202 protein-coding genes, 2 tRNA genes, 1 other RNA gene, 8 pseudogenes and 1 riboswitch (2 of these 214 cut by a window edge) are annotated in these 223626 nt (G+C 69.3%); of the genes and pseudogenes, 117 read left to right on the top strand and 96 right to left on the bottom strand.

Features of this window, described 5'->3' with window-relative positions; translation table 11 throughout:
• Positions 1-59, bottom strand: the 5' end (the start) of a protein-coding gene (locus tag EVJ50_RS10625) for a 3-deoxy-7-phosphoheptulonate synthase (protein ID WP_150884985.1). 1015 nt of this gene lie to the left of the window's left edge; the window shows 59 of its 1074 coding nt (coding positions 1-59); it begins with the start codon at positions 57-59; its stop codon lies off the left edge, out of view.
• 134 nt (positions 60-193) lie between these two features.
• Here EVJ50_RS10625 and acnB point away from each other — a divergent pair, with 134 nt between their 5' ends.
• Entirely contained in the window at positions 194-2794 is a 2601-nt protein-coding gene (gene acnB, locus EVJ50_RS10620; RefSeq protein ID WP_150883919.1) for a bifunctional aconitate hydratase 2/2-methylisocitrate dehydratase, read from the top strand.
• Between the two features lie 18 nt (positions 2795-2812).
• The gene (locus EVJ50_RS15400; protein WP_370455489.1) at positions 2813-5941 is read left to right on the top strand and encodes a chloride channel protein; all 3129 of its coding nucleotides are present in this window, start codon (positions 2813-2815) and stop codon (positions 5939-5941) included.
• Here EVJ50_RS15400 and EVJ50_RS10610 read toward each other — a convergent pair.
• Positions 5908-7176 carry an O-antigen ligase gene (locus tag EVJ50_RS10610; RefSeq protein WP_150883918.1) on the bottom strand — a complete coding sequence of 423 codons (1269 nt, stop codon included), beginning with the start codon at positions 7174-7176 and terminating at the stop codon, positions 5908-5910. The genes EVJ50_RS15400 and EVJ50_RS10610 overlap by 34 nt on opposite strands.
• Positions 7176-8030, bottom strand: coding sequence for a formyltetrahydrofolate deformylase (gene purU, locus EVJ50_RS10605; RefSeq protein ID WP_150883917.1), 855 nt, complete (start codon positions 8028-8030; stop codon positions 7176-7178). Before purU ends, EVJ50_RS10610 begins: the two co-directional genes overlap by 1 nt.
• 111 nt (positions 8031-8141) lie before the next feature.
• Here purU and psbQ point away from each other — a divergent pair, with 111 nt between their 5' ends.
• From psbQ to pstS, 3 genes are all read left to right on the top strand, one after another.
• Positions 8142-8708, top strand: a complete 567-nt coding sequence (gene psbQ / locus EVJ50_RS10600; RefSeq protein WP_150883916.1) for a photosystem II protein PsbQ — start codon at positions 8142-8144, stop codon at positions 8706-8708.
• Positions 8709-8763: 55 nt separating this feature from the next.
• Positions 8764-9870, top strand: coding sequence for an FAD-dependent oxidoreductase (locus EVJ50_RS10595; RefSeq protein ID WP_191964745.1), 1107 nt, complete (start codon positions 8764-8766; stop codon positions 9868-9870).
• 100 nt (positions 9871-9970) lie between these two features.
• A complete protein-coding gene (gene pstS / locus EVJ50_RS10590; protein WP_150883914.1) occupies positions 9971-10996 on the top strand; it encodes a phosphate ABC transporter substrate-binding protein PstS in 1026 nt (341 codons plus the stop codon).
• A gap of 134 nt (positions 10997-11130) precedes the next feature.
• Here pstS and dnaK read toward each other — a convergent pair whose 3' ends face one another.
• On the bottom strand, positions 11131-13047 hold the full coding sequence (gene dnaK, locus EVJ50_RS10585; protein WP_150883913.1) for a molecular chaperone DnaK: 1917 nt from the start codon (positions 13045-13047) through the stop codon (positions 11131-11133).
• Positions 13048-13166: 119 nt separating this feature from the next.
• Here dnaK and EVJ50_RS10580 point away from each other — a divergent pair, with 119 nt between their 5' ends.
• From EVJ50_RS10580 to EVJ50_RS10565, 4 genes are all read left to right on the top strand, one after another.
• Positions 13167-14036, top strand: coding sequence for a shikimate dehydrogenase (locus tag EVJ50_RS10580; RefSeq protein ID WP_150883912.1), 870 nt, complete (start codon positions 13167-13169; stop codon positions 14034-14036).
• Positions 14037-14092: 56 nt separating this feature from the next.
• Positions 14093-14560: a Tic20 family protein gene (locus tag EVJ50_RS10575; RefSeq protein WP_150883911.1), complete on the top strand. Its 468-nt coding sequence runs from the start codon at positions 14093-14095 to the stop codon at positions 14558-14560.
• 138 nt (positions 14561-14698) lie between these two features.
• Positions 14699-15043: a 30S ribosomal protein S6 gene (gene rpsF / locus EVJ50_RS10570; protein ID WP_150883910.1), complete on the top strand. Its 345-nt coding sequence runs from the start codon at positions 14699-14701 to the stop codon at positions 15041-15043.
• A 60-nt stretch (positions 15044-15103) separates the two neighbouring features.
• Positions 15104-15565 (top strand): hypothetical protein, encoded by a 462-nt coding sequence (locus EVJ50_RS10565; protein ID WP_150883909.1) that lies wholly within the window; start codon positions 15104-15106, stop codon positions 15563-15565.
• A gap of 9 nt (positions 15566-15574) precedes the next feature.
• On the opposite strand, the gene EVJ50_RS10560 is transcribed toward EVJ50_RS10565, so the two are convergent.
• Both EVJ50_RS10560 and EVJ50_RS10555 read right to left on the bottom strand, forming a co-directional pair.
• Positions 15575-16786 carry an argininosuccinate synthase gene (locus tag EVJ50_RS10560; RefSeq protein ID WP_150883908.1) on the bottom strand — a complete coding sequence of 404 codons (1212 nt, stop codon included), beginning with the start codon at positions 16784-16786 and terminating at the stop codon, positions 15575-15577.
• A 17-nt stretch (positions 16787-16803) separates the two neighbouring features.
• Positions 16804-17016: a hypothetical protein gene (locus EVJ50_RS10555; protein ID WP_225322899.1), complete on the bottom strand. Its 213-nt coding sequence runs from the start codon at positions 17014-17016 to the stop codon at positions 16804-16806.
• Between the two features lie 66 nt (positions 17017-17082).
• Here EVJ50_RS10555 and EVJ50_RS10550 point away from each other — a divergent pair, with 66 nt between their 5' ends.
• From EVJ50_RS10550 to EVJ50_RS10540, 3 genes are all read left to right on the top strand, one after another.
• The gene (locus EVJ50_RS10550; protein ID WP_150883907.1) at positions 17083-17334 is read left to right on the top strand and encodes a DUF3134 domain-containing protein; all 252 of its coding nucleotides are present in this window, start codon (positions 17083-17085) and stop codon (positions 17332-17334) included.
• Positions 17335-17344: 10 nt separating this feature from the next.
• Positions 17345-18433 (top strand): phospho-N-acetylmuramoyl-pentapeptide-transferase, encoded by a 1089-nt coding sequence (gene mraY, locus EVJ50_RS10545; protein ID WP_150883906.1) that lies wholly within the window; start codon positions 17345-17347, stop codon positions 18431-18433.
• Positions 18434-18527: 94 nt separating this feature from the next.
• A complete protein-coding gene (locus EVJ50_RS10540) occupies positions 18528-18791 on the top strand; it encodes a hypothetical protein (protein ID WP_150883905.1) in 264 nt (87 codons plus the stop codon).
• A 1-nt stretch (position 18792) separates the two neighbouring features.
• On the opposite strand, the gene EVJ50_RS10535 is transcribed toward EVJ50_RS10540, so the two are convergent.
• The gene (locus EVJ50_RS10535; RefSeq protein WP_150883904.1) at positions 18793-18954 is read right to left on the bottom strand and encodes a cytochrome B6; all 162 of its coding nucleotides are present in this window, start codon (positions 18952-18954) and stop codon (positions 18793-18795) included.
• Positions 18955-19048: 94 nt separating this feature from the next.
• Here EVJ50_RS10535 and purT point away from each other — a divergent pair, with 94 nt between their 5' ends.
• Positions 19049-20224, top strand: coding sequence for a formate-dependent phosphoribosylglycinamide formyltransferase (gene purT / locus EVJ50_RS10530; RefSeq protein WP_150883903.1), 1176 nt, complete (start codon positions 19049-19051; stop codon positions 20222-20224).
• Here the strand turns inward: purT and EVJ50_RS10525 are convergent.
• Genes EVJ50_RS10525 through recN form a run of 4 tightly spaced genes read right to left on the bottom strand, consistent with a single transcriptional unit; the run spans position 20211 to position 28760 of the window.
• Entirely contained in the window at positions 20211-22403 is a 2193-nt protein-coding gene (locus EVJ50_RS10525) for an HAD family hydrolase (protein ID WP_150883902.1), read from the bottom strand. The two genes, purT and EVJ50_RS10525, sit on opposite strands and share 14 nt — an antisense overlap.
• Before the next feature lie 42 nt (positions 22404-22445).
• Positions 22446-24005, bottom strand: a complete 1560-nt coding sequence (locus EVJ50_RS10520) for a dienelactone hydrolase (protein ID WP_150883901.1) — start codon at positions 24003-24005, stop codon at positions 22446-22448.
• A complete protein-coding gene (uvrA, locus tag EVJ50_RS10515; protein WP_150883900.1) occupies positions 24005-26998 on the bottom strand; it encodes an excinuclease ABC subunit UvrA in 2994 nt (997 codons plus the stop codon). Before uvrA ends, EVJ50_RS10520 begins: the two co-directional genes overlap by 1 nt.
• Positions 26999-27044: 46 nt before the next feature.
• Positions 27045-28760 (bottom strand): DNA repair protein RecN, encoded by a 1716-nt coding sequence (recN, locus tag EVJ50_RS10510; RefSeq protein WP_150883899.1) that lies wholly within the window; start codon positions 28758-28760, stop codon positions 27045-27047.
• Between the two features lie 83 nt (positions 28761-28843).
• Here recN and EVJ50_RS10505 point away from each other — a divergent pair, with 83 nt between their 5' ends.
• The 7 genes from EVJ50_RS10505 to purF all read left to right on the top strand — a co-directional run bounded on the left by EVJ50_RS10505 (position 28844) and on the right by purF (position 38942).
• Positions 28844-30790, top strand: coding sequence for an AarF/ABC1/UbiB kinase family protein (locus EVJ50_RS10505; protein WP_150883898.1), 1947 nt, complete (start codon positions 28844-28846; stop codon positions 30788-30790).
• A gap of 26 nt (positions 30791-30816) precedes the next feature.
• On the top strand, positions 30817-31485 hold the full coding sequence (locus EVJ50_RS10500; protein WP_370455488.1) for an alpha/beta hydrolase: 669 nt from the start codon (positions 30817-30819) through the stop codon (positions 31483-31485).
• Positions 31486-31522: 37 nt separating this feature from the next.
• The gene (gene thrC, locus EVJ50_RS10495; protein WP_225322898.1) at positions 31523-32626 is read left to right on the top strand and encodes a threonine synthase; all 1104 of its coding nucleotides are present in this window, start codon (positions 31523-31525) and stop codon (positions 32624-32626) included.
• A 436-nt stretch (positions 32627-33062) separates the two neighbouring features.
• Positions 33063-34208: a DNA polymerase III subunit beta gene (gene dnaN, locus EVJ50_RS10490; RefSeq protein WP_150883895.1), complete on the top strand. Its 1146-nt coding sequence runs from the start codon at positions 33063-33065 to the stop codon at positions 34206-34208.
• A complete protein-coding gene (locus tag EVJ50_RS10485; protein ID WP_150883894.1) occupies positions 34205-34969 on the top strand; it encodes an RNA methyltransferase in 765 nt (254 codons plus the stop codon). Before dnaN ends, EVJ50_RS10485 begins: the two co-directional genes overlap by 4 nt.
• A 72-nt stretch (positions 34970-35041) precedes the next feature.
• Positions 35042-37402: a phosphoribosylformylglycinamidine synthase subunit PurL gene (purL, locus tag EVJ50_RS10480; protein WP_150883893.1), complete on the top strand. Its 2361-nt coding sequence runs from the start codon at positions 35042-35044 to the stop codon at positions 37400-37402.
• Between the two features lie 109 nt (positions 37403-37511).
• Complete coding sequence (purF, locus tag EVJ50_RS10475; protein WP_150884982.1) at positions 37512-38942, top strand: amidophosphoribosyltransferase; 1431 nt, start codon at positions 37512-37514, stop codon at positions 38940-38942.
• Between the two features lie 11 nt (positions 38943-38953).
• Here purF and EVJ50_RS10470 read toward each other — a convergent pair whose 3' ends face one another.
• From EVJ50_RS10470 to queG, 3 genes are all read right to left on the bottom strand, one after another.
• Complete coding sequence (locus EVJ50_RS10470) at positions 38954-41434, bottom strand: DNA topoisomerase (ATP-hydrolyzing) subunit A (RefSeq protein ID WP_150883892.1); 2481 nt, start codon at positions 41432-41434, stop codon at positions 38954-38956.
• A gap of 77 nt (positions 41435-41511) precedes the next feature.
• Entirely contained in the window at positions 41512-42396 is an 885-nt protein-coding gene (locus EVJ50_RS10465) for a tetratricopeptide repeat protein (RefSeq protein WP_150883891.1), read from the bottom strand.
• A 7-nt stretch (positions 42397-42403) separates the two neighbouring features.
• Complete coding sequence (gene queG / locus EVJ50_RS10460) at positions 42404-43348, bottom strand: tRNA epoxyqueuosine(34) reductase QueG (protein WP_150883890.1); 945 nt, start codon at positions 43346-43348, stop codon at positions 42404-42406.
• Between the two features lie 31 nt (positions 43349-43379).
• Here queG and EVJ50_RS10455 point away from each other — a divergent pair, with 31 nt between their 5' ends.
• The 6 genes from EVJ50_RS10455 (at position 43380) to argH (ending at position 50128) form a co-directional block, all read left to right on the top strand.
• Entirely contained in the window at positions 43380-44045 is a 666-nt protein-coding gene (locus tag EVJ50_RS10455) for an HpsJ family protein (RefSeq protein WP_370455487.1), read from the top strand.
• A gap of 80 nt (positions 44046-44125) precedes the next feature.
• Positions 44126-44884: a DUF502 domain-containing protein gene (locus tag EVJ50_RS10450; protein ID WP_150883889.1), complete on the top strand. Its 759-nt coding sequence runs from the start codon at positions 44126-44128 to the stop codon at positions 44882-44884.
• 12 nt (positions 44885-44896) lie between these two features.
• On the top strand, positions 44897-45511 hold the full coding sequence (gene nusB, locus EVJ50_RS10445; RefSeq protein ID WP_150883888.1) for a transcription antitermination factor NusB: 615 nt from the start codon (positions 44897-44899) through the stop codon (positions 45509-45511).
• A 6-nt stretch (positions 45512-45517) separates the two neighbouring features.
• On the top strand, positions 45518-47173 hold the full coding sequence (gene ftsY / locus EVJ50_RS10440) for a signal recognition particle-docking protein FtsY (RefSeq protein WP_150883887.1): 1656 nt from the start codon (positions 45518-45520) through the stop codon (positions 47171-47173).
• A gap of 75 nt (positions 47174-47248) precedes the next feature.
• The gene (locus tag EVJ50_RS10435) at positions 47249-48646 is read left to right on the top strand and encodes a PP2C family protein-serine/threonine phosphatase (protein WP_150883886.1); all 1398 of its coding nucleotides are present in this window, start codon (positions 47249-47251) and stop codon (positions 48644-48646) included.
• A 48-nt stretch (positions 48647-48694) separates the two neighbouring features.
• A complete protein-coding gene (gene argH, locus EVJ50_RS10430; RefSeq protein ID WP_150883885.1) occupies positions 48695-50128 on the top strand; it encodes an argininosuccinate lyase in 1434 nt (477 codons plus the stop codon).
• A gap of 17 nt (positions 50129-50145) precedes the next feature.
• Here argH and dusA read toward each other — a convergent pair whose 3' ends face one another.
• Positions 50146-51186, bottom strand: coding sequence for a tRNA dihydrouridine(20/20a) synthase DusA (gene dusA, locus EVJ50_RS10425; RefSeq protein ID WP_150883884.1), 1041 nt, complete (start codon positions 51184-51186; stop codon positions 50146-50148).
• A 44-nt stretch (positions 51187-51230) separates the two neighbouring features.
• Between dusA and EVJ50_RS10420 the strand changes: the two genes are divergently transcribed.
• On the top strand, positions 51231-52487 hold the full coding sequence (locus EVJ50_RS10420; protein ID WP_150883883.1) for an NAD(P)/FAD-dependent oxidoreductase: 1257 nt from the start codon (positions 51231-51233) through the stop codon (positions 52485-52487).
• Between the two features lies 1 nt (position 52488).
• On the opposite strand, the gene EVJ50_RS10415 is transcribed toward EVJ50_RS10420, so the two are convergent.
• The 3 genes from EVJ50_RS10415 to EVJ50_RS10405 all read right to left on the bottom strand — a co-directional run bounded on the left by EVJ50_RS10415 (position 52489) and on the right by EVJ50_RS10405 (position 56773).
• The gene (locus EVJ50_RS10415) at positions 52489-53754 is read right to left on the bottom strand and encodes a type II secretion system F family protein (protein ID WP_150883882.1); all 1266 of its coding nucleotides are present in this window, start codon (positions 53752-53754) and stop codon (positions 52489-52491) included.
• Between the two features lie 23 nt (positions 53755-53777).
• Positions 53778-54851 (bottom strand): type IV pilus twitching motility protein PilT, encoded by a 1074-nt coding sequence (locus tag EVJ50_RS10410; RefSeq protein WP_150883881.1) that lies wholly within the window; start codon positions 54849-54851, stop codon positions 53778-53780.
• A 92-nt stretch (positions 54852-54943) separates the two neighbouring features.
• Positions 54944-56773, bottom strand: a complete 1830-nt coding sequence (locus EVJ50_RS10405) for a GspE/PulE family protein (protein ID WP_191964744.1) — start codon at positions 56771-56773, stop codon at positions 54944-54946.
• A 97-nt stretch (positions 56774-56870) separates the two neighbouring features.
• Here EVJ50_RS10405 and grpE point away from each other — a divergent pair, with 97 nt between their 5' ends.
• The 4 genes from grpE to rsgA all read left to right on the top strand — a co-directional run bounded on the left by grpE (position 56871) and on the right by rsgA (position 59983).
• Positions 56871-57605 (top strand): nucleotide exchange factor GrpE, encoded by a 735-nt coding sequence (gene grpE, locus EVJ50_RS10400; protein ID WP_150883880.1) that lies wholly within the window; start codon positions 56871-56873, stop codon positions 57603-57605.
• Between the two features lie 75 nt (positions 57606-57680).
• Positions 57681-58796 carry a molecular chaperone DnaJ gene (gene dnaJ / locus EVJ50_RS10395; protein WP_150883879.1) on the top strand — a complete coding sequence of 372 codons (1116 nt, stop codon included), beginning with the start codon at positions 57681-57683 and terminating at the stop codon, positions 58794-58796.
• A gap of 4 nt (positions 58797-58800) precedes the next feature.
• Positions 58801-59049 (top strand): sulfurtransferase TusA family protein, encoded by a 249-nt coding sequence (locus EVJ50_RS10390; protein ID WP_225322897.1) that lies wholly within the window; start codon positions 58801-58803, stop codon positions 59047-59049.
• A complete protein-coding gene (gene rsgA, locus EVJ50_RS10385) occupies positions 59006-59983 on the top strand; it encodes a ribosome small subunit-dependent GTPase A (RefSeq protein WP_150883878.1) in 978 nt (325 codons plus the stop codon). Before EVJ50_RS10390 ends, rsgA begins: the two co-directional genes overlap by 44 nt.
• Here rsgA and EVJ50_RS10380 read toward each other — a convergent pair.
• The 3 genes from EVJ50_RS10380 to murC form a co-directional block, all read right to left on the bottom strand.
• Positions 59964-60299: a YbaB/EbfC family nucleoid-associated protein gene (locus EVJ50_RS10380; RefSeq protein WP_150883877.1), complete on the bottom strand. Its 336-nt coding sequence runs from the start codon at positions 60297-60299 to the stop codon at positions 59964-59966. The genes rsgA and EVJ50_RS10380 overlap by 20 nt on opposite strands.
• Positions 60300-60369: 70 nt before the next feature.
• Complete coding sequence (murB, locus tag EVJ50_RS10375; protein WP_150883876.1) at positions 60370-61290, bottom strand: UDP-N-acetylmuramate dehydrogenase; 921 nt, start codon at positions 61288-61290, stop codon at positions 60370-60372.
• Complete coding sequence (gene murC, locus EVJ50_RS10370; protein WP_225322896.1) at positions 61287-62738, bottom strand: UDP-N-acetylmuramate--L-alanine ligase; 1452 nt, start codon at positions 62736-62738, stop codon at positions 61287-61289. The genes murB and murC overlap by 4 nt, the downstream gene beginning before the upstream one ends.
• 164 nt (positions 62739-62902) lie before the next feature.
• Here murC and EVJ50_RS10365 point away from each other — a divergent pair, with 164 nt between their 5' ends.
• Positions 62903-63925, top strand: a complete 1023-nt coding sequence (locus tag EVJ50_RS10365; protein WP_150883875.1) for a type I glyceraldehyde-3-phosphate dehydrogenase — start codon at positions 62903-62905, stop codon at positions 63923-63925.
• A 45-nt stretch (positions 63926-63970) separates the two neighbouring features.
• On the opposite strand, the gene thiL is transcribed toward EVJ50_RS10365, so the two are convergent.
• Positions 63971-65002 (bottom strand): thiamine-phosphate kinase, encoded by a 1032-nt coding sequence (thiL, locus tag EVJ50_RS10360; protein ID WP_150883874.1) that lies wholly within the window; start codon positions 65000-65002, stop codon positions 63971-63973.
• Positions 64995-66092, bottom strand: a complete 1098-nt coding sequence (locus EVJ50_RS10355) for a peptidylprolyl isomerase (protein ID WP_150883873.1) — start codon at positions 66090-66092, stop codon at positions 64995-64997. The genes thiL and EVJ50_RS10355 overlap by 8 nt, the downstream gene beginning before the upstream one ends.
• A gap of 64 nt (positions 66093-66156) precedes the next feature.
• Here EVJ50_RS10355 and efp point away from each other — a divergent pair, with 64 nt between their 5' ends.
• Both efp and accB read left to right on the top strand, forming a co-directional pair.
• Positions 66157-66717, top strand: coding sequence for an elongation factor P (gene efp / locus EVJ50_RS10350; RefSeq protein WP_150884978.1), 561 nt, complete (start codon positions 66157-66159; stop codon positions 66715-66717).
• Positions 66718-66766: 49 nt separating this feature from the next.
• Complete coding sequence (accB, locus tag EVJ50_RS10345) at positions 66767-67237, top strand: acetyl-CoA carboxylase biotin carboxyl carrier protein (protein ID WP_150883872.1); 471 nt, start codon at positions 66767-66769, stop codon at positions 67235-67237.
• On the opposite strand, the gene pdxA is transcribed toward accB, so the two are convergent.
• Positions 67215-68198 carry a 4-hydroxythreonine-4-phosphate dehydrogenase PdxA gene (gene pdxA / locus EVJ50_RS10340; RefSeq protein WP_255452556.1) on the bottom strand — a complete coding sequence of 328 codons (984 nt, stop codon included), beginning with the start codon at positions 68196-68198 and terminating at the stop codon, positions 67215-67217. The genes accB and pdxA overlap by 23 nt on opposite strands.
• Between pdxA and EVJ50_RS10335 the strand changes: the two genes are divergently transcribed.
• The gene (locus tag EVJ50_RS10335) at positions 68197-68433 is read left to right on the top strand and encodes a hypothetical protein (protein ID WP_191964932.1); all 237 of its coding nucleotides are present in this window, start codon (positions 68197-68199) and stop codon (positions 68431-68433) included. The genes pdxA and EVJ50_RS10335 overlap by 2 nt on opposite strands.
• On the opposite strand, the gene EVJ50_RS10330 is transcribed toward EVJ50_RS10335, so the two are convergent.
• Entirely contained in the window at positions 68430-69386 is a 957-nt protein-coding gene (locus EVJ50_RS10330) for an SDR family oxidoreductase (RefSeq protein WP_225322895.1), read from the bottom strand. The genes EVJ50_RS10335 and EVJ50_RS10330 overlap by 4 nt on opposite strands.
• 74 nt (positions 69387-69460) lie before the next feature.
• Complete coding sequence (locus EVJ50_RS10325) at positions 69461-69841, bottom strand: HNH endonuclease (protein ID WP_150883869.1); 381 nt, start codon at positions 69839-69841, stop codon at positions 69461-69463.
• 119 nt (positions 69842-69960) lie between these two features.
• On the opposite strand from EVJ50_RS10325, the gene EVJ50_RS10320 reads away from it, so the two are divergent.
• Positions 69961-71580: a DEAD/DEAH box helicase gene (locus EVJ50_RS10320; RefSeq protein WP_225322894.1), complete on the top strand. Its 1620-nt coding sequence runs from the start codon at positions 69961-69963 to the stop codon at positions 71578-71580.
• Here the strand turns inward: EVJ50_RS10320 and EVJ50_RS15110 are convergent.
• Positions 71574-71990 (bottom strand): DUF6554 family protein, encoded by a 417-nt coding sequence (locus EVJ50_RS15110; RefSeq protein WP_225322893.1) that lies wholly within the window; start codon positions 71988-71990, stop codon positions 71574-71576. The genes EVJ50_RS10320 and EVJ50_RS15110 overlap by 7 nt on opposite strands.
• 64 nt (positions 71991-72054) lie before the next feature.
• The gene (locus tag EVJ50_RS10310) at positions 72055-72576 is read right to left on the bottom strand and encodes an AbrB family transcriptional regulator (protein ID WP_150883868.1); all 522 of its coding nucleotides are present in this window, start codon (positions 72574-72576) and stop codon (positions 72055-72057) included.
• Positions 72577-73115: 539 nt separating this feature from the next.
• Between EVJ50_RS10310 and EVJ50_RS14660 the strand changes: the two genes are divergently transcribed.
• On the top strand, positions 73116-73274 hold the full coding sequence (locus tag EVJ50_RS14660) for a hypothetical protein (RefSeq protein ID WP_191964743.1): 159 nt from the start codon (positions 73116-73118) through the stop codon (positions 73272-73274).
• Positions 73275-73471: 197 nt separating this feature from the next.
• Here the strand turns inward: EVJ50_RS14660 and EVJ50_RS10300 are convergent.
• Positions 73472-73543: transfer RNA gene (locus EVJ50_RS10300), tRNA-Gly, on the bottom strand.
• Positions 73544-73554: 11 nt separating this feature from the next.
• The gene (locus EVJ50_RS10295) at positions 73555-74706 is read right to left on the bottom strand and encodes an alanine--glyoxylate aminotransferase family protein (RefSeq protein WP_150883866.1); all 1152 of its coding nucleotides are present in this window, start codon (positions 74704-74706) and stop codon (positions 73555-73557) included.
• Between the two features lie 51 nt (positions 74707-74757).
• Between EVJ50_RS10295 and cbiD the strand changes: the two genes are divergently transcribed.
• Complete coding sequence (gene cbiD, locus EVJ50_RS10290; protein WP_150883865.1) at positions 74758-75858, top strand: cobalt-precorrin-5B (C(1))-methyltransferase CbiD; 1101 nt, start codon at positions 74758-74760, stop codon at positions 75856-75858.
• Positions 75859-76016: 158 nt separating this feature from the next.
• Here cbiD and EVJ50_RS10285 read toward each other — a convergent pair whose 3' ends face one another.
• A complete protein-coding gene (locus EVJ50_RS10285) occupies positions 76017-77159 on the bottom strand; it encodes an IS5 family transposase (protein WP_150883864.1) in 1143 nt (380 codons plus the stop codon).
• 142 nt (positions 77160-77301) lie between these two features.
• Between EVJ50_RS10285 and guaA the strand changes: the two genes are divergently transcribed.
• The 4 genes from guaA (at position 77302) to mrdA (ending at position 81807) form a co-directional block, all read left to right on the top strand.
• Complete coding sequence (gene guaA, locus EVJ50_RS10280; RefSeq protein ID WP_370455641.1) at positions 77302-78876, top strand: glutamine-hydrolyzing GMP synthase; 1575 nt, start codon at positions 77302-77304, stop codon at positions 78874-78876.
• Positions 78877-78955: 79 nt separating this feature from the next.
• Positions 78956-79582, top strand: a complete 627-nt coding sequence (locus tag EVJ50_RS10275; RefSeq protein WP_150883862.1) for a hypothetical protein — start codon at positions 78956-78958, stop codon at positions 79580-79582.
• A gap of 51 nt (positions 79583-79633) precedes the next feature.
• Positions 79634-80002 carry a hypothetical protein gene (locus tag EVJ50_RS10270; RefSeq protein ID WP_150883861.1) on the top strand — a complete coding sequence of 123 codons (369 nt, stop codon included), beginning with the start codon at positions 79634-79636 and terminating at the stop codon, positions 80000-80002.
• Positions 80002-81807, top strand: a complete 1806-nt coding sequence (gene mrdA, locus EVJ50_RS10265) for a penicillin-binding protein 2 (protein WP_150883860.1) — start codon at positions 80002-80004, stop codon at positions 81805-81807. The genes EVJ50_RS10270 and mrdA overlap by 1 nt, the downstream gene beginning before the upstream one ends.
• Here mrdA and EVJ50_RS10260 read toward each other — a convergent pair.
• From EVJ50_RS10260 to EVJ50_RS10245, 4 genes are all read right to left on the bottom strand, one after another.
• Positions 81787-82920: a glycosyltransferase family 1 protein gene (locus EVJ50_RS10260; protein ID WP_150883859.1), complete on the bottom strand. Its 1134-nt coding sequence runs from the start codon at positions 82918-82920 to the stop codon at positions 81787-81789. The genes mrdA and EVJ50_RS10260 overlap by 21 nt on opposite strands.
• A gap of 13 nt (positions 82921-82933) precedes the next feature.
• On the bottom strand, positions 82934-84133 hold the full coding sequence (locus tag EVJ50_RS10255) for an NAD-dependent epimerase/dehydratase family protein (RefSeq protein ID WP_150883858.1): 1200 nt from the start codon (positions 84131-84133) through the stop codon (positions 82934-82936).
• 79 nt (positions 84134-84212) lie between these two features.
• Positions 84213-84380 carry a photosystem II assembly protein Psb34 gene (gene psb34, locus EVJ50_RS10250; protein WP_150883857.1) on the bottom strand — a complete coding sequence of 56 codons (168 nt, stop codon included), beginning with the start codon at positions 84378-84380 and terminating at the stop codon, positions 84213-84215.
• Between the two features lie 115 nt (positions 84381-84495).
• Positions 84496-85380 (bottom strand): thiazole synthase, encoded by an 885-nt coding sequence (locus EVJ50_RS10245; protein WP_150883856.1) that lies wholly within the window; start codon positions 85378-85380, stop codon positions 84496-84498.
• An 82-nt stretch (positions 85381-85462) separates the two neighbouring features.
• On the opposite strand from EVJ50_RS10245, the gene EVJ50_RS10240 reads away from it, so the two are divergent.
• Positions 85463-86044 (top strand): hypothetical protein, encoded by a 582-nt coding sequence (locus EVJ50_RS10240; protein ID WP_225322892.1) that lies wholly within the window; start codon positions 85463-85465, stop codon positions 86042-86044.
• Here EVJ50_RS10240 and EVJ50_RS10235 read toward each other — a convergent pair.
• From EVJ50_RS10235 to rpmI, 3 genes are read right to left on the bottom strand one after another with little or no spacing between them, the layout of a single operon-like run.
• On the bottom strand, positions 86009-86575 hold the full coding sequence (locus EVJ50_RS10235) for a hypothetical protein (RefSeq protein ID WP_150883855.1): 567 nt from the start codon (positions 86573-86575) through the stop codon (positions 86009-86011). The genes EVJ50_RS10240 and EVJ50_RS10235 overlap by 36 nt on opposite strands.
• Positions 86576-86593: 18 nt before the next feature.
• Positions 86594-86941, bottom strand: a complete 348-nt coding sequence (gene rplT, locus EVJ50_RS10230; protein ID WP_150883854.1) for a 50S ribosomal protein L20 — start codon at positions 86939-86941, stop codon at positions 86594-86596.
• Positions 86942-86997: 56 nt separating this feature from the next.
• The gene (gene rpmI / locus EVJ50_RS10225) at positions 86998-87195 is read right to left on the bottom strand and encodes a 50S ribosomal protein L35 (protein ID WP_150883853.1); all 198 of its coding nucleotides are present in this window, start codon (positions 87193-87195) and stop codon (positions 86998-87000) included.
• Between the two features lie 117 nt (positions 87196-87312).
• Here rpmI and EVJ50_RS10220 point away from each other — a divergent pair, with 117 nt between their 5' ends.
• Both EVJ50_RS10220 and EVJ50_RS10215 read left to right on the top strand, forming a co-directional pair.
• The gene (locus EVJ50_RS10220; RefSeq protein ID WP_150883852.1) at positions 87313-88812 is read left to right on the top strand and encodes a SpoIID/LytB domain-containing protein; all 1500 of its coding nucleotides are present in this window, start codon (positions 87313-87315) and stop codon (positions 88810-88812) included.
• A 24-nt stretch (positions 88813-88836) separates the two neighbouring features.
• Positions 88837-90231, top strand: a complete 1395-nt coding sequence (locus tag EVJ50_RS10215; protein WP_150883851.1) for a glycosyltransferase family 2 protein — start codon at positions 88837-88839, stop codon at positions 90229-90231.
• A 32-nt stretch (positions 90232-90263) separates the two neighbouring features.
• Here EVJ50_RS10215 and EVJ50_RS10210 read toward each other — a convergent pair whose 3' ends face one another.
• The 5 genes and pseudogenes from EVJ50_RS10210 to tig all read right to left on the bottom strand — a co-directional run bounded on the left by EVJ50_RS10210 (position 90264) and on the right by tig (position 96421).
• The gene (locus EVJ50_RS10210; protein ID WP_150883850.1) at positions 90264-92096 is read right to left on the bottom strand and encodes a DNA polymerase III subunit gamma/tau; all 1833 of its coding nucleotides are present in this window, start codon (positions 92094-92096) and stop codon (positions 90264-90266) included.
• Positions 92093-92767 carry a lecithin retinol acyltransferase family protein gene (locus EVJ50_RS10205; protein ID WP_150883849.1) on the bottom strand — a complete coding sequence of 225 codons (675 nt, stop codon included), beginning with the start codon at positions 92765-92767 and terminating at the stop codon, positions 92093-92095. Before EVJ50_RS10205 ends, EVJ50_RS10210 begins: the two co-directional genes overlap by 4 nt.
• Before the next feature lie 13 nt (positions 92768-92780).
• Positions 92781-94159 (bottom strand): annotated as a pseudogene (gene clpX / locus EVJ50_RS10200) (ATP-dependent protease ATP-binding subunit ClpX).
• A gap of 89 nt (positions 94160-94248) precedes the next feature.
• Positions 94249-94920, bottom strand: coding sequence for an ATP-dependent Clp endopeptidase proteolytic subunit ClpP (gene clpP / locus EVJ50_RS10195; RefSeq protein ID WP_150883848.1), 672 nt, complete (start codon positions 94918-94920; stop codon positions 94249-94251).
• A 67-nt stretch (positions 94921-94987) separates the two neighbouring features.
• Positions 94988-96421, bottom strand: coding sequence for a trigger factor (gene tig / locus EVJ50_RS10190; RefSeq protein WP_150883847.1), 1434 nt, complete (start codon positions 96419-96421; stop codon positions 94988-94990).
• Between the two features lie 245 nt (positions 96422-96666).
• Between tig and EVJ50_RS10185 the strand changes: the two genes are divergently transcribed.
• The 3 genes from EVJ50_RS10185 to EVJ50_RS10175 all read left to right on the top strand — a co-directional run bounded on the left by EVJ50_RS10185 (position 96667) and on the right by EVJ50_RS10175 (position 100661).
• Entirely contained in the window at positions 96667-97659 is a 993-nt protein-coding gene (locus EVJ50_RS10185; RefSeq protein ID WP_370455485.1) for an aspartate-semialdehyde dehydrogenase, read from the top strand.
• Positions 97656-98561: a 4-hydroxy-tetrahydrodipicolinate synthase gene (gene dapA / locus EVJ50_RS10180; protein ID WP_150883845.1), complete on the top strand. Its 906-nt coding sequence runs from the start codon at positions 97656-97658 to the stop codon at positions 98559-98561. Before EVJ50_RS10185 ends, dapA begins: the two co-directional genes overlap by 4 nt.
• Before the next feature lie 99 nt (positions 98562-98660).
• Positions 98661-100661 (top strand): ribonuclease J, encoded by a 2001-nt coding sequence (locus EVJ50_RS10175; RefSeq protein WP_150883844.1) that lies wholly within the window; start codon positions 98661-98663, stop codon positions 100659-100661.
• Between the two features lie 22 nt (positions 100662-100683).
• On the opposite strand, the gene EVJ50_RS10170 is transcribed toward EVJ50_RS10175, so the two are convergent.
• On the bottom strand, positions 100684-101736 hold the full coding sequence (locus EVJ50_RS10170; protein ID WP_150883843.1) for a hypothetical protein: 1053 nt from the start codon (positions 101734-101736) through the stop codon (positions 100684-100686).
• A gap of 6 nt (positions 101737-101742) precedes the next feature.
• Positions 101743-102858, bottom strand: coding sequence for a tRNA lysidine(34) synthetase TilS (tilS, locus tag EVJ50_RS10165; protein WP_150883842.1), 1116 nt, complete (start codon positions 102856-102858; stop codon positions 101743-101745).
• 57 nt (positions 102859-102915) lie between these two features.
• Here tilS and EVJ50_RS10160 point away from each other — a divergent pair, with 57 nt between their 5' ends.
• The 3 genes from EVJ50_RS10160 to uvrB all read left to right on the top strand — a co-directional run bounded on the left by EVJ50_RS10160 (position 102916) and on the right by uvrB (position 106211).
• Positions 102916-103704, top strand: a complete 789-nt coding sequence (locus tag EVJ50_RS10160; protein WP_150883841.1) for a DUF561 domain-containing protein — start codon at positions 102916-102918, stop codon at positions 103702-103704.
• Between the two features lie 63 nt (positions 103705-103767).
• Positions 103768-104175, top strand: coding sequence for a phage holin family protein (locus tag EVJ50_RS10155; RefSeq protein WP_150883840.1), 408 nt, complete (start codon positions 103768-103770; stop codon positions 104173-104175).
• 2 nt (positions 104176-104177) lie between these two features.
• Positions 104178-106211 (top strand): excinuclease ABC subunit UvrB, encoded by a 2034-nt coding sequence (gene uvrB / locus EVJ50_RS10150; protein WP_150883839.1) that lies wholly within the window; start codon positions 104178-104180, stop codon positions 106209-106211.
• Positions 106212-106256: 45 nt separating this feature from the next.
• On the opposite strand, the gene EVJ50_RS10145 is transcribed toward uvrB, so the two are convergent.
• From EVJ50_RS10145 to holA, 3 genes are read right to left on the bottom strand one after another with little or no spacing between them, the layout of a single operon-like run.
• Complete coding sequence (locus EVJ50_RS10145; protein WP_150883838.1) at positions 106257-107579, bottom strand: sugar transferase; 1323 nt, start codon at positions 107577-107579, stop codon at positions 106257-106259.
• Positions 107576-109378, bottom strand: a complete 1803-nt coding sequence (locus EVJ50_RS10140; protein WP_150883837.1) for an aspartate kinase — start codon at positions 109376-109378, stop codon at positions 107576-107578. The genes EVJ50_RS10145 and EVJ50_RS10140 overlap by 4 nt, the downstream gene beginning before the upstream one ends.
• 29 nt (positions 109379-109407) lie before the next feature.
• The gene (gene holA, locus EVJ50_RS10135) at positions 109408-110376 is read right to left on the bottom strand and encodes a DNA polymerase III subunit delta (protein WP_150883836.1); all 969 of its coding nucleotides are present in this window, start codon (positions 110374-110376) and stop codon (positions 109408-109410) included.
• On the opposite strand from holA, the pseudogene EVJ50_RS10130 reads away from it, so the two are divergent.
• Both EVJ50_RS10130 and EVJ50_RS10125 read left to right on the top strand, forming a co-directional pair.
• Positions 110375-110971, top strand: a pseudogene (locus EVJ50_RS10130) (precorrin-8X methylmutase); the annotation flags it as partial. The gene holA and the pseudogene EVJ50_RS10130 overlap by 2 nt on opposite strands.
• A gap of 43 nt (positions 110972-111014) precedes the next feature.
• Positions 111015-111833 (top strand): dienelactone hydrolase family protein, encoded by an 819-nt coding sequence (locus EVJ50_RS10125; protein ID WP_225322891.1) that lies wholly within the window; start codon positions 111015-111017, stop codon positions 111831-111833.
• Here the strand turns inward: EVJ50_RS10125 and infC are convergent.
• On the bottom strand, positions 111817-112452 hold the full coding sequence (gene infC / locus EVJ50_RS10120; RefSeq protein WP_150883834.1) for a translation initiation factor IF-3: 636 nt from the start codon (positions 112450-112452) through the stop codon (positions 111817-111819). The genes EVJ50_RS10125 and infC overlap by 17 nt on opposite strands.
• 74 nt (positions 112453-112526) lie before the next feature.
• Positions 112527-113426, bottom strand: a complete 900-nt coding sequence (gene miaA / locus EVJ50_RS10115; protein ID WP_150883833.1) for a tRNA (adenosine(37)-N6)-dimethylallyltransferase MiaA — start codon at positions 113424-113426, stop codon at positions 112527-112529.
• Positions 113427-113596: 170 nt separating this feature from the next.
• Between miaA and gyrB the strand changes: the two genes are divergently transcribed.
• The 4 genes from gyrB to EVJ50_RS10095 all read left to right on the top strand — a co-directional run bounded on the left by gyrB (position 113597) and on the right by EVJ50_RS10095 (position 116694).
• Positions 113597-115591, top strand: coding sequence for a DNA topoisomerase (ATP-hydrolyzing) subunit B (gene gyrB, locus EVJ50_RS10110; protein WP_150883832.1), 1995 nt, complete (start codon positions 113597-113599; stop codon positions 115589-115591).
• 71 nt (positions 115592-115662) lie between these two features.
• Complete coding sequence (locus EVJ50_RS10105) at positions 115663-115929, top strand: SH3 domain-containing protein (protein ID WP_225322890.1); 267 nt, start codon at positions 115663-115665, stop codon at positions 115927-115929.
• Positions 115926-116309 carry a CrcB family protein gene (locus EVJ50_RS10100; RefSeq protein WP_150883830.1) on the top strand — a complete coding sequence of 128 codons (384 nt, stop codon included), beginning with the start codon at positions 115926-115928 and terminating at the stop codon, positions 116307-116309. Before EVJ50_RS10105 ends, EVJ50_RS10100 begins: the two co-directional genes overlap by 4 nt.
• Before the next feature lie 7 nt (positions 116310-116316).
• Positions 116317-116694: a CrcB family protein gene (locus EVJ50_RS10095; protein ID WP_150883829.1), complete on the top strand. Its 378-nt coding sequence runs from the start codon at positions 116317-116319 to the stop codon at positions 116692-116694.
• Here the strand turns inward: EVJ50_RS10095 and EVJ50_RS10090 are convergent.
• Positions 116691-117176: a glutathione peroxidase gene (locus EVJ50_RS10090; RefSeq protein ID WP_150883828.1), complete on the bottom strand. Its 486-nt coding sequence runs from the start codon at positions 117174-117176 to the stop codon at positions 116691-116693. The two genes, EVJ50_RS10095 and EVJ50_RS10090, sit on opposite strands and share 4 nt — an antisense overlap.
• Positions 117177-117287: 111 nt before the next feature.
• On the opposite strand from EVJ50_RS10090, the gene mgtE reads away from it, so the two are divergent.
• Complete coding sequence (gene mgtE, locus EVJ50_RS10085) at positions 117288-118721, top strand: magnesium transporter (RefSeq protein WP_150883827.1); 1434 nt, start codon at positions 117288-117290, stop codon at positions 118719-118721.
• A 145-nt stretch (positions 118722-118866) separates the two neighbouring features.
• On the top strand, positions 118867-119889 hold the full coding sequence (locus tag EVJ50_RS10080; protein WP_150883826.1) for an RpoD/SigA family RNA polymerase sigma factor: 1023 nt from the start codon (positions 118867-118869) through the stop codon (positions 119887-119889).
• Here the strand turns inward: EVJ50_RS10080 and EVJ50_RS10075 are convergent.
• Positions 119874-121340 (bottom strand): HAMP domain-containing protein, encoded by a 1467-nt coding sequence (locus EVJ50_RS10075; RefSeq protein ID WP_150883825.1) that lies wholly within the window; start codon positions 121338-121340, stop codon positions 119874-119876. The genes EVJ50_RS10080 and EVJ50_RS10075 overlap by 16 nt on opposite strands.
• Positions 121341-121384: 44 nt before the next feature.
• Here EVJ50_RS10075 and EVJ50_RS10070 point away from each other — a divergent pair, with 44 nt between their 5' ends.
• From EVJ50_RS10070 to EVJ50_RS10050, 6 genes and pseudogenes are all read left to right on the top strand, one after another.
• Complete coding sequence (locus EVJ50_RS10070) at positions 121385-122137, top strand: MinD/ParA family protein (protein ID WP_150883823.1); 753 nt, start codon at positions 121385-121387, stop codon at positions 122135-122137.
• A 36-nt stretch (positions 122138-122173) separates the two neighbouring features.
• Complete coding sequence (locus tag EVJ50_RS10065; RefSeq protein ID WP_150883821.1) at positions 122174-122689, top strand: cyclic nucleotide-binding domain-containing protein; 516 nt, start codon at positions 122174-122176, stop codon at positions 122687-122689.
• A 5-nt stretch (positions 122690-122694) separates the two neighbouring features.
• Positions 122695-122943: pseudogene (locus tag EVJ50_RS15395) on the top strand (Rieske 2Fe-2S domain-containing protein); the annotation flags it as partial.
• A gap of 90 nt (positions 122944-123033) precedes the next feature.
• Positions 123034-123759 (top strand): hypothetical protein, encoded by a 726-nt coding sequence (locus EVJ50_RS10060; RefSeq protein ID WP_225323194.1) that lies wholly within the window; start codon positions 123034-123036, stop codon positions 123757-123759.
• Positions 123756-124757 carry an aromatic ring-hydroxylating dioxygenase subunit alpha gene (locus EVJ50_RS10055; RefSeq protein WP_150883817.1) on the top strand — a complete coding sequence of 334 codons (1002 nt, stop codon included), beginning with the start codon at positions 123756-123758 and terminating at the stop codon, positions 124755-124757. The genes EVJ50_RS10060 and EVJ50_RS10055 overlap by 4 nt, the downstream gene beginning before the upstream one ends.
• Positions 124754-125797, top strand: coding sequence for an aromatic ring-hydroxylating dioxygenase subunit alpha (locus EVJ50_RS10050; RefSeq protein ID WP_150883814.1), 1044 nt, complete (start codon positions 124754-124756; stop codon positions 125795-125797). The genes EVJ50_RS10055 and EVJ50_RS10050 overlap by 4 nt, the downstream gene beginning before the upstream one ends.
• On the opposite strand, the gene EVJ50_RS10045 is transcribed toward EVJ50_RS10050, so the two are convergent.
• Complete coding sequence (locus EVJ50_RS10045) at positions 125736-126929, bottom strand: MFS transporter (protein ID WP_191964742.1); 1194 nt, start codon at positions 126927-126929, stop codon at positions 125736-125738. The two genes, EVJ50_RS10050 and EVJ50_RS10045, sit on opposite strands and share 62 nt — an antisense overlap.
• A gap of 63 nt (positions 126930-126992) precedes the next feature.
• Positions 126993-127940, bottom strand: coding sequence for an alpha/beta fold hydrolase (locus tag EVJ50_RS10040; protein WP_150883809.1), 948 nt, complete (start codon positions 127938-127940; stop codon positions 126993-126995).
• A gap of 15 nt (positions 127941-127955) precedes the next feature.
• On the opposite strand from EVJ50_RS10040, the gene EVJ50_RS14655 reads away from it, so the two are divergent.
• Entirely contained in the window at positions 127956-128129 is a 174-nt protein-coding gene (locus tag EVJ50_RS14655) for a hypothetical protein (RefSeq protein ID WP_191964741.1), read from the top strand.
• On the opposite strand, the gene EVJ50_RS10035 is transcribed toward EVJ50_RS14655, so the two are convergent.
• The 5 genes from EVJ50_RS10035 to EVJ50_RS10015 all read right to left on the bottom strand — a co-directional run bounded on the left by EVJ50_RS10035 (position 128077) and on the right by EVJ50_RS10015 (position 134261).
• On the bottom strand, positions 128077-131361 hold the full coding sequence (locus EVJ50_RS10035) for an efflux RND transporter permease subunit (RefSeq protein WP_150883807.1): 3285 nt from the start codon (positions 131359-131361) through the stop codon (positions 128077-128079). The genes EVJ50_RS14655 and EVJ50_RS10035 overlap by 53 nt on opposite strands.
• A 14-nt stretch (positions 131362-131375) precedes the next feature.
• A complete protein-coding gene (locus tag EVJ50_RS10030) occupies positions 131376-132506 on the bottom strand; it encodes an efflux RND transporter periplasmic adaptor subunit (protein WP_150883805.1) in 1131 nt (376 codons plus the stop codon).
• A gap of 35 nt (positions 132507-132541) precedes the next feature.
• Positions 132542-132904 carry a circadian clock KaiB family protein gene (locus EVJ50_RS10025; protein WP_150883803.1) on the bottom strand — a complete coding sequence of 121 codons (363 nt, stop codon included), beginning with the start codon at positions 132902-132904 and terminating at the stop codon, positions 132542-132544.
• A gap of 105 nt (positions 132905-133009) precedes the next feature.
• On the bottom strand, positions 133010-133243 hold the full coding sequence (locus EVJ50_RS10020; protein WP_150883801.1) for a hypothetical protein: 234 nt from the start codon (positions 133241-133243) through the stop codon (positions 133010-133012).
• 28 nt (positions 133244-133271) lie between these two features.
• Complete coding sequence (locus EVJ50_RS10015; RefSeq protein ID WP_150883799.1) at positions 133272-134261, bottom strand: cation transporter; 990 nt, start codon at positions 134259-134261, stop codon at positions 133272-133274.
• A 35-nt stretch (positions 134262-134296) separates the two neighbouring features.
• On the opposite strand from EVJ50_RS10015, the gene EVJ50_RS10010 reads away from it, so the two are divergent.
• Positions 134297-134641, top strand: a complete 345-nt coding sequence (locus EVJ50_RS10010) for a hypothetical protein (protein WP_150883797.1) — start codon at positions 134297-134299, stop codon at positions 134639-134641.
• A gap of 18 nt (positions 134642-134659) precedes the next feature.
• Here the strand turns inward: EVJ50_RS10010 and EVJ50_RS10005 are convergent, their stop codons facing one another.
• The gene (locus EVJ50_RS10005; RefSeq protein ID WP_150883795.1) at positions 134660-135604 is read right to left on the bottom strand and encodes an AraC family transcriptional regulator; all 945 of its coding nucleotides are present in this window, start codon (positions 135602-135604) and stop codon (positions 134660-134662) included.
• A gap of 112 nt (positions 135605-135716) precedes the next feature.
• Here EVJ50_RS10005 and EVJ50_RS10000 point away from each other — a divergent pair, with 112 nt between their 5' ends.
• From EVJ50_RS10000 to gltS, 3 genes and pseudogenes are all read left to right on the top strand, one after another.
• Positions 135717-136565 (top strand): NAD(P)H-binding protein, encoded by an 849-nt coding sequence (locus EVJ50_RS10000; protein ID WP_150883793.1) that lies wholly within the window; start codon positions 135717-135719, stop codon positions 136563-136565.
• Positions 136562-137038 (top strand): DUF1772 domain-containing protein, encoded by a 477-nt coding sequence (locus EVJ50_RS09995; protein ID WP_225322889.1) that lies wholly within the window; start codon positions 136562-136564, stop codon positions 137036-137038. The genes EVJ50_RS10000 and EVJ50_RS09995 overlap by 4 nt, the downstream gene beginning before the upstream one ends.
• 61 nt (positions 137039-137099) lie before the next feature.
• A pseudogene (gltS, locus tag EVJ50_RS09990) lies at positions 137100-138301 on the top strand (sodium/glutamate symporter).
• Between the two features lie 13 nt (positions 138302-138314).
• Here the strand turns inward: gltS and EVJ50_RS09985 are convergent.
• Together EVJ50_RS09985 and EVJ50_RS09980 are read right to left on the bottom strand one after the other, a co-directional pair.
• Positions 138315-139181: a hypothetical protein gene (locus EVJ50_RS09985; protein WP_150883791.1), complete on the bottom strand. Its 867-nt coding sequence runs from the start codon at positions 139179-139181 to the stop codon at positions 138315-138317.
• Complete coding sequence (locus EVJ50_RS09980; RefSeq protein ID WP_150883789.1) at positions 139182-139388, bottom strand: hypothetical protein; 207 nt, start codon at positions 139386-139388, stop codon at positions 139182-139184.
• 84 nt (positions 139389-139472) lie between these two features.
• Between EVJ50_RS09980 and EVJ50_RS09975 the strand changes: the two genes are divergently transcribed.
• The 4 genes from EVJ50_RS09975 (at position 139473) to EVJ50_RS09960 (ending at position 143983) form a co-directional block, all read left to right on the top strand.
• Positions 139473-140624, top strand: coding sequence for an Ldh family oxidoreductase (locus tag EVJ50_RS09975; protein ID WP_150883787.1), 1152 nt, complete (start codon positions 139473-139475; stop codon positions 140622-140624).
• Positions 140625-140812: 188 nt separating this feature from the next.
• The gene (dmeF, locus tag EVJ50_RS09970) at positions 140813-141706 is read left to right on the top strand and encodes a CDF family Co(II)/Ni(II) efflux transporter DmeF (protein WP_370455484.1); all 894 of its coding nucleotides are present in this window, start codon (positions 140813-140815) and stop codon (positions 141704-141706) included.
• A 247-nt stretch (positions 141707-141953) separates the two neighbouring features.
• A complete protein-coding gene (gene mutT, locus EVJ50_RS09965; protein ID WP_370455483.1) occupies positions 141954-142985 on the top strand; it encodes an 8-oxo-dGTP diphosphatase MutT in 1032 nt (343 codons plus the stop codon).
• Positions 142982-143983: a carbohydrate kinase gene (locus tag EVJ50_RS09960; protein WP_150883781.1), complete on the top strand. Its 1002-nt coding sequence runs from the start codon at positions 142982-142984 to the stop codon at positions 143981-143983. Before mutT ends, EVJ50_RS09960 begins: the two co-directional genes overlap by 4 nt.
• Here EVJ50_RS09960 and tsaE read toward each other — a convergent pair.
• Positions 143961-144440, bottom strand: a complete 480-nt coding sequence (tsaE, locus tag EVJ50_RS09955; protein ID WP_150883779.1) for a tRNA (adenosine(37)-N6)-threonylcarbamoyltransferase complex ATPase subunit type 1 TsaE — start codon at positions 144438-144440, stop codon at positions 143961-143963. The genes EVJ50_RS09960 and tsaE overlap by 23 nt on opposite strands.
• Positions 144441-144530: 90 nt before the next feature.
• Between tsaE and ahcY the strand changes: the two genes are divergently transcribed.
• A complete protein-coding gene (gene ahcY, locus EVJ50_RS09950) occupies positions 144531-145964 on the top strand; it encodes an adenosylhomocysteinase (RefSeq protein WP_150883777.1) in 1434 nt (477 codons plus the stop codon).
• A 64-nt stretch (positions 145965-146028) separates the two neighbouring features.
• Complete coding sequence (locus EVJ50_RS09945; RefSeq protein ID WP_150883775.1) at positions 146029-146688, top strand: DedA family protein; 660 nt, start codon at positions 146029-146031, stop codon at positions 146686-146688.
• A 15-nt stretch (positions 146689-146703) separates the two neighbouring features.
• On the opposite strand, the gene EVJ50_RS09940 is transcribed toward EVJ50_RS09945, so the two are convergent.
• Positions 146704-147102, bottom strand: coding sequence for a single-stranded DNA-binding protein (locus EVJ50_RS09940; protein WP_150883773.1), 399 nt, complete (start codon positions 147100-147102; stop codon positions 146704-146706).
• A 157-nt stretch (positions 147103-147259) separates the two neighbouring features.
• On the opposite strand from EVJ50_RS09940, the gene EVJ50_RS09935 reads away from it, so the two are divergent.
• The 7 genes from EVJ50_RS09935 (at position 147260) to EVJ50_RS09905 (ending at position 153643) form a co-directional block, all read left to right on the top strand.
• Positions 147260-148306: a rod shape-determining protein gene (locus tag EVJ50_RS09935; RefSeq protein WP_150883771.1), complete on the top strand. Its 1047-nt coding sequence runs from the start codon at positions 147260-147262 to the stop codon at positions 148304-148306.
• 5 nt (positions 148307-148311) lie between these two features.
• The gene (gene mreC, locus EVJ50_RS09930; protein ID WP_150883769.1) at positions 148312-149055 is read left to right on the top strand and encodes a rod shape-determining protein MreC; all 744 of its coding nucleotides are present in this window, start codon (positions 148312-148314) and stop codon (positions 149053-149055) included.
• The gene (locus EVJ50_RS09925; RefSeq protein WP_150883767.1) at positions 149052-149564 is read left to right on the top strand and encodes a rod shape-determining protein MreD; all 513 of its coding nucleotides are present in this window, start codon (positions 149052-149054) and stop codon (positions 149562-149564) included. Before mreC ends, EVJ50_RS09925 begins: the two co-directional genes overlap by 4 nt.
• Positions 149564-150907 (top strand): sugar ABC transporter substrate-binding protein, encoded by a 1344-nt coding sequence (locus tag EVJ50_RS09920; RefSeq protein WP_225322888.1) that lies wholly within the window; start codon positions 149564-149566, stop codon positions 150905-150907. The genes EVJ50_RS09925 and EVJ50_RS09920 overlap by 1 nt, the downstream gene beginning before the upstream one ends.
• Before the next feature lie 124 nt (positions 150908-151031).
• Complete coding sequence (rpaB, locus tag EVJ50_RS09915) at positions 151032-151799, top strand: response regulator transcription factor RpaB (RefSeq protein WP_150883765.1); 768 nt, start codon at positions 151032-151034, stop codon at positions 151797-151799.
• A gap of 36 nt (positions 151800-151835) precedes the next feature.
• Positions 151836-153350, top strand: coding sequence for a lysine--tRNA ligase (gene lysS / locus EVJ50_RS09910; RefSeq protein WP_150883763.1), 1515 nt, complete (start codon positions 151836-151838; stop codon positions 153348-153350).
• A 29-nt stretch (positions 153351-153379) separates the two neighbouring features.
• Entirely contained in the window at positions 153380-153643 is a 264-nt protein-coding gene (locus EVJ50_RS09905) for a hypothetical protein (RefSeq protein WP_006851112.1), read from the top strand.
• A gap of 9 nt (positions 153644-153652) precedes the next feature.
• On the opposite strand, the gene EVJ50_RS09900 is transcribed toward EVJ50_RS09905, so the two are convergent.
• The 4 genes and pseudogenes from EVJ50_RS09900 to egtB all read right to left on the bottom strand — a co-directional run bounded on the left by EVJ50_RS09900 (position 153653) and on the right by egtB (position 156719).
• Positions 153653-154192, bottom strand: a complete 540-nt coding sequence (locus tag EVJ50_RS09900) for a hercynine metabolism protein (RefSeq protein ID WP_150883761.1) — start codon at positions 154190-154192, stop codon at positions 153653-153655.
• Positions 154192-154431, bottom strand: coding sequence for a hercynine metabolism small protein (locus EVJ50_RS09895; RefSeq protein ID WP_150883759.1), 240 nt, complete (start codon positions 154429-154431; stop codon positions 154192-154194). Before EVJ50_RS09895 ends, EVJ50_RS09900 begins: the two co-directional genes overlap by 1 nt.
• Complete coding sequence (gene egtD, locus EVJ50_RS09890) at positions 154428-155426, bottom strand: L-histidine N(alpha)-methyltransferase (RefSeq protein WP_225322887.1); 999 nt, start codon at positions 155424-155426, stop codon at positions 154428-154430. Before egtD ends, EVJ50_RS09895 begins: the two co-directional genes overlap by 4 nt.
• Positions 155427-155433: 7 nt before the next feature.
• Positions 155434-156719, bottom strand: a pseudogene (gene egtB / locus EVJ50_RS09885) (ergothioneine biosynthesis protein EgtB).
• A 96-nt stretch (positions 156720-156815) separates the two neighbouring features.
• Between egtB and EVJ50_RS09880 the strand changes: the two are divergent.
• Entirely contained in the window at positions 156816-158936 is a 2121-nt protein-coding gene (locus EVJ50_RS09880; RefSeq protein WP_150883757.1) for a protein kinase, read from the top strand.
• Here the strand turns inward: EVJ50_RS09880 and smpB are convergent.
• The gene (gene smpB, locus EVJ50_RS09875; RefSeq protein ID WP_150883755.1) at positions 158916-159413 is read right to left on the bottom strand and encodes an SsrA-binding protein SmpB; all 498 of its coding nucleotides are present in this window, start codon (positions 159411-159413) and stop codon (positions 158916-158918) included. The two genes, EVJ50_RS09880 and smpB, sit on opposite strands and share 21 nt — an antisense overlap.
• Positions 159414-159462: 49 nt before the next feature.
• Here smpB and ruvB point away from each other — a divergent pair, with 49 nt between their 5' ends.
• The 6 genes from ruvB (at position 159463) to thiC (ending at position 164907) form a co-directional block, all read left to right on the top strand.
• A complete protein-coding gene (gene ruvB / locus EVJ50_RS09870; RefSeq protein WP_150883753.1) occupies positions 159463-160554 on the top strand; it encodes a Holliday junction branch migration DNA helicase RuvB in 1092 nt (363 codons plus the stop codon).
• On the top strand, positions 160551-161294 hold the full coding sequence (locus EVJ50_RS09865; protein ID WP_150883751.1) for a tetratricopeptide repeat protein: 744 nt from the start codon (positions 160551-160553) through the stop codon (positions 161292-161294). The genes ruvB and EVJ50_RS09865 overlap by 4 nt, the downstream gene beginning before the upstream one ends.
• Positions 161291-162493 carry an amidohydrolase gene (locus EVJ50_RS09860; protein ID WP_150883749.1) on the top strand — a complete coding sequence of 401 codons (1203 nt, stop codon included), beginning with the start codon at positions 161291-161293 and terminating at the stop codon, positions 162491-162493. Before EVJ50_RS09865 ends, EVJ50_RS09860 begins: the two co-directional genes overlap by 4 nt.
• Positions 162490-162696 carry a DUF3188 domain-containing protein gene (locus EVJ50_RS09855; RefSeq protein WP_225322886.1) on the top strand — a complete coding sequence of 69 codons (207 nt, stop codon included), beginning with the start codon at positions 162490-162492 and terminating at the stop codon, positions 162694-162696. The genes EVJ50_RS09860 and EVJ50_RS09855 overlap by 4 nt, the downstream gene beginning before the upstream one ends.
• A gap of 23 nt (positions 162697-162719) precedes the next feature.
• Complete coding sequence (locus tag EVJ50_RS09850; protein WP_150883747.1) at positions 162720-163307, top strand: HEAT repeat domain-containing protein; 588 nt, start codon at positions 162720-162722, stop codon at positions 163305-163307.
• A 44-nt stretch (positions 163308-163351) separates the two neighbouring features.
• A riboswitch (TPP riboswitch) is annotated at positions 163352-163443 on the top strand.
• Positions 163444-163506: 63 nt separating this feature from the next.
• Positions 163507-164907 (top strand): phosphomethylpyrimidine synthase ThiC, encoded by a 1401-nt coding sequence (gene thiC / locus EVJ50_RS09845; RefSeq protein WP_150883745.1) that lies wholly within the window; start codon positions 163507-163509, stop codon positions 164905-164907.
• A 95-nt stretch (positions 164908-165002) separates the two neighbouring features.
• On the opposite strand, the gene tkt is transcribed toward thiC, so the two are convergent.
• From tkt to acpP, 3 genes are all read right to left on the bottom strand, one after another.
• Positions 165003-167012: a transketolase gene (gene tkt, locus EVJ50_RS09840; protein ID WP_150883743.1), complete on the bottom strand. Its 2010-nt coding sequence runs from the start codon at positions 167010-167012 to the stop codon at positions 165003-165005.
• A gap of 88 nt (positions 167013-167100) precedes the next feature.
• Entirely contained in the window at positions 167101-168348 is a 1248-nt protein-coding gene (gene fabF, locus EVJ50_RS09835) for a beta-ketoacyl-ACP synthase II (RefSeq protein ID WP_150883741.1), read from the bottom strand.
• An 8-nt stretch (positions 168349-168356) separates the two neighbouring features.
• On the bottom strand, positions 168357-168599 hold the full coding sequence (gene acpP, locus EVJ50_RS09830; protein ID WP_150883739.1) for an acyl carrier protein: 243 nt from the start codon (positions 168597-168599) through the stop codon (positions 168357-168359).
• Between the two features lie 133 nt (positions 168600-168732).
• Between acpP and psaC the strand changes: the two genes are divergently transcribed.
• Together psaC and glmS are read left to right on the top strand one after the other, a co-directional pair.
• Positions 168733-168978 (top strand): photosystem I iron-sulfur center protein PsaC, encoded by a 246-nt coding sequence (gene psaC, locus EVJ50_RS09825; protein WP_011934551.1) that lies wholly within the window; start codon positions 168733-168735, stop codon positions 168976-168978.
• A 92-nt stretch (positions 168979-169070) separates the two neighbouring features.
• A complete protein-coding gene (glmS, locus tag EVJ50_RS09820; protein WP_150883737.1) occupies positions 169071-170996 on the top strand; it encodes a glutamine--fructose-6-phosphate transaminase (isomerizing) in 1926 nt (641 codons plus the stop codon).
• Here the strand turns inward: glmS and EVJ50_RS09815 are convergent.
• Entirely contained in the window at positions 170983-172473 is a 1491-nt protein-coding gene (locus EVJ50_RS09815) for a mannose-1-phosphate guanylyltransferase/mannose-6-phosphate isomerase (protein WP_150883735.1), read from the bottom strand. The genes glmS and EVJ50_RS09815 overlap by 14 nt on opposite strands.
• 59 nt (positions 172474-172532) lie before the next feature.
• On the bottom strand, positions 172533-173099 hold the full coding sequence (gene rimM / locus EVJ50_RS09810; protein ID WP_150883733.1) for a ribosome maturation factor RimM: 567 nt from the start codon (positions 173097-173099) through the stop codon (positions 172533-172535).
• Positions 173100-173113: 14 nt separating this feature from the next.
• Between rimM and EVJ50_RS09805 the strand changes: the two genes are divergently transcribed.
• Together EVJ50_RS09805 and EVJ50_RS09800 are read left to right on the top strand one after the other, a co-directional pair.
• Positions 173114-173299 (top strand): NAD(P)H dehydrogenase subunit NdhS, encoded by a 186-nt coding sequence (locus EVJ50_RS09805; protein ID WP_150883731.1) that lies wholly within the window; start codon positions 173114-173116, stop codon positions 173297-173299.
• 7 nt (positions 173300-173306) lie between these two features.
• On the top strand, positions 173307-174152 hold the full coding sequence (locus EVJ50_RS09800) for an ion transporter (RefSeq protein ID WP_150883729.1): 846 nt from the start codon (positions 173307-173309) through the stop codon (positions 174150-174152).
• On the opposite strand, the gene rnc is transcribed toward EVJ50_RS09800, so the two are convergent.
• On the bottom strand, positions 174104-174865 hold the full coding sequence (gene rnc, locus EVJ50_RS09795) for a ribonuclease III (RefSeq protein ID WP_150883727.1): 762 nt from the start codon (positions 174863-174865) through the stop codon (positions 174104-174106). The genes EVJ50_RS09800 and rnc overlap by 49 nt on opposite strands.
• 53 nt (positions 174866-174918) lie before the next feature.
• Between rnc and EVJ50_RS09790 the strand changes: the two genes are divergently transcribed.
• On the top strand, positions 174919-175728 hold the full coding sequence (locus EVJ50_RS09790; RefSeq protein WP_225323192.1) for a phosphatase PAP2 family protein: 810 nt from the start codon (positions 174919-174921) through the stop codon (positions 175726-175728).
• Positions 175729-175762: 34 nt separating this feature from the next.
• Here the strand turns inward: EVJ50_RS09790 and EVJ50_RS09785 are convergent, their stop codons facing one another.
• The 4 genes from EVJ50_RS09785 to rnpB all read right to left on the bottom strand — a co-directional run bounded on the left by EVJ50_RS09785 (position 175763) and on the right by rnpB (position 180998).
• Complete coding sequence (locus tag EVJ50_RS09785) at positions 175763-177949, bottom strand: glycosyltransferase (protein ID WP_150883723.1); 2187 nt, start codon at positions 177947-177949, stop codon at positions 175763-175765.
• Positions 177946-179352, bottom strand: a complete 1407-nt coding sequence (locus tag EVJ50_RS09780) for an HlyD family secretion protein (RefSeq protein WP_150883721.1) — start codon at positions 179350-179352, stop codon at positions 177946-177948. The genes EVJ50_RS09785 and EVJ50_RS09780 overlap by 4 nt, the downstream gene beginning before the upstream one ends.
• A gap of 106 nt (positions 179353-179458) precedes the next feature.
• Positions 179459-180541 carry an endo-1,4-beta-xylanase gene (locus EVJ50_RS09775; RefSeq protein WP_150883719.1) on the bottom strand — a complete coding sequence of 361 codons (1083 nt, stop codon included), beginning with the start codon at positions 180539-180541 and terminating at the stop codon, positions 179459-179461.
• 56 nt (positions 180542-180597) lie between these two features.
• Positions 180598-180998: RNase P RNA component class A (rnpB, locus tag EVJ50_RS09770), an RNA gene on the bottom strand.
• A gap of 54 nt (positions 180999-181052) precedes the next feature.
• On the opposite strand from rnpB, the gene EVJ50_RS09765 reads away from it, so the two are divergent.
• A tRNA-Arg gene (locus tag EVJ50_RS09765) sits at positions 181053-181126 on the top strand.
• Between the two features lie 235 nt (positions 181127-181361).
• A complete protein-coding gene (locus EVJ50_RS15100) occupies positions 181362-181505 on the top strand; it encodes a hypothetical protein (protein ID WP_225322885.1) in 144 nt (47 codons plus the stop codon).
• A 77-nt stretch (positions 181506-181582) separates the two neighbouring features.
• Here EVJ50_RS15100 and EVJ50_RS09760 read toward each other — a convergent pair.
• Positions 181583-182536, bottom strand: a pseudogene (locus tag EVJ50_RS09760) (inorganic phosphate transporter); the annotation flags it as partial.
• Positions 182537-182643: 107 nt separating this feature from the next.
• Positions 182644-183369, bottom strand: coding sequence for a DUF47 domain-containing protein (locus EVJ50_RS09755; RefSeq protein ID WP_150883717.1), 726 nt, complete (start codon positions 183367-183369; stop codon positions 182644-182646).
• 198 nt (positions 183370-183567) lie between these two features.
• Here EVJ50_RS09755 and EVJ50_RS09750 point away from each other — a divergent pair, with 198 nt between their 5' ends.
• Positions 183568-183900, top strand: coding sequence for a hypothetical protein (locus EVJ50_RS09750; RefSeq protein ID WP_150883715.1), 333 nt, complete (start codon positions 183568-183570; stop codon positions 183898-183900).
• 63 nt (positions 183901-183963) lie between these two features.
• Positions 183964-184509, top strand: a complete 546-nt coding sequence (locus EVJ50_RS09745; RefSeq protein ID WP_150883713.1) for a hypothetical protein — start codon at positions 183964-183966, stop codon at positions 184507-184509.
• On the opposite strand, the gene EVJ50_RS09740 is transcribed toward EVJ50_RS09745, so the two are convergent.
• The 4 genes from EVJ50_RS09740 to EVJ50_RS09725 form a co-directional block, all read right to left on the bottom strand.
• Complete coding sequence (locus EVJ50_RS09740) at positions 184506-185591, bottom strand: acetate/propionate family kinase (RefSeq protein ID WP_150883711.1); 1086 nt, start codon at positions 185589-185591, stop codon at positions 184506-184508. The two genes, EVJ50_RS09745 and EVJ50_RS09740, sit on opposite strands and share 4 nt — an antisense overlap.
• Positions 185592-185600: 9 nt before the next feature.
• Positions 185601-188123 (bottom strand): glycogen/starch/alpha-glucan phosphorylase, encoded by a 2523-nt coding sequence (locus EVJ50_RS09735; RefSeq protein ID WP_150883709.1) that lies wholly within the window; start codon positions 188121-188123, stop codon positions 185601-185603.
• 97 nt (positions 188124-188220) lie between these two features.
• Entirely contained in the window at positions 188221-189261 is a 1041-nt protein-coding gene (locus tag EVJ50_RS09730) for an L-lactate dehydrogenase (protein WP_150883707.1), read from the bottom strand.
• A 17-nt stretch (positions 189262-189278) separates the two neighbouring features.
• Positions 189279-191717 (bottom strand): phosphoketolase, encoded by a 2439-nt coding sequence (locus tag EVJ50_RS09725; RefSeq protein ID WP_150883705.1) that lies wholly within the window; start codon positions 191715-191717, stop codon positions 189279-189281.
• Positions 191718-191885: 168 nt separating this feature from the next.
• Here EVJ50_RS09725 and EVJ50_RS09720 point away from each other — a divergent pair, with 168 nt between their 5' ends.
• Entirely contained in the window at positions 191886-193262 is a 1377-nt protein-coding gene (locus EVJ50_RS09720; RefSeq protein WP_150883703.1) for a cation:proton antiporter, read from the top strand.
• Positions 193219-193821 carry an isoprenylcysteine carboxylmethyltransferase family protein gene (locus EVJ50_RS09715; protein ID WP_150883701.1) on the top strand — a complete coding sequence of 201 codons (603 nt, stop codon included), beginning with the start codon at positions 193219-193221 and terminating at the stop codon, positions 193819-193821. Before EVJ50_RS09720 ends, EVJ50_RS09715 begins: the two co-directional genes overlap by 44 nt.
• Before the next feature lie 42 nt (positions 193822-193863).
• Here EVJ50_RS09715 and EVJ50_RS09710 read toward each other — a convergent pair whose 3' ends face one another.
• Complete coding sequence (locus EVJ50_RS09710; RefSeq protein WP_150883698.1) at positions 193864-194160, bottom strand: hypothetical protein; 297 nt, start codon at positions 194158-194160, stop codon at positions 193864-193866.
• A gap of 96 nt (positions 194161-194256) precedes the next feature.
• Between EVJ50_RS09710 and EVJ50_RS09705 the strand changes: the two genes are divergently transcribed.
• Both EVJ50_RS09705 and EVJ50_RS09700 read left to right on the top strand, forming a co-directional pair.
• Positions 194257-195165 (top strand): alpha/beta fold hydrolase, encoded by a 909-nt coding sequence (locus EVJ50_RS09705; protein ID WP_150884969.1) that lies wholly within the window; start codon positions 194257-194259, stop codon positions 195163-195165.
• A gap of 2 nt (positions 195166-195167) precedes the next feature.
• Positions 195168-196058 carry a galactose mutarotase gene (locus EVJ50_RS09700; RefSeq protein ID WP_150883695.1) on the top strand — a complete coding sequence of 297 codons (891 nt, stop codon included), beginning with the start codon at positions 195168-195170 and terminating at the stop codon, positions 196056-196058.
• On the opposite strand, the gene EVJ50_RS09695 is transcribed toward EVJ50_RS09700, so the two are convergent.
• Positions 196050-197240 (bottom strand): FAD-binding oxidoreductase, encoded by a 1191-nt coding sequence (locus EVJ50_RS09695; protein ID WP_225322884.1) that lies wholly within the window; start codon positions 197238-197240, stop codon positions 196050-196052. The genes EVJ50_RS09700 and EVJ50_RS09695 overlap by 9 nt on opposite strands.
• A gap of 14 nt (positions 197241-197254) precedes the next feature.
• On the opposite strand from EVJ50_RS09695, the gene EVJ50_RS09690 reads away from it, so the two are divergent.
• A complete protein-coding gene (locus tag EVJ50_RS09690) occupies positions 197255-198664 on the top strand; it encodes a four-carbon acid sugar kinase family protein (protein WP_150883690.1) in 1410 nt (469 codons plus the stop codon).
• Here EVJ50_RS09690 and EVJ50_RS09685 read toward each other — a convergent pair.
• The 3 genes and pseudogenes from EVJ50_RS09685 to EVJ50_RS09675 form a co-directional block, all read right to left on the bottom strand.
• Positions 198639-199982: a (Fe-S)-binding protein gene (locus EVJ50_RS09685; protein WP_150883687.1), complete on the bottom strand. Its 1344-nt coding sequence runs from the start codon at positions 199980-199982 to the stop codon at positions 198639-198641. The genes EVJ50_RS09690 and EVJ50_RS09685 overlap by 26 nt on opposite strands.
• A gap of 17 nt (positions 199983-199999) precedes the next feature.
• Positions 200000-201423 (bottom strand): annotated as a pseudogene (locus tag EVJ50_RS09680) (NADP-dependent isocitrate dehydrogenase).
• Positions 201424-201472: 49 nt separating this feature from the next.
• A complete protein-coding gene (locus EVJ50_RS09675) occupies positions 201473-202273 on the bottom strand; it encodes a 5'-methylthioadenosine/adenosylhomocysteine nucleosidase (RefSeq protein ID WP_225322883.1) in 801 nt (266 codons plus the stop codon).
• Between the two features lie 85 nt (positions 202274-202358).
• Here EVJ50_RS09675 and EVJ50_RS09670 point away from each other — a divergent pair, with 85 nt between their 5' ends.
• The 9 genes from EVJ50_RS09670 to EVJ50_RS09630 all read left to right on the top strand — a co-directional run bounded on the left by EVJ50_RS09670 (position 202359) and on the right by EVJ50_RS09630 (position 213288).
• On the top strand, positions 202359-202832 hold the full coding sequence (locus EVJ50_RS09670; protein WP_150883682.1) for a hypothetical protein: 474 nt from the start codon (positions 202359-202361) through the stop codon (positions 202830-202832).
• 117 nt (positions 202833-202949) lie between these two features.
• Positions 202950-203666 (top strand): heme oxygenase (biliverdin-producing), encoded by a 717-nt coding sequence (locus EVJ50_RS09665; protein ID WP_150883679.1) that lies wholly within the window; start codon positions 202950-202952, stop codon positions 203664-203666.
• Positions 203667-203713: 47 nt separating this feature from the next.
• Positions 203714-204772 (top strand): glycosyltransferase, encoded by a 1059-nt coding sequence (locus tag EVJ50_RS09660; protein ID WP_150883676.1) that lies wholly within the window; start codon positions 203714-203716, stop codon positions 204770-204772.
• Positions 204772-206040, top strand: a complete 1269-nt coding sequence (locus EVJ50_RS09655; protein WP_150883673.1) for a hypothetical protein — start codon at positions 204772-204774, stop codon at positions 206038-206040. Before EVJ50_RS09660 ends, EVJ50_RS09655 begins: the two co-directional genes overlap by 1 nt.
• A gap of 111 nt (positions 206041-206151) precedes the next feature.
• A complete protein-coding gene (locus EVJ50_RS09650) occupies positions 206152-208041 on the top strand; it encodes an ABC transporter ATP-binding protein (RefSeq protein WP_150883670.1) in 1890 nt (629 codons plus the stop codon).
• Entirely contained in the window at positions 208034-209209 is a 1176-nt protein-coding gene (locus EVJ50_RS09645) for a glycosyltransferase (protein WP_150883668.1), read from the top strand. Before EVJ50_RS09650 ends, EVJ50_RS09645 begins: the two co-directional genes overlap by 8 nt.
• A gap of 5 nt (positions 209210-209214) precedes the next feature.
• Positions 209215-211014, top strand: a complete 1800-nt coding sequence (locus EVJ50_RS09640; protein ID WP_150883666.1) for a glycosyltransferase family A protein — start codon at positions 209215-209217, stop codon at positions 211012-211014.
• A 4-nt stretch (positions 211015-211018) separates the two neighbouring features.
• On the top strand, positions 211019-212146 hold the full coding sequence (locus EVJ50_RS09635; protein ID WP_150883664.1) for a glycosyltransferase: 1128 nt from the start codon (positions 211019-211021) through the stop codon (positions 212144-212146).
• The gene (locus EVJ50_RS09630) at positions 212143-213288 is read left to right on the top strand and encodes a glycosyltransferase (protein WP_150883662.1); all 1146 of its coding nucleotides are present in this window, start codon (positions 212143-212145) and stop codon (positions 213286-213288) included. Before EVJ50_RS09635 ends, EVJ50_RS09630 begins: the two co-directional genes overlap by 4 nt.
• On the opposite strand, the gene EVJ50_RS09625 is transcribed toward EVJ50_RS09630, so the two are convergent.
• The 5 genes from EVJ50_RS09625 to EVJ50_RS09605 are packed head-to-tail and all read right to left on the bottom strand — an operon-like array spanning position 213218 to position 218529.
• Positions 213218-214297, bottom strand: coding sequence for a glycosyltransferase family 2 protein (locus EVJ50_RS09625; RefSeq protein ID WP_225322882.1), 1080 nt, complete (start codon positions 214295-214297; stop codon positions 213218-213220). The two genes, EVJ50_RS09630 and EVJ50_RS09625, sit on opposite strands and share 71 nt — an antisense overlap.
• A complete protein-coding gene (locus EVJ50_RS09620; protein ID WP_150883660.1) occupies positions 214297-215532 on the bottom strand; it encodes a hypothetical protein in 1236 nt (411 codons plus the stop codon). Before EVJ50_RS09620 ends, EVJ50_RS09625 begins: the two co-directional genes overlap by 1 nt.
• Entirely contained in the window at positions 215532-216617 is a 1086-nt protein-coding gene (locus EVJ50_RS09615) for a hypothetical protein (protein ID WP_150883658.1), read from the bottom strand. Before EVJ50_RS09615 ends, EVJ50_RS09620 begins: the two co-directional genes overlap by 1 nt.
• Positions 216614-217471 (bottom strand): 3-deoxy-8-phosphooctulonate synthase, encoded by an 858-nt coding sequence (gene kdsA / locus EVJ50_RS09610; protein ID WP_150883656.1) that lies wholly within the window; start codon positions 217469-217471, stop codon positions 216614-216616. Before kdsA ends, EVJ50_RS09615 begins: the two co-directional genes overlap by 4 nt.
• Positions 217468-218529: an acyltransferase gene (locus EVJ50_RS09605; RefSeq protein WP_150883654.1), complete on the bottom strand. Its 1062-nt coding sequence runs from the start codon at positions 218527-218529 to the stop codon at positions 217468-217470. Before EVJ50_RS09605 ends, kdsA begins: the two co-directional genes overlap by 4 nt.
• Positions 218530-218616: 87 nt before the next feature.
• Between EVJ50_RS09605 and EVJ50_RS09600 the strand changes: the two genes are divergently transcribed.
• Together EVJ50_RS09600 and EVJ50_RS09595 are read left to right on the top strand one after the other, a co-directional pair.
• Positions 218617-219777 carry a DUF1800 family protein gene (locus EVJ50_RS09600; protein WP_150883652.1) on the top strand — a complete coding sequence of 387 codons (1161 nt, stop codon included), beginning with the start codon at positions 218617-218619 and terminating at the stop codon, positions 219775-219777.
• Entirely contained in the window at positions 219774-220883 is a 1110-nt protein-coding gene (locus EVJ50_RS09595) for a DUF1501 domain-containing protein (protein ID WP_150883650.1), read from the top strand. Before EVJ50_RS09600 ends, EVJ50_RS09595 begins: the two co-directional genes overlap by 4 nt.
• Here the strand turns inward: EVJ50_RS09595 and EVJ50_RS09590 are convergent.
• Positions 220880-221821 carry a UDP-glucuronic acid decarboxylase family protein gene (locus tag EVJ50_RS09590; RefSeq protein ID WP_150883648.1) on the bottom strand — a complete coding sequence of 314 codons (942 nt, stop codon included), beginning with the start codon at positions 221819-221821 and terminating at the stop codon, positions 220880-220882. The genes EVJ50_RS09595 and EVJ50_RS09590 overlap by 4 nt on opposite strands.
• A gap of 393 nt (positions 221822-222214) precedes the next feature.
• On the opposite strand from EVJ50_RS09590, the pseudogene gmd reads away from it, so the two are divergent.
• Both gmd and EVJ50_RS09580 read left to right on the top strand, forming a co-directional pair.
• A pseudogene (gene gmd, locus EVJ50_RS09585) lies at positions 222215-223353 on the top strand (GDP-mannose 4,6-dehydratase).
• A protein-coding gene (locus tag EVJ50_RS09580; protein WP_150883647.1) for a GDP-L-fucose synthase crosses the window boundary here: on the top strand, positions 223350-223626 show its beginning. It continues 707 nt past the right edge of the window; 277 of the gene's 984 nt are visible here — the first part of the coding sequence; it begins with the start codon at positions 223350-223352; its stop codon lies off the right edge, out of view. Before gmd ends, EVJ50_RS09580 begins: the two are co-directional and overlap by 4 nt.

Below are 223626 nucleotides of genomic sequence, written 5' to 3'. Positions count from 1 at the left end.
AGGCTGGGCGGCACCAATGGACGGGTCTCCACCACGTGGAGATCGGAGGTGGAGCACAGGGGCACGACGCTGACCACAACAGGAGTCTCGTGCGCTCAGCCTAGGAAAGGGGGTGGATTCGGCAGCAGCCACCACAGCCGTTGCCGCCTGGGCGATCGAGAATGGGCAGCCTTGTGTCGTCCGCGTTTCTCCCATGCTCAGCTCGTACCACGAGGCCGCCGCCGAGCGTCTGAGCCTCGGCATCCCGCCGCTGCCCCTGAACGCGGAGCAGACCGGGGCGCTCACCGAAGCGCTGCACAACCCCCCGGCGGGCCAGGAGCAGGAGCTGCTGGAGCTGCTGCGGGAACGGGTGCCGCCCGGAGTCGATGAGGCGGCCTACGTCAAGGCCACCTGGCTGAGCGCCGTGGCCGGCGGCCGCGCCAGCTCCCCGCTGGTGAGCGCCGTGGAGGCCACCGAACTGCTCGGCACGATGGTGGGGGGATACAACGTGGCCGCCCTGATCGAGCTGCTGTCGGATCCGCGCGAGGCGATCGCCGGGGCCGCGGCCGAAGGGCTGAGCCGCACCCTGCTGGTCTACGACGCCTTCAACGACGTGCTCGAGTTGGCGGAGACGAACCGGTTCGCCCGGCAGGTGGTGGACTCCTGGGCGGCGGCGGACTGGTTCACCCGGCGACCGGAGCTGGCCGAGGCGATCACCGTGACGGTGTTCAAGGTGGAGGGCGAGACCAACACCGACGACCTCTCTCCAGCGGTCCATGCCACCACCCGGCCGGACATCCCCCTGCACGCCCTGGCCATGCTGGAGACCCGCGATCCCGACGGGCTGGCCACCATCGAAGCCCTGCGGCAGAAGGGCCATCCGATCGCCTACGTCGGCGATGTGGTGGGCACCGGCAGTTCGCGCAAGTCGGCGATCAACTCGGTGCTGTGGCACATCGGCCACGACATCCCCCACGTGCCCAACAAGCGGGCCGGCGGTGTGATCCTCGGCGGCAAGATCGCCCCGATTTTCTTCAACACCGCTCAGGATTCCGGCGCCCTGCCGATCGAATGCGATGTCTCGGCCCTGCGCAGCGGTGATGTGATCACCATCCGACCCGCGGCCGGCACGATCGAGCGGGCGGCCACCGAGGAGGGGGCCGGCACGGTCATCGCCCGCTTCAGCCTCAAGCCGAGCACCCTCACCGATGAGGTGCGCGCCGGCGGACGCATCCCCCTGATGATCGGCCGGGCCCTCACGGATCGGGTGCGCCAGCGCCTGGGGCTGGCCGCCAGCACCCTGTTCGTGCGGCCGGGTCTGCCGGAGGACACCGGCCGCGGCTTCACCCTGGCCCAGAAGATGGTGGGACGCGCCTGCGGCGTGGCGGGCGTGCGCCCGGGCACCAGCTGCGAACCGGTGATGACCACGGTCGGCAGCCAGGACACCACCGGCCCGATGACGCGGGACGAGATGAAGGAGCTGGCCTGCCTGGGCTTCTCGGCCGATCTGGTGATGCAGAGCTTCTGCCACACGGCGGCCTACCCGAAACCGGTCGACATCCAGACGCAGAAGGAGCTGCCGGATTTCTTCGAGCAGCGCGGCGGCGTGGCCCTGCGGCCGGGCGACGGCATCATCCACAGCTGGCTCAACCGCATGCTGCTGCCCGACACGGTCGGCACGGGCGGTGACAGCCACACCCGCTTCCCCCTGGGCATCTCCTTCCCCGGGGGCTCGGGCGTGGTGGCCTTCGCCGCAGCCATCGGCGCCATGCCGCTGGACATGCCGGAATCGGTGCTGGTGCGCTTCAGCGGCTCGCTGCAGCCGGGCGTGACCCTGCGTGACGTGGTCAACGCCATCCCCTGGACCGCGATCCAGCGGGGCCTGCTGACGGTGGAGAAGGCCAACAAGATCAACGTCTTCAACGGCCGGATCATGGAGATCGAGGGGCTGCCCGACCTCAAGCTCGAGCAGGCCTTCGAACTCACCGACGCCACGGCCGAACGCTCCTGCGCCGGCTGCACGATCCGTCTGTCCGAGGAGACGGTGTCCGAATACCTGCGCAGCAACGTCAGCCTGATGCGCAACATGATCGCCAGGGGTTATCAGGACGCCCGCACCCTGGCCCGACGGATCCGGGCCATGGAGGACTGGCTGGCCAAGCCCAGCCTGCTCTCGGCCGATCCCGATGCCGAGTACGCCGACATCCTGGAGATCGACCTCGACAGCCTGCACGAGCCGGTTCTGGCCTGTCCGAACGATCCGGACAATGTCAAGCTGCTCAGCGAGGTGGCCGGCGATCCGGTGCAGGAGGTGTTCATCGGCTCCTGCATGACCAACATCGGCCACTACCGCGCTGCGGCCAAGGTGCTCGAGGGTGCCGGCACCCTCCAGACCCGCCTCTGGGTCTGCCCGCCCACCCGCATGGATGAGGAACGCCTCAAGCAGGAGGGCTATTACGCCATCTTTGAAGCGGCCGGCTGCCGCATGGAGATGCCCGGCTGCTCGCTCTGCATGGGCAACCAGGCCCGGGTGGAGGACAACACCACCGTGTTCTCCACCAGCACGCGCAACTTCAACAACCGCCTCGGCAAGGGTGCGCAGGTCTACCTGGGCAGCGCCGAACTGGCGGCGGTCTGCGCCCTGCTCGGTCGCATCCCCACCGTGGAGGAGTACCGCAGCATCGCCGCCTCGAAGATCGATCCCCTCTCCGATGAGCTCTACCGCTACCTCAACTTCGATCAGATCAGCGGTTTCGAGGAGGAGGGCCGCGTGGTCAGCCCCGCCGAGCAGGCGGAGGTGCTGGCGGAGGTCTGAGACAGGAACGGGAGGCGGATGGTCGGCCTGAGCCAGAGCGGAACGCCCCAGTGGCAGCGGGCCTCGGCCCGCAGCATCCGCAGCCTGCTCGAGCAGCGCTGGTTCAGCGTCGTTCTGGCCCTGATGCTCACCGGGCTCGGGGCCGCCTTCACGGCCCTGTTGTTCCGCTTCGGGGTGGGATGGCTGGGCACCTGGCGCCTGCGCCTGCTGCAGGACGCCCCGCCCTGGCTGGTGCTGCCGGCTGTCGGCGCCCTCGGGGGACTGATCTCAGGCCAGCTGGTGCAGCGGCTGGCCCCCGCCGCCTCGGGCTCGGGCGTCACGCAGGTGATGAACTTCCTCCGGCACCGGGCGGTGCCCATGGGGCTGCGGGTGGGGGTGGTGAAGCTGATGGCCGGCATCGTGGCCATCGGCAGCGGCTTTCCCCTGGGGCCGGAAGGCCCGGCGGTGCAGATGGGAGCCTCGGTGGCCTGGAGCATGGCCCGGGTCCTGAAAGCTCCGGTGGCCTTCCGGCGCGTGATCGTGGCCGCGGGCGGCGGCGCCGGGATCGCCGCGGCCTTCAGCGCCCCGATCGGCGGCTTCGTCTATGCCATCGAGGAGCTGCTGCACTCCGCTCGCCCGGTGGTGCTGCTGCTGGTGCTGGTCACCACCTTCGCGGCCGACACCTGGGCCGATGTGCTCGGACTGTCCGGTCTCGGACCCCATGCCGGCGGCCTGCAGGCCGGTGTGGGCTTTCAGCTGGAGCGCGAATACTCCCCCCTGGTGCAGTTCCTGCCGGTAGACCTGCTGTACCTGATCGCCCTCGGTCCGGTGGTCGGCGTGCTGGCCGAGCTCTACTGCCGCTACGTGCTGCGGATGCAGCGCTGGGGTCACCAGTGGTTCGGGAACCGGCTCGTGCTGCGGATGGTGCTGAGCGGCGCGGTGCTGGGGGCCGTCTACGGCCTGCTTCCCTCCGACTTCCACAACCAGGCGGCCCTGCAGCACGACGTGGCCACGGGGCACGTGGGCATCGGCATGGCCCTGGCGATCTTCGTGCTGCTGTTCTTCAGCACCGGCATGGCCGCGGGGTCGGGCGCACCGGGTGGTCTGTTCGCGCCGATGCTCACCCTGGGCGGATCGATCGGTCTGGCCTGCGGCGGCTGGGTGGAGGCGGCCACCGGCCACGTGCCCACCACCTATGTGTTCGCGGGGATGGGCGCCTTCGTGGCGGGCTGCTCGCGCACGCCGATCACAGCGATGTTCCTGGCCTTCGGCCTCACCAAGGACCTGCTGATCCTCAAGCCGATCCTGGTGAGCTGCCTCGGCAGCTTCCTGGTGGCACGGCTGTTCGACGGCCGCTCCATCTACGAACGCCAGATGGAGCTGGAGCTGGAATTCGCACCGGCCCGCAGCCAGGCCCCACCCGTGATCCAGACCGGTGGCCGCTCCCCCGCCGGCCGGGCAGGCGGGGGAGAGAATCCACGCGAGTGGGAGCATCTCCTGCGCCGGCCCCAGACCCTCCCCCGCCAGCGGACCCTGAATCAAGAAACCCTCCTGTTTGACCCGGTCCCACCGGACCCCGGCGCCCTCACGGCCCTGCTCGCCTTTCCCAGCACCTACTCGGTCGGGATCACGAGCCTCGGCTTTCAGGTGGTGTGGGCGGCCCTGGCCGGGCGGCGGGATGTGGATGTGCGGCGGGTGTTCACCGACCGGAGCGAGCCGCTGCCGCGCCGCTGCGATCTCTTCGGTCTCTCCCTGAGCTGGGAGCTGGACGGCCCGGTGCTGCTGGATCTGCTCGAGCGCCAACGGATCCCCATCTGGGCCTGCGAACGCGGTGACGACGATCCACTGGTGTTCGGCGGCGGGCCCGTGCTCACGGCCAACCCGGAACCGCTGGCCCCCTTCTTCGATGCCGTGCTACTGGGCGACGGCGAGGAGCTGCTGCCCGAGTTCATCGACGCCGTTCAGGCCGGCCGGGGCCGGCCGCGGGCGGAGCGGCTGCGGACCCTGGCCCGCGTCCCGGGCGTCTACGTGCCGGGCCTCTACACACCCCGCTACGGCCGTGACTGCAGCCTCGAAAACGTGATGCCGGTGGAACCGGAGCTGCCCGCCAGCCTCTCCAAGCGCACCTGGCGCGGCGAACGGCTGAGCCGCTCGATGGTGATCACGCCGGAGGCCGCCTGGCCGGCCATCCACATGGTCGAGGTGGTCCGCAGCTGCCCCGAACTCTGCCGCTTCTGCCTGGCCAGCTACCTCACCCTGCCGTTCCGCACTCCAGCGGTGGAGGGGAGCCTGATTCCGGCGGTGGAAGCAGGCCTGGGAGCCACCCGTCGCCTGGGACTGCTGGGGGCATCGGTGACCCAGCATCCGGGCTTCGCCGAGCTGATGGACTGGCTCGACCAGGAGCGCTTCGAGGATGTGCGCGTCAGCCTGAGCTCGGTGCGGGCGGCCACGGTGACGACCGAGCTGAGCCGGATCCTGGCCCGCCGCGGCAGCCGCTCCCTCACGATCGCGGTCGAGAGCGGCAGCGAGCGGATGCGTGAGCTGATCAACAAGAAGCTCTCGCACGAGCAGATCCAGGCGGCGGCACGCCATGCCCTGGAGGGGGGTCTCAGCGCCCTCAAGCTCTACGGGATGGTCGGCCTGCCGACGGAGGAGGAGGACGACGTGGAGGCCACCGCGGATCTGATGCTGCAGCTGCGGGCCGCCAACCCCGGCCTGAGACTGACCCTGGGGGTGAGCAGTTTCGTGCCCAAGGCCCAGACCCCATTCCAGTGGCACGGCCTCCGGCCCGAGGCCGAGAAACGGCTGAAACGACTGGGCAAGCGGCTCCGGCCCAAAGGCATCACCCTGCGTCCGGAAAGCTACGGCTGGAGCGCGGTGCAGGCCCTGCTCAGCCGCGGCGACCGGCGGCTCGCCCCGGTGATCGCCGCCGTGCGGGGCAACAGCACCAGCCAGGGGGGCTGGAAACGGGCCCACGCCGCCGTGCGCGCCGGCGAGGCTCCCCCGGCACCGGGTTCACCGCCCCTGCCGCCGCCGCCGGCCTGGTCGGAGGTGGTGCACGGCTGCTGGGACCAGGAGCAGGTGCTCCCCTGGCAGCACCTGCGGGGCGGTGTGGCTCCGGCGGTGCTGGTCCGTCAGGGGGCTCCGGCCCTCGTCTCCGCCGGCTGACGCCCGCGCAGGCCCGCCAGCAGGATCCAGCCGGCGATGTTGAGGCGGCTGTCGTAGAGGGGGATGTCGGTGGCGTGCAGGCTGAGCAGCACCAGCGCCGCGGCCCACCAGGCGCGTTCGAACAGGGCCCCGCCCGCCATGCCCCGACGGGCGGAACGCCCCAGCAGGCCAACCACCATCCCCACCAGCAGCAGCGCGGCGGGAACACCGAAGCTCACCGCCATCTCGATCGGCAGGTTGTGGGGGTGGCCGTGCCACTGGCCGGTCCGCGCCGGGTAGAGCACCGTGAAGGCCGCCGCACCCCAGCCCAGCCAGGGCCGCTCCCCGATCAGGCCCAGTGCCACACCCCACTGACCGAGGCGGGTGGAGGCGGGAACCCGCTCCGCTGCGTGCTTGGCATCGCTGAGGCGCCCCCAGATGCCCTCCGGCACCAGCGCCCGGGCCGCCTCCTGCCAGCCGCTCGGCACCCCCGGCAGCACGGCCACCAGCACCGGCAGCAGCGCGAGCAGCAGCACCGGCAGCAGCCAGAGCCAGCTGGCGGGGCCGGCCACCAGGGGAAGGGCCAGCAGCAGAGCCCCCCAGGCGTTGCGCGAGTCGGTGAGCAGCAGGGCCGCCACGAGCCCGGCCGCGATCAGCAGCACAGTGAGTCGCCGCCCGCGGGACAGACCGCGCTGCAGCAGCGCCGCCAGGGCCAGGGGCCAGACCAGGGCCAGCCACGAGCCGGCGATGTTGGCGTAGTCGAACAGGCCGGACAGGCGGCCCTCGGGTTCGCCGCCCGGACTCATGTGCCAGATGATCAGCCCGCCCAGCAGTTGCCAGGGGCCTCTCCAGCCGGCCCACATCTGGCCCAGCCCCGTGAGGATCACCGGAACGGTGCCGGCCACCAGCCAGAGGGCCGCCCGTCGCCGAGCCGGCGGCGCGGCCACATAGGGCTGAAATCCCCAGAAGCCCCAGAAGAAGGGGAGCCAGTTCGCCAGGCCGGCCCAGGCCAGATCGGCTCGATCGGCCCGGAGGGTGCCCAGCAGCATCAGGGTCGCCACCACCAACAGCACCCGGTTGCAGGAATCGCGCCACCAGGGGCTGCGGCCGCGGCAGCCCAGCACCAGCGCCACCACGAACAGGGCACTGGCCAGCAGGGCGCTGGAGGGCAGCAGCAGCAGCCCGATCTGAAAGCAGCGCCAGCCCAGGGGGGAGGCTCCCGTCGGCAGGCCACTGGCGAGAGCCGGGAGCCGCATCAGTCGAACACGGCCGTGCGCCCGCGGTACTCCATCACCTGGCGACGCAGATGCAGCCGCACTGCCCGCGCCAGGGCCAGTCGCTCGGTGTCACGGCCCTTGCGGATCAGATCCTCCACTTCGTCGCGGTGGCTCACGTGCACGGTGGTCTGCTCGATGATCGGGCCGTCATCCAGGTCCTCGGTGACATAGTGGGCGGTGGCCCCGATCAGCTTCACCCCCCGCTCCCAGGCCCGGTGATAGGGCTGGGCGCCCTTGAAGGCCGGCAGGAAGGAGTGGTGGATGTTGATCACCTCCCCGAAGCGGCCGAGAAAATCGGCCGAGAGGATCTGCATGTACTTGGCCAGCACCACCAGGTCGATGCGCTCCGCGGCCAGCAGCTCCAGCTGCTGCTGTTCCACCTCAGCCCGGCTGCCCTGGCTCACGGGCAGGTGCACGAAGCGGCTCCCGAAGGCCTCGGCCTCCTGCCGCAGATCGGGGTGATTCGAGACCACCAGCGGCACCTCCATCGGCAGCTCACCGCTGCGGGTGCGCCAGAGCAGATCGAGCAGGCAGTGGCTCTGCTTGCTCACAAAGATGGCCGTCCGGCTGAGGGCATCGGAGAAGTGCAGGGAGGAGCGGCCCTGCAGGCGCTGGGCCAGGGCCTCCGTCGCCGGTGCGATCGCCTCCCGCGGCAGGCCGAAGCCGTCGAGATCCCACTCCAGGCGGCTCAGGAACAGACCCGCATCGGCATCGGTGTGGTGGTCGGCGTGGCGGATGTTGCCTCCATTGGCCGCCACCCAGCCCGAGAGCTCGCTCACCAGCCCGGGGCGATCGGGACAGATCAGCTGCAGGATGGCCGTGGGCACGCTCATCGCGGCGACGTCCGGGCGGGTGGCCTGGGCATTGTGCCGAGACGGCCGCTCGAGGCCCGCCGGCCCGGGCGCGGCAGGTACAGTCCAGCCTCGTCTTTGCGCTGTCCCCCGATGGCCCCCACCCTGCGTCGCCTGCTCAAGGCCTGCCTCAGCCTGGCCCTGGCGGTGTCCCTGGTGGCCTGCTCCGGCGCCCAGTCCGCCCAGCCCGGCATCCCACCCGAGGACATGGCGGTGATCACCCGTCAGGCAGAGGGCTATCTGGCCTCGATGGAGCGTCTGCCTGAGCTGGCGGCGCTGGTCTCCCAGCGCAACTGGATCTTCGCGCGCAACCTGATCCACGGCCCGATGCAGGAGGTGGGCCGGGAGATGCTTTACATCAACCAGCGCCTGCTGCCGGGCGATCGGGCCGAGGCCAACTCCCGCGCCGCCGCCCTGAAGCGCTCCATGGCCGAGCTGGATGAAGCGGCACGCCTGCAGGAGCCGATGCGCATGGATCGGGCCTACTCCGGCGTGGCCGCCGGGTTCGCCAGCTACGCCGAGGTGATTCCGGCCCAGGCCATCGCCAGCATCCAGGCCGCTGCCGATGAGGCCGCCGCCCGGGCCGCCGCGGACAGCACCACTGAGGCGAGCGACGAGGGCGACGACGCCATGGAAGCCATGGGCCTGCCGGCCGCCTGATCCGGCCTGCCCGCCGCTCCTCATCCGGAGCGGCCGAACCCTTCATCGGCCGGAGATGGCCCCTGAGGTGATCGTGGTCGGCGCCGGTGTCGTCGGCAGCGCCGTGGCCTGGCAGCTCAGCCGCCAGGGGTGCGCCGTGACCCTGATGGACCCCGAGCTGGCGGAGACGACCGGACCCACTCAGGCGCCCCCCGCACCCAGTGCCTGGGGCTCTCCCGCCGCCCTCGGTGTGCTGATGGGTCAGGTGTACCGGCGCCGCAGTGGCCGCGGCCTGCGGCTGCGCCAGGAGGCCATGGCGCTGTGGCCTCGATGGATCGCGGAGCTGCGGCAGGCCGGCCATCGGCTGCCCGCCCGCTCCGGCCTGCTGCTGCTGGCGGCCGATGCCGACGAGGAGGGGCGCCTCAGGGCCTTCGCGGACGCCCATGGCGCTGAACGCGACCTGCGCTGGCTCGAGCCCGGTGATCTCCGGCTACTGGAGCCGCACCCGCCGCGTCAGGCCCTGGGCGGTCTGCACTCCGCCACCGACGGCCAGATCGACCCGCTGCCGCTGCTGCAGGCCCTGCGCAGCGAGGTGGCTCGCCTGGGCGGACGTCTGCTGCCGGATCGGGTCAGGGCCCTGGAGCGCTGCCAGCGGGGCTGGCGGGTGCAGCGGCAACAGGGGGAGCCGCTGGAGGGCCGCTGGCTGGTGCTGTGTGTCGCCACAGGGCTGAACGCCCTGCTGGCGCCGCTCAATCACCCGATCCCGGTGGCGCCGGTCCTGGGCCAGGCCCTGGAGCTGGAGCTGACCGATCCCCTGCCGGACGGCGATCTGTGGAGGCGCTGGCCCGGGGCGATGGTCTGGCGCGGCCTCAACCTGGTGCCCCGGCCGGGCAGACGACTCTGGGTCGGTGCCACGGTGGAGCCGGGCCGGCGAGCCGGCAGCACTCCGCTCAACCGGCTGCGGGAGCTGGAGGGAGACCCGCCGGACTGGCTGCGGCGCTCACGGCTGTGCCATCGCTGGGAGGGGATCCGGCCGCGGCCGGCCGGCCGGCCGGCGCCGGTGCTCGAGCAGCCGGAGCCGGGACTGATCGTGGCCACCGCCCATCACCGCAACGGGGTGCTGCTGGCACCGGCCAGCGCGGCCTGGGTGAGCCGTCAGATCGGGCTGTTAACGCACCCTTAAACCTGTGCTCACCTGGCATCTCTACCGTTCAGGCGCCGGAATGCGGTCGCCGCCAGCTGCGGCGTGCGCGTCGCCCGGCCCACCATCCAACCTCTCACGCATGTCTGTCTTCCGTCGCCGAACGCTTCGGTCGCTCGCCGCCACCCTCGGTCTGGCCGGAACCCTCACGTTGGCTGCCTGCGGCGGTGCGGGTGACGATGCCGCCGGCGGCGGCAGCGAGGGCCCCACCGGCTCCCTCAACGCCGCCGGAGCCTCCTTCCCTGCCGCGATCTATCAGCGCTGGTTCCAGCAGCTCGCCGAGAAGGGCGTCAATGTGAACTACCAATCGGTCGGCTCCGGCGCCGGCGTGCGGCAGTTCCAGGCTGAAACGGTTGACTTCGCTGCCTCCGACGCCCCGATGAAGGAGGACGCCATCGCCGAGGTGAGCCGCGGCGTGCTGCAGATCCCGATGACCGCCGGCGCCATCGCCGTGGCCTACAACTTCGAGGGATGCGAGCTGGCCCTGAACCAGGAGCAGCTGGCCGGCATCTTCCTCGGCTCGATCACCAACTTCAGCGAGGTGGGCTGCGACGACAAGCCGATCCGCGTGGTGCACCGCTCCGACGGCTCCGGCACCACCTTCAACTTCACCAAGCACCTGGCGGCCATCAGCCCCGAGTGGGACGGTGGCCCCGGAGCGGACAAATCCATCAGCTGGCCGGTCGGTGTCGGCGCCAAGGGCAATGAAGGCGTCTCGGCCCAGCTGAAGCAGATCGATGGCGGCATCGGCTACGTGGAGGTGGCCTACGTCAAGGACGGCCTGCAGGCGGCCGCGCTGGAGAACGCCTCCGGCGAATCCGTCATGCCGACCAACGAAACCGAGAGCCTGGCGCTGGCCTCCATCGACCTCGGACCCGACCTGATCGGCGGCAACCCCAATCCCGACCAGGGCTATCCGATCGTGACCTTCACCTGGATCCTGGCCTACGAGACCGGCAACGGCGACAAGACTCCCCTGCTGAAGGAGACCTTCGATTTCATGCTCTCCGAGGAGGCCCAGGCCCAGGCCCCCGAGCTCGGCTACGTGACTCTGCCGCCGGAAGTGGTGGCGAAGTCGAAGGAGCAGGTGGCACGCATCAGCGAGTGACCTGCTGAAACGGCCCGGGGCCCCTGAGGCCCCAAAGCGAAGGCCCGCCTCACGGCGGGCCTTGTTGATGGATCGATTCCAGTACCGGCAGCGGATGGGTGATCCGTCGATCACCCGTCAGGACATGCCAGGCATCACTTGCTCTCGGTGAACTCAGCGTCGATCACGTCGTCGCTCGAGGCCGAGGAGGCGCTGCCGGCGGCCGAGGAGCCGTTGCCGGCACTGGCAGCGGCCGCCGCCTCCGCGTCACCGGCCTGCTGGTACACCGAGGCACCCAGGGCGTAGAGCTCCTGCTGCAGTTCCTCCAGCAGGGGCTTCATGGCATCGAAGTCCTCCTTCTCGGTGGCCTCCTTGAGTTTGGTGCGCTTCTCCTCCACCTTGGCCTTGGCGTCATCGCTGACCTTGTCACCAAGATCGGCGACCTGCTTCTCGGCCTGGTACACGAGCGTTTCGGCCTGATTCTTGAGGTCGATGCGCTCCCGCTTCTCCTTGTCGGCGGCGGCGTTGGTCTCGGCATCCTTGACCATCTTCTCCACCTCGTTCTCGGAGAGGGTGGAGGCACCGGTGATCGAGATGCTCTGCTCCTTGCCGCTTCCCTTGTCCTTGGCGGTGACGCTGAGGATGCCGTTAGCGTCGATGTCGAAGGTCACCTCGATCTGGGGCACACCGCGGGGTGCCGGGGGAATGCCATCGAGGCGGAAGGTGCCGAGGCTCTTGTTGTCGGAGGCCATCTCGCGCTCGCCCTGGAGCACATGGATCTCCACGTTGGTCTGACCGTCCACGGCGGTGGAGTAGGTCTCGGCCTTCTTGGTGGGGATCGTGGTGTTGCGGGGGATCATCTTGGTCATCACACCGCCCAGGGTCTCCACGCCGAGAGACAGGGGGGTGACGTCGAGCAGGAGGATGTCCTTGACCTCACCGGCCAGCACACCGCCCTGGATGGCGGCGCCCACGGCCACCACCTCGTCGGGATTCACCGTCTGGTTGGGATCCTTGCCGGTGATGCGCTTGACCAGCTCCTGAACAGCGGGGATGCGGGTGGAACCGCCCACCATCACCACTTCATCGATCTCGGACTTCGAGAGCTTGGCGTCCTTGAGGGCCTGCTCCACCGGCACGGCGCAGCGGTCGATCAGCTTCGAGCAGAGCTCCTCGAACTTGGCCCGGGTCAGGGTGAGATCGAGGTGCTTGGGACCCTCGGGTGTGGCGGTGATGAAGGGGAGATTGATCTCGCTCTGGGTGGCACTGGAGAGTTCGATCTTGGCCTTTTCCGCCGCTTCGGTGAGACGCTGCAGGGCCTGCTTGTCCTGACGAAGATCGATCCCCTCGTTCGACTTGAAGGTGGCGGCGAGGTGATCGACGATCACCTTGTCGAAGTCATCACCACCCAGGTGGGTGTCACCCGAGGTGGAGAGCACCTCGAACACACCATCACCGACTTCCAGCACCGAGACATCGAACGTGCCGCCGCCGAGGTCGAACACGAGAATGCGCTCGTTGCTCTTCTTGTCGAGGCCGTAGGCCAGCGCAGCCGCCGTGGGCTCGTTGATGATGCGCAGCACCTCGAGACCGGCGATGCGGCCGGCGTCCTTGGTGGCCTGACGCTGGGAATCGTTGAAATAAGCCGGGACCGTGATCACCGCCTGGCTGACGGTTTCACCGAGATACTTGCCGGCGTCCTCCGCCAGCTTGCGCAGCACCTGGGCCGAGATCTCCTCGGGGGAGAACTGCTTGCTGAGCACCGGGCAACGCAGCTTGAGGCTGGAGCCGGACTGCTCCACGCCGTAGCTGACTTCGGTGGATTCCTCATTCACCTCGTCCACCCGCCGGCCGATGAAGCGCTTGACGGAATAGAACGTGTTCTCGGGGTTCATCACCGCCTGGCGCTTGGCGATCTGCCCCACCAGCTGGTCCTGGTTCTTGGTGTAGGCCACAACGGACGGGGTCGTGCGGAAACCCTCGGCGTTGGCGATGACGGTGGGCTTGCCACCCTCCATCACCGAGACGCAGCTGTTGGTCGTGCCCAGGTCGATTCCGACAACCTTGCCCATGGGCGTTCACCTCCTCTGATGTTGAATCAATCTGGGTTTCATCTTCATCACCGAGGTCCGTTGCGGGCGAGGTGAGGTTCCCGAACCCTGCTCCCGTGCGGCCAGACGCCACCCGACCCATGCCCGTCATCTCCTCGGCCACAGCCCTGGTGGGGGTGCTGGGGGATCCGATCCGGCACTCCCTCTCCCCCCTGATGCACAACGCGGCCCTCGCCGCCATGGGCCTGGACTGGGTCTACCTGGCCCTGCCGGTCAGACACTCCGATCTGGCCCGGGCCCTCCAGGGCCTGGAAGCGATCGACTGCCGCGGCCTCAACGTGACCCTGCCGCACAAGCCCGAGGCCCATCGCCTCGCCCGCCGGCACTCGACGCTCAGCAGCCGTCTCGGTGCCGCCAACACCCTGCTGAGGCTGCCGGAGGGGGGCTGGCGCAGTGAGAACACCGACGTGGAGGGCTTCATGGCACCGCTCAGCGAGGCGGGTGGCGACTGGCGGGGGCAGGCCGCCGTCGTGCTGGGCTGCGGTGGCAGCGCCCGGGCAGTGGTGGCGGGCCTGCACACCCTGGGCTGCGATCCGATCGTGGTGGTGGGGCGTCGGGCGGAGGCCCTGGCGGCCTTCGTGAGCGACTGCAGCGGCTGGTGTCCCGCTCTGCGCTCCCATCCGCGGGATCAACCCCTGCAGCCGCTGCTGGAGCAGAGCCGCCTGGTGGTGAACACCACGCCCGCCGGCATGGGTGGTCAGGCCGGGCCGGACTGCCCGCTGGACGACGGCGAACTGGACGCGTTGGCCGTCGACGTGACGGTCTACGACCTCATCTACACCCCCCGGCCGACCCGTCTGCTGCACCAGGCCCGGGCCAGGGGCTGCCGCACCCTGGATGGACTGGAGATGCTCGTGCAGCAGGGCGCCGCATCCCTGCGGCTCTGGACGGGCGCCGACTCCGTGCCCGTGGAGACGATGCGCCGGGCGGCGCTGGCGGCCCTCGCCTGAGCCATCGCCACCGGCCGCTGCCCCTAGGGTCGCTGAAGACGGCAGGGCTGTGAGCCATGGGCAATCCACCGATCTGGCAGCGGCTGGTGGCGCTGCTGGCCTATCTGCTGCCCTGGAGCGACGGGGTGGGCTTCGGCCGCTACCTGTTCAACCTCGTGCCGGCGCTGCAGTGGAGCACCCTGCCGGCCCTGCCGATCCTGATGGTGGAGCGAGCGATTCCCTTCGGCGGGTTTCTGCTCTTCCTGGTGCTGTTCCTGGTGGTGGTGCGCAACCCGCGCATTCCCTATTTCATCCGCTTCAACGTGCTGCAGGCGATCCTGATCGACATCGTGCTCGTGCTGCTGGGGCTCGTGTTCCAGGTGGTGCTGGTGCCCCTGCAGGCGGACTTCGCCACCCGGACCCTGAGCAACACCATCTTTCTTGGAACGGTGGTGGTGGTGCTCTTCGCCGCGATCGAGTGCGCGCGCGGCCGCGAGGCCGACATCCCCACCCTCTCCTCCGCTGTGCGGATGCAGCTGTTCTGAAGCCCATGGGCCGGTGTCCGGCTGGCGGGGGGCCTGGCGATAGGGTGGTTGATCCGCCGCTTGCCGGCGCAGGGCACCGGCCAAGCACCGGAGCCTGCAGCCCGTGAGCCATCAGTCCCTGACGGAGTCACCCCAGTCATGAGCCAGCCGTACTACGAGACCCTCTACATCCTCCGGCCCGACATCCCCGAAGATGAGGTGGAGGGACATCTGACCAAGTACCGCGATGTGCTGGTTGAGGCCGGTGCCGAGGTGCTCGACAACCAGATGCGGGGCAAGCGCCGTCTGGCCTATTCCATCGCCAAGCACCGCGAAGGCATCTACGTGCAGCTGAGCCACAACGGCGACGGCCAGCAGGTGGCCGCCCTGGAGAAGGTGATGCGCCTCAGCGAGGACGTGATCCGCTATCTGACCGTCAAGCAGGACGGCCCGCTGCCCGTGACCCGTCCGCCCGTGGGTGTGCCCAGCAGCGCTGCCAGCTGAGCAGATCGGTCGCCTCGTTGCGACTTGTGAGACCGGTTCGAGGGCGATACCCTGCCGCCCATGGACGAGTCCACAGCGTCACTGCATCGGCAGCGGCTTCACCGCCTTGAACTGGGTGAGCCGCCGTCGCCACCGGAACCGCCGCCGCGGTCCCTGCAACGGATTGCCGAGCTGGAGGGCGAATGCCTGCGCCTGCGCCGGGAGCTGGAAGCCTCCCAGTCGCGGCTGCTGGAGATGGAATCCCTGCTCTCGGATCTGCCGGGCATCTTCGAGCGCAAGTTCCAGCAGCGGCTTCAGCCGTTGCTCCAGCAGCAACGCCTGATCGCCGCTCAGCAACAGCAGGAGCGCCCGCTGCTCACCCCCGCTGCAGCGGTGAGCCTCGAGCAGCCTGTCTTGAGGCCCCGCACACGCGAGCGCAGCGCAGAGCGGACCCCCCAGCTGCAGCGGCTGCGGGAGCGGCTCTGGGGATGGAACCGCCGCCACGAGTTCGACGACGAGGACGACTCCTTCGAGGTGGCCTGAGGGACGGGTTCAGCGGCCGCCGGCCCGGCGCACCGCGGACCAGAGCCGCAGAGGCAGTCCCCAGACATAGATGAATCCTTCAGCTGCGCGATGATCGAAGCGATCGTCACTGCCGTAGGTCGCCATGTCGGGCGTGTAGAGGCTGTCGGCTGAGCCCCGGCCCACCACGACGGCATTGCCCTTGTGCAGCTTCAGCCGCACCGTGCCGTTGACATCCTCCTGGGTGCGGTCCAGGAAGCCGTCGAGGGCGTGCTTCAGCGGTCCGAACCAGAGGCCCTGGTACACAAGATCCGCCCAGGTGGCCTCCACCTGGCGTTTGTAGCGCAGCACGTCAGCGGCCAGGGTCAGGCTCTCCAGCTCCTGGTGGGCCTGGATCAGCAGCAGCAGGCCGGGGGTTTCGTAGATCTCCCGCGATTTGATGCCCACGACCCGGTTCTCAATCATGTCGAGCCGGCCGATGCCGTGCCGGCCGGCCAGGGCGTTGGCGCGCCGCAGCATCGACACCGGATCGAGCGGCTTACCGTCGATCGCCACGGGATTGCCCTGCTCGAAGGCGATCTCGATCGTTTCGGCCGCGTCGGGGGCCTGATCGATCGAGGCGGTGATGGCGAACACCTCCTCCGGCGGGGGCACCATCGGGTCCTCGAGCGGACCCGCCTCGACACTGCGGCCCAGCAGGTTCAGATCGATCGAGTACGGCGACGCCTTGCTGACAGGCGCGGGCAACCCGTAGCGCTCCCCGTAGGCGATCGTCTCCTCGCGGCTCATGCCCCACTCCCGCGCGGGCGTCAGCACCTTGAGATCGGGGGCGAGGCTGGCGATCGCCACATCGAACCGCACCTGGTCGTTGCCCTTGCCGGTGCAGCCATGGGCCACGGCATCGGCTCCCACCTCCCGCGCCACCTCCACCAGGCGCTTGGCGATCAGGGGCCGCGCCAGCGCCGTCGACAGGGGATAGCGGCCCTCGTAGAGCGCGTTGGCCCGGATGGCGGGAAAGGCGTAGTCGGCGATGAAAGGTTCAATCAGATCGCCCACGATCGACTGGCTGGCGCCGGCGTCGAGCGCCTTGCGCCGGATCGGCTCCAGCTCGTCGCCCTGACCCAGATCGGCAGCGAAGGTGATCACCTCCTCCACACCCCACTCCTGCCGGAGATAGGGAATGCAGACACTGGTGTCCACCCCTCCGGAATAGGCCAGCACCACCCGCTTTGCCCGTGCCATCGCGGTCCGCGCGCTCATCACTGGAGCGATTCTCCCCCGCCGGGTCGCCCGGGCCAGCGCGACAGCAGCCAGAGGCTGAGCAGCGCCGGCGGCCCCAGCACCAGCAGCAGCACCAGCGGCGTCGATGGCGGCAGCGGCTCGGGCCAGCGGTTGCCGCACCAGCGCAGTGCCGCGCTCGCCAGCAGGGCGGCGGACCAGAGGACCAGGGTGAGCGTCAGACGGAGGCGCACGGAAACAGCCGGCAGCAGCGCTAGGGTTGCAGATCGGCCTGTCCCCGCATCCGCCCGCCGCTGCGCATGAGCCTTCTCGACACCATCAATCCCTCCCTCACCCGCTACGGACGGCATGAGCCGGCCCCGGTGCTGCCCCTGCGGGATGAGCCGGATCTACTGAGCTGGCTGGAGACAAGCGGCCGGCTGGTGGCCGATGAGGAGACCGCCACGCCCGAGGTGAGCACGGTGGAGGAGGAGGAGCTCTCCGCACTCATGGGTGAGAAGGAGGACTACAACAGCGCCGACGAGCAACAGGAAGAGAACTGGGAGGACTGAGCCGGCCGCGATGTCGTCGTCCCCGTCCGCCGCGTCGCAGCGTGTCCCTCCGGGGCTCGCAGCGGCGCTGCTCACCGCCGCGCTGATCGGTGCTGCCCTGGCGAGTGACGCCTGGCTGCCGAATTCGGCCCTGTGCCTCCCCCTGCTGCTGGGTGCGGCCGTGAGCCTTCTGGCCTGCCGGCTCGGGGTCCCCCGGTTGCGGGCCCTGAAACTCGGCCAGTTCATCCGGGAGGATGGCCCCGCCGGGCACAGGAGCAAGGCGGGAACGCCAACGATGGGCGGTGTGCTGGTCGTGCCGGCCGGGGTGGTGGTGGGCGCTCTGGTGAGTCCGTCCGATCCGCGGCTGCCGGCGGTGGCCCTGGTGGTGCTGGCCTACATGCTGATCGGCGGATTCGATGACTGGCGCAGCCTCACCCGCCGCACCAACACGGGCCTCACACCCCGCGGCAAGCTGCTGCTGCAGGCGGCCGCGGCCCTGGCCTTCGTGGGCTGGTGCTGGAGCCGCGGCTGGCTGGCCGGCGGCATCGCCCTGCCCTGGGCCCTGGTGCTGCCGCTGGGGCTGCTGATCTGGCCGCTGGCCCTGTTCGTCTTCCTGGCGGAGAGCAACGCCACCAACCTCACCGACGGTCTCGACGGTCTGGCCGCCGGCTGCGGGGCCGTGGTGTTCACGGGTCTGGCCCTTCAGCTGGTGCTGCGCGGCAACGGCGGCGATCCGGCCATGGCCGGCTTCTCCGCCGCCATGGCCGGGAGCTGGCTCGGCTTTCTGGCGGTGAACCGCCATCCGGCCCGGGTGTTCATGGGCGACACCGGATCCCTGGCCATGGGAGCGGCCCTGAGCGCCATCGCCCTGCTCAGCGACAGCCTCTGGCCCCTGCTGCTCATGGGCGGTGTCTTCCTGGCCGAATCCCTGTCGGTGATCGTGCAGGTGTGGGTGTTCAAGGCCACCAAGGGGCCCGATGGCCAGGGGAAACGGGTGCTGCGCATGGCCCCTCTGCACCATCACTTCGAGCTGGGTGGTGCCGATGAACAGCAGGTGGTCCTGGGGTTCTGGCTGGTCAGCGCCGCGCTGGTGGGCCTGGGACTGCTCCTGATTCCCTGAGTTCACTGGTCCTGGGGCCCTGCGGGGCTCCGCGCGGGCGGCGGCAGCGTCAGCAGCTGCGGGAGGATGGGCTGCGGTGGTGAGACTGACCCGGATGGCACATTTCACCTGGCGGGAACGGGGGCTGAGCGCGGACTGCGCCAGCCTGGAGTCCATGGCCTCACGCTTCGAGGAGGCGGCCTCCCTGATGCGACGGCTCGCCTCGGAGGGGTTCCGGGTCGAACGGCATGCCGATGGACAGCGCATCGTCCATGACGACCCCGGCGTCTTCGAGGCCTACGGCTTCATCGATGAGGAGCCGCCGCAGCGGCAGCTCAGCCTGAGCACCGACCCGGAGCCGCCGGCCTCAGGCGCCTGAATCAGCCCCGGCGCACCATCCCCAGCAGCCAGACCAGGGCGAAGCCCAGGCCCGAGAGTCCCAGATAGACCAGGGCGCCGTTCTGAAGGGCGGCGATGTCCCAGCCGAAGAGCAGGCCATCGGCTGCATCGGCGGCCGTGCTGAAGGCGAGAAGGCTCGGCATCGGGAGGGGGCGGGCAACGGAAGGGCCGGCACATCATCTCCAGCCTGCGCCGGACGTGCGTCCGGCAGGATCGGACAGGTCCGCCAGCAGCACCATGACCGGCCGCCTCCGTCTCCCCCGCACGCTGATGCTGCTGGGCAGCGGCGAACTGGGCAAGGAGGTGGCCATCGCCGCCCAGAGGCTGGGCTGCCGGGTCGTGGCCGTGGATCGTTACGACGGCGCTCCGGCGATGCAGGTGGCCGACGCGCGGGAGGTCATCGCGATGACCGACGCGGCTGCGCTGCAGCAGGTGGTGCAACGCCACCAACCCGATCTGGTGATCCCCGAGATCGAGGCCCTGGCGGTGGAGGCGCTGGCCGAGGTGGAGCGCATGGGCACCACGGTGATTCCCACCGCCCGCGCCACGGCCGTGACCATGAACCGCGACCGCATCCGCGATCTGGCGAGCACTGATCTGGGCCTGCGCACCGCCCGCTTCGCCTACGCCTCCAGCCCCGCCGAGTTGAGGGCCGCGGCCGAGCCCCTGGGCTGGCCGGTGGTGGTGAAGCCGGTGATGAGTTCCTCCGGCAAGGGCCAGAGCGTGGTGCAGGGGCCCGGGGAGCTGGAGGCGGCCTGGCAGGCGGCGATGGACGGGGCGCGGGGCGCCTCGACGCGCGTGATCGTGGAGGAGTTCCTCCGCTTCGAGCTGGAGATCACCCTGCTCACGGTGCGGCAGTGGCAGGGACCCACCCTGTTCTGCCCGCCGATCGGCCATCTGCAGGAGCGGGGCGACTACCAGTGCAGCTGGCAGCCCGCCGGCCTCACTCCGGCCCAGCTGAGCGAGGCCTGCCGGATGGCCCGGACCGTGACCGATGCCCTCGGGGGAGCCGGTCTGTTCGGGGTGGAGTTCTTCCTCTGCGGCGAGGAGGTGGTGTTCTCCGAGCTCTCGCCGAGGCCGCATGACACCGGCCTGGTGACCCTGGTGAGTCAGGAGCTGAGTGAATTCGAGCTGCATCTGCGGGCGGTGCTCGGCCTGCCCATCCCCGAGATCACCAACCGGGCCCCGTCCGCCAGCCGGGTGATCCTGGCGGAGGGAGCCTTCAGCCCCGTCATCGCCGATGGGGTGGAGGACGCGCTGGCCGTGCCGGAGGCCCGGGTGCTGCTGTTCGGCAAGGAGGAGGCCCGTCCCTTCCGGCGCATGGGGGTGGCCCTGGCCCGCGGGGCGGACACCCATCAGGCCCGCGAGCGGGCGGATGCGGCGGCCGCCTGCATCCGCCTCAGTCCGGGCTGAGGCGACGGCCCCGGATCACCTTCAGCTGCCGCAGACCCTCCAGCACCCCCGCCGCGCCGCCGGCCGGAGCGAACACCACCCCGCGGCGACCGCGCAGACCCTCCAGGGATGGGTCGTGGCCGGCCACCACAACGCCGGGGGCGGCACCCGTGAGCAGATCGGCATCGCCCTGCTGGGCCACCACCACCACCAGCCGCTGCAGGGGAACGCCGTGCGTCAGGGCTAGGTGCCGGCTCGCCTCCAGCTTGGAGGCCCGCATGGGCACCACATCGAGAAAGGCGTGGCTGTAGAGCTGGGGTCGGGCCTCGACCCGGCAGTGGCGGAGCTTCTGGCGCACCATCGCCAGGGCGCCGGGACCGGGATGGCGAAGCGTCACGCTCACCTTCAGGGGGCCCTGATGGGCTTCCTCCTGCCAGTCCAGACGCTCGCTGAGCTGGGAGAGGGCGGCCACCACCTCCTGCCGGTCCCAGCCGCGGGCGATGCGGCTTGCCCAGCGCTCATCCGGCCGCCATGCTCCGCCCGCATCGCGCTCATGGATCACGGTGCCGGCCTCGCTGATCCACACCCGGGGCTCGGGCAGACCGAGCTGGGCAGCCCGCCGGGTCCCATCCTCTCGGGAGAGCCCGCTGATCAGGCCGATGGCCCAGGAGTCCTCGCCGCGGCGGCTCAGGTCGTCCAGCCAGGCAGCGAGGGCCTGCAGATCCTCCGGCGCCGAGTCCCGCAGCACCACATCCAGATCGATCAGCAGCAGGCCGGCCCATGCCCGGCCGGGATCGGCCTCCGCCGCGGGCGGCAGCGACGGCGGCCGGCTCCCCATTCCCCGCTGACGGCCGGCGGCCGCAGCCGCCCGCTCCAGGTAGCAGCGCACGTGGGCCTGCCAGCTGAAGGTGGCCTGCACCGCCGCCAGCCCCTGCCGCCGCCAGCTCTGCCAGCGGTCGCGATCGGCCACGGCCAGCTCCAGGGTCTCCTGCAGCGCATCGAGGTCGGTGGGATCCACCAGCAGGCCATTGCGGCAGCGCTCGAGGATGTCGCGCGGTCCTCCGTCGTCGGTGGCCACCACCGGCAGACCCGAAGCCGCCGCCTCCAGCAGGGTGAGACCGAACGGCTCGGTGAGAGCAGGGTTCACGAACAGGCCCCCCAGCCCGGCGGCCCAGCGGTAGAGGGCGGGCACATGGCTGCCTTCATGCCGCCGGGGGTAGGCGACGCGGCCATAGAGATCGAACCGGTCCACCAGCTCGAACAGCTGCTGGAACACCTCCCGCTGCTGCCGCTCCAGCTGGCGCAGGTCATCGCGAGAACCGAGCACCAGCACCAGGTTGTGGCTGCGGCGCAGCAGGGCCGAACGGCCGTAGGCCTCCACCAGGGCGGGGATGTTCTTGCGGCGCACGGCCCGGGAGAGGGCCAGCAGGGGCGGGCGGTCGGGCCGGCGCAGGAAGGGCCGCAGCAGAGCCTCCACCGCGGCGGTCTCGGCTCCGGCTGTCTCAGCGGCCTCCGGTTCCGGATGAAAGCGGCGCCCATCCACACCCGGCGGGATCACCGCGGAGCGGTCGTGACGGAAGCGGCCGTAACGGCCGTACTGCTCGCTGGCCTCCTGCCGGGTGCTGGTGACCACGAGAGCCGCATGGGCCAGCGCGAGCTCCTCGGCGTCGATGCGGCGGTTGATCGCGTAGGTCTGATCGATCTGCTCGTGGTCGATGCCCGTGGCCAGCAGGCGGCGGAGTTTCTCGCGGCCAAGGGAATGGGCGGTGAAGACGAGCGGCAGCCCCAGGCGCCGGCAGACCAGAGCACCGACGTAGCCCGCGTCCGCATAGTGCGCGTGGACCCAGTCCGGCAGACGGGGGCGGGCGACCAGCTCATCCACCAGCTGATCGGCCAGTTCATCGAGATGGGGCCAGAGCAGCTCCTTGCGCAGATAGCGGCGGGGCCCGAAGGCGAAGCGACGGATCCTGGCCCCGGGAGCCAGGTCCTCCTCGCTGCGCCCGTAGTCCGGCGACACGCGCCGGTCGTGGATGGCGCGGGTGACCACCTCCACGCTCTCGACCTGGGGGCAGGCCGCCAGGTTGCGGGCCAGCTCCAGCACGTAGAGGCTCTGGCCACCGGTATCGGCGTCCCGCCCCAGTTCCAGGTCACGGCTGCGGAAGAGGCCGTGGAGGTGGAGATGGAGCAGCGCGAGGCCCATGGAGGCGCGGGAGGGGGCCGTCCGGGCCGCCGGCGGAGACCCTCAGGGTCGCGTTTCGGAGGTGACGTCCACCAGTGGATAGCGCACATCACCCCAGCCCTGGGGCGGCAGGGTCGCCGGAACGCTTCCGTCAACCGCGGCTGGAGCCAGCTGGGCCTCCATCCAGGCCAGGATCAGGCCGCCGAGGGCACCGCCTCCCGATCCATCCGGCGCCCGCAGGTTGAAGTGGTCACCGCCGTCGGCGAGCACCAGCCGGTGCCCGTTGGCGGCCGCATCAGCTCGGCGGAAGGGCGTCAGGGCTTCCGGCCCGGATGGCACGACCCAGTCGGCGGTGCCGCTGGTCAACAGCATGGGGGCCAGCTGCGCACCCCGATCGGGGGTGGGATCGAACAGCAGCCCCACCACCGGGCTGACGGCGATCACGGTCTTCACCCGCGGGTCGGCCAGGGAGGTGCCGTCGGCCGAGGAGAGCAGGCTGCACTGGAGAAACCAGCTCAGGTTGCGGGAGGGATGGTTGTAGTCATCGCAGAGCTCCACCAGCCTCGGGTCCCTGGCTTCGGCGCCCGCCAGCTGAATCACGGTGGTGCCCCCCCAGGAATGGCCGATCACCCCGACCGCATCGGTGGTCAGAGCGCCCGAATCACCGATCAGTGCTCCGGAGGAGAGCGCATCCAGCACGCGGCTGACATCGATCGGCCGCAGGCGCAGCTCCTCCGGCGTCGGGGGCGGAAGGGTTCCCGAGCGCATCGCGCTCTGCTGCTTCTTGTCACTGCCCTGATGCTCCGGCAGCAGCACGGTGAAGCCATGGCTGGCCAGATGCTCGGCCCAGCCACCGAAGCTGGCGGGGGAATCCCAGAGGCCATGGGAGATCACCACCACACGCCGGTTCGACCCCTGCAACGGGCGCACCACCTCAACACTGATCGGCTCCGGGCGGTGTGCCGCCGTGACCTCGGCGCGGCTGCGTTCCCAGGTGTTCGGGCCGGGCTCCTTCAGGGACGGCGCCACCGTGGCCGCCGGCAGGGATGCGACCAGCCGGCGGCCCTCCCGCTGGTTGCGGCGCAGACGCCGGGCCACGACGGCGGTGCGCCCGAGATTGATGGTCGCGGTGGAACCCGGCAGCGCGCGGAGCATGCCGAGCAGGGTGGGCTGCCCGGCGGCCTTGGCGGTCTGGATCGCCTCGGCAAGGACCCGGCCACTGGTGTCCACCTCCACCCCCTCCACATCCACCAGCTGGCTGAGGCCCATCAGGGCCTGCTCGAACAGAGGCTGACCCGAGGACCCTTCCACCACGGATGTGAGATCCGCGGGCAGCGGAGCGTTGAACAACGTGAGCAGCTGGCGGCCCACACGACCATCGGTGGCCCGGTCGAGCTCGGCGAGATCGCTGGTTCCGGCAATCAGCTGTTCCGGAGACTCGAGTTCACCGAGTTCGATCCGGAATCCCGTTCCGAAAACAGGAAGTTCGATCTCAAGGGCTTCCAGCGCCCGGGCGGGCGCCACCAGGCCCACCAAACCGGACGCGAGCAGCAGACGGCAGGCCCAGCGCGCGGGGGAGCGTCGGCTCCCGGCGCGGCGGACAGAAAAGCTGGGAGCTGTCATCACGCGGCCTCGGCGTCCATCGGCTGAGGCGGATGCTGGGCCAGCACCTGCCTGAGATAGCGGCCAGTGTGGCTGACGGGATGGGCGGCCACCTGTTCCGGTGTGCCGCACACGATCACCTCGCCGCCGCGGTCACCGCCTTCCGGGCCGAGATCGATCAGCCAGTCGGCGCAGCGGATCACGTCGAGGTTGTGCTCGATCACCAGAATCGAGTTGCCCTTCTCCACCAGCCGCTGCATCACCTCCATCAGCTTGTGCACGTCGTAGAAGCTCAGGCCGGTGGTGGGTTCATCGATCAGATAGAGGGTCTTGCCGGTGGCGCGGCGTGAGAGCTCCGTCGCCAGCTTCACCCGCTGGGCCTCACCGCCACTGAGGGTGGGTGCGGGCTGACCCAGCTTCACGTAGCCGAGGCCCACGTCCACCAGGGTGCGCAGGCGGTCAGCGGCCTGGGGGATGGCGCTGAAGACCTCACAGGCCTGCTCCACGGTCATCTCCAGGACGTCGGCGATGGTGAAGCCGCGGTATTTGATCTGCAGGGTCTCGCGGTTGAAACGGGCTCCCTTGCAGACGTCGCACTGCACGTAGACATCGGGCAGGAAGTTCATCTCGATCACGTTCACGCCCTGGCCGCGGCAGGCCTCGCAGCGACCGCCCTTCACGTTGAAACTGAACTGACCGGCCTGATAGCCGCGGGCCTTGGCCTCCACCGTGGCGGCGAACACCTGGCGGATCGGATCGAAGGCGCCGGTGTAGGTGGCCGGGTTCGAGCGGGGTGTGCGGCCGATCGGGGACTGATCGATCACAATCACCTTGTCGATCGCCTTGCTGCCGCGCAGATCCTCCAGGCCGTGGGGGAAAGGCACCTTGTGCCCGAGCCGGTGCTCGAGCGCCGGATGGAGCAGCTCGTTGATCAGGGTGCTCTTGCCGCTGCCGCTGACCCCGGTCACGGCCACGAGCCGGCCGAGGGGCACCTCCACGGTGAGCTGCTTGAGGTTGTTGCGGCTGCAGCCCACCAGGGTGAGGCGCCGGCTGCCGTCCAGGCGGCGCTCGGCCGGGGTGGGGATGGCGCGGCGGCCGCTGAGGTAGGCGCCGGTGAGGGACTCCTCGGCCGCCATCAGCTCCTCCACACCCCCTTCGGCGACGACCCGGCCGCCGTTGACCCCGGCTCCGGGGCCGATGTCGACCACGTGGTCGGCGGCACGGATCGTGTCCTCGTCGTGCTCCACCACCACCAGGGTGTTGCCGAGATCACGCAGACGCTTGAGGGTGGCGAGCAGGCGATCGTTGTCACGCTGATGCAGCCCGATGCTGGGCTCATCGAGCACATAGAGCACACCGGTGAGGCCGGCGCCGATCTGGGTGGCCAGGCGGATGCGCTGGGCCTCGCCGCCGCTGAGGGTCATGGCGGGGCGGTCGAGGCTGAGGTAATCCAGCCCCACATCCAGCAGGAAGCGAAGCCGCAGCCGGATCTCGCGCAGCACCAGATCGCCGATCTGCATCTGGCGGGGGGTGAGCAGCGGCGCCGAGCCATCGGAGGCACCCACCCCCATCAGAGCCTCGATCCGGGCCAGGGACTCGCCCACGCTGACGGAGGTCAGATCGGTGATCGAGAACGGTCCCACCCGCACCGCCAGCGCCTCCGGCCGCAGGCGGCGGCCCTCACAGGTGCTGCAGGGAACCAGATCCAGGTACTTCTCCAGCCGTTGCCGCACCGCCTCGCCGCTGGCATCGCGCAGCTGGCGCTCCAGGATCGGCAGGATTCCCTCGAACGGTCGGTGGTAGCCGGAGCCCTTGCGGTAGCGGCTGTCAGCCTGGATCAGGATCGGCTCGCGGCTGCCATTCAGCAGCACGTCGATCTGCTCGGGAGCCAGTTCGTTCCAGGGGGTCTTGATCTCGAAGCCGAAGGCCTCGGCCACGCTGTACAGCAGCGAGAAGTAATAGCTGTTGTCCCGGTCGCTCCAGGGGGCGATCGCCGCGTACACCGGCAGGCTGGGATCGGGGATGACCCGCTCCACGGTGAAGCGGCGCAGGTGACCGATGCCGTGGCAGTCGGGACAGGCGCCATAGGGGCTGTTGAAGGAGAACAGGCGCGGCGAGAGCTCCTCCATCACGGCGCCGTGAACCGGACAGGCGAAGTTCTCCGAGAACAGCCGCTCGCGCTCCACACCCTCGGGCAGGTCCTCACCCGTCTTGGGCACCACCTCCACCAGGGCCAGGCCGTCGCCGCGCTTGAGGGCCGTGCGCAGGGAGTCGGTGAGGCGTTCCTCCAGTCCCGGGCGGGCCACCAGCCGGTCGACCACCACCTCGATGCTGTGGAGGTGGTTCTTGTCGAGCTCGATCGAATCGGACAGTTCCCGCACCTCGCCGTTGATCCGCACCCGGGCGAAGCCCTCGGCCACCAGGCCCCGCAGCAGCTTCACGTGGGTTCCCTTGCGGCCCCGCACCACCGGCGCCAGCAGCTGGAAGCGGGTTCCCTCGGGCAGCTGCAGGATCTGATCCACCATCTCGTCGATGGTCTGGGGGCGGATCGAGCGGCCGCATTCCGGGCAGTGGGGTTCGCCGGCCCGGCCGAACAGCAGACGCAGGTAGTCCTGGATCTCGGTGACGGTGCCCACCGTCGAGCGGGGGTTGTGGCTGGTGGACTTCTGATCGATCGAGATCGCGGGCGAGAGGCCCTCGATGGCGTCCACGTCGGGCTTGTCCACCTGCCCGAGGAACTGGCGGGCATAGGCCGAGAGGCTCTCGACGTAGCGACGCTGGCCCTCGGCGAAGATCGTGTCGAAGGCGAGGGAGCTCTTGCCGCTGCCGCTGACGCCGGTGAACACCACCAGGCGGTTGCGGGGCAGGTTGAGGCTGAGGTTGTGAAGGTTGTGCTGGCGCGCCCCGCGGATCCGGATCTGATCCTCCAGGCTGCCGCCGTTCAGCGGGGTGAGACCCTGCTCCGCCGGGGATGGGGCTGCCGATGCCCCAGCGGGGGCCTTGGCGCGGGGCATGCACCTGGCTCGAGGATCGACGAGTGTAGGAGCCGCGATCGGGGGGTCATGGCCGACCGGTCCCGTCGGGCGGTTGCGGCGGGGACGCGCCTTCAAGCAGCCGGGCGGCGAATTCCTGCGCGCCGCTGCGACCGCCGCCGGCCAGCTCGGCCAGCTCCTGCTGCCGGGATCCCGAGTCCCTGAGGGCATTGACCCGGGTGTGGGTCCGGCCCTGCCGCACCTGCTTGCTGACCTGGAAGTGGTGATCGGCCGCGGCGGCGATCAGCGGCTGGTGGGTCACGCAGAACACCTGGCGATGGGCCGCCAGCCGGCGCAGCAGCCGGGCGATGGCTTCGCTGATGCGTCCGCTCACCCCGGTGTCGATCTCGTCGAACACGAGGCTCACGTCGGCGTCGGCCGCGGCCAGCGACGCCTTGAGCGCCAGCAGGCAGCGGCTCATCTCCCCGCCCGAGGCCACCTCGGCCAGAGGTGCCAGAGGCTGACCGGGATTGGCCGAGAAGAGGAACGCCACCCGGTCCGCCCCATGGGGACCCGGGTCCCCCGGCTGGATCGCCACGTGGAAGCGGGCGGCCTCCAGGCCCAGTCCGGCCAGAGTCTCCAGAAGCTCCGTCTCCAGCCGCGCTGCGGCACGGGCCCTTCCGCCGCTGAGCTCGGCATTGGCGGCGTCGCGCCGGGCGCGGGCCCGCTCCTCAGAGGCGGCGAGCGCATCGAGATCATCGGCGGCATCCGCACCGTCCAGCTCCCGCCGGAGGGCGTCGCGGCGCCGGATCAGCTCCGGCAGCTCCAGCCCATATCGCCGCTCCAGGGCCCGCAGCTGAGCCAGACGATCCTGAAGGTCGGCCAGGGCGGCCGGATCGCTCTCCAGCAGTCCCGCGTAGCGATCGAGATCGCGCACCAGCTGATCGAGGCCGGCCGCCAGATCGGCGCAGCCGTCGGCGAGGGTCGACAGCGTCGAATCCAGCTCCTGGAGCTGCAGCAGCGTCCGGGTGGCGCCAGCCAGCTGGTCCACGGCCGCCGCACCGGCGCTGTCGCCGTCGCGCAGGCCGCCCATCACCGCAGCGAGACCGTCCTGCAGGTGCACGCCGTGAGCCAGGCGGTCCTGGTCCCGCTGCAGCTGGATCACCTCGCCGGGGTCCTCCAGGGCCGCGGCCTCCAGGTCCTCCAGCTCCTGTTGCCGCTGCAGCCGCTGCAGCTGTGCCTCCTGCTGCTCGCGGCGCAGCCGTTCCAGAGCCTGACTGGCATCGGTCCAGGCGCTCCACGCCTCGGCGGCGTCCCGCAGGGAACCGTCGAGCTCCGGCCCCGCGAACCGATCGAGCCAGAGGCGCTGACCGGCGCTCTGGGCCAGGCGCTGGCTCTGGCCCTGGGCCGTGAGGTCCACCAGCAGCGGCCTCAGCTCCTGCAGCTGGGGCCGGCCCACCAGCACACCATTGAGCCGGGAGCGGCTGCTGAGGCGATTCTCCCCCAGACGCCAGTCCCGGCTGATGCTCAGCTCCCCCTCGGGCTCCAGCTCCTGCTGCTCGAGCCAGCTGGCCACGGCAGGGCTGACGGCGAAATGGGCCTCGATCCGGGCCTGCTGCGCCCCGTCGCGGATCAGCCGGGCGGCGGCTCCGGAACCGCCGCCTCCCAGCAGCACATCGAGAGCGTCCAGCAGAAGGGATTTACCGGCGCCCGTCTCGCCGGTGAACACGGTGAAGCCACCGGAGAAGCTGAGCTCCAGCTGGTCGATCAGGGCGATGTTCTCGAGCCGGAGGGCGGTGAGCACCCGCGTGGTTCAGGGTGGGCCGAACGTAGCCAGCCCTCATCTGACCTAGAAGAGCGGAGAGCACTGCCGGTTCGATCGCAATCATGGGGCCCACCGCCGTCGACATCACCGAGGGACGGAGCAGCGGCGGTAAGCCGGAGATCAGTGACTTCATCGAAGCCTCCGGACTGCTCCAGTACGACCCGGCCGCCATCACACGGCTGTACGCCGGACACCCCCGGCGCCTGCTGCGCCGTCTCTGGCAGACGCTCGTCCCCATCGGTCTCTTCCTGCTGGGAGTTCTGGGCGACCGTCTGAGCGGTCGGCTGCGCCAGCCGGAACGCGCCCGTGCACGCGCCCGGGAATGCGCCGCGCTGCTGGTGCAGATGGGCCCCGCCTTCATCAAGGCCGGCCAGGCGCTCTCCACCCGTCCCGACATCGTGCCGCCGGTGCTGCTCGAGGAGCTGGCCCAGCTGCAGGATCAGCTTCCCGGCTTCGACAGTGCCCTGGCCATGGCCTGCATCGAGGAGGACCTCGGGGCACCGGTGGACGAGCTGTTCGAGCAGCTCGACCGGGAGCCCATCTCGGCCGCCTCCCTCGGGCAGGTGCACCGGGGCGTGCTGCGGGATGGTCAGTCGGTTGCGGTGAAGGTGCAGCGGCCGGGGCTGAGGGAGCAGATCACCCTGGATCTCTACATCGTGCGCCTGATCGCGGGCTGGCTTAAGCGCAACATCGGCGCGATCCGCAGTGATCTGGTGGCGCTGATCGATGAACTGGGCACACGCGTCTTCGAAGAGATGGATTATCTCAACGAAGCGGCCAATGCCGAGCGCTTCCGCGACCTGCACAGCCACAATGCTTCGATCGCTGTCCCGCGCATCTATCACCACGCCACGAGCCGCAGGGTACTCACGATGGAATGGATCGACGGGGTGAAGCTCACCAATCTTGAGCAGGTCCGCAACCTGGGCATCGATCCCGATCGCATGGTGGAGATCGGCGTCAGCTGCAGCCTGCAGCAGCTGCTGGAGCATGGCTTCTTCCACGCCGACCCCCACCCCGGCAATCTTCTGGCTCTGGCAGATGGTCGACTGGCCTATCTGGACTTCGGCATGATGAGCCAGGTGACGCGTGAATCGCGTACCGGCCTGATCCAGGCAGTGGTCCATCTGGTCAACCGGAATTTCCCAGCTCTGTCAACAGATTTCGTCAAGCTCGGATTTCTGGCGGAAGATGTGAATCTCGAACCGATTGTGCCGGCCTTCGAGACCGTGTTCGCCCAGGCTCTGGAGATGGGCGTGAGCCGGATGGATTTCAAGGCGGTGACCGACGATCTCTCCGGCGTGATGTACAAATTCCCCTTCCGGGTCCCGCCCTACTACGCCCTGATCATCCGGTCCCTGGTGACGCTGGAAGGCATTGCCCTGAGTGTGGATCCCGACTTCAAGATCCTCGGCGCCGCCTATCCCTATTTCGCCCGCCGACTGATGGAGGATCCCGATCCGGAGCTGCGCCGCAGCCTCAAGGACATGCTCTTCGATGGAGACACCTTCCTCTGGCAGCGCCTCGAGAACCTGATCGCCAGTGCCGCCCGGCAGGAGGACCTGGATCTCGACACCCTCGTGGACCAGGTTCTCGATTTCCTCTTCTCCCCCCGCGGCGGCCTGTTGCGACGCCAGCTGGTGGATGCCGTGGTGGATCGCATGGATGCCCTGGGCTGGCGCACGCTCCAGACCGTCAGCCGGCGGCTGCCCGATGCCTGGCAACCTCCGGCTCTGCGACGGGCTCTGCAGGGCAGCCTCAGCGACCCCCTGCTCGATCTGGAACCGATTCAGCAGCTCCTGCGGATCCTGACCCAGCTGCCCGGCTTCGAGCCCCGGCTGCTGCTCAGCCGTCTGCCCCGGCTGCTGCGGGAGCCGGATGTGCGGCGGATGGGATTCGATGTGGCCCGGGGGCTGGCCGAGCGTGGTCTGGTGCGGCTGGTGCGCGACGTGCTCGTGGATCCCCAGCTGCAGCACCCGGCCATGGCTCCCGCCCGTCTGGCCTCGTAATGTCGGGCCCATCGCTGGTCAGCGCCGTGAGCGAGAGCACCGTGCCCACATCACGCGCCCGCCGCGCTGTCGCCGCTCCTCTTCTGGCGATGCTTCTGGGTCTGAGCCTGAGCCAGGCACTGCCCAGCCGTGCCGCGGAACGGGTGGCCTTCGTCAGTGGCGCCTTCCGCCGCTCCATCCCCGTGGCGGATCTCGAGCACCTGGCCGAGACCGGCCAGGCACGGGGCCTGCTCGCGGACGTGCTGCGCTTCAGCAATCAGGACCCCGAGACCGTCTCCGGCCTGCTCAATCAGGGCATCAGCCTCCCCCTGGTGCTCACCAGTCGGCTGATGAACACACGCATCGGCACCGCCATCATCGAGCGGGTCGCCCAGATCGTGTATCCACTCAACAGTCCGCGGTCCGGTGTTCCGGCCTTCCGGGCCGCAGTGATCCTCGGCCTGGACAACGGGGAGGGCCGGCTGACGCCGGTGGGATGGCTCAAGGCCTACCCCACCGACGACATGGAGGTGAACATCCCGGCACTGATGGGCGTGATCCGCAAGGCCAGCTCGATCGCTGAACTGGTGCGGTTCTTCAGTGAATCGCCCCTCGACGGTCTGCGGGGTGGGATCGAGTCGCCGGACTCCAGCTCCGGGACCGATGCCGGCCCCGGCCCTGATGCCGCCTCGGATCCGGAGGGCAGCGCACCCTAGATTCGGCCGCACCGACGTGCGCGCCGTGGTGTCCTGGTTGTCCCCGCTTCTTCGGCAATGGGGGAGGGCCGCTGCTCCGTCCCCAGCCGACTGGCCCGGTCTGATCGAGGCCTACCGCTCCTGGCTTCCGGTGAGCGAAGCCACTCCCGTGATCACGCTGCGGGAGGGAGCCACCCCCCTGATCCCCGCTCCGGCCGTGGCCGCGCGCATCGGCCGTGGCGTGACGGTGCACCTGAAATACGACGGCCTCAATCCCACGGGCTCCTTCAAGGACCGTGGCATGACCATGGCCATCAGCAAGGCCAAGGAGGCCGGCTGCGAGGCGGTGATCTGCGCCAGCACCGGCAACACCTCGGCCGCGGCCGCGGCCTACGCCCGCCGTGGCGGTCTGAGGGCGTTCGTGCTGATTCCCGATGGCTATGTGGCCCAGGGCAAGCTGGCCCAGGCGCTGGTCTACGGAGCCGAGGTGCTGGCCATCCGCGGCAACTTCGATCGCGCCCTCAGCATCGTCCAGGAGATGGCGGCCAGCTATCCGGTCACCCTGGTCAACTCGGTCAATCCCTACCGGCTTCAGGGCCAGAAGACCGCCGCTTTCGAGGTGGTGGATGCCCTGGGACGGGCGCCGGACTGGCTCTGCATCCCGATGGGCAACGCAGGCAACATCAGCGCCTACTGGATGGGTTTCCAGGAATACGCGCGGGCCGGCCGCTGTTCCAGCCTGCCCAGGATGATGGGCTTCCAGGCCAGTGGTTCCGCCCCCCTGGTGCAGGGCAGCACGGTGGAGCATCCGGAGACGATCGCCACAGCAATCCGGATCGGCAACCCGGTGAACCGGGAGAAGGCGCTGGCGGCGCGGGCCGAGAGCGGTGGCGCCTTTCTCGACGTGACCGATGAGGAGATCATCGCGGCCTACAAGCTGCTGGGCGGCGAAGAGGGTGTGTTCTGCGAACCGGCCAGTGCCGCCTCCGTTGCGGGTCTGCTGAAGCGGGCCGAGGAGGTGCCATCCGGCGCCACGGTCGTGTGTGTGCTCACGGGCAACGGGCTCAAGGACCCCGACTGCGCCATCGCCAACAACGACGCGGCCTTCCACACCGACCTGGAACCGACCCTGCCGGTGGTGGCCGGCGTGATGGGCTTCTGAGCCGGCTGGGGAGAACCTGCGGAAGACGCCCTCCCCAGGCCGTGGAGAACGACCGGGCCTGAGGCGCCTGGTTCGGTCTGCGCCGTTCAACAGGCTGGGGGTTCTGTGAACTCAGGGGAAAGCGGGGTGGCCGTCCCCAGCCGACATCTCCGTCTCCACAGCGCCGGCTGGAGCAGATCGCGGTCGGAACGGGGATGAGCTGCTTTTTTCAGCGTTTCCCCAGGCCCTGCTACGGCGGTTTTTGTTCTTGTTCAAGACCTTCTTCAAACCATTCAGTCGTAGGGATTTCCACGGTCTGGGGAAGTGGATACCGTCGCGTCGTTCCCGGTGGCCTCGCGATCGCAGGCCGGTCCGGGGCACCCTTGCTCTGGCATCACCTCCTGTGAAACCGTGGTGCCCGATTCGGCGGCCCGCCGCCAGCCCCTGCATCCCCACCATGAAGCTGGTCTGTTCCCAGATCGAACTGAACGGCAGCCTGCAACTGGTGGGACGGGCTGTCGCCTCGCGCCCCACCCACCCGGTGCTGGCCAACGTGCTGCTCACCGCCGATGCCGGCACCGGCCGCCTCAGCCTGACCGGCTTCGATCTGAGCCTCGGGATTCAGACCTCTCTGCCCGCCAGTGTCGAGAGCAGCGGAGCGGTGACGGTCCCCGCACGACTCTTCTCCGACATCGTCGCCCGGCTGCCCGGGGACAGCCCGATCACCCTCACCGCCTCCGAGGACGGCGAATCGGTGGAGCTCACCTCCCTCACCGGCTCTTACCAGATGCGGGGCATGCCCGCCGACGACTTCCCGGACCTGCCTCTGGTGCAATCGGGGGTGCCGATCCGACTCTCCGCCGAGGCCCTGATCGGCGGCCTGCGCAGCACCCTCTTCGCCAGCAGCGGCGATGAGGCCAAGCAGTTGCTCACCGGCGTGCACCTGAGCCTCACGGAGCGATCGATGGAGGCGGCCGCCACCGACGGTCACCGCCTGGCGGTCCAGACCATTCCGGATGCCGTGGCGGAACCCGCCACGGCCGACGAGCCCTTCGAGCTGACGGTGCCGAGCCGGTCCCTGCGTGAGGTGGAGCGCCTGCTCTCCGGCCAGCCGCCCGAGGACGGCGTGAGCCTCTTCTCCGAGCGGGGTCAGGTGGTCTTTCTCTGGGCCGACCGCGTCGTCACCAGCCGCAGCCTGGATGGGAGCTACCCCCAGTACCGGCAGCTGATTCCGGCCTCGTTCAACCGGCGCATCTTCGTGGACCGCAAGGCCCTGCAGGCGGCTCTGGAACGGGTGGCCGTTCTGGCTGATCAGCACAACAATGTGGTGCGCCTCTCCAGCGATCCGGCCGCCGGGGTGCTCCGCGTCGGTGCCGATGCGCAGGACGTGGGCAGTGGCGCCGAATCCCTGGCGGCCCGCATCGAAGGCGAGCCGCTCGAGATCGCCTTCAACGTCCGCTATCTGCTCGAGGGACTCAAGGCCCTGACCGATGAGCGGGTGGTGCTGCAGTGCAACACCGCCACCACCCCCGCCGTGCTCAGCGCTGAAGCTGACAAACCCCGGTTCACCTACCTGGTGATGCCGGTCCAGATCCGCACGTGAAGGCGCCCGAGAGCCTGCTGCTCAGCGATCTCCTGCTGCGGCGTGTGCGCTGCGAGGAGGGGCTGGACCGGGGTCAGGGCTGCATCGCCTGGATGCATCCGCCCGTGCACCGGTTGCTCGGCTGGGCCACCCGCCCGTCCCAGTTCGGCCAGCAGCGCTGGGTCTGGCGGCTGAACCAGCTGCGTGGGCTCACCACCCAGGAGGCCTTCGTGCGGGGCGAGGGCGCCGGCACGGACAACGAGACGCTCGAGCGCCTGCCCACGCTGCTGCTGGCCCCGGTGATGGATGCCGGTGGCGAGGTGATCGGCACCATCGCCGACTGCAGCGTGCGGCTGTCCGATGGAGCGATCATCGATTACCTCGTCAGCCGCAGCGATCCCCGCGTCCCCGGCAGCAGCCGCTGGCGCCTCGACCCCCGACGCATCACCGACCAGCAGCCCGGCCGGGTGACCACGGCGCTGCAGGGTCTTGATGACCTGCCCCTGGTGCGGGCCAGCGTGCGGGAGGAGCTGATGCGACGCTCGCGGCGCTGGCGCGATCAGTTCGACGACCGCACCGGCAACCTGCGGGATCAGGTTCAGGAGTTCGGCCAGCGGGCCGGCAGCCGGCTGGAGGGCTGGCTGGAGGACGACGACGGCTGGGACGGACCGGATGCTCCCGCCCGGGAGCCGCCCCCGGCCCGGGATGTCTGGGATGAGTGGGAGGAGGATGACCCCAGGGACCGTCCCGATCCGCGGGATCGCCCCGATCCCTGGCTCTGAAGACGGTCAACCGCGTCGGTTCCGACCCGCTGACCGCCCTCAGCGAAAGTGGAGGCTGACCGGTGGACCGCCGTGAGCCAGGAGCCCGCTTTCGTGCTTGCCGATGCCCTGCGCCAGGAGGGGCTCAGCGAGGCCGATCACGCGGAGATCGTCAGGCGGCTTGGCCGTCCTCCGAACCGGGCCGAGCTGGGCATGTTCGGCGTGATGTGGTCGGAGCACTGCTGCTACCGCAACTCGCGCCCCCTGCTGCGGGGCTTTCCGACGGAGGGACCCCGCATCCTGGTGGGCCCCGGCGAGAACGCCGGTGTGGTGGACCTCGGGGAAGGCCAGCGCCTGGCGTTCAAGATCGAGAGCCACAACCATCCCTCCGCCGTCGAGCCGTTTCAGGGCGCCGCCACCGGCGTCGGGGGCATCCTGCGGGACATCTTCACCATGGGGGCCCGTCCGATCGCCCTGCTGAACTCCCTCCGCTTCGGGGCCCTGGAGGATCCGCGCACCGTGGGCCTGGTGGAGGGGGTGGTGGCGGGCATCGCCCATTACGGCAACTGCGTCGGCGTGCCGACCGTCGGCGGTGAGGTGGGCTTCGACCCGGCCTATGCCGGCAACCCCCTGGTCAACGCCATGGCCCTGGGGCTGATGGAGACCGAGTCGATCGTCCGCTCCGGTGCCGTGGGCATCGGCAACCCGGTGGTGTACGTGGGCAGCACCACCGGTCGGGATGGGATGGGCGGAGCCAGCTTCGCCAGTGCCGAGCTCAGCGAGGCCTCCCTCGACGATCGTCCCGCCGTGCAGGTGGGGGATCCCTTCCTGGAGAAGGGCCTGATCGAGGCCTGCCTGGAGGCCTTCGCCAGCGGCGATGTGCTCGCCGCCCAGGACATGGGCGCCGCAGGGCTCACCTGCAGCTGCTCGGAGATGGCCGCCAACGGCGGTGTCGGCATCGAACTCGATCTGGACCGGGTGCCGGCCCGGGAGCGGGGCATGTCGGCCTACGAGTTTCTGCTCTCCGAATCGCAGGAGCGCATGCTCTTCGTGGTGGCCGCCGGCCGCGAGGAGGCGCTGATGGCCCGGTTCCGTCGCTGGGGCCTGCAGGCCGCCGTGGTGGGCCGGGTGCTGGAGGAGCCCATCGTGCGGGTGCTCCAGGGCGGGAGCGTGGCCGCCGAGGTGCCGGCCTCGGCCCTGGCCGATGACACGCCCATCAACAGCCACACCCTGCTGGCGGAACCGCCGGAGGAGATCCGTCGGCACTGGCTCTGGAGCGAGGATCAGCTGCCGCCCTGCTCGACCCACGGCCTGGAGGTCGCGGCCTCCGGCGACGCCAGCACCCGCAGCTGGGACGATCTGCTGCTGACCCTTCTGGATGACCCCACCGTGGCCAGCAAGCGCTGGGTCTGGCGTCAGTACGACCATCAGGTGCAGGCCAACACGGTCATCCCGCCGGGAGGAGCCGATGCCGCCGTGGTGCGGCTGCGGCCCCAGTGCGGCCCCGGGTCCTCCGAGCCCTCCCGCCGGGGTGTGGCCGCCACCGTGGACTGCCCCAACCGCTGGGTGGCCCTCGATCCCGAGCGGGGCGCCATGGCGGCGGTGGCGGAGGCGGCCCGCAATCTCAGCTGCTGCGGCGCCGAGCCTCTGGCCGTGACCGACAACCTCAACTTCCCCTCACCGGAGACCCCGACCGGCTACTGGCAGCTCGCCATGGCCTGCCGAGGGCTGGCGGAGGGCTGCCGCTGCCTGGAGACGCCCGTCACCGGTGGCAACGTCTCACTCTACAACGAGACCCGCCAGCCTGATGGCAGCCTGCTGCCGATCCATCCAACGCCGGTGGTGGGGATGGTGGGACTGGTCCACGATCTGGAGCGTCTCGTTGGCCTGGCCTGGCGCACGCCCGGCGATCGGATCTGGCTGCTGGGGGTGCCGCTGGAGGCCCAGGAGGACGACCGGGTCTCCCTTGGCGGCAGCAGTTACCTCAGTGCGGTGCACGGCCGGGTGACCGGCCGGCCGCCCCGGCCCGACCTGGATCTGGAGCGCAGCGTGCAGACTCTCGTGCGACGTGCCGCGGCCGGCGGCCTGCTCGCGTCCGCCCATGACTGCAGTGACGGCGGGCTGGCCGTGGCCCTGGCGGAAAGCTGCCTCGGCGGTGGCCTCGGAGCCGGGATCGACCTTGCCAGCGCCTCCGGCCGCATCGATCGGCTGCTGTTCGCCGAGGGGGGTGCCCGCGTTCTGGTCAGCATTCCGGCTGCTGCGGAGGCGGCCTGGCAGGCCCTTCTGGCCGCCGGTGATCCGGATCATGCCGCGCCACCGGCCTGCTGCATCGGCTCGGTCAGCGGCGAGCGCCGCCTGCGGCTGAGCCTGACCGGTACGGCGCTGCTGGATCTCGATCTCGATGCCATGGCCGAGCGTTATGAGCAGGCTCTGCCCCGCCGCATGAAGGCGTGAAGTCCGTTCCGAGGCAGCGAGCCATACAGTCAGGGTCGCCTCACTTCACTCTGTGACGGTTGACGCCAGTGCCAAGGGGCATCAGGACCGGCCTGAGCGCCCGGATCGCATGGAGGAGGCCTGCGGCGTCTTCGCCGTGCTGGCTCCGGGTGAGGCCGTCGCCAATCTGACCTATTTCGGCCTCTACTCCCTGCAGCACCGCGGTCAGGAATCGGCTGGCATCGCGGTCTTCCAGGAGGACCGGGTCCGGCTGCACAAGGACATGGGTCTGGTCAGCCAGGTCTTCGACCAGGACGTGCTCGCCCGCATGCCCGGTGAGCTGGCCATCGGCCACAACCGATACTCCACCACCGGCAGCAGCCGGCTGTGCAATGCACAGCCGGTGGTGCTGATGACGCGCCTGGGGCCCTTCGCACTCGCCCACAACGGCAACCTGGTCAATGCCGCTCAGCTGCGCCGTTCCGTGGATGGGGCGGATGTGGCGTTCACCTCCACCACCGACTCCGAGCTGATCGCCCTGGCCCTCCAGCAGGCGGTGGATGGCGGGCTCGGCTGGCCGGAGGCCATCGCCGCTGCCGCCCGTCTCTGTCAGGGTGCCTTCAGCCTGGCGATCGGCACGCCCGACGGCCTGTTCGCCCTGCGGGACGGTCACGGCATCCGCCCGCTCGTGTTCGGCCATCTGGGCGAACGGCACCTGGGCCAGTGGATCGTGAGCAGCGAAACCTGCGGGCTCGACATCCTCGGCGCCAGCTGCGTCGATGACGTGGCCCCCGGCGAACTGATTCACTTCCGCGCCGGAGACCCCCATCCCGAGCGCCACCGCTGGATCGAGGAACCGACGAAGCTGTGCGTGTTCGAGATGATCTACTTCGCGCGTCCCGACAGCCGTTTCTTCGGCGAGTCGCTGTACAGCTACCGCAATCGCATCGGTCAGATCCTCGCCCGGGAGGCCTCTGTGGAGGCGGACATCGTGATCGGTGTGCCCGATTCAGGCATCCCGGCTGCCATCGGCTATTCCCAGGAGAGCGGCATTCCCTTCGCCGACGGCCTGATCAAGAACCGCTATGTGGGCCGGACCTTCATCCAGCCCACCCAGGCCATGCGGGAGGCCGGCATCCGGGTGAAGCTCAATCCCCTGCCCGATGTGCTGCACGACCAGCGGGTCGTGGTCATCGACGACTCGATCGTGCGCGGCACCACCAGTCGCAAACTGGTGCGGGCCCTGCGCGATGCGGGGGCCAGGGAGGTGCACATGCGGATCAGCTCCCCTCCGGTCACCCATCCCTGCTTCTACGGCATCGACACCGACACCCAGGACCACCTGATCGCGGCCTGCCAGACCCTGGCCGAGATTCAGGCCCATCTGGCGGTCGACTCGCTGGCCTACCTGAGCAAGGAGGGCATGGTGGAGGCGGCCCAGACCAGCTCCGGCCATTTCTGCACGGCCTGCTTCGACGGTGCCTATCCCATCCCGATGGATGAGAGCGTTCGCGCCAGCAAACTCATGCTCGAGCCCAGGGGGCTGGCGGCGACGGTCTGAGGGCTGCGGCGTCAGCCTCCAGCCAGCAGGTCCACCACCTGCTCGACCCGTCCATCAGCAGGGATCGCCAGGGCCATGCCGGTCTCGCCGTCGGCGTCCCCCGGCAGATCCGCCGTGGCCAGGCGGAGGCTTCCGCCGCCGCCGGCAAGCACCACTGCGAGCAGGGCGGAGCGAGCGCTGTTCAGGGAGATCAGGTGATCGTCGCGATGGCGGAAGCGCAGACCGATTTCGCCCAGATCCCCCCGCTGGCAGCTCCGCAGGCTGCCGATGCGGCGACGGTTGAGCTGGCCGCGGCCACTGGTCAGCAGCACCGCGTCATCGGCTGCACCGCTCACGGCTCCCACCATGGTTTCACCCGGGAGCAGCCTGGTCAGCATCGGGCCCTGGGCCGTCCGGGTCATCAGCGGCAGGGTGCTCTCGTCCACCGCCAGGCGGATCAGGCGTCCGGTGCTGCTGGCCACCACCAGGGCGTCGCCCTCGCGGCAAAGCAGCACCCGTGCCAGGTTCACACCCTCCTTGAGTCGGAGCACCGAGGCGGCACGCCCCGACAGATCCTCGAACAGGCTTGGGCTGAGGCGCTTGAAGTGGCCGTCGCTGCTGAGCAGACCGATGCTGAGCCCCGACTCGGCCGAGGGCTCCGCAGCCGGAAGCGGCAGCAGCTGCACCACCGTCTCCCCATGCAGACCCTCCGGCAGGAACGCCTCGAGTCGATCGGGCTGCTGGGCCGCCAGCTCCCAGCGCAGCACCGCCACCCGACCCGACGCGGTGAAGGCCAGCAGCTGAGGCCGATCCCGCACCGGCAGCAGCACCCTGGCGGGGGCCGGCAGATCACCGAGCTCCGCCGCCTGGGCGAGCCGGAGCTTGCCGAGAGGGGCGGGGGCCAGGACCCGCACCATGCCATCGGACTGGATCAGGAGATGGTGATCCGCTCCCATCGCCTCCAGGGCACGGCGGCGCAGGCCTTCCGTGGATGGCCGCAGGGTCTGGGCCCGCTGGGCCATCAATGCGTCGCCCCCCTCCACCAGACGCGTCCGGCGGGGTGTGGCGTAGCGCTTCCGGAGTGCCTTCAGCTCGCTGACCATCGCCTTCAGCAGGCTCGGCCGGTCCTCGAGCAGATGGCTGAGGCGGCGGCACTCCTCGGCCAGTTCCTCCGCTTCCTGCCGCAGTCCCTCCTGTTCCAGGCTCGTGAGCCGTCGAAGGGGCATGGCCAGCACCGCCTCCGCCTGCCGGTCCGTCAGGTCGAGGTGCACCTGCAGGCTGGCCCGGGCGGTGGCGGCGTCACGGGAGGCCTGGATCATCTCGATCACTCTGGGCAGGGCATCCAGAGCCTTGATCAGGCCCTCCACCACCTCCCGGCGTTCCTCGGCGCGGCGCAGGGCGTGGCTGGTGCGCCGCAGCAGGGTCAGCTCCCGGTAGTCGAGGAAGCGCCGGAGCAGCTCCCGCAGCCCCAGCTGCACCGGGCGGCCGTCCACCAGGGCCAGCAGGATCGCTCCGAAATTGCTCTGCAGGGCCGTGCGGCGCCGCAGTTCCTCCAGCACGTTGTCGGGCCTGGCATCCCGGCGCAGCTCCACCACCACCCGCAGGCCCTCGCGGTCGCTTTCATCGCGGATGTCGGCGATGCCGCTGATGCGGCCGTCGTTCACCTGTTCCGCCAGCTTCTCGATCCAGCCCGCCTTGCTGAGCTGATAGGGGAGCTCGGTGATCACGATGGCGGCCCGCCGGTGGCGCCCCTTGCCCGGCTGAACCTCCTCCACATGGGCGACGCCGCGCATCGGGATGCTGCCGCGGCCCGCCAGATAGGTCTCCCGCAGGCCGCTGCCGATCAGCACCTCTCCGCCCGTTGGAAAGTCCGGCCCAGGCACCAGCTGCAGCAGGCGCTCATCGCTCAGATCCGGCTGGCGCACCAGGGCGACCAGAGCGTCCACCACCTCCCCCAGGTTGTGGGGCGGAATGTTCGTGGCCATGCCCACGGCGATGCCCGAGCAGCCGTTCAGCAGCAGGAACGGGAGCTGGGCCGGCAGGACGGTCGGCTCCTGCTGGGAGGCATCGAAATTCGCCTGGAAGTCGACGGTGTCCTCGCCGATCTCCTCCAGCAGGGCGCCGTGCGCGATGGGAGCCAGGCGTGTTTCGGTGTATCGCATCGCCGCCGGCGGGTCGTCATCGACCGAGCCGAAATTGCCGTGCCCGTCCAGCAGCGGATGCCGGCTGGAGAAGGTCTGGACCAGCCGCACCAGGGCGTCGTAGACGGCCTGATCGCCGTGGGGGTGGTACTTGCCGAGCACATCGCCCACCACGCGGGCGCATTTCCGATAGGGGCGGTCCGGCGTCAGCCCCAGCTCGTGCATCGCGTAGAGGATGCGCCGCTGCACCGGCTTGAGCCCATCGCGCACATCCGGAAGGGCCCGGCCCACGATCACGCTCATGGCGTACTCGAGGTAGGAGCGCTGCATCTCCTGATGCAGGGAGATCGGTTGAACGCGCTCCTCAGCCATGGCCAACGACCGGTCTCACGCGGCGGCGGGGCTCACCATACCGATGGTGCGCCAGGGCTCCGGTGCGCGGCGGCGGTTCAGGGAGCCGGGCGCGGCTGGCCATCCGCATTGGCCATGGCCCGTTCGACAGCGGCCTTGAGGTCCGGATCGTTCAGCAGCGTCCTGGCGGCCTCCCGCAGCTTCGGCCCCCAGAGCTGCTCCTCCTGATGGCTGGCCAGCACGTAGTTGGGGTCCTCGCCGAGCGCCTCACTGGCCAGCTCACGGGCTTCAGGGCGATTGGACCCGTTCAGCTGGAGCAGAGCCGCGGCCAGCGCCAGACGGGGCTCCGCATTGGCCGTGATCGTCAGGGCCCGGCGCCAGCGATCGATCGCCTGTCGCGTCTGCCCCATCTCGAACAGGATCAGACCCTGGTTGTTGATCGCCTCCCAGAAGTCGGCGCGCAGGGAGGCGGCCTTCTCGAAGGCTGCCAGTGCATCCTGCGGCCGCTCCTGCATGATGCGCGCGTTGCCGAGATCGAAGTAGGCGCCGGCATTGTTGGCATCGCGGCTCAGTCCCTCATCCAGCAGGGTCACCGCTTCATCGGGCTGACCGGATCGCAGGGCCAGGGCCGCCTCGGCGAACCAGATCGCCGCCTTGTCGGGATCGAGCTCCTTGGCCCGGGCCAGGGAGACCCGTGCGTCCTGCAGCTGATCGCTGCGCAGCTGTGCCTCTGCCAGCAGCGCCCACACCCTCGGATCGCTTGGAATCAGCCTGCTGGAGAGCGCTGCCAGCCTGGCGGCCTCGCGCGCCTGCCCCAGCCGCAGCAGCTGGCGGGCCGTCTGGGCGATTCCCAGACCCGCACCCTGCAGCTCCTGCGGCGGGGGGACGTACACGTAGGGCGTGAGCGCCCGAGCCGCGGGCGTCAGGAGTGCGCTGAGCGCCATCGCGCCGCTGGCCAGCCACGGATGCCAGGACCGGTTCATCCAGCCTTCACGATCTGCCAGGAGGGTAGGAGTGTCGTGCATTGCGACGCCACATCCAGGGTTTGATCCGCCGCAGCGCGGAGGCCCGCAGCCGCTGATCCCAGAGGCTGTCGCTCCACTCCATCACCTGTTGCCGCGTGAGGGCCAGCATCCAGGAGCGCGGCTGCAGCTCTGGATCCGTGCTGAGCGGCACCCGTGCGCCGTTCCACGGGCACACCTCCTGGCAAATGTCGCAGCCCGCCACCCAGGGCCCCATGGCCGCTTCGATCTCGCCGGGAAGCTCCGGATCCCGGTTCTCAATCGTGTGGTACGCGATGCAGCGCCGGCTGTCGACCACGAACGGCTCCGGAATCGCCCCGGTCGGACAGGCCGTGATGCAGAGCGTGCAGGCCCCGCAGCGGGCCAGCGCCGGTGGGTCGGCGGGGAGCGGCAGGCTGAGCAGCAGGTGGCCGATCAGCAGCCACGACCCACGCTCGGGGTGGATGAGATTTCCGTTCTTGCCGATCCACCCCAGGCCCGCCTCCTCAGCCCAGGCCTTGTCCATCAGCGGGGCCGAGTCCACGCAGGCCCGCCAGCGTGCGTCGGGTCGCTGGCTGCTCAGCCAGTGGCCGATGCGGCGCAGGCGCTGATCGATCACGCGGTGGTAGTCGCGCCCCCAGCCATAGCGGGCCACGGCCAGGCTGCCGGCCCGGCGCTCGCCGGAGACGCGATAGGGAAGCGCCACGGCGAGAACGGATTGCACCTCCGGCATCAGGTGCTCGATCCGCTGCCGTCTGGGGGAGGCCATCCAGTGCATGTCGGCCTGATGGCCCGCCTCCAGCCATCGCTGCAGCGCTGCGCTGCGGGCCTGCAGCCGCGGGCTGCCACTGGCGCTGGCCAGCCCCACCGGGTCGAACCCTTCAGCTCGGGCGCGCCGCTTCAGGGCCTCTGCCAGTTCCGCCTCAGTGCTCACCTCTAGAGTTGCGCCCCTTTTTCATGCTGACGTGACGCCATCGCCTGCACCCACCACCAGCCCGGGCCGGATGGCGGTGCTGCTGCGCTGGCTGGGTCTGACCCTGGTGCTGCTGCTCCTGCTGCAGCTGGCCGTTCTGCTTCCAGCGGCGGACTGGGGTGATGAGGCGTTTCAGCAGCTGTTGCTGGAGCGCATGGTCAGCCAGGCGCCCATGGCTCTGGTGGGCCTGATCCTGATGCTGACGGCCTCACGCCTTGATGCCCCGCAGTCGGGGCGGACCCCGTTTCGCTGGCTGATCTGTGCGCTCAGCGCTCTGCTGGCCCTGTCGATGCTGGCGGTGGTGCCGCTGGTGGTGAGCGGCAATCAGAGCCTGGCGGAGCAGGCCGATCAGACCATCAGCGAGCAGCGAAACCGCCTGGAGGCGGCGCGGCAGCAGTCCGGAAATCCGGAGGCGATCCAGATGCTCGGCCAGCAACTGGCCCAGGCCGGCCAGTTGCCCGCCGGTGCTGGCGAGGAGGAACAGGTGGCCGCCGCCCGCGCCTTCGTCGATCGACAGCTCGAGCAGATGGAAACCCAGCTGGAGCAGGCCGAACGGGCCCGCAGCCTGGCGGTCAACCAGCGCCGGTTCGGCGGAACCGGCACGGCCATTGTTCTGGCGATCGCCTTCGTGCTGCTGGCCCTCACCGCTGTGGTCTGAACCCCTCCCGATCCAAGCGGTCGTGTTGGCTAGGTTGATCGGATCGGCCCCGTTCAGACGCCGCGCTCTGCGGCTTTTCCTTGGTTCAATCCAATCCCCGACCTGATCAGCCCTTCGGGCTTCGCCTGAGGCAGGACCTCAAGAACGATCTGATCGCCGGTCTGCTGGTGGTGATTCCCCTGGCCACCACAATCTGGTTGTCAACAACCGTCAGCCGATTCGTGCTGACGTTCGTGACATCCATTCCGAAGCAGTTCAACCCCTTCATCAACCTCAATCCTCTCCTCCAGGATCTGATCAATGTCAGCCTCGGAGTGATGGTGCCCCTCCTGGCCATCCTTCTGATCGGCCTGATGGCCCGGAACATCGTCGGGCGCTGGTTGCTCGAGTTCGGCGAAGGCACGCTGCTGCGCATCCCCCTGGCCGGTTCCGTCTACAAGACGCTGAAACAGCTGCTGGAGACCTTTCTGCGCGACAACACCAGCCGCTTCCGCCGGGTGGTGCTGGTGGAATACCCCCGCGAAGGACTGTTCGCCATCGGCTTCGTGACCGGGCAGCTGGCAGCCACGCTTCAGGCGGATTTCGACGAGCGGATGCTGAGTGTCTTCATCCCCACCTCTCCCAATCCCACAACCGGCTGGTACACCGTTGTGGCCGAGCGGGCCGTCCGCGACCTGGACCTGTCGGTGGAGGACGCCTTCCGCACCATCATCTCGGCTGGGATCGTCAGCCCCGACGAGCGGGTCACCCCGACGACCCGCAGTTTCTCGACCCTGCTGGCACAGCTTCGCTCCCCCGTGCCACCCGGTTCCAGGGGCGGCATCTCCGGCCTGTCCTGAACCATGTCTGCGATGCACGAGCGTTCACTGGCCCGGGAGCTGGCGCTCCTGACCCTGGCTCAGATCCCCGACCGTGGTCCGGCCCCGGACGCCGCCGCGGAGATTCCCTCCCTGCTGGAGCGTGCCCTCACCGGTCTGCGGGAGCATCTTCGGGAAACCCTCGACCGTGCTGCCGACGACCTGGAGCGCTGCCAGCAGCAGCTCGGCCGGGAGACGCCCGATGCCGAGCAGGCCCGCATCCTTCTGGGGGATGGCCTGGGAAGGGCCGAGCAGGTGCTCAACCATCTCTCCGGCTGTCTCGACCTGCCCCGGCTTCTGCTGCTCGCCGATCAGGGCAGCATCCGCCGTCAGGTGGAGGAGCGGGTACGGCTGGTGCTCAATCAGCGCGAGAGCATCGATGAGCGTCTTGACGCGGTGATGGAGGGATGGCGCCTCAAGCGCCTGCCCCGCATCGACCGCGACATCCTCCGCCTGGCCAGTGTGGATCTGGAGCTGCTGCGCACCCCTCCGGCGGTGGCCTGCAATGAGGCGGTGGAACTGGCCCATCGCTATAGCGACGACCAGGGCCGTCGCATGATCAACGGTGTTCTGCGGCGGTTGATGGAGGCCCCCGCATCCAGAGGCTGAGGCTGGATGGTGTTCGACTGGTTCAAACGGCAGCGGAGCGGACCCTCCCCCGAGCCGCCTTCCGACACTCCCGAGGCCCAGCAGGACCCACCTGCCGAGGGACCCGGACCGGAATCCGAGTCAGCGTCGGAACCCGCGCCTGAGCTGACCGGCAGCTCGGGCGAATCGAGCCCGGCTCCAGTGCAGGAACCGGCCTCCGAAACGGAGCGCTCTCCCACGCCGCCGGCCCCGGTGGCATCCGGCCCGGATGAGGCCTCTCTGGCCTGGGCTCGTGAGGTCTATGCCCGCCTCAAGGCCCAGCAGCAGGCCCGTTCCGCCCCTGCCGCGCCGGAACCCCCACCCGCCGAACCGGTCGCCCAGTCGGAGCCGCAGGAGTCCGTCCTTGACCCGGCTCCGGCTGCGGCTGACCCGGCCCCCGCCGCTGCTGAGCCGGCTCCCGCTGACCCTGCTCCGCCGCCGCCCTCTCCCGGCCTCTCCCTGCTGGAGCGGGCCGCCGCCGAACGCCAGGTGCGGCAGCAGGAACAGCGCGAGCGGGCGGTGGTGGACATCCCGGCTGCGACCACCACCGCTCCGCAGACTCCCCCCCTCGTCGCCCCAGCTCCCGAGAGCGACGCCGAGCCCGCCGGTCGGCCGGCGGAGCAGGAGCGGCTTGGAGGGTTCGACAGCACCTTCACCTGGTCCGCCGAGGTCCTGGCGGCCCAGGGGCGCCGGGCGGAGGAGGTGTCCCTTGAGGAGATCGACTGGCTCGGTCGCCTGCGCCGCGGCCTGGAGAAGACCCGCCAGGGGTTTGTCACCCAGCTGCTCAGCAGCCTCGGGGACGATCCCCTCACCCCGGAGCTGCTGGAGGAGCTGGAGACCCTGCTGCTCCGTGCTGACGCGGGCGTGGCCGCCACGGATCAGGTCATCGAGGCCCTGCGGCAGCGCATGAACGAGGAGGTGGTCGATTCCAGCGAAGGGCTGGCCTTTCTCAAGCAGCAGCTGCGCGATCTGCTCGAGGGGCCGATCCGGCGGAGCGGCGCCGAGCTGCTGGTGCCGCAGCGGGAACGCCTCAACATCTGGCTGATGGTGGGTGTGAACGGCGTGGGCAAGACCACCACCATCGGCAAGCTGGCCAATCTGGCTCGGCGCAGCGGCTACTCAGCCCTGATCGCCGCCGCCGACACCTTCCGCGCCGCCGCCGTGGAGCAGGTGCGCATCTGGGGCGAACGCAGCGATGTGGCAGTGGTGGCCAATGCCAGTGCCAATGCCGACCCGGCAGCCGTGGTGTTCGACGCTCTCGGTGCAGCCCGTTCCAAGGGCACCGAACTGCTGTTCGTCGACACGGCCGGTCGCCTGCAGACCAAGCACAACCTGATGGAGGAACTCGCCAAGATCCGCCGCGTGATCGACCGGCAGGCGCCGGAGGCGGTTGTGGAGTCGCTGCTGGTGCTGGATGCCAGCCAGGGTCAGAACGGATTGCGGCAGGCCCTGGCCTTCGCCCGGGCCGCGGCTCTGACCGGAGTCGTGATCACCAAGCTCGACGGCACCGCCCGCGGAGGCGTTGCCCTGGCCGTGGCCTCGGATGCGGATCTGCCGATCCGCTTCATCGGCGCCGGAGAGGGGGCGCTGGATCTGCGGCCGTTCAACAGCTACGAATTCGTCGAGGCGCTTCTGGCGGGTTGACAAGCCGCCGCCCGCATGGTCCATTCAGACGCCTCTGCTGATCGCTGCTAGCTTTCGCACTCCCGCGGCCATGCCTTGGGCAGCCTGCCGCCCCACAGGTCCACCCCACCCGCGCAACAGCCCGCCGATCCGTTCACGGCCACGGTGTCCCTGCGCCAGCTGCTGGCCAGCCTCACCCGTGAACAGCGCCGCAACCAGGAGCTCCTCACCTCCCTCGCCTTCGGGCTGCGCAGTTTCACCAACCTGGGGCGGTTCCTCGAGCTGGTTCCCCTGCTCACCGCCCGGCTGGTGGAGGCGGAGGCCGCCCTGCTGGTGCCCCTGCATGCCGACGGCCGCCTCTGGCGTCAGCACATCCACGGCCACCCGCAAGGCCCGGTCGCCGATGTGGTGCACCAGCTCGCGCAGCTGCCGGATGAGAGCCTCCTGGACCAGGGAGACGAGGAGGCCCGGTCCGCCTTTCTCGATGCCCTGGTGCAGCGGCAGCTGAGCAGCGCCTCCCTCTTCGCCACCACCGTGTCGGCCCGCGCCCACATCCGCGGACGCCTGTACGTGGTTTCCTCACGATCGCCGATCCGCTGGAGCGAGGTGCATCGCCGCCACGTTCAGCTGGTGGCCGATCTCACGGGCGTGGCCATCGAGACCGACACCCTGCTGGAGGATCAGCGGCAGCACGAGCGCGTGGATCGCCAGCTCACCATCGGCGCCGAGATCCAGGCACAGCTGCTGCCGGATCACTGCCCCGTGATCGCCGGCATCGAGCTGGCCGCCCGCTGCCGGCCCGCCTTTCAGGTGGGTGGGGACTACTACGACTTCATCCCCACCCGTCCCCAGGCCCTCGGCAAGCGGCGCGAGCAGGGCCGCTGGGCCATCGTCATGGGCGATGTGATGGGCAAGGGGGTGCCGGCCGGGCTCCTGATGACCCTGATGCGCGGCATGCTGCGGGCCGAGGTGCTGAGTGGTCATCCGCCCGATCGCATCCTCCACGATCTGAACCAGCTGGCTCAGGAGGATCTGGCCCACTCCCACCGCTTCGTCACGCTCTTCTACTCCGACTACGACCCCCTGACCCGGCGACTGCGCTACGCCAACGCCGCCCACAACCCCCCGCTGCTGTGGCGGGAGAGCCGACGTCGGCTGGATCGGCTCGATTCACCGGGACTGCTGATCGGCCTGCAGCCGGAGGTGGATTTCGGCAGCGACTCGCTTCAGCTTCAGCCCGGTGACGTGATCCTGTACTACACCGATGGCGTGACGGAGGCCCCCGGGCTCACCGGCGATCGCTTCGATGAACCGAGGCTTCAGGCCGCCTTCCGCAGCGCCTGCCAGTCCGGCGCCGATGCCCAGGGCATCCTCGACGATCTGTTCGCGCGACTCGACCGCTATGTGGGTGCCAACCGCCGACTGGAGGACGATGCCTCGATGGTGGTGCTGCGGGTGCCCGGCGGTGTGACGCTGCCCAGCCTTGCCGGCTGAGACCGGCTGCGGTGCCATGCTCAACCGTCCCGGCATGCCCCGATCGCCATGGCCCAGGTTCCGCACCCGCCCGCGCCGGACGCCGGCGGGGCCGCCAGTGTCACCGGCAGTGGCGGCAGCGGCTGGAGCGACCGGTTCGAGGAGGGGCTGCACCCGTTCATCGAGGGCTTCAACGCCTCCATCGGCTTCGATCGGGAGCTGCTGCGTCATGACCTGATCGGCTCGAGGGCCCATGCCCGCATGCTCTCCGAGGTCGGGGTGCTCACAGCCGTGGAGGCCGATCAGCTCGATCAAGCCCTGGTGACCATCCAGCGCGATGCGGAGGAGGGCCGCTTCGTGCCCTCCCTTCAGGACGAGGACGTTCACTTCGCGGTCGAGCGGCGCCTGATCGAGATGGTGGGCTCCCTGGGCAAGAAGCTGCACACGGGCCGCAGTCGCAACGATCAGGTCAGCACCGACCTGCGCCTCTGGCTGCGGGAGCAGATCGACGCTCTCCAGGGCGATCTGGCCGACTACCGGAGCGCCCTGCTCGATCTGGCCGAGACCCACCTGGAGACGCTCATCCCCGGCTACACCCATCTGCAGAGGGCTCAGCCACTCTCCCTCGCCCACCACCTGCTCGCCTACGTGGAGATGGCCGGTCGCGACAGCGAGCGACTGGCCGAGGTGCGCCGGCGGGTCAACCAGTGCCCGCTCGGTGCTGCGGCCCTGGCAGGCACACCTGTTCCGATCGACAGGCACAGCACGGCGCGTCAGCTGGGTTTCGAGGGTCTCTGCGCCAACAGCCTCGATGCGGTGAGCGATCGGGATTTCGTCGTGGACTTCCTCTCCGGCGCCAGTCTGATCCTGGTGCATCTGAGCCGGCTGAGTGAGGAGGTGATCCTCTGGGCCAGTGAGGAGTTCGCCTTCGTGACCCTCAGTGATCGCTGCGCCACCGGCAGCAGCCTGATGCCTCAGAAGAAGAATCCCGATGTGCCCGAGCTGGTGCGTGGCAAGAGCGGGCGGGTGTTCGGATCCCTGATGGCCATGCTGACCGTGCTCAAGGGTCTCCCCCTTGCGTACAACAAGGACCTCCAGGAGGACAAGGAGGGTCTGTTCGATGCCGTGCGCACGACCCGCGACTGCCTCCGGGCGATGACGATCCTGCTGCGGGAGGGCCTGAGCTTCCGGCCGGCCCGCCTGGCCGATGCCGTGGCGTCCGATTTCTCCAATGCCACCGATGTCGCCGACTATCTGGTGGGCAAGGACGTGCCCTTCCGGGAGGCCTACCAGCTGGTCGGCCGCGTGGTGAAGACCTGTCTGGCGGAGGGTTGTCTGCTGAGAGATCTGCCGTTGTCGCGCTGGCAGGAGATGCACCCCCTGATCGAGGCCGATCTGCTCGAGCGACTGGAGCCGCGCGCTGTGGTTCAGGCCCGCACCAGCTGGGGCGGCACCTCCATCGATCTGGTGCGCGAGGCCCTCGCCCGGCACCGTCAGACCTGAGGCGATCGGCCCCGCCTCTAGTGCCCCGCCGCTGCCAGCTCCGCGGCGGCGGCCACCAGGCTCTGTGCGCCGGCGCCGGCCCGGCAGGCCGCCGTGGTGAACCGTTGCCGCCAGCGCCGTGCTCCCGGCAGGCCTTCCACCAGGTGCACCAGGTGACGCCCCAGCGCCCAGAGCCGTCCGCCGCCCTCGCACCAGCGCTCGGCATAGGGAACCAGATCCAGCAGCACCCGGGAGGGCTCCAGAGCGGCTGACGGCTCGGGCCTGCCCTCTCCGAACAGCACCTGATCCACGCGGCTCCAGCGCAGGGGATGGCCATAGGCCGCCCGCCCCACCATGACGCCATCGGCCCAGCCGAGGGCCTGACGGCACTGCTCCAGATCCTCCAGGCCGCCGTTCAGCTCGATCACCAGCTCCGGATGCCGTGCCTTCATCGTCTGGACCAGGTCATGCCGCAACGGCGGGACCGTGCGGTTCTGCTTCGGGTCCAGACCCTCCAGCCAGGCCGAACGGGCATGGACCGAGAAGCGGCACGCGCCGGCAGCCGCCACCGGCAGCATGAACCGCTCCAGCGTCTCCAGCGAGGCCGCACCGTTGAGCCCCACCCGGTGCTTGACGCTCACCGGCAGACCTGAGGCCTGCGCCATGGCCCGCACACAGCGGGCCACCCGCTCGGGCTCGTCCATGAGGCAGGCCCCGAAGCGACCGCTGCGCACGCGCGGGCTGGGACAGCCCACATTCAGGTTGAGCTCGTCATAGCCCCACTCGGCCGCCAGCTCGGCCGCTTCCGCCAGCAGCTGCGGATCCTCCCCGCCCAGCTGGAGCACGAGTGGGCGCTCACAGCCATCGAAGCCGATCAGGCGCTCCAGGCACCGCTCGCGCTCCGCCGGCGGCCGCCGGCGGGCGTGGTGCAGAGCATTGGCCACGACCATCTCCGTGTAGAGCAGGCAGCGCCGGGAGATCTGCCGCATCAGCACGCGGAAGTGCCGATCGGTGCAGTCCATCATCGGCGCCACGCTGAAGCGATGGGGCGGGGCTTGCCGGCTCAGGATGGTGGCCATGGCAGGCATCGTGCCAGCCTGCTGCGTCTGGAGGTGGCGGCCGCATGGGCTCCCCGCGCTGGGATGTGGTGGTGGCCGGTGGTGGTCCCGCCGGGCTGATGGCCGCCATCACGTCCGCTGAGGCCGGTGTGGCTCGTGTCCTGGTGCTGGAGGCGGCGCCGGAACCGTTGGGCAAGGTCCTCATCAGCGGCGGCGGGCGTTGCAATGTCACCCATGCCTGCTGGGATCCGGTGGATCTGGTGAGCCACTACCCGAGAGGATCCAGGCCGCTGCGGGGACCTTTCAGCCGCTTCGCCGCCGCCGACACCGTGGCCTGGTTCGCCAAACGGGGGCTGCAGCTGGTGGAGGAGGCCGATGGACGCCTCTTCCCGCGCACGCATCGCTCCAGCGATGTGGTGGCCTGTCTGCTCAGGGCGGCGCGATCCAGCGGCGTGCAGCTGTGGACCGGGGCAGGACTGCAGACGCTCCGCCCGGGCCAAAGCGGCGGGGGCTGGCAGCTGGGGTTGCGGGGGAGGTCCGTCGCCACGCCGCAGCTGGAGGCCGGGCGCGTGCTCCTGGCCACCGGCAGTCATCCGAGCGGCCGCAGGCTGGCCGGGCAGCTGGGGCTGAAGGTGGTGGATCCGGTTCCCTCCCTGTTCACCCTCGCGCTGGCCGAAAGGCCCCTGCAGTCACTGGCGGGAGTGGTGGTCAAGCCGGTCTCCATGGAGCTGCGGGTCGGACGCCGCCGCCACCGCGAACGCGGTGTGCTGCTGATCACCCACTGGGGGCTCAGTGGCCCCGCCGTCCTGCGGCTCACCGCCTTCGCCGCCAGAGATCTGCATGCCGCCGGCTACCGGGCGGAGCTGCAGGTGGACTGGAGCGGGGGAATGGCTGCCGGGGAGCTGGAGCAGCTGCTTGGAAGCATGCGCGCCGACCAGGGGCGCCAGCGACTCCGGAGCCGCCGGCCCTGGCCCGAGCTCAGTCGCCGCCTCTGGCAGCAGTTGGTGCAGGACGCCGGTCTGGACGGGGATCAGCCCTGGGGGGAGCTGTCGGCCAGGGGCCTGGACCGTCTGCTTGCCGCTCTGCGCCGCAGCAGCTATTCGGTCAGCGGCCGCGGCCCGTTCGGGGAGGAGTTCGTCACGGCCGGTGGCATCAGCCTTTCGGAGATCGACCTGGCGACCATGGCCTGCCGGCGGCACGCCGGGCTTCATGTGGCCGGCGAGCTGCTCGATGTGGATGGCGTGACGGGTGGCTTCAACTTCCAGCATTGCTGGACCAGCGGCTGGATCGCCGGCCGGGCCATGGCGGATGCTGCGGTCTGAATCAGCCGATTTCGTTGAACACTGCAAACATCGGTAGGTACATCGACAGCAACAACGCTCCCACAATGCCGCCGACCAAAACGATCATGGCCGGTTCCAGCATGGAGGTGAGCAGTTTCACGGCTGCTGAGACCTCGTCCTCGTAGAAGTCTGCAACCTTTGAGAGCATGGCATCCATCTCTCCCGTCTCCTCGCCGATGCCGAGCATCCCCAGAGCCATTTCGGGAAAGACTTGACCCTGCTCCACAAGAGCGCGGCTGAGTAGCACACCCTCTTGGATCATTTCTCGGGACGAAAGGATGGCGTCGGAGATGATGGCGTTCCCAGCGGTATCTGCAGCAATCTCGAGTGAGTAGAGGATCGGAACCCCGGCCCGAGTCAAGGCACTGAAGATACGACAGAATTGAGCTGTTGCGGCTTTCTGAATGAGGTCTCCGAACAGGGGGAGTTTGAGAACAATGCGATCAACGACTCGTTTCCCATGGGGAGTGTTGTAGTAACCTCGAAAAAGTGCTGCAGCAAGAATAAGGAGGCCAATAATCACCACAAGAAAGGCTGATCTAAGTAATGCGCTAAGATCAAGCATGAATTGGGTGAATGCCGGTAGTTCCGCATCCAGCGAATCGAAGATCTCACCGAAAGTAGGAATCACAAACATCGTCATTCCAAGGAAAACGAGCACTGCCAGACCAAAGACTGTTGTTGGATAACCCAATGCGCCTTTGATTTGATTCTGGATGCGTGCATTCTCCTCGAGAAGCTTGGACAGGCGGGCCAGGGTTTCATCCAGAACACCGCCGGCCTCTCCCGCCTCCACCATGGCCAGAGTGAGCCTGTCGAACACCTTGGGCCACTGGCGAAAGGCCTCCCCGAGGCTACCCCCTTCGTTGACGACCAGGCTCACCTGCTCCAGAGCACGACGGAACAGGGGCTTCTTCTGTTGCTTGGCCATCAGATCGATCCCCCGCACGATGGGAACGCCGGCGTCCACCAGAGCGGAGAGCTTGCTGGCGAACAGTGCCCGATCCTTCACATCTGGAGCTGCTTCGAAATAGCGTCCGATGTTGAGTTTGCTCAAACTCTGCAGGTTGGCCAGGCCCCCGCTAGCGGCCCCCGTGCGGACGGCCTCCTTGCTCTGTTTCACCAGAGTTGTTGGCCGAATGCCGCGCCGCCGTAGCCTGCGGCGGGCTGCAGTTACATCGTTTGCCCTGAGGGTGAGAGTCTGTTCCTTGCCCCTGGCGGTGTACGTGGCGATGAAAGAGGCCATGGCAGTGGCTGATGATGAGGGACTCAGGCGCTCACGAGTCGCTTGAGCTCCTCGGGTTTGCTGGACCGCGACTTGGCTTCCTCCAGTGTGATCTCCCCATTCATCGCCAGGTTGGCGAGGGCGCGTTCAAGGGTTTGCATGCCGTGTTGACCACCGGTCTGAATCTGGGAATACAGCTGAGCCGTTTTTCCTTCGCGGATCAGGTTGGCGATGGCCGGAGTGTTCACCATGATTTCCTGAGCCATGACCCGGCCATACTGACCTGGCTTGGGGTTGGAGCGCTTGCAGAGCGTTTGGGAGAAGACCCCCACAAGACTGCCACTGAGTTGCACACGGATCTGGGTCTGCTGTTCAGGTGGGAAGACATCCACGATGCGATCCACCGTCTGGGCTGCCGAGCTGGTGTGCAATGTGCCAAAGACGAGGTGGCCGGTCTCTGCGGCACGGATGGCCAACTGAATGGTCTCCAGATCTCGCATCTCCCCGATTAGAATCACATCTGGATCTTCACGCAGCGCAGCCCTCAATGCATTGGCGAAGGAGCGTGTATCCTCATTCAGCTCTCGCTGATGAATCAGACTCTTATCGCTGGCGTAGACGAATTCGATCGGATCCTCAATGGTGAGAATGTGCTCTGCTCTGGACTCGTTGATGTGTTGGAGCAGAGCGGCCAACGTGGTTGTCTTCCCGGATCCGGTTGGTCCGGTGACCAATACCAGTCCCTTGGGTGAATGGCTCACGGCCTCCACCACGTCCGGCAGACCAAGCACCTTCAGGCTGGGCACCTTGCTGCCGAGCGCCCGCAGGCAGGAGGCGTAGCTGCCCCTCTGGCGGTAGACGTTGACCCGGAAGCGGGAGATGCCCTTGAGACCGTATGAGCAGTCCAGCTCCCATGTCTGCTCCAGCTGTTTGCGCTGGGCGTTGTTGAGGATCGAAAAGATGAGTCGGTTGCAGTTCTCCTCGGTCAGAGGTTCCTCAAGCATCGGCCTCAGCTCCCCGCTGAAGCGTCCATAGGGAGGCTGGCCGGCCGCCAGGTGCAGGTCACTGCCCCCGCCCTCCACGAGCTGCTCCATGAGGTCCTCAATCATCAAGTCCATGGAGGGTCAGCGCTGGATCAGGGTCGTGAGCACGATTCTGAAAGTCGCGGCGGTACTGGGCAATAGGCCTGAAGCCGCCCGGGCGGTCGTCATCACTCCGGCATGGTGCGGGGCGTGAGGCAGTACGGGCAGTCCAGCCACTCGTCGGCCAGCCCTGCTCCGCAGCCCTCACAGGTCTGGGTGTTGAGGGCGCGGGCTCGACGCTCCGATTCCAGACCGGTGTCGGTGAGCAGCATCCGTTCCACCTCCTCCAGCGTGGTGTGCCCTTCCCGGACCAGATCAAGGCCATAGCCGAGCAGGCTCTTCATGCCGGCTTCGAGAGCCAGTCGCCGGATGGTCTCCGTCGGAGCTCCCTTCGACACGGCCGAGGCGAGGGTCTCGTTCATCACCAGGACCTCGTAGACCCCAACGCGGCCCTTATAGCCGCTGCCGCCGCAGCGGGGGCAGACGGTTCCGTCAAGGCCTTCGCCCTTGCGCGCCCGGTAGAACGTCACATGAGCTTCGGATGACGCCATCAGCCCGAAACGTCCGAGATCCTCCTGGCCCGGCTCGTAGGGCTCTCTGCAGGCGGGACACACACGACGGAGAAGACGCTGGGAAATGATGCCCAGCAGGGAAGCGCTCACCATGAAGGGCTCAACGCCCATCTCATCGAGACGAGCGATCGCGCTGGGCGCGTCATTGCAGTGGAGTGTGGTCAGCACCAGGTGACCGGTGAGGGCGGCTTCGATGGCCGTCTTCGCTGTCTCCAGATCGCGTGTTTCTCCAACCAGGAGCACATCGGGATCTTGACGCATGAAAGCCCGCAGGGCTGTAGAGAAGTCAAGACCCTTTTCACGGTTCACCTGGGTCTGAGTGATTCCCGGGAGGGTGTATTCAATCGGATCCTCCACGGTGGAGATGTTGATGCCCGGATCGTTGCGCTCGGCCAGCAGGGAATACAGAGTTGTTGACTTACCAGAGCCGGTTGGGCCCGTCACGAGAATGATGCCGAACGGTTTGGATCCCATGTCCCGCACCAGACCGAGTGCCCTCTGGTCTGTTACAAGCCGGTCGAGACCGAGCTGGGTGGCACTGCTGTCCAGGAGACGCAGCACCACCTTCTCCCCGAAGCGGCTGGGAAGGGTGTTGACACGGAAGTCAATCGGTCGTCCCTTGAACACCCGCCGTATCCGCCCGTCCTGGGGGACCCGGCGCTCCGCGATGTCCAGGTCGGCCATGATCTTGAACCGGGACGTGACCGCTGGAATCAGCCGCGGGGGCAGCGGATTCTTCTGGAGCTGGAGTACCCCGTCCTGCCTGAAGCGGATCTGGAGCCCCTTGCGCTGCGGTTCCACATGGATGTCGCTGGCCCCCATGCTCAGGGCCTGCATCAGGATCCGATCCACCAGGGTGATCACGGGTGAACTGTTCGTGTCCCGCAGGCTCACCTCGAGGTCCGGCGCGTCGCCGGTCTCGCTGTCCTCCTCGAGTGCGCCCTGGATCTCAAATCCTTTCAGGACCTCTTCGGACAGCAGATCCACCGGTGCCTCGGCCTCGGTCTCGTGCTTCTCCGTCGGTGTCGCTGCGTCGCCCTGCGCCTCAGCCAAGGCCCAGGCCTCCTCGATGTCATCGGACAGAGCGAGATGGAGCCTGGCCTCCAGACCCAGCTCCTGCACGGCACCCATCAGCGCGGACTGCTCGTCCTCTCCCCATCCGGTGGGGATTGCCAGATGGAGCAGGGTGCCCTCCCTGAAGACCGGAAGACCCCCCAGCTCCCGCCAGCGTTGCAGCGGCAGAGTCGGCTCGGTGCTCGCCGCCTCCGGCCAGCCCATGAGCTCATCCGGTTGCAGCACCCGCCGCTGCAGCAGCAGTTCCACCTCAAGCCGCTGCTGCTCGGGAGCGATGGCGTCGGGGACGGGCCTGGCTGGGGCGAGAGTCATGGCGAGCGCGATGCATGAAGCGAGGTGCGGCCTTCCCCGCTTGTGAGAGGGAACCGCAGCCGTTCAACATGTCTAGTTGTGTTGGACCAGTTCAGCCATGAGCGGAGAGACTCCCGTCACACCAGAGCGACCGGAGACCGACCCCGCCCGTGACGGGATGGAGCACCCGGCGGGAGACCCACAGGCCGCTGGCGCCCAGCCCTCGGACGTCGCCGATGCCGGCGGCGATCAGGGGGAGGATGGATCTGCTACCGAACCCCCCGTTTCACCGGGGATCGGGGACACCACCGGTCCGGATGCCGCCGCGGATCGGGTCCGTGAGCTTGAGGCCCGACTGGAGAGCCTCAGCCGGGAACACGAGGCCCTGAACAGCCAGTACGTGCGGATCGCGGCGGACTTCGACAACTTCCGCAAGCGCCAGCAGCGCGATCAGGAGGATCAGCGTCTGCAGCTCACCTGCACCACGCTGGCGGAGATCCTGCCGGTGGTCGACAACTTCGAGAGAGCCCGCCAGCAGCTGGATCCCCAGAACGAAGAAGCCCAGGGCCTGCACCGCAGCTACCAGGGTCTCTACAAGCAGCTGGTCGATGTGCTGCGGAAGTTCGGTGTCTCGGTGATGCGTGTCGAGGGTGAGACCTTTGATCCGACCCTCCACGAAGCCGTGATGCGGGAGGAGAGCGACGAACATCCCGAGGACGTGATCACCGCCGAACTGCAGCGGGGCTACCAGCTCAATGAACGCGTTCTGCGCCACGCCCTGGTGAAGGTGTCCATGGGTCCGGGTCCCGCCCCGGACGCGCCGTCCACGGATGCCGAGGAGCCTGCGGGCTGAGCGAGCCGGATTCGGTTCTCCCTCCTCCCCTGATCTGGAGACCCTTCCCTACCGTTCATCCATTCAAGCCTCACGATGGCGGATTACTACGACCTGCTCGGGGTCAGCCGTGACGCTGACGGTGAGACCCTGAAGCGGGCCTATCGCCGGCTTGCGCGTCAGTACCACCCTGACGTCAACAAGGACCCTGGGGCCGAGGATCGGTTCAAGGAGATCGGACGGGCTTACGAGGTCCTCAGCGATCCCCAGACGCGTGCTCGCTACGACCAGTTCGGCGAGGCCGGTGTGTCGGGAGCGGCCGGGATGCCCGACATGGGCGACATGGGCGGCTTCGCCGACTTGTTCGAGACCTTCTTCAGCGGGTTCGGCGGAGCGGCGCAGGGACCACGCCGACGCGGACCTCAGCAGGGCGAGGACCTTCGGCTCGACCTCACTCTGGACTTCGAGGATGCCGTCTTCGGCGGCGAACGGGATGTGCAGATCCGGCACCTCGAGACCTGCAGCACCTGCAAGGGCACTGGAGCGAAGTCGGGCAGTGGACCTACCACCTGCAGCACCTGTGGCGGCAGCGGCCAGGTGCGCCGCTCCACCCGCACACCCTTCGGCAATTTCACCCAGGTGGCTCCCTGCCCCACCTGCGGCGGCAGCGGCCAGGTGATCGCCGATCCCTGTGACGCCTGCGGCGGTCAGGGGCTTCAGCAGGTGCGCAAGAAGCTCCGCATCACCATCCCTGCCGGAGTCGATTCCGGCACCCGTCTCAGGATCGGGCAGGAGGGCAACGCTGGCCCCCGCGGCGGCCCGAGTGGTGATCTCTATGTCTTCCTGACCGTGAAACCCCATCCGCGGCTGCAGAGGGATGGCACCACGGTGCTCTCGGAGGTGAAGGTCAGCTACCTGCAGGCGATCCTGGGCGACAGGATCGAGGTCGAGACCGTGGATGGTCCCGAGACGATCGAGATCCCCGCCGGCACCCAGCCCCAGGCCCAACTCACCCTTCAGGGCAAGGGCATTCCCCGCCTGGGCAATCCCGTGGCCCGTGGCGATCACCTGCTGCGGGTCGTGGTCCAGCTGCCCACCAGGCTGAACGACCAGGAGCGCGATCTCCTGGGCCAGCTGGCCGGGCACCATTCCGGCAAGGACCACCCCCACAAGAGCGGTCTGTTCGGAGGGCTGTTCGGGCACCACAACTGACTCCGTGACCGATCCCGCGCTGGAGCCCTCCGAGACCCTCGACCTCAGGGGCCTTCCCTGCCCGGTGAATTACATCCGCACCCGGCTTGCCCTCGAGGGCCTGGAGCCGGGGTCCTGGCTTCAGGTGGATCTCGATGCCGGGGAACCCGAGGCCATGGTCAGCGAGGGGCTGAGAGACGCCGGGCACAGGGTGGATGTGGCCCACCGCCATGGGGGTGTCACCCGGCTGCGAATCCAGCGTGCCGCCGGTTGAGGCCGGAGGGGGCCGCCACCAGGGGCGGGTCATCGCCCTGCAGGGGGGGTTCTGCCGGGTCCGGTTGCGCCGACCGGGTCCCGGAAACCGGGATCACCTGCTCTGTGTGCGGCGCTCCCGGCTCGATCGCGACGGCCGCTGGGTCGTCGTCGGTGATCAGGTGTGGGTGGAGGCGATCGACTGGTCTTCCGGCCGGGCGGTGATCGCGGCGCGTGAATCCCGCCGCAGCCTGCTGACCCGCCCCTCGGTGGCCAACTGCAGTCACATCCACGTGGTGGTCTCACTGCAGCAGCCGGCCTTCGATCCCGATCAGCTGAGTCGCTTCCTGATCACCGCCGAGGGCACCGGCCTGCCCGTGGCGGTGGTGCTGACCAAGACGGATCTGTCCGGACCCGATGCCGTGGCCGGCCTGCGCAGCCGGATCGGCGGGTGGGGCTACGCCTCCCATCCGCTCTGCTGTGTCGATGGTCCTGGTCTGGAGGCCTATCGCCGGGTGCTGGCCGCACAACCCCTGACCGTGCTCTGCGGCCCCTCCGGCGCGGGCAAGAGCAGCCTGCTCAACGCGCTGACTCCCGGTCTTGGGTTGCGGGTCAGTGCCGTCTCCGGGCGCCTGGAGCGGGGACGGCACACCACCCGCCATGTGGAGCTGCTGGCGGTGGGCGACGGAGCGCTGGTCGCGGACACACCCGGATTCAACAGGCCCTCGCTTCCAGAGGCGCCCGGCGAGCTGGCAGCGCTGTTTCCGGAGATCCGGGCGCGACTCTCGGCCGGCCGCTGCCGCTTCCGGGACTGCCTGCATCTGGACGAGCCGGGCTGCTGCGTGGGCCGGGATTGGGATCGTGCCCCCCTCTACCGACGTGCAGTGGAAGAGGTGTGTTTGGCCGGGCGGGGAGAGGGGGGCAGGCGCCCGGGCCTCAGGCGCCGGGCAGGTTGAGGTTGAGGCCTCCGGTCAGCTCCTCCATCCGCGCTTTCATCGTGCTGGTGGAGGTGTCGTATGCGGCTTTCAGGGCCTCGAGCACGGCCGCTTCGGTGACGGTTGCGCCTTCCGACACCAGTTCCGGCGCCAGGCGCACCTTCAGGGGCTGCTGGTTGCCCGAAAGCCAGATGCTGGCCCGGCCATCGCTGCTGGTCCCCTCCAGCTCCATCGCGTCGAGCTCCTCCTGCAGCTTCTGCGCGTCCTGCTGGATCTGCTGCGCTTTCTTGAAGGCTTCGGTCAGCTGACCGAAATTGGGGAGACCGAAACCGGCCATAACGCTGATCCGTGCAGGGGCCAGAGCCTAGATCGCGGATCGGCCCGGCCCGCCGGACCGGGCGGGAGGGTCACCAGCCCAGCCGCTTCACTTCCGTGACCAGCCCGATGCCATGGGCCCTGAGCACCTCCGCCTGCACCTGGCTGATCAGGGATTCGATCTCCTCGGCGGTCGCCTCACCCGTGTTGACGATGAAATTGGCGTGAACGTCCGAGACCATCGCCCCGCCGACCTTTCGTCCCTTGAGGCCGAGGCCCTCGATCAGGCGTCCCGCTTTCTGAGGTTCGGGATTGCGGAAGACGGAACCGCAGCTGGGCTGGTGGTACGGCTGGGTGGTGGTGCGGTGCTGCAGGTTGCCCGTGGTCCGTGCGGTCACCTGCCGCGGGTCATGGCCGGGCTCGAGCTGGAAGGAGGCTGAGAGCACCACCAGGTCCTCCTCCTGAAGGCGGCTGTGGCGATAGCCGAAGCGAAGCTCCGCGGCGCTGAGGCGATGGGGTGTCTCCGGCCGGGACGGCTCGATCACCTCCACCTCGACCAGCCGCTCGGCGATGCAGCCCCCCTGGGCGCCGGCATTCATCACCGCCGCGCCCCCCACCGTGCCGGGAATGCCCACCGACCACTCCAGTCCGGCCAGTCCGGCCCGGGCGGCCCGCCGGGCCAGGGTGGGGATCGGTTCACCGGCCAGGGCGCTGATGAGACCGGTGGCCGGATCGATCCGGGCTCCCTGGAGGCGGCGCAGGCAGAGGGTGAGCCCTTCCAGGCCGGCATCGTGGATGAGCAGGTTCGAGCCGGCCCCCATCAGGTGCACCGCCTGGCCCCGATCCACGGCCCACGCCAGCAGGGAGATGAGCTCGGGGAGTGTGGCGGGCTCGGCGAACCATTCCGCCGGACCGCCCACCCGCCAGGTCGTGTAGCCGGCCAGGGGGATGCCCGCCTGCGGGGCTGCATCGGGTGCCGGGATCGACTCCCTCTCGAGCGGGGAGCGGGTCATGCGGCGACGGGAGGGTGATCGGAGCCGGGGTGCTCGTCCGTCGTCCGGGTCTGCAGCAGCCCCCAGAGGCTGTTGACATTGCCGGCGCCCATGGCCAACAGCAGATCCCCGGGGCGGCTGACCGCGACCACCTGATCCGCCAGCTGATCCAGGCTGCCCGCCACATGGACGTCCGGGTGGTGGGGGGCGGCTTCGATGGCGCTGGCCAGGGCCGCACTCGAGATTCCGGGTCTCGGCTCCTCGCCGGCGGCGTACAGGGGAGCCAGGAGCACCAGATCCGCTGCCCGCAGCGCTTCCGCGAAGGCCTCCATGAAGTCCTGGGTGCGGCTGTAGCGGTGCGGCTGGAAGAGCGCCACCAGTCTCTCGGGCCGGCCTGGCAGCGGGCTGTTGCCGCTCTCCACCATCAGCCGTGCCATGGCGAGCGTGGCCGCGACTTCGCTGGGATGGTGGGCGTAGTCGTCCACCACGAAGCGCCCCTGCCAGGTTCCCCGCAGATCGAAACGTCGGCCGGGCGATCGGAGCGTCGCCATCGCCTCGCGCAGGCGCTCGAACGGAACACCCTGCATCCGGCAGGCCGCCAGGGCGGCCGTGGAATTGCTGAGGTTGTGGCGTCCCGGAAGGGGCAACCGCAGCCGGCCGACAGGCTCGCCTGATTCGTAGAACTCCGCGATGGTGTGGTCGCCGTCGAGGTGAACCGGCAGAGCGGCGAACGCGACGCCATCGGCGTGCTCCACCGACCACCAGCTCTGGGCCCTGAGGTGCCGGCGCAGCACGGCGCAGTCGTGATTGGCCAGCACGGACCGGCAGTTGCCGGCGAAGCGGGACACCGTCGCCACCAGCGCGTCCAGATCGTGATAGTGATCCGTGTGGTCCAGCTCGAGATTGGTGATCACGCCCAGCTCCGGCGCGAATTTCACCAGGGTGCCGTCCGATTCATCGGCCTCGGCCACCAGCAGGCGGCCCTGGCCGCAGCGACCGTTTCGCCCGAGGGAGGGAACCACCCCCCCGATCACAGCGGTGGGATCCTCGCCCGCCGCCAGCAGCAATTCCGTGATCAGGGTGCTCGTGGTGGTCTTGCCGTGACTGCCGGCGACCGCGATGGCCGGCTGCTGATCGATCAGAGCGGCCAGCAGATCGGAACGGTGCAGGACGGGCCAGCCACGAGTCCTCGCGGCCTTCAGTTCCGGATTGCTCTCGGGAATGGCGGTGCTGCAGACCACCAGTGGATTCAGGCCGCTGCTGTCCAGCTGGGCCACCGTGCTCTCGTCCTGACGGGAGAAGACCCGCACCCCCACCGTTTCAAGGTGCGACCGCATCGGCGACTCCCTGGGATCGGAGCCACTGACCGGGTACCCCCGGTCAGCCAGGATCAGAGCCAGAGCCGACATGCCGATTCCGGCCACACCGATGAAGTGAACGGGCTGGCCAGGTTGGAGCTCCAGCGGCAAGGCTCTGTCCAATCGAGGCGAAATTAGATCAGCCTCGATCCTTCCGCACCCCCTGTGAACAAGCCAGCGGCCGGAGGTGCCGCCGGCCTTCCGGCCAGGCTGCCGTCAGCCGGTCTGTATGATTTGCAGCCAAAACAGAACTCTGCGGCCACGCCGCCCGTGCCATGACTCTGCGCGTTGCGATCAACGGTTTCGGACGCATCGGACGCAACTTCATGCGCTGCTGGCTGAGCCGCGGTGAGAACACGGGTCTGGAAGTGGTGGGTCTCAACGACACCTCCGATCCGAAAACCAACGCCCACCTGCTGACCTACGACTCGATGCTGGGTCGCATCCGTGACACCGAAGTCGGTTACACGGACGACACGCTCATCGTCAACGGCAAGACGATCAAGTGCTTCTCCGATCGCAATCCGCTCAATCTCCCCTGGAAGGAGTGGGGCGTGGATCTGGTGATCGAATCCACCGGCGTGTTCGTGACCAAGGAGGGCGCCAGCAAGCACCTCCAGGCCGGTGCCAGAAAAGTTCTCATCACGGCCCCCGGCAAGGGCGAAGGTGTCGGTACATTCGTCGTTGGTGTCAACGAGTCCGAATACCGCCACGCTGACTACGACATCGTCAGCAACGCCAGTTGCACCACCAACTGCATGGCTCCGATCGTGAAGGTTCTCGATCAGGAGTTCGGTGTGGTCAAGGGTCTGATGACCACCATCCATAGCTACACCGGAGACCAGCGCATCCTTGATGCCAGCCATCGCGATCTCCGCCGTGCCCGCGCTGCGGCGATGAACATCGTTCCCACCTCCACCGGAGCGGCCAAGGCTGTGGCTCTCGTCTACCCGAGCGTCAAAGGCAAGCTCACCGGGATCGCGATGCGTGTCCCCACACCCAATGTCTCGGTGGTCGACCTGGTCTTTGAATCGGCCAAGCCCACCACTGCTGAGGCTGTCAACAGCGCCCTGAAGGCCGCCTCACAGAACGGGATGAAGGGCATCATCAAGTACGGCGATCTGCCGCTGGTGTCGAGTGACTACGCCGGCACCGACGAATCCACCATCGTGGATGAAGCCCTTACCCTCAGCATCGGTGACAACCTGGTCAAGGTCGTCGCCTGGTACGACAACGAGTGGGGCTACAGCCAGCGCGTCGTCGATCTGGCCGAGGTGGTGGCCTCCAAGTGGGCCTGATCCGGCACGCCGCCTGACTCATTCCAGCTCGCCGGGGGTCCGGGCTCAGCGAAAGTGCTCGAATCCCTGGCTCCGGCCTTTAGGTGGCTCCAGTAGGGGGAGACCCTGAACATCAGTCACAACCGCAGGTCCCGCTTCCACCCAGCCGATGTGGCGGTAGCAGTCCGGATCCTCATCTCCCGTTTCGGATGCGTCGTCGCGGCTGAGGCTCAGCAGGGCACGGGCCCAGCTGGGCTCCAGGCTGAGCACCAGCTCGAAGTCCTCCCCTCCCGCAAGGCACCACTCCCGGGCCTGAGGCAGGTATGACATCGCCGGGTCAAGTGGGATCCCGGCTTCGTTGATCCGGATGCGGCAGCTGCTGCTGGTGGCCAGAGCCTCCAGCGCGGCCAGCAGGCCGTCGCTGCTGTCCACCCCGCCAACCCTCCAATGGCAGGCCGAGGGGCGTGACCGCCGCAACCGTTCAGCCGCGTCCCAGCGAGGTCGCGGCCGCCTGTGACGGGAGATGGCGCGCTGGCGGAGCGCGTCCGGAATGTCGCCGACCGGCATCTCGCTCCGGAGCAGGGCCAGGCCCAGGCGGCTCAGCCCGTGGCTGCCCGTGCTGATCAGCCAATCACCCGGACGGGCGTCCGAGCGCCGGATCGTCTGCCGTCCGCTCAGGTGCCCGAGAGCGGTCACGGCCAGCACGCGCTGATCTCCGCCGCTGCAGTCGCCCCCCAGGATGACGCCGCCGAAGTCGGCGAGGGCTTGCGAGAGGCCCTCATACACACCCTGCACCCAGGGCCAGGGCGTCCATCCCGGCGCCACCAGCCCGACCGTCAGGCCCAGGCAGCTGCGGCACCCCATCGCCGCCAGGTCGGACCCGTTGGCGGCGGCCACCCTCCAGCCCACCGCCTGCGGTCCCATGGTGGCGTCACTGAAGTGGATGTCTTCGACGAACACATCGGTGTTCACCACCAGGTCCGGCCCGGCGGGCCAGTGGAGCACCGCGGCGTCGTCGGACAGCTGACCCGGCGGGGCATAGCGGGCCAGGCGATGCAGCAGCTCCGCTTCACCCAGGTCCGCCAGGGTCTCAGGCATGGTCCATGAACATCTCCTCGCCGTTCACCAGACGAATCCGTTCCACCCGGTCGTCCGCGGTGAGCTCCTCCAGCACATCGAAGCCATCGACCACGTAGCCGAAGGCCGCATAGCGACCATCGATCAGATTGAGGCCAGCCGGTGTGAGTTCGGGTTCAAACAGGAACAGGAAGAACTGTGATGAACCGTCATCGAGGGCCTGGTCGGAATGGGCCCAGCCCATGGTGCCCTTGGTGGCGAAGGGCAGGGTGGGTGTCGCCTTGTACAGCCCGAGGTCCTCGAAGGTCTGGTTGTAGAAGGGAGCCTCCTCCCCGGGGATGCGGATCTCAAGGGGCACCGTGCGCTGACGACCGCTGGCGGGGTCGACGAAGCCATCGGCGTCGCCCTTCGGATCCCCGGTCTGAAGCACATAGAAATCCTCGGCGCGGATGAAGGGCAGACCGTCGTAGAAGCCCCGCCGCACCAGATCCACGAAGGCTCCGGCCGTGAGGGGGGCGTTGTAGCCATCGACGACCGCCAGCAGCTCGCCCTTGTTGGTGCTGATCGACACAGTCGCGCGCCCGACCAGCCGGGGCAGCGCATCGAACTCCGGCGGAATCACCACCTCCGCCCCCTGCACCAGAAGGGCTTCCACTCCTCCGATGGCGGTGAGCGCCCGGCGCCGATCCGCCAGGAAGGCATCCCGGTCCCGGGTTTCCGCCGCCTCCGCCAGTCCCTCCAGGTCCGTGCGCAGCTGCTCCATCAGCCCGTCGGCCCGCTGTCTCCGGTCGTCAGGGACGGCGTCCAGGATCACGGCACGGCGGGTGGTGTAGGCCGCCTGGGTGCGTCGGATGGTGCGGAGCAGAGCGCTCCAGCGCTTGGCTCTCAGGTCGTCGCTGGTGCCCTCGAGCCGGTGCTGCAGACCCACCAGATCCTCCTGCTGCACGGGAAGGGCGTCCCGCAGCAGGGCGTCCGGGTCGGTCACCGCATTGCCCGGCGGCAGCCCGGCGAAGGCGGGCGATCCTCCCAGCATCAGGCCGGCCATCAGCAGCAGGGCGATGGCGGGGCGAAGCAGATCGGCTGGAGTGATGGACCTGAGGAGTGGCTTCATAGCGGAGCTGTCCACTGAGCGGACTTTGGCACAGCTCTACAATCGCCTGAACCGTTTGGCGGGAATGATCTCCAGCAACGACTTTCGCACGGGGACAACGATCGAGATCGATGGCTCCGTCTGGCGTGTGGTTGAGTTTCTTCATGTCAAGCCCGGCAAAGGTTCGGCTTTCGTTCGCACCAAGCTCAAGGCTGTGCAGACAGGGAATGTTGTGGAGAAGACGTTCCGCGCCGGTGAGATGATTCCCCAGGCTCTGCTGGAGAAAACCACGCTTCAGCACACCTACATGGATGGCGAAGACTTTGTGTTCATGGATATGTCAAGTTACGAGGAGACCCGCCTCACCGCCAAGCAGATCGGTGATCAGCGCAAGTATCTGAAGGAGGGGATGGAAGTCAATGTGGTGTCCTGGAATGAGGCCCCATTGGAAGTCGAGCTTCCCAATTCCGTGGTTCTCGAGGTCACACAGACCGATCCGGGTGTGAAGGGGGATACGGCCACCGGTGGGACCAAGCCGGCGATTGTGGAGACCGGTGCCCAGGTGATGGTGCCGCTGTTCATCTCCATCGGCGAGAAGATCAAGATCGACACGCGCAACGACAGTTACCTCGGTCGCGAGAACTGACCGCCACAACCCCAAGCCCGCGACCCCGTTTCTCTCGTCTCCCACGCCCGTGCAGTTTGATCACGACCGTCTCCAGCAGCTGCTCGCCTTCCTCTGTGAGACCGATATCCAGGAGTTCCGTCTCGAGGAGGGGGATTTCCGCCTGGAGGTCCGCCGTCCTCCCGCCCACGGCAGCGTGCTGGCCGCCCCGGTGCCCACGCCGTCGGAACCACCGATGCCGGTCGCACCGTCACCGGTTCCTGCCGCCGCCCCTCCTCAGACCACGGCAAGCCGCAGCGAGCTGCATGAGATCACCGCGCCGATGGTGGGGACGTTCTACAGGGCTCCCGCGCCCGGTGATGCGCCGTTCGTGGAGGTGGGCAGCCGCATCGGCATCGGCCAGACCGTCTGCATCCTGGAGGCGATGAAGCTGATGAACGAACTGGAGGCCGAGGTGGCCGGTGAAGTGGTCGAGATCCTTCTGGAGAACGGCACCCCGGTGGAGTTCGGCCAGGTGCTCATGCGGGTCCGGCCGGCCTGACGCACAGCTCCACGGCCGTCTCGATCGCCGCTCTCATGCTGGCGTCCCGGGCGATCCCCCGTCCGGCGATGTCGAAGCCTGTGCCGTGGTCCGGCGATGTGCGCACGAAGGGAAGGCCGAGAGTGGTGTTCACGGCCGCGTCGAAGGCCAGCAGCTTCACGGGGATCAGCCCCTGATCGTGGTAGAGCGCCAGGTATCCGTCCGGACCGTCCTCGGCCCCGTGCCAGGCCCCGGCGGCATCCAGCCAGCAGGTGTCCGGCGGCCTCGGTCCCTCAAGCCGTGTGTGGGGGTGGCTGGATTGCCATGCGGTCAGCGCCGCGGTCAGCCAGTCCCGTTCTTCATGGCCGAGGAGGCCAGCCTCCCCCGCGTGGGGATTGAGTCCGGCCACCACCAGCCTGGGGTGGCTCCGGAAGCGACGGCAGAAGCCGTCCAAGGCGTCCAGCTTGCGATGGAGCAGCTCCGGTGTGAGCGTTTCCGGGACCGCGGCCAGGGGAATGTGGGTCGTGGCCAGAAGGGTGTTGAGTCGCCAGCGACCCGAGGGGGAGCGTGCGGTGAAGAGCATCGACACGGCGGCTCCGCCGCAGAGCTCGGCGAGGCGCTCCGTCTGCCCCGGATAGGCATGGCCTGCCGCATGCCAGTACTCCTTGGCGATCGGTGCCGTGGCGAGGGCCTGGCAGCGGCCGTCGAGCACGAGCCCCGCGGCGGCGCTGAGCCAGCGGAAGCCCGCGTTGCCGCTGATGGCCGACGGGGCGCCGGCGGCCACGGAGCCGCTCAGGGGCATGTCGGCCATCTCCAGTCCGGCGGGGTCAGCCAGGTCCCGCACTCCCTGATTGGCCAGGTGCTCCCGGCAGCGGATCAGGGTCCTCCTGCAGCCGACCACGACCGGTTCCCAGCCATCGGGCAGGCCTGTCGCGAGAGCCCGCAGCACCACCTCAGGACCAATGCCGGCTGGATCGCCCATGGAAATGGCCAGCCGCATGCTCTTCAATGGTGCGTCTGGGAGGGTCGCCTCTCGTCGCACAGATGCATCGATGCTGCGCTGGTTGCTGATCGGAGGACTGGTTTTCGGGCTGGGGTACGGGCTGCGCACGGGCTGGATCGAATGGAACGGTGAGCGGGTGCGGGAAGACCTCAACCTGCCCGGCACGGACTGGAACAAGTCGATCATCGAATCCCCGGAGTCAGAGGAGCGCTAGGGGACAGGCTCTCCGCCCCGCTGCTCCATCAGCACAGCGCGAAGGCCCTCCCGGTAAGTGGGGTGCTTGAGGCGGTAGCCGAGGCCGTCGCGCAGCAGGCGGTTGCTGACCCGGCGGTTGTCCTGCCAGAAGCTGAGCGCCATCGGACTCATGGAGTCCCGCACCTCCTCGAAGCTCCGTGCGGGCGGCGGATTGCACCCCAGAAGCCGGGCGGCCTCCTCGACCACCTCCGATGCGGCGCAGGGAAGATCGTCGGCGACGTTGACCACCTCCGGATGGTCACCCGGCGGCAGTCCCATCAGGTGCAGCAGCGCGCCGACAATGTCATCGACATGCACGCGGGAGAACACCTGGCCCGCCTTGATGACCCGCCGGGCCCGGCCCGCGCTGACCTGCTCAAGGCTGGAGCGGCCGGGGCCGTAGATGCCGGGAAGCCGGATCAGCCGCGCCGCCAGACCGGAGCAGCGCCAGGCCTGTTCCGCCCGCAGCCGGGCCTGGCTGCGGGCCTGGCTGGGTCTGGGCGTGTCCGCCTCCGTGACCCATTCACCACCGGTGTCGCCGTAGACACCGGTGGTGGAGAGATAGCCCAGCCACTGCAGCGGTCTCCCCGCCAGCAGACCCTGAAGCGGGGCCAGGCTCGGATCACGCCCTTCGGCATCCGGCGGGATGCTGACCAGCACATGGCTGATTCCATCCAGATCGGAATCCGCGAGCAGAACGCCCTGCCCCGGATCGAAGCGCCGCTGGAGCTGCAATGAAGCGGCGCTCGCGGCTCCCGCAGGAGGCTCCGATCGCGAGGTGGTGACCACCCGGATGCCGCGGTGCTGCAGTGCTCTCGCCAGTCGCGCACCGCAGTACCCGGCACCCAGGATCAACACCCCCTCGCAACCCTGGCGCTTCAGGCGCCAGAGCGTGTCGTCGCCCGGCTCAGGCTTGCCTTCGGCTCTGCTCAAGCGGCCCCGTTTTGTGCAGCGAAGACCACTCTCGCGCCGGACCCGTGGCTCCGCCGGCTGCCATGGGAGCGGATTCAGGCGGCCTGAAGCGTCGTCACGCCCTCATCGTCGTCCGGCTGGGCCCACTGCAACAGTCGCAGGGCGAGGCGGAGATCACCCTCCATCCAGGCCCGCAGGGCCATGGCGCGCCTGGGGTCGTAGAAGCGTTGCTGGCGATACCAGGCGAACGCTTCGCTGTCGCTTTTCAGGCCATTGCAGGAGAGGCAGGCGGGCACGCAGTTCTCAGTGACGCTGAGGCCTCCCCGGCTGCGCGGCAGCACATGATCAATCGATTCTGAGGTTGAGCCGCAGTAGATGCAGCGGTTTCGGGTGTGGGAATGCAGTGTTTGTCGCCATCGTCGGACACGCAGTTTCGGGCAGAGATCCTCAAGAAAGACCGCATCCCTGGCGTGCATTCGCGTGCCTCGGTTCGCAAAAGTCTGGCCTGCTTTTCACCAGAGTCAATGTGTCGACGATTGCATTTTGCCCATCTCGTCTCAGCCGTCAGACTGTTCCCTGCCTCGGCCCGCTGTCTGTGCCCCGTGCCCTCTCCCCGCCGGCTCCGGCCTGTGTGAGGCGTCTGGGACCGTCCGGTCTGATCGAGTTGGTCTTCCCCTTCGATCCGGTCACCCATGCCCAGCTGGGCCGGGTGCGTCCCAGGGGAGTGTGGCGATCGGCGCGGCGCTGCTGGGAATTTCCCCTGGAGGCGGCCCTCAGCCTCGATGCCCTGCTCGAGGGACGGTTCAGCACCGATCCCGAGCTGGATCGCTGGCTGAGCTGGCTGCGGCAGCCGCTGCCCCCCCTGCCCCCCCACCGTCAGCTGGTCAGGGCCGCCGCCACGGCGGCGCCGCTGCCGGACGGCCGCCATCTCCTCCGGCATCAGCAGCTTGCCGTGCGCTGGCTGCTGGCCCGCCGCGGCGCCCTCCTGGCCGATGCCATGGGGCTGGGCAAGACCCTCACGGCCCTGGCGGCGGCCCGCGCCCTGGCCCGTGAGTCCGGCTGCAGGGTGCTGGTGGTGGCCCCGGCGGGTCTCCATGGGCACTGGCAGCGGGAGGCCGCATCAATGGAAATGGGCATCAGCCTGGCCAGCTGGGCCCGCCTGCCGAGCGACCTGCCACCGGCCGGCACGGTTCTGATCGCCGATGAGGCGCATTACGCCCAGAACCTGAGCGCGGCCCGTACCCGCGCCTTCCTGCGCCTCGCCCGTCACCCCCGCCTGAGAGCCATCTGGCTGCTGAGCGGCACCCCGATGAAGAACGGCCGGCCGGTTCAGCTCCTGCCGCTCCTGGCAGCCATCGGTCATCCGCTGGCCAGGGATCCCAGGGCCTTTGAGGAGCGCTTCTGCCAGGGCCACTGGCGTGAGCGGGGTGGCCGCCTGCGCTGGGAGGCCGGTGGCGCGGCCCGGCTGCCGGAGCTGAGGCGGCTGATCCGCCCCCTGGTCCTGCATCGGCGCAAGCAGGACTGCCTGGAGCTGCCCGGCAAGGAGCGCAGCCTGCATCCCATCTCCCTCAGTCCCGCGGAGGCCATGGGGCACGAGCACCAGATCGACCGGGCCGTGGCTTCCTACAGACGGCGCGTCGCGACCGGTGCGGTGCGGCCGGATGCCGAGGTCCTGGCCCTGCTCACCGCCCTGCGCACGATCGGCGCACGGTTCAAGCTCGCCTATGCCGAGCGGCTGCTGGCCGATCTCACCGGTGGCAGCGGCCCGGTGCTCCTGTTCTCCGCCTTCGTCGAGCCACTGCTGAGGCTTCAGGACCGCTGCGGTGGCGCCCTGCTCACGGGGCGCCAGAAGCCGGAGGAGCGCCAGCGTCAGGTGGAAGCCTTCCAGGAGGGTCGCTGTCCCCTGCTGCTGGCCACCTACGGGGCGGCAGGCCTCGGTTACACGCTGCACCGGGCCCGCCATGTGGTGCTGCTGGAGCGCCCCTGGACCCCCGGGGATGCCGAACAGGCGGAGGATCGCTGCCATCGCATCGGCATGTCCGGCCCACTTCGCTGCCACTGGCTTCAGCTGGGCGAGGTCGATCGGTTCGTCGATGAGCTGATCGCCGTCAAGGCGGATCGCATCGGTGAGGTCTTCAGCGATGAGGGTCGGCGTCGGCGTCAGCGGGAGCTGCGCCGTCGTCTGGAGACCTGGCTGGAGCGCAGTGCTCAGTAGGTGTAGCGATCGTCGAGTCCCTGCATCGGAGCTGCGTCCGGTGCCACGCCCTGGAGGGCCCCATCGAGATCGCCCTGGTCTCCGCCGAAGAGGGCACCGAGGTGGCGGCCGCATTCCGGGAACCCATCCGGATCGTTGACAACGGCCTCGGTGATCATCACGGCGGCGTGTTCCGGCGAGGGTTTGAACATGCCGCTGCCCTGCCGCTTGATCAGGGCATAGGCCGCGTTCCAGCTCACCTCGTGGCCGTTGCCGGCCGTCCGCATGTAGCAGTACACCTGAGCTCCCTTCGATCCGGTGTCCGCGCCGCCTGCGGCACGGACGGGATGCACGGTGGATGCGGTGGCCGTCGCGATGCCCAGCAGCAGGATCAGGGACCGCAGGGCCCGGGCTGTTCTGGTGCGCATCATGGTCGGAAGGGGAGCGACCCTCAGGTGGGCTCAAGGTATCGATCGGGCCTGAGCTGTCGAGGGGTCAGCCGGGTGGACGGCCCTGGGTGAGGCTCACCACCAGGCGGACCGCCAGGGGAAGAACCAGCAGAACGGTGATCAGGCGCACGGCATGCAGGGCGGCCACAGCGGCTCCGACACCGAACTCCGCCCCCACGAGGCTCATGCCGCTGATGCCCCCCGGCGCGGCGCCGAGCAGCGACACCACGGGATCGATCCCGAGCAGCCGGCTGCACCAGAGACCCACCACCAGTCCGGTCAGCACCAGGGCGAGAGTGATCAGAAGCGCCGGGCGCCAGAGCTGGCGCAGCTCACTCACCGCGGCGGTGGTGAGTCCGGTGCCGATCACAGTCCCGATTCCGATCTCCAGCAGGGTCCGCGTGCCTGAGGGCCACTGGGCCAGCTCGATCCGTCCGCTCATGCTGAGCAGCCCTGCGGCCAGCAGGGCTCCCGCGAGGGGTGCAGCCGGGATGCCTGTGGTCATCGCCAGCAATCCGCCAAGGCATCCGACCAGCAGGTAGAGCAGCAGGGTGAGCACGGCCTGCATGGTGGGCAGATGGCAAGAGTCGCCAGTCTGGAAGAGCTGGGGATCACTCCGGGCGCGGGAGCGCGCTGGCGTGTCTGAGATGTCAAAATAAAAAGAAAGTCGCCATGCGCACCCCACACGGCTCACAGCGCGTTGCCTCCTGCGTCGTCGGCGCTCCGACGACCACTCCACGCACCAGCTCGCCCAATCCCTGTCGCGGTTACGTGGAGGGCGGTCATCATCTTGAGAAACTGCAGTTCGCCCTGGCGGTGGCTCAATCCCGCGGCGACCTCAACCGCTCCCAGGAACTCATTCAGGCGATCGCCAGTCTCGGTGGCAACGCTGAAGAGCCCGGCACCTGAGCCCAACCACCGCAGCAGTGAGCGGATCGATACAACAACCCCCGCGACAGGAGGTGACGCGACGCTCACCTCTTGTGGCCCCACCTACAATCTGTTTTCACAAAGAGTGAGTGTTCAGTGGCATCCGCGGGGCTCTTGAAACCGCTCCCTTCATCTGCTCATCCGTCCCGTGCAGGCGGTCCACGTCGCGACCAGTTGATGGGCGACGCAGCGCGCCTCTTCACACAGGCAGAGCAGGCAGCCGGCCGGGGTGACATCACAGCTGCCGGGCAGTTGATTCTCCGCGCGCTGGACTGCGAGCGTCGCGCCGGGGCGGCAGGACCTCAGGTGCTGCAGCTGATCAAGCCGCGCCAGTGATTGGGGTGTGCATCGCCCGCAAACCCTCGGGCGGTGCACACCATTGATAGTGGTCGTGACGGAGACCGCCCACACATGTAGGGTGGTGAAGAGGCCGGGATGGATCCCCACCCGCAATCCCGGCCTCACGCCTCTGACAGGCCTCGAGGCAGGAGGCGAGTCCTCAGATAGCCGGCCTGACTCCAGACTCGTTCGCAAGCGGGTGACCGGACTCGAACCGGCGACGTTCAGCTTGGGAAGCTGACATTCTACCGCTGAATTACACCCGCACAGACCGAGATTAGCCTCCCAGCACCGCTGCGGCTGCGGCGACGCCGGCCCCCGGTGCGGCGTCGATCCGGCCCATCCGCCTCAGCGTCGCTTCGATCGCGGCCACGGCGGTGAGCACATCCCGGTCACAGACGAAGCCGAGGTGGCCGATGCGGAACACCTTGCCCTTGAGCTGATCCTGACCGCCCGCCAGAAGGATGTCGTAGTGCTGCTTCACCGCCTTGCGAACCGCCTCTGCATCGATGCCGTCCGGTGCCACGGCGGTGATGGCGGGGCTCCCATGGCCCTCGGCGGCGAACAGAGGCAGCCCGATGGCCTTCATGCCGGCTTCCGCAGCGGCCCGGTGCCGGGCGTGGCGATCGAAGATGGCTTCCAGTCCCTCCTGCTGCATCAGCGTCAGCGCTTCGTCGAGGGCGAAATAGAGATTGACCGCGGGTGTGAAGGGATTGCTGTCCTTGGCCGCCGTCTTCCGATAGGGACCGAGATCCAGATAGAAGCGGGGCAGGTCGGAACGGTCATAGGCCTGCCAGGCCCGCTCACTCATGGCGACGAAACTGAGGCCGGGAGGCATCATGTATCCCTTCTGGGAGCCCGAGCCCACCACATCCAGCCCCCAGTCATCCATCGGCACGTTGCAGGCACCGAGTGAGGTGACGCAGTCGACGATCAGCAGAGCGGTTCCATGGGCGCGCACATGCGCGGCGATGGCCTCCAGGTCGTTGATCACCCCAGTGGAGGTCTCCGAGTGGGTCAGGATCACGGCCCGGATCGACCGATCGGCATCGGCTTCGAGGGCCCGGCGGAAGGCGTCCGGATCCAGGGGCTGGCCCCATTCGGCGGTGACCTCCTCCACCTCCAGTCCGTAGGCCCGGGCGAGCTTCACCCACCGCTCACCGAACTTGCCGTTGTTGCCGCAGAGAACCCGGTCGCCGCGACAGAGCGTGTTGATGATGCCCGCCTCCATGGCGGCGGTTCCGCTGCCCGTGATCACCAGGACGTCGCTGCTGGTCTGATGCAGCCACTTGAGCTTCTCCGTCGTGCGTCGCACGATCTGCTGGAACTCGCCGCTGCGATGGCCGATGGGATGGCGCCCGAACGCCTTCAGCACTGTTTCCGGCACCGGCGTGGGGCCGGGGATCATCAGTGTGAGCTTGTCCTGCATCGCGTCGGCCGTCCGGCGACTGGCCTGATTGGGATCGATGCACTGTAAAAAATGCCCCTGAACGCCTCCCGCGGCTACACCCTGCCGGTCTGGGTGGCGCTGGCCGCCCGGGCTGCGACCCTCCATCTCTGCGGCGGGGAGACCGGCGGCGAGCTGGACCTCGATCTGCCGGAGCCGGAGGGTCGCGTGACCCTGCCGCTGCTCGGAGCGGCCTCCCTCGGCGGCGATCGCAGCCTGGGCATGTGCCGCTGTGATCCCGGCCCCGGGCTGGATCTGACCCGGGATCTGCTGGTGTGGGTGGAGGCGACGCTGCAGCGTCGGCCCGGGGTGGAGCTCGTGGCGGGGCCCGGCGTGGGCCGTCGGAGCGACACCGGGCGGCTCTCCAGCTCCCGCTTCGCCCGTCAGCTGATCGAGGTGAACGTGGCTTCCCTGCTCCCGCCGGGTCAGGGGGTCCGCCTGCAGGTCGTGCTGCCCGAGGGAGCGCGCCTGGCGGAACGCACCAGCAATGCGGCCTTCGGGGTGGTGGAGGGCCTGGCTCTCATCGGCACCCAGGCCCGCACCCAGGACAGCGCCTCTCCCGATCAGCTGCAGCAGGCCCTGAAGCGCCTGCGGGAGATCGGAGCCGGCGGCCCCCTCGTGCTCGTGATCGGTGAAAACGGCCTCGAGCTCGCCGACCGCCTCGGCCTGCCGGCCGATCGCACTCTGAAGGCCGGAAACTGGCTCGGGCCCGTTCTGGTGGAGGCGGCGCGCTGCGGCTTCAGCGACCTGCTGCTGTTCGGCTATCACGGCAAGCTGATCAAGCTGGCCGGCGGCGTGTTTCACACCCATCACCATCTGGCGGATGGCCGGCGCGAGATTCTCACCAGCCATGCGGCCCTGGAAGGTCTGGCCGGCGCCCAGCTCCAGGCGCTGTTCCATGCCCCGAGCCTGGATGCGGCCTTCGTTCAGCTCGATGCCGACGACCCCTCCCTGGCGGAGCGGCTGCGCGCCCGCCTTGCCGGGTGCGTCGAGGAACGGGCCGAGGCGTACCTGCGCCGCTACGGCGACTTCCGGATGCGCATCGGCTGCGCCTGGTTCGAGAAGGGGCGGCGCCTCCGGGGCTTCGGGCCGCACGGACGGGAGCTGATCGGGGCCCTCCTAGGAGGCTGCTGAAATTGCAGCCGAGACAGGAGCTGGTCCTGCTGTTTCCCACCTCGGTGCTTCTGGCAGCGATTCCCGAGTCGCCGGAGTGACGGCTTTGATGCAGCCGCCAGCCGGCACTATGTCGGAGAAGGCTCTTATTTGCATCGGACCACCCGGTTGCCTGCGTTTCATGCCATGGCCTCCCGTGAGCTGAGCAGGTTGGCCAGTCGGATCAGGTTGTAGGCCGCCACATGCAGCCGGAATACTGCCCCGACCCTGGATCGCCCTCTGGCCTTGAGCTGCCGCAGCCCCGCAGCCTGTTTGATCCAGCCAAACACCTGCTCGATCCGCTTCCTGGCCTTGATCGATTGGCCGTAGCCGGCATGGCGGACGGTTCGCCCGTCGATTGCGGAGCGGCGACGCGGGCCGCTGTTCTGGGCGACATGCGGCGTGACGCCGGCAAAGCGAACACCTGCCACGAAATCCCTGGTGTCATAACCCTTGTCCGCGGCGAGAGTCTTCTGGTGAGTACCCGGCAGAGCCTGTGCCATCCGCAGCGCAGCGGTTCGTTCCCCATGGCCATCCGCCCGGGTCACTTCACTGGCGACCACCAGGCCATGGCGGTTCTCCATCAGGCAATGACCCAGATAGCTGAGAAACGCTCCAGTGCCGCTGGATTTGCGGAACAGCCGCGCATCGGCGTCACTGCCGGATCGATGGGTCCGGTTGGAGAGCAGCAGCCCCCTGAAATCACCTCTGGTCCGTTTGCGGCCTTTCGCGGGAGCCCCACCAAATCCATGGCCACCACTGGGCGGTGGTGGACCGTCACCGTCATCCACTCCGTCCAGACGCTCGAGAGAGCTGTGGGATGCCCAGGCCCGCAGCAGGGTGCCATCGACCGAGAAGTGCTCGGAACTCAGCAGCGGCTTGACCTCGGGCGAGGCCAGCAGCAGCTCAAGGAACCGGGCCATGAGGTCCTCATTGAGCAACCGATCCCGGTTCTTGGTGAAGGTGGTCGGATGCCAGACGGGATCGTCGGGGTTGAGGCCGACGAACCAGCGGAACAGCAGGTTGTAGTCCAGCTGCTCGATCAGCATCCGCTCCGAGCGGATGCCATAGATCGCCTGCAACAACAGGGCCAGCAGCAGCTGTTCCGGTGGGATGGAGGGACGACCACCCTCGGGATAGAGCCTGCAGAAGGTGGGATTCAGTCGGTCAAGGGCGTGATCCGCAAGACGCCGCACCTGCCTCAGGGGATGGGCCTTGGGAATCCGATCCTCGGTGGAGACATAGGAGAACAGGGGACCGGTCCGCTCCTGCTGTCCGCGCATTCGCCTGGTGCCGTTGGCTCATTCTCCCGCAGCTGACAGGGTTTTTCAGCGGCCTCCTAGGGTGAATTTCCATCGGCGTCTCCACACCCTGTCGGATCGCCCCACTGCCCCGACCATGGTCGACTCCACGTCCGATGGCTCCATGCCTGACGAGCAGCGCGCACCCGCGATCGTCATCCTGGATTTCGGCTCCCAGTATTCCGAGCTGATCGCCCGCCGCGTCAGGGAGACGGAGGTCTACTCCCTGGTGATGAGCTACAGCACCACGCCGGAGGAGCTCAGGCAGATCGCGCCGAGCGGCATCATCCTCAGCGGAGGACCCAGCTCGGTGTACAGCGAGAGGGCTCCCCAGTGCGATCCCGGGCTCTGGGAGCTGGGAATCCCCGTGCTCGGGGTCTGCTACGGCATGCAGCTGATGGTGCAGCAGCTGGGGGGTCGGGTGGAACCGGCCACCGGTCGCGCCGAGTACGGCAAGGCCCCCCTGCATGTCGACGATCCGACCGACCTGCTCACCAACGTGGAGGACGGCTCCACGATGTGGATGAGTCACGGCGATGCGGTGGAGAGCCTGCCGGATGGCTTCACGCGGCTGGCCCACACGGAGAACACTCCCGAGGCTGCTGTGGCCCATCACGGCCGCCGCCTCTACGGCGTTCAGTTTCACCCCGAGGTGGTGCATTCCCAGGGCGGCATGGCCCTGATCCGGAATTTCGTTTACCACATCTGCGAGTGTCAGCCCGACTGGACGACGGACGCCTTCATCGAGGAGGCCCTGGCTCAGGTGCGCCGTCAGGTGGGTGACAAGCGCGTGCTGCTGGCTCTCTCCGGCGGCGTGGATTCGTCGACGCTGGCCTTTCTGCTGCACCGCGCCATCGGTGACCGGCTCACCTGCATGTTCATCGACCAGGGCTTCATGCGGAAGGGCGAGCCGGAGTTCCTGATGGAACTGTTCGACCAACGCTTCCACATCCATGTGGAGTACATCAATGCCCGCGAGCGCTTCATCTCCCGCCTGGCCGGCATCACCGACCCGGAGCAGAAGCGCAAGATCATCGGCACCGAGTTCATCCGGGTCTTCGAGCAGGAGAGCAAGCGGCTCGGACCGTTCGATTACCTCGCGCAGGGCACCCTCTACCCCGATGTGATCGAGAGTGCCGGCACCAACGTCGATCCACGCACCGGTGAACGCGTCGCGGTGAAGATCAAGAGCCACCACAACGTCGGCGGTCTGCCCAAGGACCTGCAGTTCAAACTCGTGGAGCCGCTCCGGCGCCTGTTCAAGGATGAGGTGCGCAAGGTGGGGCGCTCCCTTGGTCTGCCCGAGGAGATCGTCCGCCGCCATCCCTTCCCCGGTCCGGGTCTGGCGATCCGCATCCTCGGGGAGGTCACCGACGAGAAGCTCGACACCCTGCGGGATGCGGACCTCATCGTGCGCGAGGAGATTGCACGGGCCGGTCTGTACCACGAGATCTGGCAGGCCTTCGCCGTGCTGCTTCCCGTGCGCTCTGTGGGCGTGATGGGTGACCAGCGCACCTATGCCTGGCCGATCGTGCTCCGCTGCGTCTCCAGCGAGGACGGCATGACCGCCGACTGGTCCCGCCTTCCGGATGACCTGCTCGAGCGCCTCGCCACCCGCATCGTCAACGAGGTCGCCGGGGTCAATCGGGTGGTGCTCGACATCACCAGCAAACCGCCCGGCACCATCGAGTGGGAGTGAACCCCGGCCCCGCTTGGGTCGGGCCGGGACTGGTGCGCACCTGTGGCCGTCGATACCCTTGGCCACCAGCCGGAAGGTCTTGAGCGCTGTCTCCGAGTCCCAACCCCGTCAGGATCGTCGCCTGCAGCAGGACACCATCCGCCTCGGCGAGCGGACCGTGTACCTCAATCCCTTTCTGTACTGGCGCCGCTTCGACGCCAACACCGATCGCTGGCTGAGGGAGCCCGGCCAGCTGCCCGAGGAGCAGATCGCCCTGAACCGGCGCCGCTTCTATCCCGAACTGGACTGGGATCACCTCAGCCCGGCCGACCAGCGCCTGCGGGACGGTGCCGTGGAGATGTTCCTCAAGAGCCTGGAACTGGTCACCACCTTCAACCCCGAGCTCTCCTCCGGCCACCTGCTCGAGGTGGAACGGAAGATGGTGATCACCAAGAAGCGCGCCTTCGAGCGCTGGGTGGAGCGGGCCCTGCAGCGACGCGAGCGGGAGGGCTTGCGTCAGCGGCGGCGCTTCCGTCTGGAGCAGGAGGGTCGCGCCTGGTCCGAGTGGCTGGCGCTCGGCACCACCCGACGGGCCCTGGTTCCGATCGTGGTGGCGATGGTGCTGGCAGGTTTCGCCGGATGGTGGATGGGGGTGTCCGCCCAGCGCTGCAGCACCACCCCGACCACCGCAGCACCACTTCGCTCCGGCCCCTCTGCCGCGCTCTGACGCCCGCGCGCCTGCATCGGGTCAGAATCGGGATCTTCCTTCCTCCGGCCGATGGCAGCCAATCCGATCGACGAGCTGCGCGTCTCCCTGATGCGCGACGTGCTTCCGGTCGGCATGGCGGTTGTTGAGCGGGCCCGCCAGGGCGGTGCCCGCAGGGTCATGGATGCCTTCACCGGCGAGGAGGACCCCCTCTCCACCCTTCAGTCGGAGGGTGAGCCCGCCGCCCGTGAGGTGCGCGACTCGCTCGATCGCCTCCAGCCCGGACTCGGCAATCCGGTGCTGGCCGTGGAGGTGCATGACGAAGGCGCCCCGCCGCCTGCCGCCGAGGATCCGAGCGAGCTGATCCCCGTGCTCGAGCGGATCGAGGCGGGCCTGCGGGAGCTGGAGGGCCGCCTGCCCGATGCGGCGCCCCGATCCTGATGGCCGGCAGCTTCAGCGCTCCCCATCGCCACAGCGGCATGGGGCGCCAGCCCCTGGTGCTGTTCGCCCTCGTGCTGCTCACCTGCGGCGCCATGACGGGACGTCTGCTCTGGCTCCAGGTGCTGCACGGCCAGGAGAACCGGCTGCAGGCGGATCAGAACCGCATCCGGCTGGTGCCCCGACCACCCATTCGCGGTCGCCTGCTGGACCGCCGGGGCCGCGTTCTGGCCACCAGCAAGCTCAGCTACAACCTGTATCTCGAACCCCGCCTTGTCAGCGACGCCACCTGGCCCGGCCTGCGCGCCCGCCTGGCCTCGCTGCTCAATCTGCCGGAGGAGGATCTCGATCGGCGCCGCGACCGCGGCGTGGGCCGCGACGGGTTCCGCATCTCCCTGGCCACCGACCTCAGACCCGAGCAGGTGCTGCGCTTCCGTGAACGGTCCCGCGATCTGGAGGGCGCTCAGGTGGATGTGGATGTGCTGCGCCACTACCCCAACGGCACCCTCGCCGCTCACGTGCTCGGGTACACGCAGCCGATCACGGAGGAGGAGTTCGCCTACCTGGCCGAGGAGGGCTACGAGATCCGCGACCGCATCGGCCGCATCGGCGTCGAAGCCGCTTATGAGTCCCATCTGCGCGGCGAGTGGGGCGGCCAGATGCTGGAGGTGAATGCCATGGGCGAGGTCCAGCGCAGCGTGGGGGACAAGCCCTCGGTCGCCGGCCGGGATCTCACGCTCACGCTGGATCTGGATCTGCAGCGCGCCGCCGAACGGGTGCTGGCCGACAAGCCCGGCGGAGCGATCGTGGCGCTGGATCCTCGCGACGGGGCCATCCTCGCCATGGCCAGCCGCCCCACCTTCGATCCCAACTTCTTCTCCAAACCGGTCACCACCCAGCAGGAGTACGACGCCCTCTTCGCCTCGGCGAGCAAACCATTGCTCAGCCGGGCCATGAATGCCTACGACCCCGGCAGCACCTGGAAGCCCGTCACCGGCATGGCCGGCATGGAGAGCGGCAAGTTCCCGGCGGATGTGCGCCTGCCCACGACCGCCTGCATCACCTATGGCGGCCACTGCTTCCCCGACCACAACGGCGCCGGCTTCGGGATCATCGGCTACGAGGAGGCCCTGAGCGTGTCCAGCAACACCTTCTTCTATCAGGTGGGTGTGGGCGTGGGCTCAAGGGCCCTCTACGACGCGGCCACCAAGCTGGGCTTCGATGCCCGCTCCGGCATCGAGATCGGCTACGAGGAAAGCACGGGCCTTGTGGGCCACGAGGACTGGGCGGCCGAAGGCCGCGGCTGGGCCGAGCCGGGCACCACCCCCTGGATCCCCGAGGACATGGCCAGCGCCTCGATCGGGCAGTCGGTGGTGCAGGTCACGCCGCTTCAGCTGGCCCGCGCCTACGCCGTGTTCGCCAATGGCGGCTATCTGGTCACCCCCCACCTGGCCACGGCCGGTCGCGACTGGACCGCTCCCGATGTCCGCCGCAAGGTGCCCATGGAGCCCTCCACTCTCGACACCATCCGACGCGGACTGCGCAAGGTGGTGGAGGGCGGCACCGGTGCGGGCGTCAATGTGCCCGGTCTGCCACCGGTGGCGGGCAAGACGGGAACGGCCGAGGACAGCACCGGTGGCCCGGACCACGCCTGGTTCGCCTCATTCGCCCCCTTCGATGCCGGGGAAATCGTGGTGGTGGCTTTCGCGCAGAACACTCCCGGCGGCGGTTCGGTGCATGCCCTGCCGATGGCGCGTGAGGTGTTGCAGGTCTGGAACCGGGTCCGCTCAGGCGGCCAGGCTCAGTGAGCGGCTGAGCACGCTGCGGTAATACCCCCGCAGCTGATCGGTGGCGGCAGCCCAGCCCCAGCGCTCGGCTTCCTGCCGGGCCGCGCTGCGCAGCCCCTGTCGCTCGGCCTCGTCCCCGAGCAGGCGCCGCGTGGCCCGCACCAGGCTGTCGGGCTCGTCGGGTTCGTAGAGACAGCCGTTCGATCCATCGCTGACGATGTCCGGGATGCCCCCACGGTTGGCGCCCACCACCGGGCAGCCGGCGGCCATGGCTTCCAGCAGCACCAGGCCAAGGGTCTCGGTGCTGGAAGGGAACAGGAATGCGTCGGCGCTGGCATAGGCCGAGGCGAGCTCCTCACCGGCCAGGTAGCCCACGAAGGTGGTGGGGGTTCCCGCGAAGACCCGCTCCAGCTGCTGTCGATGGGGGCCATCGCCCACCAGGGCGAGGCGCGCCTCGGGTATCGCCTCGAGGACGGGCCGGATCCGCTCGATCTGCTTCTCGGCGGAGAGGCGACCGATGTAGAGGAGCAGGGCATTGCTGTCGCTGTGGTCGCCCAGGAGCCGGAGGCGGGTCGCCTGCGACCGCAGCTGGGGCCGGAACAGATCCGTGTCCACACCCCGCTGCCAGAGGGCGGTGTGCTGGATGCCCTTCTCGCTGAGTTCCTCCACCATCGCGGTGGAGGTGCAGAGGTTGAGAACCGCCTGGTTGTGGGCCGCCTTGAGGAGCTCCCACAGCAGGGGTTCGAGCATGCCCATCCCGTAGTGCTCGAGATACTTGGGAAGATGGGTGTGGTAGCTGGCCACCAGGGGCAGGTCGTTGGTGCGCGCCAGCCAGATCCCCCCCAGGCCGAGAACGGCCGGATTCACCACGTGCACCAGGTCCGGCGCGAAGCCCTCGAGCGCCTCGGCCACCGCAGGCCGGGGCAGGGCCAGCTTCAGCTCCGGGTACAGCGGCAGCGGCATGGCCGGCACCCCGACCACACGGGCTCCCATGAAGCTGTCCGGGGCACCCTCCGGGCAGAAGACGATCACCTCATCCCCGGCTGCGACCAGATGCTGCACCGTCTTGGTGAGCCGGGTCACGATGCCATCCACCTTCGGCAGGAAGGTTTCGGTGAAGAAGGCGATTCTCATGACTGGATGCGGTTCAGCGCGCGCCGGCCTCGATCGCCTGGGCCTGGCTGGCGGTCCAGGCGGACACGCACGGGATGCGGCTGCGATCGCAGCGGTCGGCCCAGCGCCGGGCCACGTCGACCACCTCGCTCATCAGGCCGTCATCCAGGGTGGTGGGCTTGAGTCCGAGCTCGATGAAGCAGCGGTTGTCGACGATGAGATCGTTCTCGATCGCCTCCTTGCGGGGGTTGGGCAGGTGGTTGATCTCGGCTCCGGTGAGGGCGGCCACCTTCTGAGCCAGTTCACCCACCTGGTGGCTTTCGGTCATCTGGTTGAAGATCTTGACCTTCTCACCGGTGGCGGGTGGATTCTCCAGGGCGAGCTGCACACAGCGCACGGAATCCCGGATGTGGATGAAGGCGCGCGTCTGGCCGCCGGTGCCGTGCACCGTGAGCGGGTAGCCGATCGCGGCCTGCATCAGGAAGCGGTTCAGCACCGTGCCGTAGTCACCGTCGTAATCGAAGCGGTTGGTCAGGCGGGGGTCACGGCTGGTCTGCTCTGTGTTGGTGCCCCAGACGATGCCCTGGTGCAGGTCGGTGATGCGGATGGCGTCGTTCTTGTTGTAGTAGTGAAAGAGCAGCTGATCCAGCGTCTTGGTCATGTGATAGACGCTGCCCGGATCGGAGGGGTGGAGAATCTTCTCCACGAAGCGGCTGCCATCCGGCTGGGGGACCTCGACCGTGAGATATCCCTCCGGGATCGTGGCACCGCGATGGGATCCGTAGCCGTAGACCCCCATCGTGCCCAGGTGGACGATGTGGATGTCGAGGCCGCTCTCGACGATCGCGCAGAGGAGGTTGTGGGTGCCGTTGACGTTGTTGTCGACCGTGTAGCGCTTGGTGGTGCTCGACTTCATCGAGTAGGGAGCCGCACGTTGCTCGGCGAAGTGCACCACCGCATCGGGACGCTCCTCCCGGAACAGGGTCACCAGGCGGTCGTACTGGTGCGCGATGTCGAGGAGCTGGAAGCGGATCGGCCGCCCTCCCACCTGTTGCCAGGCGCGGAGGCGCTCGGAGATTGAGGCGATCGGCGTGAGCGATTCCACCTCCAGATCAATGTCGATCTTGCGCCTGGAGAGGTTGTCGACGATGAGCACGTCATGCCCATGGTCCGCGAGATTCACGGCGCAGGGCCAGCCGCAGAACCCGTCGCCGCCGAGAACGAGAACCTTCACCCCAACCTCCCTCTGAAATCGAGCTGGCGCTCAGTCCGGGCAAGCTACTACAGGCATTCGGACCGATCGGGAGCCCGCTTCAGCTGACCCCGAAGGCCAGCGCGACCATCAGGGCCACCACCAGGGCGCCGGCCACCAGCACGACGCGGCCGCTGGCCCTGCTCTGGGCGTCCGGCTGCTCCACCTCCATCCGCGGCTCCTTGGCGAAGGCGTTGAGACGACCGCCGTCCTCTTCCGTCACCTGCATGCGATGTCCCTGCGAGTGCCAAGACGGTATGGACAGCGCGCCGGACTGACCAGAGTTGTTGAGGGAACGTCACGTGCGGGCCCGGCTGGCGCCGGCCGGGCCCGCAGGCGCTCCCTCAGTCGTCCCCGACGCGCCCGTTGAGGGGTGAGCTGGCCACCGCCTCCGGGCGCCGCTCCAGCCGTCCGCTGAGAAAGGCCCGGCGGCCGGCCCGGGTGGCTTCGGCCATCGAGCGGGCCATGGCGGGCGCCTGGCCGGCGAGGGCGATGGCGCTGTTGATCAGCACGGCATCGGCGCCCATCTCCATCGCCTGTGCCGCTTCGCTGGGAACACCGATGCCGGCGTCCACCACCACCGGGATCGAGGCCGCCTCGATGATCATCGCGATGCCGGCGGCGTTGCGCAGGCCCTGGCCGGACCCGATGGGAGAGCCCAGCGGCATCACCGTTGCGCAGCCCACCTCCTCGAGGTGTCGCGCCAGGACCGGGTCGGCATTGATGTAGGGCAGCACGGTGAAGCCCTCGCCCACCAGTCGCTCCGCCGCCTGCAGGGTCCCGATCGGGTCGGGCAGCAGATGGCGGCTGTCGGGAATCACCTCCAGCTTCACGAAGGTGTTGTCCTCCTGGCCGGCCAGCTTGGCCAGCTCCCGGCCCAGGCGGGCCACCCGCACGGCCTCATCGGCCGTGGCGCAGCCGGCCGTGTTGGGCAGCATCCAGATGCGGCTCCAGTCGATCGCCTGCATCAGGCCCTCGTGGCCCGGGGCCACGCTCTGCACGCGCCGGACAGCCACGGTGACGATCTCGCAGGCGCTGGCGGCGATCGCCGCCTGCATCGTCGGCTGATCCGGATACTTGCCGGTGCCCGTGAGCAGGCGGCTGCGGAAGACACGGCCGCCGATGGTCAGGGCATCCCCGACGAGGGGATCCTCGGGAGCGGCGCCAGCGGGCCCGGTGGCGGTCCGATCGACCTCTCCTGCGGAGGGCGGGGTCTGACTGCTCAGCATGAGAGGGCGGGGCGGATCCGGTCGGGGATGGGGGTGGGCCAACCGGTCTGGGCTCAGTAATCTTGCTCTGCTGCGGCACCCGATGGTGCCGATCGTCTGCCATCCATCGATGCCCCTCCCCCTGCTGCTGGCTGCTGATCTCCCCATCGGTGCGGAGGTTCCCTTCGTGGACATGGCCCCTGCCGATGTGGGCGGCGGCATGCTCATGCCCAGCTACAACCCCACACCCGAGCTGGTCGACCGCTTCGATCCGGCGGCACGGGCCGTTGTGCTGGCCGCGGAACTGCCCCGGGTCTGGTGCGGCACCTACCGCGGCTTCCGTGATGGTGCCGTCACCCCGGCCACGCTCAGGCTGGCCAGCCTGACGCCCATGGGTCAGATTGTCGATCTGCGCGGGCGCCTGAACCTGGGGGCGACCTCCACGCCGGTGCAGGGCAACCTCAACGCCAAGTCCGATCAGCTCGACATGGTGCCCATGACCCCCGAGGTGCCGGCCATGCTCGAGTTCGGCGGGGGTTTCTCCGGCCTTCAGGGTCTGCAGCTCTCCGGCTGGAATGCGCCCCGCCTGACCAATCCCGGAGGACGCCTCGAGCTTTCGCCGGAGGCCTGCCTGGCTGAAGCTCCGGTCCTAGAACCCGCTGCCCCGATCCGCGGACTCTGGTGATCCGGCCGGGCTGACGCCTCGGCGTTCCAGCCGCTTCTGGCGTCGGCGGGCCGTGGTGTTGCCGGGCTCAAGCGCCAGCACCTTCGCGTAACAGGCCAGGGCCTCATCCTCCCGCGCGAGCTTCTCGAGTGCGAAGGCCAGATTGTTGATGGCCACCGGATAGTCGGCCTTCTGCCGCAGAGCCGACTGGTAGCAGCGACTGGCAGCCTCGTATTGCTTCTGGGCGGCCAGAGCGAAGCCGAGGGCATTCTCGATCACGGCCTTGGCGTCGCTCGGCTGGGAGGCCATCACACGGGTGGCGCGCCGCAAGGTGGCGGTTGCCTGCACGTAGAGACGCTTGCGCAGCTGAACGGAGGCCAGGGCATAGAGGGCCTCTGCATCACCGGATTGGAGCGTCACCTCACGCTCGAGCCGGATCAGATCCAGCTCATCGGAGCGGACCCTCAGGATCTGGCGTGTGATCGCCCAGGCCGCTCCTGCCAGGAGCACGATCAGGGCGATCAGATACGCCTGGGGCAGGAGCGATTCCATCGGACGGGCGGGACCGGATCAGCTTCGGCCGGCGTCGACCACGGCCGTGAAGCTGCCGGGGTCAGCCACCGCCAGCTGGGCGAGCATCTTGCGGTTGAGCCGCACATCGGCCTTCTTGAGGGAACCCATCAGGCGGCTGTAGCTGACGCCGTTCATGCGAGCGGCGGCGTTGACCCGGGCGATCCAGAGACGCCGGAAGTCACGCTTGCGGCGACGGCGATCGCGGTAGGCGTTGCAGAGGGCCTTCATGACCCTCTGGTTGGCGGTGCGGAACAGCCGGCCGTTGCCGCCGCGGAAGCCGCGGGCGAGCTTCAGGATCTTGCGGCGACGCAGGCGGGCGACGTTGCCCCTTTTGACGCGGGCCATGAGTGAAGAAGGAAGGGAAGGGTCAGGAGACGGGCGGCTCGCTGGCCGCCGCGGTGTCAGGCGTAGGGGAGCATGCGGCTCACGTTCTCGGCGTCGCGCTCATCCACCAGGGCCATGCCAGCCAGGTAGCGTTTGCGCTTGGGGCTCTTGGGATCGAGCAGGTGGTTGCGGAAGGCACGCCGGCGCATGAACTTGCCGCTGCCCGTGACCTTGAAGCGCTTGGCGGCAGCCTTGCGGGTCTTCAGCTTCGCCATCGCTCCTCGACTTGGCACAAACGACAATTCTAGGACGTGACCATCACCCCTTCCGCTCATCGTTTCTCCGGCCTTGGCCTCGGGGGTCGGTCCCGCCGCTGGATCGGCCTCGGCCTGATGGTCGCTCTGGGCCTCACCGCCGCCTGTGATCGCACCAGCGCCCAGGTGCTGACCCGTCGTCCGGTGCCGCCCCCGCCTCCGGTGGATGCGGTCTCGCCGGTGCTCTGGGTGGCCCTCGAGGACCAGCTCGGCCGCTCCGGCCCGCTGGTGCTCAGCGCGGCGGAGGGACCCGTGACCCTGACCGATGCGGAGGGTCAGCGCTGGAGTGCGCCCAGCGTCCGCCTCAGTTGGAGGGCTGTTCCGTTGGATGAACCGCTCACCGTCCGGCGGGCCGTGCTCGGCCCCTACCCGAGTTTCGAATCGGCCGAGCAGGTCGCCAGGCGCTGGCGGGAGCTGTCGGTGGACGCGGAAGTGGCCCATCCCTCCGACTGGGAGGTCTGGGCCCCTGCCGACTCTCCGGCCCCTGCCGGATTGACGCCGTCCCTGCACGGATCGGTCATCACCTCCCGCCTGCAGCCCGTGCTTGAGGGCATGAACGCAGCCGATGGGGGCGAGGTGCTGCCGACCGGTCCCCTCAGGATCGAGGCCCCCGGCGGCCTGCGCTGGGACGGTGGTGTGTTCCGGGGCCCGTTCCGGCTTCAGCCCGATGCCCACGGCACCTGGACCCTGGTGGAGCAGGTGCCGCTGGAGCGCTACCTGCTGGGGGTGGTGCCCCATGAGATCGGGGCCTCGGCCCCTGCCGCCTCGCAGTCAGCCCAGGCGATCCTCGCCCGCACCTGGGCCCTGAGCAACAGCCACCGCTTCCACCTCGACGGCTACCACCTCTGCAGCGACACCCAGTGCCAGGTCTACGAGGATCCGCGGCAGGCCAGTCCCCGGGTCACCCGCGCCGTGCAGGCCACCGCCGGCCAGGTGCTCACCTGGCGGGGCACCCCGATTCACGCCGTATATCACGCCAGCAACGGCGGTGTGCGGGCCGGGTACGACGAGGCCTGGTCCGGCCAGGCCCCTCCCTACCTGCAACCCGCTGCTGACGGTGATGCCTCCTTCCGCGAAAGGGTCCGCCTGCCCCTCTCGAGCGAGGACGAGGTGAGATCCGTTCTCGAGCAGCCGGCCGGGATCCATGGCCAGCGTCACCCCAGATTCCGCTGGACCCGCAGCCTCCAGGCCGATGCGGTGGGGTCCGCTCTGGCCGCGGCGGGGCGACCCGTGGGCCGGCCGGAGCGCATCCAGGTGGTGGAACGTGGACCCAGCGGGCGGGCCACCGCTCTGGTCATCGACGGCAGCGACGGCAGGACCCAACTGCGCCTGGATGCCATCCGCCGCACCCTGCGCAGCTTGCCCAGCACCCTGTTCGTGGTGGACCGGGTCGGAGACGGGCGCTGGCAGCTCAGCGGCGGCGGCTTCGGCCACGGGGTGGGACTCTCCCAGGCCGGAGCCATGGACCTGGCCCGTCGCGGCTGGACGCCGGAAGCGATCCTCATGCACTACTACCCGGGGACCCAGCTCCGATCACTGGCCCAGATGGAGGCTCCCGAGCCCGTGCAGGGCCCTTAAAGTTCGCGCACCACGGGACTTTCCATGGCCGCCATGGCGCCCAGCAGCGAACGCCGGCGCCTCAAGGCGGCCGCCTTCGCCCTGGCCTGCGGCTGCGTGGGCGTCGCGCCCCATTGGTTCAGTTCACCGCGGAACCTCATCCCCGGGGCCGCTCTGGCGCTTCTGCTGGGCGGCTTCAGCCTCAGGACCGTGCTTCCGCCGCGCCGTGTCCCTGGTGCCGCAGGATCCTCCAGCGAGACGGCGAAGGACAGCGCTGCTCCGGAGTCGGCCACCCTGGAGCCCCTCCCCTCACTCGATCTGGTGGTGGCGGCCCGTGATGAGCAGGAGGTGATCGGGCGGTTGGTGCAGCGCCTGCTCACCCTGCCCGCACGAGGGCTGATCCGCCGCGTCTGGGTGGTGGACGATGGCAGCGAGGACCGCACCGGGGCCATTCTCAGGGCCCTGGAAGCCCGTTGCCCCGAGCTGAATGTCCTCCAGCGCGGCCGTGGTGACGGCGGCGGCAAGTCGGGCGCGCTCAATGCGGTGCTGCCCCTGCTCTCCGGAGACTGGCTGTTGGTCCTCGACGCGGATGCGCAGCTGCAGGATGATGCCCTGGAGCGGCTCATGAGCCATGCCCTGACCGGAGGCTGGTCGGCGGTTCAGACCCGCAAGGCGGTGGTCAACGCCGATGAGAACCTGCTCACCCGGGCCCAGGCCATGGAGATGGTCTTCGATGCCGAGATCCAGGAGGCCCGCCTCGCCTCCGGCGGCATCGCGGAGCTGCGGGGGAACGGTGAGCTGCTCCGCCGCGAGGCACTCCTGCGCAGTGGCGGCTTCAACGAGGCCACGGTCACGGATGATCTGGATCTCAGCTTCCGGCTGCTGCTCGCCGGCGAACCCGTCGGTCTGATCTGGGACCCTCCCGTTCAGGAGGAAGCCGTCCGCACCCTGCCGGCCCTGTGGCGCCAGCGCCAGCGGTGGGCGGAAGGTGGGCTGCAGCGGTTCTTCGACTACTGGCCCGGTCTGGTGTCCGGCCGGCTCACCTGGCGCAGGCGGGCTGATCTGACGGGCTTCTTCCTGATGCAGTACGCCCTTCCCGTGGTGTCGGCCACCGATCTGGGTGCCTCGGTCGCCACGGGCAGCTGGCCGGTCAGCTGGCCGGTCTCCCTTGTCGCGCTCACCCTCTCCGGCTGCGTGATCGCGAAGGGATGCTCCCGCCCGGCGGAAGGTCCGGCTCCACCGCGCCCGACGGCGGCGAACGTGCTGCTGGCTGTTCTCTACTTCGCCCACTGGTTTGTCGTGATCCCCTGGGTCACCGTGCGCATGGCGCTCCTGCCCAAGCGGCTGGTCTGGGCCAAGACCAGCCACCAGGGGCCCGTCGACCCGGCTCCACCCGGCGAGTTCCTCGATCCCGCTGATCTGCAGACCCCGGCTCCCTGATTCGTCTGCCCTGATTCGGTTGGGGCGGCTGCTCAGGAGGCTCCGGTGGTCCGCCCGCCGTCGCTCCGGCCGGCCTCCGGCGGGTCTGCCCCGTCAGGGCCGCTCTGATCGGCGAGTTGCACCACTTCCCCGTTGAAGAAGTCCGCCAGTCGCCGGGCCCCTTCGCCGTCCGGAGAGCCCATCGGCGGCTGGGGTGGAGTGGGCCGACGGGGCTGGGCTGCGCCGGCGCCGCCGGCAGCAGGTCGGCTCGAGGGCGTGGGCTGGCCGGCAGGAGCGGTCGGGGGCGCTGCGGCAACCGGTTGCGGCGCCGGCGCCGACACCGGAGCTGGGGGGGGTGGCATCGGCTCCGGGCTGCTCCGGGGAAGGGGCCCCGCCGTGAGTTCCCCGGAGGCTTCCAGTTGAACCTCGAGGCTGCTTCCCACGGCCCGGTTCACCGCCTGGCGCAGCAGGGTCAGGCGCTGCTGCACCGTTTCCAGCCACTTGCCGCTCACCTGGATCACAGCCCGGTTGCGCTCAAGCCGGATCAGCCGGGCCTGCTGGGAGAGCAGCATCCGGGTCGAGGGCAGCTCCAGGCTGGCGAGGATCCGCTGCCACAGCTCCTGGAGATCCGTGCCCGCCTGAGGGTCTGACGCCGGTCTGGCTGATGGCCTGGGCGGGGTCCGGGCTGGAGCGTCAGCCTCCGGCTCGCTCACGGCGGGACCCTCCGGCGTCTGCGACGGCGAGCGGCGAGCGGCCGGCGCCACCGCCGCGGCCGGCGGGGCGGCCACCGTGGACGGAGCCATCAGGCCGAGCAGCATCACCTCCAGCCAGAGGCGTGGCTGCGTGCTGTGGCGCAGCTGCTGCTCGCTGCCCTGAAGGCGGTGGTGCCATTGCAGAAGCCGGCTCCGTTCGACCCGGCCGGCGAGCCGCTGCAGAGGCTCCTGGCTGCCCGGGCTCAGATCCAGCAGGTCGGCCCGTTGCGGCGCCACGGCGGCGAGCATCAGATCCCGCAGGATGCCGGCGATCCCCTGCACCAGGGCTCCGGGGTCCCGGCCCCGTTCCAGCAGGCGTCGACAGGACTCCAGCAGAGCGAGTGCATCCTCGTCCGCCAGGGCCTCAACCAGCTCCATCAGTTCCAGCTCCGGCACCGCCCCGAGCAGCTCCCACACCGCTTCCGCGGCCACGGGTGCCGGCAGCAGGCTCAGCTGATCGAGGAGGCTCTCCGCATCCCGCAGTCCTCCCTGGGCGCGGCGGGCCACCACGTCGAGGGCTTCAGGGGTGATCTCGATCTGCTCCCGGCCGGCGATCATGCTCAGGTGGGCCCGCAGCGCCTCCAGGGGAATCCGCCGGAAGTCGAAGCGCTGGCAGCGGGACAGGATCGTGGGCAGGACCCGCTGGGGATCGGTGGTGGCCAGCACGAACACCACCCGTGGCGGGGGCTCCTCCAGGGTCTTCAGCAGCGCATTGAAGGCCGCGGTGGAGAGCATGTGGCATTCATCCACCACATAGACCTTCCAGCGGGCCTGCACCGGAGCGAAGCGCGAGCGTTCGATCAGCTCGCGGATGTTGTCCACACCGGTGTTGCTGGCGGCATCGATCTCGATCACATCGAGCGCTGTGCCTGCGGCGATCGAGCGGCAGAGGTCGCAGGTGCCGCAGGGGTCGGGGTCCGGGCCGCTGCGGCTCAGGCAGTTGAGTGAGCGGGCCAGGATGCGGGCGCTGGAGGTCTTGCCGGTGCCTCTCGGGCCGCTGAACAGATAGGCCGGCGCGATGCGGTTCCGCTCCAGGGCGTGGCTGAGGGCCGCGGCGATGGCCTCCTGCCCCACCAGGTCGGCGAAGCGCTGCGGCCGGTAGCGGTGATGCAGCGGCTGGTAGGTCTGGGTCATGGCCCTTCGCCCGGCTCCTGCCCGGCACCGAGCAGCCGGTCCAGGCGTTCCTCGAGATCCTCCACCGCCGCCAGCTCGTCGGCCAGGCGCTGGCCGGCCAGCCTCAGGGCGTCAGCACGGCCGGAGTGTCCGCCCCCGGCCGATCCGACCCATGCCTCGGCCTGCTCCAGGGTGGTTTCCAGGCGATCGAGAAGACGCTGCCGCAGGGTCTCCAGCTGGTTGAGCGCCTGCCGGGCCCGCTGCCGGGCCTCATCCGAGCGCAGCCCCTGGCGCAGCAGAAGCCGTACGGCGGCAAGGAGCGCTGCAGGCATCAGCTGACCCACCGCCAGCGCACCCATGACCCCTGTGTTCAGCCAGTCCTCCACCTGGCGGCTGCGGTGGCGGCCGGTCTTGCACCAGGTCGCGAAGTGCTCGCAGTTGTTGAACAGGAGGTTGTAGCGCTGTTCCCCGATGCGCCCCATGGCCCGCCGCAGGGTCACCCCCGCAGGGTCGCAGCGGTCGTGATCCACCACCTGGGTGGGGCCGCCGTCGCTGGCGAAGTCACTCAGGGGGCTGCGGAGAATCTCCCGGCCCTCGAGGTAATGGGCGACGGTGCCATCGCCGAGATCGATGCCGTGGTGCAGGAACAGTCCGTGGCGACGGGGGACGGTGATGTGGTCGGCTGCCGCCATGCAGTGCCTGGGATCAGGCGGTTTCCTTGCGGGTGTGGTCGAGACCGGCTGCGCCGGGGTACTCAAGAACCTGGGCGCGGTGGGTGCGCTGCTCGACCAGCTCCCGGGTGACCACGAAACTGCTGGCCTCATTCGAGGAGGGCAGGTCGTACATCAGATCGAGCATCAGTTCCTCCACGATCCCCCGCAGGGCCCGGGCGCCCGTCTTGCGTCGGTGTGCCTCGAGGGCGATGGCTTCGATGGCGGCCGGTTCGAAGCTCAGCTGCACGTTGTCCATGCTGAGAAGGGTCCGGAACTGCTTGACCAGGGCATCGCGGGGCTCGGTGAGAATCGATTCCAGAGCCCGGCAGTCCAGGGGATCGAGCACCGCCGTGACCGGCATGCGGCCGATGAATTCGGGAATCAGGCCGTAGCGGACCAGGTCGTCCGGTTCGAGTTGCCTCAGAACCGTGGCCGCGTGCTGCTCGCGCATCGACCGCGCCGCCCGGCCGCCGCGGCCGTCCGTCGGCAGGAAGCCGATGGCATTGCGACCCATGCGGCGCTGCACCACATCATCGAGGCCCATGAAGGCGCCACCACAGATGAAGAGGATCTGGCTGGTGTCGATCTGGATGCAGTCCTGGTAGGGATGCTTGCGACCACCCTGGGGGGCACGTTGGCCACGGTCCCCTCCAGCATCTTCAGCAGGGCCTGTTGCACGCCCTCGCCGGACACATCGCGGGTGATGGACGGGTTCTCGCTCTTGCGGGCGATCTTGTCGATCTCATCGATGTAGATGATTCCCCTCTGGGCCTGATCCACATCCAGGTCCGCCTTCTGCAGCAGCCGCAGCAGGATGTTCTCCACGTCCTCGCCCACATAGCCGGCTTCGGTGAGGGTCGTGGCGTCGGCCACGGCGAACGGCACCTCTAGCATCTCGGCCAGGGTCTGAGCCAGGAGCGTCTTGCCGCTTCCCGTCGGGCCGATCAGAAGGATGTTCGACTTGTGCAGGCGCGGGGCATGGCGCCCCGAATCGGCCGAATCCGGATCGCTGTGCTCGGCCTGCCAGGCCAGCCGTTTGTAGTGGTTGTAGACCGCGACCGAAAGGACCTTCTTGGCTTCGTCCTGGCCCACCACCTGCTGATCCAGGAAGCTCTTGATCGCCTGGGGCTTGGGAATGGAGGCGAGTGTGGGGGCGGGTTTGCCGGATTTGCGGGGTGCGGGCTTGCGACTGGCCTCGGCGCTGGCGCGGGTTGCGGTGGCGCTGTCGACGAGCTCCTCATCGAGGATCTCGTTGCAGAGATCGATGCACTCATCGCAGATGTAGACCCCGGGGCCCGCGATCAGCTTGCGCACCTGCTCCTGCGACTTGCCGCAGAAGGAGCATTTCAGGTGGGCGTCGAACTTGGCCATGAGGCTGAGCGTCCTCTCGGGGGTCGGAGGGAGGGACCCGGATCATCAGGATCGGTGAGGATCGTCCGGTCGTCAGCCTCCCTTAACGATCAAACCGGAGTTGTGTCCGTCAGGACCCGGTCAATCAGTCCGTATTCAACCGCGTCTGCGGGAGAAAGGAAGTAGTCGCGGTCGGTGTCGGCCGCGATTCGCTCCATGGGCTGACCGGTGTGTTCGCAGAGCAGTCCGTTCAGGGTCTCCTTGAGGAAGAGGATCTCCTTGGCCTGGATCTCGATGTCCACGGCCTGTCCCTGGGCGCCGCCGAGGGGCTGGTGGATCATGATCCGCGCGCTGGGCAGAGCCAGGCGCTTGCCCTTGCAGCCTCCCGAAAGCAGGAAGGCGCCCATGCTCGCCGCCAGGCCGTAGCAGATGGTCACCACGTCCGGGGCGATCTGCTGCATCGTGTCGTAGATGGCCAGGCCGGCCGTCACGGAACCCCCCGGGGAGTTCACGTAGAGCTGGATGTCCTTCTCCGGGTCCTCCGCCTCGAGGAACAGCAGCTGGGCCACGAGGGCATCGGCCACCTGGTCGTCGATGCCGGTGCCCAGAAAGATGATCCGCTCGCGCAGCAGGCGCGAGTAGATGTCGAAGGCGCGCTCGCCGCGGCCGGACTGCTCGACAACGGTCGGCAGCACCCCTGGCGCCGCGGAGGGCATCCCGCTGACGGGGGCCTCACCCATCCAGCAACTGGCGATGGGGTGAACTCGGCTGGCGTCGATCACGCGTGGGAAAGGGGTCTGACGTTGCATCGCATGCTATGGGCCGCTCCGGGGCGGTCGGGTGTGGCCTTCACCCCTCGGCGTCCGCCGGTTTCGTTGCCTTCCGTTTGGCAGGTGATGGTGTTGTGGCGGCGGCCGGGGCCTCGGTGTCGCTCGCGCCGGCTTCAGGCGCGGTGTCCGGTTCCGGCTCCCGGACCGTGCTGTTGCTTTCCAACCAGTCCATCACGGCTGTGCGGAGCAGGTCCTCCTGCACCGCGTCGCGCAGGCGCTGCTCATCGATCTCGCCGCTGCTCTGGCGGCTCTGCTGCAGCTCCAGCCGAACCTCCTTGATGCGCGATTCCAGCTCCGCCTCCGCAATCGCGAGATCCTCGGATTCGGCGAGAGCCTTGATGGCCAGGGCCCGTCGCAGCCGCTTCTCCGCCTCGGGGCGGGAGCTCTCCATCAGGCTGCGCACCAGATCCCTGGAGAAGAGCTTGTTCACATCCATGCCCTGCTGGGCCATCTGGGTGGCTGTCTGCTCGATCAGGGCCCGGATCTCCTGCTGAACCAGGGTTTCCGGCAGCTCCACCTCCAGCTCGGACACCAGGGCCTCCAGCAGGGCCTCGTGGCGGTTGGAGCGACTCTGTCGCTCCGCTTCCTCCCGCAGACGGGTCTCGAGCTCCTCACGCAGCTCCGCCATCGACTCCTTGTCGGCGGCGGAGCGGGCGAAGCTGTCATCCAGTTCCGGCAGCTCGCGACTCTTCAGCTCCTTGAGGGTCAGCTCGAAGCGGGCCTCCCGGCCACGTGAGTCCTCCTGGGGATAGTCGTCCGGGAAGCGGCACTGAATGGTCGCGGCGTCACCGGGGCTGAGGCCGATGATCCCCTCCACGAAACCGGGGATCATGCGTCCCTCTTCCAGCTCCACCTCCATGGCGTCCGATCGGCCGCCCTGGATGGGCTCCTCGGTGTCGGTGTAGGTGCCCTCGAAGGCGACCAGCGCCACATCCCCGGCGGCGGCGGCCCGGTCCTCGACGGGCACAAGCGTCGCCAGCTCACGCCGGGACCGCTCGATCAGTTCATCCACCTTGGCGGGGTCGTAGGCCACGCTCTCCGCCACCGCCGTGAGATTGCGGCTGCTGCGCAGCTTCGGCTGCGGACTGACGTCCAGCTCCAGCACCAGTGTCAGATCCGTGCCGGGCTCGAACCGCTCCAGCAGGGCCTCGAAGCCCTCACGCAGCTCGGGCTGTCCGAGAGCCTCGATCGATTCCTGGGCCATGGCATCCCGCCAGATGCTGTCGACCAGGCCTTCCAGGGCACTGGCCCGGATCCGCTGAATCCCGATCTGCTGCACCAGCACGGCCCGGGGAACCCGCCCACGCCGGAACCCCGGCAGGGTGACGCTTTTGCTGAGGCTCTGCAGCGCCTGCTCATAACTCGCGCTGGAGCGTGCGCCGGGAACCTCCACCGCCACCTCGAGCCGGCTGCCCGGACGGGGCTGGGTGGACACCTTCAGGGCAGCGCTCATCGGCGGGGCGAGATGGACAATCCACAACCTTAGGCGTCGTCTCCCTGAGCACCTCCGGCTCTCCCCATCCCTTCCCGGCGGGCCGGGCCGGGAGTCAAGGGTTAACCTCAGCCGGAAGGACCGCCGTCGCAGAGCTTTTCAGACAGGCGCGTTGGAGCGATCGCCGCCCTCCCGATTTGGTTTCTCTCGCCGGCCACAGTTCAGACACCGCCGACTCCCTCCCGAGTCGCCCACTGACCGTCGCGGTGCTCGGGGCCACCGGAGCGGTGGGTCGGGAGCTGCTCGAACTTCTGGAGGAGCGCCGGTTCCCGATCGCCGAGCTCCGGGCCCTGGCCAGTGCGCGATCAGCCGGCACCACCCTGCCCTGGCAGGGTTCCAGCCTCACCGTGCAGGAGTGCTGCAGCGAGGCCTTTGACGGCGTCGATCTCGTGCTCGCCTCAGCCGGCGGCTCCACCTCCAGAACCTGGGCGCCCGCCGCCGTGGCCGCCGGCGCGGTGGTCATCGACAACTCCAGCGCCTTCCGCATGGACCCAGAGGTGCCGCTGGTGGTGCCCGAGGTCAACCCCGATGCCGTCTGGTCCCACAGCGGGGTGATCGCCAACCCCAACTGCACCACGATCCTGCTCACCCTGGCTCTGGCGCCGCTGCAGGCCCGCTGCCCGATCGAGCGTGTGGTGGTGAGCACCTATCAGTCCGCCAGCGGGGCCGGAGCCCAGGCGATGGAGGAACTGCGCCAGCTCAGCCGCACCGTTCTTGATGGTGGAACGCCGCGCAGTTCGGTTCTGCCCCATTCGCTGGCTTTCAACCTCTTCCTCCACAACTCCCCCATCGATGCGAGCGGCTACTGCGAGGAGGAGCGGAAGATGATCCGCGAAACCCGCAAGATCATGGGTCTTCCCGATCTGCGTCTGACGGCGACGTGTGTGCGTGTTCCCGTGCTGCGCGCCCATTCCGAGATGGTGAACATCAGTTTCCGTGAGCCCTTCCCCGTGCAGGAGGCCAGGGATCTCCTCGCGGCGGCTCCCGGTGTGGACCTCATCGAGGACTTCGAGGCCAATCGTTTTCCCATGCCCACGGACGTCACCGGGCGGGACCCGATCGCTGTGGGCCGCATCCGCCAGGACTGCAGCGATCCGACATCCCTGGAGCTCTGGCTCTGCGGTGATCAGATCCGCAAGGGCGCTGCCCTCAACGCGGTGCAGATCGCGGAACTGCTCCTCGGCGCCCCCTCTCCATGACGGCCGTCCCGACCCGTCAACCACCCTTCGGCCGCCTGGTCACGGCCATGGTCACCCCGTTCACCGGCGACGGCAGCGTCGACTGCGATCTGGCCGGCCGGCTGGCGGTTCACCTCGTCGACCACGGCTCCGACGCCATCGTGGTCTGTGGCACCACCGGTGAGTCCCCGACCCTCAGCTGGGACGAGCAGCATCGCCTCCTGTCCGCCGTGAAGCAGGCAGTCGGGCCGCGGGCCGCCGTTCTGGCCGGCACCGGCAGCAACTGCACGGCCGAGGCCGTGGAGGCGACACGCGAGGCGGCGGAGCTCGGTGCCGACGGGGCGCTCGTTGTGGTTCCGTATTACAACAAGCCGCCGCAGGAGGGTCTGCTGGCGCACTTCCGGGCGATCGCCGAGGCCGCCCCATCGCTGCCACTGATGATCTACAACATCCCTGGCCGCACCGGCTGCCAGCTGGATGTCGATACGATGGCGGAACTGAGGTCCTGCCCGTCCATCATCAGCTACAAGGCCGCCACTGGACGCGTCGCTGAAGTCAGCGAACTCCGGGCCCGCTGCGGGACCGATCTGGCCATCTACTCCGGTGACGACAGTCTCACCCTGCCCGCCATGGCGGCCGGGGCCGCCGGCGTCGTGAGCGTGGCCAGCCACGTCGCCGGCTCCGAGATCCGCTCCATGATCGAGGCCCATCTCGCCGGGGAGCCAGATCGCGCCGAATCGATCCACCGCCAGCTCTGGCCCCTCTTCCGTACCCTCTTCGCCACCACCAACCCGATTCCGGTCAAGGCCGCGCTGGAACTGGATGGATGGCCTGTCGGTGCGCCCCGTCTTCCCCTCCTCCCTGCCGATGCAGCCATGAGAACCACCCTGTCCACCGTTCTTGCTGCCCTGCGTCAGACCTGACGCCATGGCTCCGGAGCACGGCTGAGGCGATGTCCGCTTCGCTGCCGCTGCACTCCGCCCCCCTGATTTCGCTTCACGACACCCCAACGCCTGCGTGGCATGACCCAATCCAGATCAACCCCTTCCCGCAACGGTTCATCGAGCCAGACGCCGCTTCGCGTGATTCCTCTCGGCGGCCTGCACGAGATCGGCAAGAACACCTGCGTCTTCGAATACGGCGACGAGCTGATGCTGGTTGATGCCGGCTTGGCCTTCCCGAGCGACGGCATGCATGGCGTCAATGTTGTGTTGCCGGACACCAGCTTCCTGCGTGAGAACCAGAAGCGGATCAAAGGCATGATCGTGACCCATGGTCACGAAGACCATATCGGTGGCATTTCCCACCACCTGAAGCACTTCAACATCCCCGTCATCCACGGGCCACGCCTGGCCATGTCGATGCTCCAGGGCAAGATGGAGGAGGCGGGTGTGACCGACCGCACCACGATCAAGACGGTTCGGCCGAGAGATGTGGTGCAGGTGGGTCGCCACTTCAAGGTGGAGTTCATCCGCAACACCCACTCCATCGCCGACAGCTTCTCTCTGGCGATCACCACACCAGTGGGTGTGGTGGTCTTCACCGGTGATTTCAAATTCGATCACACCCCCGTCGATGGCGAGTACTTCGACGTCCAGCGCATGGCGCACTACGGCGAGCAGGGAGTGCTCTGTCTGTTCAGCGATTCCACCAATGCTGAGCTGCCGGGCTTCACGCCACCCGAACGGGCGGTCTTCCCCAATCTCGATCGCCACATCGGTTCGGCCGATGGCCGCGTCATCATCACCACCTTCGCCAGTTCGACGCACCGCGTCGCGATGGTGCTCGAGCTGGCGATGAAGCATGGCCGCAAGGTGGGTCTGCTCGGGCGCTCCATGCTCAACGTGATCGCCAAGGCAAGGGAACTCGGCTACATGCGCTGCCCGGACGATCTGTTTGTGCCGATCAAGCAGATCCGCGATCTGCCCGACCGTGAAACGCTGCTGCTCATGACCGGCAGCCAGGGCGAGCCCCTCGCCGCCCTGAGTCGCATTTCCCGCGGTGAGCACCCCCAGGTGCAGGTGAAGACGTCGGACACGATCATCTTCTCGGCCAGTCCGATTCCGGGCAACACCATCTCCGTGGTGAACACCATCGATCGGCTGATGATGCTCGGAGCCCGGGTGGTCTACGGCAAGGGCGAGGGGATTCACGTGTCAGGCCATGGTTCCCAGGAGGACGAAAAGCTCATGCTCGCCCTCACCCGTCCCAAGTTCTTCGTGCCGGTTCACGGGGAACACCGCATGCTCGTGGCCCACTCCCGCACGGCCCAGTCCATGGGCGTGCCGGCGGACCACACCCTGATCATCGACAACGGCGATGTGGTCGAGCTGACGCCCGACAGCCTGCGCAAGGGAGATCCGGTCAAGGCCGGCATCGAGCTGCTCGATGCCTCCCGCAACGGCATCGTCGATGCCCGGGTGCTCAAGGAGCGCCAGCAGCTGGCCGACGACGGTGTCGTCACCCTTCTGGCGGCCATCAGCACTGATGGGGTGATGGTGGCCCCCCCCAGGGTCAACCTCCGTGGTGTGGTCACCACGGCGGATCCCCGCAAGCTGTCCCTCTGGTCCGAACGCGAGGTGGGCTGGGTGCTGGAGAACCGCTGGAAACAGCTGGCCCGCAACACGGGCGACGCGGCACCTGAAGTCGACTGGATCGGCCTCCAGCGCGAGGTGGAAGTGGGCCTGCAGCGCCGGTTGCGCCGCGAACTGCAGGTGGAGCCGCTGATCCTCTGCCTCGTGCAGCCGGCACCGGCCGGAACGCCGGCCTACAAGGGCAGGGCCGATGCCGAACCCGATGATCGGCCGGCTCCCCGGTCCCGCGGTGGGCGTCGTGACGGCGGCTCCCGATCCGTTCCCCACAAGCGTCCCCGCAGTGCGGCTCCGGCTCCAGCTCCGGCGGCTGTCGCCGCTGCTGTGCCGGCAACAACGGCTCCCGCGGCGGCGGCGGCCGCCGCCGAACAGGCTGCCAGCGAGATGCCCGCGGGCCGCACCCGCCGGCGCCGCTCCGCGGCGGTTCGCTGAGGCTCCCTGCCGGGTGCTGCGCTCAGCGCAGCACCACCCGCAGCAGGCCGGCGGCGAAGTCCGGATCCGTCTCGGGATCCAGCAGAGCCTCGTCGACCGGTTCGCCCTCCCCGCTGACAGCCTCCACCTCAAGGTGCTCGGGCCACGAGGAGTCCGGCTTGGGCTCCTCCGAATCGCTGACGGGCTCGCCCTCCAGCTCCACGGTCACCGTGGGGTCATCGGTGCCGGGAGCCAGGGGCTCTGCCTGGATCGCCTCGGCGTCTGCGTCGGGTTCCGGGGCCGCCTCCGCCCCGCCGAGGTCTGGTTCAGCGGCCGCCGGGGCCCTCTCCGGCGCGTCATCCCGCCCCCGGATCTCCGCTGCCGTCGCCTCTTCAGCAGCGGTGTCCTCGAGAATCTGAACAGCGACCGGTGCGATCGGGTGCTCTTCCTCGCGTGCCGCGGGCTCGACCTCGTTCACCGGCCCCTGAGAGGGTGCCAGCGCGAGGTTGCTGGTCGCGGCTGGATCGACGGTCGTCAGCCAGTCCGGCGCGTCGCTGAGGCCGGCGCTCGCCCCAGCCGGACGCTCCGCCATCTGCTCCAGCCAGGGCATGGCCGGCTCACTGCCGGCGGTGCGGGTCTGCTGCTCCGGAATGGCACTGGGTGAGACGGCGGCGGTCGTCGTGGGTGTTGCTGAGGTCTGGGAGGCGGCCGTCGCGGCAGGCTCAGCCTCAGCGACCGGTTCGGAGTCGGGCAGGTCCGCCGCCGCTGCCGCGGGGGGTTCCGCGGCCATCGCCTCACAGGCCTGCAGACCCTGATTGGCCAGCTCCTGCAGCGTGGTGTCCTGCGAAACGGCCAGCACCTGCCCGTAGGCCTGCCGTGCCGCGTTGATCTCCTGGAATCCGTAGAGCTGGATGTGGCCCAGCAGCAGTGAGAGGTGGGCCTGCCAGAGCAGCGCCGCCATGCGGGACTCCTCAGCCTCCGGCAGTGGGTCCAGCTCACCCAGCAGCTCCAGGGTGATGTCCCGGGCCACCTGGAAGTGGCCCTCGGCATAGGCCCGCTCCACCTCCGCGTAGCGCTGCTCGAAGGGCCGTTCCATTCCTGTTCAGTCGCCGGGGCTGAGGGTGGGGGCCTGGTGATCCCTGCTGTCCGCCGTCAGGTCCCGGGAGGATCCGCCGCCGTCCTGCCGGTGCAGATGCACGTGGCAGCGGGTCCAGCTGAGTTCCCAGGGACCAGGCAGGCACAGCTTGCCTGCCGCGCCATCCCGGAGCAAGCGGTGCACCAGGTCCTCCATCACCTCGCGCCCGGGCGCCGAACCCGTCTCGGATCGGAGCCAGTGATGCAGCAGCAGGGCAGCGGTGTCCGCCGACAGCCTGCTCAGGCCCTCCCGCTCCAGGGCCACGGCTTCGCCTCCGACCCCGGCCGCCCCAGCCAGCTGGCGCAGGGCGAGCGGGATCAGTTCCTCCTGCGGCTGCTGCAGTCGGGCCATCGCCTCCGAGAGTCCACTGATGCGCCGGCCGGCCCCGGGGTGGAGCGCTTCGAGCACCGGCATCACCAGATGGCGCACCCGGTTGCGGCTCGGGTTCAGATCGGCGTTGCCGGGGTCCGGCCACACCGGCAGGGCCCGCTCCCGGCACAGCTGTGCGGTCTGCCGCCGGTCCAGGCCGAGCAGGGGCCGGGCCAGCCAGCAGCCGCCACCCCTACCGAGGGGCCGCCATCGGCGCGGGGCGCAGAGCCCCCTGAGGTGACACCCCCGTGCCATCGCCAGCAGCAGGCTTTCGGCCCGGTCGCTGGCGGTGTGCGCGGTGATGACCCGCCGGCATCCGCGGGCGTGGGCATGCTGCTCCAGAACGGCATAGCGCCAGTCCCGGGCACCGGCTTCCCCACGGGCCGCACCCTCGGGGGCCCGGTCGACCAGGAGCTCCAGCCCGCGGCGCTCCGCCCAGCGCGACAGCTGCGCGGCGATCACGGCTGAGTCGCGGTGCCAGCCGTGATCGCCGTGCCAGAGGATCAGCCGCCAGCCGCGGGCGGCCTGGAGGTCCTGCAGCAGCTGAGTCAGGGCCATGGAGTCCTGCCCACCGGACACAGCCAGCAGCAGGGACTCCTGCTCCGGCAGCAGCAGGGGGTCCCGCTGCAGCTGCTGCCGCAGATGCCTGAGCGCGCCAGCGGTGGCTGACGCCGCTCTGCTCGGCCGGAGTCGCTCCCTGCTGGGGCCGTCCATCAGGCCGCCGCGGCGATCGGAGGGTGGGAGAATCCTGCCAGCACCGCGACCGTGTCCATGGCCGTTTCCGACTCCCGCCTCGATCGCCTTCCCGCTGCCCTCCGCGCCAGCCTGCGCCGGGGCCGCCTGCTGAAGGTGATCTCCGGACTGGCCAACTTCGATGCCGATCGGGTGGCGCGGGTGTCAGTGGCGGCAGGGCGGGGCGGCGCCGACTGTCTTGATGTGGCCTGTGATCCCTCCCTGGTGCGTCTGGCCCGGGAGGCCTCCGGCGGTCTGCCCGTCTGCGTGAGCGCTGTGGAGCCTGAGCGCTTTCCCGACGCCGTCGCAGCCGGTGCGGCCATGGTCGAGATCGGCAACTACGACGCCTTCTATCCCGAGGGCCGGGTCTTCGATGCCGAGGAGGTGATGGCCCTCACCCTGGCGACCCGCCGTCTGCTGCCCGATGTCGTCCTGAGCGTCACCGTTCCCCACACCCTGCCCATGGACGGGCAGGAGCAGCTGGCGGTGGCCCTGGCGGAGGCCGGTGCCGACATGATCCAGACCGAGGGTGGCACCAGTGCACGCCCTGTCAGTCCGGGCGTTCTCGGGCTGATCGAGAAAGCGGCCCCGACCCTGGCGGCCACCCATGCCATCCGCACCGCCCTGGTTCAGGCCGGCCTGGACACGCCCGTTCTCTGCGCCTCCGGCCTCACCGCCGTGACCGCGCCGATGGCCCTGGCGGCCGGCGCCAGCGGTGTGGGTGTGGGATCGGTGATCAACCGCCTCGAGGACGAGCTGGCCATGGTCGCTGCCGTGCGCTCCCTGCGCGATGCGATCGCGTCCCCGCGGCCGGTGCCTGTGGTCTGATCCCCGGCCCACGCTCTCTACAGTGCGCGCTGATCACGGATCGGCCGCTTCGGCCGCGCTGGCATGGGTGGACTGATCTGGCTGCTGCAGTGGCCCGTCCGGGCGGTTGTGCTGTTGCTGGTGGCCTACCTGCCGCTGGGCGTGGAGGTGTCGGGCTTCGGCACCGCCCTGCTCGCGGCCATCGCGATCGGTCTGCTCGGCAGCCTGCTGGTCGTCCCCCTGAAGCTGCTCCTGGCCCTGCCCTGGGCGATCAGCTCTCTCGGTGGCCTGATCGCACCGATCACGTTCCTCTTCAACTGGCTGATCACGATCATTCTGTTCAGCGTCGCCGCCTGGCTGATTGAAGGCTTCCGCCTTAGGAACGGGCTGTTCAGCGCGGCGCTCGGGGCGGTGGTCTACAGCCTGGTCAGCACTCTGATTCTCCGGGCGCTCGGTCTGCATGTGGACTTCACCCGTGCGGCACTGAACTGACCATGCCCGCCTATCAGCTGCAGGCGCCCTACAGCCCCAGCGGCGATCAGCCGAAGGCGATCGAAGCGCTGGTGCAGGGGCTCGATGGCGGCGAGCGATACCAGACCCTGCTCGGTGCCACCGGGACGGGAAAGACCTTCACGATCGCCAATGTGATCGAGAAGACCGGCCGACCGGCACTGGTGCTGGCCCACAACAAGACGTTGGCGGCGCAGCTGTGCAACGAGTTGCGTGAGTTCTTCCCCGCCAACGCGGTGGAGTACTTCATCTCCTATTACGACTACTATCAGCCTGAGGCCTACGTGCCTGTCAGTGATACCTACATCGCCAAGACAGCATCGATCAACGAAGAGATCGATATGCTGCGTCACTCTGCCACTCGATCCCTGTTCGAGCGCCGTGATGTGATCGTGGTCGCTTCGATCAGCTGCATTTACGGCCTGGGAATACCATCGGAATATCTCAAGGCTGCCGTGCCTTTTGCTGTTGGAGAAACGCTCAATCTCCGCGGTGCCCTGAGGGAGCTCGTCAACAACCAATACAGCCGCAACGACGTGGAGATCGCTCGCGGCCGCTTTCGTGTTCGCGGCGATGTGCTCGAGATCGGCCCGGCCTATGAGGATCGTCTCGTGCGCATCGAGCTGTTCGGCGATGAGGTTGAGGCCATCCGCTACGTCGATCCCACCACCGGCGAGATTCTCCAGAGCCTGGATGCGGTGAGCATCTATCCCGCCAAGCACTTCGTCACTCCCAAGCAGAGGCTGGATGCCGCGGTGACGGCGATCCGCGAAGAGCTGCGCGACCGCCTCGACTGGCTCAACGGTCAGGGCAAGCTGCTGGAGGCCCAGCGGCTCGAGCAGCGCACCGCTTACGACCTGGAGATGCTGCAGCAGGTGGGCTACTGCAACGGTGTGGAGAACTATGCGCGCCACCTCGCCGGCCGGGCCGCCGGTTCGCCGCCGGAGTGCCTGATCGATTACTTCCCCGAGGACTGGTTGCTGGTGGTGGATGAGAGTCACGTCACCTGCCCCCAGCTGCAGGCCATGTACAACGGCGACCGGGCCCGCAAACAGGTGCTCATCGATCACGGCTTCCGCCTGCCCAGCGCCGCCGACAACCGGCCCCTCAAGGGCGAGGAGTTCTGGCAGAAGGCCCGCCAGACCCTCTTCGTCAGCGCCACCCCCGGTGACTGGGAGCTGGGGGTGAGCGACGGCCGTGTGGTGGAGCAGGTGATCCGGCCGACTGGGGTGCTCGATCCGGTGGTCGAGGTGCGTCCCACCGATGGCCAGGTCGATGATCTTCTCTCCGAGGTGCGCCTCAGGGCGGAACGACAGCAGCGCGTGCTGGTGACCACCCTCACCAAGCGCATGGCTGAGGACCTGACGGACTACCTGGCGGAGCACGGTGTGCGGGTCCGCTACCTGCACTCGGAGATTCACTCGATCGAGCGCATCGAGATCATTCAGGACCTGCGCAACGGTGCCTATGACGTGCTGGTCGGCGTGAACCTGCTGCGTGAGGGACTGGACCTGCCGGAGGTTTCGCTCGTGGCCATTCTCGACGCCGACAAGGAGGGCTTCCTCCGGGCGGAACGGTCCCTGATCCAGACCATCGGCCGGGCGGCCCGTCATGTGGAAGGTGTGGCGCTGCTCTACGCCGACACTCTCACCGACAGCATGGCGAAGGCGATCGACGAGACCGAACGGCGGCGGGCGATCCAGCAGGCCTACAACGAAGCCCATGGGGTGGTGCCCCAGGCGGCCGGCAAGCGCTCCAGCAACGCGATCCTGTCCTTTCTCGAGCTCTCCCGTCGCCTGCAGCAGGATGCCGGCTCGGGGGATCTGGCCCGTGCGGCGGGTCGCACCGCCGAGGCACTCGCCCATGATCCCGACGCGGGCCTGACCCTGGAGGCCCTGCCCCAGCTGATCGAACAGCTGGAGGAGAAGATGAAGAAAGCGGCCGGCAATCTCGAGTTCGAGGAGGCCGCCAACCTGCGCGACCGCATCAAGCAGCTGCGCCAGCGGCTGGTTCACTGACCCGGTTCGGGAGCGCCGAGCGACGCGCTTCTGCCGAAGCGGATCTCAGCGACCGGCTCCCTTGAGCACCGTCTTGATCGTCTTCAGCAGGATCAGCCCGTCGAGCCAGAGGCTGGCGTTGCGCAGGTAATAGAGATCGAAGCCCAGCTTGCGCTCCGCATCCCCCACGCTCGAGCCGTAGGGCAGGTGCACCTGGGCCCAGCCGCTGAGGCCGGGTCGGATCCAGTGCCGCAGGCGGTAGTTGGGAATCCGCTGCTCCAGTTCCACTTCGAGTTCGGGGCGTTCCGGTCTCGGGCCGATCAGGCTCATGTCGCCCCGGATCACATTGATCAGCTGCGGCAGTTCATCAAGCCGGGTCCGGCGCAGCCAGGCCCCGATCGGGGTGATGCGGTCGTCGCTGGGCTGGGACCAGCGGGCCTCCCCCGATTCCGCGTCGGATCGCATGCTGCGCAGCTTGAACAGGGTGAACGGATGGCCCAGCAGGCCGGACCGCTCCTGCTGGTACAGCACCGACCCCCCGTCCTGCAGGCGGATCAGCAGCGCTGCCAGCAGCAGCAGCGGCGAGGCGACCACCAGCAGGAGAGCGGCCAGGCTCAGATCGGCGGCACGCTTGAGCTGACGGTCGAAGCCGCCGGGACCGCCGTCGATCCTCTGGGAGAACAGCAGCCACTGGCCCGTGACCCAGCGGGGTGGCAGACAGCTGAGTTCCTGCTCGGCCAGCAGGGCCAGGGAGGTGAAGGGGCTGCCCCGGGAGGCCAGCTGCTCACCCAGCCGCTGACCCCGGTCCGACTGGAGCACGGCCGGGCTCATGGCCACGCCGACCCCGGGCTCGATTCGCTCGAGAATCTGTTCCTCCGCCTGCGCCACAAGGATGGGAGGAGGGGACTCTCCGCCCACGGCCAGCCACTCCCGCCGGATGGCCTCCACCTCATCGGCACGGGCCACGATCCGCCAGTGGCGGCCACTCACGGGCGGGTCGCAGCGGCGCAGCCCCAGCCGCACCAGCCCGCTCCAGAGCGCCATCAGGCCGAACAGGGGAATCAGGCTGCCGCGATGCAGCAGGGTGAGGTCCGGGTCGGCGCGGATCGACCATCCGATCAGCGCTCCTGCCGCGATGCCGGCCAGGCTGGCGGCCGCCAGGCGGAGCAGCACCGGCCCCGGCCGCGGCCGGGTGAGCCGCAGCAGGGTGTAGGAGCCGAAGAGCCAGCTGAACAGCCAGTAGGTCAGCAGTAACACCAGCAGCAGCCCGAGCTGCCGCTCGAGGAAGCCCCGGCGCAGCTGGTCCACCACCACCGCCAGCAGCACCAGTCCGAGCCCGTCCAGGCCGGCTGCCAGCAGGAGCCGCCGGCGGTGGTGCGGACTTCTCAACCGCCCTCCACCCGGTGCTGAACCGTGCCCCCCAGCCCGAAGGCCGCGTGAGCCGCCCGCAGGGCTTCCACTCCATCGGCTTCGGCCACCACGCAGCTGGTGCGGATCTCGCTGGTGGCGATCATCTCGATGTTGATCGAGCGGTCGGCGAGGGCCCGGAACAGCCGGCCCGCCGTTCCTGCGGTGGCCGGCATGCCGGCCCCCACCGCGCTGACGCGGGCGATGGCCGGTCCCGCCTCCAGGCGGGCACCGGGCCACTGGGCCAGCACCGGCTCCAGCGCCCTGGCGGCCCGGCGATGGTCGTCCCGGCGCAGGGTGAAGCTCATGTCCCGGCAGCGCTCGGCGCCCTCGCCGTGGCTGCGCTCCGACTGGACGATGGCATCGAGACTGATGCCCTCCTCGGCCAGGGCCCGGCAGACGGCCGCCGCCGTGCCGGGCCGGTCGGGCACCTGGCGCACGGCCATCTGGGCCTGGTCCCGGTCCAGGGCGACGCCACGCACCTCCGGCTCCCCGGCGCCTCCCGGCATCGGGTCGATGAGCAGCTGCTGCACCGACAGTTCGAAGGCCTCGGCCGCCGCCTGCAGAGCCCGGCGGCCCTGATCTCCGGCCACCAGGCAGCTCACCTTGACCTCGCTGGTGGCGATCATCCGCAGGTTGATCCCCTCCCGCGCGAGCGTGTCGAACAGGCGAGCCGCCACACCGGGGCGGCCCATGATCCCCGCACCGGAGATGCTGATCTTGGCCATGCCGGCCTCGGCCGTCACGCTGCAGGACTGGGCGCAGAGCTGATCGAGCAGATCCCGGCAGACCCGGCGGGCCTCGTCCAGCTCCTCGGCCGCCAGGGTGAAGGCGATGTCGTTGGTGGCCTGCTCGTGGGTGGCCTGCACGATCAGGTCCACGTTGAGGCCCGCAGCGGAGAGGGCCTCGAACAGCTGGGCCGCCACTCCCGGCCGGTCCGGCATCTGGGCCAGGGCCAGCACACCCTGCTGCTGCACCAGCTCCGCGCCATCCACCGGTTTCCCAAGTTCAAGGCCGTCCCGTCCCACTGCGCGGGGATGGTCGCTCGTGAGCAGGGTTCCGGGCTCGTCGCTCCAGCTGGAGCGCACCAGCAGTGGGATGCCGTAGTTGCGGGCGATCTCGACGGCGCGCGGATGCAGCACGGAGGCGCCCAGGCTGGCCAGTTCCAGCATCTCGTTGCAGGACACCCGGTCCATCAGCTGAGCCTCGGGCACCTTGCGCGGATCAGTGGTGAGCACCCCGGGCACGTCGGTGTGGATCTCGCAGGCATCCGCCTGCAGAGCCGCCGCCAGGGCCACCGCCGAGGTGTCGGACCCGCCACGGCCCAGCGTGGTGATCTCGGCGGTGCCGCCGGCTCCGCTGCTGGTGCCCTGGAACCCGGCCACCACGACCACGTTCCCTTCATCGAGACGCTGGCGCAGCCGATCCGTGCGCACTTCGAGGATGCGCGCGCGGCCATGGGCCGATTCGGTCACGATCCCCACCTGAGCTCCCGTCATGGAGAGGGCCGGAACCCCCTTCGCCTGCAGGGCCATGGCCAGCAGAGCGATCGAGACCTGCTCGCCGGTGGCCAGCAGCATGTCCATCTCCCGGGTGGGCGGGTCGGTGCAGACCGCCCGCGCCAGGGCCGTCAGCTCGTCGGTGGTGTGCCCCATCGCCGAGACCACCACCACCAGATCGTGACCCTCCTCCCGGCGCCGGCTGATGCGGTCGGCGACGCACTGGAGCCGCTCGACGCTGCCCACCGAGGTGCCACCGAATTTCAGGACATACAGCGCCATGGTGCGGGGCGGGTTCCGGCAAGCGCCGATTATCCGCTCTCAGCCATGAGCAGGCCGCTCCGGAAGGCGTCTGGGCCGCTCTGGCCGCGTTTGAGCAGCACCTCGATCTCCAGCACCTGCGTGAGCAGCCGCTGCAGCCGTTCCGGACTCTGGCCCTGCAGCTGCCGGCGCAGCACGTAGATCCGTTTGGGATTGCGGATTCCAGCGGCCTGAGCGATCACCGCCACGTCCCGCTCTCCTTCTCCCTCCAGCAGCGCCACCCAGAGCCAGCCGCGGATCTGCCCGGTGAGGGTCGCCACGATCCGCAGGGGCGGTTCCCCGAGGGCCAGCAGGGCATCCAGCTGCCGCAATGCCGTTCCGGTCTCGCCCCGCAGCAGCGATTCCCCCACCTCCAGGCTGGTGCTGCGCCGGTCCGGGCAGAGGGCGGTGACCGCCTCGACCTCGACCCGTCCGCCGTCGGCCAGCAGCGCCAGCTTCTCCAGCTCCATCGCCAGGCGGCCGGAGTCGTTGCCGACGGCGGCCACCAGGGCCGCTGCGGCTGCGTCGCTGAGCTCGAGGTGGCGGGCCGAGGCTCCCTCGCGCACCATCCGCAACTGGCCGCTGTCATCCCAGGGGGCCGGCCGGTTGAAGCTGCGTTCCGCGGCGACAGCCCGCAGGGCCTTGGTGCTGCGCAGCCGGGCATCGGGTTTCGCGGGGGAGCAGAGCACCAGGTGGCTGTTCTCCGGGATCAGGGGCAGGCTGGCCTCCAGCCTCTGGCCGAGCTCCTGCGGCGCACTCTGGGTGAAGGGACTGCGTTGCAGCAGCACCAGCCTGCAGCCACCGCCGAGGGGTGGGGTTCGGGCGGCCTCGAGGGCCGCCTCCGCCTGGCCGGCCTGTCCACCGTCGAGGCGGGTGAGGTTCATGCTGCTCCAGGCTGGATCCACCAGCTCGGCGATCAGCTCCTCGGCGGCTCGATGCAGAGCGGCGTCGTCGTCACCCCAGAGGAGATGAACGGGCATGGCGTCCGACCTGGACCATCCGATCCTGACCGAGAGCCTGCGGCGGATTCGCCTGAGGCTGGGGCCCACCGGTCTGGAGGGCCTGCCCCAGCAGGTGCTGGAGCGGGTGGTGCACAGCGGTGGCGATCCGGGCCTGGCCGCCGCCCTGCGCTTCAGCGAGGGGGCCTGCGAGTCCGGCGTGGCGCACCTGCGCCGCGGCGGCGTGATCCTCACCGACACCGCCATGGCCCGGGAGGCCGTGGCGCCGATGGCACGCCGCACCTTCTCCAATCCCGTGCACTCGATCCTGCGCTGGGCCCCTGACGTGGCCCCCGCCGGAGGCACGCGAGCGGCGGCGGGTCTGGAGCGGGCCATGGCGGAGCACCCCGCCGCCCTCGTGCTGATCGGCAGCGCCCCCACCGCGCTCGAACGGCTGCTGCTGCTGGCGGCTGAGGGGCGCTGCCGCCCGGCGCTGGTGATCGGCATGCCGGTGGGATTCGTCGGGGTGGTGGCGAGCAAGCGGCATCTGGCCGCCAGCGGGCTGAGGCAGATCCGGCTGGAGGGCACCCGGGGCGGGGCCGGCCTGGCGGCGGCCGCGGTCAATGCTCTGCTGCGGGGGCCCTGTTGTCCGAGCATGGACGTCCTCAGGCTCCATCGCCGTGACCCGTCCCGACCTCAGCCCATCCGGGTCCGTGCCCCTGCCGATCGAGGCCGGCTGGCAGAGCCTGGCGGTGGATGCCGGGCCCGGTGTGCGCCCGACCGACCTCCGCTGCTGGTGGGCCCGCCCGGCCGCCGATGCCGGCACCTGGCGCGGCGGTGTGCTCGTGCTGCCCGAGGTGTTCGGCCTCAACCCCTGGATCCGCTCGGTGGCGGGCCGTCTCGCCGGCTGGGGGTACGGGGCGCTGGCGGTGCCCCTGTTCGCCCGCACCGCACCGATGCTCGATCTGAGCTATGGCGAGGCCGACCTGGCGGAGGGTCGTTCCCACAAGGACCTGACCCGCAGCGAGGAGCTGCTGGCGGACGTGGCGGCGGCCGGCCGATGGCTGCAGGCCCAGCTGGCGGCTCCGTCCCCGTCAGGTCTGGGCTGCGTGGGCTTCTGCTTCGGCGGTCATGTGGCCGTGCTGGCCTCGAGCCTGCCCCTGATCGCGGCCACCGCATCCTTCTACGGAGCCGGAATGGCCTCCGGGCGGCCCGGCGGAGGCCCCCCCACCCTGGGCGTGCTGCCCGATGTGCCGGGCCGGTTGCTCTGCTTCTGCGGCGAGCGGGACCCCCTGATTCCGCGCGATGACATTGACCGACTTGATGCCGCTCTCCGCGCTGCCGACGGCAGCGGGACAAGGCTGCGCCTGATCCGCGTGCCGGAGGCCGGCCACGGCTACATGTGCGAGGGCCGGGCGGACCATCGCCCGGCGGCCGCGGCCGCGGGCTGGCAGGAGCTGAGCGCGCTCCTGCGCGACGGACTCATTCCGCCGCGCTGAGACGTGCCGGCGTCGGCAGGGTCCGCACGGCACGGGCGGACTCCTGAGCCTTGTCCTTCTCCTTGGCCAGAGGGGTCTTGCGGGGCGTGAGGAACATGATCATGTTGCGACCCTCCCGCTTGGGCGCCTGCTGGATCTCAGCCTTCTCCTCCAGGTCGCCGGCGAGGCGGCGCAGCAGTTTTTCGGCCAGGGCGGTGTGCTGGATCTCACGACCGCGGAAGATCACGGTGCACTTCACCTTGTCGCCCGCATTGAGGAAGCGACTCGCCTGGCCGATGCGGACCTGATAATCGTGCGAATCGATCTTGTATCGCATCTTCACTTCCTTGACCTCGGTCTGGTGTGACTTCTTCTTCGCTTCCTTGGCCTTCTTCTCCTGCTCGAACTTGAACTTGCCGTAATCCATGATCCGGCAGACCGGTGGATCCGCCTTCTCACTCACCAGCACGAGGTCCAGCTCCCGGTCCCTGGCGACGCTCAGTGCCTCCTCCCTGTCGATCACCCCGAGTTGGCTGCCGTCCGAATCGACCACCCGAAGCTGCGGGTAGCTGATGCGCTCATTGATGTTGGGGAGCTCCCGGACAGGAGCACGGCGATCAAAACGGGGACGTGGGGGCATTCAGGAGGTGGGGCAAAGGCACGGCGGGGCCTCGGGTCCGTGGGTGCGGGCCATGGTGGATCGCCGTCTGCTGGTCACCCTAGAACGCTCCTGATCGCCGTCAACGCGGCTGTCAGGGGGGGCTCCCCCGCCGGCAGCCAGGTGGGGCTGTGCTGGCGGCGGAACCAGGTGCGCTGGCGCTTGGCCAGCTGCTGCGTGCGCCGGATCGTCGTCCTGAGGGCCTCCTCCGGCCGGAGGCCACCGCGGATCCGCTCGACGGCCTCGCCGTAACCGATCGTGCGCAGCAGCGGCAGATCAGCGCCGTAGCGATCGATCAGCGTCTGCGTCTCCTCCAGCAGGCCGCCGCTGTACAGGGAGGCGCTGCGCTCCCGGATGCGCCGGTTCAGATCCGCCGGCAGCAGCCCCAGCTCCAGCACCCGCCAGGGCGGAGGGCGCCGGTTGCGCTGCTCCGAGACCGGCCTGCCACTGCCGTAGAGGACCTCAAGAGCCCGCTGGGTGCGCACGCTGTCGGCGGCGGCGATGCGCTCCGCCGCCCGGGGATCGCACTGGCGCAGCAGCGCATGGCACACCTCCTGCCCCAGACCGGTGAACTGATGGCGCAGCCACGGCTGGGCCGGGATGGCCGGGGGCTGCCAGCCGTCGGTGAGCGCCTTCAGATAGAGGCCGCTCCCCCCCGCCAGCAGAGCGATGCCGCGGCGCTGATGCTCCAGGCGGATGGCCGCATGGGCCTCCGCCTGGAACTCGTGCAGGCTCATGGGGTCGTCGGGATCGCGCAGATCCAGGAGCTCGTGGCGCACCCGGGCCCGCTGGGCCGGCGTGGGTTTGGCTGTGCCCACATCCATGCCGCGGTAGACCTGCCGGGAATCCACCGAGAGCACAGCCAGATCGAGGGCTTCGGCCAGCGCGATGGCGAGGTCGCTCTTGCCGGCGGCGGTGGGCCCGAGCAGAACGATGACCAGCGGATCGGTGCTCACGGCGTTGGGTGGCAGCAGGTGGGGATGCACCCCCTTCAGGATTCTCCCCTCAGAGGCCCCTGTGAGCGCGTCTGGCGCTGCGGTGGTAGCTTGGGGGCACGAGTTGGGACGGGAGAGTCGTTGCTCCGCTTCAGGGCTGATCCCCGACCAGGCATCCGTTTCCGTCGGCCATGAGTGACGCCACCAGGGTCCAGGCGGCCTATGGCGCCGAGCAGATCCAGGTGCTCGAGGGGCTGGAGCCCGTCCGCAAGCGCCCCGGGATGTACATCGGCTCGACCGGGCCGAAGGGACTGCACCACCTTGTCTATGAGGTGGTCGACAACTCGGTCGATGAGGCGCTGGCGGGTCACTGCGACCGGATCGTGGTGACCCTGTGTGCAGATGGATCCGTCTCTGTGACGGACAACGGCCGGGGCATCCCCACCGATATTCACCCCCGCACCGGCAAGTCGGCCCTGGAGACCGTGCTGACCGTGCTGCATGCCGGCGGCAAGTTCGGCAGCGGCGGTTACAAGGTGTCCGGTGGCCTCCACGGTGTCGGGGTCTCGGTAGTCAATGCTCTGAGCGAGTGGGTGGAGGTCACGGTCCATCGCGGCGGCCAGCGCCATGTGCAGCGCTTCGAGCGCGGAGTCCCCGTGGGGAGCCTGGAGTCCTCCCCGGCGGAGCAGAGCGGTACCGGTACGGAGGTGCGCTTCAAGCCGGACGCTCAGATCTTCACCGTTGGCACCCGCTTCGATTTCGCCACGCTCGCGTCCCGCCTGCGGGAACTGGCCTATCTGAACGGCGGCGTGCGGATTGAGTTCCGCGATGAACGCGTCGCGGCGGACGCCGACGCGGGGGAGGCGGAACCGGAGGGTGCTGAGGCCGCTGCGGCTGAGCCCCTGGTGGAGACGTACTACTACGAGGGCGGCATCCGCGAGTACGTCGCCTACATGAATGCCGAGAAGGACGCCCTCCACTCGGACATCATCTACTGCAACACCCAGAAGGATGGTGTGCAGGTCGAGGTGGCCCTGCAGTGGTGTTCCGATGCCTATTCCGATTCCATCCTCGGCTTCGCCAACAACATCCGCACCGTCGACGGCGGCACCCACATCGAGGGGCTGAAGACCGTGCTCACGCGCACGTTGAATGCCTTTGCCCGCAAGCGGGGCAAGCGCAAGGATGCCGAGGCCAACCTCGCCGGTGAGAACATCCGCGAAGGCCTCACCGCTGTCCTGTCGGTGAAGGTCCCCGAGCCCGAGTTCGAGGGTCAGACCAAGACCAAGCTGGGCAACACCGAGGTGCGCGGCATCGTCGACAGCCTGGTGGGTGAGGCCCTTGCCCAGTACCTGGAGTTTCATCCCTCCGTCATTGATCTGATCCTGGAGAAGGCGATCCAGGCCTTCAATGCCGCTGAGGCCGCCCGAAGGGCTCGTGAGCTGGTGCGCCGCAAATCGGTGCTGGAGAGCTCCACCCTGCCCGGCAAGCTGGCCGACTGCAGTTCACGCGACCCCTCTGATTCCGAGATCTATCTGGTGGAGGGCGATTCCGCCGGTGGTTCCGCCAAGCAGGGGCGTGACCGGCGCTTCCAAGCAATCTTGCCGCTGCGGGGCAAGATCCTCAACATCGAGAAGACGGACGACGCCAAGATCTATCGCAACACCGAGATTCAGGCCCTCATCACAGCCCTCGGACTGGGGATCAAGGGTGAGGATTTCAATGAGAAGAACCTGCGCTATCACCGCATCGTGATCATGACCGATGCTGACGTGGATGGAGCACACATCCGCACGCTGCTGCTCACCTTCTTCTACCGCTATCAGAAAGCGCTGGTGGAGGGTGGCTACATCTATATCGCCTGCCCGCCGCTCTACAAAGTCGAGCGCGGCAAGAACCACACCTACTGCTACAACGAGGCTGATCTACGAACGGTGCTGGATGGCTTTGGCGAGAAAGCCAACTACACCATTCAGCGCTTCAAGGGCCTCGGCGAGATGATGCCGCAGCAACTCTGGGAGACCACCATGGATCCCACGACCCGCATGATGAAGCGGGTCGATATCGAGGATGCCCTCGAAGCCGACCGCATCTTCACCATCCTCATGGGAGACAAGGTGGCGCCCCGGCGGCAGTTCATCGAGAAGCACAGTGCCGAGCTGGACATGGCCCAGCTGGACATCTGACTGTCGCCGCTCCCCCCTCGCTCGGCAGCCTGCGCTGGGCCCTGCTGCTCGGAGCCGCCCTCTGCCTGCCGGTGGCGCTGCCGGCGGGCGGGGCACCCGCCCGGGAGGGAGAGGTGCGGCAGCGCCGGCGCCGCGAGCCCTGGCTGGCGGTCTCCGGTGGCGACCTGCGTTGCGCGCCCGCCCAGTCGGCCCCGGCCCTGGTGGCGCTGCCATCGGGGACGCCACTGATCCCCGTGCGGCGCTGGCGCTGCGCCTCCGGCTTCCGATGGCTTCAGGTGGAGGTGGCTGCCGCTGCTGGCCGTCCGAGGCGGGGCTGGATCGCCCTCGGTGCCCCATGAATGACACCATTCTGGTGGCGGTTGGTGCCATCCCCGGCGCCTGGCTGCGATTGAGGCTGGTGAACCATTTCCAGCCCATGGTGCCGCGCAAGCACTGGGGCACCTTCCTGGTGAATGTGGCGGCCGCCTTCGCCCTCGGACTGGTGCTCGCTGTGCAGGGGACCTGCGATCCGGACGGGGTCGCCGGGGCGCCGCGCCGCCTGCAGCTGCTGGTGGCCACAGGGTTCTTCGGCAGCCTGAGCACCTTCTCCACGTTCATGGTGGAGCTGCTGGCGACCCTGCGGGAGCGCCATTGGTGGCCGGCCCTTGTGCTGGCGCTGGGCTCGGTGCTGGCCGGCCTGCTGGCTGCGGCGCTCGGTTACACGCTGGGACGCGGTTGAACGGACGATGAGCGCCTCTCCACCTCCCTCTCTGCGCACCGAGGCCGCGGAACTGCTGCTGGTGGCTCTCGGGGCGGTTCCTGGTGCCCTGCTGCGCTGGCAGGTGGGCAACGACCTGATCGTGAACACGCTCGGATCGCTGCTGCTCGGGCTCCTCGCGGGACTTCCGCTGCGACCGCGGCGCCAGTTGCTGCTGGGGGTCGGGTTCTGCGGATCGGTCACCACCTTCAGCGGCTGGATGGTGGAGTGCCTCGATCTCCTGCTGGCGGGCCGGGCGGGGGACGCCCTGTCGTTGATCGGCTGGTCGTTCCTGCTCGGGCTGGGTGCTGCCGCGGGGGGGTTCAGCCTGGGCCGGCGGCTGTGCCGGCCCGGGCGCAGCGGTTAGGCGGCGGCGGCCAGAGCGGCCTCGATCGCCGCGGTCAGCTCGGCGCTGTCCGGCTCCACACCGCTCTTGAAGCGGCCCTGCACCGTGCCGTCGCGCCCCACCAGGAACTTCTCGAAGTTCCAGGCCACATCGCCGGCCGGCTCCACCTTGGTGAGGGTGGTGTAAGGCTCGGTCGTGCTGCCGCTGGCGTGCACCTTGTCGAACAGCTCGAAGCTGGCGCCGTAGGTGGTGGAGCAGAACTGCTGGATCTCGGGCAGCGTTCCAGGCTCCTGGGCGCCGAAGTCGTTGCAGGGGAATCCCAGCACCACCAGGCCCTGGGAGCCGTATTTGTCCTGCAGGGCCTGCAGGCCGGCGTACTGGCGGGTGAAGCCGCAGCGGCTGGCCACATTCACGATCAGGAGCACCTTGCCGGCGTAATCGCCGAGGGATCGATCGGCGCCGGAGGGGGTCCGCACCACCACCTGGCTCACATTCACTGTCATGGTCTCAAGCGGAGCAGGGCTGCGCCCTGAATCACAGATTCAGACCGTAAGAGAGGCGTCCCTGGCGCCGCGGAGGTCGACCTAGAGTGATTCAGCCGGGGAGGGACGCCGATGGATGAGGCCACCCGGAGTGTCTCCGGCTCGACGGCGACCGGCACAGCCGCCGCCACGGTCACCGGCACGCAGCTCACCGAACTGGTGACCCAGCAGCTGCGGGCCATGCTGCGGGCCGGCAACTATGACGCGGTCAAGCTGCTGCTGCAGCCGGTCCAGCCTGTGGACATCGCCGAGGCGATCGGAGGCCTGCCCGAGACCCTCCAGGCCCTCGCCTTCCGGCTGCTGGCCAAGGACGAGGCGATCGAGGTCTACGAGTATCTCGACGCGACCGTGCAGCAGGGCCTGCTGGAACGGTTGCGCTCCGGCGAGGTGCTGGAACTGGTGGAGGAGATGTCACCCGATGACCGGGTGCGGCTGTTCGATGAACTCCCGGCCAAGGTGGTGCGCCGTCTGCTGATGGAGCTCAGCCCGGCCGAGCGCCGTGTGACCGCCCAGTTGCTGGGATACGAGTCGGGAACCGCCGGTCGTCTGATGACGACCGAGTTCATCGATCTGAAGGAATTCCACAGTGCCGATCAGGCGCTGACGATCGTGCGTCGCCGGGCGGCCGACACCGAGACGGTGTACAGCCTGTACGTGACCGATGGCGAGCGCCATCTGACCGGGATCATCTCCCTGCGCGATCTGGTGATGGCCGACCCGGAGGCCCGGATCGGGGACGTGATGACCCGGGAGGTGGTGAGCGTCAGCACCGACACCGATCAGGAGGAGGTGGCCCGAAGCATCCAGCGCTACGACTTCCTCGCTCTGCCGGTGGTGGACCGGGAGCAGCGACTGGTGGGAATCGTCACCGTCGATGACGTGATCGACGTGATCGAGCAGGAGGCCACACGCGACCTCTACGCGGCCGGCGCCGTTCAGGCCGGCGACGAGGACGACTACTTCCAGAGCAACCTGTTTACGGTGGCCCGCCGCCGGGTGGTCTGGCTCTCCGTGCTGGTGGTGGCCAACGGCTTCACCTCCGAGGTGATCGCGCTGAGGGAGGACGTGCTCCAGAAGGTGGTGGTTCTGGCAGCGTTCATTCCCCTGCTGATCGGCACCGGAGGCAACGTTGGTGCCCAGAGCTCCACGGTGGTGATCCGGGGCCTGAGCACCCAGCGCATCCAGGCCCTCGGCAAGTTCCGCGCCATCTGGCGGGAGGCGGCGGCTGGAGCGCTGCTGGGCCTGCTGATGCTCGTGCTGGTCGTTCCCTTCGCCTGGTGGCGCGGCGATGGTCCATTGGTGGGCATGGCCGTCGGCATCAGCCTGATGGCGATCACGATCCTGGCGGCCACGGCCGGGGCGGCCCTGCCCCTGCTCTTCGATCGGATGGGGCTCGATCCGGCCCTGATGTCCGCTCCCTTCATCACCACCGCCACCGACGTGGCGGGCGTGTTCATCTACCTGCAGACCGCGGGCTGGCTGCTCCAGTGGTGGACGGTGTCCTGAGGACGGCCCTGAGGAGGGCGATGCCAACGGAGCCTCTTAAGCAGGACCGTCGGGACACGGCTGAGTGTTTTTACTCAATCCGGCTTTGCTGAGAGGAGCTTCACACTTCTTCAGGTTAGGCTTCACACATCGACAGGTTTCGGCAATGGTCGTCACAGCAGCCCCTGCAGCGAACGAACGGAAGAGCGTGCGGAGCGTGGGTTCCGCGGCCCGCAGCGTGCAGCCTCTGGATGGTGATCTGGTGCGGAGCTACCTGCGGGACATCGGCCGCGTGCCGCTGCTGTCGCACGAGCAGGAGATCACGCTGGGCCGTCAGGTGCAGGAGCTGATGGCGCTGGAGGAGATGGAGCAGGAGCTGGAGATGCGCAGCGGCGAGAAGCCGACACGGGAGCGTCTGGCCCGTGAGGCGGGGCTGTCGGTGCCGATGCTGCGGCGGCGGCTGCATGCGGGCCGCCGCGCCAAGGAGCGGATGGTGTCGGCGAATCTGCGCCTGGTGGTGAGCGTGGCGAAGAAGTACACCAAGCGGAACATGGAGCTTCTGGACCTGATCCAGGAGGGAACGATCGGCCTGGTGCGTGGCGTGGAGAAGTTCGACCCGACGCGTGGCTACAAGTTCAGCACCTATGCGTACTGGTGGATCCGCCAGGGGATCACGCGGGCGATTGCGGAGAAGAGCCGCACGATCCGGCTGCCGATCCACATCACCGAGACGCTGAACAAGCTGAAGCGCGGCCAGCGTGAGCTGAGCCAGGAGCTGGGCCGGACGCCGACGGTGACGGAACTGGCGGCGTCGGTGGAGCTGCCGGAGGAGGAGGTGAAGGAGCTGATGTGCCGTGCGCGTCAGCCGGTGAGCCTGGAGATGAAGGTGGGCGACGGGGATGACACGGAGCTGCTGGAGCTGCTGAGCGGCGATGGGGAACTGCTGAGCGAGCAGGTGGATGGTGAGTGCCTGAAGGGGGACCTGCGTGCGCTGCTGGAGCAGCTGCCGGACCTGCAGGGCCGTGTGCTGAAGATGCGGTACGGGATCGACGTGGAGGAGCCGATGAGCCTCACCGGCATCGGCCGGGTTCTCGACATGAGCCGCGACCGGGTCCGCAATCTCGAGCGCGATGGCCTGCGGGGTCTGCGTCGTCTCAGCGATGCCGTGGAGGACTACGTCGCCTGCTGATCGGGGCGGCGGGCCGAGCGGGCCCGCCGCAGCTGCCGGGCCCGGGATTCCAGATGGGCGAGCCGCCCGGAGGCATCCAGCTCATCCATGCGGGCGTCGACGCCGGCACGGTCCACGTGCACATCAAGCGACTCCTGCAATTCCTCGATCCTGCGCCGGAGCAGATCCTCCCTGCGCCCGACGGCGGCAGCCATCTGATTGAAGCCCCGCACCAGCTGGTCGATCTCGTCCTCGCTGCCGGGCACCTCCAGTTCGGGCACCACCTCGCCCCTGGCCAGAGCGGCCGTTGAGTCCGCCAGCGTTGTTAGCGGCCGGCGGATCCTCCGGGCCAGCCACCAGCCGGTTCCTGCCGTGGCCGCCATCAGCAGCAGGGTGAACACCGGCAGGTGGCCGATCAGCACCCGTCGCGTTGCCTGCCGCAGCGGCTGGGCGATCCTGGCCAGCTCCCGGTCGGGCACCACCACGGCCACCAGCCAGTCCCAGTCGGCGTCGGGGACCACATAACTGGTGTAGGTCTCCTCGCTGCCCCCCGGCCCGGTCGGGAAGTGCAGCGAAAGCCCCTGAATGTCGTCGGGGTGGAGCGGCCGGCCGCCACTCCCGTCCTGCCGGGGGGCGATGAGCAGGCCCGCCTCATCGAGCTGCGTCATCAGGTCATCGCAGAAGACCCGATCGCGCTCGCTGGCGCTCATGCAGACGAACCCCTCCTGGGCGGTCTCCTGGAGGATGAAGGTGTGCAGCTCGTTGTTCGGGAACACGCGGGTTCCCAGCTCGAGAAACCGGGCCAGCTCCTCTTCGGGGGTGCTGATCACCAGGGCACCGCTGGCCCGGTCGGGCTCCCCTCTGCCGGCACCGGTCTCCGGCAGCGTGGTGGCCAGGTCCACGTACCAGGTGCCGTCGATGCGGCGGGCGTCGAGATCGTCGGGCTGATCCTCCCGGTGCACCGCCAGCAGCTGGGCCCGCTGCGCTGCATCCGCGGCTGCTTCCCGCACCGCCCGGCCGGTACCGTCGATGGCGGCCACCTGCCGGAACCCTTCCGGCTCCCGATCGAGGAGCCAGAACGAGGCCCGCACGCCGGGGAAGGAATGCACCTGCTGCAGGAGCGGTTCCAGTGCCGCGCTCAGGCCCTCCCCCTCCAGCGGCAGGCCCTGCAGCAGCAGCTGGGTGCGCCCGGAGTCATCGCGCTCGAGCCGGAAGCCCCGGGCGTCGAACGTCTCCTCGAAGCGGCGGGTCTGGTGGCGCGCCATGCCTGACGTGAAGTCCGCCAGCGCCTGCATCAGCTCGTAGGAGCGCACCAGGCTGAGCCGGTTCTGGGCGTCGAACTCCTCGCTCAGCACCGCCTCCCCTTCACGGGTGATGCGGCTGGTGCTCTGGATGGTGAGCACGGTGCCCACACCGATGGCGGCCAGCGGGGTCATCAGGCCCAGCAGAAGCAGCCGCTGCGCCAGTTTCATGACGGCTCTCGTGGCACACTCCTGGCGCGCGAGGCGGCAGGTCTGTGACCCGCATCATCGCCGCCCATTCCTTCCGGGGCGGAACGGGGAAATCGAACATCAGCGCCAACCTGGCCCTGGCGCTCGCCAGCAGCGGTCGCCGGGTGGCCGTGCTGGATGCGGATCTCCAATCCCCCGGTGTGCACGCGCTCTTCAACCTATCGGCGGACCACCCCGGCCCCTTCCTCAACGACGCCCTGATGGGCCGCTGTTCGATGGAGGCGGCCGCGGTGGACACCGGCCGCGGCGGCCCGGGACGGCTCTGGGTCGTGCCCTCCTCCCTCGACCCCGATGCGATCGCCTCAATCCTGCGCGAGGGCTACGAGGTGGAACGCCTCAACGATGGCTTCTCCTCCCTCTCCGAGGCTTTGCACCTCGATGAGCTGGTGATGGACACCCACCCGGGCGTCAGCGAGGACACCCTGCTCACCGCGGCCATCGCCGATGTGCTGCTGATGGTGATGCGCCCCGATCGACAGGACTACCAGGGCACGGCCGTGGCGGTGGAGGTGTGCCGTCGCCTCTTTGTGCCGGATATGCGCATGGTGGTCAACAAGGTGCCGGATGCCTTCGATGCCGGGGAGGTCAGGGATCGGGTGGCGCGCAGCTACGGCATCCCCGTGGCCGCCGTGCTGCCCCTCAGCCAGGACCTCTTCACCCTGGCCAGCAATGATCTGGCCCTCTCCTGCCATCCAGATCTGCCCTGGAGCCGTCAGCTGCGGGAGCTGGCCGCAGAACTCATGGCCGCCGGCCGCTGACAGCTCCCTTACGCTTGCCCCACCGTGCGTTCCGCCATGCGCGCCCAGGAGGTCGAAGCCGGAGCCACCGTGTACCGGGCCGGGGATCCCAGCCATGCCCTCTTCCTGGTGAAGCGCGGCGGGGTGGATCTGATCACCGATTACCCGGAGACCGGTGAGGGCGTGGATGCCAGCGTTCACAGCGGCGGCGTGTTCGGCGAGGTGGAGCTGATCGACGGAAGGCCCCGTCAGCATTCCGCCCGGGCGTCCGAGCCCACCCTGATGATCGTGCTGGAGCGCGATGAGTTGATGGATGTGCTCTTCGATCACCCCGGCCGCTCCCTGGTGATCGGTCGCTCGGTGTTCGACCACCTGCGCGAGCTCTACAGCGGCAACACCCTGGAATCGGATCTCACGCGGCTGCGGGAGGAGATGCTCGATCACATCCGTCAGGCCGTGGTTGATCACGAGGCCCGTGTGTTCGCCAACCCCACCGCCAAGGTGGTGATGGTGGCCTCGGCCGTTGTGCTGGGATTCCTCGCCGCCGGGGTGTACTGGTGGTTCCACCGCTGAGTCCGATGCTGCCTGATCACCCGACAGGACCGCAGGAGGGCGCGGCGATTGCCCATCTCGCAACTGAAGTCTGGTATGCGGTCGAACGCTCCAGCGCCCTGACCGAGGAGCCGTTGCCCCTTGTCTTTGCGGGTAGGTCCTATGTGCTGTTCCGCGATGAGGACGGTCGACCAAGGCTGTTCGCGGACCGCTGCCCCCATCGCGGCGCTCGCCTGAGCGAGGGCCGATTGGAGAACGGACGCCTGCGTTGCCCCTTTCACGGCTGGCTGTTCGATGGAGATGGTCACTGCCGCGAGATCCCGGCCCATCCACCGGGGACGGTTCATCCCAACCACTGTGATCTGGTGTCAGCCAACCCGGTGTGTGATCACCTTGGCTTCATCTGGCTCTGGTGGGGGCGCCTCCCATCCGAGCCGGAGCGGCTGCCGGATCTGCCCACGTATCCAGCGGAGACCTGGCGATCGGTCTCAGCGGAGTTCCCCTGGAACACCCACTTCACCAGGGTTGTGGAATCAACCCTTGATAACTCCCATGCCTATTGGGTGCATAACAGCACGTTCGCCACCCAGGCGTCACCTCTGTCGGAGCCTTACGGCCTGGTGAAGCAGGACCGCCATGTGCGTGCATCGGTTCGCTACGAGCTTCCTGTTCCGCGCTGGTTGTCTGTGCTGCAGCGCCTGCGCGGCAGGCCAGCCGAGTTGGTTGCCGAAACCACGTTCAGCCTGTATTTCCCGAATCTCAACATTGTGGATACCCGGGTCGGTGACCTGATGCATGTCGTGTTCGTGCATGCCAGTGTGCCGCTCACGGCCACATCATCGGTGGGACGCTGGATCAAGTATTCGCCCCGTCGTCCCGGCTTCAGGCTGCCGGGTGCCGAAGAGAAGTCGATCGCGATTTCTCGCAGCATCTATGAGGAGGATCATGGTGTCGTTCAGAGCCAGCGTCCCTACGCCGTGCCGCTTGACTTCCGCTGCGAGAGTCATGTTGCTTCCGATCTGTTGTCGCTGGAATATCGCAAGATGCTCCGTCGCGAACTGGAGCGTTCGTCAGCCGCCCTTCGTCCATGACTCCATCGGCCCCCTCACTGCCCAACCACTGGTATGCCGTCGCCCATGAGGGGGAGGTGGATCCCGGCCCGCTTGTCGTTCGGCTTCTGGGTGAGCGCTACGTCCTGTTCCGGGATGAGCAAGGCCGATGCCGCGCGTTTCATGATGTCTGCGCCCATCGAGCGGCCAGCTTCGCTTCGGGTTGGGTGGAGAACGGTTGCCTCCGCTGCCCGTATCACGGTTGGACCTATGGCGCCGATGGCGCCTGTCGCCTGATTCCCGCTGACGATCCGGGCACAGCCATCCCGGCCAGGGCGCGTCTCCATCCGTTGCCGGTTCAGCAGGCCAGCGGATTTCTGTGGCTGTTTCCCGGCGAGCCCTCGTTGGCGGATGCGGATCTCATCCCGCCCTTGCCGGAGTATGACCAGCCAGGGTGGAGGGTCGTGCGTGGGGAATACACCTGGAATGCTCATTTCAGTCGTGTTGTCGAGGCCGGTCTGGATACATCCCATGCCCCGTTCGTGCACAAGCCGTTCTTTCCGAACCGCAATGATGCTGCGGTCGGGCCTCTGACCATCCATGAGGAGTCTGACCGGGTCTGGACTCATCAGCAGGTCAAGCCACCGCAGCGTATGGGTCTGCTCAAATACATTCTGCGCAAGGACCGACCCTTCTCCAGTTCAACCTTGACCAGTTATCTGCCGGCAGTCAACCGCATTCATCTGGATTTTAACTGGCGAGGATTCCAATACATCTATTTCGCAAGTAATATTCCTGAGAGTGAGGGATTCACCCGCACGAAATGGATCGGTCTTCGCAACTTCCTTCCCCAGTCCTGGGCCGATGGCAACTCCATTCGCAACACGGTGACGACCTACGAGGAAGACCGAGCTGTTGTTGAAGCTCAGCCACCCGGACCGTCCTGGGGACAGCATGCACCGGAACTGCTTCTCGCTTCCGACCATCTGATCCTGGCCTATCGCAAACGTGTGGCGGCTATGGCAACCCTGGCGTCATGACAACACCGACCGCCCCTCCTCCTTGCCCGAGGCAGACCTGGTATGCCGTGCTCTGCTCCAGTGATGTCACCAGTCGGCCGCTGGGCTTTCAGTTCCTCGAGCAGGAGTTGCTGGCTTTCCGGGATGAGGCTGGCACCCCCCATGTGCTCGCTGCTCGCTGCGCCCACCGCGCCTGCTCGCTGGCCCTTGGCTGGAGGTCAGGCGAGCACTTGGTCTGCCCGTACCACGGCTGGCAGTACGACACATCCGGCCGCTGCCGTCACATCCCCGCCGAGCCGGATCACCCGCCTCCAGCGGCCGCGCGGGTGGCTAGCTACCCGGTTCGCGAGCACTACGGCCTGCTCTGGATGTGGCACGGCGATCCGGATCATCCCGGCTTGCGGGTCCCCCCGCCGACATTGCCTCAGCTCGATGCTCTCCAGATCCGGCCGGATGCGGATGAGGACTGGCTGTATGACACCCACTTCACCCGCACTCTGGAGAACGCCATTGATCCAACGCATGCGCCCTTCGTGCATGGCGCCTCGATCGGGCGGCGGGATCCGGATGTGGACCTGACTCTGCCTTCCTACAGCTGCGTTCTCTCAGACGACACGATCTACGGCCGGATGCCGATCAAGCTCCAGAAGATCAGCGGACTGGCCAGGCTTGTGCTCAAGGCCAGCCCGGACACCATCTACAAGGAGTACTGGTACGTCTATCCCAATCTGGTGGTTTCACTAGTGACCTTCGGTCGTGTGACCCTGGCTGCCCTTCAGGCTTTTGTTCCCGAGGGGCCACTGAGAACACGTTCGCGGCTGGTGAATGCCCGAAACATGCTTCTCTCCACGCCTCTGTTAAGCAGCTGGTTCGATCGTGTCACGAGCCGAACGGGTCAGACCATTTCCAGAGAGGATCAGGCCGTGCTCGAAACCCAGCGTCCTCGTTATGTAACGCTGCGAGGCTCGGGAGAGATGCTGGTGGGTTCCGACCGCATCCTCACGGAGCTGCGGCGCCTTCTGGCTCGCCGACTGGATGCCGAGGCCAGCGAAGGGCACTGATCACCCAGGCGGCGGCCAGGCACAAGACGGCCTGGGAAACGAAACAACCCAGATTGCTTTTGTCGTAGATCAGCCCCGCAAGGATCGGACCGGCGCTGCTGGCCAGGGCGGTCACGGAACTCAGGCTGCCGAGGGTCACCCCCTGGTCGGAGGTGGGAACAAGCCCTGCCACCAGGCTCCGGGTGTTTGGGATCACCAGAGCCGCCCCGATCGCCAGGGCGATCGAGGCCAGAACCACGCTGGAGGCCACCAACGGTGCTGGCAGCAGCACGCTGCACCCGACCAGAAGGATTCCGGCGGCCATCCAGAAGAGCCCACTTCGGCTCAGCCTCTTTTCGCCGTGACGTTTCACCAAAGGACCGATCAGACCGACCTGAACAGCGGTGACTGTGATGCCCACCACCACAAAGATGCCTCCTGCTTCTGCAGCGCTCCAGCCCAGCCGCTGCTTCAGAAACAGCACCAGAAGGCTGGTGAAGCCGCTGAAGGCCATGTTGAACAGAACGAATGCGATTGTGACGACATTCACATCCGGCAGCCGGAACAAGCGCAGCACCTGATGGGCTGAATTCAGCCGTTGCCAGGAGAGCGGCTGTCTCTGATCCATGGGGAGCGATTCCGGCAGGAACGCCATGGCCTGAACCAGATTCAGCAGGCTGAGAGCCGCGGCCAGGCGGACCGGAAACGAAGGGGACCAGCCTGCGAAAAGCCCGCCGAGGGCGGGCCCGATGATGGCCCCCAGGCCGAAGGCGGCTCCACTGATGCCGAAATTGCGCGCCCGAGTGGCTGGCGTGGAGATGTCCACGATGTAGGCCTGCGCTGTGCTCTGGGTGCCGCTGCCGATGCCCCCGATGGCCCGGGCCACGAAAATCAGTCCGAGGGAGCCCGCGAAGCCGAAGAGTGCCAGACCGGCAGTGTTGATCAGCACACAGAGGATCACCGTGGGGCGGCGACCGATCTGATCACTGATGGCGCCCACCACAGGATTGGCCACGGCAGCGAAGAGGGTCGCCGTGGCTGCCAGGAGTCCGAGGGTGAGGCCGTCCGGGCTGTAAGCCGCCAGGATGAACGGCAGCAGCGGGAAGATGATGTTCTCCCCGAGCTTGTCCAGCAGCAGGGTGGAGAACACCACACCCAGTGGATGCTTTGCCGCGCCCCATGCTCTGCTCAGCACCCCATTTCCTGAAGAGGTCATTCAGTCGCTGGCTGTCAGAGCCCTCAGGAGCAGCGGGTTCACCTGCTCCGGGGCCTCATCGTGCGGACAGTGGCCCAGGCCGGGCAGGGCTTCGAAGCTGCGCACGCAGGCGAAGCGCTGCCAGTCCCGGCTCACCGCCACCGGCTCCCAGGGATCCGCCTCGCCCCAGATCATGTGCACGGGCACCTGCAGATCCGCCAGCAGCTGCGGGGCCAGGTGATCGTCAAAGAGGTTGATGAAGCCCCGGAACGATTCCGGCGCTCCCGCATCGCGGGTGGCCCGGTGGATCAGCTCCACCAGGGCGTCATCCACGTTGGCGCCGCTCGGGTAGGCCATCAGCAGCACCCGGCGGATCAGGGCCGGCCTGGCGAACCAGCGGAACAGCCGCTCGGTGAGCCAGCGCTGGCTCACCAGGCCCCGCAGCAGAGGACGGATCGCGCGGACCGGCAGCGGCATCTCCTGCAGGCGCTTGTCGTCCATGGCGCGCTGGGCAGCATCCACCAGCACCACACGGCGGCAGGGAGCCTGGGGGTCGCCGGCGAGCATCTGGGCCGCCCGGAGCACCACCACCCCGCCGATCGAGTTGCCCACCAGGGTCACCGGACCGCTCACCACCTCGCGGCAGAAGGCGCTCACCTGCTCGGCCCACACCTCCAGCCCGTAGCGGAAATCGCCCGGCACTTCGGGCTCGCCGGCGAGTCGGGAGCGGGGCTTGCTGCTGGCGCCGAACCCCACCAGATCGATGGCGTAGCAGCGATGGAGCGAGCCGAGCACCGGCTGGTTGTGGCGCCAGTGCTCCTTGCAGGCCCCGAAGCCGTGCACCAGCACCACGGCCATGGCATGGTCACCGGTGTCAGCCGCATCGCCGCCGTCCGTGTCCGCCCGCTGGCCGGGATCGGGCAGCACCGACCAGCTCACCTCCTGATCCCGCCAGTGCCACCGCTTCATCGCCCGTCGCTCCCTATGGATCCCAGCTCCGACCGCTCACGCCAGCAGGCGATCCAACGCATGGAGGAGGAGCTCGACGGCGCGGTGAAACAGGCGATCGACCGGCACGAATTCAAGATGTCGCTGATCGGGGTGATCACGTTGCTGGCATTTGCGGGGGTTCTGGGGGCTGCGGTGCTGGCCCCCTGAACAGGCGCCGCTCGACGCCCTTGATCGCCACGTAGAAGGCCGGCACCACGATCAGCGACAGCAGGGTCGCCACCAGAACGCCTCCGAAGATCACCGTGCCGATCGACTGCTGAAATGCCGCGCCGGCGCTGGTGGCGACCACTAGCGGGAAGAAGCCGGCGAGCGAGGCGATCGCGGTCATCAGGATCGGCCGCAGCCGCGACGAGGCGGCTTCCTGGGCGGCCTGAGCGGGTGCTTCGCCGCGGCTGACGCGCTGCTCGGCCAGCTCCACGATCAGGATGCCGTTCTTGGCCGCCAGTCCGATCAGGGTGAGCAGCCCCACCTGGCCGAAGATGTCGAGGCTGATGCCCCGCAGGCCGAGGAACAGCAGTGCCCCGAGCATGGCCAGGGGCACCGTCATCAGGATGGTGATCGGGGTGATGTAGCTCTCGTACTGGGCCGAAAGCACCAGGTACACCACCAGGATCCCCAGAGCGAAGATCACCACCGCCGCAGAGCCCGAGGCCAGTTGCAGCCGGGTCAGGCCGGTGAACGCGGTGCCGATGCTGTTGAGATTGAGCTTTCGCACCAGCTGATCGAGGGTTCCATAGGCCTCATCGCTCGTCACCCCCGGCGCGGCGTCGCCCTGGATCTGGATGGAACGGGCCAGGTTGTAGTGGAGAATCGAGGTGGGTGCGTCCACCACCTTCACGCTCATGAACAGGCTGGCGGCCACCAGATTGCCGCTGCGGTCTTTGACGTAATAGCTGGTGATGTCGGAGAGGGTGTCGCGGTTCTCCGCGGTGGCTTGCACGTACACCTGCCGCACCTGGTTGTCCTGATAGGTGAGGCCGGAGTAGGCCGAGCCCGCCAGAGCGCCGATGCTGTTCATCGCCTCGGCGTAATCCACATCCAGGGCGCCGAGGATGTCCCGGTCGATGCTGATCTCGAACTCCGGGGCCAGCACGAACTGGTCGTAGATCGGCTGGAACTTGCCGGTCTGCCGTGCGGCGTTCACGTACTCCGAGGCTAGCTGCCCGAAGGTGTCGAGATCGAGCGTGCCGCTCTTGTCGAAGAACTGGTAGTAGAAGCCTCCCTGGGGGCTGAAACCAGGCACGGCGGGCGGGTTGCCGAAGGCGGCGAAGGCGGTGGGGAGTTCCTCGGCGAAGCGCTTGTTCAGGCGGCCGAACACGGCCTCGGCGCTGTGCTCCTTGCCGCGCCGTTCATCGAGGGGTTTCAGCCCGAGGAAGGCGGCACCCTGATTGGTGGCCGGCCCGGTGAAGCTGTAGCCCGGTGCCAGGAAGACGGCATCCACGTCCTCCTCCTCCGCCAGGATCCGCTGGATCTTCAGGCCGGTCTGATAGGTCTGCTCCAGGGAAGCGCCGTTCCGCAGCTGCCAGAAGCCGAAGCCGAAGCCCTGGTCGGTGTTGGGAATGAAGCCCTGGGGGCTGGCCCGGAATCCCAGGATCGTGATCACCAGGCCGGCGGCCAGAGCCACCAGCACCCAGCGCCGCCACTGGATCATGCGCACCACGAAGCGGCTGTAGAAGCGCTCGAGGCGGCCGAAGGCCAGATTGAAGCGATGGAAGATCGGGGTGAGCTGGCTGCCCACCACAGCCCCCAGAACCGCACCGGCCACGAACCAGAACCCCCCACCGAGGAAGTGGCCGGCCGCCAGGCCCACCAGGGCGCCGAGCACCGGCCAGACCGGTCCACTGGGGGCGATCTCCTGGCCCTCGGACCGTCCCTTGAGGATCAACCCGCCCATCATTGGCGAGAAGGTGAGGGCGTTGAAGGTGGAGATGAGGATGGCGAAGGCCACCGTCAGGGCGAACTGGCGATAGATGATCCCGATCGAGCCGGGGTAGGCCGCCACCGGCAGGAACACGGTCATCAGCACCAATGAGGTGGCCACCAGGGCGCCGATCAGCTCGCCCATGCAGCTCAGGGCCGCCTGTCGCGGTGGCATGCCCTTCTCCAGATTGGCCGCCACCGCCTCCACCACCACGATGGCGTCGTCCACCACCAGGCCCACGGCCAGCACCAGGCCGAGCATGGTGAGCTGGTTGAGGGAGAAGCCGAACACCAGCACGAAGGCGAAGCTGCCCACCAGGGAGATGGGGATGGCCAGGCCGGGGATCACCGTGGTGCGCCAGTCCTGCAGGAAGAGGAACAGGATCAGCACCACCAGCAGGATCGCCAGACCCAGGGCATCCACCACCCCCTCGATCGAGGAGCGGATGAACTGGGTCTGATCGAACACCTTGATCACCTTCACCCCGGGGGGCACGGTGCGGCGGAACTCATCGATCACGGCTTCAGCCGCCGTGGCCACATCGATGGCGTTGCTGCCGAAGGTCTGCTGCACCGGAACACCGATCGCCACGTTGCCGGCGAGATCGATGCCCTTGAGGAAATAGCTGTTGATGCCGAACTGGGCCGAGCCCACATCCCGCACCCGGATGGTGTTGCCATCGGGGGTGCGGCCCAGAATCACATCGTTGAACTCCTCGACGCTGGAGAGGTAGCCCCGGATCTCGATCGGGTAGGTGAAGGCCTGCTGCGGCAGGGAGGGCGGACCGCCCACCGATCCTGCCGCAACCACGACATTCTGCTCACCCAGGGCGTTGATCACATCGCCTGCCGTGAGCGAGAAGGAGGCCAGCTTCTTGGGATCCAGATAGAGGTTGAAGGAGGGGACGCCGCCGCCCCAGGGGTTGATCGGCGCCTGAATCCCCTTCACCCGCTCCAGCGGATAGAGGAGATTGAGCTGCACCAGGCCGTTGAGAAACTCCTGGGTGTAGCGGTTGCCATCCGCCACCACCTGATACACCGCCAGGAAGGAGGGGTTGCTCTGGGTCACCGAGACGCCAGTGGAGCGAACGGTTTCCGGCAGCTGGGGGTTGGCCTGGTTGACCAGGTTCAGCACATTGACCTGGTCGATGTTGATGTCGGTCCCTTCGTCGAAGGTGACCGTGATCGAGCTCTGGCCGCTGCCGGAGCTCTGGGAGGTGATGTAGTCGGCGCCCGGCACGCCGTTGATCGCCTCCTCCAGGGGAATGGTCACCGCCTGCTCCACCGTCTCCGCCGAGCCGCCGGCGAAGTTGGCGCTCACGTTCACCGTGGGCGGCGCGATCTGGGGCAGGTTCTCGACCGGCAGCAGCGGCAGGGAGATCAGGCCCGCCACCACGATCAGGATGCTGCAGACGGTGGTCAGAACCGGCCGCTTGATGAAGGTGTCGGAGAGGGACATGGTTGGTCAGCCCCTCAGCGCTGCAGGGTCACGGTGGAGCCCGTGCGCAGATTGGAGGTGTTCGAGATCGCCACCCGGTCTCCGCTGGAGAGCCCCTTCTGCACCGGGTAGCGGGTGCCGTCGATCTGGCCGAGGGCGACCGGGGTCTCCACGGCCACCAGGCTGCTTGCCGGAAGCTTCTCCAGCGGGTCGATCACGGCCGACGGGATCGAGGGGTCGGCCTTGAGGGTGCGGATGGCCTGGTCGGCGGGCATCACCCGGAACACGAAGGCCTGACCCGCTTTCACGTTCACCGCTTCCACCGGCACCGACAGGGCCTGGCCCTGCTCCAGCACCAGCCGCGCCGACACCACCTGTCCGGTGCGCAGGGCGCCGTCACGGTTGTCGAAGGTGGCCTTCACCAGCACGGTCTGGGACTCGGGGTCCACATCCGGCGCCACGAAGGACACCGCGCCGCTCTTGCGCAGCGGCGGGTTGCCTGGCGCCAGCAGATCCACCCGCATGCCCGGCCTGAGCCGATAGCCGAGGGTGGAGGGCACGTCGAGACGGATCCAGAGGCGGTTGTTGGCGGCCACGGTCACCAGGGTGTCGCCCTCCTCGAGCAGGTCACCCACCTCGGGATTGATGTCGCCGAGGATGCCGCTGATGGGAGCCCGGAGGAACTTGTAGGCCAGATCCGCCTCCAGATTGCGCACCTGCTCGGCGGAGGCCTGGGCTTCGCTCACCGCCTGATCGCGATCCTCGGCTGTCGTGGCGCCGTTCTGCAGCAGAAACTGCTGCCGCTCGGCTGTGATGCGGTCGAACTCGGCCGTGGCCAGAGCCTGCCGGTACTGGGCCTGCTCCTGCTTGTCATCGAGCACGGCGATCAGCTGACCCTTCTGGATCGGGGTGCCGTCCGCCGCGGCCAGGCGGATCACCCGTCCCTGGATCTGGGCCCGCACGGTGGCCACCTCCAGCGACTGGAGAACGGCGGTGTAGCTGTTGGCGGCCTCGAACTGACCCGGCTGGACGGTCGCGACCTTCAGCAGGGTCGCCGGTGGCCCGCCCGGAGGCGGTCCGCCGCGGCCGCAGGCCACGGCCAGGGGGGCAACGATGGCGAGCACGCCGAGGCGCAGGCCTCTCTCCAGCAGCCGTCGGGTGGGCATCGAAGCGGGGGAGCGGCGGGAACCTGGCGTGGACTTTATGCGTGACGCCGACCGGGCCGCCGTGCCGTCTCCGGTTCCGGCGGCAGCAGCAGGCTGGCCCGCAGTGTCTCGCGATCACTCAGATCGCCGACGATGCGCCGCACCGGAGCCGGCTCGCGCCGCAGCAGGGTGGGGATGGCGAGGATGTTGTCGCGCTCGAGGGCTTCCGGGTGTTCGTGGATGTCCACCATCCGCAGGCTGACCCGGTCGCCGAGCTCCTCCTGACAGATCCGGCGCAGGGTCGACATCGCCTGACGTGACTGGATCGAACCCTTGAACACGTAGAGGGTGAGATCCCAGTGCTCGGGTTCGGAGGGTCCCAGCGACTCCTGTGGCTGTCCGGGGTCGTCGGCGCTCATGACGGTCCTCCGGGCCTTCAGCGCCCCATCATGAGGGCAAAACGGCTGGAGCGAACCGTTCGAGCGCCGGTGGGGGTGTCGGCCTGCTGGCTCAGCTTGGCGGGATCAGTCCCACTGGGGCCGGGTCACATCCACGTCCGCCGGCCAGAGCTCGCCCATCACATCCATCATCCGGGAGCTCAGCTCGCGGTGGGAGCGGAAGTCGTTCACCAGGGCCTGCACCTCGAGCGGGTCCACGCGTCCGTCGGAGAGGATCGCCTCGAGCTTGCTGCGGAAGCTGGCGAGCACCGCCTCCTGTTCCTCGGTCAGGGGGGCATCGCCCGGGCGGTCGATCTCCATGGTCGTGCTGCGCGGGTACAACCGTCTTCTAGCCGACCCCGCTGACGCCGGAGGGGGGCTCGCCGGCAGGACCGGGCTGGGCGATGGAGAGCACGATCGTCACCACGGGGTAGCGGCTGCGCAACCGCTGCTCGATCGCGGCCCGGCAGGCCTCGAGATCCGCCGGCACCACCTCGCACTCGGGATGCACGTAGAGGATCGCCTGGATGGCGCGGCCGATCCGGAAGATGGCGTGGTCCACCAGAACGATGCCGCGCCCGGCCAGCACGGCGGCGGCCTCCCGCAGCAGCGGCGCCCGGGTGCCGGGATCGGCGGCGCCGCCGCTCAGCTCCCACACGGCGCGCCGGAGGGTGGCGAGGGGATCGCGGATGATCAGCAGGCAGAGCAGCACCACCACCAGCGAATCGGTGACGGGCACCAGGGGAGACAGCGGTGTGCTCTCCAGCAACGGGGCCACCAGGAAGGCGAGCCCCACCCCTGCGCTGATGGCTCCATCCACCACGGCCGAGAGGCGCTCCACCTTCAGGATGGCGTTGCTGGAGCCCGTGCGGGTCCAGGCGCGGTGATGGCAGGCCGCCATGGTCAGGCAGAGCAGCACCATCGCCAGGGAGTAGGGCGGCACCAGGCCGAACACGGGCGGCTCGAAGCGCACCCCGCCGGCGAAGCTCAGCAGCCGGCCCACATGGGTGATCAGGGCGAAGACGATGATGCCCAGCAGGATCAGCGACCGGCCGCCGGCATACAGGGTCTCCAGGCCCCAGTAGCCGAGGGGAAAGCGGCTGTTGCTGGGCCGCCGCACCAGCGTGTCGACGCGCTGCCCCACCAGGATCGTGGCGGCGTTCAGGGCCGACACGACGCCGTCGAGGGCCAGGGCATCGGAGCGGCTCAGCCAGCTGACCAGCACCCCGGCCACCGCCATCACCACGTTGATCAGAAAGGCGATGCGGAAGTCCCAGCGCAGCACCGCGGCGGTGGCCCGCGCCTCCGCTGCGGGGTCTCTGGCGGCCCGGACGCCCATGACAGGATGCGGCGGAGGATGACGAACCCGTCAGCATGACCGCCCGGCCCGCCCTGTTGCTCGCCCTGCTGCTGATCGGCGCGGCTCCGGCCCTTCAGGCCCAGACGCAGCGGCGGTCCTTCCCCGCCTACACCCCCGAGGACATCACCGGTCCCTACTGGCCCTACGACTACGCCCGCCTCCACTGCCTCCGCATCCGTTACGACGGCATCACGGATTCCCCCCAGGAGCGCGCCAACACCTGGACGGCGATGCAGCGGCGCAGCCCCCAGTTCCACACCGATGCGATGACGGCACGGGCCCAGACCCCCGAGGAGGTGTTCAACCAGCAGGTGGCCCGCGCCCTGCAGGACACCTGCGGCGATCGCCTGGCCCCCTGAGCCGCTGGCGGCGGGCGCTCAGCCCGTGGGCATCGCCCGTGCGCGGTGCTCCTGAGGACTGATGCCCCGCACCCGCTTGAAGGCTGTGCTCAGGGCGAAGGGGGTGCTGTAGCCCAGGGCATGGGCCACCGTGCCGACCGTGGCCTCCGGTTCGCAGAGCATGTCGGCCGCCAGGGCGAGCCGCCAGCTCGTCAGGAATTTCATCGGCGACTCCCCGACCACGTCCTGGAAGCGCCGTGAGAGCGCCGCGCGTGAGGCCCCCAGCTCCTTCGCCAGGGTTGCGAGCGTCCAGGGAAAGGCCGGGTCGGCATGCATGGCCTGCAGCGCCTGGCTCACGAGCGGGTCGCTCTTGGCCCGGTACCACTTCGGCGCGTCGGCCTCCGGCCGCGTGAACCAGGCGCGCAGGATCGCGATCAGCAGCAGGTCGATCAGGCGGTCCAGCACCGCGGCCTGGCCGGGTCCCTCCTGCGCCATCTCCTCACACAGCAGGGCGACCAGGGGGGAGTTCCAGGTGTCGTTGGCCAGGGACAGCACGGGCGGCAGGGCGCGCAGCAGCCGGTCGCTGATGTCGCTGGTCGACTCGTAGGCGCCCACGAGCATCAGCGTCGAGCCGTTCGGGTCGTTGCCCCAGGTGCGCACGCCGTGCATCAGCTGCTCTTCCAGGGAATTGCCGTTGAGGTCGGAGCAGCGCTGACCGGGGTGGATCACGATGTCGGGCACCGTGCCGGGGTCATCCGCCACGGTGTAGTGATCCGGCGCCCGGGTCACGGCCACGTCGCCCACGCCGAGGCGGATCGGCTCGCCGTCGTCGGGGATGACCCAGGCGTGCCCGCGCACCATCGCCACCACCGTGATCGGCGACTCAGCCAGGATCCGCAGCGACCACGGCGGCGTCATCACGGTCCGGAGCGAGAAGGCGCCCCGGGCACGGGGACCGTCGAGCAGACCACCGAACGCATCCATGGGCCGACGGTATCGGCTCTGGACGATCGGACATGGATCCGAGCAGCTCGGCGATGGCCCGGACGGCTGGTTCTTCAGAGGATTCGAGGGCACCCAACACGCCACCCATCTCATGGCGACCACACAACGCGACGGCATGACCCTGGTGATCGGCGGCAGCGGCAAGACCGGCCGCCGCGTCACGGACCGGCTGATCGCCCGGGGCCGGCGGGTCCGCCCCGTGTCCCGTTCGACCCAGCCCCGGTTCGACTGGCAGCACGAGCGCACCTGGGCTCCGGCCCTCGATGGGGTCGATGCCGCCTACATCACCTACTTCCCCGATCTGGCCCTGCCCGGCGCGGCCGAGACCGTTGACGCCTTCGCCCGCCTCGCCGTGGAGCGCGGTGTGCGGCGTCTCGTGCTGCTCTCCGGCCGCGGCGAGGCCGGGGCGCAGCGGGCCGAGCGCTATCTGCAGGCCTCCGGCGCCGACTGGACGATCGTCCGCTGCGCTTTCTTCAACCAGAACTTCGACGAGAACTTCGCCGATTCCGTGCGTCACGGGGTTCTCGGCATGCCGGCCGGTGACACCGCCGAGCCGTTCGTCGATGCCGACGACATCGCCGATGTGGTGGTGGCCGCGCTCACCGACGATCGCCACATCGGCCAGCTGTACGAGCTGACGGGGCCGCGCCTGCTCACGGTCGCTCAGGCCGCCGCCGAGCTGGGTGCCGCCATCGGCCGCGAGGTGCGCTACATGCCCCTGAGCGCCGAGGAGTTCGGCGCCGAGCTGGGTGCCCACGGCGTGCCCGAAGCGGAGGCCACCCACCTGGCCGAGCTCCTCACCGAGGTGCTCGACGGCCGCAGCTCCCACCTCGGCGATGGGGTGCAGCGGGCCCTGGGACGCCCGGCCCGCGATTTCGTCGACTACGCCAGGGACACCGCCGCAGCCGGTGCCTGGACGCTCGAGCCGGTGGCGTCATGACCGTGCTGACGATGCTCTGCGCGCTGGGGGCCGCCGCCGCGGGCGGCGCGCTCTTCACCTTCTCGGACTTCACCATGGCGGGGCTGAAGCGGCTGCCTCCGGCCGGCGGCATCGCGGCGATGCAGGCCATCAACCGGGCGGCTCCCTCACCCCTGTTCATGCTGATGCTGTTCGGCACCGGCGCCGCCTGCCTGGCGCTGATGGTGATCAGCGGCAGGCATCCCGCCGAGCCCGGCGCGGTTCTGAGACTGGTCGCCGGCGGGCTGTACCTCGCCGGTGTGGTCGCCATCACCATGGGCTACCACGTTCCGCGGAACGATCGGCTGGATCGCGTCGATCCCGGCAGTGGGGAGGGTGCCGAGGTCTGGGCGATCTATCAGCGGGAGTGGATTCCGATGAAACACGTGCGCACGCTGGCACCGCTGGTGTCCGCCGTGCTGCTGATGATCGCGCTGACGCAGCCTGCGGGCTGAGCCGGACCGCCGGCGGAAGCCCCGCCGGCCATGGGAGACTCGCCCGCGCTGAGGGGGCGATGTGGGTCAGATCGAGGTCAATTCGTTCCTCTCCTTCAACCTCAGCATCATTCTTCTCTTCGTCGGCAAGGCGTCGCTGGATCGGGTCGCCTTTCTGCGGCGCTACAGCATTCCCGAGCCGGTGATCGGCGGCTTTCTCTGCGCCGCGATTGTCGCCCTGGTGTATGGCCTCAGCGGCCGTCAGGTGGTGTTCGACCTCTCGATCCGCGACTGGCTGCTGGTGTACTTCTTCGCGGCGATCGGGCTGAAGTCCGAGCTGCGCAGCCTGATCGCCGGCGGCAGGCCGCTGCTGCTGCTCACGCTGCTGGCGGCGGCCTACATCGTGCTGCAGAACCTGCTCGGGATGCTCGTGGCCGCAGGCTTCGGCATGGATCCGAAGGTCGGCCTGATGGCGGGCTCCATCTCCCTGGTGGGGGTGTGGGCACGGCCCTGGCCTGGGCGCCCACCTTCGTGGACGAGCTCGGCATTGCCAACGCCCTCGAGATCGGCGTGGCCTGCAACACCGTGGGTCTGATCGCGGCCTGCTGCATCGGCGGCCCGATCGCCATGCACCTGATGCGTCGCTACAGCTTGCAGGGTGGCCGCGGCGAGCTCGACGTGGGTGTGCTTCGGCAGGAGGCCTCCACGCCGGTGGATTCCTACGACGTGCTCTGGGCCTGGCTCTGGCTCAATGTGGCCCTTCTCGGCGGCTACGGCCTCGATCAGCTGCTGGAGGCTGCCGGTTGGCGGGTGCCCCTGTTCGTGTCCTGCCTGATGGCGGGGATCCTGGTGCGCAACGCCCTGCCGCCTCTGCTCCCCTTCCCTCCCCTCTATCGGGGCCGGCCGGAGCAGGGGGTGGCGCTCATCTCCGACATCTCCCTGGGCATGTTCCTCACCATGGCTCTGATGGGGCTGCAGATCTGGCAGCTGCAGGGGGTGCTGCTGTTCGTGGCGGTGGTGATGACGCTGCAGATCGTGATCTCGATCCTGTTCACCATCAGCGTCGTCTTCCGCGCCATGGGGCGCAGCTACGAATCGGCCGTGATCGCCGCCGGCTTCGGTGGCATCTCGCTCGGCTCCACCGCCACGGCCATCGTCAACATGACGGCCGTCACCAAGGAGCACGGCGCCGCCCACCGCGCCTTCATCGTGGTGCCGCTGGTCTGCGGCTTCTTCATCGACCTGATCAATGCCCTGGTGGTGAACGGGTTCGTCAGGACCTGAACGGTCGCTGTTCTCACTCCCGCCAGATGGCACAGGTGCTGCACCAGGGGCCGGTGCCCAGGCTGGCGCCGGTGCCGTACTCCACGGCCTCGACGGTCATGCCATGACGGCCGAGGATCTCGATCGTTCGGACGCACTGGGCGTTGACCACGATGGTGGAGGCGTTGATCGGCACACTGTTACCGGAGAGGCCGTCAATGCACTCGTCCATCGGCACATCGAGGACCTCGTAATTGGAGGTCACGTACTCCGGCATCTCGAAGAAGGCATTCTTCGGATACATGACCATGCCCTCGCGCACCAGTCCGAAGATCGTGTCCATGTGGAACGATACCCGCGTGTCGTAGTAGGCCTGGTGAACGGTGTAGCCCAGCCGCTCCGCCAGGGCCTTGAAGACGGCGACGCCGTCCTCATTCATGGCGGACCGCTGCTGATTGCGCTGACCGATCGCGGCCCGGCTGTTCACACCGCAGCCGACCAGGATGTTCTTCCCATCCAGCAGCTTGATGTCCGCCCCCACCACGAAGGGTCCCCGACCCGGTGTGACGAGCAGATCGGCCGGAGCCGCCGGCGGCATGGACACCCAGACCGAACCTGGTGTGTTCTCAAATGCCTTCCAGATCAACTCGCGATACTCGAAAACCTGGGGGTTGATGCAGCGGATGTTGTCGGTGGCGGCCAGCTCGACCAGAACATTGCCGAGGACTTTCCAGTTGTCCGCCGTGCCGAAGCTCCAGTAGCCGGTGTCGTTGAAGCCGAAGTAGTTGGTGATTTCGGGCGGCGCCTCGTGGGTGCGGAACACCTTGACGCTGTGCTTGCGGTAGATACGCTCCAGATCATCCAGGCCGGTGGCGATCGACTCGGCCAGATCCGGCAGCACCTAGGAGATGCGGCGAGGCTTGTCACCCATGTTGCGGATGGCGTCCCGGAAGCGCTCAGGAAAGTGGTCGACGTAGTCCTTGCTTGCTTCGTTGTAGGGCGGAAGGATGTTGTCGTTGGGGTTGCCGATGATGCAGGCCCTCAGCGGCAGAAATTCATGCTCCTGCTGAATCTTCACAGAGGCGAGATCATTGGCGTCGAACGGCATGATATGGAGTTCTGTCAAAGGCGATCGTAACCAGGACGCCGGGACCGGCATGGCTAGCCTGCGCGACTCCTCAATCAGCTGCTGATGTCAGCCCAGGTGAAGACCTGCAGCGTCAATGCCGACTTCATGCGTTACTGCCTCAAGCGAGTCTGGATGGCCAACGGTGCCAGCGAGGAGCATGGCGATGCCGTGGCCGATGCGCTGATCATCGGGATGCGCCAGGGGAAGCTGAACCAGGGGCTGGGCGTCTACGAGGCGATCGATCTCACCTTCCGCCAGGGCCAGCTCGACATCACGGCTGAGCCCGAGCTGGTGAAAGAGGGGCCCACCTGGGCTGCCTTTGATGGTCACCGCTCCTCGGGCTACTTCACGCTCACACGGATGGCCCGCGCCGCCATCGCCAAGGCCAAGGAGCACGGCCTGGCCATCGTCTTCGGTGCCAACCACAACGATGCCGGCAGCTTCTCGTCCTACGCCTGGCTGGCCCACGAGAAGGACTGCTGGGCGATGACGGCCAACAACAGTGTCCCGATGGCCTCGCCGCTCGGCGGGATGGGCAACGTGTTGCAGGTGGGTCCGCTGGATGGCATTTGCCCGGGGGGAGACGAACCCCCGGTCTGGATGAGCACGAAGGTCTGCGAGTGGTATGACGGCGACACCGCCCAGGCCGTTCTGCAGGGCACGAAGGTGCGCGACAATTCCGTCATCGATACGATCACCGGCCAGCTCAGCAACGATCTGGCCCCGTACGCCAGGCCGGTCGAGGGGTATGGGCGGGTCTTCGATCAGAGCTGTTTCCAGAACCTGCATGAGCCCAGGCTCTACATGCTGAACCTGTTCCTGGAGTCGATGGAGTCGGTGATCAACCCGCTTGGGACGATCACACCGGAGGTGCCGACCCTGGCGCAGTTCGTCAATGGCTCTGCCCAGGGCGCCTCGGTCGGAGGCAGCTTCTATCTGTGCATCGACCCGTCCCACTTCGGTCCGATGGAGGCGGTGCGGGACAAGTCGGACCGCCTCGCGCGCGCCGTTCAGGGCACCCAACCACTGCCGGGCGGGAGGGCCTGCCGGATGCCAGGTGCCTCAGGCTGGCGCAGCCTGCGCTCGGGGGCCGAGGAGGTGGACGTGCTGGAGAGCCACTGGGAGCCGTTCTTCCGCACCCAGGCGGGTCGCCATGGCTGGAGTGAGGCGAGCCTCCGGGCCGAGTGGGAGACGAGCGTGAGCACTGGCGGCTGAGCAAGTTGCACCAGCGAATCTCCTTCAGGTGATCATCGTCAGGCGTGAAGCCAGGCGCAAAGCCTGGGCGTAGGGTCCAGAAGGCTACGAATCGTCGATCCATGCATCGTCACTCGCTGGGTGAATGGCAGCATTCGCATAACTTCTCGTCCGACCATCGTCGTGCTGAGAGAGCCAGCAGGATTGTGATGGCCATCACCGCCATCACGATGGTCGTCGAGATCGTCACGGGCTCGTTGTTTGGCTCGATGGCGCTTCTGGCCGATGGCTGGCACATGTTCACCCATGTCGCCGCGTTCGCGATCACCGTTTTCGCGTACCGCTACGCCAGGCGACATGCCTCGGACCCGTTCTACACCTTCGGGACCGGGAAGGTGGAGGTCCTTGCCGGCTTCGCCAGCGCTGTTGCACTGGGCGTTGTTGCGGTGCTGATGATTGTTGAGTCGCTGGAGCGACTGTTCGCTCCTCATGCCATCTTCTTCAATCAGGCCATCGCGGTGGCTGTTCTGGGATTGGTTGTGAATCTGGCCAGCGCCTTGATCCTTGATCGCCATGGAGGTCACGGCCATGGCCACGCCCATGGACACAGTCACCACGAGCATCATCATGACCTCAACCTCAAAGCGGCCTACATCCACGTGCTCGCGGATGCGCTGACCTCGGTGCTCGCGATTGTTGCTCTCGCCTGCGGCAAGGTGCTGGGATGGATCTGGATGGATGCCCTGATGGGATGTGTTGGAGCTCTGGTCATCTCGCGCTGGGCCTGGGAGTTGATTCGTGACTCCAGCGCCATCTTGCTGGACGCCTCAGCCGGCGACGGGGTGAGACGGGAGATCACCGCACGCATTGAGAATGACTCGGACAATCGCGTGTGCGACCTCCATGTCTGGCGGCTGAGCAGTGGCCATCTGTCCGCATCGATTGCGCTGGTCACGCACCACCCGAAGCCTCCAGCTCACTACAAGGCACTTCTTGCCGGCGTTCCTCAGCTGTCTCACGTTGTGATGGAAGTCAATCCCTGCCGAGGCGAGCCCTGCATGGAGCCGGACGACGCGAGAGCGTTGCATCCGGCCCTTGCGTAGGCCCTTCCTCGATGGCTCCTGGCCTCACCCTCGCTCGGCCCCACGTGTCTCGAACGGCCAGCCGTTGCCGCTGACGACGTCCAACCTCAGCAGAGAGGCGCCTGCGCTGGCCGCCTCGCTGTTGGCCTGGTGGGAAGTCCACGGCAGGCGCGATCCGGCACAGAAGCCCTGGATGGTCACCAGGGCCGGCAGGTGGCCCGAGCCTGGTGAGCAGCTCAGTGTCCAGGCGTGCTGGATCGCCGAGGTGATGCTGCAGCAGACCCAGCTGCGGGTGATGCGGCCCTACTGGCGGCGCTGGATGGAGGCCTTCCCGGATCGGGCGACCCTGGCGGCCGCCCCACCGGATCAGGTGCTGCTGGTCTGGCAGGGGCTGGGGTACTACAGCCGGGCCCGCCGTCTGCAGCAGGCGGCCCAGCAGCTGGAGGAACGTGCCGCAGTGACCGGTGCGCCCTGGCCTCAGGATCTGGCCGACTGGCTCGCCCTGCCCGGGCTGGGTCGCACCACCGCCGCCGGCATCCTCTCCTCGGCCTTCGATGCGCCGGAGGCGATCCTCGATGGCAACGTGAAGCGTGTGCTGGCCCGCCTGCTCGCCTGCCCCACCCCACCGGCCCGGGCCGGGGCCCTGTTCTGGAGCTGGAGCGACACCCTGCTGGATCCCGCTCGCCCGCGCGATTTCAACCAGGCGCTGATGGATCTCGGGGCCACCGTCTGCACCCCGCGCGCGCCCGCCTGCGAGCGCTGTCCCTGGCGGCCGTGGTGCGCTGCCTACGCTGCCGGAACTGTGGACCGCTACCCCGTGAAGGCCGATCGGCGACCGGTGCCGCACCACGTCGTGGGCGTGGGGGTGGTGTTCAACGAGCGGCGGGAGGTGCTGATCGATCAGCGCCTCGATGAAGGTCTGCTCGGCGGCCTCTGGGAGTTTCCCGGCGGCAAGCAGGAGCCCGGCGAGGCGATCGAAGCCACCATCGTCCGCGAACTGCGCGAGGAGCTCGCCATCGAGGTGGATGTGGCCGAGCCCCTGATCGAGCTCGACCACGCCTACAGCCACAAGCGACTCCGCTTCCTGGTGCACCTCTGCCGCTGGCGCTCCGGCGTGCCCCGGCCCCTCGCCTCTCAGCAGGTGCGCTGGGTGGCGGTGTCCGAGCTTGAGCGCTACCCCTTTCCGGCGGCCAACAGCCGCATCATCGCGGCCCTGCGCGACTGGCTCGCCGCCGCGGAACCCGGCTGGTTCCGCGTTGCGCCGGCCGGATCGAGCCCGGTTTTGCCCCTGGAGCCATGAGCCCTGCCGCCGCCCCCGCCTTGGTGATCTGTCTGGGTGAGGCCCTGATCGATCGGCTCGGGCCGCCGGGTGGTGATGTGCGGATCGGACCCTCCAGCGACTGCCTGGGCGGTGCGCCGGCCAACGTGGCCTGTGCCCTCGCGCGGCTGGGTACAGACTCTGCGTTGGTCGCGCGTCTTGGGCAGGACGACGCCGGTCGCCGCTTCCGGGCCCTCTTCCAGCAGCGGGGTGTGCGCCCCGATGGCCTGCAGGCGGACCCGGATCGCCCCACCCGGGTGGTGCTGGTGTCGCGCGATGCGGCCGGGGAGCGCTGCTTCGGCGGCTTCATGGGTGATCGCGGCGCCGGCTTCGCCGATCAGGCCCTGAACCCCGACGCCCTGCAACCGGTGCTGGAGGCGCTGCTCCCCCGGGCCGCCTGGCTGCTCGTGGGCACCATCCCGATGGCGGGCGGCCCTGCGGCCCGCGCGCACGCGCTGGCCATGGCCATGGCGGAGGCGGCCGGGGTGCCCATCGCCATGGACGTGAACTGGCGGCCCACCTTCTGGCCCTGCTCCGCAGCCCAGGCCCGCCACCCGATCCTGGCTGTTCTGCCGCGCGTGGCGGTGCTCAAGCTGGCGGCCGAGGAGGCCGAGTGGCTCTTCGCCAGCCGGGATCCGGTGGTGGTGCATCGGGCTCTGCCCCGTCGCCCCGATCAGGCCTGTCTGGTGGTGATCAGTGATGGCTCCCGGCCGGTGCGCTGGAGCAATGGCCGGCTCGAGGGGGCGTGCCCGGCGCTGGCTGTGCCGGTGCGGGACACCACCGGCGCGGGCGATGCCTTCACCGCCGGTCTGCTGCACCGGCTGGCCGAGGACCCCGGCATGATCGATTCGGCTGCCGCGGCTCCCCTGGAGGAGGCGATCCGCTTCGCCTCTGCCTGCGGCGCGCTCACCTGCGGCGGCGAGGGCGCCATCGAACCTCAGCCCGACGCGGACGCCGTCAGGGCGCTGTTGCAGCGCTGAGCCGCGCCAGCCGGCCCTCCGCCACGATCTCCAGCTGCACCGTCCAGCTCCCGGGCGGCGTGAAGGAGAGGCGCTCGGGCCACTCCACCACCAGCAGCGCGCCCCGCTCCTCGGCCTGCTCCTGCTCCTGCAGAAACAGCTCATCGGCCGCCGCCGGCTGCTCGAGCCGGTAGAGGTCGAGGTGCACCAGGGCGGTTTCGGTTCCGTGCCGCCAGCCGCTGTAGTGCTGGGCGAGCGCGAAGGTGGGGCTGGTGATCGGCTCCTCGATGCCCAGACCCCGGGCCAGGCCCCGGGTCAGGCAGGTCTTGCCGGCCCCGAGGGCGCCCCGCAGCAGCAGAACCGGCAGCGTCGCCGGTCCCGGCAACGGCTCGGTTGCGTTGGCCCCTGGCAGCAGCCGGTTGATCAGATCACGCCCCAGATCCTCCGTGGCGGCGGCATCAGCGAGCCAACTCTTCATCCTTGTAGGGTGTCGCCACTGGAGCCCGAAGCCTCGGCCCTCCGCGGTTTTTGAACAACATCGCCTCCCCGCGAGGGAGTTTTGCACGTCATGGTGGCCACGCCTCCTGTTTCGTCTGCCCTGCCGCAGACCACCAGCTCCTACGTGGTGGCTGACATCAACCAGGCCGATTTCGGTCGCAAGGAGATCGCCATCGCCGAGACCGAGATGCCCGGTCTGATGGCGCTGCGTCGCATGCACGGCGACACCCAGCCGCTCAAGGGTGCCCGCATCGCCGGCAGCCTGCACATGACGATCCAGACGGCTGTCTTGATCAACACCCTGGTGGCGCTGGGCGCCGAGGTGCGCTGGGCCTCCTGCAACATCTTCTCCACCCAGGATCACGCCGCCGCGGCGATCGCCGCCTCCGGCATTCCGGTGTTCGCCTACAAGGGCGAGACCCTGGATGAGTACTGGGCCTTCACCCATCGCATCCTCGAGTGGGGCGATGGTGGCTGCCCCAACATGATCCTCGACGACGGCGGCGATGCCACCGGTCTGGTGATGCTCGGCAGCCGGGCCGAGAGCGATCCGTCGGTGCTCGACCACCCCTCCAACGATGAGGAGCGTGCCCTGTTCAGCGCCATCCGCCAGAAGCTGGCGGCTCAGCCCGGCTTCTACTCCCGCGTGCGCGCTGCGATCCGCGGTGTGACCGAGGAGACCACCACCGGTGTGGCCCGCCTGGTGCAGATGCACAAGAGCGGTGATCTCTGCTTCCCGGCGATCAACGTCAACGACTCGGTCACCAAGAGCAAGTTCGACAACCTCTACGGCTGCCGTGAATCCCTGGTGGACGGCATCAAGCGCGCCACCGATGTGATGGTGGCGGGCAAGGTGGCCCTGGTGATGGGCTATGGCGACGTGGGCAAGGGCTCGGCCCAGTCCCTGCGCGGCCTGGGCGCCACGGTGATGGTGGCCGAGGTGGACCCCATCTGCGCGCTGCAGGCTGCGATGGAGGGCTATCGCGTGGTGCGTCTTGACGATGTGGTGCGCGATGTCGACATCTTCGTCACCGCCACCGGCAACTTCAATGTGATCCGGCATGAGCATCTGATCGCCATGAAGGATGAGGCGATCGTCTGCAACATCGGCCACTTCGACAATGAGATCGATGTGGCCTCGCTGCGTCAGTACAGCTGGGAGACGATCAAGCCCCAGGTGGATCACATCACCCTGCCCAGCGGTAATCGCATCATCCTTCTCGCCGAAGGCCGTCTGGTGAACCTGGGCTGCGCCACCGGTCACCCCAGCTTCGTGATGAGCAACTCCTTCACCAACCAGGTGCTGGCTCAGATCGAGCTGTTCTGCCGCGGTGAGCAGTACGGCAACAGCGTGCACGTGCTGCCCAAGCACCTCGATGAGATGGTGGCCCGCCTCCATCTGGAGCGCATCGGTGCCCGCCTCACCGAGCTCAGCCAGGAGCAGGCCGACTACATCAACGTGCCGGTGGCCGGCCCCTACAAGCCCGACCACTACCGCTACTGATCCCGGAGCGCTCGCCGGATCCCGCCCGAACGCGGACGATGACCCGGACAGCACCCCCGCGCCGATGAGCCTCACCGACCTGGTCACCCGCCTGCCCGAGCTGATCGGGCAGGCCGTGGCCGCCAACCAGTGGCTGGGGTACGGCTCGATCTTCGCGGCGATGTTTCTGGAGAATCTGTTCCCCCCCATCCCCTCGGAGCTGATCATGCCTCTGGGGGGCTTTTACGTGCAGCAGGGGCAGCTGCAGTTCATTCCGGTGGTGCTGGCCGGCCTGGCCGGCACCGTGCTCGGTGCCTTCCCCTGGTACGGCATCGGCCGGCTGGTGAACGAGGAGCGGCTCGAGCACTGGCTGGGGCGCCACGGCCGCTGGCTCGGCATCAGCCCCGACGATCTGGCCCGCTCGCGGCGCTGGTTCTCCCGCTACGGCTCGGCCCTGGTGTTCTGGGGCCGGCTGGTGCCCGGCATCCGCACCCTCATCTCCGTGCCGGCCGGTGTGGAGATGATGCCGATGGTGCCGTTCCTGATCTGGACCACGGCCGGCAGCCTGATCTGGACCATCCTGCTCACCGTTGCCGGCATCGCCCTGGGCGAGAGCTACGCCCGCGTCGAGCTCTGGATCGAGCCGGTGTCGAAGGTGATCAAGGTGCTGCTGGTGGTGGCGGTGGTCGGCGGCGGTATCTGGCTGGGCCTCAGGGCCTGGCGCCGCCGCCACACCAGCGACTGAGACGCGCCCGCGTCTTCAGAAGGGCACTTCCGCCTCGCTCGGCGCTCCGCCTCCGTAGCCACCGCCCTCATCCATCGAGGCGGCGCCGGCTTCGCTGTCCCGGCGGGAGCCCAGCAGTTCGAGACGGTCCACCCGCACCACGGGCTTGCTGCGCTCCTCACCGGTGGCACGGTCGGTCCAGCGGTCGAGCTTGAAGCTGCCGATGATCCCGAGCAGGGATCCCTTGCGGACGTAATCCGCCGCCACCTGGGCCTGCTTGCCCCAGATCTCGAGATTGAACCAGTCGGGTTCGTCATCCCGGCTGCGGCGGTTCACGGCCAGGGTCAGATTGGCCACGACGCTCCCCGATTCGAAGTAGCGCACGTCGGGGTCCCGGCCGGCACGGCCGACGAGGGTCACGGAATTCACACCCATGATTCGGTTCCTTCTGCTGGTGATGGATCAATGATGCGGCACGCTTCCGTGCCTCACCGTTCAAACACTTCCCCGGCCGGGCCGACGCGTCTCAGGCCGTGGCTCCGGACCCGCCCCGGAACGGTCCGTATGATTCAACGCCCTTCCGGGATTCTCCGTGTTTCTGCGTCGTTTCCAGCTCTCGCGCGACATCGGCATCGACCTGGGAACCGCCAACACACTGATCTATGTCTCCGGCCGCGGCATCGTGCTGCAGGAGCCCTCGGTGGTGGCGATGGACCTGGAGCGCAACGCTCCGCTCGCCGTCGGGGATGAAGCCAAGCTGATGCTCGGCCGCACGCCGGGCAACATCCGCGCGGTGCGTCCCCTGCGCGATGGCGTGATCGCCGATTTCGACGCCGCCGAGCAGATGATCAAGTCCTTCATCCAGAAGGGCAATGAGGGCCGCGGCATCGTGGCGCCGCGCCTGGTGGTGGGCATCCCCAGCGGTGTGACCGGCGTCGAGCGCCGGGCCGTGCGGGAGGCCGGCCTCGCCGGCGCCCGCGAGGTGCACCTGATCGATGAACCGGTGGCCGCGGCCATCGGTGCCGGCCTGCCGGTGACCGATCCGATCGGCACCATGATCGTCGACATCGGCGGCGGCACCACCGAAGTGGCTGTGCTCAGCCTCGGCGGCACCGTGCTCTCGGAGTCGGTGCGCGTGGCCGGCGACGAACTGAGCGATTCGATCAGCGTCTATCTCAAGAAGGTGCACAACCTCGTGGTGGGCGAGCGCACCGCGGAGGAGATCAAGATCCGCATCGGCTCCGCCTTCCCGGACAACGGCTTCGACGAGGAGACGATGGACGTGCGTGGCCTCCACCTGCTCTCCGGCCTGCCCCGCACCATCACGGTGCGTGCCGGCGACCTGCGGGAAGCGATGGCCGAACCGCTCAACGTGATCGTCGAGGCGGTGAAGCGCACCCTCGAGCGCACCCCGCCCGAGCTGGCGGCCGACATCGTCGATCGCGGCATCATGCTGGCCGGCGGCGGCGCCCTGGTGCGCGGCATCAGTGAGCTGATCAGCCACGAGACCGGCATCCTCACCCACATCGCCGAGGACCCCCTGCTGTGTGTGGTCAACGGCTGCGGTCAGGTGCTGGAGGACTACAAGCGCCTCCAGCGCGTGCTCGACACCCCTGACTTCGCCCGCGCCACGACCTGATCGCCATGCCCTCCTGGCGCTGGCTGCGCCGCCCGTCCGTCGGGCGCATCCAGCAGAGCCTGCCCTGGCTGGTCGCTCTGGCCGCCCTGGTGCTCGTGCGCTTCGGCAAGGGGGCCGGCCCGGCCGATCTCTATGCCCTGATCAGTCGGCCCTTCTGGCCCGGTCCGGCCCAGCGGCAGTGGATCGACTCGGCCACGAGCCTCGAGCAGCGCACCCGCCTGTCCCTGCTGGAGCGGGACAACGCCCGGCTGCGCGGGCTGCTGGACCTGGCGGATGCGGACGCCACCCTCATCGCCGCACCGGTGATCTCCCGCTCCACCGCGGGGTGGTGGCAGCAGCTGGAGCTCGGTCGCGGCTCACTGCACGGTCTGCAGGCCGGCGATGCCGTGATGGGCCCCGGCGGTCTGATCGGCACCCTGGCCAGTGTCACCCCGAGCACCGCCAGGGTCCGCCTGCTCACGGCCCGCGGCAGTGATGTGGGCGTCTGGGTGCCCCGCACCCGTCGCCACGGCCTGCTGGAGGGGGCCGGCTCCAGCCGGCCGGTGCTGCGTTTCCTCGACAAGGACCCTCAGGTGCGCGTCGGCGATGTGGTCACCACCTCCCCGGCCAGCACCCTGGTGCCGGCCAACCTGCCCGTGGGGGTGATCGCCTCGCTCGATGAGCGCAGCGTGCCCGCTCCCACCGCCCTGCTGCAGCCCAGCGCCCCCGTGGCGGCGATCGACTGGGTCCAGATCCGCCGCCTGCCATGAGAGGTCAGCTGATCCGCCGCCCCCTCTGTCTGGGTCCTGTTCTGCTGGTGCCGCTGCTGCAGCTGGGGAACCCGCCCCTGCTCCGGCTCGATGGCGTGCCGCCCTGCTGGTCGGTGCTGTGGCTGCTGCCCTGGGCGCTCGTGGATGGGCGCCGCTCCGGCCTGCTGATGGCTCTGGCCCTCGGTCTGCTGGTGGACGCGCTGCATCTGGATGGTCCGAGCGTTCTGCCCGCTCTGCTGCTGCTGGGCTGGTGGTACGGAAGGATCGGGTTGCGCGCCCCTCCGATCCAGCGCAGCCTCAATCTCGGTCTGCTCGCTCTGCTGGGGGCCGCGCTGCTCAACCTGAGCGTTCTGGCCCAGCTCTGGATCGCCGACTGGCCGCGGATGTCCTCCTCCGCCCTCGATGGCGTTCTGGTCACCGCCGTGCTCCAGGTGCTGATCACCGCTCTGCTGGCTCCGCTCTGCTGCTCGCCCCTGCTGCTGCTCTGGCGTCGCCTGGCGCCCGTCTGATGCCCCGTTCCCCCGCCGCGATGCTGTTCCGGATCCCCAGGCGCATGGCCCTCGGCCTCCTGCTCGGTCTGCTGCTGGCGGGCTGCAGCGGGCCCCGCTCCGCCGATGGGCGCCGTGAGCTGCAGCTCTGGACGCTGCAGCTGGCCCCGAAATTCAACGACTACATGGCCGCCGTACTGGCCGACTGGGAGGACCGCCATCCCGGCACCGAGGTGCAGTGGACCGACCTGCCCTGGGGGTCGGTGGAGCGGAAGCTGCTGGCCGCCGTGTTCGCGCGCACGGCGCCGGACGTGGTGAACCTCAACCCTCCCTTCGCCGCCAATCTGGCCAGCAAGCGGGGGCTTCTGGATCTCGAGCCGATGCTGCCGGAGGGAACGGCCGAGCGCTATCTGCCCGGCATCTGGGAGGCGGGTGCCCAGGGCGACGATCAGATCGCCATCCCCTGGTACCTCACGGCCCGGATCAGTCTGGTCAACAGCGATCTGCTGGAGCGGGCCGGCCTGGAGGGACCGCCCCGGTCCTGGGAGGAGGTTCCGGCCTACGCCCGGGCCGTGCGGCGGGCCACCGGCCGCTACGGCCTGTTCGTGACCGTTGTGCCGGACGACTCGGCCGAGCTGCTCGAGTCGATGGTCCAGATGGGGGTGACTCTGCTGGATGAGGACCTTCGCGCCGGCTTCGAGACCGAGGCGGGCCGGCGGGCCTTCGCCTTCTGGACCGATCTCTACCGGGAGGGCCTGCTGCCGCGCGAGGTGGTGAGTCAGGGCCAGCGTCGCGCCATCGAGCTGTACCAGAGCGGTGAGCTGGCTCTGCTGGCCAGCGGCGCCGAGTTCCTGCGCACCATCCAGACCAACGCCCCGGGCGTGGCCGCGGCCACCCGGCCCCATCCACCGATCACGGGTGCCGATGGAGCGGCGAACGTGGCCGTGATGACCCTGGCCGTGCCGCGCCAGAGCGCCATGCCGGAGCAGGCTGTGAGCCTCGCTCTCTTCCTCACCAACGCGTCCAACCAGGCCCGCTTCGCCGAGCTGGCCCGGGTGCTGCCCTCATCGGTGCAGGCCCTGGAGGAGGTGGAGGCCGCCCTGAGCCGTGAGGTTCCGGCCACGCCGGCGGAGACCCTGATCCGCGATGCCCGACTCGAGTCGGCCCGCACCCTCCGCCGCGGCCGGGTGCTGGTTCCGGCCACACCCGGCATCAAGCGCCTGCAGGCCATCGTCTACACCGAACTGCAGCGGGCGATGCTCGGCCAGATCAGCAGCGACGAGGCGGTGGCGGAGGCGGCTCGCCAGTGGAACCGCTACGCCAGGGCCCGCTGGCCCGAGGGCCCGGACGCGGCGCAGCCCTGAGCCCACGCCGGCAGCGGCGGCCATTTCTTAAAACAATCGAAAAAGCGGCATTGAGGGGGGCTTCCGCCACCTGGAAAGGCGACTCCGATGAGTAAGGTTGTGAATCTTCATAAATAGGGGGTTCATGCCAGCGCCCGACCAGGCACGGCCGAAGGCCACCATCCTTGTGGTGGACGATGAGCCGGCCGTGCGCAGGGTGCTGCTCATGCGGCTGCAGCTCGCCGGCTACCGGGTGATCGCAGCCGAGGACGGCGAGCAGGCTCTGACCCTGTTCCACCGCGAGCAGCCCGACCTGGTGGTGCTCGATGTGATGCTGCCCCGTCTGGACGGCTTCGCGGTCTGCCGGCGGCTGAGGGATGAATCCTGTGTGCCGATCATCTTTCTCTCGGCCCTCGACAGCATCAGCGAGCGGGTCGCCGGCCTCGATCTCGGCGCCGACGACTACCTGCCCAAGCCCTTCAGCCCCAAGGAGCTGGAGGCGCGCATCGTTTCGATCCTTCGCCGCGTCGGCCGATCGGCCGGTGCCGCCGACCTCGGGGACGCGGCCGGAGGCCAGGGTGTGCTGCGCCTGGGTGATCTGGTGGTGGACACCAACCGCCGTCAGGTGACGCGCGATGGCGAGCGCATCGCCCTCACCTACACCGAGTTCAGCCTGCTGGAGCTCCTGTTCCGTGAGCCGGGCCGGGTCGTGCCCAGAGCCGAGATCCTCGAGCAGCTCTGGGGCTACCCGCCCCGGCGCGCAGCCGACCTGCGGGTGGTCGATGTGTACGTGGCCCGTTTGCGCGGCAAGCTCGAGCCCGATCCCCGCAATCCCGAGCTGATCCTCACGGTCCGGGGCACCGGTTACGCCTCCCAGCGCCGCGGTGAGGCCGCCCTGGCCGCCGGCGGCTGAGCGGGAGGATGGGAGGCGCCGGCCCGTTCCGCTGCCTTGTCCGAGCTTCGTGAGACCCGCCTTGAAAAGTCCAGGGCCCTGGAGGCCATCGGCCAGTCGCCCTACGCCCTGAACTACCGGCCCAGCCACCAGACGGCGGAGCTGCAGCAGGCCTACGCGGACCTGCCGGCCGGCGAGGAGAGAGACGTGAGCGTGGCTGTGGCCGGTCGTGTGATGACCCGGCGGGTCATGGGCAAGCTGGCCTTCTTCACTCTGGCGGATGCCAGCGGCTCGATCCAGCTGTTCATCGAGAAGGCGACCCTGTCGGCCGCCATGGCCGACGAGGACCCCGAAGCCTTCGCCCACCTCACCGGGCTGGTGGATGCGGGCGACTGGATCGGGGTGACGGGCAGCCTGCGCCGCACCGACCGGGGCGAGCTGTCGGTGAAGGTGCGGGGCTGGCGCATGCTCAGCAAGGCCCTCCAGCCCCTGCCCGACAAATGGCATGGCCTGGCGGACGTGGAGAAGCGCTATCGCCAGCGCTACCTCGACTGCATCGTCTCGCCCCAGACCCGCGACACGTTCCGCCGCCGCGCCCGCCTGGTGAGTGCCATGCGCCGCTGGCTCGATGCCCGCGGCTTTCTCGAGATCGAGACACCGGTGCTGCAGGCCGAGGCCGGTGGTGCGGAGGCGCGGCCGTTCATCACCCACCACAACACCCTCGATCTGCCGCTCTACCTGCGCATCGCCACCGAACTGCACCTGAAGCGGCTCGTGGTGGGGGGCTTCGAGCGCGTCTACGAGCTGGGGCGCATCTTCCGCAACGAGGGCATCAGCACCCGCCACAACCCGGAGTTCACCTCGGTCGAGGTGTATCAGGCCTTCGCCGATTACCACGACATGATGGATCTCACCGAGGCCCTGCTGGCCGAGGTGAGCCGTGAGGTCTGCGGCGGCACCACCCTCACCTACCAGGGGGTGGAGGTGGACCTGACCCCGCCCTGGCGGCGCGTCACCATGCACGAGCTGGTGCTGGAGGCCACCGGGCTCGACTTCGAGCGCTTCAGCGACCGCGACGCGGCGGCAGCGGCCATGCGGGAACGGGGACTGGAGACCCCGGACACGGCCGACAGCGTCGGCCGGCTGCTCAACGAGGCCTTCGAGCAGCGGGTCGAGGCCCAGCTGGTGCAGCCGACCTTCGTGATGGATTACCCGGTCGAGATCTCTCCGCTGGCCCGCAGGCACCGAAGCCGGCCCGGCCTGGTGGAGCGCTTCGAGCTGTTCATCGTCGGCCGGGAGACCGCCAACGCCTTCAGTGAGCTGATCGACCCTCTCGATCAGCGGCAGCGGCTGGAGGCCCAGCAGGAGCGGCGCCAGGCGGGAGACCTGGAGGCCAACAGCGTCGACGAGGACTTTCTTCAGGCCCTCGAGGTGGGCATGCCTCCCACCGGCGGCCTCGGGATCGGCATCGATCGTCTGGCCATGCTCCTCACCGACAGTCCCTCGATCCGCGACGTGATCGCCTTCCCGCTGCTGCGCCCGGCCGGGACACGGGAGAGCGAGAGTGGATAATGGTGTGACTTGCACACCGACCAGGCCTGATGAGTGGAGAGCGCGTTGGGTTCCGCTTCAAGCACGCGGATGCAGTCGTCAAGCGCAATCCCCAGGGCCGCTCGCGGCGCGGCTGGGTGATGGAGCCGGTCGAGCAGACCACCAGCCGCGGCACCAAGATGCCGGCTTACCGCATCCGCTGGCGCGACAGTGAACGCCCCGAGATCGTGCTGCAGCACATGCTGATCGCCGATCCCGACCCCACACCCCCGCCCGAAGGCGTGAGCCTGGAGCCGCCCGCACCCAAGGCCTGAGGCCCGAAGTCAGCGGGCCCGCCGGCGCAGCCGCTCGAGTTCCTGTTCGCTTTCGAAGCGCTCCCAGGCGTCCTTGAGGCTGTCCGCCCGGTCTGTTCCCGCCTCGGAGGACCCTGTTGATCCCGAGCGACTGCCGACCGTCTGCCCCGGCGGATGGTCTCTCGTCTCGGCCTCAAGCTCACTCAGCTCGGTGCCAAGACGCGTGATCTCCTCCCCTAGGGAAGCCAGGGCCTGCCAGTGCTCACGCCCCTGAGCCATCAGGCGCATCAGATGGTCCGCGGCCCGCTCGGCCAGGTCCTCGGCGCCGGCCGCCCTGGCCCGTTCCACCCGCTCGCGCCAGCGAGAGATCTCCTCGGCCAGCTCCATCAGCTCCTGCCGCTGCTGTCCGGCGGAAGCGGTCAGCTGCTTCTGCCGCCGATGCAGCCATTGCGAGCGTTCCTGGCGCTCCTGCTGCTCCAGCCGCTGCCGTTGATCCGGGTTGCTGCGCAGGAACGCCTCCAGCTGCTCATCGAGCTTCTGCTCCAGGTCCTGGAACCACGAGCCGGCCATCAGGCGGGATCGCGTGTCTCGGGGGCATGGGTGATCAGGGGCTGCTCGATCTCCTCCTGCAGCGGGGTGATCGCGCCATCGCGCGAGCGCAGCAGCAACTGGGTGAGGCGCGCCACGGCGCCCTCGCGCAGCGGGGCCTCCCCGATCTGATCGAAGGCCTGGCGGTACAGCTCCTCCAGCCGATGCATCAGCCCTTCGCGCAGCTCGCGCATGGCCTGGATCTGTTCGTCCCGACTCATGGGGACCTCCGTTGCGACACCCCGAGTCTGGCTGGCTCCAGCAGGAGCAGGGACACATGATCGGAGGAATCGCTCCAGACGGGGCCCGTGTCCCATCCGGCGCCGGCAGCCAGCGCGGAGAAGCGCTGCGGCGTGAACTTGTGGCTGTGCTCGGTCACCAGGGGCTCGCCCGCCTCGAACAGCCAGCTCCGCCCCAGCAGCTGCACCTCCTGCCGCTGCCGGCTCACCAGGGCCATCTCGATCCGCTGATCCCGCTCCTGCCAGAGGGCCCGGTAGCGGAACCGATCCGGATCGAAATCGGCCCCGAGGTCCCGGTTGAGGCGGCTCAGCAGATTGAAGGCGAATGCGGCGGACACACCCGCGGCGTCGTCGTAGGCCGCCTCCATCCGCTCCACGGCCCTGGGCCGGTCGATGCCGATCAGCAGGCGCCCGCCCTCCCCCAGCAGGGCCCGGAAGCGGCGCAGCAGACGGGTGGCCTCGCCGTGGCTGAAGTTGCCGATGGAGCTGCCCGGAAAGAAGCCCACCCGCGGGGCTCCGCTCAGGAGCGGGTGCGGCGGCAGCTCCTGCAGCGCGCTGTAGTCGCAGCAGACGGCCACGATCGGCACGCTGGGGTGCTGCGCCTGCAGCAGCGCACATGACTCCTGCAGGTGGCTGGCACTGATGTCGAGCGGCACGTAGGCCCGGGGATGCATCGCGTCGAGGAGCGGGCGCACCTTGCGGGCGCTGCCGGCCCCGAATTCCACCAGAACGCCCTGACCCAGATGCGCACCGATGGCCGGACCCCGCTGCTCCAGCAGAGCGGTTTCGGTGCGGGTGAGGCTGTATTCGGGCTGGTGGCAGATGGCGTCGAACAGACGCGATCCCTCGGCGTCGTAGAGCAGCCAGGCCGGCAGCTGCCGCGGCGTCCGGCAGAGGCCCGCCTCCACGGCGCTCGCCAGATCGGCCTGCCGCGGATGCAGGTCGATCAGCTCTGGGGTCAGGCAGGTGGCGGGCATGGATGGGCTAGCGAAGGTCGCGGGCGAGACGCACCCCGGCGGCCATCCAGCGGCTGGCGGGGGAGAAGAAGTTGCGATAGGTGGCCCTGGCGTGGCCGGGGGGGTCAGGAAGGCGCTGCCCCGCAGCACCAGCTGGGAGCTCATGAACTTGCCGTTGTATTCACCGACGGCTCCCGCTGCGGGGCGGTAGCCGGGGTAGGGGCGGTAGGGGCTGGCCGTCCACTGCCAGAGCACACCGTCCACCTGCCGGAGGGACGGCTGCCCCGCTGCAGGCCCCTCCCCGCTGCGCTCGCGTGCCACCGCCACCTCCCATTCCGCTTCGCTCGGCAGCCTGGCTCCGGCCCAGCGGGCATAGGCGTCGGCCTCGAACCAGCTCAGATGCCGCACCGGTGCGTCGGGGTGCAGCGGCCGTCGCCCCGCCAGGGTGAACTCCCACTCCCAGCCCTCGGCCGGCCCCTCCCCGCGCCAGTAGCGGGGGGCCTGCCAGCCGCGCTCGGCCAGCGCATGCCAGCCCTCGCTCATCCAGAGCTCCGGCCGCCGGTAGCCGTCATCGGCGATGAAGGCCGCATACTCCCGGTTGCTCACGAGCCGGTCGGCCAGCGCGAACCCCTCGAGCCAGACCCGGTGGCGGGGCGCTTCGTTGTCGAAGTGGAAGCCGTCGTCGCTCTCGGGATCGTGGCCGATCCAGGCCAGTCCCTCCGCATGGTCGATCCAGGCGAGCGGGCCCGGGCAGCGGCCTTCGGCATAGGTCCGCTCCGGTTCCTCCCCGTAGGCCGGCTCCAGGGGCTGGCGGCTGAAGCCGTCGAGCAGATCCATCAGCAGCAGCTCCTGATGCTGCTGTTCGTGCTGGAGGCCCAGCTCCAGCAGCTCCAGCACCCGAGCGCGATCAGCCGGGGCGGTGGCGCCGTCGATGGTCTCGAGCAGCCGCTCCAGGCCGGCATCGACCCGCCCGCGCCAGTCGAGCACCTCGCCGATGGGAGGGCGGGTGAGCAGGCCACGCTCGGGGCGGGGCTGCCGGGCTCCGATGGCCTCGTAGTAGGAGTTGAACAGGTAGGACCAGCGGGGATCGCTCCGGGGCGGATCGCTCAGGTGCGGCTGGAGCAGGAAAGTGTCGAAGAACCAGGTGGTGTGGGCCAGGTGCCACTTGGGTGGACTGGCATCCGCCATGCCCTGCAGGCAGAGGTCCTCCGGTTGCAGCGGTGTGATCAGGGCCTCGGAGGCGGCGCGGATCGAGCGCAGCCGGGCGGCACGAGTCGTCAGACCTCCGGGGACGGTGCGTGGAGGAGCCGTCATCGCCGCCGATCCCCGATGCGCCTCTCTGGACCATAGGTCTCCAGGGCGTTGACACCACCTGTTCCATGGAGGTCTGCCGCGCTCTCTCCTGCCCCCATGCCCCGTCCATCCGAGCTGGGGACCGCTCCCCCTTCCCCCCTGGTTCGGGCCGGGTCCTGCATCGGCGGGCGCTTCGAGCTGGTGGCACCGCTGGGCAGCGGCGGCCAGGGTCAGCTGTGGCGGGGGATCGACCGACTGGCCTCCTCCTCGTCCGTGGTGCTGCGCGGCCTGGAGGATCCGGCCGACCAGAGCCGCCTGCGGGAGCTCTGGCCCGCCCTTCAGGGCCTGCTGCACCCCCAGATCCCCCGCTTCGGGGCACTGATCGAGGAGGACGCCCGTCTCTGGATCGTGCGGGAGTGGCAGGAGGGGCGGACCTACGCCGAGCTGCTTCAGGCCCGTTCCGAGCGGCAGATGGTCTTCGGAGCGGGAGAGGTGCTGCTGCTGCTGCGGCAGGTGCTGCCGGTGCTGAGCCTCCTCCATGGCGAGGGGCTCGTGCACACCGACCTCAATCCCTCCAATCTCCTGCGCCGCGAGCGGGACGGCCTGCCGGTGCTGCTGGATGTGGGCCTGCTGCAGCGTCAGGACGGCCGGGCTCCCGGCCGCGGTGCCACGGCCGGCTTCGCCCCGGCGGCCCAGGGCCGCGGCGACGCGCTCGCGGCCTGGATGGATCTCCACGCCCTCGGGGTCAGCGCCCTGGTGCTCCTCTCGGGCGATCCGCCTCAGCGGCTGCTCGAGCCGACCGATCTCAGCTGGCGCCTGCCCACCGGCCTCGATGGTGAGCCCCGCCTGCGGGATGCCCTGGCGCGACTGGTCAGTGAGCGCCCGGCGGAGCGCTTCCGCAGCGCGGCGGACGCCCTGGAGGCCCTTGAGGCCATCCCCGTGCCCGACAGCACCGGCCCTGTGGCCCGGTCCGACCGCACCGTGCCCCTGGCGCCGGCGGGTGCTCCGGCGGCGGTACCGGACCCCCCGGCCCCATCCCAGCCCCTGCCGCCCAGCCCGGGGCAGCGGGCCCGCGAGCGCGATCAGGCCGCCGAAGGGCGCCTCTGGCCCGTCGTGATCGCGCTGCTGGTGTCCGCCCTTGTGGGCACCGGCCTCGGCTGGCTGCTGCTGAGCCGCGATCAGCCGTCGGCGCGCGAGCCCCGCCAGCCGCTGCCGGAACGTCCCACACCCCGGGCGGAAACGCTGCCGCCCGCCGAGGTGGATCAGCGTCAGGCGCTGCTCAGCCGCCTCAGGGCGCTGCAGGTCGATCGCGGCTGGTTCCTCTCCCTGGTGGATGCCAGCCTGATGGAGCGGTTTCCCGAGCGTCAGGGCCGGCCTCCCTCCGATTCCCTGGCCGACGCTCCCCTGCGCCGGGCCTGGAACGACCTGGCCGAGGAATGGCTGGCCCGGGTCGAGCAGCTCCCGCCGGAGCTGCGCTCCCGTCTCGGCAGCTTCAGCGATGCGGACTGGCAGAAGCGCCGCGCCGATCTCCAGGAGCAGGGCATCAGTGCGGAGGCTCTGGCCCAGCTCGTCTCCAGCAGCGCCGCGTCGATCCTTCCCCAGCGCGCTGGCGGCGGGCGTCCGCCCGAGCCCTTCCGCCAGCTCTGGACCGCGGCCGCCGAGCAGCGTCTGGCCACGGTGGACATCGAGCGCATCGAGGCCCGCTCCGGCCAGCCGCTGGATCTCTCCACCCGCGTGTCGGGTCGCGGGGCCCGGCTGGTGTCCATCGCCGTGCCGGAGGGGCATCAGCTCGTGCTGGGCGTGAACGGCACGCCGCTGATGCGGATGACGGTCTTCGCGGCCGAAGGAGCGGTGCTGGAACCGGATGGTCCTCTGCGCGTGGTGCAACTGCCCGCCTCCGCCGGCAGTCCCGTCCAGGTGCTGATCACCAACGACGGGGTCTCCTCCGGTCTGATCACCCTCTCCTGCCGCGCCGATCCGGATCTCTCCGGAAGCACCGCACCCGCCCAGGTCGCCCCCGGACTCAGGCCCGGATCGGCGGAGGCCGGCGACGGCACGGGTCCCAGCGATTCACCGCGCGGCTCCAGCGGATCGGACGCCCCGCCCGTGGAGGCCCCAGCCGGCGCGCCGGAGCCTCTGCAAGCAGGCTCCGTTTCGGAGCCTGCTCCCGGTCCGTCGGCTGCGGGGTCGCTCCCGGATGGGGCGCCGGAGGGTGGCTCAGAGGCGCTTCAGCGCTGAGCGCACCTCCTTGGCGTCCTGGCGCCGCCGCTCCTCCTGGCGCTTGTCGTGCAGCTTCCGGCCGCGACCGAGACCCACGGTCATCTTGATCCAGGACCCCTTCAGGTGCAGGTTGAGCGGCACCAGGGTCAGCCCCTTCTGCTCCAGGGCGACCCGCAGCTTCTCGATCTCGCGGCGATGGGCCAGCAGCTTCCGCACCCGCAGGGGTTCGTGGTTGAAGTAGGCCGAGGCATGGCTGTGGGGGGAGATGTGCACGTTGTGGAGCTGCATCTCACCGCGACGGATCAGGCAGAACCCGTCCCGGAGGTTGGCCTTGCCGGCCCGCACCGACTTCACCTCGGTGCCCAGCAGTTCCACCCCCACCTCCAGGGTCTCCAGGATCTCGTACTGATGGCGCGCCTGACGGTTGTCCGCCAGCAGGCTGGTCGCTCCCTTGCCGCCGGATGCCCGGCCCTTGCGGCCCTTCCCCTTGCCCATGGCGCTCGCCCCTCTCCCGACCCTATCGAGAGCCCGGTACCGTGCGGCCATGGCCATCGTCTCCTCCGCTGCCGGCCCTCCGGGCGGTCGCCGGACCCCGCCCGGACCGGGCCCGCGGCTGATGGATCCCAACGCCGTGGAAGCGGGGGACGGCGGATCGGAGGCCACCGCTGGGGCCGGTGGGGCCCCGGCCCGCGAGGACCGGCTGCGGCCCCGGCGCCTCGACGACTACATCGGTCAGAGCGAGCTCAAGCAGGTGCTGGCGATCGCCATTGCGGCGGCCCGCCGGCGCGGCGAGCCCCTCGATCACGTGCTGCTGTTCGGCCCCCCCGGACTGGGCAAGACCACCATGGCGCTGGTCCTGGCCGAGGAGATGGGCGTGGGTTGCCGGATCGCCAGCGCCCCGGCCCTGGAGCGCCCCCGCGACATCGTCGGCCTGCTGATGCAGCTGGAGCCCGGCGAGCTGCTGTTCATCGATGAGATCCACCGGCTCAACCGCGTGGCCGAGGAGCTGCTCTACCCCGCCATGGAGGACGGCCGCCTCGACCTGACGGTCGGCAAGGGCAGTGCGGCCCGCACCCGCTCCCTGCCCCTGCCCCCGTTCACCCTGGTGGGAGCCACCACGCGCGCCGGAGCGCTGAGCTCGCCCCTGCGCGACCGCTTCGGCCTGCTGCAGCGGCTCGAGTTCTACCGCCGGGAGGATCTCGAGGCGATCGTGCACCGCGCCGCCGCCCTGCTGGCCCTGCCGCTGGAGCCCGGCGCCGCCGAGGAGATCGCCGGCCGCTGCCGCGGCACCCCCCGCATCGCCAACCGCCTGCTGCGGCGGGTGCGCGATGTGGCGATGGTGCAGGACCGCGGCCGGGTGGACCGGGCCCTGGTGCGGGAGGCGCTCGACCTGCACCGCGTCGATGCCCGCGGCCTCGAGGCCAGCGACCGGCGGCTGCTGCACCTGCTGCAGGAGCGGCACAACGGAGGCCCCGCAGGACTGGAGGCCCTGGCGGCCGCCCTCGGCGAGGACCCGGTCACGCTGGAGACGGTGGTGGAGCCCTTCCTGCTGCAGGCCGGCTTTCTGCAGCGCACCGCCCGCGGCCGCGTCCTCACGGATGCGGCGCGCCGCCACCTCGCCGGGATCGATCCGTGAGCGTCGTCTGGGCGCTGCTGCTGGCGCTGCAGCTCTCCCTGCCCCAGCTGTTCGATCAGGCCCTCACGGCCAGCCAGGAGGGTCGCTTCGGTGATGCCCTGCCCCTGTGGGACCTGGTGCTGGAGCGCAGCCCCGCGGATGCCGCCGCCTGGAGCAACCGGGGCAACGTGCGCCTCGCCCTCGGCGACGGCGAAGGGGCGATCGCCGATCAGACCCGCGCCATGGAGCTGGCCCCCGAGGAAGCCGATCCCCATCTCAACCGGGGCACGGCCGAGGAGGCCCTGCAGCGCTGGAGCGAGGCCAGCGCCGACTACCGCTGGATTCTCGAGCGCGATCCCGAAGACGCCTCCGCTCTCTACAACCTCGCCAACGTCGAGGGATCGCAGCAGCACTGGTCCGAGGCCCGCCGCCTGTTCGAGCAGGCCTCCCTGGTGAGGCCGGGCTTCGCCATGGCCCGCTCCAGCGCGGCGCTGGCGGCCTATCAGCTGGGGGATCGGGCCGAGGCGGAGGCCGAACTGAGGCGGCTGATCCGGCGCTATCCCCTCTTCGCCGATGCCCGTGCGGCTCTCACCGCCCTGCTGTGGAGCCGGGGTGCCGGCGGTGAGGCGGAAAGCAACTGGGCCGCGGCTTCGGGGCTCGATCCCCGCTACCGGCAGCGAGAATGGTTGCTGGCGATCCGCCGCTGGCCGCCCGCCCCCACCCAGGACCTGATGGATTTCCTCGCCCTCGTGAGCCGATGACCGTGGCCCCTGCCGGCTGCGACGGTCTCCTGCGGCAACAGCTCGAGGCCGCCCTGCCCGATCTGATCGGGCTGCGCCGCCACCTGCATGCCCACCCCGAGCTCAGCGGCGATGAGCACCAGACCGCCGCCCTGGTGGCCGGTGAGCTCCGTCACATGGGCTGGCACGTGCGCGAGGGCGTCGGACGCACCGGTGTGGTGGCGGAACTGGGCCCGGCCGGGGCGCCGCTGGTGGCCCTGAGGGTCGACATGGACGCCCTGCCGATCGAGGAGCGCACCGACCTGCCCTATGCCTCCACCCGCCAGGGGGTGATGCATGCCTGCGGCCACGACCTGCACACCACCATCGGTCTGGGGGTGGCCCGGCTGCTGAGCCATCGGCAAGGCGACCTCACCTGCCGCGTGAGGCTGTTGTTCCAGCCGGCCGAGGAGCTCGCCACCGGTGCCGGCTGGATGCGGGCCGATGGCGCGATGGACGGCGTGGAGGCCCTCTTCGGGGTGCACGTCTTCCCCTCCCTGCCGGTCGGCAGCATCGGCGTGCGCTCCGGCAGCCTCACCGCCGCGGCCGGGGAGCTGGAGGTCGAGGTCATCGGCGAGGGGGGCCATGGAGCCCGGCCCCACCAGTCCACCGATGCCATCTGGATCGCCGCCCGGGTGGTGAGCGGCCTGCAGGAGGCGATCAGCCGGCGCCTGGACGCGCTCCAGCCCGTGGTGGTGAGCTTCGGGCGGATCGAGGGGGGCAAGGCCTTCAACGTGATCGCTGATCACGTCCGTCTTCTGGGCACCGTCCGCTGTCTGGACACGCGCCAGCACGATCAGCTGCCGGACTGGATCCGCCGGACCGTGGTCTCCCTCTGCCAGGGCTACGGCGGCGATGCGCGGGTGCGCTACCGGCCGATCGCGCCGCCGGTGCACAACGATCCGGCCCTCACCGACCTGCTCGCCGGCGTGGCCCGTGAGCGGATCGGCGTGGATCAGGTGCTGCAGCTCGAGCAGCCCTCGCTGGGGGCGGAGGATTTCGCCGAGCTGCTGCGGGACACCCCGGGCACCATGTTCCGTCTGGGTGTGGCCGGCCCGGAGGGCTGCGCCCCCCTGCACAACTGCGCCTTCAAACCCCACGAAGACTGCCTGGCGATCGGCATCGAGGTGCTGAGCCTGACCCTGCTGCGCTGGATGGAGCGGCGCGGCTCCCGGGTGTGATCCGCACCCTGCTGGGGCTGGCAGCGCCGCTGCTCGTGCTGATCGCCCTGCTGGGGATGGCCCAGCGTCAGGGGCGCGATCGCCTGCAGGCCGTTCCGGCGCTCCTGATCGGCACCGGACTCACCGCCAGCCTGGCCCTGCAGCGGCGGCGGAGGCGGGCCGCCCTGTTGCAGGCTCTACGGTCGGAGGGATGTGAGCGCTGAGTCCCCGGACTCGGCTGGGCTGGATGGAACCGGATCTGCAGGTCCTGAAGGAGGCGATCGGTTCGGGGGATCCATCCCGGGCTATGCCGGCTCTGGCCCGGCTGCGGGAGGTCCCCGATGAGCAGGCGGTGCCCCTCCTGCTGCTCGGATTGGAACAGCAGCAGTTCCTCGTGCGCTCCCTCAGCTGCGCCGGGCTGGGCGTGAAACGCAGCGAGGAGGGCTGGTCGGCCCTGGAGCGCACGGTGAGTGCGGACGAAGACCCCAATGTGCGGGCCGAGGCGGCCAACGCTCTGGTGAGCTACGGGGTGGTGCGGTCCTGGCCGGTGCTGGTGGCCAGCTTCCGGGCCGACAGCGCCTGGCTGGTGCGCTGCAGCATCCTCTCGGCCCTGGCGGAGCAGGAGGAGATGCGGCCGGAATGGCTGCACGAGCTGGCCGGCCTCGCCGTCGCCGATGGCGACGGCACGGTGCGGGTGGGCGGAGCCGAGGTGCTCGGCCGGCTGGTGCGGGAGGGCGGCGAGCCGGCCGCAGCGGCCCGTGAGCAGCTGCGGGCCCTGCAGCAGGACAGCGATCATCGCGTGGTGGCGGCGGCGCTGAACGGGTTGCAGCCCTGATGCAGCGGTCGCCGGCGCGGCCCGATCGGCGGTTGCTAGCTTTCGGAAGTCACTAGGGGTGCCCGCCCGGGCTGAGATCACACCCTCCGAACCTGATCCGGGTCGTTCCGGCGCAGGGAAGTGCGATCCACAACGCAGCCGGTCTCCTCTCCGCCCTCGGGCGGCTCCCCTGTTCTCCCGGAGTTGAAGGAGGTCCCGCATGCGTCGCGCCTGGATTGAGTCACGCCGCGGACACGCCAACGTGTCCCAGATGCACTATGCCCGCCAGGGGCTGGTCACCGAGGAGATGTCCCATGTGGCGCGGCGGGAGTCGCTGCCCGAATCGCTGGTGATGGAGGAGGTGGCGCGCGGACGCCTGATCATCCCGGCGAACATCAATCACCCCAACCTGGAGCCGATGGCGATCGGCATCGCCTCCCGCTGCAAGGTGAACGCCAACATCGGCGCGTCCCCCAACGCCTCCGATGTGAGCCAGGAGGTGGAGAAGCTTCAGCTGGCGGTGAAGTACGGCGCCGACACCGTGATGGATCTCTCCACCGGTGGCGTGAACCTGGATGAGGTGCGCACCGCGATCATCCAGGCCTCACCGGTGCCCATCGGCACGGTGCCGGTGTACCAGGCCCTGGAAAGCGTGCACGGTTCGATCGAGCGCCTCGATGAGGACGATTTCCTCCACATCATCGAGAAGCACTGCCAGCAGGGCGTCGACTACCAGACCATCCACGCCGGCCTGCTGATCGAGCACCTGCCGCTGGTGAAGGGCCGCCTCACCGGCATCGTCAGCCGCGGCGGCGGCATCCTGGCCCAGTGGATGCTGCACCATCACCGCCAGAACCCCCTCTACACGCGCTTCGAGGACATCTGCGAGATCTTCAAGCGCTACGACTGCACCTTCTCGCTGGGCGACTCCCTGCGACCCGGCTGTCAGCACGACGCCTCCGATGCGGCTCAGCTGGCCGAACTGAAGACCTTGGGCGAACTCACCCGCCGCGCCTGGAGGCATGACGTGCAGGTGATGGTGGAGGGTCCGGGCCATGTGCCCATGGACCAGATCGAGTTCAACGTGCGCAAGCAGATGGAGGAGTGCAGCGAGGCGCCCTTCTACGTGCTCGGTCCTCTCGTCACCGACATCGCGCCGGGCTACGACCACATCACCAGTGCCATCGGCGCGGCACTGGCGGGCTGGCATGGCACGGCCATGCTCTGCTATGTGACCCCCAAGGAGCACCTGGGCCTTCCGAACGCGGAGGACGTGCGCGAGGGATTGATCGCCTACAAGATCGCTGCCCACGCGGCTGACATCGCCCGCCACCGGCCGGGAGCGCGGGATCGCGATGATGAGCTCAGCCGGGCGCGCTACGCCTTCGACTGGAATCGCCAGTTCGAACTCTCCCTCGATCCGGAGCGGGCCCGCCAGTACCACGATGAGACCCTGCCTGCCGACATCTACAAGCAGGCGGAGTTCTGCTCCATGTGCGGACCCAAGCACTGCCCGATGCAGACCAAGATCACCGATGCCGACATTGAGGCGCTGGAAACGGTTCTGAAGCCGCAGGGAGCACAGGAGCTGGCCACCGTGAAGATGGACAAGCTCGATTGAGTCGAAAGCTCCGGTGATCGTTGCTTGTGACGATCACCGGAGCTGCTGGAAACCGGCGGGGGTTGCAACCCCCGCCGGATGTGTGCTGTCCGACGTCAGCCCAGAACGGTTCTGGCCTTGGCGAGAACGTTCTCCACCGTGAAGCCGAATTGCTCCATGCAGGTGCCACCGGGCGCCGAGGCACCGAAGCGGTCCATGGTCACGGTGGCGCCATCGAGGCCCACATACTTGTGCCAGCCGAAGGCTTCGGCCGCCTCCACTGCAACCCGGGCGCGGACCGCGGCGGGAAGCACCGACTCGCGGTACTCGGCGCTCTGCTCCTCGAACAGTTCCATGCAGGGCATGGAGACGACCCGCACCCGGCGGCCTTCCGAGCTCAGCTGGGCCGCGGCCTGGACGCAGAGGTCGAGTTCGCTGCCGGTGCCGATCAGGATCAGTTCCGGTGTGCCGTCGCAGTCCTCCAGCACGTAACCGCCCTTGGCCACCTGAGCGGCCGAGGAGTTGGCCTGGTTGGCCATGGCCTGGCGGCTGAGGCAGAGCACGGTCGGGCGGCGGCGGTTGCTCACCGCCACCTGGTAGGCGCCACTGGTCTCGTTGCCGTCGCCCGGGCGGATCACGAGCATGTTGGGCATGGCCCGCAGGGACGGGATCGTCTCGACCGGCTGGTGGGTCGGCCCGTCTTCCCCGACGCCGATGGAGTCGTGGGTGAGCACGTAGATCACACCCAGTTCACTCAGGGCGGAGAGCCGCATCGAGCCGCGCATGTAGTCCGCGAAGACCAGGAAGGTGCCGCCGTAGGGGATCAGGCCACTGCCGTGATAAGCGATGCCGTTGAGGATGGCGGCCATCGCGTGCTCGCGCACGCCGAAGTGCAGGTAGCGCTTCTCGGGCGTTTCGGGCTGGAAGGACCCCGTCTCGCCCTTGATGTCGGTGTAGTTGGAGTGGGTCAGGTCGGCGGAGCCGCCGATCAGTTCCGGCAGGTTCGGGCCCAGGGCTCCCAGGCAGATCTGGGAGTGCTTGCGGGTGGCCAGACCCTTGTCGTCGGGGGTGTAGGCGGGGAGGGCGGAATCCCAGCCCTCGGGCAGTTCGCCGCGCAGCATCCGCTCGAATTCAGCCGCTTCGGCCGGATGACTCGTGCGGTAGGCCGCCAGGGTCTGGTTCCATTCCGCTTCGAGGCTGGCGCCGCGGTCGAGGGCCTTGCGGAAGTGGTCGTAGGCCTCCTGGGGCACTTCGAAGGGGCCGTACTCCCAGCCGAGCTGCTGGCGGGTGAGGGTGGCCTCCTCCTCGCCGAGCGGGGCGCCGTGCACACCGGCGGTGTTGCTTTTGTTGGGGGAGCCGTAGCCGATGGTCGTGGTGACCTTGATGATCGAGGGCTTGTCGGTCACGGCCTTGGCCGCTTCGATCGCCCGGGCCACGGCGTCCACATCGGTGTTGCCGTCCGCCACGTGCTGCACGTGCCAGCCATAGGCCTCGTAGCGCTTGAGCACGTCCTCGGTGAAGGACACGCCGGTGTCGCCGTCGATGGTGATGTGGTTGTCGTCGTACAGGGCGATCAGCTTGCCGAGCTTCAGATGGCCGGCCAGGGAGCAGGCCTCGGAGGCGACGCCCTCCTGGTTGCAGCCGTCACCCATCACCACATAGGTGTAGTGATCCACCAGGGTGCTGCCGGGGCGGTTGAACTTCGCCGCCAGATGCGCCTCGGCGATCGCCAGACCCACCGCGTTGGAGATGCCCGCACCCAGGGGGCCGGTGGTCACCTCAACGCCGGCGGTCTCGAAGGTCTCGGGGTGGCCGGGGGTGCGGGAGCCCCACTGGCGGAACTGCTTCAGGTCGTCGAGACCCACCGAGGCATAACCGGTGAGGTGCATCAGGGCGTACTGCAGCATGCAGCCGTGACCGGCGGAGAGCACGAAGCGGTCGCGGTTGAACCAGCGCGGGTTGGCCGGGTTGTGGTGCAGGAAGCGGTCCCAGAGCGCGAAGGCCATGGGTGCAGCCCCCATCGGCAGGCCCGGGTGGCCGCTCTTGGCCTTGTTCACCGCGTCCACGGCGAGGAAGCGGATGCTGTTGACGCAGAGGGTGTCGAGCGAAGCGGGAGCGGCAACCATGGATGTTTGAGTCGTTTTTCGATGCAGTGAGTCTGAAGGATGGACCGGGAGAGACTCTGTCGCTCACCCGGTCGCTGGAAGCCGGCGATCAGGCCATTCGACGGAACGCCAGACAGACGTTGTGGCCGCCGAAGCCGAAGGAGTTGGAGAGAACGGCGTTCAATGTCAGATCACGGGCCTCATTGGGCACGTAATCCAGATCACAGCTCGGATCCGGCGTGTGCAGGTTGATCGTGGGTGGCACCACCCCGTGGCGCATGGCGAGCACGCAGGCCACGGCTTCGATGCCGCCGCTGCCACCGAGGAGGTGGCCCGTCATCGACTTGGTCGAGCTGATGGCCACCTGCCGGGCCCGCTCGCCGAGGGTGGTCTTGATCGCTGCGGTCTCGTTGGTGTCGTTGGCCGAGGTGCTCGTGCCGTGGGCGTTGACGTAGTCGATCGCCTCCGGCTCCAGCCCGCCGTCCTCCAGCGCCAGCCGCATGGCGACGGCGCCTCCGGCTCCGCCCGGGGCGGGCGCGGTGATGTGGTGGGCATCGCAGGTCATGCCGTAGCCCACCACCTCCGCCAGCACGTTGGCCTGGCGGGCTTCGGCGTGCTCGAGCGTCTCCAGCACGAGAATGCCGGAACCTTCGCCGATGACGAAGCCATCCCGCTCGGCATCAAAGGGCCGTGACGCTCCGGCGGGGTCGTCATTGCGGAAGGAGAGGGCCTTGGCGCTCGCGAAGCCGGCCACACCCAGCGGGGTGATGGCGGATTCGGCACCACCACAGACCATGGCATCGGCCTTGCCCAGCTGCAGCAGCCGGAACGCGTCGCCGATGGCGTTCGACCCGGCGGCGCAGGCGGTGGAGCAGGCCGTGCTGGGCCCCCTGGCCCCCAGAGCGATGGCGGTGAGGCCGGCCGCCATGTTGGGGATCATCATCGGCACGGTGAACGGGCTCACCCGCGAGGGGCCCCGGTCCGCCAGCACGTGGGCCTGACTCTCCATCATCAGAAGACCGCCCACGCCCGAACCGATCGAGACGCCGACCCGATGGGCGTTGGCCTCGCTGATCTCGAGCCCGGCATCGGCGAGTGCCTCCTTGGCGGCCACCACCGCGAACTTGCAGAACCGGTCCCAGCGCTTCGATTCCTTCGGCTCCAGCACGCCCGTGGGATCGAATCCCTTCACCTCAGCGGCAAAGCGGCAGGCATGCGCCGAGGCATCGAACAGTGTGATCGGCGCACCACCGCTCACCCCTGAGGTGAGGCCCTCCCAGTAGGCGTGGACGGTGTTGCCGATCGGTGTGACCGCCCCGAGGCCCGTGACCACGACGCGGTGGAAGCCCTCCCCCATGGAGCCCCTCAGGATTGCTTGCTTTCGATGTAGGTGACGGCGTCGCCGACGGTGGCGATCCCCTCAGCGGCCTCATCGGGGATCTCGATATCAAAGGCCTCCTCCAGAGCCATCACCAGTTCAACGGTGTCCAGGGAGTCGGCGCCCAGATCGTTCTGGAAGTTGGACTCAGGCTTCACCTCGCCCGCATCGACGCTCAGCTGCTCAGCGACGATCTTGCTGACCTTGGCGAGGATCTCTTCCTGGGACATGGCCTCTGAAATCGGAGCGGGCATCTTACGGGCCGGCCCGTTATGAACAACGGTGACGGCCTCCCGTGCCTTCTGTAACGGCCCCGGACAGCACGGGTACGGTTGCGGCACGCCGTTCGTTTTCCGGCCGGGAATGTCCCACTCCGTCAAGATCTACGACACCTGCATCGGCTGCACCCAGTGCGTGCGGGCCTGCCCCCTCGACGTGCTCGAGATGGTGCCCTGGGATGGCTGCAAAGCCGGCCAGATCGCCTCCTCCCCCCGCACCGAGGACTGCGTCGGCTGCAAGCGCTGCGAGACCGCCTGCCCCACCGACTTCCTCAGCATCCGGGTCTATCTGGGTGACGAGACCACCCGCAGCATGGGTCTGGCCTACTGAGCCCCGGCGGCATCGGTCCTCAGCCATAAGCTCGGACGCGATCTGGTCCGGGCTTTTTTTGTCCCGGATCCTTGTGGTGGGAGGGACGCCTGATGTGCGGCATCGTTGCGGTGATCGGCAGCCGTGAGGCCGCTCCGCTGCTGCTCGAGGGCCTGCGGCAGCTGGAGTATCGCGGGTACGACTCCGCCGGCCTCGCCACCGTGCGTCGGGGCGATGAGGGGGGCGGCCAGCTGCAGTGCCTGCGCAGCAAGGGCAAGCTCAACAACCTCACTGCCCGCTTCGAGCGGGAGGGGGCTGCCGGCCACTGCGGCATCGGCCACACCCGCTGGGCCACCCACGGCAAGCCCGAGGAGCACAACGCCCACCCGCACCTGGACCAGGCCGGACATGTGGCGGTGGTCCAGAACGGCATCATCGAGAACCACCGGGCCCTTCGCGATGAGCTTGAGGCCGAGGGGGTGGCGTTCCGCTCCGAGACCGACACGGAGGTCATCCCCCATCTGATCGCACGTGCCCTGCGGCGCTGGCGGGAGTCCCATCCGGCCGCCAGCGCCGATGGCGCCACCCTTCTTCAGGCCGTTCGCTCGGTGCTTCCCCTGCTGGAGGGGGCCTACGCCCTGGCGGTGATCTGGTCCGAGCTGCCGTCCGGGCTGGTGGTGGCGCGCCGTCAGGCGCCGCTGCTGATCGGGCTGGGCGAGGGGGAGTTCCTCTGCGCAAGCGACACCCCGGCCCTGGCGGGCGTCACCCGCACGATCCTGCCGATGGATGACGGGGAGGTGGCCCTGCTCACGCCCCTGGGCATCGAGCTGTACGACAGCGGTGGTGCGCGCCTGCAGCGGGCCCCGACGCTCCTGAGCGGCGCGGATCACGTGGCGGACAAGCGCAGCTTCCGCCACTTCATGCTCAAGGAAATCCACGAGCAACCTGAAACCTGCGCCCTCTGGGTCGCCCGCCACCTGCCGGGGCCCGGAGCCAGCCCGGCCGGTGGCGGGCCGGGGCCTCTGGTGGCCCTGCCGCTGGATCCCGGACTGTTCGAGGGGGTGGAGCGGGTCCAGATCCTGGCCTGCGGCACCAGCCGCCACGCGGCGATGGTGGGCGCTCACCTGCTGGAGGCTCTGGCGGGGCTGCCCACGGCGGTGTTCCACGCCAGTGAATTCCGCTATGCCCCCCCGCCCCTGGAGCGCCACACCCTCACCATCGGTGTCACCCAGTCCGGCGAGACGGCCGACACCCTGGCCGCCCTGGCGATGGAGGCCGAGCGCCGGGCGGCCCATCCCGACCCCGCCCAGGCAGCCCGCCTGCTGGGCATCACCAACCGGGCCGAGAGCTCGCTGGCACGCCAGGTGCCCCACCTGCTCGACATCGGTGCCGGCATCGAGGTGGGTGTGGCCGCCACCAAGACCTTCCTCGGCCAGCTGCTCAGCTTCTACGCGCTGGCACTCCATCTGGCGGAACGACGCGGCAGCGTCCCCCGCCAGCGCCTGGAACAGCTGAGCGAGGGACTCCGGGCGCTGCCCGATCGCCTCACCGCGCTGGTGCGGGATCACGACCGGCGCTGTGAGGACCTGGCCCATCTGTTCGCCGAGACCCGCGATGTGATCTTTCTCGGCCGCGGCATCAACTACCCGATCGCCCTGGAGGGAGCCCTGAAGCTCAAGGAGATCAGCTACATCCACGCCGAGGGGTATCCGGCCGGTGAGATGAAGCACGGGCCCATCGCCCTGCTCGATTCCCACGTGCCCGTGGTGTCGATCGCCATGCCCGGCCGGGTCTTCGACAAGGTGCTCTCCAACGCGCAGGAGGCCAAGGCCCGGGATGCCCGCCTGATCGGCGTGGCGCCGGAGGGGCCGGACACCGCCCTCTTCGATGTGCTGCTGCCGGTGCCGGAGGTGGATGAGCTGCTCAGTCCGCTGCTCAGCGTGATTCCGATGCAGCTGCTCAGCTACCACATTGCCGCCCACCGGGGCCTGGACGTGGATCAGCCCCGCAATCTCGCCAAGAGCGTCACCGTGGAGTGACGGCCGGGCCGGGATCGACCGCGTCCGTGCGTCCGTAGCGGTCCTCGAAGCGGACGATGTCGTCCTCACCGAGGTAGGCGCCGCTCTGCACCTCAATCATCTCCACGGGGATGCGGCCCGGGTTCACCAGGCGGTGCCGGCAGCCCAGCGGGATGTAAGTGCTCTGGTTCTCGCAGACCAGTTCGTCGCTGCCGTCGCGCTCCACCAGGGCCGTGCCCTTCACCACGACCCAGTGTTCGGCCCGGTGGTGGTGCATCTGCAGGGACAGGGCCGCGCCCGGCTTGACCTGGATCTTCTTGACCTGCCAGCGCTCTCCGTCCACCACCCCGTCGTAGTAGCCCCAGGGGCGGTAGATGCGGCGGTGCGCCTTGCCTTCCGGGCTGCCGTCGGCCTCCAGCCGCTGCACCACCGATTTCACCTGCTGGGCCCGGTCGCGGTGGGCGATCAGCACCGCATCGTCGGTCTCCACCACGATCAGGTCCTCCACCCCTAGGCCCACCACCAGCCGGTTCTCGCTGCGCAGATAGCAGTTGCGACTGCCCTCACTGATCACCCGGCCGCGGATCACATTGCCTTCCGCGTCCCGGTCCGCCGTGTCCCAGAGGGCGCTCCAGCTGCCCACATCGCTCCAGCCGGCCCGCAGGGGCAGCACCGATCCAAGGCGCGTCTTCTCCATCACCGCCACATCGATCGCCACGCTGGGGCAGGCGGCGAAGGCTCCGGCCTCCAGCCGCAGAAACTCCAGATCGGCGCTGTCGTGCTCGATCGCCGAGCGGCAGCTGCTCACCACATCGGGCGCCAGCCGTTCCAGTTCTGCCAGGATCGCGCTGGCCCGGAACAGGAACATGCCGCTGTTCCAGGTGAAGCGACCTTCCTGCAGAAAGCGCTCGGCGGTGGCGCGGTCGGGTTTCTCCACGAACCGGGCGATCGGCACCGCCGCGGGCGGTGCCTCCCCGTCCGTTCCCGCCGGGCTCTCGGCCGCCTCGATGTAGCCGTAGCCGGTCTCCGGCGCGGTGGGCACGATGCCGAAGGTCACCAGGCGGCCCTCCAGTGCCGCCGGAATCCCGGCACGGACGGTCTCGCGGAAGGCGGCGCCATCGCGGATCAGGTGGTCGGCGGCCAGCACCAGCAGCAGCGGGTCCTCCCCGTGAGCGGTGGCCTGCAGGGCCGCCACCGCCACAGCCGGTGCGGTGTTGCGCCCCATGGGCTCCAGCAGGATGCCGCCCGGGCGCACGCCGATCTGCCGCATCTGCTCGGCCACGATGAAGCGGTGGTCCTCGTTGCAGATCAGCAGCGGTGCCGCCAGATCCGGCAGCCCCTCCAGGCGGGCCTGGGTCTGCTGCAGCAGGGTGCGATCACCCTCGGCGGCCAGGGGCCAGTACTGCTTGGGGTAGCTGGCGCGTGAGAGCGGCCAGAGCCGCGTGCCGGTCCCCCCGCACAGAATCACGGGAACCAGGGCAGGCGAGGCAGGGCTCATCGGCTCGGTGGGGTGGTGGCCCCGGGCGCGGGGCCCTCCATTCAAGCCGAGGCGACGGTTCAAAGCTCGAGCAGACCCGGAGGTGGATCGATGCCGATCCATCCCTCGTCCGGTCGCACCTCCGGCACGATGGCGTCCACAAACGGGACCAGCACGCGCCGGCTCGTGCCCTCCCGCTCAAGGGCCACCTCCAGCAGCGACTGACCGCTGCCCAGCAGATCGCTCACCCGCCCGATCGCGGTTCCGTCGGGCAGCAGCCGCACCTCCAGATTCAGCAGGTCGAGGCGGTGGAATTCGCCCTCCGCCAGCTCGGGACGCTGGTCGGCCGGCACCAGCAGCTCCCGCCCCACCAGGGACTCTGCGCCCGTTCGGTCCCGGATTCCCTCCAGCCGCACCACGAAGAGGCGCTTGCCCGGCAGGGGCCGGCCCGCCGTCAGGGTCACGGCCTCCGCCGGCTGCCGTCCCGTCCGCAGCCAGCGGGGGCCGGGGCGGGTGAAGCGCTCGGGAAAGTCACTGCTGGGATTGACGCGCAGCTCGCCCCGGAGCCCATGGGCGGCCACGATGCGCCCCACCACCAGCCAGGACTCCTCGTCCGGATCGCCCTGCGGCGCCGATAATGCCTCCATCGCTCCGGCGCTCCATGGCCACGTCCCCACTGCCCATCCTGCCCGGGTCCACCGTGGTGGTGAGCGACCCCTGCTCGATCTACCGGGGCTACACCGGTTTCGTGCAGCGCATCAGCGGCGACCGCGCCGCCGTGCTGTTCGAGGGAGGGAACTGGGACAAGCTGGTGACCCTGCCGCTGCGCCATCTGACGCAGGCCTGAGGACCCGATGAGCGCTCCTGGGCCTGCGCCGGTCCCGGAGGGGCGGCCGTCGCGTGCCTGGCTGCTGCGCCTGCGCCGCACGGTGCTGGAGGCCGACACCCCCGCGGGCCGTCTCTACAACCTGACGGTCTTCGGGGCGATCCTGCTCAGCGTTCTGCTGCTGCTCTTCGACGGACACCCGCTCGAGCCGGCGGAGGTGCGGGTTCTCGAGCTGATGGAGGAGGTCACCCTCGCGGTGTTCGTGGCCGACTTCCTGTTGCACCTGCTGGTGTCCGTGCGGCCCCTGCAGTACCTGTTCAGTTTCTACGGCCTGATCGATTTCATGGCCGTTCTGTTCTTCTTCGTTCCCCAGATCAACAGCGGCCTGCTGCTGTGGGTCTTCAAGTTCGGGCGGGTGCTGCGGGTGTTCAAGCTGCTCCGCTTCATGGACGAGGCCACCACCCTGGCCAATGCGCTGCGGGCCAGCGCCAGGCGGATCGTGGTGTTCATCTTCTTCGTCGTGATCCTGCAAGTGGTGCTGGGCTACGCGATGGTGGCGATCGAGAGCGTGCACCCCGAGACCCAGTTCACCAGCGTCGCCCAGGGGGTGTACTGGGCGATCGTGACCATGACCACCGTGGGGTACGGCGACTTCGTGCCCCAGACCTCCCTCGGCCGCGTGCTGGCGGCGGTGGTGATGATGCTGGGCTTCGGGATCATCGCCATCCCCACCGGCATCGTCACCTACGAGGGACTGCGCCAGACCGCACTCGACTCACGCACCTGCGGCCGCTGCGGCCGCTACGGACACCGCCCGGACGCCCGTCACTGCGACCGCTGCGGCGCACCGCTCGACCCGTCCTCCGCGGTCTGATCGATCCGGTCCAGCGCCATCCGGGCCGCATCCTGTTCGGCAGCCCGGCGGGAGCCGCCCCGTCCCTGACCCAGCTCCCGGCCCTCGAGATGCACCCGGCACTGGAAGCGCTGCGGGTCGGCATGGCCGCTGCCCTCGTCGCGGCAGTCGTAACGGGGCAGGCCCAGACCGCGACCCTGGCTCCACTCCTGCAGGGCTGATTTCCAGTTGCAGCCGTGCCGATCCGCCAGGATCGCGGCGCTGCTCCGCTGCCAGTGGGGTGTGAGCCAGCGATGGATGGGCTCGAGGCTGCCGCGGCTCACGTAGAGAGCCCCGATCAGGGCTTCGGTGGCCTCGGCCCGCAGGGTCCGGCGGGCTGATCGGTCGTGCGAGGTGCGCCGCCCCACCCGCAGCACCTGCTCGATGCCGCAGCGCTCACCCAGATCGGCCAGCCAGGCATCGCTCACCAGCAGCGAGCGCAGAGCTGAGTGCTGACCCACGCTCAGCTGCGGATGCTGGCGCTGCAGGTATTCGGCCGCCGCCAGGCGCAGCACCGCATCGCCGAGGAACTCCAGCCGTTCATGGTTGCGCGGCAGTCCGGCCGAGGTGTGGGTCAGGGCCTCATCGACGGGGGCCAGATCCCCGGCTTCGATGCCGCCATCGGGTGCCAGCTGGGCGAGGAAGCGCTGCAGCTCCCGGCGGCGGCGCGTGGAGATCGGCTCGGGATCGGCCATGGGTCGGGGCGACGCTGCCAGGCTGGCTCGGATCGGAGGATCAGGCTGTGGCGATGCACCGTCGGGGCGAGAGGGGCGCATGGGATGCACCGGTCCGCGCTGCGGCCCTGGCCGGCCTGCTGGTCACGGTCAGTCTGGGCTCCGCCGGGATCGGGCCAGTGGCCGCCGGCCGGGCCGATCCCCTGCCGGCCGAGGTGGTGAGCGGCACGGCGGCGGCGGCCGGTCTGACCGTGCCGGTGGCCCCGTTGCAGCAGCGCATCGGCCCGCCACCGGCTGCCGGCAGCGAGGCGCTGGCACGGGATCTGGCCATCCTGCGCTGGCTGCAGGAGCGGCGGACCCCGGCGGGTGTGGCCCGCAGCTGGAGCCTGCTGGGCCGGGATCTCAGTCGTTTCGATGCCGCCGTGGGCGCGAGCCTGCGCCGCAGCGCTCCGACCGTGCTGCGGGATCTGCCGGCCTTTCTGGCCCTGTTCGACGGCGCCAAGACCCGGATCAAGAACAAGGTGGGCCGGCGGCGCCCCTTCCTCGATCATGATGATCTGAGGCCCTGCCTGCCGCTGGAGCGGAGCCTGTCCTATCCCAGCGGCCACGCCACCTGGTACTGGGGGGCGGCGCTGCTGCTGGCCGACCTGCTGCCGGAGCGGCGAGAGCGGCTGCTCACGGTGGCGGAACACGCCGCCACGGCCCGCCCCACCTGCGGTCTGCACTACCCCTCGGATGTGGAGGCGGGCCAGCGCCTGGCCGCCGCCGTGGCCGGCATCGTGCTGGCGAGCCCGACCTGGCAGAGCTGGAAGGAGGGTGTGGCCGCGGAGCGGGAGGCTCTGCTGATCCCGCCGCCGGCGGGGTTGCCGCCGCTGGGGTTCTGAAGCCGGGCCGATCGCCGGCGCCACCGCTCCGGGCTTAATAGCGCTGCACGATCGGCTCGGCTCGAAACACGCTGCCCAGGAGCACGAACAGGGAATCGAGAAAACTGATCCGGGGCAGTTTCTGGAACCAGGAGCTCTCGCCGTAGATCAGGCGGATCATGGCGGCCTCCGCCTGCTGCTCAGCCAGCAGGAAGCGCAGTCCCAGCAGGGGGTAGCCGTCCTGAAGGGTGATGCGCATCAACTGCACTGGCAGGCGCAGGTCGTACTGCGGCACCCGCAGGATGCCTTTGCCGCCCTGGCTGGAGGGCCCCGAGGTGGTGAGCAGCAGACCGGCCCCCTCCTCGGAGACATCGCCGGTGACCCCCCAGAACTCGCGGCCGTCGAGCTCGAGGCAGGAGATCAGCTCAAGCGGGAACCGATCCGTGCGCCGACGCACGGGTTTGTCCACGCAGGCGAGCAGGCACACCCCCATCAGCAGAGCGTTGTAAAAGTTCCACGCCAGCATCAGTGCTTCCCCCTCGAACGGCGAGCGGTACCAACGCACGTCCAGCAGGGGCACGCCGTAGCGGCTGAGCAGGGCGAGCGCGAAGAGCGCCAGGTAAACCAGGAACGGAAGAGCCAGAGGCAGGTCCACCGTCTGTTCGCTGTGATTGACGCTCTTGTTCGTCACCAGACTGCCGAGCCTGCGAAAGGGATCGCGAATCAGGCGCACCAGTCGCATCAGAGCCGGAAAGCAGAACAGCGCTTCATAGACTTCGGTCCAGTACTGGAAATAGTGGCCATCCGTCTGCCAGTACCCCAGCACGTAATGCATCAGAATGAACGGGAGGCCGTAGGAGATGTATTCAATCGGTGGCGCAGCGATCAGGGTGAAACCGGCCAGGAGCGAGAGCAGGGGAAAGACGATGTACACGGCTCTGAACAAGGGCGTGAACAGGCTGATCAGGAGGGTGACGTAGCTCGCTGTCTGCCAGCGGTCGAGGCTGTTCCAGATGGGCATCTCTCTGGGAGAGCAGAAGATCTGCACGTTTCCCTGCAGCCACCTCAGGCGCTGCTCGAGGTAATCGCGAAAGGTGCGGGGCACCTCCCCGAGGCTGAGAATCTCATCGATGTAGACGATGCGCCAACCGCGTGTGAGCAGCCGCGTTCCGGTCTGGCTGTCCTCCACGATGCAATGGGTCACGTAGCCGCCGATCTGCTCCAGGGCGGCTCGGCGCACCACGCAGGATGTGCCGCAGCAGATGACGCAGTTGAAGCGGTCGCGCAGGACTTGCACATAGTGAAAGAAGTAATCCATGTCGCCCGGCAGCACCACGTCGACACCGAGGTTGCGGTTGTGAAAGTCGGCGTTGAAATAGTGCTGTGGGGTCTGAACCAGGGCGACGCTGGCGTCGGAGAAGAATCCCGCTGTTCGCTCCAGGAAGCGGGCGAAGGGGATGAAGTCGCAATCAAACACGGCGATCAATTCACCGCTGGTGTGGGCCAGGGCGTGATTCAGGTTGCCGGCCTTGCGATCCCGGTTGTCCGGCCGGCTGAGATAGTGCACGCCAAGCTCCTCGGCCAGGCGCGCGATGCTGCTGCGATGGCCGTCGTCGAGAATGTGGATGGTCTTGTTCGCATACTCGATGTTCCTGCAGGCGAGCACACAGCGGCGAATGAGTCGCTCGGCTTCGTTGTACGTGGGGATGAAGATGTCCACGCTGGGGGCATGCGCGTCCAGCCAGGGTCGAAGGGTGTCGGCCTCGCGGCGTCTTTGGCCCGGCCGGAAGAACAGGGAGGGATAGAACTGAAGCAGGAGTGAAATCAGGTAGGTGGCTTCACAGAGAAAGAACACCAGGCTGAAGGCGAAGCTGACAGGATGCGCGGTGTTGATCGTGGTGGCACGCCAGATGAAGTAGCGCGTCGACACCAGCGCCAGCAGGGAGGACACCAGCAGATGGGCCCAGGTTCTGTGGGGCAGGAACGAGGCGGCCAGGCAGGCCGCCGCACTGGCGGTCAGCGGCAGCAGCACATCGCGCCAGGGCTCCTGCACCTGCATCGCCTCCGGCAACTGGCGCATCTGCAGGGGATTCAGGAGCCCCGGGGCCACCAGGGAGACGCGCAGGTTGGCGAAGAGCAGGGCACCGGCCAGGGCGATGATCGAGATCATCAGCAGATTCCAGGCCCAGGGGGCCAGGCGTTTTGGGCCGCCCCCCGCGCGTTCGGGACGCAGGATCTTCATGACCCGAACACCACACGGGCCGAGGAGCCCACATAACAGAATTCCTCGGGCGGGGCGGGCCAGTCGTTCAGCAGGCGGACCCTCACCTCGCTCTCCCGGGCCAGGTTGATCGGCACAGGACGGATCGCCTCCTCCCCCAGCTGCAGGCGCCCGATCCCCGAGCGAATCGAGACCACTTCACCCCGCAGTCGCCGCCGGTTTCCCACCAGTTGGACCCGTGCCTTGGAGCCCACCCCGATCTCGTTGAGATCGTGCTCCGTCATGGTGGTGGTGAGCCAGCGCCGCTCACAGTCGATCAGGGTCAAGAGCGGTTCGAGACCGTTGACCCGGTCGCCCTCCTGGGCGAGCACGTCCCACACCACGGCCGTTCTGGGGCTGCGCACCGTCCATTCGTGGCGTTCGCTCCATTCCTGTTCCGCCACGGCCAGTTGCTCGCGCAGGCCGCTCACCCGTCGCCGCTCGGTGCGCAGGTCGCCCTGCAAACGGTTCAGGGCGAGCTCCTCCTCCTGAAGCCGCACGGATGGATCGAACCCGCTGCGGTTGTGCCGCAGGGAGAGGTTGCCTTCCGATGCCCGCAGCACCGCATTCTGGGCCGCGCGGCGGGACCGGAGGCCATCCAGCTCGTGCTGCCGTTGCTCGACCTCGGTGTAGGCGCGATCAACGACGTTGCCGGCCACGGCGCCCTGCTCGAAGAGAAAGCGCTGCCGCTCCGCATCCCGGCGGGCGAAGGCGAGCGCCTGGCCGGTGCGCTGTAGCGCCGCCTCCGTCTCCCGGATCTCCTGCCGGTCCCGCTCGCTCTCCAGCGCCAGCTGTTGCTCCCGGTCGCTGCGCAGCCTGGTGAGCCGCTGCTGCTGAAGCCCTTCCTGCTCCTCCAGATCCGTCACCCGGGAGGTCGCGGTCTGGAGGGCGGTCTGGAGGGTCTTGATCGCATCGCGGGGAGCCACCGGGTTGCGAACCCGTGCGATCACCGCGCCCGCCTGCACGAGGCTGCCAGGCTGCACGTCGATGCGTTCCACCACCCCCTCGATCGGTGCCGACACATGAATCGGCACGGCATTGATCACGGCATCCCTGGAGCGGGCCGAGAGGAAGTTGACCGCGATGCCCGCCGCGGTGGCCAGCAGTCCGAGTGCGATCAGCACAATCGCCAGATTGGCGTTGCCGGAGCGTGGGATGCGGCTCGATGGAGCGCTGATGCTGGGCGGTCCCGGCGGGGGGGGCGCACCGCTGCCGCCTGCACCGGTTCCCTCCTCCGACGCCGGCGGATCGGAGGCACCGGCCACGGCGCAGACGAGGCAGCTGCGCCCGATGCGCGACACCCAGATCGTGAGACGCTCCGGTGGTGCGTGGTCTGCAGGCTGCAGGGGCTCGGCGGCCGTCAGCGATGGGGATCGGTGAGCCATGTGCACGCGAGGAGGCCTGCCCGGCGCGTCTGGGATGCCGGCGAGATGGGCGACCGTATGGTGCGGAACAGGCCTTCACCGCACAACCCACGGCGCCGAGTGGTGGTCAGGGTGTCCCGGACGATCGCCGCAGCGACTGCTCGATGACCCCGGTGGCCGCTTTCCGCCGCAGGTCCGCATCGAACGGCAGGGGCCTCTGCGGTTGGCCGTCGGCGCGCGGGAAGGCGGAGTTCAGCCAGGTGTCGCGGTCGCTCAGGCCCCAGCTCACCAGTTGCTTCAGGCGGGGCTGGGGCAGCACAGCCTCCAGAAAGGCGCCGTAGACCGCCGCCACCTTCTGATCACGGGTCTCCACCGGTGCGGCCAGGTCGCGGTCGTTCACATCGAGCTCGGTGATCAGGATGTCCAGGTCCAGGTCGGCGATCGCCTGAAGGAATGCCGGCAACTGGTCGAAGGTGGTGGGCCCGCCCCCATGGGCGTGCAGGTGCGCCTGAAGGCCGACCGCGTGCAGGGGCACGCCGCGCCGGCGCAGGTCCCGCAGCAGGGCGAGGAAGCGTTGGCGTTTGCGGGCGCTTTTCGGGGCATCGCCTTCCAGCCCGTACTCGTTGATCACCAGCCGGGCCGACGGGTCGGCGGCGTGGGCCAGCTCCAGCGCCCGCGCGATGTAGGTCTCTCCCAGCTGGTCGAGCCAGAAGCTGGAGCGCAGACCGGTGCCGTCATCGGCGATCGGCTCGTTGACCACATCCCAGGAGTCGAGCCGGCCGCGGTAGCGACCCATCACCGTCTGGATGTGCGTGGCCATGGCACGCTCCAGGGCCCGGCCCTCCAGCTGCCGCAGCCAGGCCGGCACCTGCCGGTGCCACACGAGGGTGTGGCCCCGCATCGCCAGCCCGTGCCGCTCGGCGAAGTCCAGCAGGCGATCCGCGGCCGTGAAGCGGAAGACCCCGGGCTGCGGTTGCAGCGTCTCCCACTTCATCTCGTTCTCGGCCACGATCAGGCCGACCTGAGCGAGCAGCAGGCGCCGGAGGTTCGGATCATCGAGCTGGGCGCTGCTCACAGCCGCGCCCCAGAGCCTCCCCGCTCCGCGGGCCAGGTCGTTCAGCGCTGGAGCACCGCTCCCGGCTTGCCCCATGAGCACCGGCGCGCTGAGCGCCCCAAGAGCCAGCGCCATGAGCAGCTGACGGCGGCGCATGCTCCAGTCTCAGGACCCACCGCATTCTGGGGGGATTGCCCGCCGCTCGATCGAATGGAGGAAAGCAGGACGTAAGCCGGGTTCTGTTCACCGCCTCCGGACCGGCCGGACGCGGGGGTGATCATCTATCTGGGACCGCCGTTACCGGCGGCCTCGAGCGGCGCGTTGCGGCGGGGCTGGGTCGATGGCCAGCCATTGCCCCTTGGCCTTGCTCCCGGCCGGGGTTTACCGAGCCAGCACCTCTCGATGCTGCTGGTGCGCTCTTACCGCACCTTTGCACCCTTGCCTGTGCCGCCGGAGGCGGGCTCCGGGGCCATCGGCGGTGTGTTTCTGTGGCACTCTCCTCACGGTCACCCGCACTGGGCGTTACCCAGCAGGCCTGGCCATCGGGGAGCCCGGACTTTCCTCAGCCGGCACCCCTGAGCGGAGGCCGGCCGCGATCACCTCGCCTGCTTTCAGCCGTCATTATCCCCACCGCTGCGCGGCGGACCGGCAGGGATAATGCAGCCATGGGGCTGTAGCTCAGCCGGATAGAGCGACGGTTTCCTAAACCGTAGGTCGTGGGTTCGAGTCCCGCCTGCCCCGTTCGTCCCCCAGGGCGGCCCCGTCGCCCGGTGTGGCATCGGCATCCGGCCCCGAGCCGTCGGCCCGGAAGTGGAGGAGGATCCAGTCCTCAGCAGCCGGGCTGATGGGGCCCGCGCCGGCCTCGGCGAGGGCCTGATCCAGTTGCCAGGGGTGCTCGAAGCGCTGGCCGTCCAGCCCCCTCAGGGCCTGACGCAGCGCATCGCTCAGGGGCACGGCCCGGTTGCGGGGGCTGTCCATGGCCGCGAGGGCCTGGAGGCTGATCCAGAGGGGCTGGAGTTCCGCCACCTCCATCACCACCGACTCCTGGCCGGCCGGGAGCCTCTCCTCGGCCCGCAGGGCACGGCGGAAGCGCACGGCCGACTGCAGCGGTTCGGCCTGAAGGCTGAGCGCCTCGGTGGGCACCTTGCGGCGCTCCAGCTCCTGCAGCACCGGCGGGGTGATCTGGAACCAGCGCGGCACGAAGACCTGCTGGCTGAACACGTTCTGCACGATGAACAGCAGCGTGAAGGCGATCACCGAGGCGATCAGCGGGGTGGTGACCCAGCCCGAGGCGATCCGCCCCAGCACCGCCCACTGGATCTGGCGCGCACCCCGGATGCCCTTGAGCAGGCCGATGCCGATCACGGCGCCCACCACCGCCTGGGAGCTGGAGACGGGAATCAGCGGGATCGGCGGCAGGCCCAGCCCGGCCACGAAGGCGGAGAGTTCGCTCGAGGAGAACACGAACAGCACCAGGGAGTTGGCCACCACCACAACCAGGGCGCCCAGGGGGGAGAGGGTCATCAGGCTCCCGCCCACCGTCATCATCACCCGCTTGGAATAGGTGTAGACCCCGACCGCGATGGCCAGGCTGCCCAGCAGGAACAGCTGCTGGGTGCCGCTGATCTCCAGCCCGGAGGCCAGGGTGAGGTCGGTGAAGGGGGACGAGCTCACGAAGACCCCCATCACGTTGCCGATGTTGTTGGCTCCGAGGCTGTAGGAGCCGAAGATCCCGGCCACCACCAGCCCCAGACGCACCTGGGAGTCGAGGCGGAGCAGATGGGGCCGCTGCCAGCGGATCAGCCCCACCACCAGCGGGTAGAGGGCGGCGGCGAACAGGGCCGCCAGGATCGGGCACACCACCCAGGTGGTCACGATCTTGCTCAGCTGACCCAGGTCGGTTACCGACCCGCTGAACCAGTTCCAGCCGATGATCGCGCCCACCACCGCCTGGGTGGTGGACACCGGCAGGCCGACGCGCGTCATCCAGAAGACGGTGACGGCGGCGGCCAGCGCGGTGGTGAACGATCCGGCCAGCGCGTTCACGGCCCCCAGTTCCCCCAGGCCGTGGGAGGCCCCGGCCCCGGCGGTCACCGCACCGATGATGATGAACAGGCTGCAGAGGAAGGCGGCCGTGGAGAAGCGCACCATGCGGCTTCCCACCGCCGATCCGAAGACGTTGGAGGCGTCGTTGGCGCCGAGCGACCAGCCGAGGAACAGGCCGCTGGAGAGAAAGATCAGGCTGCTGATCAGATCCATCAGAGCTCGCGCTTGATCGCATCCACCGCCAGCTCATCGCTGATGTCCTCGGCGAGGTTGGCGATGGCATCGATCACATCGATCGCGTCGCGCAGGTGCAGCTTCCGCTCCAGGCTGAGGGACGAGGCGAAGACCTGCCGCTTGAGTCGCAGGGCGATGCCATCGGCTTCGTTTTCGTAGATGCGGATGGCGTTGATGTGCTCCTGCACCGCGGCGGGGCTGCGGAAGAAGGCGCGGGAGCCCGCCACAGCGGCGAGCACGCTCTTGACCACCACACCGACCAGGTCCAGGTAGAGCTGCCGCAGGCGGCGCGGGTCGTCCGAGGCGGCGTCCGCCCGATCGGTGGCGGCCAGGGTGCGGTCCACGGCGGTGGTCTCGCTGATGCCCTCGTGCTCGATCAGGAACTCCATGTAGGTGTGTCCCATCACATCGAGCAGCCCGAACAGCATCGAGAGCAGGCTGAGCACATCACCGCGGAAGTCGGGGATGAGCATCTCGCTCACCAGCGTGTTCGAGACGTTGCGGCGCAGTTCCTTGCAGCGTTCCTTCAGGGCCTGCAGCTGATCGGCCTTGGCCCGGGTGTTCTCATCCAGACCGTGCTCGATCAGGCTCTGCAGGCCACGCTCGAACAGCACGGCGCCCTCGGCCAGCTTGTCGAGGAAGTCGTCGATCTGGCCCACCAGGAAGCGGGTGCGGCCGAACAGGCGTGGACGTTCCTGGGACATGGCGGTGCAGGCCTTCCCTGCAGGTTCGTGGCCCGCTGCAGGGTGGCCGCGGGGGCATCAGCCGTCTGAAACGTAGCGAGCGGCACACCGACTGCCCGATCCCGTCACAGCACGCAGGGATCCGGTCGCGATGCCTACCGCCCCATCGGCTGGGGGCGATGAAGCTGTCGCTAGCGTTGCGCCAGCGGCAGACCGCCGATGACTCAGCTCCACGATCTCCGCCTGCGCTTGCTCGTGCAGCAGGAGAGTGAGCGGATCGCCAGCAGCCAGGCCGAGGATCTCGATCTCTCGGTGGTTCAGGCCCGCTGCCTCTGCTGGCTGGCCCTGCTGGCCGAGGCCCATGAGGATCAGGCCGCCGATGCCGAGCGTCGCGGCGACACCGAGCAGGCCATGGGCTGGTTCGCCGATTCCATGCGTCTGCGGGATGTGATCAATGTGGTCACCTCGATCGAGATCCCCCTCCCGGCCGCCACCGGAGGCGATGACGGTGAGCCCAACCCCGGCGAGGGGGACGCGCCCCTCTCCGCCTGAGCCGACTGCGGTGCCGGAGCAAATCCGGTGCCATGATGAAGATTGAGACATGAGGGAAGCGCGGTGCCCGACGAGCCCTGCCAATGCCCCGACTGCCAGCGCTTCTACCGGGAGCATGACCGCCTGATCCGCGAGTGCCCCACCCTGCGCCAGCAGCAGGAGCTCAACTGGGCGGCGCTGCAGTCGTTCCGCACCCTGGCCGGCCGCGTTCTGGAGGATCTCCAGAAGCACCAGGCCGCCGCACCGCCGGCCCAGCGTCAGGCCGAGTCCGGCCCGGCGTCCCGCGACCCGGAGGCCCCCCGCTCCCGGGATGCCGCCGCTGCCGGCAGCGCTGGCGCCGGCTCCGCCACGGCGGATGCCGGCAGCGGCGGCGACCGCTCCTCCGATGCGCTGCAGCAGGCGATCGCCGATCTGGAGAACATCAACGCCCACCTGTTCTCGATCGAGGCGCTGATGGAGCGCGTCTTCGATGTGCGCGTGCCGGAGGAGGTGGAGCAGAAGTTCCGGGAACTCGCCGGGGAACTGGCTCCCGATCCCCTCAATGCCGATCGCCTGCGCCTGAACCGGCTGCTGCACCAGACCCCGGACCTGCCGGAGCGCAATCCCTAGCCGGCGGTCCGGCGACAGAGCCTGGCGATCATTCCCTCCTCGTCGGCGGGCACCACGAGCCACTGACAGCCACGCAGCCAGCCCAGCCGCGCCTGCAGCTCCGCCTGGAGCGCCCGGTCGTGTTCGCCGATGCCGCCGGTGAGGGCGATCATGTCGATCCCCCCCAGGCTGGCCGCCATGGCGCCCAGCTGCCGCAGCAGCTGCTGACGAAACACCCCGATCGCCAGCTCGGCCGGCGGATCACCGCTGACGGCGCGCTCCCTCAGCTGCCGCATGTCGGCGCAGCCGCCGGAGAGGCCCCTGAGGCCGGAGTCGTGCTGGAGCGTGTGCTCCAGCTCCTCCACCGCCATGCCGCTCCGCAGCAGCTGAATCAGCAGGCCGGGGTCCAGCGAGCCGCTGCGGGTGGCCATCACCAGCCCGTCCAGTGGGGTGTAGCCCATGGTGGTGTCGATGCAGCGGCCGGCGGCGACCGCCGCCAGGGAGCAGCCGGCGCCGAGGTGGGCGCTGATCAGGCGCAGCTGGTCCGGGTCCCGGCCCTGCTCCCGCCAGACCCCGGCGCAGCGCTCGGCCACATGCTGGTGGTTGATGCCGTGGAAGCCGAAGCGGCGCAGGCCCTGCCGCCGCAGCCGTTCCGGCAGGGCGTAGGTGGCCGCTTCCGGGGGGAGGCTGCTGTGGAAGGCCGTGTCGAAGCAGGCGAACTGGGGCCGCTCCGGTGCCCAGGTCTGCAGCCAGCGGATCCCGGCCAGGGCCGGCGGATTGTGCAGCGGGGCCAGGGGGCTGAGGGCCTCCAGGGCGGTGAGCACGGTCCCGTCGATCGCGGTGGTGGCTGTGAACCGCTCACCGCCGTGCACCACCCGGTGACCAGCCAGGGCGATGTGATCCCGCCACGGCGCCAGATCCGCCGCCAGCCAGGTGTCCAGGGCCCGCTGGATGGTGGTCTCCACGGATCCGGAGGCTGAGGCGCCTGGATCCGCCAGGCTGCGGTTGAGCTGCCAGGGCCGGGAGCCGTCCGGCGCCACAAGGGCGGCCTTCAGGCTCGAGCTGCCCAGGTTGATGACCAGAACCAGGTCGGCCGGTTCCATCGGATCGGCTCAGTTCACATCGCAGGTGATCGTCACCGGGAACGGTGTCACCTTCCAGATCGAGCGGCAGTACTCCTCGATCGATCGATCGGAGGAGAAGTAGCCGGTGCGGGCGCTGTTGAGCAGCGACATCCGGTTCCAGGCCTTCCGGTCGCTCCAGGTGCGGTTGACCGCGTTCTGGGCCTGCAGGTACTCGGCGAAGTCGGCCAGCACATAGAAGGGATCGCTGTGCAGCAGGTTCTGCAGCAGCGGCTGGAACAGGGACCCATCGCCGTTGCTGAAGTGACCCTGGGCCACCAGATGCAGGGCCTCCGCCAGGGCCGGGTCGCTCTCCACCACGGCCTCGGGCCGGTAGCCCTCCCGCGCCAGCTCGGCGATGCCCTCCACGGTGCGGCCGAAGAGGAAGAAGTTCTCCGGGCCCACCCGCTCGCGGATCTCCACATTGGCCCCGTCCAGGGTGCCGATGGTGAGAGCCCCGTTGAGGGCGAACTTCATGTTGCCGGTGCCGGAGGCCTCCTTGCCGGCGGTGGAGATCTGCTCGGAGAGATCGGAGGCGGGATAGACCCGCTCGCCCAGCTTCACGTTGTAATCCGGCAGGAACACCACCCGCAGGCGACCGTCCATATCGGGATCGCTGTTGATCGTCTCGGCGATGCCGTTGATGAAGCGGATGATCAGCTTGGCCATCGTGTAGCCCGGCGCCGCCTTGCCCCCGAAGATCACCGTGCGGGGCGCGAGTCCATCTCCCTGGCCATTCTTGATGCGCAGGTACTGATGAATCACCTGCAGGGCGTTGAGGTGCTGGCGCTTGTATTCGTGGATGCGCTTCACCTGCACGTCGAACAGGGTGGCGGGATCCACCAAAACGCTGGTGTGGCGATGGATGTAGGCCGCCAGCTTGCGCTTCACCGCCAGCTTGGTCTGGTCCCAGCGCTCGAGGAAGGCGCCGTCGTCCTGGAAGCGCTCCAGCTGGCCCAGGCGATCGGTGTCGCGCACCCAGTCCGGCCCCACGCTCTCATCCAGCAGCGCCTTCAGCTCGGGATTGGCCAGGGCGACCCAGCGGCGGGGGGTGACGCCGTTGGTGACGTTGGTGAACTTCTCCGGCCACATCTCGGCGAAATCGGGCATCAGCGTGGTGCGCACCAGTTCGCTGTGCAGCGCCGCCACGCCGTTGACGTGGTGGCTGCCCACCGTGGCCAGGTGGGCCATCCGCACCGCCTTGCCGCCCTCCTCATCGATGATCGACATCCGGCGCAGCACCCGGTCGTCGCCGGGATGGCGCAGCCGCACCTGCTGCAGGAAGCGGCGGTTGATCTCGTAGATCAGCTCCAGGTGCCGGGGCAGCAGGCTGCCGAACAGCCCCAGTCCCCACTTCTCCAGCGCCTCGGGCAGCAGGGTGTGGTTGGTGTAGGCCAGGGAGCGGGTGGTGATGTCCCAGGCGGCGTCCCACTCCATCAGCCGGTCATCGATCAGCAGCCGCATCAGCTCGGCCACCGCGATGGCGGGGTGGGTGTCGTTGAGCTGAACGGTCCAGTAGCGGGGGAAGTCCTGGACGGGCAGGTTGCGGGCCTCGAGGCTGCGCAGCATGTCCTGCAGGGAGCAGCTGACGAAGAAGTGCTGCTGCTTGAGCCGCAGGCGGCGGCCCTCATCGGTGCCGTCGTTGGGGTAGAGCACCTTGGAGAGGGTCTCCGAGCCCACCTTCTCCTCCACGGCGCCGTAGTAATCGCCGATGTTGAAGGCGTAGAAGTCGAAGCTCTCGGTGGCATCGGCCCGCCACAGCCGCAGCCGGTCGCAGGTGTTCACCCGGTAGCCCAGCACCGGCACGTCGTGGGGAATGCCGATGGCGTGCTCGGAGGGAATCCAGCGGGAGCGGTAGCGGCCCTCGGCATCGGTGTAGCTCTCGGTGTGGCCGCCGAAGCCCACGAAGCAGGCCTCGTCGGGCTGGGGCAGCTCCCAGGGCCAGCCGCCCTTGAGCCACTTGTCGGTGATCTCCACCTGCCAGCCGTCGCGGATCAGCTGATCGAAGATGCCGAACTCGTAGCGGATGCCGTAGCCGGTGGCGGGCACCTCCAGGCTGGCCAGCGATTCCATGTAGCAGGCCGCCAGCCGGCCGAGGCCGCCGTTGCCCAGCCCCGGCTCCTCCTCCACCTCGAGGATGTCGTCGATCGATTCCACCCCGAAGCGGCTGAGGGCGTCGGCGGCCTGTTCCTGGATGCCGAGCATCAGCAGGTTGTTGTGCAGCTGCGGTCCGATCAGGAACTCGGCCGAGAGGTAGGCCACCGTTTTCTGGGGACTGGCCCGCATGGCCTCCACGTGGGCCAGGTAGCGGGTCATCAGCCGGTCGCGCACGGCGTAGCTGAGGGCCAGGTAGAGGTCGTGGCGGCTGGCGGCGGGGGCCAGCTTGCCGAGGGTGAAGAACAGGTGCTCGGTCATGCCGTCGAACAGCTCGTCGGCCAGCAGGCCGGAGCGCTCCGGATCGGCGTAGCAGCCGGGCGTGGGCAGGCGCAGGTTGACGGGCTGGTGGTCGCTCATGACGGCGTCGGTGGAGTGGGGCAGGAGAAGAGAGGTGGCGGAGCGTTCAGCCGGGACGGGGCGGCAGGGGCGGCAGCGAGGGGGAGATGGCCATCGCTCAGAAGCCCACCGCCCGCAGCGACTCCTCCAGCAGCCGGGCGCTGCCGTGCAGGCGCTCGAGCTCCAGCTCCGAGAGGGGAAGCCGCACCAGGCTGGTGGCGCCGCGGTCATTCACCAGGGTGGGCAGGCTCAGGCACACATCCGCCAGGCCGTAGAGGCCGAGGCTGCGGGTGCTCACCGAGAGCAGCCGTTCCTTGCTGCGCAGCACCGCCTCCACGATCTCCGCGGTGGCCAGGCCGATCGCCCAGGAGGTGCTGCCCTTGCGGCGGATGATCTCCTGGGCCGCCTGACGCACCTCCTGATCGAAGACCGCCTCGAGGGTGAGGCCGCCCGGGCCGGCCAGGTCGCCCCAGGCGGCGTCGTGCAGCGGTAGTCCGGCCACGGTGAGCTGGCTCCAGATCGGCACCTCGCTGTCGCCGTGTTCACCGAGCACCAGGGCCTGCACGTTGTGGGGATCCAGGCCCAGCCGGCGGCTGATGGCCATGCGGAAGCGGGCGGAATCGAGCACCGTGCCGGACCCGATCACCCGGTGGGGCGGGAAGCCGCTCAGGGCACCGGCGATGTGGGTGAGCACGTCCACGGGATTGCTCACCACCAGCAGCACCGCATCGGGGCAGTGCTCGGCGATGGGGGGGATGAGCCGGCGGAAGAGATCGGCGTTCTTGCCGATCAGATCGAGGCGGGATTCGCCGGGCTTCTGGGGGATGCCGGCGCTGATCACCACCACATCCGATCCGCGCCCGGCCTCCTCGATCGTTCCGGCCCGCAGGTCGGTGCGGGGCAGGAACGGCAGGCCGTGGCAGAGGTCCATCGCCTCCCCCTCAAGCCGCTCGGCGGCGATGTCCACCAGCACCAGCTCCTCCATGCAGCCGCGGTGCAGGATCGAGAGGGCGCAGGCCATCCCGACGGCGCCGCAGCCGACGATCGACACCTTGCGCACCGGCAGGGTGACGGGACTGCGATCGGCACCGGTGGCCAGAAAAAGACTCTGGCCCGGAGCCTGCTCCGGCCGCTGCCCGGGAATGGTGGAGACGGTCATGGATCCGCGGCCGCCCGTCAGGCCTCGGGCAAGGTGCAGGCGCTGAGGCCGAGCCGCCAGCGCCAGTCGCTCACCTCGGGAGCATCCATGCCGTGCTCGTAGGCATAGGCGCGGTTCTTGAAGATCTCATCCTTCATCCGCTCCTTCACGTGCGAGGCGCGCGAGCCGAGGCTCGGCACCCGGTCGATCACATCGATGACCAGGTTGAAGCGATCGATCTGGTTGTTCATCGCCAGCTCCAGCGGCGTGTTGATGTTGCCCTGCTCCTTGTAACCGCGCACATGGAAGTTGTGGTGGTTGGGGCGGCGATAGGCGAGGCGGTGAATCAGCCAGGGATAGCCGTGGAAGTTGAAGATCACCGGCTTGTCCTCGGTGAACAGGCTGCGGAAATCGCGATCCGACAGGCCGTGGGGATGTTCGCTCTCGGGGGTGAGAGCGAAGAGCTTGACCACGTTCACGTAGCGCATCTTCAGTGAGGGGATCTCATGGCGCAGGATCTCGATCGCCGCCAGCACCTCCTTGGTGGGGATGTCACCGGCCGAGGCGAGCACCACATCGGGCTCATCGAAGTCGGTGCCGCAATCGTCGTTGCAGGCCCACTCCCAGATGCCGGCCCCCTTGGCCACGTGCCGCCGGGCCGCCTCCAGATCCAGGTACTGCAGATGCTTCTGCTTGTCCGACACGATGATGTTGGCCACATTCGTTTCGGTCAGGGCCTGTTCGGCCACCGCCAGCAGGCAGTTGGCATCGGCGGGCAGGTAGACGCGGGTGATCGAGCCCTTCTTGTTGCCGGCCAGGTCCATGAAGCCGGGATCCTGGTGGGTGAAGCCGTTGTGGTCCTGCCGCCACACCGTGGAGGAGATCAGGCAGTTCCAGCTGCCGATCGGTGCGCGCCAGGGAATCTCCTCGCAGGTGTCCAGCCACTTGCAGTGCTGGTTGTACATCGAGGAGATCACATGGGCGAAGGCTTCGTAGGTGTGGAAGAAGCCGTAGCGGCCGGTGAGCAGGTAGCCCTCCATCATTCCCACCAGCGTGTGCTCGGAGAGCATCTCCACCACGTAGCCATCGCGGGAGAGTTCGCTGCCGTTGAGGTCCTCCGGCAGGAAATCGGCCATCCAGGCCTTCTTGGTGGCCTGATACACCGCCTGCAGCCGGTTGGAGGCTGTCTCGTCGGGCCCGAACAGGCGGTAGCGGCCGGGGTTGCGGCGGATCAGGTCGCGGATCAGCTCACCGAGCGGGTAGGTGTTCTCCTTCTCGGTGGTGCCGGGGATCTCCACCGGCACGGCGTAGGGCGCCATGTCGGGGAAGAGCAGGTCCTTGCGCAGCACGCCGCCGTTGGCGTGAGGGCTGGATCCCATGCGGCGGCCGCCCTGCGGGGACAGGGCCCGGATCTCCGCACGCACCGTGCCGTTCTCATCGAAGAGCTCCCAGGGGCGGTAGCTCTTCATCCAGTCCTCCAGCTGCTGCAGGTGGGCGGGGTTGCTCTTCACCCCGGCGATCGGCACCTGGTGGGCCCGCCAGAAGCCCTCCACCTTGTTGCCGTCCACCTCGGCCGGGCCGGTCCAGCCCTTGGGTGAGCGCAGCACGATCATCGGCCAGGCGGGGCGGACCGCCTCGCCGCTGCTGCGGGCCTGCGACTGGATGCTGCGGATCGTGGTCACCGCCTGCTCCATCGCCACCGCCATGGCGCGGTGCATGGTCATCGGATCGGAGCCCTCGACGAAGATCGGCTGCCAGCCGTAGCCCTGCATCAGCTTCTCCAGTTCGCCGTGGCTGATGCGGCTCAGCAGCGAGGGGTTGGCGATCTTGTAGCCGTTGAGGTGCAGCACCGGCAGCACGGCACCGTCGCGCACGGGGTTGAGGAACTTGTTGATGTGCCAGCTGGTGGCCAGCGGGCCGGTTTCCGCCTCGCCGTCGCCGACGCAGGCGATGGTGATCAGCTCGGGGTTGTCGAACACCGAACCGCCGGCGTGGGAGAGCACGTAGCCCAGCTCGCCGCCCTCGTGGATCGAGCCGGGGGTCTCGGCGGTGCAGTGGCTGCCGATGTGGCCGGGGAAGGAGAACTGCTTGAAGAACTTGCGCAGGCCGTCACCGTCCATGGACTTGTCCGGATAAAGCTCGCTGTAGCTGCCGTCGATGTAGACGGGGCCGAGCATGCCCGGGGCGCCATGGCCGGGGCCGGACATGTAGATCATGTCCAGGTCGTATTTCCGGATCAGCCGGTTGGCGTGGGTCCAGATGAAGGCCTGGCCCGGGCTGGACCCCCAGTGGCCCAGCAGCCGGTTCTTGATGTGCTCCGGCCTGAGCGGTTCCTTGAGCAGGGGATTGTCCTGGAGGTAGATCATGCCCACCGCCAGGTAGTTGGCGGTGCGCCAGTAGGCATCGAGCCCCTGCAGCTCGTCGTCGGGGGGCGCCTGGATCGAAGCGGCAGCGGCGGGGATCGGGGTGAGGGTCATCAGGCGGGCCTCGCGTTGCCCGGACCGTAGCCACCTCCCACCCGGCTGCAGCGTTGCGGGGCCGACGCGGTGGACGTGCCAGCGCCTACAGACAGATGCACCCGCTCGGACCTAGTCAGCTGCCTGCATTTGCCGCGTATGGTCCCCCCGATGCTGCCGATCCCGGCCATGACTCTTCCCAGCCTGCTGCTTGAAGCGGGCAGCCATCAGCTCGAGATGGCCGAGACCCTGATCGGGGTGCTCCGGTTCCTGCTGATCTTCCTCGCCGCCCGCACCCTCGCCGAGGTGCTGGTGCGGTTCCAGCTGCCCACCATCCTCGGTGAGCTGCTGGCCGGCGTGATCATCGGCGTGTCCGGCTTCCACCTGCTGGTGCCGCCGGAGTCGCAGGTGGCGATCAACGAATCCTTCGTGCAGCTGATCAGCTCCCTGGCCGATGTGCCGGCCCCCGAGATCCAGCAGCTCTACAACGAGGACTTCCTGATCCTGGAGGGCGTCGCCAACCTCGGCCTCTACGCCCTCCTCTTCCTCACCGGTCTCGAGAGTGAGCTCGACGAGCTGGTGGCGGTGGGTGCCCAGGCCTTCACGGTGGCCGTGGCCGGTGTGGTGCTCCCCTTCGCCCTGGGGACCATCGGGCTGATGGTGCTGTTCCAGGTGGATCTGATCCCGGCGGTCTTCGCCGGAGCCTCGATGACCGCCACCAGCATCGGCATCACGGCCAGCGTGTTCGGTGAACTCGGTTATCTGAAGACCCGCGAGGGCCAGATCGTGATCGGCGCCGCCGTGCTCGACGACATCCTCGGCATCGTGATCCTGGCCATCGTGGTGGCCCTGGGCGCCGGCGGCAGCCTCGAGATCGGTCCGATCCTCAAGCTCGTGGCCGCGGCGGTGGTGTTCGTGGTGGCGGCCATCGCTCTGAGCCGTTCGGCGGCACCGGCCTTCGACTGGGTGATCGATCGCCTCAAGGCTCCGGGTGAGGTGATCGTGGCCTCCTTCATGGTGCTGGCGGTGGTGATGTTCGCCGCCACGGCCATCGGCCTGGAAGCGGCCCTCGGCGCCTTCGCCGCCGGCCTGATTCTGAGCAGCTCCAAGCACACCCACGCCATCCAGCGGGCCGTGATCCCGATCGTGTCCCTCTTCGCCACGATCTTCTTCGTGCTGGTGGGTGCCGGCATGGACCTCTCGGTGGTCAACCCCGCCGATCCGGCCAACCGGGCCGGCCTGGTGATGGCCGGCTTCATGTTCGTGGTGGCGATCATCGGCAAGGTGGCCGCCGGCTGGAGCTTCCTGTCCGACAAGCCCACCAATCGCCTGGTGGTCGGCCTGGGGATGATGCCCCGCGGCGAGGTGGGTCTGATCTTCCTGGGTCTGGGCACCGCCTCCGGCCTGCTCACCCCCTCTCTTGAGGCCGCGATCCTGCTGATGGTGGTGGGAACCACCTTCCTGGCCCCGCTGCTGCTCAGAGTGGTGCTGAAGGACAAGGATCCAGGCGCGGACTCCGGCGATGGCAGCAGCACCCCCCAGCCCGAAGCCCAGCTCACCGCCTGAGCCTGCTCTAGTCAACGCCGCTGGGCAGAGCCTGCCCGCGGCGCTCTCCGGCTGGGGCTTCAGCTGGCAGGGCTGGCGCAGCAACGCCCGGGGCGAGTGGTGGCTGCTGGCCCAGGCGGTGCTGATCCTGCTCAATGCGCTCCCGGCGACACCGGCGCCTTCGAGCCTCGGCCTCAGCTGGCCATTGGCGCTGCAACTGATCGGCTGGGGTTGCTTCGGCCTCGGTCTGCTGCTCGCGCTGCAGGGCTTCCTCGGTCTCGGCGCGAGTCTCTCGCCCCTGCCCGAACCCAAGCCCGGTGCGGCCCTGATCACCGCGGGTCCGTACCGGCGCTGCCGCCATCCGCTCTATCAGGCGGTGCTGGTGTGCGGGCTGGGGGTGACGCTGGCTCTGGGGAGCCTGCTGCATCTGGGCCTCCTGATCGCGCTCGCGCTGGTGCTCCGAGGCAAGGCGCGGCGGGAGGAGTCGCGGCTGCTGGCCCTGCATCCGGAGTACGGGGCCTACCGGGCCCGCACCCCGGCGATCGTGCCGCGGTTCGCCGGCCTCGACTGGCGCTGCTGAGCGCCCGGCCGCTCAGACCGAATCCGCCGAGTCTGAAACCGCTCAGTCCGGATCGGCCCGGCTGGCCAGGCTGAGAAAGACGGAGCTGACCAGGGCGATCACCGCCATGCTGCTGGACCAGCCGGGCCCCAGGGCCCAGCCGATCCCCAGGTGCGTGATCACGCCCACGGCCAGGGCCAGCAGCAGGCTGCTCAGCACCAGGCACACGGTCTGCAGCTGGGGCGGCAGGGGCCCCTCGCTCAGGGCCGCCTCGAAGCGTGCCAGCGGCAGAGAGAGGGGCAGATAGAGGGCCAGGGCCCAGAGCGCACTGCCCGTGATCAGCCCCGACCCGTCGATCACTCCGATGCCTACGTCTGTGCTCCCTAGCCTGGACCACCTCGAGCGCGACGGTTGATGACGGCTCACGCCAGCCCTTCGGCAGCGGCTGCACCGGCAATGGTCTGCCGCAGCGACACCTGGTCCTTCCAGGGCCACCCGGTGCACACCGTTCAGGCGGGCCCGCCGTCCGGGGCGGCTGAGGCCAGTGGTCCGGCGGTGCTGCTGGTGCACGGTTTCGGTGCCTCCACCGACCACTGGCGCTTCAACATTCCGGTGCTGGCGGAACGGCACGAGGTGCACGCCATCGATCTGCTCGGCTTCGGGCGCAGCGCCAAGCCGCAGGGGCTGGCCTACGGCGGGGCGCTCTGGCGGGATCAGCTGATCGCCTATGTGCAGGAGCGCATCGGCCGGCCCACCGTGCTGGTGGGCAATTCCCTGGGCGGATTCGCCTCCCTCGCCGCCGGTGCCGCACTGGGCGAGACCGCGGCCGGTGTGGTGCTGCTCAATGCGGCCGGCCCCTTCAGCGACGAGCTGCAGCAGCCGGTCGGCTGGGCGGCTGCGGCACGCCGCAACCTGATCCGGGGGCTGCTGCGCAACCCTCTGCTGCAGCGTCTCCTGTTCGAGAACCTGCGCCGTCCCGCCAGCGTGCGCCGCACCCTGAATCAGGTGTACATCGATCGCCGCAACGTCGACGACGAGCTGGTGGAGGCGATCCTGCGGCCCTCCCGCGATCCGGGGGCCTTCGGGGTGTTCCGCACCGTGTTCGACATTCCCCGCGGCGAGCCCCTCGATGGCCTTCTCTCCGGCCTGGCCTCACCGCTGCTGCTGCTCTGGGGCATCCGGGATCCCTGGATCGATGCCGAACGCCGCCGCTCCCGCTTCCAGCGCCATGCCCCGGCGGCCACCACCGAGGTGGTGCTCGAGGCGGGGCATTGCCCGCACGACGAGGTGCCCGACCAGGTGAACGGCGCTCTGCTGGAGTGGCTGGCGGGCCTCCCCCAGCCCTCCATCGCGGCCAGCGCCTGACCATGCCGTCCAGCCTCACACGCCATCAGGATCCCTACCCCCACTGGGCCTTCGAGACCCCCAGCGGCGATCGGCTGCGGCTGGTGCCCGAGCGGGGCGGGCTGCTGAGCGAATGGCGCTGCGGCGGCCGCGAGATCCTCTATTTCGATCGCGAGCGCTTCGCCGATCCCGCCAAGAGCGTGCGGGGCGGCATGCCGATTCTCTTCCCCATCTGCGGCAATCTTCCGGGCGACCGCCTGCCGCTGCCCCAGGGCGAGTTCCATCTGCCGCAGCACGGCTTTGCCCGCGATCAGCCCTGGAGCCTGGAGAGTGCGGCCGATGGCAGCGGCGTGCGGATGGTGCTGGAACACAACAGCGCCACGCTGCAGCACTATCCGTTCCGCTTCCGGCTGCAGCTGGACCTGACCCTCGAGCCGGGGGGCCTGGCGATCGCTGTCAGCGTCGCCCATCTCGCTCCGGGCGAGCCCGGCTCCGGTCCGATGCCCTACAGCCTCGGCCTGCATCCCTACTTCCGAGTGAGCGATCCGGCGACGGCCCTTCTGGAGGGGCTGCCGCCGCGCTGCTTCGATCACCTGCAGATGGCGGAGACCGACACGGCGGCCCAGCTGCAGCGGCTCGGAGCCGGGGTGGATCTGCTGGCTCCGAGCCCTGGCGCGGTGCACCTCAGCGACCCCGCCGCCGACCTGACGGTGACGATGCAGACTCGGACCCCCCTGGATCAGGCCGTGATCTGGAGCGAGCCGCCCCGGCCGATGGTCTGCCTGGAGGCCTGGACGGCCCCGCGTCAGGCCCTGATCAGCGGCGAGCGGCGCCTGGAGCTCGCGCCCGGTGAAGCGCACAGCCTCCACTGCCGCTACACCGTGACACTGCCAGCCACGGGGCCCTCAGCCTGATGCGACCCGGTCGAGCACCCCGGGCAGCCGGCCGCGGGCCAGCTGCTGCAGCGGATCGAAGCGGCGCTTGAGGGCCAGGATCACCTCCCGCCCCGGCGCGTCCTCCCAGGCCGGCAGACCCCCGTCGGCCGGTTGCACCAGCAGGGTCAGGTAGCCCCCCAGCTGCTCGCAAAGCTGGCGCAGGGCACCGGCCGAGCGGACATCGGCTGTGTCCGAGCTGGCCTCGCCGATGCCGCTGGCGGCCCCCAGCCGCAGGCTCCAGCCGGCGACGGCCGCATCGCTGAGCAGGGCCTCGGCGCGGCCGGCGGGCACGGCCAGCCGCGCCAGCCAGGTGGGTTCCCGGCTCAGACCCTGCCAGGGCAGGACGGCCTCCGGGTCGGATTTGGCCTGCAGGCCCAGGGACCCCGCCTGCCCGGCGATGGCCGCCTGCTGCTCCTGCACCGCCTCGGCGCTGACGCTGCCCAGCCGGATCAGCAGGCGGGGCGTCTGGCCGGGCGTCTGCCACCAGTCGATCGCCTCGGGGGTGAGGGTGCCGCTCAGCAGCCAGCGGCGCAGCGCCTCCAGGCCCCCGGCCAGGTGGGGTTCCGGGGCCTGCAGCACCTGCAGACGCCGCACCGGCGGGATCGGGTAGGTGCGCAGGGTCAGCTCGGTGATCAGAGCCAGGGACCCCCAGCTGCCGCAGAGCAGCCGCATCAGGTCATAACCGGCCACGTTCTTCACCACCCGGCCGCCGGCATGGGCGGCGGTGCCGTCGCTGCGCATCAGGCCGATGCCCACCAGCCGGTCCCGCACGCCCATGTAGCGCAGGCTCAGCCCGCCGCTCAGGCCCCGGGCCACCACACCACCGATGCTGCTGGCCGCTCCCCCGCCGAGGAGCGGCGGGTCGATCGCCAGCCACTGGCCCCAGCGGGCCAGCTCGCTCTCCAGCGCCGCCAGCGGCATGCCGGCCTGCACGGTCACGGTGAAGTCGTCGCGGGCGTGCTGGAGGATGCGGTCGTGGGCGGCGCTGCTGAGCTCCAGCCCGGTGGCGTGCACGGCCGGCCCCCAGTGCAGCCGACTGCCCAGGCCGCAGGGCAGCCAGGGCGTGGCGCTGGCGTGCAGATCAGCCACCGCGGCGGCCAGCTCCGCCGGCGCCGGGGTCAGCCGTCGTCGGGGCGGGCCGGAAGGGGTGCGCGTGCTCACGCCACGATGGTCCCATGGACGCATCAGCCGGCCCGCCCCGCATCCTGGTCATCGACGATGACCCCACCGGCTCCCAGACGGTCCACAGCTGTCCGCTGCTGCTGCGCACCGATCCGGCCAGCTGGCGGCAGGGCCTGGCCCACCCCTCGCCGCTGCTGTTCGTGCTCGCCAACAGCCGCGCCATGGACCCGGCCCGGGCGGAGGCCACCGTGCGCCGGATCTGCCGGGGCTTCCGCTCGGCCGTGGAGGAGCGGGACGGCGAGGGCGCCTGGCGGCGCTGGCTGATCGTCAGCCGCGGCGATTCCACCCTGCGCGGCCATGTGCCGCTGGAGACCGACGCGATCGACGCGGAGCTGGGCCCCTTCGCCGCCACCCTGCACGTGCCGGCCTTTCTGGAGGGCGGCCGCACCACCGTGGACGGGGTGCACCGGCTCAACGGGGTGCCCGTGGCCGAGACCCCCTTCGCCCGCGACCGGCAGTTCGGCTACCGCCACAGCGCCCTGGCCCCCTGGCTGGAGGAGAAGAGCGGCGGCCGCATCCCCGCCGCGTCGGTGGCGCATCTGACCCTCCAACAGCTGGAGGGGCCCGCGGCCGATCTGTGTGACTGGCTGGCGGCCCTCAGCGGCAACCGCCAGGTGGCGGTGGATGCCAGCGCGCCCCGGCACCTGCAGGCTCTGGGGGCCGCGGCCCGCACCCTGGCGCGCCGGGACCCACCCCGGCGTCTGCTCTTCCGCAGCGCCGCCAGCCTGCTCAATGGCCTGGCGGCGCTGCCGCCGCCGCCCCGCTCGCCCGCGGCCCTGGCCGGGCTGCGGCGGCGGGATGGGCCCGGCCGGCTGCGGCCGGGCCTGGTGATGGTGGGCTCCCACGTGCCCCTGGCCGATGCCCAGCTGGCCTGCCTGCTGGAGGAGCCGGCCTGCCGGCCCATCGAACTGCCGGTGCCGCGCCTGGCGCGGGTGGTCGAGGGGCCGCTGCCCGAGCTGCTGCTGGCCGATCTGGAAGCGGGCTGGAGCGCTGATCTGCGGGCCGCGCTCCGGGATGGCGCCACGCCGGTGCTGCACAGCAGCCGCGGCGAGCTGGTCTGCGGCAGCCTGGCGGAGCGCCTGCGCATCGGCGAGGCCCTGGCCCGGCTGATGGGGCGGCTGGCGGCGTCCGTGGCCGGCGAGCTGGGCTACCTGATCAGCAAGGGCGGCATCACCAGCCACACCCTGCTGGCCGATGGCCTCGGCCTGGGACGGGTGGACCTCGAGGGGCAGCTGCTGCCCGGCCTCTCCCTGGTGCGGCCTCCCGCGGGCTGTGCTGCGGCGATCGAGGGCCTGCCCGTGCTCACCTTCCCCGGCAACCTCGGCGACGCCGGCAGCTTGCGGCAGGCCTGGCGGCTGATGGAGGCGGCCGGATCGCTCAGGCCGGCAGCAGACCGGCGCTGAGGGCCAGCAGCTCCATCGGATGGCGCACCATCGCGCCCTCGGAGGGCTCCAGGTGGCGCCGCAGCTGCAGGGTGCAGCCGATGTTGGCGCTGGCGATCAGCTCCGCGCCGGTGCCGCGCAGATCGGCCGCCTTGAGCCGGCCCAGCTCCTCGGCCTCGCGCGGCTGCACCAGGTTGTAGATGCCGGCGCTGCCGCAGCAGACCCCGGCCTCCACCGCTTCCCGCAGCTGCAGATGCGGGATGGCACTCAGCAGGCGCCGCGGCTCCGCCTGAAGGCCCTGGCCATGGATCATGTGGCAGGCGTCGTGGTACGCCACAGCGCGCGGAGCCTCGGCGGTGGCCGGGGCTCCGTCAGGCGCGGCCAGCGGCCGCAGCCGCTGGCGGAAGGCGGCGCTGAGACCCACCCGGTCGAGGAACTCGTGCACGTCCGCCACGGGGGCGGCAAAACTCCGTCCGATCAGGCGGTCGTAGCTCTTCAGGGTGTGGCCGCAGCCGGAGGCGGCCACCAGCACCGCATCGAGCGGTTCCGGGCCCGCGGGCCGGCCGGGGCCCAGCACGGCGTCGAAGGCCGCCACCAGATCCCCCGCCAGGGACCGGGTCTGCTCCATCGCTCCCTGGTGATGGCTCACGGCACCGCAGCAGCCCTGCTGTGGCGGGATCACCACCTCGATGCCGTTGGCGTTGAGCACGGCCAGCACGGCCCGGTTCACTGCGGGATCGAAGCTGCGCTGCACGCAGCCCAGCACCAGACCCACCCGGTGGCGGCGGGGCCCCTCGGCCGGAGCCACAACGGGCCAGCTGTCCTGGAACCCCTCGGCCGCCAGCGGGGGCAGCAGGGCTTCCAGGGCGGTGAGCTCCGGCCCGAACAGGCGCATCAGGCCGCGACCGCGCACCAGGCGCTGCAGGCCGGAGCCGCTGTAGAGCCGCATCGGCTGGAGCAGGGCCCGCAGCCGCTGGGGGTAGGGCAGCAGGGCCAGCAGCAGGCGCCGCAGGCTCTGCTGCCAGGGGCTGCGCAGTTCGGCGGCGTTGAGCCGGGGCCGGGCCTCCTCGATCAGCTGGTCGTAGCGCACCCCCGAGGGGCAGGCGCTGACGCAGGCGAAGCAGCCCAGGCAGCTGTCGAAATGGGAGGCCACCGTGGCATCCAGGCTCAGCTCACCGGCCTCGATCGCCTTGAGCATGTGGATCCGCCCCCGCGGCGAATCCATCTCGGTGCCCAGCACCCGGTAGCTGGCGCAGGTGGGCAGGCAGAAGCCGCAGTGGACGCAGGGATCGGCGGCGCCGGCCGCCAGGCCGGCCGCTGGTGGGGATCCTCCGCTCATAGCTGCGGCCGAGGGGTTCAGAACCGCTCAATGATGGCGCTGGCGAAGCCGGAGCAGCTCACCGGCTCCACCCGCGGTTCCATCAGCCGGGCCAGGTCGTAGGTGACCTTCTGATCGGCGATCGCCTGGCTCAGGCCCCTGGTGATCCGGTCGGCGGCCTCCTGCCAGCCCATGAACTCGAGCATCATCACGCCCGAGAGAATCACCGAACCCGGGTTGATCCGGTCCAGGCCGGCGTGCTTGGGGGCGGTGCCGTGGGTGGCCTCGAAGATGGCGGCCCGATCGCCGATGTTGGCGCCGGGAGCCATGCCCAGACCGCCGACCACGGCGGCGGCGGCATCGGAGATGTAGTCGCCGTTGAGGTTGAGCGTGGCCAGGATCGAATACTCCTGCGGTCGGGTCTGGATCTGCTGGAAGATGCTGTCGGCGATGCGGTCGTCCACCATCACCATCTGCTTCCAGCGGCCCTGGCCGTGGCTGGCCCCGATGCTCTCGAGCACGGCGGTCACCTCGCTGTCGATCGCGGCCTGCTTCTCGGGGGTGAGGTTGTCGTACCCCGGTTCGATCTTCTGAGCGTTCGCCTTGGTGCTCAGGCCGGGCTCCCGATCGAGGTTGTCAAGGATCCAGCTCTCCCGTTCCGTCACGCAGTCGGCCCGGAACTCGGTGGTGGCCAGCTCGTAGCCCCAGTCGCGGAAGGCCCCCTCGGTGAACTTCATGATGTTGCCCTTGTGCACCAGGGTCACGTGGCGCTTGTCGCCCTCCAGCCTCAGGGCGTGCTGGATCGCCTTGCGGATGTGGCGCTGGCTGCCGTGCTTGCTCACCGGCTTGATGCCGATGCCGGATCCCTCGGGGATGCGCCGCTGGCCGAGCTTGCCGTTGGCGGGAATCACCGTGTCGTTGAGGTGGTTGCGCAGCTCCTGGCCAACCGGGTCGTCCGCGGCCCACTCCACCCCCATGTAGATGTCCTCGGTGTTCTCCCGGTAGACGATCACGTCCAGATTCTCCGGACGCTTGTGGGGGCTGGGCGTGCCGGCGTAGTAACGGCAGGGCCGCACGCAGGAATAGAGATCGAAGATCTGCCGCAGGGCCACGTTCAGGGAGCGGATGCCGCCGCCCACCGGCGTGGTGAGGGGCCCCTTGATCGCCACCCCGTAGGCCTCGATGGCGGTGAGGGTGTCCTGGGGCAGGTACTGATAGGTGCCGTAGAGATCGCAGGCCTCATCGCCGGCGTAGACCTTGAACCACTCGATCCGGCGCTGACCGCCGTAGGCGCTGGCCACGGCCGCATCCAGCACCCGCTGGGTGGCCGGCCAGATGTCCACGCCCGTGCCGTCGCCCCGGATGAAGGGGATGATCGGATCGTCGGGCACCACCGGCTTGCCCTCCTCGAAGCGGATCGCGTGTCCCTGCTGCGGGGGGTGATCTTGTCGTAGCTGGCCATGCGGGTCGGGCGGCTGAAGCGGCCCGGCGAGAGGGGTTCTGCCGGGAGCTTATGCGCCGCGACCGGTGCCGTCTGCGCTCTCCTGACGCAGGGGCGCTGCGTCGAGTCGCTGCAGCAGGGCCTCGATGATCCGCCAGGCCCGGGCGTCGTAGGCCGCCACGAAATCGCTGAAGCTGGCGGCCGCGCCGTCGTCGGCGCCGTCGGAGATCACCCGCACCACCAGCCAGGGCACGCCCTCCTGCACCGCCACCTGGGCCACGGCGGCCCCCTCCATCTCCACCGCCTGCAGATCCGGCAGATCCTCCCGCAGCCGATCCAGGGAGCTGCGGGCGGCGATGAAGCGATCGCCCGTGCCCACCAGGCCGCTGCGGATCGTGCCGAAACCGTCGAGTGCACCGGCGGCGGCCGCCTGCTGCAGGCTCCGCAGGGCCCAGTCCCGCAGCGGGCCGGTCGGATGGAGCCGGTCGATGTTCAGGGGCGGCAGGGTGAAGCGGGGCACGAGCGGGCTGGCATCCATGTCGTGCTGGATGGCCGGATCGGCCAGCAGCACATCCCACTGGCGCAGCTGCGGTGCGGCGCCGCCCGCCACGCCCGTGAACAGCAGCAGGTCGACGGGGTCGCTGGCTTCGGCCGCGGCCAGCAGCCGCGTGGCCGCCCGGGCCGCTGCCACCTTGCCCCAGCCGGACCAGGCGAGGCTGACCCGGTGCGGGCCGACCCGACCCCGATGCAGGGTCAGATCGCCGTGCTGCTGTTCGCCCGGGTCGCTCAGGTGGCTGCGGAACGCCCCCACCTCCTCCGGCATGGCTCCGAGCAGGGCGATGTGGCGTCCACTGCCTGTGCCGTCGGCCACCGTCACTCCTCCGTCACTCCGTCGTCATGCCAGGAGGCCGCAACCGTACCTGGCATCTCCGGGGCGATCTCAGCAGGATGGGCCGATGAATGCAGCCGAGACGGTCCGCAGCATCGATCAGGCCAGGGCGGTGGCCGCCGTGGTCGATCTGTTCCGGCGCGAGTTCCCGGCGGCGCGGGCCAACCTCACCCCCTGGCGCGATGACCCGCTGACGCGGCGCTTCAGCGAGGAGGAGACGCTGGACCTGGCCTTTCATTTCCCCGGCTGGAGCCCGCGGCTTCAGTGCCGCAGCCTGCTGCTGCAGCTGCGGCTCGCTGCCGCCGCCGGCGCTCCATCCTCCGCGGCGGAGGCCGACGAGCAGGCCCCCCGCTCCCGCCCCCGACTGATGGGGGTGCTGATGCGCGGCATGACCTACGACGGCGAGCGCTGGCGGCTGGCCACCGTGGGTGACTGGCATCCGAGCGGACCGCACCTGCCCCAGCCCGAGCACGTGGAGCGGCTGCAGGGGCTCTGCCGCCAGCTGTTCGAGCTCTACCCCAGTGACCGCCTGGCGGCCTGAGGGCGCCCTGCGGCCCGCCGGCTCCGGGATGCCGCCGGCCTGGCGTAACCGTTTGCAATCAAGCCGGCTCCGTCGCTCGCACAACTCCTACGTTTGCCGCCACGAGGAATCCGATTCATGTCCGTAGCCCTTGCGACCCAACTGCGGGAAGGCACCAGGAAGTCCCACACGATGGCCGAGAACACCGGCTTCGTGAGCTGCTTCCTCAAGGGAGTGGTGGACAAGACCAGCTACCGCACCCTGGTGGCCGACCTCTATTTCGTGTACTCCGCCATGGAGGAGGAGATCGGCAGGCTGCGCGACCATCCGGTGGTGGGCCCGATCGCCTTCAGCCAGCTCAACCGCCGCGAGGCCCTGGAGACCGACCTCTCCTATTACTTCGGCAGCGGCTGGCAGAACCAGCTGCAGCCCACCCCCTCCGCCGCCACCTACGTGGCCCGCATCCGCGAGGTGGCCGCCAGCGCCCCGGAACTGCTGGTGGGCCACCACTACACCCGCTATCTGGGTGATCTCTCCGGCGGCCAGATCCTCAAGACGATCGCCCAGAAGGCGATGAACCTCCAGGGCGACAGCGGCCTGGCCTTCTATGAGTTCGCCGCCATCGACGACGAGAAGGCCTTCAAGGTCAACTACCGCGCCACGCTGGATCAGCTGCCGATCGATCAGGCCACGGCCGACCGGATCGTGGAGGAGGCCAACGAGGCCTTCCGCCTGAACATGGAGATGTTCAAGGAGCTGGAGGGCAACCTGGTGGCCGCCATCGGCAAGGTGCTCTTCGGGTTCCTGACCCGCCGTCAGCGCAGCGGCAGCACCGAGCAGCCCGTCGCCGCCTGAGCTCCCCCACGACCCCGCCGCCCCTGCCGGCTCCCGTCCGCTTCCTGGTGCCCGGCACGGGCCGCCGCTTCCGCAGCGGCGGCCTGGCGGTGGAACTGCAGACCGCCCGCCTGGTCGCCGGCCTGTGTGCGGCGGAGGTCGTCACCTACCGCCAGCGCGAATCGGACCGGCCTCACCTCGACGATCTCCTGGCCTCCGAACCCCCGGATGCTGCCGGCCTCTGGGTGGTGAGCTGGGGCTTCGATGTGCCGGCGTTGCTGCGGCGCCTGCGGGGCCGGCGGGTGGCGTATCACGCCCACAGCAGCGGCTACGGCTTCGATCTGCCCGCCGGGGTGCCCGTGCTGGCGGCGAGCCGCAACACGCTGGGCTACTGGGGCGATCGGGCCCCCCGCAATCCGCTCTTCCTGGTGCCCAACGCCCTGGAGCCGGCCTGGCTGGAGCGGGGCGCCCGACCCGGGCGATCGGGCGCTGAGCTCGAGCGGCCGGTGGATGTGCTGGTGCAGGCGCGCAAGAGCAGCGGCTACGTTCTGCGCCAGCTGGTGCCGGCTCTGCGCCGCGCCGGCCTGCGGGTCACGGTTCAGGACGGCTGGGTGGACGATCTGGTGGCTCTGTTCAACTCCGCCGCGGTGTACCTCTACGACTCGGCCGAGTACTGGCGCGGGCGGGGGGTGAGCGAAGGCTTCGGCCTCCCGCCCCTGGAAGCGATGGCCTGTGGCTGCGTGGTGTTCAGCAGCCTCAATCACGCCCTGGCCGATCTGTTCGAGCCCGGCCTCTGCGGCCATCAGATCGGCTGCGGCACCCTGGCCTGGGATGTGGAGCGGATCCGCGCCGCAGCGCGAGACCCCTGGAGCCAGCGGCCGCCGGCCGATCTGCTGGAGCCGCTGCTGCACCGCCACAGCGAGGCGGCCCTGGCGGAGCGCTGGCGGCAGGTGCTGAGTCAGCTCGCCGGCTGGTTCGCCACCGTCGAGTCCTCGGCCGGTGCCGGTGGGGTGCTGCGCTCACCGCCCATCTGGCGCCTGCGGGCAGGGCAACGCTGGCGATCGGCCCGCACGCTCGTCGGGCGACTGGCCCGCCGGTTGCTAGGGCCGGGAGGGGGCGCGGCCTGATGCCGGCCGAGTTGCTGCCGCTGCTGCCGGCGGCCTTCCCCAGCGAGGCCCCGTTCCGGGTCGATCAGGTGCGCCAGGCCCCCGGCCTGATGACCGCCCTGTTCCTGGCTCAGATCGCTCTGGCCGCGGCCTTCGCCGGCGTCCGGAGCCCGGATCGCCGCGGCGTCTGGTGGCTGGTGGCGGCCCTGTTCTCGGCCGTGACGCTCGTGTTCTTCACCCTGGCCTGCTGGGGCACGAGCGACATCACCAAGCTGAACCACTACCTGGCGGTGGATCCGCGCGGCTTTCTGGCCGGGGAGCCGCTCTGGTGGAGCCTGGCGCCCTGGATCGTGCAGCTGCCGTACCGGATGGCCGCGGTGCACGGCCTCACCGCCGTGGTCTACAGCTGGATCGGCCTCGGCCTGGCGCGGGGGTGGGCCCGACCGGGCTGGGGCGGCTGGTGGGCGCTGCTGATCCTCACCAGCCCGATGCTGCGGGGCTTCATCCAGAATTCCCACACCCGTCAGGCCCTGGCGACGGCCCTGATCGTGCCCCTGATGCTGGCCAGCGCCCGGCTGTTGCCGGTGGCCCGGCGCTGGAGCTGGCCGGCCGCGGCCCTGTCGCTGGCGGTGCACGCCACGGCTCCCGCCACTCTGCTGATCGCCCTGCTGCCGGCCCTGGTGCGCACCGGTGCGGCCGCGGAGCTCTGGCGGCTGCCCCGGCGGGGGCTGGACCTGGTGCGGGGCCCGTCGCGCCGGCGCCGGCTGCCCCTGCTGCTGCTCGGGCTGGCCCTGCTGATCGCGCTGCTGCCCACCCTGATCGACACGGTGGGGGTGAAGCTGCATGCCTACCTGTTCAAGGCCAGCTTCTTCAGCACCTATCCGCTGCGCTTCGAGGTGCTGGAGCTGCAGCGGGCCCTGGCGATCGGCTTCGTGCTCACCTGCCTGCGGCGCCGGCTGGGCTGGCGGGAGCTCTCGGCCTGTTCCGTGAGCCGGGTGCTGCTGCTGTTCACCGCCCTCTACGGCCTGATCCAGCTGGCCGTGCTGCACGAATGGCTGCCCCAGATCGCCTTCCGCATGGGCGATGCGGTGGGCCTGTTCCTGCTGATCACGGCCCTGGCCTGGTTCCGCACCCACGACAGCCTCTGGATGCTGCTCCCCGCCCTGATCACCTGCCTCGGCGACTGGGGCGTGAACAAGGTCTGGCGGCCCGAGCCGAAGCTGCGCTGCGGCGAAGACGACGACTTCCTCTGCATCCCCGACCGCTGGCCCGATCAGGTTGTCTATTGAAGCGGCCGATCGCCGGCAGCCGATCGGTTGAGTGGCTGGCCCCGTGCCGGCGTGGGCTTCTGAGCCCACAACTACATTCGCTCCAGCGATGAAGGCCCTGTTCTGTCCGTGATGGCACAAGGCGCCGGAGCGCCGGACAGGACAGGCCACCGGCCGGGCCGGCCCGACCAGCAGCCCCGCAAGCGGCTCAACAGCGAAACGATCGCCCGGCTCTGGACGCTGTTCTCCTACCTGCCCGCTCGCCGGCTGCGGGGGCTGTGGCTGCTGCTGGGCCTGTCGGTGCTGATCGGGGTGCTCGATCTGGTGTTCGTCGGCCTGCTGGCCCGGCTGGTGGGCACCTTGAGCGGCGCCCGGCTGGCCGACAAGATCCCGAACATCTTCGTGTTCGGCGGCGACGCCATCAACCAGGGCTTCTGGGTGGCGGGCATCCTGATTGCGCTGGTCTGGCTGGCCACCACGATCAAGCTGGCCGCCCTCGGCCTGCAGGGCTGGCTGACGGCCCAGATCTGGAGCGATTACGGCGAACGGATCTACGGCAACGTGCTGCTGCAGCCCTACGACTATTTCCAGGGCCAGACCACGGCCCATCTGCTGGCCCGCCTCAACCGGATCTTCGGCCGCATCTCCGACAGCATCGTGCTGCCCCTGCTCACGGCCGTCTCCAACGGCGTGTCGGCGGCGGTGCTCTCGGTGGGCGTGATCGTGGCCTTCGGCTGGCAGGCCTTCCTGATCTTCGCCTTCCTGCTGCTGGCCTACAGCTTCGCCTCGGTGCTGATCACGCCGATGCTGCGCTTCGCCACCCGGCAGAAGCTGATCTTCTCGCTGAACATCAACACCCTGTTGATGGAGTCGACACGCTCGATCCGGGATGTGCAGCTCTACGGAGCCGAGCCCCACTTCCAGGCCTCCTTCCGCCGCATCGGCCAGCGCGGCAAGACCTTCGATCGCATCTCCAAGACCCTGCCGGAGGTGCCCCGCTACATCGTGGAACCGGCCGGCATCACGGTGCTCTTCCTGGTGGGGCTGCTGCCGTCGTTCCTCAGTTCGGACCCGGTGGATTCGGTGCGCGATGCCATCCCCACCCTGGCCGCGATCATGTTCGCCGGCCTGCGGCTGTCAGCGCCGATCCAGGCCATCTTCCGCTCGGTCAACAAGCTGCGCGGCGGCCTGCCCGACATCGAGGACGCCCTCACCCTGCTGCGCCTGCGGCCCGGGCGCATCACCATGGCCTCCGAGGAGGTGCCCTCCCCGGCCGGCGTGATGCCCAACCGGCAGATCCGCCTGGAGGGTGTGGGCTACCGCTACCCCCAGTCGGACCGTTGGGTGCTGGACGATGTGGACCTGAGCGTGCCGGTGGGCTCCCGCATCGCCTTCGTGGGGCGCACGGGCGGGGGCAAGTCCACGGCCGCCCATGTGCTGCTCGGTCTGCTCACGCCCCAGCGCGGCTCCCTCCTGCTGGACGGCATTCCGCTCAAGCCGGAGGAGCTGCCGGCCTGGCAGGCCTGCTGCGCGATCGTGCCCCAGAACATCGTGCTGCTCAACGCCAGCGTGCGCGACAACGTGGCCTTCGGCATCAACGACGACGCCATCGATGATGCGCGGGTCTGGGAGGCCCTGGAGATGGCCCAGCTGGCCGACTTCGTCAGCGAGCTGCCCTACGGCGTCTACACCGTGGTCGGCGAAGACGGGATGCGCCTGTCGGGCGGACAGCGCCAGCGCCTGGCCCTGGCGCGGGCCTTCTACAAGCAGGCGCGGGTGCTGATCCTGGATGAGGCCACCAGCGCCCTCGACAACAAGACCGAGAGCGACGTGCTCGAGGCGCTGGAGCTGGTCGGCCGCCGCTGCACCACGATCGTGGTGGCCCACCGCCTCTCCACCATCCGCTACTGCGACCGCATCTACGAGTTCGATGGCGGCCGGATCAAGGCCTCCGGTGACTACCGCGCCCTTCAGGGAGCCTCCGAGAGCTTCCGGGAGCTGGTGGCCCTCCAGGATGGCTGACATCACCCTGCTGGCCACCGCCGACTGGGACCACCCGCTCTGGACCAACAAGCAGCACGTCGCCTGCCAGCTGGCAGAACGCGGCCACCGGGTGCTCTACGTGGAATCCATCGGCCTGAGGCCACCCCGCCCCGGTGCGGCTGATCGCTCCCGGCTGATCCGGCGGCTGCGGCACGGGCTGCAAGGGCCGCGGCGGGTGCGCCCCAATCTCTGGGTCTGGTCGCCGCTGGTGCTGCCCGCCGCCAGCTCCCCCTGGGGCCTGCGGCTCAACCGCCTCGTGCTGCGGCTCGGGCTGGCGGCCTGCCGAGGGCTGCTGCGGCTGCGGCGGGACTGGCTCTGGACCTACAACCCCCTGACGCTGCAGCTGTTCGACACGAGCCGCCACGGGCTGCTGATCTATCACTGCGTGGATGCGATCCAGGAGCAGCCCGGCATGCCGGCCCGGACGATCGATCTGTGGGAGGAGCGCCTGAGCCGGGCGGCCGATGCGGTGTTCGTCACCTCCCCCCAGCTGCTGGAGCGCCACCGGCGCTTCAATCCCGCCTGCCGCTTCTACGGCAACGTGGCCGATGCCGACCACTTCGGCCGGGCCCTGGAGGCCTCCCTGCCCGAACCGCCCGAGCTGGCGGTGCTGCCCCGGCCCCGCCTGGGCTTCATCGGTGCCATCAGCGGCTACAAGCTGGATCTGCCCCTGCTGGCGGCCCTGGCCCGCCAGCAGCCCGAGTGGACTCTGGTGCTGATCGGTCCGGTGGGCGAGGGGGATCCGGAGACGGACGTCTCCGAGCTGAAGGGGCTGGCCAACGTGGTCTTCGCCGGGCCCCAGCCCTACCGGGCGCTGCCGGCCTGGCTGAAGGGGATGGATGTGGCCCTGCTGCCGGTGCGGCGCAATGCCTACACCCGGGCCATGTTCCCGATGAAGTTCTTCGAGTACCTGGCGGCCGGGGTGCCGGTGGTGGCCACGGCCATCGAGACCCTCGCCCCCCATGCCGATGTGGCCCGGCTGAGCCCGCCGGATCCGGCCAGCTTCGCAGCCGCGATCCGCCGCTGCCTCGATGGCGACGTGCCCCCCCTCGACCGGCGGCTGGCGGTGGCCGGAGCCCACACCTACCGGACCCGGACCGGCGCCATGCTGGCGGATGTGGCCCGGCTGACCGGAACAGCGGCCTGACGCCCATGCCCCGCAGTGTCAGCGTGGTGACCGTGTGCATGAACCGGCGGGCCCACCTGCTGCAGACAGCCGCCGCCGTGGCCCGCTGGCCCCACCACGGGGAGCACCTGATCCTCGACTGGAGCAGCCGGGTGCCGCTGCAGCGGCAGGATCTGCCAACCGACCCACGGCTGCGGCTGGTGCGGGTGGAGGGGGAGCGGCACTGGCATCTGTGCCGGGCCTACAACCTGGCCCTGAGCCTGGCCAGCGGTAGCTGCCTGTTCAAGCTCGATGCCGATTGCTGGCCGATCGATCTGCCCCATCCGGATCGGCTCGCCGGGGATGACGCCCTCTGCGCCTTCGGCAGCGGGCCGGACGGGCGCATCGGCCAGTGGCTGATGGATCGGACCCTGATCGAGGCGGTGGGGGCTTACAACGAGCACCTGCTCGGTTACGGCTTCGACGACAAGGACCTGAAGGCCCGCATCACCGCCGCCCTGCCGCAGCCTCCCGGCGTGTTGCCGGCCCGCAGCCTCGGGGTGATCCGCCACTCGGCCGTGCTGCGGGCTGATGACCGGATCGAGGCGGCCAGCGCGTCTCCCGGCCGGGAGAGCCCGCTGGCCCTCTGTCAGGCGCGGGCCCAGAAGCGGGCCACGGCCCTGGCGAACCGCAGCCTCGCCGCCCGCTGCCCCTGGTCGGCCCGCAGCCCCCGCAGCCGCTATGCGGCGGATCCGGACACCGGGGCGCTGCGGGTGATCGAGGCCAGCGTGCCCGATCCGGGCGTGGAGGTGCAGGAGGAGGTGCGCGGCCTGCGCCGGCGCGTGTTCTGGGGTCTGTTCCTGGCCCTGCCGGAGGAGCTGGTGCTGCGGCTGCCCGTGGGGTTGCTGCCGGCCGATCGGCAGGGCCGCTTCCGCCTGCAGCGCCGCCACCGCTGGAGCTGGTGGCTGCTGCGGCCGCTCTGGGCCTGGCCCCTGCTGCTGTTGCTCACCGTGCAGCGCTGGCGCTCCGGTGGCGCTGGCGCCGTCGCTGATGCCGAGGCGGTGGTTGGGGCGCTGGACGCCGGTGATGGACCCGCTGCCCTGGCGGCCCTCGAGGTGATGGGGCCGGGCCGCCGCCGCACGGCCCTGGTGGAGCAGCTGCTCTTCCGCCGGGCGCTGCGGCCGGCGGACCCCGGCGATGAGGCCCACCTGCTCGAAGGACTGGCTGAGATGCCGGGTCTGGCGGAGCACCAGCGGGCCTATGCCCGCGTCGCCCTGGCCTGGTGGGCGGTGCGCGAGGGCGACCGCGACCGCGCCGCTGTGCTCTGTGGGGCCCTGGAGCGCTCGGCCGCGGCGCTGGCCGCCCAGCCCTCCACGTGGCGCTGCCGCCGCCGCAACCGGGAGAACCGGCTCAAGCGGCTGATCTCCAGCTGGAGCGCCCTGGCCCATCTGCGGCTGATGCTGAGGCAGATCGACGCGCTCCCCGCCCAGGGGGAGGCGGCCCATCAGCTCTGGCAGCGGCTGGAGCCGCAGCGGATCCCCGCCGATGTGATGCTGCGCCTGAGCAGCAACCTCTGCCGCTGCCTGGTGCTGCAGGCTCCGGCCCGGCCCGAGCCGCTGCGGGCGGACCTCACCGCCCTGCGCGACGAGCTGCAGCAGCCGCGCTACGCCGTCTGCCGCCCGAAGGAGGACCACCGGGCCCTGGTGCAGGAGCTGCTGGATGGGGTGTCGGCCTGGTGCGAGGCCGGAGCGGCAACCGGCCGCGGTGAGCCGCCGGCCTTCGCCCTGGCGGCCCTCAATGCCGACACCCCCCAGCTGCGCTCCGGCCTGCGGGCCCTCTGGAGCTGAGGCCATGGCCCGGGTGCTGATCAGCATTCACGCGCTCGGCCTGGGCGGGGCGGAGCGGGTGGCGCTGCAGTGGGCCGGCTGGCTGCTGGCGGAGGGCCACCGGGTGGAGGTGCTGGTGGGCCATGGCGCCCGGCCCGATGTGTACGCGTTGCCGCCGGGTCTGGTCCGCCGGCGGGAGCCGGGGCCGCCCCTGACGCTGCTGCGGCTGCGCCGACTGCTGCGGGCGGACCGGCCCGATCTGGTGCTGGCCATCACCACCCGTCCGGCGATCCGGATGCTGCTGGCCGCCTGGGGCACCGGCATCCCGGTGCTGGTGGCCGAGCGCAACCATCCGGCCCTCAAGCCCCTGCCGCCCCTCTGGCGGCTGCTGCGGCGTCTCACCTATCCCCGCGCGGCCCGGCATCTGGTGCAGACGGACTCGATCGCCGCCTGGCTGCGGCGCCGCCGGCTGCTCTCCCGCTCTGGCGGGGTCGCCGTGGTGCCCAACGCCCTGCAGTGGCCCCTGCCCCGCCACAGCCCTGCGGTGGATCCAGGCAACGTGCTGGCGGAGGGTGAGCGGCTGCTGCTGGCGGCTGGCACCAAGCCGCACCAGAAGGGGTTCGATCGGCTGGTGGCCGCCTTCGCGGCGGTGGGGCCGCGCCTGCCGGGCTGGCGCCTGGTGATCGCGGGGCTGCCGCCCGGGGCCTGGCCGCCGGACTGGCCCCTGCCGGCCGAGGCGGCGCTGCGGCCGCTGCTGGTGGGGCCGGTGGGCAACATGGCCGACTGGTATGACCGGGCCGATCTGTTCGTGCTCAGCTCCCGCTACGAGGGCTTTCCCAACGTGCTGCTGGAGGCCATGGCCAGCGGCACGGCCTGCCTGGCAGCCGACTGCCCCAGCGGTCCGGCCGAGCTGATCGACCCCGGCCGCAGCGGCTGGCTGGTGCCGGCCGGCGAGGACGAGCCGGCGGCTGTGGAGGCTCTGGCGGAGGCGCTGGCGCGGCTCATGGCCGATGCGCCGCTGCGGCAGCGGCTGGGGCAGGCCGCTCTCGAGGTGCACCAGCGGCTGGATCCGGCCCGGGTGCGGCAGCTCCTGCTCGATGCCCTCGACCCCTGGCTGCCTGCACCGCCGCCGCCGCCGGCCCGCCAGCCATGAGCGAGTCCCCGCTGCCGCGGCTGCTGCTGTTTGTGCCCACGCGCCGGCGGGCCAGCGAAACCTTCATCCGCGCCAACCTGCGCGGTCTCGGCGAGCAGGCGGTGGTGGTCTGCGGCGATGAGCGGCCCTGGCGCGGGGACCGACTGCGGCTGCTCTACGGCCTGGCGGTGCTGGTGAGCAAGGCCTGCTCGCGCCTGGGGCTGCACCGGCTGGCCACGGCGGTGGTCAGCCCGGTGGCCGTGCGCCTCTGCCGGCGGGAACGGCCCGAGGTGGTGCTGGCGGAATTCGGATTCCATGCCGTGCGGCTGATGGAGCTGGTGCCGCGCACGGGGTTGCCGCTGATCGTGCATTTCCGGGGCTCGGATGCCTCCTCCCGCCGCCATTTCCAGGCCCTGGCCGGGCGCTACCGGCGCCTGTTCCAGCTGGCGGCGGCGATCGTGGTCAAGTCGGAGCCGATGCGGGAGCGGCTGCTGGCGCTGGCGGGCCCGGAGGCGGGCCGGCTGCGGGTGCTGGTGAGCCCCTCCGGCGCCGATCCGGAGCTGTTTCACGGTGGCAGCCCGGCCGCGGCGCCGCCCACGTTTCTGGCCGTGGGCCGGTTCGTGGCCAAGAAGGGGCCGCTGCAGACCCTGGAGGCCTTCGCGCAGGCCGCGGCCAGCCGGCCCGCGCTGCGGCTGGTGATGGTGGGCGATGGCCCGCTGCTGCCCCGCTGCCGGGAGCGGGCCGAGGCCCTGGGGGTGGCCGGTCGGGTGAGCTTCGCCGGCGTGGAACCGCCCGGGCGGATCGCCGAGCGCATGCGGCGCAGCCGCGCCCTGCTGCAGCACTCGCTCACCGCACCGGACGGGGACCAGGAGGGCTCACCGGTGGTGGTGATGGAGGCTCAGCTCAGCGGGCTGCCGGTGGTGGCGACCCGCCATGCCGGCATTCCCGAGGTGGTGCTCGATGGGCGCAGCGGCCACCTGGTGGCGGAGGGCGACGTGGCCGCCATGGCCATGGCGATCGCTCAGCTGGCCGACGATCCGGCGGCGGCGGCGGCCATGGGTGCCTGCGGGCGCGAGCGGGCCCTGGCGCACTTCACGGTGGCCCATCACCTGGCGGCTCTGCGGCAGCTGATCCAAGACACCGCTCGCGCAGCCCGCGGCTGAGGCCGAGCAGGGCCACCGGCGCCCAGAGCAGCGGCCGGACGGTCAGCCAGTAGAGGCGGTGCCACCAGCGCAGCGTCCAGCGGCCGTCCCGATCAGCGGGCAGCAGCTTCTCGGGCAGCACCTCCACCGCCACGTCGGGGATCGCCAGCAGGGTGCTCCAGAACAGGCGCCGCCGCGTCTGGCGCAGGCTGGCGGCCAGGGGCCCGGGCAGCGCCGGCAGGGTTCCGGCCTGCAGCTGCCAGCGTTCACCGACACCCTGCGGCCCGCCCGCCCCGGCCGGCGGTGGCAGGCGGCTGTAGCGGCTGGCCGGGGTGGCCTGCCCCCAGGGGTGGTGGGCGGCCACGAGCCGGTTGTGCAGCCGGGAGGCCCGCAGGGCGGCCAGGGCCTGCTGCCGGGCCATGGCCTGCAGGCGGCCGCTCTGGCCGACCCGCTCGGCATCGCTGTGCTCGATCACCCCGATCGCCGCCGTGTCCAGCAGGGCGAGCGGCAGCTGCTGCTGCACCTGCAGGCGGGCCCGCAGGTCCTTGTCCTCGAAGCCCCAGCCGGCCATGGCCTCGTTGAAGCCGCCCACCCGCTCGAAGCAGCGGCGCGGCATCAGGAACTGGCCGTAGCGCCCCTCGCCGCCGCAGCCCACCCAGAGGGCGGCCTGCGCCAGCAGCTCCGCCGGGCGGCAGCGGCCTGTGGGCCAGCAGTCGGCATCCATGCGCATCAGCCAGACGCCACGGGCCCGGGCGGCGGCGAAGTTGTAGGCCCGCGACGGGTTCCAGCGCCGCTCCCCCTCCACCCGGATCAGCCGCAGGCGCCAGTCGGCGGGCAGGTCCTGGCGCCGCAGGGGCTCGCGGCTGCTCCAGTCCACCACCAGATGCTCCTGGTGGTGGGGCCAGCGGGCCACCTCCACAGCGCTGCGCTGCAGGTGGTGGCTCCGGTTCATGCAGACCGTGAGGATGCTCAGGGGCGCCTCCGGTCCGGGTGGGGTCATGCCGGCGGCGGCGGCCGCCGCGGCGGCCATCAGTGGGTCACCGCCCAGGGCGGGCGGTCCGGCAGGCAGAGGAACTGGTCGTCGACATGGCAGCGGATCGTGCCGGAGAAAATGATGCGGTCGTCGATGAAGTACACGCCGCTCACCAGCAGCACCGGGATCAGGGCCCAGGGGCAACCGTGGCGGCGGGTGAAGGCCATCAGGGAGAGCATCCAGATCAGGCCCACCGGATCGAGGAAGCGGCTGGTGATCGGGGCGCCCCAGTCCTGCCAGACGGTGATTTGAACCGCCACCAGCAGCAGGGTGAACACCAGCACGGTGCGGCTCTCGTGGCAGCCGGCCAGATCACAGCGGCGCAGCCGGGCTCGCCAGATGGTGAGCAGCACCGTGACGAACGAGGCGGCCTCCATCCAGAACACGGCGCCCTTGAGGGCATAGGAGTTGAAGTACGACGAGCGCGTGAAATAGAACTCGACCTTGTCGAGCACCAGGGGGCCGATCAGGGCCAGCACAACCGCGGCACCGGCCAGCAGCAGCAGCCCGGCGATCCAGCGGGCCCGGCCCTCCAGGGCCAGGGGCAGCCGCGGACCCTCACGCAGCAGGCCGGGCCGCAGCAGGGCCGGCAGCAGGGCCAGGGCCAGGGTGCCCGGCAGGCTGTGGTGGGCCAGGGCGCTGGCCAGCACCGATCCTGCCAGCCAGGGCCAGGCCGGCCTGGCCCAGCCGGCGGCGCGCACCAGCACCGGGGTGATCAGCACGGTGGCCAGCGCCTGGCGGGTGACGCCGTTCTGGAGGAAGTTGCGTAGCAGCGGACTCCAGATCAGCCCCAGCGCCCACCAGCCGCCCCAGCGGGCCACGCCCCAGCTGCGGGCCAGCAGCATGGGCACCAGGGCATAGCCGGCGGCCACCAGGCCCTGCACGGAAGCCATCCGGTAGGGCAGGGCCACGATCAGGGGGGCCAGCAGCAGCCAGAAGGGCTCGTCGAGCACCCGGGTGGGATCGACGCCGAGAAAGTGGTTGAAGCGGGCGATGTCGCTGGTGCCCCAGTTGGCCAGCGCGAAGAACACCGCCGCGATGGCCAGCAGTACTCCCGCGGCTGCCCACCAGGGTCGGGGCCGCGTCCAGCGGCTCATCAGGCCGGCCATGACCAGCTGCACGATGGCCAGCGCCAGCATCAGCCCCGGCCTGGTCATCATCTCGGTGACCCGATAGGGCGCCTCCTCCGGGAAGCTGCTCGTTGCGAGCAGGTCGGGGATCAGGACCGTCATCAACCGTTCGCTCGGCCGGAGCGGAGCAGGCCGCGCAGGGCGGCGGGGCTGCGGCTGTGGTCGAAGCCCCAGTAGGGCTCGAGCAGCTGCCGCACCGGCTCCGGGTCGCCTTCGGCGAGGCGGGCGGCCAGCTCATCGCTCAGGGCGTTGCGGCGCTGCCATTCGATCCGCTCCCGCTCGGCCTGGGGGCCGGTCAGGCCCGAGAGGTCCTGCTCGGCGTCCGAGCCCAGCCAGTGCAGGCCCCGGCCGAGGTGCACCGCGTAGCCCAGATGGGTGCCGAAGGCGTTGCTGGCCATGCCATCGGCGAGTTCGAGCAGGGTACGCATCGCATCGAGGAACCAGGGGTTGGAGCGGTGGCCGTTGCAGGCCAGAATCCAGTCCTCCGGCAGGGGCAGGGAGGCGGGGTCCTTCCAGTGCCGCAGCCAGATCACCCGGCGGTAGCCGCTGCGGGCAACGATCTCACGGATTCCGGCGATGGCGGCGGGCAGATCGTTCTGGCGCTCCACCAGGTCCCAGCTGTGGGCCAGCACCACCAGCAGGGTGGGCCCCAGCTGCCGGCGCAGCTCCGCCAGGGGCTCGGGGTCGAGCACCGGCCGGGCGTAGTGGATCCAGGGGCCGATGGCATGAGCGGGCAGGCCGTGGCGTTCCCGCAGCCACTGGGCCCGCAACGGTCCCATGCAGAGGTAGCCGCGGCTCCAGGGCCGCGGCGCTTCGAAGCTCGCCTCGCGCGACACCTTGAGCCCGTGTTCCAGCAGGAACGGCATGGCCCGGCCCACCAGGGGCAGCCCGGCGTGGCGCTTGAGCTGCACGTCGTGGCCGTAGTGGTGGGAGGCGTTGTCCCGTTCGCGGCGCGAGGGCGAGAAGAAGGGTTTGAGTTCCGCCGGGGGGATCCACTCGCCCTTCAGCCAGAGGCGGGGCACCAGCTCGGGGTGAAACGGGCGCTGATCGAAGGCCTGCATCAGCAGGCCCCGGTAGGCCGCCAGGGCCTGCCACTCGGCCGGATCGACGCGCCCTTGCAGCCACTCCCGCAGCCAGCCGCGCCGCCACCAGCCCAGGTCGTCCCGCAGGGCGGAGGCCCGGCTCACAGGCTGCTGGTGGCGGGGCTGTCGCCCACGGCGGCGCGGATCGCCTGCAGCTGCTCCAGCAGGGGCCCGAGCCGATGTAGCGGAATCATGTTGGGCCCGTCGCTGAGGCCCCGGTCCGGATCGGGATGCACCTCCATGAACAGCCCGTCCACACCCACGGCCACGGCGGCCCGGGCCAGGGGGGCGGCGAACTCCCGCTGGCCACCGCTGCTGCTGCCCCTGCCGCCGGGCTGTTGCACCGAGTGGGTGGCATCGAAGATCACCGGGCAGCCCAGGTCAGCCAGCTGCGGCAGGCCGCGGAAATCCACCACCAGTGTGTTGTACCCGAAGCTGTTGCCCCGCTCGGTCAGCCAGAGCCGGCCGCTGTCCGCCCCCAGGCCCGCCTCGCCCAGCTTGGCCACCACCTGGGCCATGTCCCAGGGGGCGAGGAACTGGCCCTTCTTGATGTTCAGGATGCGGCCGTGGGCCAGGGCGGCCGAGGCGGCGGCCAGGAGCAGGTCGGTCTGGCGGCAGAGGAAAGCCGGGATCTGCAGCACATCCACCACCTCGGCCACAGTTTCGGCCTGGTGTGATTCGTGGATGTCGGTGAGCAGCTTCACCCCGAGCCGCTGGCGCAGCCCCGCCAGGATCTCCAGCCCCTTCTCCATGCCGGGGCCGCGGAAGGAGGCGCCGGAACTGCGGTTGGCCTTGTCGAAGCTGGCCTTGAAGATGTAATCGATGCCGAGCGGAGCGCAGATGGCCTGCACCCGCTCGGCCACCTCCTGCACCAGCTCCGGGCTCTCGATCACGCACGGGCCGGCGATGAGCGTGAGGGGGCGGGGCACGGCGGCTGGGGTGGCGACGCGGCCGATCATCGGTCAGGGGCTGCGGTCGCTGCCGGATCGGGCCGTCCGGCCGTCTGCAGGCGGGTCACCAGGGCGTCGTAACCGATTTGGCCGGCCCAGGAGATCAGGGCGATCAGGGGAACGCAGCCGAGCAGCAGCCAGGCGAGCTGAGCGCCGGCACTGCCGGGCATGAACCAGCCGGTGAACAGCTTGAACAGGGGCCGGTGGAAGAGGTACATGAAGTAGCTGGCCAGCCCCAGCTGGGCGATCAGCCAGGGGGTGCGCCGACCGGCCAGCAGCCGGTTGGTCGCGAGCACCAGGAACCAGGCCCCGAACAGGGTGAGGGGCATGTGGGCCATGTTCGACTCGCTCACCCCCCCGGCCGAGATCGAGAGCACCAGCCCGCCGGCCAGCCCCGCCGCAGTGCCCAGCAGGGCCAGCCGCCCGGCCCGGTTGTCGCCCGGGCCCGGCAGCGGTGCCAGCAGACCGGCGGCGAAGGCCGGGAAATAGAAGAACAGGCGCGGGTCGGGCCCCTGCACCAGCCAGGCCAGCAGCAACGGCAGCACCAGCAGCGCCAGCAGCAGCCAGCCATCGCCGGAGCGGCTCCCCGCCGGATTGACCCTCCGGCGCAGCAGCAGCAACCAGGGGGCCAGCAGCACATCCACCATCAGCACCGTGATGAACCAGAGGGTGAGGGGCGGATCGCCGGTGAGGGCCGAGATCAGCACGGCCGATTCGAGGAACTGGTTGCGCCAGAGCAGGCCGCTGGCCTCGAACAACAGCAGGGCCAGCAGATAGGGGGGGTAGATCCGCACCAGGCGGCGCTGGTAGAAGCGCCGCACGCCGGGTGAGCGCTGCAGGCCTCTGCCGATCAGATGGCCCGACACGAACAGGAACAGGGCCAGCACCACCACCGTGATGCGGCTGTTGACGGGGTTCTTGAAGTCCCGAATGGCCGGTGCGTAGCCGAGCAGATGCCAGTAGGCCACGATGTAGAGGATCGAGAGGGCGCGCAGCCACTCGATCGCGGCGTTTCGTCCGGGGCTTCCGGTCCTGGGTTCTGGTGCCGGGGCCGGGTGGTCGGGCATCAGCAGGACGTCGCTGGTCCACACACTGCATGAGCGTCGGTGCGATCGTGAGCCCAGGCCTGTCCGGTTCCCGCGGCCAATCCCGTCATGCTCAGCAGCGGTCTGTCTCCGATTCCGGGCCGGCCGTGCCGGCAGCAGCCGCAGGGAGCGGCCCGTCAGCGATGCCGGCGCACCAAGGCGGCTGCGCTTCAGGAGCACTGGCTGGCCCGGCTGACCCTGGCCGCTCCTGCGGAGCTCGGGCGCCTGGAGCTGGTTCAGCTCTGGCTGGGAGTGTTTGCCGTGAGCTGGCGGCAGCTGCCCGAGCCGGCCCACCTGCAGGCCCAGGTGTCGGCGATCGAGCGTCATCTCGACGGCCACTACGTCGATCTGCTGACGGCGATGGTGCTGAATCCTGCGGTTCAGGTGTCCCTCAACGGTCCCGCCAACCAGCGCCGGCGACCCAACGAGAACCTCGCCCGCGAACTGCTGGAGCTGTTCTCCCTCGGCCAGGGATCGTTCAGCGAGGCCGATGTGCGCGACGCCGCCAGGGCTCTCACGGGATTCGTGGTGGACCGGCGCAATGCCCTGGTCTTCCGTCCTCGTCGCCACGACCCGCGCGCCAAGACGATCCTGGGGCGCCGGGAGCGGTTCGGGGCCCGCTCGCTGGTGCGCTGGCTCTGCGATCAGCCCGCCACGGCCCGCACCATCGCCGGCCGGGTCTGGCGGCAGGTGCTGGGCGGGCCGCCGCCGGCCGGCGCTCTGCAGGAGCTCGCCTCGGCCTGGCAGGCGACAGGACTCTCCCTCCCCTGGCTGATGCGCACCCTGCAGGCTCGGCCCGAGGCCGCCCTGGCCCGTCGGCATGGACTCAAGCTGCTGGATCCGATTCCCGTGGTGATCCGCAGCCTGCGGCTGCTGCGGCCCGCGCATCGGGAGGTCTACCCGCTGATGGTGCGGCAGCTCCGTCTGATGGGCCAGGCTCCCTTCGAACCGCCGTCGGTGGAGGGCTGGCCGGAAAATGGCGACTGGCTCGAGGTGCGGGCCCTGCAGGCTCGCCGCCGGGGCCTTGCCGCCCTGCTCGCCCATGAGGAGATCTGGGAGAGCAGTGCGCCTCCGCCGGTGCTGCAGCCGGAGCTGACCCCGATCCCGCCTCTCGGCCTGCGTCTTCCGGTGCGCACCTCCCGCGAGACCCTGGCGCAGCTGTTCAGCGATCCGGTCTGGCAATTCGCGGGCCCGCTGCCGGCGCTCGCCCAGGAGGAGGCTCCGGCATGAAGCGCCGCGATCTGATGGCCCTGGGCCTGCTGGGCGCAGGGGGTGCTCTGGTTTCGGGGTCCCGTGTTCGGGGGCTGTGGTCGCCGGCCGCGGCTCGCGTTCGCTCCGGGGAGCGGGTGCTGGTCTGGCTGGAGTTGCGTGGCGGCAACGACGGCCTCAACACGGTGATCCCCCACCGCGATCCCCGCTACCGCCAGGCCCGGCCGCGTCTGGCGATCCGCGACCCGCTGCCCCTCACCGACACCCTCGCGCTCCACCCGGCCCTCGCTCCGCTCCAGCGGCTCTGGGACAGCGAGCGGCTGTCTCTGGTGCTCGGTCTGGGTTGGAGCGCCCCCAGTCGCAGCCACTTCCAGGCCACCGACCAATGGGCCAGTGGCCGCGCTTCGGGCCAGGGCCCCGGCTGGCTGGCTGAGGCGATGGATCGCGGCCGCTTCGGGAGGCCCACTCCCCTCATCGCGCTGGGTCGAACCGGCACCGCCGCCATCGAAGGGGGCACTGCTCTGGCGCTGCAGCTCTCCGGAGCCGATCTCCGGAGCGGTACCCCTCCCCCGCCGGTCCCGGCCACTGCCGCCGGCAATCCGCTCCTGCAACGGATGCTCGAGCTGGAGCGAGACGCCGGAGAGACCGTTGCGCGGCTGCGACAGGACCTGGCGCCACTCCCTTCAGGCACCGCGATCCCCGCCACCGGCCTCGGCGGCCAGCTGCGGCTGGCCCTGCGGTTGATCGCCTCACCCGAACCGCCGGCCGTGATCGCGCTTGAGCAGGCCGGCTACGACACCCATGCCCACCAGCTGGGGCGCCACCAGCGCCTGCTCTCCCAACTCGCCGAAGCGCTGGCGGGATTTGATGGCGGTCTGCGCCGACTGCGCAGCCGCCCGCCCGTGACGGTGCTGGTGACCAGTGAGTTCGGACGCCGACTGCGGGAGAACGCCTCCGGGGGAACCGATCACGGCAGCGCCTCGGTGGCTCTGCTGGCGGGGGATGGTCTCGGGCAGCGGCTGATCGGCTCGTATCCCAGCCTGGGCAGGCTGGATCCGCGCGGTGACCTGATCCCCTCCCTGGCTCCGCCGGCGCTCTACCGACGTGTGCTGGATGGCTCCCTCTAAGGGGCGGTGGTGCCTTCCAGCTCCTGGCGGAAGTAGGTGATGGTGCGCTCCAGGCCGTCTTCAAGGCTCACGCTGGGCTGCCAGTTCAGCTCACTGCGCGCCAGGTCGATCACGGGCTGGCGCTGCAGGGGGTCGTCCTGGGGAAGGGGCCGGCAGATCAGCTCCAGCTCTGGGTTGATCCGGTCGCGCACCTGTTCGGCCAGCTGGCGGATGGTGAATTCGCCCGGATTGCCCAGGTTGATCGGGCCGGTGTGGTTGCCGTTCATCAACCGGATCAGGCCCTCCACCAGATCGTCCACGTAACAGAAGCTGCGGGTCTGGCTGCCGTCGCCGTAGAGGGTGAGGGGCTGGCCGCGGAGCGCCTGAACGATGAAGTTGCTCACCACCCGGCCGTCGTCGGGAAGCATGCGTGGCCCGTAGGTGTTGAAGATGCGGGCCACCCGGATCTCCGTGCCGTGCATGCGGCGGTAGTCGAAGCAGAGGGTCTCGGCGATGCGCTTGCCTTCGTCGTAGCAGGCGCGGATGCCGTGGGTGTTGACGCAGCCGCGGTAACTCTCCGGCTGGGGATGCACCTCGGGGTCGCCATAGACCTCGCTGGTGCTGGCCAGCAGCAGACGCGCCTTCACCCGGGTGGCCAGGCCGAGCATGTTGTAGGTGCCTAGAAAGCTGGTCTTGGCGGTCTTGACCGGGTTGTGCTGGTAGTGGATGGGTGAGGCCGGGCAGGCCAGGTGCCAGATCCGGTCCACCTCGAGGCGGATCGGATCGGTCACGTCGTGGCGGATGAACTCGAAGCGGGGGTGGTTCCACCACTGGCGCACATTGGCCTTGCGGCCGGTGAAGGTGTTGTCGAGGCAGAGCACCTCCTCGCCGACCTCCATCAGCCGGTCGACGAGGTGGGAACCGAGGAAGCCGGCACCGCCGGTGACGAGGTTGCGCATCCGCCGCTGATGGTTGCGGGCATCATGAACAAGACCGGCCTGAGTCCCGCGCCGGGGCAGACCCCGCTCACCACCCGTCACCCCGATCCCTCAATCCACGTGCGGCCCCGGGGAGACAAGCCTGTGGCTGATCAGGTCCCGATGGATGCGCCACCAACCGTGCTGCCGGTCGATCCTCCCAGGCCTGAACGACGGGCTCGCTGTGTTGGTCTCACGGGGGGTGAGTGAGACTCCAGTCCGGCTTTCTTCAGCGGGACATCTGTCATCGTCAGCGGGCTGGTTTGAGGGTCTGGCGAGCGGTTGATGTGATCCACTCCGAAGAGCCCCGAGCGACCTGTCGCGCTCAGGCCGCTTGGGTGTCTCATACCCTTTCGCAAGAGATCAGGACCGTTCATGGCAGGCGCCGATGGCCATCCTCCCGAGCGAACCGCCCTGATCACAGGCATCACCGGTCAGGACGGCAGCTATCTGGCGGAACTGCTGCTGGAGAAGGGATACAACGTGCATGGCATCAAGCGTCGTGCCAGCAGCTTCAACACCGACCGTGTCGATCACCTCTACGAGGATCCCCACGCCATCAATCGCCCCCCGGTGGTGGTGAGGATCCCCGCTTCGTGCTGCATTACGGCGATCTCACCGACAGCACCAATCTGATCCGCATCGTGCAGCAGGTGCGGCCCGATGAGATCTACAACCTCGGCGCCCAGAGCCACGTGGCGGTGAGTTTCGAGAGTCCGGAATACACCGCCGAATGCGATGCCCTCGGCACCCTGCGACTCCTGGAGGCCGTGCGCATCCTGGGGCTCACAGGCAGCACCCGCATCTACCAGGCCAGCACCAGTGAGCTCTACGGCCTGGTGCAGGAGGTGCCGCAGCGGGAGAGCACACCCTTTTACCCGCGCAGTCCCTACGGCGTGGCCAAGCTCTACGCCTACTGGATCACGGTGAATTACCGCGAGAGCTACGGCATGTATGCCTGCAACGGCATCCTCTTCAATCACGAGAGCCCGCGCCGGGGCGAAACCTTCGTGACGCGCAAGATCACGCGCGGCCTGGCCCGCATCGATGCCGGCCTCGAGGAATGCCTGTTCATGGGCAATCTCGATTCCCTGCGCGACTGGGGTCACGCCCGCGACTACGTGGAGATGCAGTGGCGCATGCTCCAGCAGGAGCAGGCGGAGGATTTCGTGATCGCCACCGGCCGGCAGGAGAGTGTGCGCCGCTTCATCGAGCTGGCAGCCACGCAGCTGGGCTGGGGCGGCATCACCTGGGATGGCGAGGGGCTGGCGGAGATCGGCCGCCGCCGCGACACCAACGCCGTGGTGGTGCGGATCGACCCGCGCTACTTCCGCCCCGCCGAGGTGGACACCCTGCTGGGGGACCCCACCCGGGCACGGGAGAAGCTGGGCTGGACGCCCACCACCACGCTGGAGGAGCTGGTGGCGGAGATGGTCGAGCACGACCGGGCCGAGGCCGGCAAGGAAGCCCTGCTCCGCCAGAGTGGCTTCACCGTGGTGGGTGCCAGGGAATGAGTGCCTCCTCCCGTCGGATCCAGCCGGACGACCGGATCTTCGTGGCGGGCCATCGCGGCATGGCCGGCAGCGCCATCCAGCGCGCTTTCCAGCGGCACGGCTACGGCCAGCTCGTCACGGCCAGCCGCGCCGAGCTCGATCTGGGTGATGGTCCCGCCGTGGAGCGCTGGTTCAGCGCCCATCAGCCCGATGTGGTGGTGCTGGCGGCAGCAAAGGTGGGCGGCATCCAGGCCAATGCGAGCCAGCCGGCCGATTTCCTGCTCGACAACCTGC

The organism is Synechococcus sp. RSCCF101 (assembly GCF_008807075.1).
GTDB lineage: Bacteria > Cyanobacteriota > Cyanobacteriia > PCC-6307 > Cyanobiaceae > RSCCF101.
Note: the sequence above shows the minus strand (reverse complement) of the source record. Positions and strands in the feature narration are given on the sequence as shown.

Excerpts from the sequence above, each read along its gene's own strand:
- EVJ50_RS10310 (WP_150883868.1), bottom strand. The coding sequence starts at position 72,576 with ATGCAGGCCGTGCTCACCCTGCTGCTCTACCTGCTGGTCGGATGCCTT.
- mutT (WP_370455483.1), top strand. The coding sequence starts at position 141,954 with ATGCTGCAGCAGACCCAGCTGCGGGTGATGCGGCCCTACTGGCGGCGC.
- EVJ50_RS09900 (WP_150883761.1), bottom strand. The coding sequence starts at position 154,192 with ATGGCCGGCTCGTGGTTCCAGGACCTGGAGCAGAAGCTCGATGAGCAG.
- EVJ50_RS10205 (WP_150883849.1), bottom strand. The coding sequence starts at position 92,767 with ATGGCGGCAGCCGACCACATCACCGTCCCCCGTCGCCACGGACTGTTC.
- EVJ50_RS10610 (WP_150883918.1), bottom strand. The coding sequence starts at position 7,176 with ATGCGGCTCCCGGCTCTCGCCAGTGGCCTGCCGACGGGAGCCTCCCCC.
- EVJ50_RS10550 (WP_150883907.1), top strand. The coding sequence starts at position 17,083 with ATGAGCCTTCTCGACACCATCAATCCCTCCCTCACCCGCTACGGACGG.
- rplT (WP_150883854.1), bottom strand. The coding sequence starts at position 86,941 with ATGGCCCGCGTCAAAAGGGGCAACGTCGCCCGCCTGCGTCGCCGCAAG.
- EVJ50_RS10470 (WP_150883892.1), bottom strand. The coding sequence starts at position 41,434 with ATGGCTGAGGAGCGCGTTCAACCGATCTCCCTGCATCAGGAGATGCAG.
- EVJ50_RS10015 (WP_150883799.1), bottom strand. The coding sequence starts at position 134,261 with ATGGGCGTCCGGGCCGCCAGAGACCCCGCAGCGGAGGCGCGGGCCACC.
- psbQ (WP_150883916.1), top strand. The coding sequence starts at position 8,142 with ATGGCCCCCACCCTGCGTCGCCTGCTCAAGGCCTGCCTCAGCCTGGCC.
- gyrB (WP_150883832.1), top strand. The coding sequence starts at position 113,597 with ATGAGTGACGCCACCAGGGTCCAGGCGGCCTATGGCGCCGAGCAGATC.
- tig (WP_150883847.1), bottom strand. The coding sequence starts at position 96,421 with ATGAGCGCTGCCCTGAAGGTGTCCACCCAGCCCCGTCCGGGCAGCCGG.
- EVJ50_RS10365 (WP_150883875.1), top strand. The coding sequence starts at position 62,903 with ATGACTCTGCGCGTTGCGATCAACGGTTTCGGACGCATCGGACGCAAC.
- EVJ50_RS09785 (WP_150883723.1), bottom strand. The coding sequence starts at position 177,949 with ATGAAGATCCTGCGTCCCGAACGCGCGGGGGGCGGCCCAAAACGCCTG.
- EVJ50_RS10270 (WP_150883861.1), top strand. The coding sequence starts at position 79,634 with ATGGCAGCCAATCCGATCGACGAGCTGCGCGTCTCCCTGATGCGCGAC.
- EVJ50_RS09850 (WP_150883747.1), top strand. The coding sequence starts at position 162,720 with ATGGAACCGGATCTGCAGGTCCTGAAGGAGGCGATCGGTTCGGGGGAT.
- infC (WP_150883834.1), bottom strand. The coding sequence starts at position 112,452 with ATGCCCCCACGTCCCCGTTTTGATCGCCGTGCTCCTGTCCGGGAGCTC.
- EVJ50_RS09895 (WP_150883759.1), bottom strand. The coding sequence starts at position 154,431 with ATGAGTCGGGACGAACAGATCCAGGCCATGCGCGAGCTGCGCGAAGGG.
- EVJ50_RS09775 (WP_150883719.1), bottom strand. The coding sequence starts at position 180,541 with ATGCGCCGCCGTCAGCTGCTCATGGCGCTGGCTCTTGGGGCGCTCAGC.
- pdxA (WP_255452556.1), bottom strand. The coding sequence starts at position 68,198 with ATGGGCGATCCAGCCGGCATTGGTCCTGAGGTGGTGCTGCGGGCTCTC.
- EVJ50_RS10025 (WP_150883803.1), bottom strand. The coding sequence starts at position 132,904 with ATGAGCGCCGACGACCCCGGACAGCCACAGGAGTCGCTGGGACCCTCC.
- EVJ50_RS10415 (WP_150883882.1), bottom strand. The coding sequence starts at position 53,754 with ATGGCCTCTTTCATCGCCACGTACACCGCCAGGGGCAAGGAACAGACT.
- ahcY (WP_150883777.1), top strand. The coding sequence starts at position 144,531 with ATGGTGGCCACGCCTCCTGTTTCGTCTGCCCTGCCGCAGACCACCAGC.
- EVJ50_RS10565 (WP_150883909.1), top strand. The coding sequence starts at position 15,104 with ATGGACGAGTCCACAGCGTCACTGCATCGGCAGCGGCTTCACCGCCTT.
- mgtE (WP_150883827.1), top strand. The coding sequence starts at position 117,288 with ATGGATGAGGCCACCCGGAGTGTCTCCGGCTCGACGGCGACCGGCACA.
- EVJ50_RS09605 (WP_150883654.1), bottom strand. The coding sequence starts at position 218,529 with ATGCCCGACCACCCGGCCCCGGCACCAGAACCCAGGACCGGAAGCCCC.
- murB (WP_150883876.1), bottom strand. The coding sequence starts at position 61,290 with ATGACCCGCTCCCCGCTCGAGAGGGAGTCGATCCCGGCACCCGATGCA.
- purT (WP_150883903.1), top strand. The coding sequence starts at position 19,049 with ATGACCGGCCGCCTCCGTCTCCCCCGCACGCTGATGCTGCTGGGCAGC.
- EVJ50_RS10260 (WP_150883859.1), bottom strand. The coding sequence starts at position 82,920 with ATGAGAATCGCCTTCTTCACCGAAACCTTCCTGCCGAAGGTGGATGGC.
- EVJ50_RS10170 (WP_150883843.1), bottom strand. The coding sequence starts at position 101,736 with ATGGAACGGCCCTTCGAGCAGCGCTACGCGGAGGTGGAGCGGGCCTAT.
- dmeF (WP_370455484.1), top strand. The coding sequence starts at position 140,813 with ATGGCCATCACCGCCATCACGATGGTCGTCGAGATCGTCACGGGCTCG.
- EVJ50_RS09975 (WP_150883787.1), top strand. The coding sequence starts at position 139,473 with ATGTCAGCCCAGGTGAAGACCTGCAGCGTCAATGCCGACTTCATGCGT.
- EVJ50_RS09720 (WP_150883703.1), top strand. The coding sequence starts at position 191,886 with ATGACTCTTCCCAGCCTGCTGCTTGAAGCGGGCAGCCATCAGCTCGAG.
- EVJ50_RS09960 (WP_150883781.1), top strand. The coding sequence starts at position 142,982 with ATGAGCCCTGCCGCCGCCCCCGCCTTGGTGATCTGTCTGGGTGAGGCC.
- EVJ50_RS09635 (WP_150883664.1), top strand. The coding sequence starts at position 211,019 with ATGGCCCGGGTGCTGATCAGCATTCACGCGCTCGGCCTGGGCGGGGCG.
- rsgA (WP_150883878.1), top strand. The coding sequence starts at position 59,006 with ATGGGGGTGTCACCCGGCTGCGAATCCAGCGTGCCGCCGGTTGAGGCC.
- purU (WP_150883917.1), bottom strand. The coding sequence starts at position 8,030 with ATGAGCGTGCCCACGGCCATCCTGCAGCTGATCTGTCCCGATCGCCCC.
- EVJ50_RS09655 (WP_150883673.1), top strand. The coding sequence starts at position 204,772 with ATGCCGGCCGAGTTGCTGCCGCTGCTGCCGGCGGCCTTCCCCAGCGAG.
- EVJ50_RS10010 (WP_150883797.1), top strand. The coding sequence starts at position 134,297 with ATGACCGCCCGGCCCGCCCTGTTGCTCGCCCTGCTGCTGATCGGCGCG.
- EVJ50_RS09925 (WP_150883767.1), top strand. The coding sequence starts at position 149,052 with ATGAGAGGTCAGCTGATCCGCCGCCCCCTCTGTCTGGGTCCTGTTCTG.
- EVJ50_RS10235 (WP_150883855.1), bottom strand. The coding sequence starts at position 86,575 with ATGGAATCGCTCCTGCCCCAGGCGTATCTGATCGCCCTGATCGTGCTC.
- thiC (WP_150883745.1), top strand. The coding sequence starts at position 163,507 with ATGCGTCGCGCCTGGATTGAGTCACGCCGCGGACACGCCAACGTGTCC.
- nusB (WP_150883888.1), top strand. The coding sequence starts at position 44,897 with ATGCACGAGCGTTCACTGGCCCGGGAGCTGGCGCTCCTGACCCTGGCT.
- EVJ50_RS10020 (WP_150883801.1), bottom strand. The coding sequence starts at position 133,243 with ATGGAGATCGACCGCCCGGGCGATGCCCCCCTGACCGAGGAACAGGAG.
- EVJ50_RS09690 (WP_150883690.1), top strand. The coding sequence starts at position 197,255 with ATGGACGCATCAGCCGGCCCGCCCCGCATCCTGGTCATCGACGATGAC.
- EVJ50_RS10285 (WP_150883864.1), bottom strand. The coding sequence starts at position 77,159 with ATGCGCGGACAGCAGGAGCGGACCGGTCCCCTGTTCTCCTATGTCTCC.
- EVJ50_RS10575 (WP_150883911.1), top strand. The coding sequence starts at position 14,093 with ATGGGCAATCCACCGATCTGGCAGCGGCTGGTGGCGCTGCTGGCCTAT.
- EVJ50_RS10095 (WP_150883829.1), top strand. The coding sequence starts at position 116,317 with ATGAGCGCCTCTCCACCTCCCTCTCTGCGCACCGAGGCCGCGGAACTG.
- EVJ50_RS09650 (WP_150883670.1), top strand. The coding sequence starts at position 206,152 with ATGGCACAAGGCGCCGGAGCGCCGGACAGGACAGGCCACCGGCCGGGC.
- mraY (WP_150883906.1), top strand. The coding sequence starts at position 17,345 with ATGTCGTCGTCCCCGTCCGCCGCGTCGCAGCGTGTCCCTCCGGGGCTC.
- EVJ50_RS09815 (WP_150883735.1), bottom strand. The coding sequence starts at position 172,473 with ATGAGCCCTGCCTCGCCTGCCCTGGTTCCCGTGATTCTGTGCGGGGGG.
- EVJ50_RS09945 (WP_150883775.1), top strand. The coding sequence starts at position 146,029 with ATGAGCCTCACCGACCTGGTCACCCGCCTGCCCGAGCTGATCGGGCAG.
- EVJ50_RS10355 (WP_150883873.1), bottom strand. The coding sequence starts at position 66,092 with ATGAAGCCACTCCTCAGGTCCATCACTCCAGCCGATCTGCTTCGCCCC.
- EVJ50_RS10505 (WP_150883898.1), top strand. The coding sequence starts at position 28,844 with ATGGGGCCCACCGCCGTCGACATCACCGAGGGACGGAGCAGCGGCGGT.
- EVJ50_RS09735 (WP_150883709.1), bottom strand. The coding sequence starts at position 188,123 with ATGAGCGACCACCAGCCCGTCAACCTGCGCCTGCCCACGCCCGGCTGC.
- EVJ50_RS09730 (WP_150883707.1), bottom strand. The coding sequence starts at position 189,261 with ATGACCGTCTCCACCATTCCCGGGCAGCGGCCGGAGCAGGCTCCGGGC.
- uvrB (WP_150883839.1), top strand. The coding sequence starts at position 104,178 with ATGCCCGCCTATCAGCTGCAGGCGCCCTACAGCCCCAGCGGCGATCAG.
- acnB (WP_150883919.1), top strand. The coding sequence starts at position 194 with ATGCTCAGCTCGTACCACGAGGCCGCCGCCGAGCGTCTGAGCCTCGGC.
- EVJ50_RS09715 (WP_150883701.1), top strand. The coding sequence starts at position 193,219 with ATGGCAGCAGCACCCCCCAGCCCGAAGCCCAGCTCACCGCCTGAGCCT.
- EVJ50_RS09790 (WP_225323192.1), top strand. The coding sequence starts at position 174,919 with ATGCACCGTCGGGGCGAGAGGGGCGCATGGGATGCACCGGTCCGCGCT.
- fabF (WP_150883741.1), bottom strand. The coding sequence starts at position 168,348 with ATGGGGGAGGGCTTCCACCGCGTCGTGGTCACGGGCCTCGGGGCGGTC.
- kdsA (WP_150883656.1), bottom strand. The coding sequence starts at position 217,471 with ATGATCGGCCGCGTCGCCACCCCAGCCGCCGTGCCCCGCCCCCTCACG.
- EVJ50_RS09700 (WP_150883695.1), top strand. The coding sequence starts at position 195,168 with ATGCCGTCCAGCCTCACACGCCATCAGGATCCCTACCCCCACTGGGCC.
- EVJ50_RS10540 (WP_150883905.1), top strand. The coding sequence starts at position 18,528 with ATGGCACATTTCACCTGGCGGGAACGGGGGCTGAGCGCGGACTGCGCC.
- EVJ50_RS10075 (WP_150883825.1), bottom strand. The coding sequence starts at position 121,340 with ATGAAACTGGCGCAGCGGCTGCTTCTGCTGGGCCTGATGACCCCGCTG.
- mreC (WP_150883769.1), top strand. The coding sequence starts at position 148,312 with ATGCCCTCCTGGCGCTGGCTGCGCCGCCCGTCCGTCGGGCGCATCCAG.
- EVJ50_RS10055 (WP_150883817.1), top strand. The coding sequence starts at position 123,756 with ATGACTCCATCGGCCCCCTCACTGCCCAACCACTGGTATGCCGTCGCC.
- psb34 (WP_150883857.1), bottom strand. The coding sequence starts at position 84,380 with ATGCAGGTGACGGAAGAGGACGGCGGTCGTCTCAACGCCTTCGCCAAG.
- ruvB (WP_150883753.1), top strand. The coding sequence starts at position 159,463 with ATGGCCATCGTCTCCTCCGCTGCCGGCCCTCCGGGCGGTCGCCGGACC.
- EVJ50_RS10040 (WP_150883809.1), bottom strand. The coding sequence starts at position 127,940 with ATGAAGCGGTGGCACTGGCGGGATCAGGAGGTGAGCTGGTCGGTGCTG.
- smpB (WP_150883755.1), bottom strand. The coding sequence starts at position 159,413 with ATGGGCAAGGGGAAGGGCCGCAAGGGCCGGGCATCCGGCGGCAAGGGA.
- EVJ50_RS09685 (WP_150883687.1), bottom strand. The coding sequence starts at position 199,982 with ATGAGCGGAGGATCCCCACCAGCGGCCGGCCTGGCGGCCGGCGCCGCC.
- EVJ50_RS09670 (WP_150883682.1), top strand. The coding sequence starts at position 202,359 with ATGAATGCAGCCGAGACGGTCCGCAGCATCGATCAGGCCAGGGCGGTG.
- EVJ50_RS09940 (WP_150883773.1), bottom strand. The coding sequence starts at position 147,102 with ATGGGTGTGAATTCCGTGACCCTCGTCGGCCGTGCCGGCCGGGACCCC.
- EVJ50_RS10420 (WP_150883883.1), top strand. The coding sequence starts at position 51,231 with ATGGGCTCCCCGCGCTGGGATGTGGTGGTGGCCGGTGGTGGTCCCGCC.
- rpsF (WP_150883910.1), top strand. The coding sequence starts at position 14,699 with ATGAGCCAGCCGTACTACGAGACCCTCTACATCCTCCGGCCCGACATC.
- dusA (WP_150883884.1), bottom strand. The coding sequence starts at position 51,186 with ATGGCCACCATCCTGAGCCGGCAAGCCCCGCCCCATCGCTTCAGCGTG.
- acpP (WP_150883739.1), bottom strand. The coding sequence starts at position 168,599 with ATGTCCCAGGAAGAGATCCTCGCCAAGGTCAGCAAGATCGTCGCTGAG.
- EVJ50_RS10035 (WP_150883807.1), bottom strand. The coding sequence starts at position 131,361 with ATGTCCCTCTCCGACACCTTCATCAAGCGGCCGGTTCTGACCACCGTC.
- holA (WP_150883836.1), bottom strand. The coding sequence starts at position 110,376 with ATGCCCGTTCATCTCCTCTGGGGTGACGACGACGCCGCTCTGCATCGA.
- pstS (WP_150883914.1), top strand. The coding sequence starts at position 9,971 with ATGTCTGTCTTCCGTCGCCGAACGCTTCGGTCGCTCGCCGCCACCCTC.
- EVJ50_RS10525 (WP_150883902.1), bottom strand. The coding sequence starts at position 22,403 with ATGGGCCTCGCGCTGCTCCATCTCCACCTCCACGGCCTCTTCCGCAGC.
- uvrA (WP_150883900.1), bottom strand. The coding sequence starts at position 26,998 with ATGCCCCGCGCCAAGGCCCCCGCTGGGGCATCGGCAGCCCCATCCCCG.
- EVJ50_RS10245 (WP_150883856.1), bottom strand. The coding sequence starts at position 85,380 with ATGCTGAGCAGTCAGACCCCGCCCTCCGCAGGAGAGGTCGATCGGACC.
- EVJ50_RS10140 (WP_150883837.1), bottom strand. The coding sequence starts at position 109,378 with ATGGCGCTGTATGTCCTGAAATTCGGTGGCACCTCGGTGGGCAGCGTC.
- egtD (WP_225322887.1), bottom strand. The coding sequence starts at position 155,426 with ATGCCCGCCACCTGCCTGACCCCAGAGCTGATCGACCTGCATCCGCGG.
- EVJ50_RS09920 (WP_225322888.1), top strand. The coding sequence starts at position 149,564 with ATGCCCCGTTCCCCCGCCGCGATGCTGTTCCGGATCCCCAGGCGCATG.
- EVJ50_RS10160 (WP_150883841.1), top strand. The coding sequence starts at position 102,916 with ATGGCCGTTTCCGACTCCCGCCTCGATCGCCTTCCCGCTGCCCTCCGC.
- EVJ50_RS10100 (WP_150883830.1), top strand. The coding sequence starts at position 115,926 with ATGAATGACACCATTCTGGTGGCGGTTGGTGCCATCCCCGGCGCCTGG.
- guaA (WP_370455641.1), top strand. The coding sequence starts at position 77,302 with ATGCCTGACGAGCAGCGCGCACCCGCGATCGTCATCCTGGATTTCGGC.
- EVJ50_RS09750 (WP_150883715.1), top strand. The coding sequence starts at position 183,568 with ATGACTCAGCTCCACGATCTCCGCCTGCGCTTGCTCGTGCAGCAGGAG.
- EVJ50_RS14655 (WP_191964741.1), top strand. The coding sequence starts at position 127,956 with ATGGATCCCAGCTCCGACCGCTCACGCCAGCAGGCGATCCAACGCATG.
- EVJ50_RS09625 (WP_225322882.1), bottom strand. The coding sequence starts at position 214,297 with ATGGCCGCCGCGGCGGCCGCCGCCGCCGGCATGACCCCACCCGGACCG.
- EVJ50_RS09880 (WP_150883757.1), top strand. The coding sequence starts at position 156,816 with ATGCCCCGTCCATCCGAGCTGGGGACCGCTCCCCCTTCCCCCCTGGTT.
- EVJ50_RS09980 (WP_150883789.1), bottom strand. The coding sequence starts at position 139,388 with ATGCCGTTCGACGCCAATGATCTCGCCTCTGTGAAGATTCAGCAGGAG.
- cbiD (WP_150883865.1), top strand. The coding sequence starts at position 74,758 with ATGCCCCTGAACGCCTCCCGCGGCTACACCCTGCCGGTCTGGGTGGCG.
- EVJ50_RS10240 (WP_225322892.1), top strand. The coding sequence starts at position 85,463 with ATGGTGCCGATCGTCTGCCATCCATCGATGCCCCTCCCCCTGCTGCTG.
- EVJ50_RS09755 (WP_150883717.1), bottom strand. The coding sequence starts at position 183,369 with ATGTCCCAGGAACGTCCACGCCTGTTCGGCCGCACCCGCTTCCTGGTG.
- EVJ50_RS09860 (WP_150883749.1), top strand. The coding sequence starts at position 161,291 with ATGACCGTGGCCCCTGCCGGCTGCGACGGTCTCCTGCGGCAACAGCTC.
- rnc (WP_150883727.1), bottom strand. The coding sequence starts at position 174,865 with ATGGCCGATCCCGAGCCGATCTCCACGCGCCGCCGCCGGGAGCTGCAG.
- EVJ50_RS09630 (WP_150883662.1), top strand. The coding sequence starts at position 212,143 with ATGAGCGAGTCCCCGCTGCCGCGGCTGCTGCTGTTTGTGCCCACGCGC.
- EVJ50_RS10410 (WP_150883881.1), bottom strand. The coding sequence starts at position 54,851 with ATGGACTTGATGATTGAGGACCTCATGGAGCAGCTCGTGGAGGGCGGG.
- psaC (WP_011934551.1), top strand. The coding sequence starts at position 168,733 with ATGTCCCACTCCGTCAAGATCTACGACACCTGCATCGGCTGCACCCAG.
- EVJ50_RS09590 (WP_150883648.1), bottom strand. The coding sequence starts at position 221,821 with ATGCGCAACCTCGTCACCGGCGGTGCCGGCTTCCTCGGTTCCCACCTC.
- EVJ50_RS10535 (WP_150883904.1), bottom strand. The coding sequence starts at position 18,954 with ATGCCGAGCCTTCTCGCCTTCAGCACGGCCGCCGATGCAGCCGATGGC.
- EVJ50_RS10580 (WP_150883912.1), top strand. The coding sequence starts at position 13,167 with ATGCCCGTCATCTCCTCGGCCACAGCCCTGGTGGGGGTGCTGGGGGAT.
- glmS (WP_150883737.1), top strand. The coding sequence starts at position 169,071 with ATGTGCGGCATCGTTGCGGTGATCGGCAGCCGTGAGGCCGCTCCGCTG.
- EVJ50_RS10325 (WP_150883869.1), bottom strand. The coding sequence starts at position 69,841 with ATGCACGCCAGGGATGCGGTCTTTCTTGAGGATCTCTGCCCGAAACTG.
- rimM (WP_150883733.1), bottom strand. The coding sequence starts at position 173,099 with ATGGAGGCATTATCGGCGCCGCAGGGCGATCCGGACGAGGAGTCCTGG.
- EVJ50_RS09805 (WP_150883731.1), top strand. The coding sequence starts at position 173,114 with ATGGCCACGTCCCCACTGCCCATCCTGCCCGGGTCCACCGTGGTGGTG.
- efp (WP_150884978.1), top strand. The coding sequence starts at position 66,157 with ATGATCTCCAGCAACGACTTTCGCACGGGGACAACGATCGAGATCGAT.
- dapA (WP_150883845.1), top strand. The coding sequence starts at position 97,656 with ATGACGGCCGTCCCGACCCGTCAACCACCCTTCGGCCGCCTGGTCACG.
- EVJ50_RS09800 (WP_150883729.1), top strand. The coding sequence starts at position 173,307 with ATGAGCGCTCCTGGGCCTGCGCCGGTCCCGGAGGGGCGGCCGTCGCGT.
- EVJ50_RS10050 (WP_150883814.1), top strand. The coding sequence starts at position 124,754 with ATGACAACACCGACCGCCCCTCCTCCTTGCCCGAGGCAGACCTGGTAT.
- tkt (WP_150883743.1), bottom strand. The coding sequence starts at position 167,012 with ATGGTTGCCGCTCCCGCTTCGCTCGACACCCTCTGCGTCAACAGCATC.
- thiL (WP_150883874.1), bottom strand. The coding sequence starts at position 65,002 with ATGCCTGAGACCCTGGCGGACCTGGGTGAAGCGGAGCTGCTGCATCGC.
- dnaK (WP_150883913.1), bottom strand. The coding sequence starts at position 13,047 with ATGGGCAAGGTTGTCGGAATCGACCTGGGCACGACCAACAGCTGCGTC.
- EVJ50_RS10175 (WP_150883844.1), top strand. The coding sequence starts at position 98,661 with ATGACCCAATCCAGATCAACCCCTTCCCGCAACGGTTCATCGAGCCAG.
- EVJ50_RS10220 (WP_150883852.1), top strand. The coding sequence starts at position 87,313 with ATGGTCGCTCTGGGCCTCACCGCCGCCTGTGATCGCACCAGCGCCCAG.
- EVJ50_RS09780 (WP_150883721.1), bottom strand. The coding sequence starts at position 179,352 with ATGGCTCACCGATCCCCATCGCTGACGGCCGCCGAGCCCCTGCAGCCT.
- EVJ50_RS10210 (WP_150883850.1), bottom strand. The coding sequence starts at position 92,096 with ATGACCCAGACCTACCAGCCGCTGCATCACCGCTACCGGCCGCAGCGC.
- EVJ50_RS09725 (WP_150883705.1), bottom strand. The coding sequence starts at position 191,717 with ATGACCCTCACCCCGATCCCCGCCGCTGCCGCTTCGATCCAGGCGCCC.
- rpaB (WP_150883765.1), top strand. The coding sequence starts at position 151,032 with ATGCCAGCGCCCGACCAGGCACGGCCGAAGGCCACCATCCTTGTGGTG.
- dnaN (WP_150883895.1), top strand. The coding sequence starts at position 33,063 with ATGAAGCTGGTCTGTTCCCAGATCGAACTGAACGGCAGCCTGCAACTG.
- EVJ50_RS09645 (WP_150883668.1), top strand. The coding sequence starts at position 208,034 with ATGGCTGACATCACCCTGCTGGCCACCGCCGACTGGGACCACCCGCTC.
- EVJ50_RS09705 (WP_150884969.1), top strand. The coding sequence starts at position 194,257 with ATGGTCTGCCGCAGCGACACCTGGTCCTTCCAGGGCCACCCGGTGCAC.
- EVJ50_RS10155 (WP_150883840.1), top strand. The coding sequence starts at position 103,768 with ATGGGTGGACTGATCTGGCTGCTGCAGTGGCCCGTCCGGGCGGTTGTG.
- EVJ50_RS14660 (WP_191964743.1), top strand. The coding sequence starts at position 73,116 with ATGGGCGACGCAGCGCGCCTCTTCACACAGGCAGAGCAGGCAGCCGGC.
- EVJ50_RS09665 (WP_150883679.1), top strand. The coding sequence starts at position 202,950 with ATGTCCGTAGCCCTTGCGACCCAACTGCGGGAAGGCACCAGGAAGTCC.
- EVJ50_RS10295 (WP_150883866.1), bottom strand. The coding sequence starts at position 74,706 with ATGCAGGACAAGCTCACACTGATGATCCCCGGCCCCACGCCGGTGCCG.
- EVJ50_RS09995 (WP_225322889.1), top strand. The coding sequence starts at position 136,562 with ATGACCGTGCTGACGATGCTCTGCGCGCTGGGGGCCGCCGCCGCGGGC.
- EVJ50_RS09595 (WP_150883650.1), top strand. The coding sequence starts at position 219,774 with ATGAAGCGCCGCGATCTGATGGCCCTGGGCCTGCTGGGCGCAGGGGGT.
- EVJ50_RS10520 (WP_150883901.1), bottom strand. The coding sequence starts at position 24,005 with ATGACAGCTCCCAGCTTTTCTGTCCGCCGCGCCGGGAGCCGACGCTCC.
- EVJ50_RS10030 (WP_150883805.1), bottom strand. The coding sequence starts at position 132,506 with ATGCCCACCCGACGGCTGCTGGAGAGAGGCCTGCGCCTCGGCGTGCTC.
- EVJ50_RS15100 (WP_225322885.1), top strand. The coding sequence starts at position 181,362 with ATGGCCGCGAGGGCCTGGAGGCTGATCCAGAGGGGCTGGAGTTCCGCC.
- EVJ50_RS15400 (WP_370455489.1), top strand. The coding sequence starts at position 2,813 with ATGGTCGGCCTGAGCCAGAGCGGAACGCCCCAGTGGCAGCGGGCCTCG.
- EVJ50_RS10595 (WP_191964745.1), top strand. The coding sequence starts at position 8,764 with ATGGCCCCTGAGGTGATCGTGGTCGGCGCCGGTGTCGTCGGCAGCGCC.
- dnaJ (WP_150883879.1), top strand. The coding sequence starts at position 57,681 with ATGGCGGATTACTACGACCTGCTCGGGGTCAGCCGTGACGCTGACGGT.
- EVJ50_RS10080 (WP_150883826.1), top strand. The coding sequence starts at position 118,867 with ATGGTCGTCACAGCAGCCCCTGCAGCGAACGAACGGAAGAGCGTGCGG.
- EVJ50_RS10000 (WP_150883793.1), top strand. The coding sequence starts at position 135,717 with ATGGCGACCACACAACGCGACGGCATGACCCTGGTGATCGGCGGCAGC.
- grpE (WP_150883880.1), top strand. The coding sequence starts at position 56,871 with ATGAGCGGAGAGACTCCCGTCACACCAGAGCGACCGGAGACCGACCCC.
- EVJ50_RS09640 (WP_150883666.1), top strand. The coding sequence starts at position 209,215 with ATGCCCCGCAGTGTCAGCGTGGTGACCGTGTGCATGAACCGGCGGGCC.
- EVJ50_RS10560 (WP_150883908.1), bottom strand. The coding sequence starts at position 16,786 with ATGGCACGGGCAAAGCGGGTGGTGCTGGCCTATTCCGGAGGGGTGGAC.
- EVJ50_RS10380 (WP_150883877.1), bottom strand. The coding sequence starts at position 60,299 with ATGGCCGGTTTCGGTCTCCCCAATTTCGGTCAGCTGACCGAAGCCTTC.
- purF (WP_150884982.1), top strand. The coding sequence starts at position 37,512 with ATGGAGGAGGCCTGCGGCGTCTTCGCCGTGCTGGCTCCGGGTGAGGCC.
- tilS (WP_150883842.1), bottom strand. The coding sequence starts at position 102,858 with ATGGACGGCCCCAGCAGGGAGCGACTCCGGCCGAGCAGAGCGGCGTCA.
- argH (WP_150883885.1), top strand. The coding sequence starts at position 48,695 with ATGGCCCAGGTTCCGCACCCGCCCGCGCCGGACGCCGGCGGGGCCGCC.
- mrdA (WP_150883860.1), top strand. The coding sequence starts at position 80,002 with ATGGCCGGCAGCTTCAGCGCTCCCCATCGCCACAGCGGCATGGGGCGC.
- EVJ50_RS09620 (WP_150883660.1), bottom strand. The coding sequence starts at position 215,532 with ATGACGGTCCTGATCCCCGACCTGCTCGCAACGAGCAGCTTCCCGGAG.
- rpmI (WP_150883853.1), bottom strand. The coding sequence starts at position 87,195 with ATGGCGAAGCTGAAGACCCGCAAGGCTGCCGCCAAGCGCTTCAAGGTC.
- EVJ50_RS10335 (WP_191964932.1), top strand. The coding sequence starts at position 68,197 with ATGGAAATGGCCAGCCGCATGCTCTTCAATGGTGCGTCTGGGAGGGTC.
- EVJ50_RS10215 (WP_150883851.1), top strand. The coding sequence starts at position 88,837 with ATGGCCGCCATGGCGCCCAGCAGCGAACGCCGGCGCCTCAAGGCGGCC.
- EVJ50_RS10090 (WP_150883828.1), bottom strand. The coding sequence starts at position 117,176 with ATGACAGTGAATGTGAGCCAGGTGGTGGTGCGGACCCCCTCCGGCGCC.
- EVJ50_RS10465 (WP_150883891.1), bottom strand. The coding sequence starts at position 42,396 with ATGAACCGGTCCTGGCATCCGTGGCTGGCCAGCGGCGCGATGGCGCTC.
- EVJ50_RS09740 (WP_150883711.1), bottom strand. The coding sequence starts at position 185,591 with ATGGAACCGGCCGACCTGGTTCTGGTCATCAACCTGGGCAGCTCGAGC.
- ftsY (WP_150883887.1), top strand. The coding sequence starts at position 45,518 with ATGGTGTTCGACTGGTTCAAACGGCAGCGGAGCGGACCCTCCCCCGAG.
- EVJ50_RS15110 (WP_225322893.1), bottom strand. The coding sequence starts at position 71,990 with ATGATGCGCACCAGAACAGCCCGGGCCCTGCGGTCCCTGATCCTGCTG.
- EVJ50_RS09905 (WP_006851112.1), top strand. The coding sequence starts at position 153,380 with ATGAGTGGAGAGCGCGTTGGGTTCCGCTTCAAGCACGCGGATGCAGTC.
- EVJ50_RS10065 (WP_150883821.1), top strand. The coding sequence starts at position 122,174 with ATGCGCGCCCAGGAGGTCGAAGCCGGAGCCACCGTGTACCGGGCCGGG.
- EVJ50_RS10005 (WP_150883795.1), bottom strand. The coding sequence starts at position 135,604 with ATGGATGCGTTCGGTGGTCTGCTCGACGGTCCCCGTGCCCGGGGCGCC.
- EVJ50_RS10405 (WP_191964744.1), bottom strand. The coding sequence starts at position 56,773 with ATGACTCTCGCCCCAGCCAGGCCCGTCCCCGACGCCATCGCTCCCGAG.
- EVJ50_RS09600 (WP_150883652.1), top strand. The coding sequence starts at position 218,617 with ATGCTCAGCAGCGGTCTGTCTCCGATTCCGGGCCGGCCGTGCCGGCAG.
- tsaE (WP_150883779.1), bottom strand. The coding sequence starts at position 144,440 with ATGAAGAGTTGGCTCGCTGATGCCGCCGCCACGGAGGATCTGGGGCGT.